The sequence below is a fragment of the Pseudaminobacter soli (ex Li et al. 2025) genome (assembly GCF_003012705.1).
Lineage (GTDB): Bacteria > Pseudomonadota > Alphaproteobacteria > Rhizobiales > Rhizobiaceae > Pseudaminobacter > Pseudaminobacter soli.
In genome coordinates, this window is the sequence record NZ_PXYL01000009.1 from 56518 (window position 1) to 223630 (window position 167113).

At 62.0% G+C, this 167113-nt stretch carries 146 protein-coding genes and 2 pseudogenes (1 of these 148 cut by a window edge); 88 read left to right on the forward strand and 60 right to left on the reverse strand.

Annotated elements, in window-relative coordinates:
- The 3 genes in view from C7I85_RS18110 to C7I85_RS18120 are tightly spaced (at most 12 nt apart) and all read right to left on the reverse strand, a layout consistent with a single transcriptional unit that may run on beyond the window.
- Positions 1-881 carry the 5' portion of a dipeptide ABC transporter ATP-binding protein gene (locus C7I85_RS18110; protein WP_106725413.1) on the reverse strand. It extends 805 nt beyond the left edge of the window, so the window shows 881 of its 1686 coding nt (coding positions 1-881); it begins with the start codon at positions 879-881; the stop codon falls past the left edge of the window.
- Positions 882-893: 12 nt separating this feature from the next.
- Entirely contained in the window at positions 894-1844 is a 951-nt protein-coding gene (locus C7I85_RS18115) for an ABC transporter permease (protein WP_106725414.1), read from the reverse strand.
- The gene (locus C7I85_RS18120; protein WP_106725415.1) at positions 1841-2803 is read right to left on the reverse strand and encodes an ABC transporter permease; all 963 of its coding nucleotides are present in this window, start codon (positions 2801-2803) and stop codon (positions 1841-1843) included. Before C7I85_RS18120 ends, C7I85_RS18115 begins: the two co-directional genes overlap by 4 nt.
- 104 nt (positions 2804-2907) lie before the next feature.
- Between C7I85_RS18120 and C7I85_RS18125 the strand changes: the two genes are divergently transcribed.
- The 7 genes from C7I85_RS18125 (at position 2908) to C7I85_RS18155 (ending at position 12454) form a co-directional block, all read left to right on the forward strand.
- Positions 2908-4566 carry an ABC transporter substrate-binding protein gene (locus tag C7I85_RS18125; protein ID WP_181257218.1) on the forward strand — a complete coding sequence of 553 codons (1659 nt, stop codon included), beginning with the start codon at positions 2908-2910 and terminating at the stop codon, positions 4564-4566.
- A 2-nt stretch (positions 4567-4568) separates the two neighbouring features.
- Entirely contained in the window at positions 4569-6029 is a 1461-nt protein-coding gene (locus C7I85_RS18130; protein WP_181257219.1) for a leucyl aminopeptidase family protein, read from the forward strand.
- A complete protein-coding gene (locus C7I85_RS18135; RefSeq protein ID WP_106725417.1) occupies positions 6026-7702 on the forward strand; it encodes a serine hydrolase domain-containing protein in 1677 nt (558 codons plus the stop codon). Before C7I85_RS18130 ends, C7I85_RS18135 begins: the two co-directional genes overlap by 4 nt.
- A gap of 155 nt (positions 7703-7857) precedes the next feature.
- Positions 7858-9201: an aspartate aminotransferase family protein gene (locus tag C7I85_RS18140; RefSeq protein ID WP_106725418.1), complete on the forward strand. Its 1344-nt coding sequence runs from the start codon at positions 7858-7860 to the stop codon at positions 9199-9201.
- Positions 9202-9279: 78 nt separating this feature from the next.
- Positions 9280-10713, forward strand: coding sequence for a xylulokinase (locus tag C7I85_RS18145; RefSeq protein ID WP_106725419.1), 1434 nt, complete (start codon positions 9280-9282; stop codon positions 10711-10713).
- A 2-nt stretch (positions 10714-10715) separates the two neighbouring features.
- Positions 10716-11447, forward strand: coding sequence for a glucosamine-6-phosphate deaminase (locus tag C7I85_RS18150; RefSeq protein WP_106725420.1), 732 nt, complete (start codon positions 10716-10718; stop codon positions 11445-11447).
- Between the two features lie 71 nt (positions 11448-11518).
- Positions 11519-12454, forward strand: a complete 936-nt coding sequence (locus C7I85_RS18155; RefSeq protein ID WP_106725421.1) for a dihydrodipicolinate synthase family protein — start codon at positions 11519-11521, stop codon at positions 12452-12454.
- Positions 12455-12575: 121 nt separating this feature from the next.
- Here C7I85_RS18155 and C7I85_RS18160 read toward each other — a convergent pair whose 3' ends face one another.
- The gene (locus tag C7I85_RS18160; RefSeq protein WP_106725422.1) at positions 12576-12854 is read right to left on the reverse strand and encodes an HU family DNA-binding protein; all 279 of its coding nucleotides are present in this window, start codon (positions 12852-12854) and stop codon (positions 12576-12578) included.
- A gap of 631 nt (positions 12855-13485) precedes the next feature.
- Positions 13486-15111: an ABC transporter substrate-binding protein gene (locus C7I85_RS18170; protein WP_106725423.1), complete on the reverse strand. Its 1626-nt coding sequence runs from the start codon at positions 15109-15111 to the stop codon at positions 13486-13488.
- Positions 15112-15173: 62 nt separating this feature from the next.
- Here C7I85_RS18170 and C7I85_RS18175 point away from each other — a divergent pair, with 62 nt between their 5' ends.
- Positions 15174-16070, forward strand: coding sequence for a LysR family transcriptional regulator (locus tag C7I85_RS18175; protein WP_106725424.1), 897 nt, complete (start codon positions 15174-15176; stop codon positions 16068-16070).
- A gap of 20 nt (positions 16071-16090) precedes the next feature.
- Here the strand turns inward: C7I85_RS18175 and C7I85_RS18180 are convergent, their stop codons facing one another.
- The 4 genes from C7I85_RS18180 to C7I85_RS18195 form a co-directional block, all read right to left on the reverse strand.
- Positions 16091-16966, reverse strand: coding sequence for a phytanoyl-CoA dioxygenase family protein (locus tag C7I85_RS18180; RefSeq protein WP_106725425.1), 876 nt, complete (start codon positions 16964-16966; stop codon positions 16091-16093).
- Positions 16967-17198: 232 nt separating this feature from the next.
- Complete coding sequence (locus C7I85_RS18185) at positions 17199-18341, reverse strand: glycoside hydrolase family 5 protein (protein WP_181257220.1); 1143 nt, start codon at positions 18339-18341, stop codon at positions 17199-17201.
- 231 nt (positions 18342-18572) lie between these two features.
- A complete protein-coding gene (locus tag C7I85_RS18190) occupies positions 18573-19994 on the reverse strand; it encodes a VpsF family polysaccharide biosynthesis protein (protein ID WP_106725427.1) in 1422 nt (473 codons plus the stop codon).
- Positions 19995-20160: 166 nt separating this feature from the next.
- Complete coding sequence (locus tag C7I85_RS18195) at positions 20161-21486, reverse strand: oligosaccharide flippase family protein (protein WP_106725428.1); 1326 nt, start codon at positions 21484-21486, stop codon at positions 20161-20163.
- 220 nt (positions 21487-21706) lie between these two features.
- Here C7I85_RS18195 and C7I85_RS18200 point away from each other — a divergent pair, with 220 nt between their 5' ends.
- The 15 genes from C7I85_RS18200 to C7I85_RS18270 all read left to right on the forward strand — a co-directional run bounded on the left by C7I85_RS18200 (position 21707) and on the right by C7I85_RS18270 (position 40565).
- Positions 21707-23200 carry a glucosamine inositolphosphorylceramide transferase family protein gene (locus C7I85_RS18200; RefSeq protein ID WP_106725429.1) on the forward strand — a complete coding sequence of 498 codons (1494 nt, stop codon included), beginning with the start codon at positions 21707-21709 and terminating at the stop codon, positions 23198-23200.
- A 159-nt stretch (positions 23201-23359) separates the two neighbouring features.
- Positions 23360-24571 (forward strand): GNAT family N-acetyltransferase, encoded by a 1212-nt coding sequence (locus C7I85_RS18205; RefSeq protein ID WP_106725430.1) that lies wholly within the window; start codon positions 23360-23362, stop codon positions 24569-24571.
- A gap of 7 nt (positions 24572-24578) precedes the next feature.
- The gene (locus C7I85_RS18210; RefSeq protein ID WP_106725431.1) at positions 24579-25913 is read left to right on the forward strand and encodes a glycosyltransferase; all 1335 of its coding nucleotides are present in this window, start codon (positions 24579-24581) and stop codon (positions 25911-25913) included.
- A gap of 160 nt (positions 25914-26073) precedes the next feature.
- Positions 26074-27705 carry an amidohydrolase gene (locus C7I85_RS18215; RefSeq protein ID WP_106725432.1) on the forward strand — a complete coding sequence of 544 codons (1632 nt, stop codon included), beginning with the start codon at positions 26074-26076 and terminating at the stop codon, positions 27703-27705.
- 118 nt (positions 27706-27823) lie between these two features.
- Positions 27824-29422, forward strand: a complete 1599-nt coding sequence (locus C7I85_RS18220; RefSeq protein ID WP_106725433.1) for an ABC transporter substrate-binding protein — start codon at positions 27824-27826, stop codon at positions 29420-29422.
- A 191-nt stretch (positions 29423-29613) separates the two neighbouring features.
- Entirely contained in the window at positions 29614-30549 is a 936-nt protein-coding gene (locus tag C7I85_RS18225) for an ABC transporter permease (RefSeq protein WP_106725434.1), read from the forward strand.
- Positions 30550-30554: 5 nt separating this feature from the next.
- A complete protein-coding gene (locus tag C7I85_RS18230; RefSeq protein ID WP_106725435.1) occupies positions 30555-31376 on the forward strand; it encodes an ABC transporter permease in 822 nt (273 codons plus the stop codon).
- Entirely contained in the window at positions 31373-32350 is a 978-nt protein-coding gene (locus C7I85_RS18235; RefSeq protein ID WP_106725436.1) for an ABC transporter ATP-binding protein, read from the forward strand. The genes C7I85_RS18230 and C7I85_RS18235 overlap by 4 nt, the downstream gene beginning before the upstream one ends.
- Positions 32343-33311, forward strand: a complete 969-nt coding sequence (locus C7I85_RS18240; protein WP_106725437.1) for an ATP-binding cassette domain-containing protein — start codon at positions 32343-32345, stop codon at positions 33309-33311. Before C7I85_RS18235 ends, C7I85_RS18240 begins: the two co-directional genes overlap by 8 nt.
- Before the next feature lie 228 nt (positions 33312-33539).
- Positions 33540-34586, forward strand: a complete 1047-nt coding sequence (locus C7I85_RS18245; RefSeq protein WP_106725438.1) for an isopenicillin N synthase family dioxygenase — start codon at positions 33540-33542, stop codon at positions 34584-34586.
- A gap of 29 nt (positions 34587-34615) precedes the next feature.
- Entirely contained in the window at positions 34616-35938 is a 1323-nt protein-coding gene (locus tag C7I85_RS18250; RefSeq protein WP_106725439.1) for an O-acetylhomoserine aminocarboxypropyltransferase/cysteine synthase family protein, read from the forward strand.
- 61 nt (positions 35939-35999) lie between these two features.
- The gene (locus C7I85_RS18255; protein WP_106725440.1) at positions 36000-37034 is read left to right on the forward strand and encodes an isopenicillin N synthase family dioxygenase; all 1035 of its coding nucleotides are present in this window, start codon (positions 36000-36002) and stop codon (positions 37032-37034) included.
- 219 nt (positions 37035-37253) lie between these two features.
- Positions 37254-38288, forward strand: a complete 1035-nt coding sequence (locus C7I85_RS18260; protein WP_106725441.1) for an amino acid ABC transporter substrate-binding protein — start codon at positions 37254-37256, stop codon at positions 38286-38288.
- A gap of 7 nt (positions 38289-38295) precedes the next feature.
- A complete protein-coding gene (locus C7I85_RS18265) occupies positions 38296-39489 on the forward strand; it encodes an amino acid ABC transporter permease (RefSeq protein ID WP_106725442.1) in 1194 nt (397 codons plus the stop codon).
- Entirely contained in the window at positions 39486-40565 is a 1080-nt protein-coding gene (locus C7I85_RS18270; RefSeq protein ID WP_106725443.1) for an amino acid ABC transporter permease, read from the forward strand. Before C7I85_RS18265 ends, C7I85_RS18270 begins: the two co-directional genes overlap by 4 nt.
- Before the next feature lie 93 nt (positions 40566-40658).
- Here C7I85_RS18270 and C7I85_RS18275 read toward each other — a convergent pair whose 3' ends face one another.
- Positions 40659-42074 (reverse strand): aldehyde dehydrogenase family protein, encoded by a 1416-nt coding sequence (locus tag C7I85_RS18275; protein ID WP_106725444.1) that lies wholly within the window; start codon positions 42072-42074, stop codon positions 40659-40661.
- A gap of 97 nt (positions 42075-42171) precedes the next feature.
- Between C7I85_RS18275 and C7I85_RS18280 the strand changes: the two genes are divergently transcribed.
- A complete protein-coding gene (locus C7I85_RS18280; RefSeq protein ID WP_106725445.1) occupies positions 42172-43089 on the forward strand; it encodes a LysR family transcriptional regulator in 918 nt (305 codons plus the stop codon).
- Positions 43090-43119: 30 nt separating this feature from the next.
- Here C7I85_RS18280 and C7I85_RS18285 read toward each other — a convergent pair whose 3' ends face one another.
- Positions 43120-43725 (reverse strand): helix-turn-helix domain-containing protein, encoded by a 606-nt coding sequence (locus C7I85_RS18285; RefSeq protein ID WP_106725446.1) that lies wholly within the window; start codon positions 43723-43725, stop codon positions 43120-43122.
- A 252-nt stretch (positions 43726-43977) separates the two neighbouring features.
- On the opposite strand from C7I85_RS18285, the gene C7I85_RS18290 reads away from it, so the two are divergent.
- Genes C7I85_RS18290 through C7I85_RS18300 form a run of 3 tightly spaced genes read left to right on the forward strand, consistent with a single transcriptional unit; the run spans position 43978 to position 46600 of the window.
- Entirely contained in the window at positions 43978-44331 is a 354-nt protein-coding gene (locus C7I85_RS18290) for a cupin domain-containing protein (RefSeq protein WP_106725447.1), read from the forward strand.
- 41 nt (positions 44332-44372) lie between these two features.
- Complete coding sequence (locus C7I85_RS18295; RefSeq protein ID WP_106725448.1) at positions 44373-46331, forward strand: FAD-dependent oxidoreductase; 1959 nt, start codon at positions 44373-44375, stop codon at positions 46329-46331.
- 32 nt (positions 46332-46363) lie between these two features.
- Positions 46364-46600 carry a hypothetical protein gene (locus tag C7I85_RS18300; protein ID WP_146148897.1) on the forward strand — a complete coding sequence of 79 codons (237 nt, stop codon included), beginning with the start codon at positions 46364-46366 and terminating at the stop codon, positions 46598-46600.
- A gap of 57 nt (positions 46601-46657) precedes the next feature.
- Here the strand turns inward: C7I85_RS18300 and C7I85_RS18305 are convergent, their stop codons facing one another.
- The 6 genes from C7I85_RS18305 to C7I85_RS18330 form a co-directional block, all read right to left on the reverse strand.
- Positions 46658-48460: an aminopeptidase P family protein gene (locus tag C7I85_RS18305; RefSeq protein WP_181257221.1), complete on the reverse strand. Its 1803-nt coding sequence runs from the start codon at positions 48458-48460 to the stop codon at positions 46658-46660.
- A gap of 16 nt (positions 48461-48476) precedes the next feature.
- The gene (locus tag C7I85_RS18310) at positions 48477-49784 is read right to left on the reverse strand and encodes an alpha/beta fold hydrolase (RefSeq protein ID WP_106725450.1); all 1308 of its coding nucleotides are present in this window, start codon (positions 49782-49784) and stop codon (positions 48477-48479) included.
- Positions 49785-49793: 9 nt separating this feature from the next.
- Positions 49794-50747, reverse strand: coding sequence for an ABC transporter permease (locus C7I85_RS18315; RefSeq protein ID WP_106725451.1), 954 nt, complete (start codon positions 50745-50747; stop codon positions 49794-49796).
- Complete coding sequence (locus C7I85_RS18320) at positions 50744-51712, reverse strand: ABC transporter permease (RefSeq protein WP_106725452.1); 969 nt, start codon at positions 51710-51712, stop codon at positions 50744-50746. The genes C7I85_RS18315 and C7I85_RS18320 overlap by 4 nt, the downstream gene beginning before the upstream one ends.
- Positions 51709-53556, reverse strand: a complete 1848-nt coding sequence (locus tag C7I85_RS18325) for an ABC transporter ATP-binding protein (RefSeq protein WP_106725453.1) — start codon at positions 53554-53556, stop codon at positions 51709-51711. Before C7I85_RS18325 ends, C7I85_RS18320 begins: the two co-directional genes overlap by 4 nt.
- Before the next feature lie 109 nt (positions 53557-53665).
- Positions 53666-55408: an ABC transporter substrate-binding protein gene (locus C7I85_RS18330; protein WP_245444991.1), complete on the reverse strand. Its 1743-nt coding sequence runs from the start codon at positions 55406-55408 to the stop codon at positions 53666-53668.
- Positions 55409-55666: 258 nt separating this feature from the next.
- Here C7I85_RS18330 and C7I85_RS18335 point away from each other — a divergent pair, with 258 nt between their 5' ends.
- A complete protein-coding gene (locus C7I85_RS18335; protein WP_106725454.1) occupies positions 55667-56227 on the forward strand; it encodes a helix-turn-helix domain-containing protein in 561 nt (186 codons plus the stop codon).
- A gap of 23 nt (positions 56228-56250) precedes the next feature.
- On the opposite strand, the gene C7I85_RS18340 is transcribed toward C7I85_RS18335, so the two are convergent.
- The 3 genes from C7I85_RS18340 to C7I85_RS18350 are packed head-to-tail and all read right to left on the reverse strand — an operon-like array spanning position 56251 to position 60032.
- Positions 56251-57999, reverse strand: a complete 1749-nt coding sequence (locus C7I85_RS18340; RefSeq protein ID WP_428832874.1) for an ABC transporter permease — start codon at positions 57997-57999, stop codon at positions 56251-56253.
- A gap of 9 nt (positions 58000-58008) precedes the next feature.
- Positions 58009-58962: an ABC transporter substrate-binding protein gene (locus C7I85_RS18345; protein WP_106725455.1), complete on the reverse strand. Its 954-nt coding sequence runs from the start codon at positions 58960-58962 to the stop codon at positions 58009-58011.
- Between the two features lie 20 nt (positions 58963-58982).
- Positions 58983-60032, reverse strand: coding sequence for an ABC transporter ATP-binding protein (locus C7I85_RS18350; RefSeq protein ID WP_342587310.1), 1050 nt, complete (start codon positions 60030-60032; stop codon positions 58983-58985).
- A 319-nt stretch (positions 60033-60351) separates the two neighbouring features.
- Between C7I85_RS18350 and C7I85_RS18355 the strand changes: the two genes are divergently transcribed.
- Positions 60352-61335, forward strand: a complete 984-nt coding sequence (locus C7I85_RS18355; RefSeq protein ID WP_245444992.1) for an ABC transporter ATP-binding protein — start codon at positions 60352-60354, stop codon at positions 61333-61335.
- Between the two features lie 41 nt (positions 61336-61376).
- On the opposite strand, the gene C7I85_RS18360 is transcribed toward C7I85_RS18355, so the two are convergent.
- The 3 genes from C7I85_RS18360 to C7I85_RS18370 form a co-directional block, all read right to left on the reverse strand.
- Positions 61377-63059, reverse strand: a complete 1683-nt coding sequence (locus C7I85_RS18360) for an ABC transporter permease (protein WP_106725553.1) — start codon at positions 63057-63059, stop codon at positions 61377-61379.
- Positions 63060-63122: 63 nt separating this feature from the next.
- Positions 63123-64097 carry an ABC transporter substrate-binding protein gene (locus C7I85_RS18365; RefSeq protein WP_181257228.1) on the reverse strand — a complete coding sequence of 325 codons (975 nt, stop codon included), beginning with the start codon at positions 64095-64097 and terminating at the stop codon, positions 63123-63125.
- Between the two features lie 190 nt (positions 64098-64287).
- Complete coding sequence (locus C7I85_RS18370; RefSeq protein WP_245444993.1) at positions 64288-64530, reverse strand: heavy-metal-associated domain-containing protein; 243 nt, start codon at positions 64528-64530, stop codon at positions 64288-64290.
- A 212-nt stretch (positions 64531-64742) separates the two neighbouring features.
- Between C7I85_RS18370 and C7I85_RS18375 the strand changes: the two genes are divergently transcribed.
- The gene (locus C7I85_RS18375; protein WP_106725459.1) at positions 64743-67292 is read left to right on the forward strand and encodes a heavy metal translocating P-type ATPase; all 2550 of its coding nucleotides are present in this window, start codon (positions 64743-64745) and stop codon (positions 67290-67292) included.
- Between the two features lie 571 nt (positions 67293-67863).
- Positions 67864-69309, forward strand: coding sequence for a multicopper oxidase family protein (locus C7I85_RS18385; protein ID WP_106725461.1), 1446 nt, complete (start codon positions 67864-67866; stop codon positions 69307-69309).
- A gap of 128 nt (positions 69310-69437) precedes the next feature.
- Here C7I85_RS18385 and C7I85_RS18390 read toward each other — a convergent pair whose 3' ends face one another.
- On the reverse strand, positions 69438-70133 hold the full coding sequence (locus tag C7I85_RS18390; RefSeq protein ID WP_106725462.1) for a DUF4386 family protein: 696 nt from the start codon (positions 70131-70133) through the stop codon (positions 69438-69440).
- Between the two features lie 13 nt (positions 70134-70146).
- Entirely contained in the window at positions 70147-70290 is a 144-nt protein-coding gene (locus C7I85_RS32290) for a DUF1127 domain-containing protein (RefSeq protein ID WP_106725463.1), read from the reverse strand.
- A 171-nt stretch (positions 70291-70461) separates the two neighbouring features.
- On the opposite strand from C7I85_RS32290, the gene C7I85_RS18400 reads away from it, so the two are divergent.
- The 4 genes from C7I85_RS18400 (at position 70462) to C7I85_RS18415 (ending at position 73664) form a co-directional block, all read left to right on the forward strand.
- Positions 70462-71247: a helix-turn-helix transcriptional regulator gene (locus tag C7I85_RS18400; protein ID WP_106725464.1), complete on the forward strand. Its 786-nt coding sequence runs from the start codon at positions 70462-70464 to the stop codon at positions 71245-71247.
- A gap of 72 nt (positions 71248-71319) precedes the next feature.
- Entirely contained in the window at positions 71320-71769 is a 450-nt protein-coding gene (locus C7I85_RS18405; RefSeq protein ID WP_106725465.1) for a FixH family protein, read from the forward strand.
- 2 nt (positions 71770-71771) lie between these two features.
- On the forward strand, positions 71772-73010 hold the full coding sequence (locus C7I85_RS18410; RefSeq protein WP_106725466.1) for a cytochrome-c peroxidase: 1239 nt from the start codon (positions 71772-71774) through the stop codon (positions 73008-73010).
- A 210-nt stretch (positions 73011-73220) separates the two neighbouring features.
- A complete protein-coding gene (locus C7I85_RS18415) occupies positions 73221-73664 on the forward strand; it encodes a pseudoazurin (protein WP_106725555.1) in 444 nt (147 codons plus the stop codon).
- A 123-nt stretch (positions 73665-73787) separates the two neighbouring features.
- Here the strand turns inward: C7I85_RS18415 and C7I85_RS18420 are convergent, their stop codons facing one another.
- A complete protein-coding gene (locus tag C7I85_RS18420; protein WP_106725467.1) occupies positions 73788-73985 on the reverse strand; it encodes a hypothetical protein in 198 nt (65 codons plus the stop codon).
- Positions 73986-74467: 482 nt separating this feature from the next.
- Between C7I85_RS18420 and C7I85_RS18425 the strand changes: the two genes are divergently transcribed.
- The 9 genes from C7I85_RS18425 (at position 74468) to C7I85_RS18465 (ending at position 85853) form a co-directional block, all read left to right on the forward strand.
- Positions 74468-75961: an NAD-dependent succinate-semialdehyde dehydrogenase gene (locus C7I85_RS18425; RefSeq protein ID WP_106725468.1), complete on the forward strand. Its 1494-nt coding sequence runs from the start codon at positions 74468-74470 to the stop codon at positions 75959-75961.
- 82 nt (positions 75962-76043) lie between these two features.
- Entirely contained in the window at positions 76044-77093 is a 1050-nt protein-coding gene (locus C7I85_RS18430) for a transporter substrate-binding domain-containing protein (RefSeq protein WP_106725469.1), read from the forward strand.
- 35 nt (positions 77094-77128) lie between these two features.
- Positions 77129-78214, forward strand: coding sequence for an amino acid ABC transporter permease (locus C7I85_RS18435; RefSeq protein ID WP_181257222.1), 1086 nt, complete (start codon positions 77129-77131; stop codon positions 78212-78214).
- Positions 78211-79290 (forward strand): amino acid ABC transporter permease, encoded by a 1080-nt coding sequence (locus tag C7I85_RS18440; RefSeq protein ID WP_106725471.1) that lies wholly within the window; start codon positions 78211-78213, stop codon positions 79288-79290. The genes C7I85_RS18435 and C7I85_RS18440 overlap by 4 nt, the downstream gene beginning before the upstream one ends.
- A 29-nt stretch (positions 79291-79319) precedes the next feature.
- Complete coding sequence (locus C7I85_RS18445; protein ID WP_106725472.1) at positions 79320-79994, forward strand: GntR family transcriptional regulator; 675 nt, start codon at positions 79320-79322, stop codon at positions 79992-79994.
- 140 nt (positions 79995-80134) lie between these two features.
- Entirely contained in the window at positions 80135-81517 is a 1383-nt protein-coding gene (locus tag C7I85_RS18450) for an aspartate aminotransferase family protein (RefSeq protein WP_106725473.1), read from the forward strand.
- 136 nt (positions 81518-81653) lie between these two features.
- Entirely contained in the window at positions 81654-82403 is a 750-nt protein-coding gene (locus tag C7I85_RS18455) for an amino acid ABC transporter ATP-binding protein (RefSeq protein WP_181257229.1), read from the forward strand.
- Between the two features lie 11 nt (positions 82404-82414).
- Positions 82415-83491, forward strand: coding sequence for a tartrate dehydrogenase (locus C7I85_RS18460; RefSeq protein WP_106725475.1), 1077 nt, complete (start codon positions 82415-82417; stop codon positions 83489-83491).
- A 193-nt stretch (positions 83492-83684) separates the two neighbouring features.
- Positions 83685-85853 carry a hypothetical protein gene (locus C7I85_RS18465; RefSeq protein WP_106725556.1) on the forward strand — a complete coding sequence of 723 codons (2169 nt, stop codon included), beginning with the start codon at positions 83685-83687 and terminating at the stop codon, positions 85851-85853.
- Positions 85854-85975: 122 nt separating this feature from the next.
- Here C7I85_RS18465 and C7I85_RS18470 read toward each other — a convergent pair whose 3' ends face one another.
- The gene (locus tag C7I85_RS18470) at positions 85976-86692 is read right to left on the reverse strand and encodes a L,D-transpeptidase (RefSeq protein ID WP_245444995.1); all 717 of its coding nucleotides are present in this window, start codon (positions 86690-86692) and stop codon (positions 85976-85978) included.
- A gap of 16 nt (positions 86693-86708) precedes the next feature.
- Positions 86709-87404: a DsbA family protein gene (locus C7I85_RS18475; protein ID WP_342587311.1), complete on the reverse strand. Its 696-nt coding sequence runs from the start codon at positions 87402-87404 to the stop codon at positions 86709-86711.
- A 244-nt stretch (positions 87405-87648) separates the two neighbouring features.
- On the opposite strand from C7I85_RS18475, the gene C7I85_RS18480 reads away from it, so the two are divergent.
- On the forward strand, positions 87649-89010 hold the full coding sequence (locus C7I85_RS18480; protein ID WP_342587312.1) for an ATP-binding protein: 1362 nt from the start codon (positions 87649-87651) through the stop codon (positions 89008-89010).
- A gap of 13 nt (positions 89011-89023) precedes the next feature.
- Here C7I85_RS18480 and C7I85_RS18485 read toward each other — a convergent pair whose 3' ends face one another.
- The 3 genes from C7I85_RS18485 to C7I85_RS18495 all read right to left on the reverse strand — a co-directional run bounded on the left by C7I85_RS18485 (position 89024) and on the right by C7I85_RS18495 (position 92446).
- The gene (locus C7I85_RS18485) at positions 89024-89824 is read right to left on the reverse strand and encodes a TlpA disulfide reductase family protein (protein ID WP_106725477.1); all 801 of its coding nucleotides are present in this window, start codon (positions 89822-89824) and stop codon (positions 89024-89026) included.
- A 67-nt stretch (positions 89825-89891) separates the two neighbouring features.
- Complete coding sequence (gene dsbD / locus C7I85_RS18490) at positions 89892-91694, reverse strand: protein-disulfide reductase DsbD (RefSeq protein WP_106725478.1); 1803 nt, start codon at positions 91692-91694, stop codon at positions 89892-89894.
- 89 nt (positions 91695-91783) lie between these two features.
- Complete coding sequence (locus C7I85_RS18495) at positions 91784-92446, reverse strand: response regulator (protein ID WP_106725479.1); 663 nt, start codon at positions 92444-92446, stop codon at positions 91784-91786.
- 175 nt (positions 92447-92621) lie between these two features.
- Between C7I85_RS18495 and parS the strand changes: the two genes are divergently transcribed.
- Both parS and C7I85_RS18505 read left to right on the forward strand, forming a co-directional pair.
- Positions 92622-93059 carry a type II RES/Xre toxin-antitoxin system antitoxin gene (parS, locus tag C7I85_RS18500; protein ID WP_106725559.1) on the forward strand — a complete coding sequence of 146 codons (438 nt, stop codon included), beginning with the start codon at positions 92622-92624 and terminating at the stop codon, positions 93057-93059.
- On the forward strand, positions 93059-93520 hold the full coding sequence (locus tag C7I85_RS18505) for an RES family NAD+ phosphorylase (protein ID WP_106725480.1): 462 nt from the start codon (positions 93059-93061) through the stop codon (positions 93518-93520). Before parS ends, C7I85_RS18505 begins: the two co-directional genes overlap by 1 nt.
- Positions 93521-93620: 100 nt before the next feature.
- Here C7I85_RS18505 and C7I85_RS18510 read toward each other — a convergent pair whose 3' ends face one another.
- The 9 genes from C7I85_RS18510 to C7I85_RS18550 all read right to left on the reverse strand — a co-directional run bounded on the left by C7I85_RS18510 (position 93621) and on the right by C7I85_RS18550 (position 103037).
- Entirely contained in the window at positions 93621-94523 is a 903-nt protein-coding gene (locus C7I85_RS18510; RefSeq protein WP_106725481.1) for a CehA/McbA family metallohydrolase, read from the reverse strand.
- 29 nt (positions 94524-94552) lie between these two features.
- Complete coding sequence (locus C7I85_RS18515) at positions 94553-95239, reverse strand: HAD family hydrolase (RefSeq protein WP_181257223.1); 687 nt, start codon at positions 95237-95239, stop codon at positions 94553-94555.
- Positions 95240-95304: 65 nt separating this feature from the next.
- Positions 95305-96582 (reverse strand): ABC transporter substrate-binding protein, encoded by a 1278-nt coding sequence (locus C7I85_RS18520; RefSeq protein WP_106725483.1) that lies wholly within the window; start codon positions 96580-96582, stop codon positions 95305-95307.
- 132 nt (positions 96583-96714) lie between these two features.
- A complete protein-coding gene (locus C7I85_RS18525; RefSeq protein ID WP_428832876.1) occupies positions 96715-97569 on the reverse strand; it encodes a carbohydrate ABC transporter permease in 855 nt (284 codons plus the stop codon).
- Entirely contained in the window at positions 97569-98495 is a 927-nt protein-coding gene (locus tag C7I85_RS18530; RefSeq protein ID WP_106725484.1) for a carbohydrate ABC transporter permease, read from the reverse strand. Before C7I85_RS18530 ends, C7I85_RS18525 begins: the two co-directional genes overlap by 1 nt.
- Before the next feature lie 2 nt (positions 98496-98497).
- Positions 98498-99700, reverse strand: coding sequence for an ABC transporter ATP-binding protein (locus C7I85_RS18535; RefSeq protein ID WP_106725485.1), 1203 nt, complete (start codon positions 99698-99700; stop codon positions 98498-98500).
- A 103-nt stretch (positions 99701-99803) separates the two neighbouring features.
- A complete protein-coding gene (locus C7I85_RS18540; RefSeq protein ID WP_106725486.1) occupies positions 99804-100613 on the reverse strand; it encodes a MurR/RpiR family transcriptional regulator in 810 nt (269 codons plus the stop codon).
- 161 nt (positions 100614-100774) lie between these two features.
- Positions 100775-102313, reverse strand: a complete 1539-nt coding sequence (locus C7I85_RS18545; RefSeq protein ID WP_106725487.1) for a GMC family oxidoreductase — start codon at positions 102311-102313, stop codon at positions 100775-100777.
- Between the two features lie 46 nt (positions 102314-102359).
- Positions 102360-103037: a FadR/GntR family transcriptional regulator gene (locus tag C7I85_RS18550; RefSeq protein WP_106725488.1), complete on the reverse strand. Its 678-nt coding sequence runs from the start codon at positions 103035-103037 to the stop codon at positions 102360-102362.
- 213 nt (positions 103038-103250) lie between these two features.
- On the opposite strand from C7I85_RS18550, the gene C7I85_RS18555 reads away from it, so the two are divergent.
- The 9 genes from C7I85_RS18555 (at position 103251) to C7I85_RS18595 (ending at position 112395) form a co-directional block, all read left to right on the forward strand.
- Positions 103251-104879: a GMC family oxidoreductase gene (locus C7I85_RS18555; protein WP_106725489.1), complete on the forward strand. Its 1629-nt coding sequence runs from the start codon at positions 103251-103253 to the stop codon at positions 104877-104879.
- A gap of 301 nt (positions 104880-105180) precedes the next feature.
- Positions 105181-106329 (forward strand): cupin domain-containing protein, encoded by a 1149-nt coding sequence (locus C7I85_RS18560; protein WP_106725490.1) that lies wholly within the window; start codon positions 105181-105183, stop codon positions 106327-106329.
- Positions 106330-106407: 78 nt separating this feature from the next.
- Positions 106408-107535: an LVIVD repeat-containing protein gene (locus tag C7I85_RS18565; protein ID WP_106725491.1), complete on the forward strand. Its 1128-nt coding sequence runs from the start codon at positions 106408-106410 to the stop codon at positions 107533-107535.
- 10 nt (positions 107536-107545) lie between these two features.
- Positions 107546-107953 carry a RidA family protein gene (locus tag C7I85_RS18570; RefSeq protein ID WP_106725492.1) on the forward strand — a complete coding sequence of 136 codons (408 nt, stop codon included), beginning with the start codon at positions 107546-107548 and terminating at the stop codon, positions 107951-107953.
- Between the two features lie 27 nt (positions 107954-107980).
- Positions 107981-108604 carry a glutathione S-transferase family protein gene (locus tag C7I85_RS18575; protein ID WP_106725493.1) on the forward strand — a complete coding sequence of 208 codons (624 nt, stop codon included), beginning with the start codon at positions 107981-107983 and terminating at the stop codon, positions 108602-108604.
- A complete protein-coding gene (fhmpcd1, locus tag C7I85_RS18580) occupies positions 108604-109533 on the forward strand; it encodes a 5-formyl-3-hydroxy-2-methylpyridine 4-carboxylate 5-dehydrogenase (RefSeq protein ID WP_106725494.1) in 930 nt (309 codons plus the stop codon). The genes C7I85_RS18575 and fhmpcd1 overlap by 1 nt, the downstream gene beginning before the upstream one ends.
- Positions 109534-109569: 36 nt before the next feature.
- Positions 109570-110091 (forward strand): TRAP transporter small permease, encoded by a 522-nt coding sequence (locus C7I85_RS18585; protein WP_245444997.1) that lies wholly within the window; start codon positions 109570-109572, stop codon positions 110089-110091.
- Positions 110088-111359 (forward strand): TRAP transporter large permease, encoded by a 1272-nt coding sequence (locus C7I85_RS18590; RefSeq protein ID WP_106725496.1) that lies wholly within the window; start codon positions 110088-110090, stop codon positions 111357-111359. Before C7I85_RS18585 ends, C7I85_RS18590 begins: the two co-directional genes overlap by 4 nt.
- A 16-nt stretch (positions 111360-111375) precedes the next feature.
- Complete coding sequence (locus C7I85_RS18595) at positions 111376-112395, forward strand: TRAP transporter substrate-binding protein (RefSeq protein WP_106725497.1); 1020 nt, start codon at positions 111376-111378, stop codon at positions 112393-112395.
- 16 nt (positions 112396-112411) lie between these two features.
- Here C7I85_RS18595 and C7I85_RS18600 read toward each other — a convergent pair whose 3' ends face one another.
- Positions 112412-112843 carry a hypothetical protein gene (locus C7I85_RS18600; protein ID WP_106725498.1) on the reverse strand — a complete coding sequence of 144 codons (432 nt, stop codon included), beginning with the start codon at positions 112841-112843 and terminating at the stop codon, positions 112412-112414.
- 99 nt (positions 112844-112942) lie between these two features.
- Here C7I85_RS18600 and C7I85_RS18605 point away from each other — a divergent pair, with 99 nt between their 5' ends.
- From C7I85_RS18605 to C7I85_RS18640, 8 genes are all read left to right on the forward strand, one after another.
- Positions 112943-113971, forward strand: a complete 1029-nt coding sequence (locus tag C7I85_RS18605; RefSeq protein ID WP_106725499.1) for a putative B6 ABC transporter substrate-binding protein — start codon at positions 112943-112945, stop codon at positions 113969-113971.
- 68 nt (positions 113972-114039) lie between these two features.
- The gene (locus C7I85_RS18610) at positions 114040-115611 is read left to right on the forward strand and encodes a putative B6 ABC transporter ATP-binding protein (protein WP_106725500.1); all 1572 of its coding nucleotides are present in this window, start codon (positions 114040-114042) and stop codon (positions 115609-115611) included.
- Entirely contained in the window at positions 115608-116702 is a 1095-nt protein-coding gene (locus C7I85_RS18615; protein WP_106725501.1) for a putative B6 ABC transporter permease subunit 2, read from the forward strand. The genes C7I85_RS18610 and C7I85_RS18615 overlap by 4 nt, the downstream gene beginning before the upstream one ends.
- 3 nt (positions 116703-116705) lie before the next feature.
- Positions 116706-117641, forward strand: a complete 936-nt coding sequence (locus tag C7I85_RS18620; RefSeq protein ID WP_106725502.1) for a putative B6 ABC transporter permease subunit 1 — start codon at positions 116706-116708, stop codon at positions 117639-117641.
- 59 nt (positions 117642-117700) lie between these two features.
- Positions 117701-118507, forward strand: coding sequence for a 4-pyridoxolactonase (gene pldA / locus C7I85_RS18625; protein WP_106725503.1), 807 nt, complete (start codon positions 117701-117703; stop codon positions 118505-118507).
- 24 nt (positions 118508-118531) lie between these two features.
- Positions 118532-119710, forward strand: coding sequence for a pyridoxamine--pyruvate transaminase (ppaT, locus tag C7I85_RS18630; RefSeq protein WP_106725504.1), 1179 nt, complete (start codon positions 118532-118534; stop codon positions 119708-119710).
- A 32-nt stretch (positions 119711-119742) separates the two neighbouring features.
- Complete coding sequence (gene pldH / locus C7I85_RS18635; protein ID WP_106725505.1) at positions 119743-120486, forward strand: pyridoxal 4-dehydrogenase, SDR-type; 744 nt, start codon at positions 119743-119745, stop codon at positions 120484-120486.
- A gap of 190 nt (positions 120487-120676) precedes the next feature.
- Positions 120677-121513 (forward strand): sulfite exporter TauE/SafE family protein, encoded by an 837-nt coding sequence (locus C7I85_RS18640; protein ID WP_106725506.1) that lies wholly within the window; start codon positions 120677-120679, stop codon positions 121511-121513.
- 137 nt (positions 121514-121650) lie between these two features.
- Here the strand turns inward: C7I85_RS18640 and C7I85_RS18645 are convergent, their stop codons facing one another.
- From C7I85_RS18645 to C7I85_RS18665, 5 genes are all read right to left on the reverse strand, one after another.
- Positions 121651-123279, reverse strand: a complete 1629-nt coding sequence (locus C7I85_RS18645; protein ID WP_106725561.1) for an FGGY-family carbohydrate kinase — start codon at positions 123277-123279, stop codon at positions 121651-121653.
- 70 nt (positions 123280-123349) lie between these two features.
- Positions 123350-124078, reverse strand: coding sequence for an SDR family oxidoreductase (locus tag C7I85_RS18650; RefSeq protein ID WP_106725507.1), 729 nt, complete (start codon positions 124076-124078; stop codon positions 123350-123352).
- A gap of 22 nt (positions 124079-124100) precedes the next feature.
- A complete protein-coding gene (locus C7I85_RS18655) occupies positions 124101-125363 on the reverse strand; it encodes a sugar ABC transporter permease (RefSeq protein WP_106725508.1) in 1263 nt (420 codons plus the stop codon).
- Positions 125360-126181, reverse strand: a complete 822-nt coding sequence (locus tag C7I85_RS18660; RefSeq protein WP_210203056.1) for an ATP-binding cassette domain-containing protein — start codon at positions 126179-126181, stop codon at positions 125360-125362. The genes C7I85_RS18655 and C7I85_RS18660 overlap by 4 nt, the downstream gene beginning before the upstream one ends.
- Positions 126182-126251: 70 nt before the next feature.
- Positions 126252-127298, reverse strand: a complete 1047-nt coding sequence (locus tag C7I85_RS18665) for an ABC transporter substrate-binding protein (RefSeq protein WP_106725510.1) — start codon at positions 127296-127298, stop codon at positions 126252-126254.
- Positions 127299-127579: 281 nt separating this feature from the next.
- On the opposite strand from C7I85_RS18665, the gene C7I85_RS18670 reads away from it, so the two are divergent.
- On the forward strand, positions 127580-128596 hold the full coding sequence (locus C7I85_RS18670) for a LacI family DNA-binding transcriptional regulator (RefSeq protein ID WP_106725511.1): 1017 nt from the start codon (positions 127580-127582) through the stop codon (positions 128594-128596).
- A gap of 204 nt (positions 128597-128800) precedes the next feature.
- On the opposite strand, the gene C7I85_RS18675 is transcribed toward C7I85_RS18670, so the two are convergent.
- The 3 genes from C7I85_RS18675 to proV are packed head-to-tail and all read right to left on the reverse strand — an operon-like array spanning position 128801 to position 131874.
- Positions 128801-129664, reverse strand: a complete 864-nt coding sequence (locus C7I85_RS18675) for a glycine betaine ABC transporter substrate-binding protein (RefSeq protein WP_106725512.1) — start codon at positions 129662-129664, stop codon at positions 128801-128803.
- A gap of 26 nt (positions 129665-129690) precedes the next feature.
- Complete coding sequence (locus C7I85_RS18680) at positions 129691-130620, reverse strand: ABC transporter permease (RefSeq protein WP_106725513.1); 930 nt, start codon at positions 130618-130620, stop codon at positions 129691-129693.
- Between the two features lie 21 nt (positions 130621-130641).
- Entirely contained in the window at positions 130642-131874 is a 1233-nt protein-coding gene (gene proV, locus C7I85_RS18685; RefSeq protein WP_210203057.1) for a glycine betaine/L-proline ABC transporter ATP-binding protein ProV, read from the reverse strand.
- 612 nt (positions 131875-132486) lie between these two features.
- On the opposite strand from proV, the gene C7I85_RS18690 reads away from it, so the two are divergent.
- From C7I85_RS18690 to C7I85_RS18710, 5 genes are read left to right on the forward strand one after another with little or no spacing between them, the layout of a single operon-like run.
- On the forward strand, positions 132487-133695 hold the full coding sequence (locus C7I85_RS18690; protein WP_106725515.1) for an ABC transporter substrate-binding protein: 1209 nt from the start codon (positions 132487-132489) through the stop codon (positions 133693-133695).
- 32 nt (positions 133696-133727) lie between these two features.
- Complete coding sequence (locus C7I85_RS18695; RefSeq protein ID WP_106725562.1) at positions 133728-134492, forward strand: ABC transporter ATP-binding protein; 765 nt, start codon at positions 133728-133730, stop codon at positions 134490-134492.
- Positions 134492-135202, forward strand: a complete 711-nt coding sequence (locus C7I85_RS18700; protein WP_106725516.1) for an ABC transporter ATP-binding protein — start codon at positions 134492-134494, stop codon at positions 135200-135202. The genes C7I85_RS18695 and C7I85_RS18700 overlap by 1 nt, the downstream gene beginning before the upstream one ends.
- A 6-nt stretch (positions 135203-135208) precedes the next feature.
- A complete protein-coding gene (locus C7I85_RS18705) occupies positions 135209-136096 on the forward strand; it encodes a branched-chain amino acid ABC transporter permease (protein WP_106725517.1) in 888 nt (295 codons plus the stop codon).
- 1 nt (position 136097) lies between these two features.
- On the forward strand, positions 136098-137090 hold the full coding sequence (locus C7I85_RS18710) for a branched-chain amino acid ABC transporter permease (protein WP_106725518.1): 993 nt from the start codon (positions 136098-136100) through the stop codon (positions 137088-137090).
- A gap of 47 nt (positions 137091-137137) precedes the next feature.
- Here C7I85_RS18710 and C7I85_RS18715 read toward each other — a convergent pair whose 3' ends face one another.
- From C7I85_RS18715 to C7I85_RS18725, 3 genes are read right to left on the reverse strand one after another with little or no spacing between them, the layout of a single operon-like run.
- The gene (locus C7I85_RS18715) at positions 137138-137998 is read right to left on the reverse strand and encodes a carbohydrate ABC transporter permease (RefSeq protein ID WP_106725519.1); all 861 of its coding nucleotides are present in this window, start codon (positions 137996-137998) and stop codon (positions 137138-137140) included.
- A complete protein-coding gene (locus C7I85_RS18720) occupies positions 137995-138885 on the reverse strand; it encodes a carbohydrate ABC transporter permease (protein ID WP_106725520.1) in 891 nt (296 codons plus the stop codon). The genes C7I85_RS18715 and C7I85_RS18720 overlap by 4 nt, the downstream gene beginning before the upstream one ends.
- A 42-nt stretch (positions 138886-138927) precedes the next feature.
- Positions 138928-140220, reverse strand: coding sequence for an ABC transporter substrate-binding protein (locus C7I85_RS18725; protein ID WP_106725521.1), 1293 nt, complete (start codon positions 140218-140220; stop codon positions 138928-138930).
- A gap of 283 nt (positions 140221-140503) precedes the next feature.
- Between C7I85_RS18725 and C7I85_RS18730 the strand changes: the two genes are divergently transcribed.
- The 10 genes from C7I85_RS18730 (at position 140504) to C7I85_RS18775 (ending at position 151473) form a co-directional block, all read left to right on the forward strand.
- Entirely contained in the window at positions 140504-141385 is an 882-nt protein-coding gene (locus tag C7I85_RS18730; RefSeq protein ID WP_245444998.1) for an ROK family protein, read from the forward strand.
- Positions 141382-142152, forward strand: coding sequence for a GntR family transcriptional regulator (locus tag C7I85_RS18735; RefSeq protein WP_106725522.1), 771 nt, complete (start codon positions 141382-141384; stop codon positions 142150-142152). Before C7I85_RS18730 ends, C7I85_RS18735 begins: the two co-directional genes overlap by 4 nt.
- A gap of 22 nt (positions 142153-142174) precedes the next feature.
- Positions 142175-142966, forward strand: coding sequence for a sugar isomerase domain-containing protein (locus C7I85_RS18740; protein WP_106725523.1), 792 nt, complete (start codon positions 142175-142177; stop codon positions 142964-142966).
- A 164-nt stretch (positions 142967-143130) separates the two neighbouring features.
- Positions 143131-144567, forward strand: coding sequence for an NAD-dependent succinate-semialdehyde dehydrogenase (locus C7I85_RS18745; RefSeq protein ID WP_106725524.1), 1437 nt, complete (start codon positions 143131-143133; stop codon positions 144565-144567).
- A 175-nt stretch (positions 144568-144742) separates the two neighbouring features.
- The gene (locus tag C7I85_RS18750; RefSeq protein ID WP_146148898.1) at positions 144743-145510 is read left to right on the forward strand and encodes a hypothetical protein; all 768 of its coding nucleotides are present in this window, start codon (positions 144743-144745) and stop codon (positions 145508-145510) included.
- A gap of 278 nt (positions 145511-145788) precedes the next feature.
- Positions 145789-146901 (forward strand): LacI family DNA-binding transcriptional regulator, encoded by a 1113-nt coding sequence (locus C7I85_RS18755; RefSeq protein ID WP_245444999.1) that lies wholly within the window; start codon positions 145789-145791, stop codon positions 146899-146901.
- A gap of 28 nt (positions 146902-146929) precedes the next feature.
- Positions 146930-147676 carry a transporter substrate-binding domain-containing protein gene (locus tag C7I85_RS18760; protein WP_106725526.1) on the forward strand — a complete coding sequence of 249 codons (747 nt, stop codon included), beginning with the start codon at positions 146930-146932 and terminating at the stop codon, positions 147674-147676.
- A gap of 67 nt (positions 147677-147743) precedes the next feature.
- Positions 147744-149393: an amino acid ABC transporter permease gene (locus C7I85_RS18765; RefSeq protein ID WP_106725527.1), complete on the forward strand. Its 1650-nt coding sequence runs from the start codon at positions 147744-147746 to the stop codon at positions 149391-149393.
- Positions 149374-150753, forward strand: coding sequence for a GH1 family beta-glucosidase (locus C7I85_RS18770; RefSeq protein WP_106725528.1), 1380 nt, complete (start codon positions 149374-149376; stop codon positions 150751-150753). Before C7I85_RS18765 ends, C7I85_RS18770 begins: the two co-directional genes overlap by 20 nt.
- A gap of 51 nt (positions 150754-150804) precedes the next feature.
- A complete protein-coding gene (locus C7I85_RS18775) occupies positions 150805-151473 on the forward strand; it encodes an SDR family oxidoreductase (RefSeq protein WP_106725529.1) in 669 nt (222 codons plus the stop codon).
- A 72-nt stretch (positions 151474-151545) separates the two neighbouring features.
- On the opposite strand, the gene C7I85_RS18780 is transcribed toward C7I85_RS18775, so the two are convergent.
- Entirely contained in the window at positions 151546-153615 is a 2070-nt protein-coding gene (locus C7I85_RS18780; protein WP_106725530.1) for an NAD(P)-binding protein, read from the reverse strand.
- 253 nt (positions 153616-153868) lie between these two features.
- On the opposite strand from C7I85_RS18780, the gene argE reads away from it, so the two are divergent.
- Positions 153869-155038 (forward strand): acetylornithine deacetylase, encoded by a 1170-nt coding sequence (argE, locus tag C7I85_RS18785; RefSeq protein WP_106725531.1) that lies wholly within the window; start codon positions 153869-153871, stop codon positions 155036-155038.
- A gap of 6 nt (positions 155039-155044) precedes the next feature.
- Here the strand turns inward: argE and C7I85_RS18790 are convergent, their stop codons facing one another.
- From C7I85_RS18790 to C7I85_RS18810, 5 genes are all read right to left on the reverse strand, one after another.
- Positions 155045-155980, reverse strand: a complete 936-nt coding sequence (locus tag C7I85_RS18790) for a LysR family transcriptional regulator (RefSeq protein ID WP_106725532.1) — start codon at positions 155978-155980, stop codon at positions 155045-155047.
- 53 nt (positions 155981-156033) lie between these two features.
- Positions 156034-157524, reverse strand: coding sequence for an aldehyde dehydrogenase (locus C7I85_RS18795; protein ID WP_106725533.1), 1491 nt, complete (start codon positions 157522-157524; stop codon positions 156034-156036).
- Positions 157525-157548: 24 nt separating this feature from the next.
- Complete coding sequence (locus tag C7I85_RS18800) at positions 157549-158223, reverse strand: DUF1028 domain-containing protein (protein WP_106725534.1); 675 nt, start codon at positions 158221-158223, stop codon at positions 157549-157551.
- 19 nt (positions 158224-158242) lie between these two features.
- On the reverse strand, positions 158243-158656 hold the full coding sequence (locus C7I85_RS18805) for a RidA family protein (protein ID WP_106725565.1): 414 nt from the start codon (positions 158654-158656) through the stop codon (positions 158243-158245).
- A 216-nt stretch (positions 158657-158872) separates the two neighbouring features.
- Entirely contained in the window at positions 158873-160147 is a 1275-nt protein-coding gene (locus tag C7I85_RS18810) for a flavin-containing monooxygenase (RefSeq protein ID WP_106725535.1), read from the reverse strand.
- 280 nt (positions 160148-160427) lie between these two features.
- Between C7I85_RS18810 and C7I85_RS18815 the strand changes: the two genes are divergently transcribed.
- From C7I85_RS18815 to C7I85_RS18830, 4 genes are all read left to right on the forward strand, one after another.
- On the forward strand, positions 160428-161519 hold the full coding sequence (locus C7I85_RS18815; protein WP_106725536.1) for an ABC transporter ATP-binding protein: 1092 nt from the start codon (positions 160428-160430) through the stop codon (positions 161517-161519).
- Entirely contained in the window at positions 161516-162415 is a 900-nt protein-coding gene (locus C7I85_RS18820) for an ABC transporter permease (RefSeq protein WP_106725537.1), read from the forward strand. The genes C7I85_RS18815 and C7I85_RS18820 overlap by 4 nt, the downstream gene beginning before the upstream one ends.
- Positions 162412-163197 (forward strand): ABC transporter permease, encoded by a 786-nt coding sequence (locus C7I85_RS18825; protein WP_106725538.1) that lies wholly within the window; start codon positions 162412-162414, stop codon positions 163195-163197. The genes C7I85_RS18820 and C7I85_RS18825 overlap by 4 nt, the downstream gene beginning before the upstream one ends.
- Before the next feature lie 103 nt (positions 163198-163300).
- Positions 163301-164338 carry an extracellular solute-binding protein gene (locus tag C7I85_RS18830; RefSeq protein ID WP_106725539.1) on the forward strand — a complete coding sequence of 346 codons (1038 nt, stop codon included), beginning with the start codon at positions 163301-163303 and terminating at the stop codon, positions 164336-164338.
- A gap of 390 nt (positions 164339-164728) precedes the next feature.
- Here C7I85_RS18830 and C7I85_RS18835 read toward each other — a convergent pair whose 3' ends face one another.
- Complete coding sequence (locus C7I85_RS18835; RefSeq protein ID WP_106725540.1) at positions 164729-165220, reverse strand: hypothetical protein; 492 nt, start codon at positions 165218-165220, stop codon at positions 164729-164731.
- Between the two features lie 449 nt (positions 165221-165669).
- Between C7I85_RS18835 and C7I85_RS31015 the strand changes: the two genes are divergently transcribed.
- The 3 genes and pseudogenes from C7I85_RS31015 to C7I85_RS32295 form a co-directional block, all read left to right on the forward strand.
- Positions 165670-165819 (forward strand): hypothetical protein, encoded by a 150-nt coding sequence (locus C7I85_RS31015; protein WP_181257226.1) that lies wholly within the window; start codon positions 165670-165672, stop codon positions 165817-165819.
- Between the two features lie 82 nt (positions 165820-165901).
- Positions 165902-166351, forward strand: coding sequence for a M15 family metallopeptidase (locus C7I85_RS18840; protein WP_106725541.1), 450 nt, complete (start codon positions 165902-165904; stop codon positions 166349-166351).
- A gap of 161 nt (positions 166352-166512) precedes the next feature.
- Positions 166513-166731, forward strand: a pseudogene (locus C7I85_RS32295) (hypothetical protein); the annotation flags it as partial.
- A 41-nt stretch (positions 166732-166772) separates the two neighbouring features.
- Here the strand turns inward: C7I85_RS32295 and C7I85_RS18845 are convergent.
- Positions 166773-166904 (reverse strand): annotated as a pseudogene (locus C7I85_RS18845) (helix-turn-helix domain-containing protein); the annotation flags it as partial.
- Positions 166905-167113: the final 209 nt, after the last annotated feature.

Below are 167113 nucleotides of genomic sequence, written 5' to 3' on the forward strand. Positions count from 1 at the left end.
GACACACTGAGGCCACGCACGTCGAGCAGCGGCGCGTTTTGGGGCACTTCGCTTGGAGGCGTGGAGACGCGCCGCGGGGCTTGTGCCGCGGCGAAGACATCTGGCGTCGCGTCGAAGAGCTTGCGCGTGTATTCGTGCTTCGGGCGATGATAGAGGTCTGCGACCCGCCCCTGTTCAATCACCTCGCCTTTCAGCATCACCGCCGCCCGATGGCAGGATTGGGCAACGACGGCCAGGTCGTGGGTGACAAGGATGAGCGCGAGGTTCAGTTCCTTGCTGAGCCGCACCAGGAGCTTCATCACCTGGTCCTGCACCATAACATCCAATGCCGTCGTCGGCTCGTCGGCCAGAAGCACCTTCGGTTCACACGCGAGCGCCATGGCGATCATGGCGCGCTGGCGCATGCCACCAGAGAACTGATGCGGGAAGCGCGAGGCGTGATCGGCAGGAATGCCAACCAATTCTAGCAGTTCCCCGATGCGGCGCGACATGGCGACACCGCGCGCAACGCCATGCACCTGCATGGCCTCGGCGATCTGCCAGCCAATAGTCTTTACTGGATTGAAGGCGCTCATCGCGCCCTGGAACACCATGGCGATGTCCTTCCAGCGGTGTGGGGCGACGCTCAGCTCACCATCGCGTAGGATGTCTTTTCGATCGAGAATGATCCGGCCCGACACCTCGGCGTTGCTCGTCAGCAGTCCCATGGCGGCGAGAATGGTGGTCGTCTTGCCGGAACCAGATTCACCCACCAGCCCCAAACGTTCTCCGGGGGCGAGTTCCAGATTGACGTTCTTCACGACATGAAATTCGGCGCGTCGCACACCCACATCGGTGCCGAACCATATGTTCAAATCCTGGATTGCCAAGGCGCTGTTCAAGCTGGGGCTCCTTCATACAGCATCCGGTCCCCTTCCGACGAGCGGGCGCAATTTCCAGCCGTGCAAAGAGAGATACGAGACTTTGAGCCGCGGGTTCAGCCCGTCCTCGATCGAGCGCCCCAACATGTAGCAACCCATGATCAGGACGGCGACGGCGACGCCGGCCGGCACGATGGCCCACCAGGCGCCGCTGCTGACGGCCGCACGGTCGAATGCGTGCTCCATGATTGTACCCCAGGTGATCGCCGTGGGATCCGAAAGGCCGAGGAACGCGAGCGCCGTCTCGTTGAAGATTGCGACTGTGATGGCAAGCACCGTGTTGGCGACCAGGAGCGGCCCGACCTGCGGGATGATGTGACGGACGATGATATGTAAATGGCTGGCACCCAATGCCTCGACGCGCTTCACATAGACCCGCTCGCGTAGGCTCTTGACCTGGGCGCGGATGAGCCGGGCGGTACTCGTCCACATCAGGACGCCGATAACGACGATGACATGCGACAGGCTGGGACCCCAAACCGCCGCGATCACGATCATCAGCACGATCTGAGGTATGACCAGGAAATAGTCGGTGACTCGCATGAGCACGACATCCAACCAGCCGCCGAAATAGCCTGACAAGACGCCGACCGTCGCGCCAATGCCGATGGCGATCAGGGTCGCGGTCGCGCCAACGATCATCGAAATGCGCCCGCCGCGCAGCACCAAGCTGAACACGTCGATGCCGCCATCATCACAGCCGAACCAATGCTGCCAGGACGGCGGCTCGAATACGGCGCAGGTGGCTTCATGGATAGTGTAGGGCTCGATGAGCGGTGCGATGAGAGCCAGCACGGTGAAGAAGCTGACGATGGCGAGGCCCGCAAGGGCGGCTGGCTGATGCACCACATCCCTCAACATCGGCCAGAAGCCGAAGCGCACCACGAGTTCTGGGGAGGGCGTCCCAGGCGTGGAGAGGGTCATGTCGCTATCCGGGGATCGAGCTTGTGGTAGATCAGGTCGGCGAAGAGGTTGAAGGTGATCACCACGACGGTGATGGCCAGAAAGCCCCCTTGCAGCATTGGGTAGTCGCGCTTGAGCACGGCGGTATAGAGCGCGCGACCGATGCCGGGCCATGAAAAAATCACCTCGATCAGGATTGAGCCGGTGACGATGGCGCCGAGCGACATCGCCACCATGGTGACGATGGGCAGCATGGCATTGCGAAGCGCGTGCGCGCGGATCAGCCTACCGCGCGGCACGCCCTTGGCTTTAGCCGTCAGAATGTAATCCTCCCCCAAGGTTTCCAGCATCGCCGAGCGTACGATGAGCGCGTTCTCCGCATAGAGTGTCAGCGCCAGCGTGGTTACCGGCAGGATCATGTGCTTGAGCATGTCAAGGAAGGCGTCCCAGCGTGAGCCGCCGATGGCGAAGGGGTCGTTCATGCCGGCAGCCGGCAGGATTCCCGCGAATGCTATCAGGAGCATCATCCCGAGGAACTGCGTGGGAAAGGCATAGAACAATACAGCGATGTTGGTGCTGAGATGATCGATTGCGCTGCCGCGTCTCACAGCGGAAACCACGCCCGCCGCGATGCCGATCACCAGTGCCAGAATAGTTCCGAGCGCCACCATGGGGATGGTGTTGGCGAACGCCTCGATCAGGTTGTCGAAGACGGGTTGGCGATTCATGTAAGATACGCCGAGGTTACCGTGCAGTGTCTGCCCGAGGTAGAGCAGGTATTGCTCCCACAGCGGCTTATCCAGCCCGAACTGTGCGATCAGGGCCTGTTTCAGGGCGGGCGAGGCGTTCGGCACGCGCGATATCTGGCTGACCGGGCCGCCCGGAAGGACGCGAAAGAGAACGAAATTCAGCGTCAGGGCGACAAAAACCGTGACGACGGCAAAACCAACACGCTTCCATACATAGCCTGAGCCTTGCAATGTCTGCGCTCCTCCCAGCGTCTTGACATGAACTCATCATACTCAGTAGCCTGAATATCAGGCAAGTACCCATTCCTGGAAATCTTGCATCTCGGGAGATGCCCATGAACAATCCTCACCAGAGTTGGAACATTCGCATCCTAACAATCGCCGCGACGATGATCACCGCGGCGACCTTTCAGGTCTCGTCCGCGCCCGTTGCCTCAGCGGCCGAGATCCTGCGCATCGGCACCACGCAGCCCATCGACTCCCTCAATCCGTTCGTTTCGGATTCTGACTACAGTTCCGTCATGTACCAGTATGTCTATCCCCATCTGACGGAATACGATGCCAAGCTTGAGATCGTGTCGTCCTTCGCAACAAAATGGGAAACCTCCGCCGACGGCAAGACTTGGACCTTTCATACTGTCCCAGGGGCAAGCTGGTCAGACGGCGAGCCGCTGGGGGCAAAGGATGCCGCCTTTACCTTCAATATGATCCGCAAGTTTGAGGGCGGTGCCACCGGTAAGCTGGCCGGCTGGATCGCCCACATGACGGACGCCAAGGCCACTGATGAGAATACGTTGGTACTCACCTATGAGCTGCCGGTCGCGAACGTGCTGACGCAACTGCAAGCCCTGCCCATCCTGCCACAACATGTCTGGGAGCCGCTGACGGAGGGCAATGGTGAGCAGATCTCGACCTTTCCCAACGCCGCCCCGGTGGTCTCGGGCGGCCCCTTCACGCTGACCCGGCACGACAACGAGCAGATCGCTCTGTTTGCGCGCAATCCGAACTGGTGGGGCGAGAAGAAGCCAATCATCGACGGTTTCGGTCTTCAGTTCTTTGCCAATGACGATGCCATGATCACGGCGCTGGTCACCGACAAGCTCGACATGATCGGGGAGCAGACGCCACCAACCGCCGTTGAGACCCTGAAAAAGGCCGGCATGACGGTATCCAGCGGACCGGGTGTCGGACTGAAGACGCTGATCATCAATACCAGCCCCGACAAGCCCAAGAACCGGGAACTACTCGACCCACAAGTGCGCGAGGCGCTGGAATACGCCATCGACCGTGAGACGATCGACAACATCGTCTGGCTTGGCTTCTCCACGCCGGGCTCGACCATCGTAGCGCCTGCAACCGGCTTCCACGACGAAGCTATCAAGCCGCTGCCTTACGACACTGACAAGGCCAACGAGATCCTGGACGGCAAAGGTTTCAAGAAGGACAGCAATGGCATCCGCCTGGTGGATGACAGGCGCATGTCCTACGAGGTGATCTTCCCCACCGAGGAGAATGGCACCGGCGACCGCGCCTTCCAGATCATCCAAGCTGGCTTCAAGAAGATCGGCGTAGAGGTCACCCAGCGCAAGATGGACCCAGGTGCTGCCACCGAGGCTATCCAGGCGCCCGACATCAAGTATCTCGACTTCGATTTCGCCATGTGGAATTGGGTGCCCCCGTTGGAACCGGATTTCGTGCTGAGCATCGTGACCTGTGCGGCGCGCGGCGGCAATAGCGACAGCGGCTATTGCAACGCCGATTATGACAAGATGTATGCCAGGCAGGGCACCCTGCTCGACAAGAACGAGCGGCGCGCCGAAATCTCGGCGATGCAGAAGCATATTTTCGAGGCACGCCCCTATATCGTGCTCAACTATCCCAATGTCATTGAGGCCCACAGCCCGAAATGGGACGGCTTCGTGCTTTCGCCGCTGGTCGGTTCGGTAAACAATCTCTCGACCGAAACACTCATGAACGTCCACAAGGTGCAGTAGGCATGATCGAGGTGCGGCTGAGCGGCGACCGCTCCATCCTGGCGAATGCGGATATCCTGGTGATGCCCGCATTCGCCGAGGCGAGCGGGCCACAACTCGCCGACGTCGGGTTACTTGAGAAAGCGGGGCAGGGAGAGCGGTTCGCGTCGGCCCTGCGGCGCGATGCAGTGTTTCAAGCCCGCCCCAGCCAGCTTTCGGCACTCCTGGTGCCCGCGGAAAATGGGCCGGCCGTGCTGGCGGCAGGTCTTGGGCCGCGTGAAACTTTCAGTGCAAACACTTTGCGTGACGCATTGATGGCTGCTGCGATTTTCTTGAAAGGCCGAGGCCGGTGTGTCGTCGTCTTGGATGGGCTCGGGCTCGATATTGCCTCGGCGATGCGGGCGGCCACCGAAGCATGCCTGCTCGGTGGCCACGGCGGTCAGGCGGACGAAAGCACGATCGTCGACCTGCTGACCATCGACGCGCCGGGGGCAGAACGTGGCTTCGCGATTGGCAAGGCAGTTGGTAAGGCCGCCAACTGGGTGCGCGAACTGGTCGAAACGCCGGGAAACAAACTCGTACCTGAGGACCTGGCGGAGGTGGTCGCCACGCGAGCGCGGCAGCTGGGCATCGGCGTGGATATATGGGGTGAGGCGGAGCTCGCCAAGCGTGGCTTTGGGGCGACGCGAGCGGTCGGCTACGGCAGCGTGAACAAGCCGCTCGTTCTGTGCCTCAATCCCAACCGACCAAAGGCGCGACTAGGGCTGGCAGGCAAAGGTATTACCTTCGATTCAGGTGGCATCAACCTGAAGCGCAATCCGCAGGAAATCGTCTGGATGAAGGCCGACATGGCCGCGGCCGCAGCCGTGGCAGGCGCCATTTTCGCCGCAGTGGAGCTTGGTTTCGATCCGGACGTGACGGCGATCTTGCCGCTTGCCGAGAATATGCCGGGCAGCCATGCCTTGCGCCCCGGCGACGTGGTAACCCATCCCGACGGGCGGCGGACCGAGATCACGGATACCGATAGCGAGGGCCGTCTGGTGCTGGCTGATGCGGTGGCCTATCTCGCCCGTAGCGGCGTCGGCGCGATCGTCGACGTGGGCACGCTTACGGACGGCGGAGGCGTCGGGCCACTACTGTGGGGATGCTGGACCACCTCCAACACGCTGGCGGAAGAATTGATCGCGGCGGGCGAGACTGCTGGCGAGCCGGGTTGGCGCCTGCCGCTGCGGCCGGAATACGAGCGGCTGATCGAATCGAAGGTCGCCGACATCGCCAACGCGGCGCTGGCGGTGCCCGACAGCGGTCAGCTGGCCGCAACCTACTTGCGAACCTTTGCCGGCAAAACGCCATGGGTTCATATCGACAACGGATCGACTGCCTACCTTGATCAGGGCTTTGCGCCCTGGCCAGTGGGTGCCACCGGCTCGCCGACAAGGGCATTGCTGCAATTCTTGCTCAGCCGTGCGCAGGTAGAAAAATGATTTCTCCCGAGGACGTGGCGCAGCGGCTGCGTGCACTGGCAAGGGAATTCACTCAGCATTGGCCGATCCCTGGGGGCATCATCGTCGCCGTCTCGCGCGGAGCAACCTTGTTCGAGGTGCCCTTCGGGCTCGCCAATATCGATGCTGCCCTTCCGGTCAACCGCGAGCACCTGTTCGCCATAGGCTCCATCAGCAAGGCTTTTGTCGGCCTGATGATCCTGCAATTGGCGGAAGAAGGGAGGCTCGATCTCGACAGCCCTGTGACCACCTACCTGCCGTGGTTCCGCATCGGCTCGCACTATCCGATGTTCACGCTGCGGCATCTGCTCAATCACTCTGCAGGGCTGCCGGCGGGCACCGACGCACTGCCGGATGAACTCGGCCAGGGCTGGTGGCTGCGGGAGCTTTCGACCGGCTTTCCGCCCGGCGCAACCTTCCACTACTCCAATATCGGCTACATCTTGCTCGGTCTGGTCGTGTCGGCGGTAACCGGCAGACCCGTGACGGAGGTGTGCAAGGCGCGCCTGCTTGAACCGCTCGGGATGACCTCAAGCGCTCCCTGCATTTCCAATCGCGACCGCCACCGCTTCGCCATAGGCTATGCGCCCGCCAGCGACGATCGACCTTGGGTCCCGGGCGATGAACTGGCTCCGGCGACATGGTTCGAAACCAACACATCCGACGGTAATATTGCTGCAAATGGACCCGACATAGGCCGGTTCCTGCGTATGTTGCTGGGTGCGGGCCGATTGGAAGGGAAGGCTGTCGTCAGCGAGGCGGCTTTCCGACAATTGATCAGCCTTCTGGGGCCTGGTGGAGAGCCGATCGTTGAATTCCTGGGCGATGCCGGTACTGAGGAGAGCATCTACGGCCTCGGTATCAATGTCGAAAACATACGTGGTAGCCGCTGCCTCACCCACGGTGGCGGCATGGTGGGTTATGCCACCTTCATTCTGGCGGATACGGCCCACGACATCGGCATCGCCGTGCTGACCAATGCGAACGGCGACTGTCCGGGAGCGCAGGTGATCGCCCGTATCGCGCATGCGTGGCTTGCCGGCAGCGAGATGAACGTCCCTTCGATTCAGCTAGATCTGAACGCAACCGATCGCACGGCCTTCGATCCGGCGATGCTCGGGACCTTTTCGAGTTACGGGCCGGACAAGGAACTGGTGGCCGTCACCCTCGCAACCGACAAAGACGGTAAGGTCCTGCTTTCAGGCAACGGCAGGTCGGGCCGCGTGTTCAAAAGCTGGTCCGCGCGCTATGCGACGGACCATCCCGACTTCAGGATATTCCATCTGACGTTCGATCCGACAGGGGGCAGCGGAGCGACCTGGAGCTACGGTCCCCTCGAACTGAGCCGCGGACCAGCCACGTTGCCAAAGGGCACCCAGGCATCGCTCGCTTGCGTCGGCCACTATCGCTCGCATTCGCCTTGGTTCACCAATTTCCGAATCGTGCAGCGTGGCGAGCGCCTGTTTCTGATTGCGCCGGGCGGCGTAGAGGCACCAGGCGAAGATCTGGAGCTGATTGAGCAGGAGCCAGGCACATTCCGGGTCGGCGCCGAGATTTACGCGCCCGAGCGTCTGATACCTGGGCCAATGGTCGACGGTAAGGTGGTGTCGGTGACGCGGGACGGCAATCGGTATTCGCGGACCTTTACCGACTAGACTTTGGCCCAAAGGGTTCGGGCCCCGCAAGGTCGGTGCAGGCGAGAGCAGCTGTTGAGGCAGGCTTCCGGCCTATTCTGATCCCGGACTTACATTGACACGGCATCATACTCAGTATAATAAGTATGCGAAGTTGTTCCTCAGGGAGAGAACGCATGCCTGCCTACAAGACGCCTTCGCGCACGCATCGCAGCCGGGATTGCTTCGCGCGTTCCAGTGACGTCATTCCGAGCGGCGTTAACAGCACCGCGCGGGCTGTTTGGTCGGGCTGGGATCCATATCCGCTGTTTGTTGATCGCGGTACCGGATCGCGTCTTTTCGATATCGATGGCAATGAATATATCGACTATCTGCTTGGGCTCGGGCCGATGATCCTCGGTCACAGGCCGCAGAAGGTCACGCAGGCCGTGGTGGATTTCATACAGAACCGCGGCACTGTTTTTGCCATGCCGGCTGCCGATGAGATCGCCCTTTCGGAAAAGATCGTCGCAGCCGTGCCAGCAATCGAGCAGGTGCGTCTTTGCAACACGGGCACGGAAGCGGTCTTATATGCCGTGCGTTTGGCGCGTGCGTTTACCGGTCGAAAGAAACTGATCCGTTTCGAAGGCATGTATCATGGCTTCTCCGATGGCGTTTACTGGAGCAAGCACCCGACACTCGAAACGGCTGGGCCTGACAAGACGCCGAAAGCGGTCCCGCAGGGACCTGGTATGCCTGCCGGCCTAGATGGTTCACTGATCATCCTGCCGTGGAACGACGTCGAAGCCCTGCGCGACGCGATCGCTAGGGAAGGGCACAACATAGCAGCCGTCATCACCGAGGCAGTTATGTGCAATACCGGCTGTATTTTGCCTGAGCCAGGCTATCTAGAAGCGATGCGCGAGCTCACGGCCAAAGCTGGCATCATCCTGATCTGCGATGAGGTCATCACCGGTTTCCGTCTTAGCCTAGCGGGTGCTCAAGGATACTACGGCTTGGAACCCGATCTTTCCACCTTTGCCAAAGGCCTTGGTGGCGGCTTCCCGGTCGCGGCGCTCGGTGGGCGCAAGAACATCATGGCACTCGTGGCCGACGGCACGGTCTCCATGGCTGGCACCTACAGCGCCAATGGAATCGCTGTGGCGGCAGCCAACGCTACGCTTGACCATCTTGTCACACCCGGCATCTACGATACGCTTTACGAGCGATGCCAAAAACTCGTCGACGGGTTGTCCAAGGTCATCGCAGATAATCAAATGCCTGCATATGTTACGGCGGTCGGGCCGGTCATGCAGCTATGGTTCGCCGACAAGCCGATCCGTCACTATCGCGACGCTGCCCGCCATGCCCGCCACGATGTGTTCCGGACGTGGTGGGAAGAGATGCTCGATCGCGGCGTCCTTTTCCACCCGGGGGCGTTTGAGAACCTTTTCGTCTCCTTCGCCCATACGGATGACGACATTGCCCAAACCGTCGCCATCGCTGGCGAGGCCATGCGTGCGGTGAAGGCGAAACATTAAGCTTCCTGTGAGCCGTCTTTTCGTGCAGACAAGAGGCCTGCGAAGCCTTCAGTGCTTGTTTCCTGTTCAGGCGCCTCGATGAAGAATGATAACGTCATCCTCGGCATCGATCTCGGCACCTCGGCCGTCAAATGCGTGGCTATGTCGACCTCAGGCGGTATCGTCGCCACGACCGAGGCTGCATTCCCCTTAACCAGGGATCTGCCGGGGCAAGCGGAGCAGAACCCTGCCGACTGGCTGACGGCCTTGGAATTGGCGGTGACCCGGCTCGGCAGGGACGTAACCATGAACGCCGTGGCCATCGGATTGACCGGTCAGTTGCCGACCCTCGTCTGCCTGGAAGGCGCCAAGCCTTTGCCTTCCGCGATTACTTGGATGGACAGCCGCGCCGATGCGTGGGCATCGAGCTTCCTCGACGACTCCAAACGGCAGATGATGTATGACCGCACGGGTATGCCCATCGACGGTCGATATCTCGCACCGATGTTCCGCTACCACCGGGAAACTTTCGACAACGGCGTCGGGACGATCCTGTCGGCGAAGGATTTCCTACATTTCGCGCTGACGGGCGAGTTGGCAACGGACCCCTCGACCGCGGCTGGCTATGGGCTCTATGACCTCGATGGGGCGAACTGGTCGCAGGAGCTGTGTGCCGTTTGGGGCATCTCCTCTTCCCTATTGCCTACTGTTCGGCCATCCGCTTCGGCTAGCGGCCTTAGGGAGGCGGTTGCCGCTCGACTCGGCCTGCCTTCGGGATTGCCGGTGACCGTCGGCTGCGCCGACTCTGTCGCTAGCGCCTACGCCATGGCCGGTCTGGACAGCGGGACGGTGTGCATCACCAGCGGCTCCAGTACCATCATCATGGACAGCTTGCCTAAGCCGCTCCGGGATTCGCAACGGCGCTATCTGCTGACCCCGCATATCGCGGACGGCGTCTTCGGCCGGGAAATGGATCTTCTTTCGACCGGCACCAGCTATCGCTGGCTAAATGACCTTCTCGGCTGGGAAAACGGACGGATTGATATCGCGGCCGCGCGCTCGCAAGCGGGTGCCAACGGCTTGCTGTTCTCACCTTATCTCGCCGGTGGCGAACAGGGCGCCTTGTGGAATCCGAATCTGCGCGGCGTGCTGCATGGCCTGACCGTTCAGCATTCCTCCGATGACATCGCCCGTGCCTATCTGGAAGGCGTGCAATTCGAAATCCGGCGCTGCGTAGACATTCTGGCAGAGGACTCGAAGATCGAGCGTGTTGTCCTTGCCGGGCACGCCGCCTCGCATTCGGCGACAATGCAGATGCTCGCCGACATCCTCGGCCGTCCCGTTGCGGCCTATCATCACCGGTCGCCGGCTGCGATCGGCGCCGCGCTGCTCGCCGCTCCATCGGCCGCGCACTCAAAACAAATGCCAACGGATAAGGCTGTTGCCGTGCCGTCCCAACTCCGTGCTGACTACGAGAAGATCTACCGCCGCTACTGTGCGATGTTCCCTGCGATTGCCGAGGCTGCTGACTGACCATGATGAAACTTGATGTGACTTGGGCGACCGATCGCGCCGCAATGGCGGAGCTTGCCGCTGCCTACGTCTGTGCGTCGCTCGGTGACGGCCTGACGACAAGCCTCGCCCTCCCGACCGGGGACACACCGATCGGCATGTACGAGTGTCTGGCAGAACGCCGTCGCCGTGGCGAGGTCAGTTTCCGCAATGCGAAGCTGTTCAACCTCGATGAGTACGCCGGCATGTCACCCGAGAATCCGCGCAGCTATCATGCCTTCATGCGACGGCACTTCATCGATCACATCGACGTGCCCTCGCAACAGGTCCGTCTCCTGCGCGGGGATGCCCCCGACGCCGCTGAGGAATGCCGCGCCTACGATCGCGCGATCGCTGCGGCCGGAGGGATCGACCTCGCGATATTGGGGCTCGGCGCCAATGGGCACATCGCCTTTAACGAGCCGGGCGTGCCGTGGGATCTCGACACCCATGTCGTGGAACTCGACCGGCGTACGCGGCAGGCGCATCGGCCGAATTTTCCAGACGAAGCTAGCGTGCCTCGCATCGGTGTGACCATGGGCATCAGGACATTGAAGGCGGCCAAGAAGGTGCTGCTGCTATGCGCTGGCGAGGGCAAGCGCGAGGCGATGGCTGCCTTGTTAGCGGGCCGCGAAGACCACGCTTGGCCGGTCACGAGCCTGCTTGGCCACAAGGGCTTGTCGATATTGGCAGAAGAGGCGTTGAAACCGTGCTGAGGCGGCGCATGTCGCTTGGGCAACGACATTGTGTCGAGTGACGCAGATTGGGCGAAGTGGGAGCCAAAACAATGACTTGGAGTGGTGTCTTTCCTGCCGTGACGACCAAGATGGACGCATCCGGTGCCATCGATCTCGATGCCACGCAGGCTAGCCTCGATCGGCTTATTGAAAATGGCGTGTCTGGTGTCATCGTGCTGCCAATGCTGGGCGAAAACGCGTCGCTGACACAGGCGGAACGGGACACTGTGGTGCGAGCTGCCAAGGAAGTGGTTGCCGGGCGCGTACCACTTCTGTCAGGGCTGGCGGAGCTATCGACTGACGATGCGATCGCCGCCGCACGCAACTACCAAAAGTTGGGGGCTGAAGGGTTGATGGCCTTCCCCAGTCTCGCCTATCGCACCGACCGGCGCGAGACGGCCGCCTGGTACAAGTCCATCGCTGAGGCGAGCGGCCTACCGGTTATGATCTACAACAACCCACTTGCTTATAAGGTCGATGTTGATGTCGAGACATTAAAGATGTTGGAGGATGTCCCCGGCATCGTGGCGATCAAGGAGGAGACCGGTGATGTCCGGCGAGTCACTGATCTCTTCAATGCGTTTGGCGGGCGCTTTGATATCTTCTGTGGAGTTGATGATCTCATATTGGAGAGCCTGGCCCTGGGAGCCTTCGGCTGGGTCTCAGGCATGACCAATGCATGGCCGGCCGAATGTGTGAAACTTTTTGAGATGGCCAGAAACGGCGATTTCACTTCGGCGCTACCACTCTACCGTCTTTTGACGCCCGCCTTCCATCTCGACACCGACGTCAAGCTAGTTCAGTACATAAAGCTCGCTGAGCATTTAGTGTACGGCGCCCCAGAACACGTCCGTGCCCCACGCCTGCCGGTTATCGGCGAAGAACTTGCACGGGCAGAAGCCATCATACGCAAGACAATCATGGACCTTGGCAAGTTCGCTGATCAATCCGCGGCTATGGTTGGTCAGGCCACAATCCAATCTTGAACGAGCCCCGCATCGGCGAGAGGCATGGACGAGGGCGTGATTGGCTGAGGCCGACGGGTGCCTCAGCATGGAGCCTTCCTTTTAAAAGGGCGGCACTCTCTGCCGGACGCGCCCGGCTTCGTCAGCCGTTCAGCACGTCTTTCACCGCTTTGGCCGGGACGAAGGTCAGCTTCTTCGCCGCCGGGATCTTGATCGTCGCGCCTGTTGCGGGATTGCGGCCTTCGCGCTCGGGCGTCTCCTTGACCTTGAACTTGCCGAATCCGGCGATGTTCGTCTCCGAGCCGCTCTTCGCAGCTTGTGCGATCTGCTTGAACACGCTGTCAACGATAGACTTCGCCTGCGCCTTGGTAAGGTTCTGTTCGCCTGCGATCTTGTCCGCAATCTCGGCTGCTGTAGTCATGGAAAGAAATTCTCCTGCTTCGAGGGTTACTACTTCCCGTATGACAATGAATATGTGGCAATGATAGGCTAGAAGCGACGGTCCCGTCGTGCATCCACCGAAAACCACAGCAATCATCGAGAAGTCGCTGCATTTGCCGCTTTGCCCGCGCCCGTTACACCAGCCGCAATCGCGACATCCTCAGCGGCGCTTCGCGCGTTCGAGCCGCACTGACGCCAAAACCGCGTCCTCGTCGCTATCAAACGTCTCCATCATCGACTTCCCGTGCGTGCCGATCTGTCTCCCAACTGCGGACGACTGACGCGCCGCCGAACAGTGCCGGCTGAATCGCAAGAGCATTGAACGGGGCATGTTCCGTGACAGATCGATAGGACGCAGATCAGTAGGGCCTGCCTTCTCGTTCTTCATGGGTGGATTCTCGCTTGCTGTAGAAGCGGTGTCCAACGACTTCCTCGAATCGGTCATCACCGACCGATTCTTGGTGATGGATCAGTCGAGCACCTGTGCCGATGCTCGACTTGTTTCCAGGTCTGTCTTCGGGCTTATTCTTCAACAGCTGTCCGTTCCGTTGCCGCGATCTCGTGGCCGCTGCCTCGACGACAGGCGGCCACCTGCTTCGCGCAATCCAACCCTATCCCAGCCAGGTATTCTCGAAGTGCTGTTCGTAAGCTTGGTGCATCTCGTATCCTCTGACGCGGGGCTGCATGTGACAGAACAGCTTTCGCCAGTAGGGCTGCACAATAACGCCGGACTTTTGCAATATGTCCTGCAGATCCGTCATCAGTTGCCGCCTCTTGTCGGAGTCCGCAATCGCGTTGGCCTTCTTCAGCTTCTCGTCAAACACCGGATCGGAGAAAGCGGTTTCGTTCCAGGCGCTTCCGGTCTGATAGGCGAGCGCCAGGGTCTGAATGCCAAGCGGACGGGCATTCCAATTGGTGACCGCGAACGGATAGTCGGTCCAGCTGTTCCAGAATGTGGCTTCCGGATAAACGGTGCGCTTCACCTTGAAGCCGGCCGCTCGCAATTGTTGTCCGATCGCATCAGCGCTTTCCTTGCGATAATCGGCTTCAACCGAAATCAACTCGAACTCGTGATCCGCGGCACCCGCTTCATGGAGAAGCGCGATCGCGGCCTTCGGATCGGGCGTGACCGGTTGCAAGACGGCATAGTCCGGATGCATAGGGCCGACATGGTGGTTCTCCGCAACCGTCCCGAAACCATCCGCGCCTAGCTTGAGAATGACTTCATTGTCGACGGCAAGCTGGACTGCGTTGCGAACGCGCTGGTCATCGTATGGGGGCTTCCTGACATTCATTCGGGCCACGATCGTGGTGGCGGTGACTTTCTCGGATCGTTTGAGGCCCATACCATCCATCGCCGCAACCACCGCTGTCTGTGTCTGGCCGTTCAAATCCACCTCATCGGCCTCGAATGCGGCCATCGTTGCCTGGGAATCGATGCCGTAGTCGACCCAGTCGATACCATCGAGCCACACTTCGCCGCCCCACCAGGAGCCATCAGGACGTCGTCTGACAGCAGCGCGGGACCCGACTTCAAGGTCCGTCAGTTCGAAAGGCCCCGTTCCGACCGGCTGATCTGAAAGCTGTTTTCCATTCTTATCGAAATCACGGTGAACGATCAGCGCTGGATAGTCGGTCATAGCTGGAATGATCGTAATGTCCGGCCTACCAAGGTTGAGGCGTACCGTGTGGTCGTCCACGATCTCAATCGCTCCCTTTCTGGAGCGGCCGCTATCTGCGTCGATGAGAGCACCCATTCGTCCGGCCATGGAGTTACCGGGAACATCCTTCTCACACCACCGGGCAATGTTGAAAGTAACATCCTCAGCGGTGAAATCATCGCCATTGGACCACTTCACACCCTTGCGGACGTTAAGGACATACTGGGTGGCATCGTCGCTGACCTGCCAGCCTTCCAGGAGCATCGGCCGGAAGGTAAAATCTTGGTTCCAGCGCACCAGCGGCTCGATGAACTGCATGGCGACGTTGCCCATCTGGGAAACGCTGAACTTCCTGGGGTCATCGAGCGCCATGACTTGCATGCTGACGCGCAAGATGCCGCCGCGCTTCGGAGTTTCCTCAGCGAGCGCGGGAACCGGCACTGAAAGCCCGAGAAACGAATATGCGCCTGCCGCACTGGCGCCGAATACGCTCGCCAGCGCAAGAAACTCCCTTCTGTTCACGCGGCCGTCACGGGCGTCCGTCTTCAATCGAGTTAATATCGGATGTTCAGCCATTCCATTCTCCTCCCATTTTTGGAAACTTCTCTGTCTGAAAAATCATAGGCGCGGGGGCGGAAATGAACCTCTTCACAGCCATGCGGGTCTTTGAACGCGTCGCCACTCTCGGGGGGCTTTCGGCGGCAGGAAGGGAGCTTGGTATGTCGTCCACTGCGGTCAGCCGCCACCTCAAGGAACTTGAGGACGAGCTGGGCGCGCGCCTTGTCAACCGCACGACCCGCAAGCTCAATCTCACCGAGGTCGGTCGGAATTATTTCGAGCGAGCCAAGGTGTTGCTGGACGAGATTGATGAATTGCAGGACACGGCACGGGGGCTGCATAGCCACACTCGCGGCTTGGTCAAGGTATCCTGCTCGAACGTACTGGGACACACGCGCATCACCACGTTGATCCCGAAATTCCTGCGCGAGAACCCTTTCGTCTCTGTCGAGTTCAATCTCACCTCGCGCTATGTGGTCGGTGTCGTCGAAGAAGGTTATGACGTTGCCATCCGCTTCGGCGATCAGAGCGATTCGGTACTTATCGCTCGCCGCCTCGGGCAAGTCAGGAATTACGTCTGCGCCACGCCGAGCTATTTCGAGCGGCACGGCCGGCCGGCGCACCCGGCCGAACTCGCGGGCCACGAATGCGTTCTCAGCAACTATGCCAAGAGTATCGGTACTTGGCCCTTCCAGGGACACGACGGTCCGTTCTCTGTGCCTGTCAGGAGCCGCGTGTCGACCAATAGCGTTGAGGCAGCATACCAGATGACGCTCGCCGGCTTCGGTATCGGCAATCTCCCCAGTCTGCTGGTGGATGATGCATTGCGCACGGGCAGGCTCGAGGCGGTATTGCAAGAATACCGCCCCGTCTCCAGTCCAATCTACGCGCTCTATCCGCATCGCACCTATGTGCCCGCCAAGGTGCGCGCCTTTGTGGACTTCCTCATTCGCGAACTGTCCTCCGACTTGATCTGAGACGGATAGCTGTCCCCAACTCAGTTCCACCAGACCGTGGTGTCGTATTCCGGACCCGGATTGGTCAGCAGGCGATCATCCTTGCAAAGCATCGGCGTGTCGCCGAGTGGCGTCGAAACTCCATTGCGAAACGCCCACTCACCACGCTCGGTGGCGTCCGCTTTGACGTAGCTGGAAAGCAGGAATGCCCGGTCGTAGTCTGACTTGTTGGGAGAGGAGCCGTGCACGGTAAGCAGACCCCAGACGGCGAGATCCCCCGGCTCCAATTCGAGATCGACGATCGTTGATGGATCGACACCGACCTTGCGCAGTTCATCTTCTGCTGTCAGTCCCTTCATCAGCATGCCATCATGCGTATCGTCGGACAGCCCCAGATATCCCAGCTTGTGACTTCCGGGCACCACCTGAAGGCAGCCGTTCTGTTTGGTGGCGCGATCGACTGCGAGCCCGGTTGTCACCGTCGACATGGCCACCTTCTCCAGATCGTCGCCCTGACGGAACCGTATGTCTTGATGGAAGCGATAGCCGGTAACGTTGACGCCGGGCGGTTTCCAATGGAGTTGCTGAGCGATCTGTCGGATGTCGGGTCCGATCAGTCCCTGCAGCAGACGGTAGTAGTCGTCATTGCGGCGGAGCTTCTCAAAGTAGTCATTGACCCAGGAGAACCAGTAGGCCTGCAGCACGTAGCGCTTGTCGAAATGACTTTCGGGAAGCACCTGGAAACTGAGGTTTCCATTGCGATAGGTCGCGTGATGCTTGAGGCCTTCGTCGTAGACGGCCTGAGTTTCGCGCTGAAGCCGCTCCAGCTTGGTGCGGTCGATGAATTCGCGAATAACGGTATAGCCTTCCTCGCGATACTGCTCGTTCGCCTCTTTGGCCTGACGCTCTGTAATCACTTGCTTCCTCCGGTTCTACCGTTGGAAGAAAGCTACAGCGGATCACCCAGCGCAATGAATGTGCTGATGACGGGAACGACCTTCCCGTTTTCCGGGAAAATCACAGCCTACACGCTTTGGATGATCTGGGAGGGCGATGCCACCCCCGCTGGCTCGCCAACGACTTTAATGCGAAACGCCGAGATGGGTAGATTGTCGCCCAAACCATCAAGCTCAGTAACTCACCGATAGTCTAATCAGACATCGCCAAAGCGGCGACAATGTCGGGGTCAACCCGGTCTCTATCATCGACCCTGTTGATGCCCATTTCGCGGCTGTTGATCTCCCACAAAGCCCAGCCGAAGCCAGCCGCCTGCGCCAGATGCGTCACGTCGGATAACCAGCGTTTGCGATAGAGGTCGTCGGCTCCGGTGAATCCGGCGGCGCGCCGCGTCACACCGCATTCGCCCACGATAATTCGGTGTCGCGCAACGCCACTGCGGTCTGCCCATGCCTCGACTTCAGCAAAGTCGCTCACGATACGTTCGCGGTTCCAAGCGTCGGACAGGAAGCCTTCTAGGATATTCTGAGTATGATTCCGCGTGGCTACCCTGCCGATTGGGTCGAGCGCGGTATCCGCTGCGATGCGCGCTTCTATTGCCGCTTCGATTTCTTTCGCCGGAACAGCATCATACGGATAAGGGAGGTCGACGACATAGGGCGAGGCGGGAGCGTCGACGGTTCCAAAGTCGATCCCCTGATGGGTGAAGCTGATCGGCATGTAATAGTGAAACGAGAACAGCGTGTTGCTGTCGGTGAAGGGTGACGGGTCGAGGTCCCTGAGTCCGCTTATGCCGCCATAACTCGCGCCCGTCAGCAAGAGCGGCAAATCGGCCGCTGCGCGCCGCGCCGCGTCATGCAGGACGAGTTGAGCCGCGCCCCAGACCTTGACCTGCGTGCGGTGGCTTGCCTCGCGAATGACCGGCTCATTCATGAGTTCCAGCGCCACATATCCTGACTGGACACCAGCTAGCAAAGTGGCCAGCCGGCCGATCATCGCGGTGTAGTCAGCGAACAGGGGCCCTTCTAGATCGTCAAGGATCGACGGTGCCGAATAAGCCGGTACCTGCTCCACCGGGTGACAATCCACGATGACGGCGAGCCCGAGATCGTGAAACAGGCGGATATTGCCGATGAGCTTCTGTTCCAGTGCTTCCCTATCTGCGCCCTGCAACTGCATGAACGGACCGACATCCAGAGTGAGGCGGATGAAATCGAACCCGGAGCGGGCGAAATCCCGCATCAACGCAGCAGGGTAGGCATTCCGCGGCGTCTCGAATGGGCGCGGCAAGTAACGTCCTGGATCGCCGTCCTGGAGTGCGCCCCAGTTCATCATCGAGTGTATGGCGCCGCCAAGGCGGAAGGCGGGGGCGGGTCTAGCAGCGGCGCCTGCGCGGGCGGGCAGCGCGGCAAGCGCTGCAGCAGAGGAACAAAGGAATTGACGGCGTGTCAGCGGCATTGGCGAAAGGGGTCCGTGTCGGATGCAATCAAATCCATAGCCGGATGGCCAACCTGTCGAAAGCTCAGAGTTAGACCAGGTGCTGCGGCGCGACGGTAATACAGGCGTTCAATTGCTAAGCTCGACTTTTTGGTGCCGCCGAACGCGACCGCTGCCCGCGCTTATAGGCGGCGTTCCGCGGCCGATGCGGGACAGGACGTCGTCAGTCCGATCCGGCCGCGTGACGGGCAAGCCTGCGGTTCTCTCTCTAACCACCAGAGCCAGGATCAGAACCGTCGGAATGGTGAGCATGGTGGTCTTGCCGCTGATGCCGACCGTTGTCGAGATAATCAGGAAGACGAAGGCCAAAGGCAGGATGGCGCCTCGCCCGCCGATACGCAGCATGTCGACGAACCAGCCTGCGATGCCGAACCACAGCACCGCCGACATCACGATGCCGTAGCGCACGAGATGGCCGACCCAGGAATTTTCGATACCTTCGGTCAAGCCGTTCCATCGCACATTTGTATCGAGGCCGAGTTTGGTCTGTCCGACCAGCAACTCGCGAAAGCTGAAGTCGCGGAGCAGGTTGAACAACTGAATGCGGGTCTGAGCGCTGCCCTTGTCATGCATGAAGCGATCGAGGAAGTTATCGAACAGCCCCATCTGGAACATCGCCGTCACCGCAACAATGCCGAGCGGGGCAAGCACCAGAAGCGTCAGCAGCATCCGGATAGGGACAGTCCCGCCACGTAGGAAGCCCAACACCTTCAAGCCTATGACCGCCGCCGCCATTGCAAAGACAACCGCGAAAGAGGTCCGCGAGCCGATGAACGGCATGGTCACCATGCAAAGCAGTACGATCGGTAGCCGCCAACGTTCGCTCAGCCCCCGCACATCGTGAACAGTCATCAGGATCACGGCATAGACACCGGTGATGAGGGCTCCGATCAGCGGATGACCGAAGAGCGCCGTAGCCCGATATTCCCACGTCTGTTCGCGGCCGCCAAGAACGAAGGGGAACAGGCGCCAGCCGGACAATCCTTCGGCGATTGCCAAAAAACAGTTGAGCACCATGATGATGTGCACCGCACGGGCGATCGTCAGCCGCGTGCGCTCGCCGGCATCCGCAAACAGCAGAAAGATCAGGGCTGCACCCATCAGAGTATCGATGAGGAAGGAAGCGGGCTGATCGCCCTTGTAGCGGGAGATGAACACCCAAAGCAGGATGCAGGCGGCAAGCAGAAAGACCGAACCCATCGACCGAAATAGCAGATCAATCAGATAGCCGATTGGATTGCGGTTGGCGACCACGGCAAATCCAAGCGCCAATGAGAACAGGTAAGTGGCCGGATGAATCTTGGAAAGGATCGAGCCTCCGAGGGAATTGTAGGGGAGACCGAAGAATTCCAGAGCAAAGTCGGACAAAGACAGCAGCGCCACCACGCCAATCAGAAACAACAGATCGACAATGCCGCGACCTGTCCCGTGCGGCAGGCTCGAGATGCTGGCTGTCGCCGGCCCGTCGTCAATGTTCCATCTCGCCGCCATCGTCACTCCACACATGCAAGCCAGCGCCTTGGCCCAGGCTAGCCCGTCAAGCTTTCCAATGGATGAAGCGCCCGGTAATTGCCGACTCACACATGACTGCAGATCACCAGCGCAGCTCCACTGGCAGAAACGATAGAGCCGTGTGTCGTTGATGACGTCTGCCCGGTCAGGCAGGCCGCGGCAGTGACGCGGAGGGAGTCCGGCCGATCGCAAAGCGGGTGAAGCCGATATAGATCAGCGTCTGCAGGCCCCAGGCGATAGCGCGCGCAATGACCATGCCGTAGGCGCCGTGATCCTGCAGAAACCAGGTACCCACAATGAAGGTCGCCGCCCAACCGGCGGTGATCGAAAGCCCGGTCCACATATAGCCCGAGGAGACCGGCACCTGCCCGAGCGGCAGGGCACCCGCGATCATCGCCGAGGCGAACACAACGACCATGAAGATCGGCCAATGCTGCGCGGGATCGAGCTTGAACAGCACGAGGAACCAGTTGCCGAACAGCATCATCACCGTCACGAAGCCCAAGGCTATGACGAGATTGGTGCCGATGCCCATGCCAAGCACGTTGAGTACGCGCCGGCGGTTGTGCTCACCAAATCCGGTCGACAGCATCGGAATTGTCACCTGCACCACGATCTGCGGTGCGAACAGAAGCAGGGTCTCGAGCTGCATGGCGATGAAGTACAGGCCTACCTGCTGAAGGCCGTCGGGCTTGCCGACCACGATTGTCGTGCAAATCCAGTTCACTGGCTCAAACAGTATGCTCGCCAGCAGCGCGGGTATGGCGTAGCGTGTGATCATCGGCCACTGTGACAGCGCCCCGCGAAACGCGATCGGGATACCGCGAGTCTTCAACGCGCGGAGCATGGCCGGGGCGGTGATCAGGCTGCCCGCGAGGTAGGCGCAGCCCAGCGCGGTGAAGCTGCCGGTGAGGCCATGAAAATAGAGCCCGATCGGCACCGACGCGATCATCAGGCCTCCCATGACCATGTTGAGCCGCGCGATGGTCTTGAATTGCTGCAGGCCATTGAGAATGGCGACCTGGACGTTGTTCAGCGCGCTGACGACAACGATCGGCGAGATAACCCTGAGATAGAAGGCAAGTTCCGGCTGTCTCAGAAGCCGTTCGGCGATCGCGTCGGAGAAATGGAAGATTGCTAGGCCGATAAGGACGCTGGCGCCTGCCACCAAAAGCAGAGCCATGCCGGCCAGGCGCCCCGCCGTGCCCGGATCGGTCGTGGCGTATGCGGCAATGTTGCGCGTGGCCATGAGGTTGACGCCGGTGGAAGCGAGAAAGGTGGCCGACACCAGAGTGCTGTAGGTGACGCCGAACCTGCCGACGGATTCGATGCCGAACCAGTGCGAAATCAGGATGGTCGTGATCATCGGCGTTAGCCGGACAGCCACGGTGCCGAGGATCGACCAGATCAGCCCGAGACTGAAGACTCGTAGGTCTGCCGATTGGGAGATCAATGTCCTGAGGGACCGCATCAATTCTCGCTCCTGCCGGGGTCGTTCCTAGCTGAGTTGTTAGCAGGAATGTGTGAGTGGTCGATTACCGGTATTTTGTCCATTGCACAGGCTAACAGGATTGGCCGAAGCGAGATGGTTGTGTGGTAGGCGGCATCTGTCTCCTCCACCACCATTAAACGGGCCTTAGCAATTGCCCGTTACTCTGCGAGAGAGGCAGAAGGCGGTGACGGTTTTCCCCATGAGTGCGATCGATGTTCTGGTGCCCGCCAATGCGGTGTGCCACCTGCATGCCGTCGTGGCTGATCGTCTACGGGAAAACGGTCACGATGTTGCGCTGGTAGGTGTCGATACGCCCGCAATTTCACCAGCACTGAAGAATATCCTCTGTTTCGAGCGCACGGTGCTTCGTGTTCGGTTGAACAGTCTGCTCGAGACTCTGCCGGCGCCGGTCTTGTCGCCGGCCCGGCCGGATGCTGCATTGCGCGTGGATCTGACCGGTGGCGGTCAGCAATTTGTGTCGCCCGTCTTGGCTCCTAGCTTCAATGGCTGTCCATCGCTTTCCAAGGCGGCCAGGCTGCTGATGCTCGGCCAATTGCCTGATGTCGATATCGTGCTCGATGGCGCTAAGCCTGTTGCCCATGCCGCGCCCATGGTCGATAGCCGCATATCGATCGTTCGCGGGATCGAAGACGTTTTGGCGCGGATGGTCACCTTGCTGGTGGATACGGCCCATCGTTACCTGAACGGCGAACCCGGTGGTCGAGTGTCTGTCGGACCGCCCTCGGAGGGCGACTGTCCGACGAGTTGCCAAATGATTGGTGCCTATGTGTTCTCGGTGGTGCCGCGTCAGGTTGCCGGCGCGGCCAAGAGGCTTGCTTACAACCTGCATCGCTGGAATGTCAGCTATCGATTCCATAGGGGCAAGAGGGTGGCCGATACCGGACTTCTAGCAGGCGAGCCCTGGATTACCCTGCCTGACGACGGCAATCGCTTCTACGCTGATCCCTTCCCGTTCGAGTGGCAGGGACGGCGCTTTATCTTCGTAGAGGATTTTCTCCACGGCGGTGATAAGGCGGTGATCTCGGTGGCCGAAGTGTTCGGCGACGGCTCAGCTACGGTACCGCGTTGCGTTCTGGAAGAGCCCTATCACCTGTCCTATCCGCAGGTGTTCAGCCACGACGGCGAGATCTGGATGCTGCCGGAGGGCGGAGCGGGCGGCAATCTGGTTCTCTACCGTGCGGAAGCCTTCCCGGACCGGTGGGAAAGGCATGAAGTTCTGATTTCTGAATGGGAGTTGTATGACGCCACCGTGCTGGAGCATAGCGACCGGCTGTGGTTGTTCGCTACCCAGCGCGACGGCTATGGCAGCGCCTCCGATACACTTGTCGTGTTCCATGCCAAGTCGCTGCAAGGTCCGTGGTTGCCGCATCCAGCTAATCCGGTAAGGATCAACCGGGCTGCGGCCAGGCCCGGGGGACGCTTCGTGCGCGTGGGCGATCGCATCGTGCTACCCTTGCAGGATGGCACGGGCGAATATGGTGGTGCGCTCGGTCTTGCCGATCTCGTCGAACTAGATGAGACGAAGGTGCGGCTGACCATTCCGGTACCGATCCTGTCGCCGGACAAGTCGACCTATTCTAAGGTTCATACCCTCAACAGTTCAGAGCACCTCGAGGTGATCGACTGCATCTCCCCTGTGTTACGCGGCGGTCTGCGTAGAGCCCGACGATGATGTTCCGTGCGCCTTGTCGAGGCAAACTCTCGTGTGGAAGCAACCCGTTTGCCGCCTTGACAAAATTCGGGCGATGAGTGCCTCGATCGCTCCTCATCTGAGAGAGCAGAAACCAACTGAGCCGTTGCACTCGGCACCGGTTTCAGGAAGCTTGAAATAATGACCTCGCCGCTGAATTCAATTTCCAGCCCAGCAGCACAGCCTTTGTCGCGCGCTCAAACTGCCGCTCCTTTCGAAGTAGAGACGGTCGCCACGCCGTCAGATATAGAGACTGAATGGCGCCACCTCGAAGCAATCGGGTACGGCACCATCTTCCAGCGTTATGACTGGGTGGACGCCTACGTTCGACACGTTTTGGAGCACGAGAAGGCCTGGCCTGCGATCGTGCTGGGCAAGCTACATAGTCGCCCAGCCTTCATACTGCCGCTCGCGATTTCGAAGGTCGGACCCGCGCGCATGGCAAGATGGATCGGCGGCAATCATTCCGGCTACAATTTCGGCCTCTGGAGTCCTGAGGCGGTGGCGGTTATGTCTTCCATGAAGCGCGTCGAGATCGAAAAGATGCTTGCACGCGCGCTGGGCGATGCCGATTGCGCAGTGCTCGTGAGGATGCCGAAAATCCACGACGGCGTGGTCCAGCCACTTGCCAGCTTGACCAGTAGCCCGTCGCCCACGGAAGGCTACGCGTTCGACCTCGCTGGCGGGTTCGAGGCGGTGCTGGAAAGAACCGACGGCGCTGGGCGAAGGCGTGGGGTTCGCACCAAGGAACGCCGTTTGGCCAAGGTGGGTACCCTGCAATATGGGAAGTCGCAGGACCTTGCGCAGGCCAAGGCTGCGCTCGATTTCTTCTTCGAGCAAAAAGCGCTGAGGCTTGCCGAGCAAGGCAAACCCAACAGCTTTGCCGAGCCGGGAGTGCTGGATTTCTTCCGTGACCTGCTTGAACGCTCCCAGACCATGGACGAACCGCTGCTGGAAATGACGGAGCTTTCCGTCGACGGCAAGATACGGGCTGCACGCGCCGCGGGGATCCATCGCGGCCGCCTAAACGGATATTTCATGACCTTTGCCAAAGATGAGCTCGTCTCGCACAGTCCGGGCCACGTGCTTCTGTTCAGGCATATCGAGGAGTGTTGCGAGCGTGGCATAACCACCTATGATCTCGGAGTCGGTTACGAGGAGTACAAGACGCATTGGTGCGACATCATCCAAGAACTGGATGACGCGTACGCGGCTTTCACGCCGCTCGGCTCGGCCATGATCGCAACGATCCGGCTTGGCCAGGCGGTGAAGGCGCGCATGCGACAAAACAAGTTCTTGTGGCAACATTTGAAAGCAGCGCGAGCATATCTATTGCGCCGTTCTACCGAGTGAGGTTTCGATGAAGGGCTTGGCCACAAAGGCATCCGAAACGAATTCGGACCAGATGCCGTCCCAAAAAATGCTGGCCGGCGTCCGCATGCTGTTCGTCGCTCCCGACGATTACCCGGCCTTCCGCGTCGACCTCGTTGAGCTGTTCTCCAATCATCTCGTCGGCCGTGGGCTGGAGATCGACTGGAGCCTGCGCCCATTCGAAGACGGCCCGGCGCGGGTCGATGAACGTGGTGCCGAGCGGTTCTACGTCGCGCGCCGCCAAACGAGCGGGAAATTCGGCTCGCTGCGCTACAGAATGGCGGAGAATTGGCTGCGGCTGAAGCTGGCATGGCGGGCGGCTCGAGGCGACTACGATCTGATCCAGGTGCGTGACCAGCCGCTGTGGGCGATAACATATGGGCTTGCAGGAAAGGTCTCCGGAACGCCGTGCGTATTCTGGATGAGCTATCCCGTGCTTGAGGGGCGGCTGCGCGACGCCTTGGAAAATCTGATTCCGATGAGCTGGCCTGCCCGGCTGGTGCGCATCGCCTATGCGATTACGGGCAACTTCCTGTTCCACAGAGTGGCGCTGCCGCTCAGCAGTCATGTCATCGTGCAGTCGAAGCGGATGCGCGAGCGCGTCGGCTTTCGCGGCATACCGATGGAGAAGATGACCCCGATCCCGATGGGGGTCTCGACCGAGCGCTACAACGCGGCCTCGATCCGACCCGTGGACGACCCCCGGGTGGCCGGGAAGAAGTGCATGGCCTATTTGTGCGCCAATGTTCTGAGCATCTTGACCAACCTGACTTTCGATGCGCTGGCCGAGCTTGTCGCCGACGGTTACGATGCGGTCCTTGTGCTCATCGGCTCGGTGCCCGACTTCGAGCGGGACAAGCTTAACGCACGGTTGGAGGAGCTTGGTCTTTCCGATCGCGTGATCTTCACCGGGCGCCTGCCATTGGCAGAGGCGCTAGGCTGGGTGAAGCGGGCGGATGTGTGTCTTTCGCCCTTCATGATGGACCCAGCTCAGCAGGTCGCGACGCCGACCAAGCTGGTCGAATATCTTGCCATGGGTCGTCCCGTGGTTGGCACTGTGCATTACGACCAGAACGAGGTGATCCACGACAGCGGCACCGGCTTCGTCACCGCATATTCGGGCAAGGCCATGGCGGAGGGCGTGGCGCGCTTGTTCGACGATCCGGCAAAGGCCGAAGCCATGGGCGCCAAGGGACCCGCATGGGTCAAAGCCAACCGTGACTATGCCCGCCTCGCCGACGAGGTGGAGCGGGTCTATACGGACCTACTGGGTAAGCAGCGGGCCTCTAAACTCGACAGCGAACTTGCCCGGGCGACCAGCTGACGGGCGCCGAAAGCATCGTCGGGAAAGCGAGCGGCCACCGACGCGTACGGATAGGCAAAAATTTTTCGTGTGGTTTGAGCAATTCAATGACTTGATTGCACATTGTTATGATGGAAGGCTGCTCCCTGACGCAGCGTGAGTTCAGGGAGGGGACTGCTGAATGTCAGCAGGACAGTTTTTGCAGGCCGATACGATTCTGCATAATGGCGTAATCTGGTGCGGCTACGAGGAGGGCGTCGTCGAGGCGCTGGCGATCTGGCAAGGCAAGGTGCTTGCCGCCGGACCGAAGGATGAAATCCTTAGACTTCAGGGCAGGGACACCCGCCTGATCGATCTTAACGGCAGGTTCGCCACGCCTGGCCTAAATGATGCGCATTTGCATCTTATCTCTGTCGGCCTCACGCTTGGCTGGCTCGACGCCACGCCGCAGAGGGCGCCGACGCTGGACAGCCTGCTGCAGCAGATCAAGGAGCAGGCGGCCTCGGTTCCGCCCGGCACCTGGATCCTCGCGCGCGGCTATGACCAGACCAAACTCGACGTCGGCCGCCACCCACACAAGTCGGAACTGGACGCGGCCGCGCCCGACCATCCGGTCATGCTGGTGCGCACCTGCGGCCATGTCTCGATCTTCAACGCGCGGGCTTTCGAGCTCGCCGGCGTGGACGAAAGCACGCCGGTGCCGGAAGGCGGGCTGATCGAGCAGAAGAACGGCGTGTTGACCGGCATGGTCGCCGAAAACGCGCAAGGATTGGTCCGCAAGGCGATCCCGCAGCCCACCACCGAGCAGATGATCGACGCCATCGAGGCGGCCGGCAGCATGCTCCTATCCTATGGCATCACGAGCGTCATGGATGCGGCGGTGGGGCATGTCGGCGGCTTCGACGAGATCAGGGCCTACAATCTCGCAAAGCTGAACGACCGGCTGCCGGTGCGCACATGGCTGGTGCTGCTGGGCGATCCCGGTACGTCGATCGTGCCGCAATGCTACGAGGCGGGGCTGGTGTCCGGCGTCGGCGACGACATGCTCAACGTTGGCGCGGTTAAGATCTTCCTCGACGGTTCGGCTGGCGGCCGCACTGCCTGGATGAGCAAGCCCTATCTCGGTGACGATGGCACTACCGGCGTGCAGATCCTTACCGACGAGCATCTGGACGAGCTTGTCATGGATGCACATGCCAAGGGTTACCAGCTTGCCTGCCATGCCATCGGCGACGCGGCGATCGGCCAGCTCATCACGGCCTATGAGAAGGCGCTGGCCGCGATGCCCGATCCCGACCGCCGCCATCGCATCGAGCATTGCGGCTTCTCCACAGACGAGCAGCACAGGCGCATGCAGAAGGCGGGCATCTACCCCTGTCCGCAACAGGTTTTCATCTACGATTTCGGTGATGCCTATGTCTCGGTGCTGGGCGAGGAACGCGCACTGTCGAGCTATCCACTCAAGACCTGGAAGGACCTCGGCTTCAAGCCGGCCACGGGCAGCGATTCGCCCGTCTGCCACCCCAACCCGTTCCCCAACATCTACAGCATGGTGACGCGCGAAACCTGGAGAGGCACATTGATGGACGCGCGCGAGCGCGTTTCCATCGAGGAGGCTTTGCAAGCCTATACCGAATACGGCGCCTTCTCGCAGAAGCTGGAGCATGTGAAGGGCAGGCTGGTGCCCGGGCAGATGGCCGACATTGCCGTGTTCTCGCGCAACATGCTGATGGCCAAGCCGGAAGAGATATTGAACGATACGCAGTGCGTGATGACGCTGCGCGGCGGCGAGGTGGTTTTCGAAAGACAATAGCGACAGGGCCGAAAGGGCCGCACGGATTGCTGCGCATCGAAGGGAGCACGATGCGCCGCATGGGAAGAGAGGATCGCGTCGGCATCAGCCGGGGCGTGGAGAAAACGAAGGAGGGAACATGCTAAAGAAACTGGCAATCATCTCGACGCTCGCGGCATCGCTGCTTGCAGGTGCCGCATCCTTTGCGTCGGCGGAGGAACCGCATCCGGGCGGCGTCATCAATTTCGTCGCGCCCTATGGCTCGAGCTTCTCGTCGCTGGACATTCATGCCTCCGCGCAGGTTCAGGACGAGTTCTGGACCAAGGCCATTCATCGCTCGCTCTATGATTGGGACGCCAACGACAACAAGCCGGTGCTGGGACTGGCGACCGACGTTTCGGTGTCGGACGACAAGCTGACCTACACCTACAAGCTGCGTCAGGATGCCTATTTCCATGACGGCAAGCAGATGACCGCTGACGACATCATCTACAGCTACACCCGCATTATGGATCCGGGTAAGGCCTATCCGGCGGCGCAGTATATCAGCAACATCAAGGGAGCGACCGAATACAACCAAGGCAAGGCCAAGGAGATTTCTGGCCTCAAGAAGATCGACGATTTCACGCTGGCGATCACCCTGACCGATCCGATCGATCCGGGCTACCAGCTGATGACCAACTACACCGCCATCTATCCGGCCGGCGCGGCGGACAAGCCGGATTTCTTCACCCATCCGGTTGGCCTCGGGCCCTACAAATTCTCCGAATATGTACCGGGTTCGCGTCTCACGGTGGTGAAAAACGACAAGTATTACGACAAGGGCAAGCCCTACGCCGACAAGATCAACATCATGATCATGGGCGACGCCTCGGCGCGAGACGTGGCCTTCCGCAACAAGGAAGTCGACGTTTCGGTGCTCGGGCCAGCGCAATATGTCGCCTACAAGTCCGATCCGGAACTGGCGAAGAACATCATTGAGGTGGCGGAAGTCTATACGCGCCATGTCGGCTTCAACCCCGACTTCAAGCCATTCCAGGACAAGCGGGTGCGCCAGGCGATCAACTATGCGATCGATTCCGACCTGATCATTAAGCGGCTCGCCAAGGACAAGGCCTATCGCGCCTCCGGCTGGCTGCCGGTCTCGTCGCCGGCCTATGACAAGGATTCAAAACCCTATCCCTACGACCCGGAAAAGGCCAAGGCGCAGCTGGCCGAGGCCGGCTATCCGAACGGCTTCGAGTTCGAGCTGACGGCCACCCAGAATGAGAGCTGGGGCCTGACCATCGTGGAGGCCATCATCCCGATGCTCGACAAAGTCGGCATCAAGGTGAAGGCCAAGCCGGTGGAAAGTTCGGTTCTGTCCGAAGCCGTGCCGGGTGGTGATTTCCAGGCCTATATGTGGTCGTCTGAAAGCGGCCCGGATTCGCTCACGGCGCTGCGCTGCTTCTATTCCAAGACGCCGCAGTCTTCCTGCAACTACACGAAGTTCAACAATCCGGACTACGACAAGCTGATCGAGGCGGCCCGGCAGGCTAAGACCGACGACGAGAAGAACGAACTGCTGCGCAAGGCCAACAACCTGCTGCAGGAAGAAGCGCCGGTCTGGTTCTTCAACTACAACAAGGCGGTCATGGCCTATCAGCCCTGGCTGCATGGCGTGCAGCCCAACTCCATGGAGATGGCGATCCAGTCCTATGAGAAGCTCTGGGTCGATGAAACTGCACCGGCCCGGTAAGCGCGGCTGAACTGGCGGCCGGCAACATCGTTTGCCGGCTTTCGCCACCTCGCGCGACCGTGCTGTTGCAAGCGCGGCCGATAAGGGCGCCGCGCCTTCGGCGTCCATGAAACCCCGATCTGGCGGGCATTGGATTTTTCGGGTCGCCGGAGGATCCGCCGCCGCATCGCAGGTGGAGGAGAATAGTACCGGTGCTACGCTTTGTTCTGCGTCGCCTTCTGCAGATGATCCCGACCATCGTCGCGGTGTCGCTGTTGATATTCGTTATTTTCAGCGTCGTGCCCGGCAGCATCGCCTCCAGCATGTTCGCTGACGGCCGTGGCGCCAACGATCCCAAGCTGGTCGAAAGGATAAAACAGGAGTTCGGCCTCGACCGGCCCGTCTATGTGCGCTTCGGCGACTATATGTGGCAGCTCGCTCATTTCGACCTCGGCACCTCCTTCCGCACCCGGCAGCCGGTAGCGGATATGATCGGCGAACGGTTGTGGCCAACGCTCAAGCTCGCCTTTGCCGCCATGTGCGTGGCCATTGTTATCGGTTTGCCGCTCGGCTTCATCGCCGCGCTCAAGCCCGGAAGCATCCTCGATAGCCTCACCATGGTGGGGGCGATCTCGGGCCTGTCGCTACCGCAATTCTGGCTTGGCCTGCTTGTTATGTATCTGTTCGCTCTCACGCTCGGTTGGCTTCCAAGCTTCGGCTATGGCGACGGCGGCTTGCGCAACATCATCCTGCCGGCGCTGACATTGGGAGTGGCGCCGCTGGCGCTGCTGGCGCGTACCACGCGGGCGGCCGTTCTGGAGGTGATGAACGCCGACTTCATCCGTACCGCCCGCTCCAAAGGCATGAACAGCTTCCTGCTGGTGAAATGGCATGTGATGCGCAATGCCCTTGTGCTGGTCATCACTACGCTCGGCCTACAGTTCGGCTCCATGATGGGGCAGGCGGTGGTGGTGGAGAAGATGTTCTCCTGGCCCGGCCTTGGCTCGCTGCTGATCGACAGCGTGAGCCTGCGCGACATACCGGTGGTGCAGGGCAGTATCCTCGTTCTGGTGCTCTGCTTCCTTCTCGTCAACACGCTGGTCGATGTCCTCTACGCGGTCATCGATCCGCGCATCAGTCACGGGTGAGCGCGATGGGGCTGAGACTCAACCTCGTCATCGGCGGCGTTCTGTGCGTCCTCATCATCGCCGCTGCGGTGCTGGCGCCTTGGCTGGCGCATTACAACCCGATCATGGACGCAGACCTGATGAATGCGGAGCTGCCGCCTGACGGGCAATTCTGGTTCGGCACCGACTCGCAAGGCCGCGACGTCTTCAGCCGCATTCTCTATGGCGCGCAGGTTTCGCTCACGGTCGGCATCGGATCGCAGCTCATCAACACCATCATAGGCCTGATCTTCGGCATTTCGGCCGGCTATTTCGGCGGCTGGTGGGATGATCTCGTCAGCGGCCTGACCAACCTGATGCTATCCATCCCCTCGCTGATTTTCGCGCTGGCTATCATGGCGGTTCTCGGTCCGGGCCTGCCCAGCCTGCTCATTGCACTCGGCCTTACCAACTGGTCATGGACCTGCCGGATCGCCCGCAGCTCCACGCTGTCACTGAAGAGCCAGGGCTATGTTCAGGCGGCCAAGACGCTGGGCTATGGCGACGCCCGCATCATGGCGACCCAGATCCTGCCCAATATGATCGGCCCGGTGCTGGTCATCGCCACGCTCGGCATGGGCGATGCCATCCTCTCTGAGGCCGCACTTTCCTATCTCGGCCTCGGCATCCGCCCGCCGCAGCCGAGCTGGGGCAACATGCTGACCGATGCGCGCGAGCTCATCGTGATCGCGCCGTGGGCGGCGATCTTCCCCGGCGTTGCCATCTTCCTTACCGTGCTCGGGCTCAATCTCTTCGGCGACGGCCTGCGCGATTGGCTGGACCCCCATATGAGGACGCGCCGGGCATGAGCGAAGCACTTCTCGACGTCAAGGACCTCCGCATCGACATCGTCGCCGGCGGTACGTCGCACAATGCGGTGGAGAATGTTTCCTTCGCGATCGGCAGGGGTGAGACCTTCGGGCTGGTCGGCGAATCCGGCTGCGGCAAGAGCATCACCGCGCTTGCCATGATCGGCCTGCTCAAACCGCCGCTGATCACTTCGGGCGGTTCGATCCGCTTCAAGGGTCAGAACCTGCTCGAGCTTTCTGCGCGCGAGATGCGTAAGCTGCGCGGCAACCGCATCGCCATGATCTTCCAGGAACCGATGACCGCGCTCAATCCGCTCTCGCCGGTCGGGCGGCAAATCGCGGAAATGTTCGTGCTGCATCAGGGCGCGACCTGGCATGAGGCCGAGAAGAAGGCCGTCGAGGCGCTGGCGAGTGTGCAGGTGCCGGCGCCCGACCAGCGGGTGAAGAACTATCCGCACCAGATGTCAGGTGGCATGCGCCAGCGCGTGATGATCGCCATCGCGCTCGCCTGCAACCCCGACCTGCTGATCGCCGACGAGCCGACCACCGCGCTCGACGTGACAGTGCAGGCCGAGATCCTGAAGCTCATGCAGGAGCTTTGCGACGCGCGCGGCACGGCCGTGCTGATGATCAGCCACGATCTTGGGGTGATCGCCAAGATGTGCCGGCGCGTCGGTATCATGTATGCCGGGCATATGGCCGAGGAGCGGCCGGTGTCGGATGTGTTCCGAACGCCTGCGCATCCCTACACAAAGGGGTTGCTGAGTTCGCTGCCCAGGCTCGGCTCACGCGGCAGCCATGGCCGCAAGCGCCTGCAGGAAATCGAGGGCGTGGTGCCGTCCATCGCCGATTTTCCCGCGGGCTGCCGTTTTGAGCCGCGCTGCGACCGGGCGTCCGCCATATGCGTAAAGCAGAAGCCGGTGGAGGTCGATCTCGGCAATGATGGTTTCGTGAGGTGCTTCCACCATGAATGATTGCCCGGAGCCGCTGCTGCGGGTCGAAGACCTGAGCGTCCATTTTCCCGTGCAGGGCGGCGTCTTCAGCCGCTCGCGCAGGCTGCTTCGCGCCGTAAACAATGTCAGCCTCAGCCTAAACAAGGGCGAGTGCCTGTCTGTGGTGGGCGAGTCCGGCTGCGGCAAGTCCACATTGGCGCTCTCCATAGTCGGGCTGCAGGCGCCGACATCCGGCGCGATCTATTTCGAGGGCAAGCCAATCACGGGTACGGTGCAGCCGTCACGCATGGGGCGCGCCCAGATGGCGCAGATCGTCTTCCAAGACCCCTATGCCTCGCTCAATCCGCGCCAGACGGTGTTCACATCGCTGGCCGCGCCGCTGCGGCTGCACGGCATCGAGGCGGGCGAGGTGGAAGGGCGCGTGGAAGAGATGATGCGGCTGGTGGGCCTGAAGCCCGACCAGGCCAAGCGCTTTCCGCACGAGTTCTCCGGTGGCCAGCGCCAGCGCATCGGCATTGCGCGTGCGCTGGTGCTCAATCCGAGGGTTGTGGTGCTCGACGAGCCGGTCTCGGCGCTCGATGTGTCTATCCGCGCGCAGATTATCAACCTGCTGTTGGAGCTGAAGGAGCGGCTGGAGCTCTCCTATATCATGATCAGCCACGACCTTAGCGTCGTCGAGCATATGAGTGACCGTGTTGCGGTGATGTATTTCGGACAGATCGTCGAGACGGGCCCATGGAACAGCATCTTCGACAATCCGACGCATCCCTATACGCGGCGGCTGATCGGCGCGATCCCCGACCCGTTCGCCGAGCTCGCCGGTACGAGCCTGGTGGACGAGGCGAGCGCACCACCACCACCGGCCGGCTTCGACTTTTATCCGAAGGAATTCGGCAAGCACGATGTCTATAGCCTGCCGCCGCCCTCGCAACTTGTCGCGATAGATGTCGACCACCACGTGCGACTGGTGCCCGCCCATTGAGGAGACGGACGGTCTCTCTGCGGCTGCGCCGAGGTGGCCAGTGAGATGTTCCTACCTGCCTTGACCCGCCAATGGCTCCTTCCGGTCTTCTTGCGAATTAGACTATTTTGACGAGCTTACTGGGTATTAGCGGATCGGCTTTCACGATGGTCTGCAAAATATAAGTTACAATTTCTGTCAAAACGCCGGCACAGGTGACACGCTCTTTGTGGAAATCGGAGACCGCAAATGAGCATCCACCAGACCATCGAAGCGTTGCCCGTTCTGGACTTTTCCAATTACGGACGCGACCCGGAGTCGGATCGTGAATTGCTTCAAAACCTCGCCCATGCGGCGCGGGAAGTGGGCTTTTTCTATCTGACGGGCCATGGCGTACACCAGTTGCTCATAGACGAGGCGCTGTCTCTTTCGCGCCGCTTCTTCGCTTTGCCGGAAGCCGACAAGCTCGAGATCGAAATGGTCAACTCGCCGCATTTTCGCGGCTACAACCGCGTCGGACAGGAGCTAACCAAAGGCGCGCGCGACTGGCGCGAACAAGTCGATATCGGCTCCGAGGCGCCTGCGCTGCCGCGCGATCCGTCTTTGCCCGCCTGGACGCGCCTGCAAGGGCCCAATCAATGGCCGAGCGCGCTGCCGGAGCTGAAGCCGGTGCTGCTGCGTTGGCAGGCCGAGCTCACCAATCTTGCCACGCGTCTCTTGCAGGCTTTTGCGCGTATTCTGGAGCAGGACGAGAACGTCTTCGAGCCGATCTATGCCGGCACGCCGAACCATCTCATCAAGATCATTCGTTATCCGGGCCGAGACGCCACAGAGAGCGAGCAGGGCGTTGGTGCGCACAAGGACAGCGGCTTCCTGACCCTGCTTTTGCAAGAAAAGCAGAAGGGGCTGGAGGTCGAGACCGAGGACGGCCACTGGATCGAGGCCGAGCCCAAGGCCGGCACCTTCGTCGTCAATATCGGCGAATTGCTGGAAATGGCGACGGATGGCTACCTCAAGGCCACCGTGCACCGCGTTGTCACGCCACCCGCCAGCGCGGACCGTCTCTCACTGGCGTTTTTCCTCGGCGCGCCGTTCGATGCTGAAATCCCGCTGCTGGAGTTGGCGCCGCATCTCAAGGCGCAGGCCGGGGGCGTCACCCGTGACCCACAGAACCCGCTTTTCCGCACTTCCGGCCAGAATGCGCTGAAGAGCCGGCTGCGCTCGCATCCCGATGTGGCCCAGCGCCATCACGCCGATCTGCTGGCTGCCCAACCGCAAGCCTCCTCCGCCGCCTGAACCCAAGCCTGATCGAAGGGATAATTGCCATGACGTTCGAAAATCTCTCGGCCGAAACACTCGCTTTGCATGGCGGCCACTGGCGCGCCGACCCGACCACGGGTGCGGTGGCCGTACCGATCTATCAGACCACTTCGTACCAGTTCCAGGATACGGGCCATGCCGACCGCCTGTTCGCGCTCGACGAGGTCGGCCACATCTACACCCGCGTCTCGAACCCGACGCAGGAGGCGCTTGAAACGCGGATTACGGCCATCGAAGGCGGGGCCGCGACGCTGGCGTTGTCCTCGGGGCAGGCTGCATCGGCTTATTCAATACTGAACCTTGCCGGGGCGGGGGACAATATTGTCTCCTCTACCGATCTCTACGGTGGCACCTGGGCGCTGTTCGCAGCCTCGCTGAAGCACTTTGGCGTGGAGGTGCGCTTCGTCGATCCGTCGGATCCCGAGAACTTCCGCCGCGCCACCGACGCGCGCACCCGCGCTTATTACGGAGAGTCGCTGCCGAACCCGAAGCTGCAGGTGTTTCCGATCAAGGAGGTTGCCGATATCGGCCGTTCGCTTGGCGTGCCGCTGATCGTCGACAACACCGCCGCGCCGCTGCTGATCAAGCCCCTGGAACACGGGGCGGCTGTGGTGGTCTATTCGGCCACGAAATATATCGGCGGCCACGGCACCTCGATCGGCGGGCTCATCATCGACGGCGGCAACTTCCCCTGGGAGAAACATCCCGAGAGGTTTCCAACGCTCAACCAGCCCGATCCGAGCTATCATGGAAAGGTCTGGGTGGAGGCGGCAAAGCCTCTCGGGCCGGTAGCCTATGTGCTGCGGGTGCGCACCGTGCTGCTGCGCGACGTGGGCGCCGCGATCAGCCCCTTCAACTCCTTCCAACTCCTGCAGGGGCTTGAAACGCTGCCGCTTCGTATTCGGCAGCATAGCGAAAACGCCATCAAGGTCGCCGAGTTTTTGCGCGACCACCCGAAGGTGAAGAACGTCATCTTCCCTCGCTACCAGACCGGCGAGGACAAGCGCCGCGCCCACGCCTATTTCCGCGAAGGCAGCTATGGCGCGCTGGTCGGCTTTGAGTTGAAGAATGGGCGAGAGGCGGGACGCTCCTTCATCGATGCGCTGAAGCTCTTCTACCACGTTGCCAATATCGGCGACGCGCGTTCGCTGGCGATCCACCCGTCTACTACAACCCATTCGCAGCTTTCGCGGGAAGACCAGCTCGCGACTGGCGTGACGCCCGGCTATGTGCGGCTGTCGATCGGCATCGAGCATCCCGACGACATCATCCGCGACCTCAAACAGGCGCTCGATGCGGCCGGCGGACAGGTGCTTAAGGCCGCCTGACTGCGAAACCAGGTGCACAGCCGCGGTCTCCCCAGCCGCTGCCAGCAATGGAGGATATGTGATGAGCAGACTGGTGCCGGTGCTTGATCTCAGCCTTATCGAAAAGGGCGGAGCGGAGCGAAAAGCATTCCTGACGGATCTGCGGTCAGCCGCACGCGATGTCGGTTTCTTATATCTTGCTGGGCACGGCATTTCCGCCGAGCGGATCGGCGGCGTGCTGGCCAGCGCGCGCGAGTTTTTCGCCCTGCCGGAGCCCGACAAGCTGGCGATCGAGATGATCAACTCATCCCAATTTCGCGGCTATACGCGTACCGGTGGCGAGTTGACGCGCGGCAAGGCCGACAGGCGCGAGCAACTCGACATCGGCGTCGAGCGCGAGCCAGTGGACCAGCGGCCCGGCCTTCCGGCCTGGACACGGTTGCACGGCCCCAACCAGTGGCCGGCTGCGCTGCCCAGCCTCAAGCCGGCGCTGCTTTCCTGGCAGGCGGCGGTGACCAATGTTGCGATCCGGCTGCTCAAGGCTTTTGCCCTGTCGCTGGAACAGCCCGAAGACGCCTTCGATCCCATCTATGCCGGCCAGCCCAACCACCGCATGAAGATCGCGCGCTATCCGGGCCGCGATCGGACCGGCGGCGAACAGGGTGTTGGCGCTCACAAGGACGGCGGTTTCCTGACCCTGTTGCTGCAGGACGAGCACAGGGGTTTGCAGGTGGAATATGACGGCGAATGGGTGGACGTGGACCCGATTCCCGGCACGCTGGTGGTCAATATCGGCGAGCTCCTGGAACTCGCGTCGAACGGGTATTTGCGCGCCACAGTGCACCGTGTCGTGACGCCGCCCGCCGGCGTGCAACGCCTGTCGGTGCCGTTCTTCTTCGGTGCACGGCTGGATGCGACCGTCCCGCTGCTTGAGCTTCCACCGCATCTGGCCGAGGAGGCGAGGGGTCCCGCGAGCGATCCCGAAAACCCGCTGTTTCGTGATGTCGGCTTCAACGTGCTGAAGAGCCGCCTGCGCTCGCATCCCGATGTCGCGCGCCGGCACTATGCGGATCTTCTTGAAACCGGATTTTCTTCGGCCGCGTATTACGTGATCTAAGTTGTATGCAGAGTCTTCCGCACTTAAGCGTGCGGAAGATTTTATGCATTTCGAATAAGCAAAATTATAAATAGTAATATACTTTAGGACCCCAAACAAATTTGAACTTTATTTCCTTATTATTCTTCTGGCCTGGCGCTACCGTCCAGTTGGGTCGGCGAAAGGGGGCGCTGAGCGATCGTTTCGAAACGGCCCGCAACGGAACCAGGAGAAACATCGATGACATTCATTCCGCAGCTCGGCGCTGGCTGGAGCACGGCGCTCGCCGCTTCGCTGGTCGTGGCAGGCAGCATATTCTCGACCACCAGCTTTGCCGGCCCCACGCTCGACAAGATCAAGGAGCGCGGCGCCATCAAGGTAGGCGTCGGCACCACGCCGGGCTTCTTCGCGCCCGATGACAACGGCCGCTGGCAGGGTTTTTTCATCGACTATGGTCGCGCGCTGGCGATCACCGTCTTTGGCGATCCGGAAAAGGTGGAGTTCACCAATTCATCGCCGCAGCAGCGCCTGCCCGCGCTTCAGGCCGGTGAGTTCGACGTCCTGCTCTCTGGCGTCACCGTCACCATCAGCCGCGCCTTCCAGCTCGGCTTCCATTTCGGCCCGACCGTCTTCTATGACGGGCAGGGCATTCTGGTGCGCAAGGATCTGGGCGTGAATAGTGCGGCCGAACTCGACGGCGCCACCATCGGCGTGCAGAGCGGCACCACGGGTGAGCTGAACATCGCCGACTTCTTCCGCAAGGCCGGCAAGAAGTTCACGCCGGTCACGATCGAGGAGACCGGCGAGTTCATCAATGCGCTGGAAACCAACCGCGTCGACGCGATCACCCAGGACAGCTCCGACCTCGTCGGCAAGCGCACGCAGCTCAAGAAGCCGGACGACTATGTCATTCTGCCCGAGCGCCTGTCCAAGGAGCCACTGGCGCCGGCGATCGCGGGCGGCGATGACCGATGGCTGGAAATCGTCAATTGGACCGTCAACGCCACGATCCAGGCCGAGGAATGGGGCATCACCAGCAAGAATGTCGACGAGTTCCTCAAGTCGGAGGACCCGGCGATCCAGCGCTTCCTCGGTGTCGATCCCTCGCTGGCGCAGTCCATCGGGCTCGATCCGAAATGGGCCTACACCATCATCAAGGCTGTCGGTAATTACGGCGAGATTTTCGACCGGCACCTGAAGCCGCTCGGATGGGATCGTGGCTATAACAGGCTGTGGACCGACGGCGGCCTGCTTTATTCGCCGCCGTTCCGCTGAGCCGCACATGAGCGTCGAGGCAAAGCACCAGCCGGGCCTGACAAGGCCCGGCATCGTCCGAAGGACCGCGGCTTGGTGGGGCGCCTGGCCGGTTGCGCAAATGCTTGTCGTTGCTGCCGTGATCGCGCTCGTCTACCTGCTCGGCGCCAATGCATCGGCCACCATGCAGCGGTTGGGCATTACGCCCGGCTTTGGCTTCCTGAGCCACAGCGCCAATTTCGAAATCGGCGAGTCGGTCATCGCGTTCAAGGCGGGCGATCCTTACGTGCGCGCGATCCTGGCCGGCCTCCTCAACACCGTGAAGGTGGCTGCGTTCGGCTGCGTGCTTGCCACCATTCTCGGAGTGGCGCTCGGGATTGCCGGCCTCTCAGGAAATGTCCTGCTGGCGACGCTTGTGCGCTGGTATGTAGAGATCGTTCGCAACACGCCGCTGCTACTGCAGCTGTTCTTCTGGATCGCGCTGGCTAAAGCTCTGCCGCCGCCACGACAGGCGCTGTCGGCCCTCGATGCGCTGTTTCTCAGCAATCGCGGCGTCTATGTCCCGGCCATCATGGCCGAGAATTTTACGCCGCAGACATTCTGGCTGCTCGGCTTGATCGCGGTCTCCTACGGCTTATTCCTCTTCGCCGCGTGCCGCCGCAGCAGGCTCGGCATGCGGCGGGGATTACTTGCGACGCTGGTGCTACTGATCGCTACCGGGTTTGCACTGCCGGCCACCGGCGCCTCGATCGGCTTGGAGCTGCCGGTCCTTTCCGGCTTCAACATTCGAGGCGGTCACAATCTCACACCCGAGTTTGCGGCACTGCTGGCTGGCCTGACGGTGAAATTCTCTGCAGCGATCGCCGAGATCGTGCGCGCCGGCATCCAGTCGGTCGATCGCGGCCAGTGGGAAGCCGCGCGAGTACTGGGGCTGCACAACGGCCAGATCATGCGCCTGGTCGTGCTTCCGCAGGCGTTGCGCGTCATCACGCCGCTGACGACGTCCAGCTATCTCGATCTCACCAAGGATTCGAGTCTCGCGGTCGCGATCGGCTATCCGGACCTCGTCAGCATCATCAACACCACCGCCAATACGACCGGCCAGTCATTTGAGGCGCTGGCCATCCTGATCGGCGTTTATCTCGCGCTCAACCTGTCGGTCTCGTTCCTGATGAATGTTTACAACCGGCGCGTGGCGCTGAAGGGAGTGCATGTCCGATGAGCGTGGCCGAGTCTGCTTCCCTCCCTTCGTGGCGCATTTCCCTCCGGTTGAAGCCGTTGTGGAACGGGCTGTTCGGCACGCCGCTCAACACGGTTCTGACAATCCTCACGCTTGCGTTTCTCGCTTGGCTGTTGCCGCCGCTGGCACGCTGGCTGGTCATCGACGCAACCTGGAGCGGCACGGCGCAGGATTGCACAGCCAACTCTGGCGCATGCTGGACATTCGTCGGCGCGAAGCTTCGCTTCATCGTCTTTGCTTTTTATCCGCCGGAGCTGCAATGGCGGCCACTACTGGTGATGGTGCTGCTCGTCTCGCTGCTCACGGGAACCGCGTTGCCGCGCTTCTGGCGGCGCGCAACGCTGGTCGCCTGGCCTATCGTGATCGGTCTTTGCTGGCTGCTGATGTCGGGCGCCGGCTTGTTGCCGGCCGTCTCGTCCAATCAGTGGGGTGGTCTGCCGATCACGCTGCTGGTCTGGACATTCTGCTTCGGCCTTGCCGTCCCGCTCGCGGTCCTGATCGCGCTTGCGCGGCGCTCCCGCATGGGCGGCTTGCGTACGCTCGCCGTCCTCTTCATCGAACTGATGCGCGGCATCCCGATGGTCGCGATCCTCTATGTCGCGATGCTGCTTCTCCCCATGGCCGTGCCCGGCGGCCAGCATATCGACAAGACGATGCGGGCAATCATCATGATCACCCTCTTCTGGTCCGCCTATGTCGCGGAGGTCGTGCGCGCCGGCCTGCAGGCCATTCCCCCCGGGCAGGAGGAAGCGGCTGCCGCGCTGGGCCTTGGCTATTGGCGCACCATGCAACTCGTCATCCTGCCGCAGGCGCTAAGACAGGTCATTCCCGGCATGGTCAATCTTGCCATCGGTTTTCTGCTTGCCACGTCTCTGCTGGCGGTCATCGGGATCTTCGACCTGCTCAACGCCGCACGTGCTTCCGCGACAGATCCGAAGTGGCTTGGCTTTTACGACGAGACCTATCTGGTGGCGGCCGTGATCTATTTTGTCCTTTGCTTCGGCGGCTCGCGCTACAGCCGCTGGCTGGAGAGATATTTGCGCCCGGCTAGGCGGTAGCGATCTGCCCCCCGCGATGCCTTCATCGCCCGCAATCGAAGTGCGGTGCCGGCGTCTCAGGCGCCCGGCTACCCGAGGCGCCCGAGAATTCCGTCAGCTGACGATTGCCTTCGGTTCGAGGAAGGCTTCGAGGCCGAAGGGGCCGAATTCGCGGCCGATGCCGGAATGCTTGAAGCCTCCGAAGGGAGACTGTGGGTCCGCAGGGGCTTCGTTGATGATCACGCGTCCGGTCTCAAGCTGCCGGGCAACACGGCGCATGTGGTCGGCGTCGGTGCCGAGGACGTAGGACTGCAAGCCATAGTCGGTGTCGTTGGCAATGGCGATGGCTTCGTCTTCGTCGCGATAGGAGAGGATGCTGAGGACCGGGCCAAAGATTTCTTCGCGCGCGATCCGCATGTCGTTGGTGACGCCCGTGAATACGGTGGGGCGAACAAACCAGCCGCGGTTCAGGCCTTCGGGGCGGCCTTCGCCGCCTACCAGAAGAGTCGCGCCTTCTTCCTGTCCCAGGCTGATATAGGACTGCACGCGCTCCCATTGTCTGGCGCTGACCATCGGGCCAATGTCCGAGGTTGGGTCGCTGGATGGGCCTGTCTTGAGATTGGCGACCGCTTCGACGAGACGCGAAGTGACTTCCGCGTGCCTGCGTTCGGACACCAGAAGCCGTGTCCCGGCGATGCATGCCTGCCCGCTGTTGCGGAAGGCTGAGGCGAGGACATGTGAGATGGCTCGGTCGAGGTCGGCATCGTCGAGAAGAATCTGTGGCCCCTTGCCGCCCAGCTCCAGCGTTACGCGCTTGAAGGTTTCGGCAGCGGTACGCATGATCGTCCGTCCGGTCGCGGTGGAACCGGTGAAGGTGATCTTGGCGATATCCGGGTTCCGGCTCAGCTCCGCGCCGACGACGTGGCCATAGCCGTTGACAACGTTGAGAACACCGCGCGGCAAGCCTGCCTCGTGCAAGGCCTCGAGCAGCGTCTGGGTCTGGATGGCGCTCATTTCGGACGGCTTGATCACAATGGTCGTGCCGGCCGCTATGGCGGTGGCAAGCTTGGTGCAGATGAAGCCGATATTGCTGTTCCAGGGCGTGATGGCGGCGGCGACACCGACCGGCTCCATGACCACTTCGGCATTGCCGATGCGGCGGGTGAAGGCATAATTCGCCACCGTTTTGGCCGCCAGATCGAACACCAGCGAAGCATGGGGCACTGAAAAGGCGAGGAATGATTGCGGCGCGCCGTACTCGGTGGCCATGGCGGAATTTAGGGCATCGGCTTTGGCGACGACGGCGTCGCGCAAGGCATGCAGCATGGCGATGCGCTCGGCGGGCGTGGTGCGGCGCATCGCGGGGAAAGCGCGCTTTGCGGCCGCGATTGCCGCGCGTGCATCCTCGGCATCGCCGAGGCGGACCTCGCCGATCTTTTCCTCGGTGGCGGGATTGAAAAGGTCGAAACGCTCGGCGCCGTGAGGGGTGACGAAGGCACCATCGACGTAGATCTGCTCAATGATTTTCATCGTTCGATCTCCTGTTGTGACGGTGGGGGATATGCACCCCGACGATCGCTAGGATAAGATCATCAATTTCCAACAGGTTGATAAGGAAAATTGCGCAATGAAGGCCAGCCTGTCCGAACTTGAGGCGGTGACGACCATAGCGCGGCTCGGTGGCTTTCGTGCCGCGGCTCGCGAACTGGGCGTTTCGTCCTCAGCGCTCAGCCATGCAGTGTCGGCGCTGGAGGCGCGGCTGGACGTGCGTCTGTTTAATCGGACGACGCGATCGGTGGCCCTGACGGCGGCGGGCGAGGCCTTCGTGGCCGAGATCATGCCCGCGCTGGCTGCCATCGACAGCGCGGTCGAGCGGGCGACGGATTCGCAGGCGCGGCCGACGGGTACGCTACGGCTCAACACGTCACCGGGTGCAGCGCGGATGGTGCTACGGCCGCTGCTTCTGGAATATCTGCGACGGTATCCGCAGATGGCGATGGAGGTGGTGACCGACAACGCGCTGGTGGACATCGTCGCGCAGGGTTTCGACGCCGGCTTTCGGCTGGCCGAGGCGGTGCCGCCGGACATGATCGCGGTTCCGATCGTGCGCCAGGCACGCATGATCGTTGTAGGCTCGCCGGACTATTTGCGGGGCAGGGCGGTGCCGTTGCGTCCCGCTGATCTTATGGAGCATCAGTGTATCCGCGCGCGCATGGCGAGCGGCCGGATTTACCGCTGGGAGTTCTTGCGTCACGGAGAAAGCATGGAGATCGACGTGCCCGGGCCGCTCACCTTGGACGAGAGCGGCCTGATACTGGAGGCCGCACTTTGCGGGGTCGGACTGGCATACCTGTCGGACTATGCGGTCCGCGAGGATGTGGTGGCCGGGCGCTTGGTGCAGGTATTGGACGATTGGACGCCGCCATATGACGGTTTGTGCCTCTACTTTTCCGGCAGGCGCCATGTGCCGGCGAAACTGCGGGCGCTGATCGACCTGGTTAGGGAACTGCGCTCGGCGAACGACGGTCAGGAAATGATGCTGTGAAGTCTGAGTGACGGCGAGCCTTGCGGATGTTCAGAAGCTTGGCGGGCTGATGGCCCACATTATGATCGCCTCCCGCGAGCCGGGATTGCGATAACGATGCGGCTCGCCTGAGGAATAGGAGCAACTGTCGCCTTCGTAGAGATGGAAATGGCGGTCGCCGACCCACATTTCGAGCTCGCCCGATACGACGAATCCGACGCCGTCGCCGTCATGCGTATAGCTTTCGGCGCTCTCCGTACCTGGCGGCAGACGGGTGTAGATCATCTCCAACTGCAGGCTCATCTTCGGGGTCACAAGTTCGTCGATGATGCCATGGTCATACTGGATTTTCAGGCGGTTGCCGCGTCGCACGACATAGCCGTGCTCATCCTGCGGCACGGGCGATGCCCCGGCGAAGAACCATTGCACAGTCACGCCAAGGCTCTTCGCGATGTTTACCAAGGCCGGAATGGAGGGATAGGCGAGGTTGCGCTCGATCTGGCTTATATAGCCGATGGAGAGGTTGCAGGCCTCCGCCAGTTGGGCAAGCGTCAGCTTCCGTCGTTTGCGCAGGCCGCGAATCCGCCCGCCGAGAACCAGATCCTCGCCAGCGGCGTCGGTTTCCAGTTCCGATCCCAGTTGGTCCTCAGCGGACATGGTCACTTTCAATATCGCTCCGGGCTTGAGGGCCGGTCTTCGCGGTGCCGCCCGTTCTTGTTGCTGATCGAGGATCGCTTCGCAAGATACGAGGCGGGAAAAACCACCCTGTCACGGCGCCTGGCCAAGACTCTCCCAGAAATTCAAAATTAGCAACGAATTTTGTGGTGGGTAAAAAAAATAGCTCGCATTTTTACCAGAGAGAAAATATTGAGGACTCGCTTTGCTGATTTTGGGTAGGGAGGAAGCCAGATGACCAGCGTTGTGCATTTCAAAAAATCCGATCGCGCTTTCGAGACCTATGGTGACGACCCGAAGCGGGCAACCATCTCGCGCCTGGTCGGCCCCGAGCTCAGCAAGACCATGGGTGCCGGCATTGCGCGCTTCGACGACTGCTCCATCGCCTGGACCGTGCTCTATGACGAGCTGATCGTCACGCTCGAAGGCAAGTTCCAGCTGCGTGTCGGCGAGCAGGTTTTCGATACCGTGCCAGGTGATGTGCTGTGGGTGCCGAAAGGAACCGCACTAGCCTATGAGGGCGAAGGCGCGACTGTCTTCTACGCGCTCGATCCCGTCGACTGGCGGACGCGTGAGATCAAGGCCTGAAGGCTTTTGAACCGCAGACCAACAGGCGCTTGCTGACATCCATGACGACCACCGCGTTCCCAAACCTGTTCCAGCCACTGCAGATCCGTGGCGTACGGCTGAAGAACCGTATCATGTCCACCGGACATGATACGACGCTGCCGACCGATGGCTTGGTCAACGAGACGCTGATCGCCTATCACGAGGCGCGGGCGCGCGGTGGCGTCGGCCTCATCGTCAGCCAGGTGGCGGGTGTCCACGAGACGGCGCGCTACACCTCGCACATGCTGATGGCCACGGATGACGATTGCATAGAAGGCTATCGCAAACTGGCCGACACCTGCCATGCACATGGCTGCGTGGTGTTCTCGCAGCTCTTCCACCCGGGCCGGGAGATCATGGAAGGCGGCGACGGTTTGCTGACGGTAGCCTATGCGCCTTCCGTGTCCCCGAACGAGCGCTTTCGCGTCATGCCGCGCCAGCTCGACAAGCGGATGATCGACGAGATCGTCGCCGGCTATGGCGAGGCGGCGCGGCGTATGCACCAGGCTGGACTGGATGGCGTGGAGTTCGTGGCAAGCCACGGCTATCTGCCGGCCCAGTTCTTCAATCCGCGCGTCAATCGCCGGACCGACGACTATGGCGGCTCGCTGGAAAACCGGCTGCGTTTTGCGGTCGAAGCGCTGGCGGCGATGCGGGCGGCGACGTCGGAAGATTTCGTGATCGGCATGCGCATCAGCGGCAGTGAGCGCGACGAACATGGCTTGACCCTGGATGAGGCGCTGGAGAGCTGCCGTCAGCTCGAGCCGCTCCTCGACTATGTGAACATCACGGCCGGAACGTCGGCATCGAACGGCGGCGCGGTGCACATCGTGCCGCCCATGGCCTATCGCAACGCCTATCTGTCGAGCGATGCAGCCCTGTTCCGCAGCGCGCTAAATGTTCCGGTCTTCGTCGCCGGACGCATCAATCAGCCGCATGAAGCCGAGACTGTGTTGGCGGAGGGGGCAGCCGATGTCTGCGGCATGACGCGGGCTCTGATATGCGATCCTGAGATGCCTGCCAAGGCAGAGGAGGGGCGGACTGACGACATCCGCGCTTGCATCGCCTGTAATCAGGCCTGCATCGGGCATTTCCATCGTGGCGTCCCGATCTCCTGCATCCAGCATCCGGAGACGGGCCGCGAGCTGAAGTTCGGCACGCTGACACTTGCCGCGCGGCCCAAGAATGTGATGGTGGTCGGCGGCGGGCCGGCCGGCATGAAGGCTGCCGCTATCGCCGCAGCCAGAGGCCATCAGGTCACGCTCTACGAAGCGTCCACTCAGCTCGGCGGCCAGGCGCAGCTGGCGCAGCAACTGCCGCGCCGCGCCGAATTTGGCGGGATCATCACGAATCTGTCGCGCGAACTCGAACTGGCGCAGGTCCGCGTGGTGAAGGGCGTGCGCGTCGACCAGGCGCTCGTCGAGGCCGAGAAACCGGATGCCGTGGTTCTCGCGACCGGCGCCAAGCCGTATCTTCCGGAAATAACCGACGACCGCAGCGTCCAGATCGTCGATGCCTGGCAGCTACTGAGAAAGCAGGTGAAGACCGGCAGTCGCGTGGTCGTTGCCGACTGGCGTTGCGACTGGATCGGACCCGGCATTGCCGAGATGCTCGTCAACGACGGCTGCAGCGTCGAACTCGCGGTGAACGGAACGCACCCCGGCGAACTGCTCCCGCTTTACGTCCGCGACAACATCGCCGCGGAACTGCACAAGAGTGGGATCGGCATCACGCCTTATGCGCGCCTTTATGGCTGCGACGGCGGCACGGTCTACATGCAGCACTCGGTCAGCGAACAGCCGATCCTCTTCGAGAACGTCGATACGCTGGTGCTCTGCCTCGGTCACGAGCCGGTGGACGAACTGAGCGCCATTCTGATGGACCAGGTGCCGGAGGTTCACATCATCGGGGACAGCTTGGCCCCGCGGACCGCAGAGGAGGCGGTTTACGAAGGATTGAAAGTCGGGGCGGCGCTGTAGCCGGGTCAGAGGGCCTTTGCCATCGATGGCCGATGCCTGCCACTGCCGCACCGGTGGCGCGGACGCGTATGGACGCAACCGTGCGCATCTTGGCTTTCGCCTTCACAGTCTTGATTCTCGCCTATATCGCGATCCCGGTTCTGGTTACGCCTGCAATGTCGTTCAGCGACGCCGCTGCGGTGCGTTTTCCGATCAAGGCCTGCTCAGCCGTGTTCGTCAGCCTCTCGCTGATCATGGCGTGGTACATCAGGCAATTGCGCAAGACGTGAAATCACCCGGCCCGGCTAGCCCCGCATCAGGGGCTTCGCCGATTTTGCCCGCATCGATCACACAACGCGCTCGGCAACCGGACGCGTATGGGCTAGCAGGTATGGGCGCGTCTCTGGCTGGACGTGGTCCATGAGAACCGCGCAAACCTCGGCATGGTAGGCGTCGAGGAACGTGATCTCGTCCGGGCTCAGTTCTTCGAGCCTCGCCATTTCGAGATCGATCGGCGCCAGCGTCAGGCTGGAAAAGCGGCAGAAGCCGGGCCCGTGTGCCACCACTTCCACCTGGTTCTCGATGCGGATGCCGTATCCTCCGGCCTCATAGTAGCCAGGCTCGATGGTCATGACGTTGCCCGGCTCAAGTCCGTGGAGGTTCGGCTTCTTGCCGAAGCGATGCGGGTATTCGTGGATCAGCAGATTGTGGCCAACGCTGTGCCCCGTACCGTGGTCGTAGTCGAGCCCGATGTCCCACAGGGCGCGTCGTGCGAAGGCATCAAGCTGGTGCCCTTGCGTGCCGGTAGGGAAGCGAGCCATCGACAAGGACAAAAAGCCCTTGAGCACGGCGGTATAGGCGTCGCGCATTTCGGCATTGGCGGTCCCAAACATCACTGTGCGCGTCGCGTCCGTCGTACCGTTCGCGTATTGCCCGCCGGAATCGATGAGATAGGGGCTTTCCGCGCCGATCGCCGTATTGGTCTCGGGTCGCGCATTGTAATGGCACATGGCGGCATTGGCGCCGGTCGCCGAAATCGCGCGGAAACTAGGCTCCAGAAAGCCCGGCCGCTCGGTGCGGAAAGCAATGAGCATCTCCTCTGCCTCCAGTTCCGTCAGGGGCAGGTTTCGCGCACGCCGCACACGCCACTCGCTGTCAAGCCACGCGAGGAAATTGGTCAGCGCGATTCCGTCCTCGACATGGCAGGCACGATATCCGGCCAGCTCGGCGGCATTCTTAGCCGCTTTGGCAAGCGTGATTGGGCTGGTTCGTGCTGCGAGCCTGCCGCCCGACACGTCGATACCGTTGCGCACTGCAAAGGGGGTGAAGTCGGGATCGATCTGGACAGTGCGGCTCGTCGAAGCCTGAGCCACACGGTCCAGAAAATGCTCCGGCTCAGCCAGCTCGACATCGGCAAGCTCGAAGTCGGCGAGATCGTTGCCCAGCTTGCGCCGGTCCACGAACCATTCAACCCGCCCATCGGGGTCGAGCATCAGGAAGGAGTGCGGGACCGGGTTCATTGCCACATCCGAGCCGCGCACATTGAGCAGCCAGGCAATATTGTCCGGCAGCGTTTCCACCAGCATATCCGCGCCTGCGGTGCGCAATTTCTCGGAGATACGAGCCCGCTTGCTCGCCGAGGTTTCGCCGGCTACGGAAACCGGCATGGCACGGATCCTGCCGACTGGCTTTTCGGGGCGATCGGTCCAGACGGCATCGAACGGGTCGTCGGTGATGGCAATGAGTTCACCGCCGCCAGCCGCACAACCTAGCGCAAGCGCGTCGTAGATACCGCCCGCCACCCGCATGGCATCGATGCCGATGCGCCAGCCCGACCCTGCATTGCCCCTCAGCCAGAGATCCAGCGGGTCGTCGTGAAGATGATGCACGGCGAACTGTGCGAGATCGACCTCCTGCCGGACCTGCACCTGATATCGACCGTCCACGAAGATCAGCGCCCTCTCGCGCAGGACCAGAGCCATGCCGGCCGAGCCGGTAAAGCCGCTGATATATTCCAGGCAATTGTCATGCGGGGCTGTAACTTCGCTCTGATGCGCATCCGTGCGCGGAACGATTAGCCCGTCCAGCCCTTGTTCATCCAGCCAACTGCGCAGCCGCGCGAGATTGCCGGCGCAATCATTTCTCGTCAATTCATGCCCCCGGTGTCTAGCGGTCGGCGGCCAGCGTGCCGCCCTTCTCCATCACCATGGCGGCAAGACGCTCGAAGACGGCGCCCGACTGGCGGATGCCGTCATGCTCGAATTCGTTGGTGATCCAGAAATCGAGATTGCCGATAGCGCGCGCCGTCTGAAGCGACAGTTCGGCATCCACATACATGTCGTCATGATAGATCGCCGCCGCGACCGGGATTTCGTTCGCAGCGAGACGATCGGCCTGGTAGAGGCGGCTATAGCTCGGGCGTTGGGCGAGGGCTTCGGCAGCGGCCTTGAAGGGTCGCAGCGACGAGATTTCGTCGAACATCCACGGATAGATCATCTCGCCCGTGAACAGCAGCGGTCGCGCATCGGATGCGAATTCGGGGAACTGCCCACGCAGCCGCTCGGCAGACCATGCGGTCGCCCCCTCGCCTTCGCCATAGATGGCTTCGTGAATGGCCGCGAATAGCGGATTGCTGTGGTACGAGGTGAGGGCCATGACGCTCGACAGGAAATGATCCGACAGGCGGTCTTGGCCCGATCCGGCGAACGCCTCGTCGATCAGCCAGTGGATATTCTCGAAGCCGGGCGCCATGCCGAGATCGAGGCCGACGGACTGCAGGCGTCGGACCGTCAGGCGGTCGCCGTCAGGTAGGCGCACGTCGTTCGAGGCGATGAAATCGGCCAGGGCGCCGACCCGTGCGACATCGTCCGGATAGCGCTTGTAGTAGCCGGCATTCTTTGCCCGCACGCGCGGATAGGTGCGGCGATAGACTTCGTCCGCCAAAGGAGCCAGACTTGGAATGCCGCCCGCGACGTAGCAAGCCGACAGACCCTCCGGCGAGCGGCTCAGATAGGTCAGCGTCAGGAAGCCGCCATAGCTCTGGCCCAGCGTCTGCCAGCGCACACCCGCGAAGGCTGTTTTGCGCAGATGCTCCAGGTCGGCGACGATCGAATCCGCCCGGAAGCAGGCCAGATAGTCCGCCCCCGCCTCGGCGTTCGCAAAGCCGGCCATGGTTGCTGCATCGACCGGCGTCGAGCGGCCGGTGCCGCGCTGGTCCGGCAATATCACGCGGTGGGTCTTCAGCGCGGCCTGCAGCCAAGCTGGTCCGCCACGTGTTGGCCGGGGAGACTTGCCGCCCGGCCCGCCCTGCAGGAAGCACAACAACGGCAGGTCTTCGTCCTTGCGCGCGGGATCGACTACCTCGCGGGCGAATATCTCTATGGTGGGGCCAGACGGGTTTGCCCAATCGAGCGGGACGGCCAGCACGTGGTCGCGCATGTGCATTCCGGGGATCGTATATTGCGAGATGATCATGGGTTTCCTTCAGCGAACGCGCGGATCGAGCAGCACATAGAAAAGATCGACGATGATATTGGCGGCGACAATGAACAGGCCACCCAGCAACACGACGCCGATGATGATCGGGCGGTCCTGATTGGTCACCGCCTGAACGGCCAGCGCACCGACACCCTGCAGGCCGTAGACCTGCTCGATGACGATCACACCGCCGAGCATGAGCGCTATATCGGCGCCAAGTTGCGTGACAAGTGGTGTCAACGCCGCGCGCATCCCATGCTTCCATACGACGCGCTGTTCGCTCAAGCCCTTGGCGCGTGCCGTGCGGATGTAGTCTTCGCCCATCACGTCGAGCATCTGGCCGCGCGTCAGCCGCGCATAGACTGCCGCCATGGTGAGCGCCAGCGTGCTCCAGGGCAAGAGGAGATGCCAAGCCCACAGCGCCGGGTTGCTGGTCAGAGCCTTGTATCCACCCGGTGGAAACAAGGTCAGGCCGGCCTGTTTGGGCAGGAAATAGAGGAGATATAGCGACATCATGCCAAGCACGAAGGTCGGGAAACTCAGGCCGGTCAGGATAAATGCCTGTCCTATGCGGTCGCGGAAACTGCCTGGATGCCGCGCCGACATGATGCCGATCGGCACGCCGATCGCCAGCCACAGAAGCGCCGCTCCCGCAACCAGCGAGAGCGTCGCGGGAATGCGGCGGGCGATGATCTGCGCCACCGGCTGCTGATTGCGATAGGAAAAGCCGAGATCGCCCGTGAGGGCACGGCTGAGGAACGTGCCGTATTGAGCAATGACGGGACGGTCCACGCCCAGATTCTTGCGGACCATCGCAAGTTGGGCCTCCGTCGCCTTGTCACCCGCAATCATGCGTGCGGGATCGCCCGGCGCGACGAAGAACAGGAAGAACACGAAAGCCGACAGCACCAACAGAACGCCAGCGCCGAATGCGATGCGGCGGGCAAGGAAGCGGATCATGATTTTGACGCTCCCTTGGGCTTGCGCTTGAGGTGGCGCGCGGTGCGTGCGCTCTTCGGATCGAGGGCGTCACGCAGCCCGTCACCCAGGATATTGAAGGCGAGCGTGGTCAGGAGCAGGGCGGTGCCCGGTACGAACACCATCCACCAGGCGACGAGATAGAGGGAGTTGGAGGAGGCATCGGCCAGCATGCCGCCCCAACTAGGCGTCGGCGGCACGATGCCCATGCCGAGAAAGGACAGGGTCGCCTCGAAGACAATGGAGTTCGGGATCTGCATGGTCGTGTAGACGATAATCGGCACCGTCAGGTTGGGCAGGATGTCGACCACCATGATCGACAGCGGCCCAGCGCCCAGCGAGCGGCTGGCATGGACGAAGTCCTGCCGGCTGAGCGAGATCACCTGGCCGCGAATGACGCGCGCCATCGGTGCCCAACTGAAGAAGACGATCACCGCCACGCTCAGCATGAGGCTCGGACCGAACGCCGACACCAGCGCCAGAGCACACAAGAGGAAGGGTACGCTCATGACAAGGTCCGTCAGGCGGCTGAGGGCCATGTCGACCATGCCGCCAAAATAGCCGGCCGTGACGCCTACAACGACGGCGATCATCGAGGCCAGGATGGAGGCAAATACACCCACGAGCAGCGATACCCGCGCGCCATAGGCGAGGCGTACCAGGACGTCACGGCCGAGTTGGTCTGTCCCTAGCCAGAAATCAGCGCCCGGGCCGACCGGGATGCCACTGGGCGACAGGCCGGTGTCCCGGAATTGCTCTATAGGCGAATGGCCGGTGATGGCCGCGATCCAGGGGGCGATGATCGCAAGCAGGATGATGCAGAGGATTACACCAAGCGCGATCATGCTCGCATGATCGCGCCGGAGCCGGCGGAGTGTCAGTTCCAGCGAGCCGCGCTGGACAACCTCGGTACCTTGGGAAAAGTCGTTTTCCGCAATGTCGCTCATGACGCCACCTGCCGTGTTTCTGCCAGAACCCGGTCCTTTCCGCCGGTCGGCGCAGGCGGGGCTTTGGAAGCAGCCAGCAGCGTGCGCGTATAAGGGTGCTGCGGGTCGGCGAACAGGCGCTCGGCGGTCGCAAGCTCGACGATCTTGCCGCCCTGCATCACGGCGATGCGGTCGCAGATATGACGGACCACGGAAAGATCATGCGAGATGAAGAGGTAGGTCAGCCCAAGTTCGCGCTGCAGGCGTCGCAGCAGGTTGAGCACCTGCGCCTGGATCGACACGTCGAGCGCCGAGACCGGCTCGTCGCAGATGATGAGCGCCGGATTGAGAGCCAGCGCGCGGGCAATGCCGATGCGCTGCCGCTGTCCGCCGGAGAACTCGGACGGAAAGCGATTGTAGTGTTCGGGGTTGAGGCCGACGATCTCCATCAGATGCCGCACCTTCGCCTTGCGTTCCTCCCCAGAGGCTATCCCGTGTAAGCGGAACGGATCGCCGATGATCGAGCCGACACGGCGACGCGGATTGAGCGATCCGAACGGATCCTGGAACACGACCTGGATCTGCCGCCGCATCTCCCGCCATTGCGAGGCGTCGAGTGCGCCCATGTCGCGGCCCAGCACTTTGACCGTGCCAGCTGTTGCCGGCGTCAGCCCGGCGATTACGCGCGCAAGCGTAGACTTGCCGCAGCCGCTCTCTCCCACCAACCCAACGGTCTCGCCCTTACCAATGGTAAGGTCGACACCCTTGAGCACATCGAGCGTGCGCTTCTGCCCAAAGAAGCTGCCGACCTGATAGGTCAGGTGCACGTTCTCGACCGTTGCTACCGGCTCGATTTGGCCCGCGTGATGAGTAGCTTTCGCTCGGGGTGGGACTGGCGCCGTTGTGCCGGCGCCTTTCTCCAGCCAGCACAGGGATTCGACGCCATCGCTATAGACGCGCAGCGGCGGGGGCTGGGTGGCGCAATGTGGAAGTGCCTCGGTGCAACGCGGCGCAAACACGCATCCCACCGGCGTCGCTAGCAGGCTGGGTGGACGTCCCTTGATCGGCGCAAGCTCCGAGCCGGGCTTGTAGCTTGCCGGTGTCGAGCGCAGCAGGCCGGCCGTGTAGGGATGGGCCGGAGCGCGAAACACATTCGCCGCTTTTCCGCATTCCAGCCTATGCCCCGCATACAGGACCATCACGTCGTCGGCGACGCTCGACAACAGGCCCAGATCGTGAGTGATGAGGATAACGGTGGTTCCGAAGTCGCGGCGCATGTCGTCGAGCAAGGCCACGATCTGAGCCTGCACTGTCACGTCCAGCGCCGTGGTCGGCTCGTCCGCGATGATGAGCGCAGGCTTCAAGATGAGCGCCATGGCAATCATCACGCGCTGGCGCATGCCACCGGAGAACTGATGCGGATAGTCGTCGTATCGGTCGGCCGGGGAGGGAATGCCGACCCTGCCCAGCATGTCGATCACTCTGGCCCGAGCTTCTTCGGGGGAGATCCTTTCATGCGCGTGAAGCACCTCGGCTATCTGGGAGCCTATCGTGTAATACGGATGCAGGCTGGACAGCGGGTCCTGAAAAATCATGCCGATGCGGCCGCCGCGCAGCTTGCGCATTTCGGACGCAGGCAGGCCGATCAGGTTGCGACCTTCGAACCGGACCTCGCCGCGGATGTCGGCATTGGGCAACAGGCCCATCATCGCCTGGGTCATGACGCTCTTGCCCGATCCGGATTCGCCGGCAATGCCGAACAGCGAACCCGGCCGGATCGAGAACGACACGTTGCGGACGGCGTGGACGACGCCGTCCTCGGTCGGGATATCGACCGTGAGATTCCTGGCTTCCAGGACTACCAAGACAAACCTCGCTGTCCGCAACTCGTTGTGATTCAGGCGTCGCGAAATACCGCGATGCGCAAATGGCTAGGGCGCCGCGAAATCGCGGCGCCCTGGTCGCTCAACCGTCTCAGCGCTCGAGCCAGATGTTGGTCCAGTCTCCCTCGACGCCAAGCGCGTAAGGCAGGTAGTTCTTCACTGCCTCGCCACGATAGCGCGGGTTCTTGTTGGCAATCAGCGGAACCACCGGAGCATCCGCCATCACCATTTCGTCGACTTGCGCCCATAACTTTCCGGTTTCCTCGGGCGTGGTGGCATTGATCGCCTGGGCGGCAATCTCGTTCGCCTTCGGATTGTTGTAATCGGTGTAGTTGTAGGTCTGATGGGCGCCGTCGAAGGTGAACTGCGGCTGGAACACCGAGCGTGCGGCGCCGCCAACCCAGTCCGGCGTCCAGCCCACCGGCGCGATATCCCAGGTGCCTTCCTTGGTAGTGACCGGGTTCGTCATGAACTTGGAATAGTAGTCGGCTGCCGTCACAGGGGTGAGTTCCAGCTTGATGCCGGCGCGCGCCATGCTTGCCTGGATGGTGGCGGCAGTTGCGACTTCCAGGTCCTTGTTGCGGTAGGGCATCTTCAGTGTGATGCCGTCCGGGAACCCTGCTTCGGCGAGTAGAGCTTTGGCCTTTTCAGGATCGCCCTTCGAATCCGGTGACGGGTAGAGGTCGAACTTGTGGTGGCCCAGGACGCCGATGCCGAAGATGCCGGTGGCGGGTTCCGCAACCGTCGAGCCGCCCCACTGCTGCACGATAGCGGCCTTGTCGACGGCGTATTCGAGCGCTTGCCGAACCCGCGGATCCTTCAGCGCGCCGTTATTATTGCCGGACACGGTGTTGATGAACAGGAAATTGGTGTTGCCCGCCGACATCGCGGTCAGCTTCTCGTCGCCGGCGGCGGCAAGCGTCGCAAGGATCGCTGTAGGGACATTGATGTCATATGCGAGATCGGCGTCGCTCGACTGGAGCTGCTGCATGATGGCATCCGCCTGGAGGCCCATGGTGATCTCGATTTCGTCCACATAGGCCTTGCGCAGCGGATCGCTCTCCGCCTTCCAGGCAGGATTGCGCACCAGCTTGAGGCTGGTATCCGGCGTATAGTCGCCGATCGTATAGGGACCGCTGCCGATGTAGTGGTTGCGGTATTCCGGGCTATCCGGAACATAGTCGAGCACCTCTATCGGCGCCGGCGCAGGCATGGGCAGCGACAGCATATAGATGAAATCGCCGGCCCGCTCCTTGAGCTTGATGACCACGGTCTGGTCGTCCGGGGTCTCTATACCGGTCACGTCGTTTTCTTCGACGTATTTCTTCATCGCCTCAGCGGTCGGCTCGACCTTCGCAAAACCGTCGCAGAATTCGGCAAGGCCAGAGATGAGGGCGGTGAAGTAGGTGAGGGTCGAAGCCTGCATGTGCGGGTTGCACAGCCGCTTGAAGCCACGCTCGACGTCTGCAGAGGTAATCTGGCGTGCGCCGGACGGCGCATCCCACATCGCGCCCTGGCGCAGCTTGAACGTATAGGTCAGGCCGTCGTCGGTGGGCTGGGGTACTTCAGTCGCCAGATCGCCGACAGGCTTGATCGCGACGTCCGGATCGTTCGAAGCCTCATAGCTGATCAGTTGCCGGGAAATGGCACGCATCAGATTGTTCGTCGGAACCATGCCTGCGAGCGCCGGATCCATATGATCCGGTTCGCCCGTGGCTAGAATGCGCAGTGTGCCACCCGTCTGCGGCTCCTGCGCTTGGACCTCTCCGATTTGAAGGGCGCCGATCATGGCAGCCGTCGTCAGAAGAGACATTAGACCTTTGTGAATGCGCATAAGCTCCCTCCCATTGAGCACCAGCATCTAGCGCGAGATACATTGCGCAAAAATTGAACCATTGCAAAAGAAATTGAAGTGAAATAGTGAAATTTTTGCAGGCGCTGAAATGTGGCAACCCGGAGCCGCTTGCGATACACGGTTCGTGCATTGCGGCTCATCGAAGCCTTGGGCTACCGAGCCCAAGCTTGGGTTGAAAGGCGGCATAGCGCAATTGGTTTCGAAGTGTCTTCAAGGTCGAAGGCGGTGAACAAAGACATGACCGACAGCGTATCAGGCGAGTCTCTCGGCAAGAAGATCCGGAAACGGCGGCGTGCCATGGACATGACATTGCAGCAGTTGTCGGAGCGTGTAGGTCTGTCGATCAGCTTCCTGTCCCAGATCGAACGCGGGATATCGACTCCGTCCTTGGGGTCTCTCTGCAACATCGCAGAGACGCTGGGCACAAGCGTCGACGCCTTTGTGAAGGCGCCGCAACAATCCGGCGCGGTTTCGCGCCAGGGCGAGAGGCAGTCATTCAGCCTGGGCGACGCCAGGCGAACATACGAACTGCTAGGAAGAAGCTTCCCCGGAGCAAAGCTGCACCCGACCTTGGTGCGGCGTCCTCCCGGCCACGTGTCTGAGCTGATGCACAACGAGGGTGAGGATTTCGTCTATATTCTCGAAGGAAGTGTGCTGCTTGAGGTGGATGGCGAGCGTCACATCCTGAACAAGGGCGACTCGATGCATTTCCAATCGCATCTTCCCCATCGCTCCACGACGTTAGGCAACGAGACCACGCTGGAGCTCTGGGTACGAACCCAGCCGCTCTTCCCGTGACGAGCCCATAAGGGCCACGACTATCAAAGCATTGCGTCGTGGCCGCTGGCTCGGCGGAGCAGTATGAGAATGGCAAACGGAACGAGCGTGGTCAGAACGATGGTGACGAACGCCATACCCATGCCGAGCCCGACCGAACCCTGCTCGAACTGCCTCCAGATGAAGCTCGCCACCGTATGCGTTCCTACCGGCGCCACCAGAAGCGAGGCGACCAGCTCGCGCGATGCGACCGCAAAGACAAGCAGCATGGAGGCGACAAGGCTTGGTGCGATGAGCGGTAGCAGGATGCGCCTGAAGACTACCATTCTCGACGCGCCGAAGACGCGGGCCGCCGCTTCCAGGTTGTCGCCGATCTGATGGAGCGCTGCGGTGGTGTAACGCACCGGCTGCGGCAGCAGGATACAGCAATAGGCGAGCAGCAGAATAAGCGAGGTGTTGTAGGGCGAAACCGGCAGCCAGGGCTGGTTCCAGGCTAGCACCAGCCCGATGGCAACGACGATGCCCGGCAATGCATTGGGAATGATGGTTAGCGTGTCGAGCAGGAAACGACCGCGCGACTTTGTCTTGACGACGACATAGGAGGCAATCGCACCGAGCAGTCCTGCGACGATTGCCGTGGCAACGCCGAGAGAAAGCGAAAGCGTCAGTGCCTTGAGCGCGCCTGCACCGTCTTCGTAGATGCGGCTGAAATTCGCGAGCGTCAGGTTGTCGAGCACAAGCCCGCCGGAAATGGTCCGCGACAGCGCGGTCGCGAGAATGGCAAACAGCGGCGCGCCGGCGGCAAGGAAAGCAATCAGCGCGAAGAACATGAGCACCGGGACTGCAAGTGGCCCGAGTGGGCGCTTGTTGAAGGCCTGCGGCTTGCCGCCGGTCGTCTGGAAGTTGCGTGCTGATAGAACACGCCGCTGTACAAGGAAGGCACTAAAAGAGAGCAGCACCAATGTGAGCGCCATGATTGACGCGCCAGGCAGATCGATGGGCCAGTCGGAGACGCGCAACTCGATCTGGGTCACCAGCACTTCGAAGCCAGCGTGACGGCCGAGTGCTGCGGGCGTGCCGTATTCCTCGATAGCCATTGCAAAGATCAACAGCAGACTTGCGGCAAGGCCCGGGATGGATAGCGGCAGGGTTATACGCCAGAAGGCTCGCCAGGGCGAAGCGCCAAAGACGCGGCCGACATCGGAGTAGCGCCCACCGACCGCCTCCAGCGTGCGCGAGACGCCGAAATAGATCACCGGAAAGCAATTGAGCGCCATGACAAAAGCCATACCACCCAGCGAGAACAGGAAGGGCGCGAGATTGAATCCGGCGAGTTGCTGAAGGTAGCCGTTCGGCTGCAGCGTCATTATCCAGCCCAGCGTGGCGATGTAGGGCGGGATCATGAAGGGAACGAGCATCAGGGCATCCCAGACCTTTGCACCGGGCACTTTGAACAGCCCGCGAAACGCAGCCAGCGGCACGCCGATCAGCGCGGAGATGGCGGCGACTGCAACGCCCAGTCCCACCGTGTTCAGCGCCATGCGTGGCAGGAGGGGATCGGACAACGTCTTGCCGAGATTGGAGAAAGGCGCGGCGAGCGAGCCGCGCCCCAGTTCCGGAAAGATGGCCTGCAGGACGATGAAGGTGAAAGGTACTCCGACGACGAGCAGAAGCCCAATGGCCGCGATCCAGAGCGCTGCGGAATGGCCGTCGTCGCCAGAGAGCCCCTTCTTCGCAGCGGAATGCGCCTCCAATGGGCTGGCGGAAACCGAGGCCCCGTTCATCGTCTGCATGGCCAGTGCCTACTTGGCGAAGATCGCGTTGAACTTGCCCAGCGTTTCCTCGCGCTTGGAGTAAACAGCGTCGGTGTCAATCTTGAGTATGTTGAGGTCGCCGATAAGCGGGCGGTCAGCCTTGACGTCAGTGCGGGCCGGCATCAGTGCGGTTGCCGCAACCTTGGCCTGGCCTTCGTCGGAGAGAACGTAGTCGACGAACTGCTTGGCGTCGTCCTGCTGCTTCGACCAGTTGAGGATCATGACCGGGCGCGGTGCGATCACGGTGCCGGATGCCGGGAAGATCACGTCGATTGACTCGCCCTTCTTCATGCCGGCGAGCGAGATATAGTCCACCGCTCCGAACACGGCGGCCTTGGCGCCTTGTAGCACCGGATTGAGCGCCTCGGCATTCGCGCCGGCTACGACTGCGCCATTGTCCTTCAGATCCTCGAACAGCTTCCAGCCGCTCTGAGCTTCCAGCGCAGCAGTGAGCTCGAATGCCGAGCCTGATTGCGCCGGATCGGGAATATTCACCAGATCCTTGTATTCTGGCTTGGCCAGGTCGGACCATTCGGCCGGCTTCGGCGTGCCGCTCTTCGGGTTCCAGGCAATGGCAAGCGCCGAGACACCCTGCGCAACTGCGGTGTCGGTCTTGAGGAAGTCAGGCACGTTGACGGCGTTGGGGCTGGTGTAGGGCACGAGCCAGCCCCGCTTCGCGAAGTCGGTGGCTGTGTCCCACGAAGCGGAGATCAGCACGTCCACGACCGGATTGGCGGCCTCGGCCTCGATGCGGGCCATCACCTTGCCTGTGGTCGCTTGAAAGACGTTGACCTTCACGCCCGTCTTGGCGGTGAAGCCAGCCGCGAGGTCGTCGATGAGGCTGGCTGGACCGGCGGTGTAGACGGTGATGTCGGCCATGGCGGTCGAGGAAGACACAGCAAGGCCGAAAGCGGCCGCTGCGGCGAATAGGGAAATGCGCATCAAATTTGTTCCTTTCCAAATTAATTCGCCGGGAACCAGCGAAGTCCTGCGGGCTCGATCGAGAGCCCAACCCTGTCGCCGACTGTTCGGCGAAGTTCACTGACAGTCTCGACCTCCACGCGCTCTGCGCCGTCGCCAAGCGCAACGGAGAGAGCGTAGAAGTCGCCACGAAAGAGCGCGCGCACCACCTGTCCGCTCGCTTGTGCCCTATCATCCGGGCACACGCGCAGCGCTTTGCGGCCGAGCATCACGCGTGCGCGGTTTGCATCGGCTGGACCTTCCGAGCCCATGGCCAGGCGGATGCCGGTGCCGGCCAGCGCCCAGTCGCCACCCTGTCGCTCGGCCTCCACCACCGTTCCAAGCTTCAGGAATTCCGCGACCGCTGCGTTGGCGGGGGCCTCAACGAGTGATTGCGGATCGCTGAGTTGGATGATCCGACCACGCTGCATGACCGCAACCTCGTCGGCGATGGTGAAGGCCTCGCCCTGATCGTGGGTGACGTAGACGGCGCTCATGGACAGATCGGAGAGAAGCTGGGCGAGATCGACTGCCAGCGACTCGCGCAACTCGCGGTCGAGATTGGAAAGCGGCTCATCGAAAAGAACCAGCTTGGGCTCGCCGACGATGGCGCGCGCAATGGCCACACGCTGCTGTTGGCCGCCGGAAAGATCGCCGGGGATGCGCGCGGCAAGGTCGGTCAAGCCAACGCGGTCAAGCGCCATCTTAACCCTGCGGTCGATCTCGGTGCGACCAATACCAGCCATCTCGAGCGGGAAGGCAACATTACCCGCGACGCTCATATGCGGCCAAAGCGCGTAGTCCTGGAAGACCATACCGAGCCTGCGACGCTCCGGCGGCACAAAGCTCCCGGTCGCGGCGTCGGCCATCTGCCGGCCGTCGATGGACACCGATCCCCTGGTCGGGAAGAGCAGGCCCGCCAACAAGCGCAGCAGCGTGGTCTTGCCGCAACCCGAGGGCCCCAGAAGCGCAAGTGTACGTCCTCGCGCCAGATCGAGAGTCACGCCACGCAGGATGGGCGTCTCGCCGTAGGAAAGTGCGAGATCGCGCAACTGTATAGCGGGCTTCTCTGTAGAGCTCTCAGCAGTGCTCAATGATTCCTTGCCTCATCAATTCGGGCAAGGCCTATCGGTTCTGAATGACAGTTTTGCGAAGCTTTCTGGAAAGCCTTGCGGCGGAATCGAGCCAACCGACGCGGCTTCGCCAAACTGCCACAAAAGCATGCGAAATGGCGCGCTGCATCTTGCGCTGGATTTCCGCATGCGACCTTTTCTTCCATCCAAGACGGAGCCTCTCATCACCTGCCGGCAGCTACGGGCGTGAGAGATAAGCATTCGAGAAATTTCGCGTCGCTTCGGTGCGATCCAGGCGTTGGACGGCATTTCGCTCGACTTTCCGGCTGGCTCCTTCACCGCATTGCTCGGCCCTTCCGGTTGCGGCAAGTCTACGCTGCTCCGGCTTATCGCCGGCTTCGAGGCGCCCGATGCCGGCAGCATCCGCTTCGGCAGCAAGACCGTCGCCGATCCCCTGCGGCAAGTGCCGCCGGAAAAGCGCGGGGTCGGCATGGTCTTCCAGTCCTATGCGTTGTGGCCCCACATGGATGTCGCCGGCAACGTCTCCTATCCCTTGAAAACGCGCGGCCTGGATCGGGCGAGCATCGAGGCAAGGGTAGGTGAGGTGCTCGCCATGGTCGGGCTGGAGGGATTCGGCTCACGTCGGGTGGATGAGCTGTCGGGCGGACAGCGGCAGCGTGTGGCACTTGCCCGCTGCATTGTTGCCGATTCAGGCATCATCCTGTTCGACGAGCCTCTCGCCAATCTCGATATTCATCTGCGCGCAACGATGCTGGATGCGTTCCGCCACATCCACCGTGCCACCGGCGCTACCATTGTCTATGTGACCCACGACCAAGGCGAGGCGCTGGCGCTGGCCGACCGCATTGCCGTGCTCGACCGCGGACGACTTTTGCAGGTGGGATCGCCCACCGAGATCTATCGCGCACCGGTCCATGTCAACGTGGCCGGCTTTGTCGGGCGCGGCGCGATCGTCAGCGCACAGGTTTTGGGCCACCGTGACGGCATGGCAGAGGTTGAGGTAACGGGGCTTAGGATCGCGGCGCGTACGGCCGACACCAAGTCAGGGCCGGCTCGCATCCTGCTGAGGCCTGAAGCGCTGGCGCTTTCCCATGCCGGGCTTCGGGCCGTGGTCAAGTCATCGACCTATCGCGGACCGGTGCACGAGCTGCGGCTTTCTTTGGAGACAGGCGAGGAAATCCTACTCGACGATCCGCAGGCGCGTGGGATTGGCGAGCACGTCCATGTCGCCATCTCGGACGCCTGGGTCGTCCCCGGCTGATTCATTTTTCGGAAAAAGCGTGGCGCGTCGCCGACGCGCCTTCAGCGCCACGGGAGTACGCCGGTAGGTAGTCGCGACGAGAGTCGGTCCAGCACCACCAGGATGAGAACCACCGCCAGGATAGTGATGACGGCGATTGCGGCGGCATGTGTGGCGAGCCCGGCTTCCTCCAGGCTGAAGAGCACTACCCCCAGCGTCTCGTTTCCGCCCGACCACAGCAGCGCGGAGACGGTGAGTTCGTTGAAGGCGCCCATGAAAACAAGCAGCGCGCCGGCCACCGCGGCAGGAATGGCAAGTGGGGCCGAGATGGTCCACATGCGCCTTCGTGTGCCAGCACCGCAGGCTGCCGCTGCCTCATCCAGTTCGCGTGGGATCTGCCGCACCGCCGTCGCCACAGGCTTGGCGGCGAATACGGCAAAGCGCATGAGATAGGCGATGAGGATGATCCAGGCCGTCGCGTAGAGGCTGCCGATGAGCGGCAGCGGCCGCAGGAAGAGCAGGATGCAGGCGATGGCCAGCACGATGCCGGGAACGGCATAAGGGAGTTCGAGGGCGCTCTGCAGCCAGCGCCCGCTGCGTTCGCCTACTCGCTCCATCGCAAGCGCGAACGGTATCGCACCCAGCGCCAGGAAGATCGCGGCGGCGGCCGAGAGCAGGGTGGAGTTGCGGAAGGCGCGTATCGTGGCGGCCTGCCGGGTCAGCACCTCGCCGAAGTTGGAGAAGGTTAGCGTATCAAGCGTCAGCCGCACCCCGAAGGACGGCACCAGAGCGGTCGTAAGCAAAGCGAGAGCCGGCACGACAAGCAGCAGCACGATGGCACTCCAGGCGAGCGTGGCGAGGGGCCAACGCCAGCGACCAAGCGGAAAGCGGGCCAGGATGCCGCCCGAATAGCGAGCAGAATGGCCGCTCGCGAAAGCCTGCACTGCGATGCCGAACAGCGCCAGTATCCCGATAAGAACGGAAAGGCCTGCCATCTGGGGGAGGACGTTTGGCCCAAAACTCGCCATCTGGCGGTAGATCAGCGTCGGCAGCGTCAGGTAGTTGACCTGAAGGCCGAGCAGGGCCGGAATGCCGAAATTGCCAATGCCGGAAACGAATGCGAGCGCGGCCGCGCCGATCAGATAAGGGCGCATCAGCGGCAGGACGATGGTCGCGAGAACTCGCAACGGGCCCGAGCCCGCTGCCCGGGCGGCCTCAACGAAGTCACGCGGAATACGCGCCAGTCCGACCCTCAAGGTGACAAAAAGGATAGGCGCGTGCTGGACGCCATAAAGAAGAATAATGCCCTCGCGGCCGATGATCGGATTGGGCGTTCCGGGCGGTGGGGCGATGCCCAACGCGTTCAGCAGCGCGCTCGACGGGCCAAACAGATGCAGCCATGAGAGTGCCGTCACCTGTGGGGCAATCATCATGGGGAGAAGCAGCAGGAAGCCGATGGCCCGGCGGCCGGGCAGGTCGGTCATGGTAACCGCAACGGAGATGGGCGCGCCGATGGCGATCGCCAGCACCGCGCCGAAAAAAGCGGTGTCGAGCGTGTGCCAGGTCGCCTTCAGCGCCGCCGGTGTCGTCAGCCTTTGCAAGAAGGCGGTGACGTCGAGCTCGCCGCCCGGCGCCAGCGCCGCCAGTAGCAGCCGGCCCATAGGTAGAAGGCTGAGCAGGCAAACCGCTGCAAGCACGGTCGCCCAGGCGCCAAAGGCGCCGAGCCTGAACCGGACCGGTATCATGCTGCCGAGCGCAGGACGCCCGGCGGCAGAGATTGTTGTCGAAGCTTCCAAAGGAGGCCGGCCTTACTGGCCCATCACTTCGGTGAACTTCTCCTTGTTCGCCGTGTCGTTGGCAAGCGCTGCGGCTGCATCGTAGCCGAGCATCTTGATCTGCGAGCGGTCGGGATAGCCGGCCGGCAGGTCGATGCCATTTCGAGCCGGGATGTAGCCCTGCGAGGCAGCGAGCTTCTGGCCTTCTTCGGAAAGGACGAAATCGACGAAGGCTTTGGCGGCATCGACGTTCTTGGCCGTAGAAAGGATGGCAACCGGCTCGGTGACAGCCGACACGCCCTCCGTTGGGAACACGAACTCTACGGGCGCGCCCTTGGCCTTCTCGCGGATCGGCATGTAGTCGACGATCATGCCGAAGAGCTTGTCGCCGCCGGCCACCGCCTTGAGCACGTCGCCATTGCCGCCGGCAGCCTGTGCGCCGTTCTTGGCCAGATCGCCGTAGAAGTCCCAGCCATTGGCGAGGTTGCCGGTGAGCGTGACGGTGTGGATCATGGCCGCGCCCGAGGTCAGCGGGCTCGGCATTGTGACGAGGTTCTTGGCTTCAGGCTTCGTCAGGTCCTGCCAGCTCGCCGGCACAAAGGGCGCCTTGGTGTTGTAGACGATGCCGGTGGTGATCAGCTTGGTGGAGAAGTAGGTCTTGTCCTTGTCCATCAGCCCCGCGTCGAAGGCGGAAAGGTCGGCTTCGGCATAGGGCAGCAGGCGGCCCTCGGCCTTCAGGCCCTCCATCGTCACGACGTCGGCGATCAGCAGCAGGTCAGGCTGCGGTTGGCCGGCCTCGATCTCGGCGCGTAGCTTGGAGAGAATCTTGGGCGTGCCGTCGCGCACCCATTCCACAGTAACGCCCGGATTCTTGGCCATGAAGGCGTCCACGGTCTGCTGGGCGTCCGTGTTGGGCTGGCTGGTGTAGAGCACGAGCTTGCCCTCGGCAGCGGAAGCCTGGGCGATACTCGCGGCAACGAGAAGAGCGGAAAGCAAGATGCGCATGATCGGTCTCTTTGATGCGGAGGCAGACGATGGCAACCATGGCAACCCCCGGCAGGTTGGTCGAACCCCCTCCTAGCCGTTCCGCTTGACGGTGGCGTGACAGGCCGGCGTGAGCCGGAAGCTCATGACCCGGGCAATTCAACGTGCGCGACGAGATGATCATGTTGCACTCGCCTCGCATCAGTCGTGCGACCTAGCGCGTCGTGTAAGTTTCCGCTGGATAGCCGGCTGTCTCGAGCGCGCGACTGACAGCTCCGCCATCCGCCTTCGTTTCAATGGTGACCGTCTGCGCCTTGAGGTCGATGTCGACGTGCGCCTCGGCATCGACGCTCTGCACAGCCTTGGTGACAACCCCGGCGCAGTGGCCACAGGTCATGTCCGGAACTTTCAACGTAATCATTTCAAACTCCTGTTCGGCAATTGCCGTTGCCGTCATGTGCGGCTTCCCGTGGCTGGAAGGTCAAGCGACTTTCTCTGCACATGAGAGATTTTCCGCTTGTTCTGGTCCGGTGCACAACTTGGAGTCCATTTAATCACGTTATTTCAATATCTTACCGCGCGACCTCAGAAAAGTGCCGACACTCTCTTGACCTTCCTGGCACTGGAACCTTTAGACCTCTATCCAATCGAATACGAAGGTCGGGTCTCATGAACACTCATTCGAATCCTGGTGCAGCCATCATTGGGCAACGATTCCCGATCGCGGGGATGAGCTGCGCATCGTGTGTGCGCCGGGTCGAGAAGTCGATCGCCAATGTGACGGGTGTCTCGTCCGCAACGGTCAATCTTGCGACGGAAAGCGCGGAGGTCGTCTTCAGCGGCCAGGCGAATCCGGTGGCGGTCGTCACGGCCATCAAGGACACCGGCTACGACGTTCCCGTCGAGAGCACGGAAATTGAGATCGAGGGCATGACCTGTGCTTCCTGCGTTCGTCGTGTCGAACTGGCGATCGCCGCTGTCCCGGGCGTGCTGAAGGCCTCTGTCAATCTCGCCACGGAGCGCGCAACGATCGAGAGCCTGTCCGGCACGACGCCGCGCGCAGCCATCGACGCCGCGATTCGTAAGGCCGGCTACGAACCGCGCCACGCAGAGGTGGCGGGCGTCGCCGCCGGCGCCGACAGCCGTGAGGAGGTCCGTAGCCGCGAATTGTCCCAGCTCAAGCGCGACCTCGGCATCGCAGCGACGCTGACCTTGCCGATTTTCGTGCTCGAGATGGGCTCGCATCTCTTTCCGGCATTGCATCACTGGCTGTTGATGAATGTCAGTCAGCAAGCGCTCTACATAGCCTTCTTCGTGCTGGCGACGATCGTCCAGTTCGGCCCCGGTCTGCGCTTCTACAGGAAGGGCGTGCCTGCGCTTCTGCGGCTGGCGCCCGACATGAACTCGCTGGTCGTCCTCGGCTCGACTGCAGCCTGGGCTTATTCAGTGATCGCCACTTTCGCGCCATGGGTCCTACCTGCCGGGACGGTAAACGTCTACTTCGAGGCATCCGCCGTGATTGTCACGCTGATCCTGCTCGGCCGCTCCCTCGAAGCCAAGGCCAAGGGCCGTACCAGCGAGGCAATCAAGCGGCTGATGGGCCTGCAAGCCAAGTCGGCCCGGGTCGAGCGCAACGGCGAGTTCGTTGACGTTGCCCTTGAGGAGGTTGCTGTCGGCGACGTAATCCAGGTGCGCCCCGGCGACAAGATGCCGGTCGACGGCATCGTGCTTTCCGGCTCGTCTTTCGTCGACGAGTCCATGATCTCCGGCGAGCCGATTCCTGTCAGCAAGGGCGAAGGCGCCGAAGTCATCGGTGGCACGATCAACAAGACGGGTAGCTTCACCTATCGCGCCATCAAGGTCGGAGCTGACACGCTGCTGGCGCAGATCATCCGCATGGTCGAGACAGCCCAGGGCTCGAAGCTGCCGATCCAGGCGCTGGTTGACAAGGTCACCGCCTGGTTCGTGCCTGCCGTCATGGCCGCTGCCTTGATGACCTTCCTGGCGTGGCTGTCCTTTGGCCCCGAACCCGCTGTCACCTTTGCGCTCGTCAATGCTGTCGCCGTGCTGATCATTGCCTGCCCCTGTGCCATGGGGCTCGCAACGCCGACCTCGATCATGGTCGGCACGGGGCGGGCCGCCGAACTCGGCGTGCTCTTCCGCAATGGCGAGGCGCTGCAGTCGCTCAAATCCACCGAAGTCGTCGCGCTCGACAAGACCGGCACGCTCACCGCGGGCAAGCCGGTGATGACCGACCTTGAGGTCGCCAAGGGCTTTCAGCGCGCCGAGGTGCTGGCGTTGGTCGCCGCAGTCGAGGCCCAGTCCGAACACCCGGTGGCCACTGCAATCGTCACGGCGGCCAAGGAGGAAGGCCTCGTTTTGGGTGCGGTTGACGCCTTCGATGCGGTTCCGGGCTTCGGCGTCTACGCCGCAGTCGGCGGCCGTTGCGTGGCAATCGGGGCTGACCGCTACATGTCAAGGCTCGGCATCGACGTCGAGCCGTCTGTCGAAATTGCAGCCCGCATGGGCCAGAAGGGCAAGACGCCGCTCTATGCCGCCATCGACGGCATGCTGGCAGCGGTGATTGCTGTCTCCGACCCGGTCAAGCCAACGACGCCTCAGGCTATCCGCGCACTGCACGAGATGGGGCTGAAGGTTGCGATGATCACGGGCGACAACCGTCGTACGGCGGAAGCCATCGCTACCCAACTGGGCATTGACGAGGTTGTGGCCGAGGTCCTGCCTGATGGAAAGGTGGAGGCGATCAAGCGCCTGAGAGCCGGCGGCCGTGCCGTGACCTTCGTCGGCGACGGGATCAACGACGCGCCCGCTCTTGCCGAAGCCGATGTCGGCGTGGCTATCGGCACCGGTACCGACGTTGCCATCGAAAGCGCCGACGTGGTGCTGATGTCGGGTGACCTGCTTGGCGTGACAAATGCGATCGCGCTCTCCAAGGCGACCATCGGCAACATCCGCCAGAACCTGTTCTGGGCCTTCGCCTATAATGCGAGCCTCATTCCGGTGGCGGCCGGCGCGCTCTACCCGGTCAGCGGCACGCTCCTCTCTCCGATGCTGGCGGCTGGCGCGATGGCGATGTCGAGCGTATTCGTGCTCGGCAACGCCATGCGGCTCAAGCGCTTCCAGCCACCAACCCGGGTTACCGTCGGCGGGGCTTCCTCGCTTAATCCCGCCGAATATCCGGCTCCAACGGTCGGTTGAATAGGAACACCAGAGCAAAGCGACAGTGCGGCTGTTTGACCTCCGCGAGCGCGGACACCCAATATTGGTTGAGGCAGCACCTTTCGGTTACAAGACGCCGACGCAACGCCACTCCGGGCGCGCGCGGAGCGGTACTGTCCGATATGCGGTCCGCCGCAGCCATAGGCTTCCGGTTTGTGCTGCCCCTGCTTCTGCTGCTGTTCGTCTTGCTGGGGCCAGTGGCTTTCGCCCAACCGGCAAGCCATGACCATCATGCGCAAGCGACCAAAGTGATGTCGCACCACGCCAAGGCCGGTACCACCTGCTGCGGCGGGCATTCCCAGGATCAAACGGCTAAAGGCTGTCTTATCCAATGCCTGAGTTCCTGCAGTCACTGCGCGCCGCTGCCCCTGGCAGCAGCCTTCCCGGACATGACGGTGACGTCGCCTCTGCCTTCCAAAGATGACCCCTTGCGCGGCGCGATAGCCGCGCCCCATCCCAGGCCGCCATCCATCTCCTGAACTGACGCAGAGCCCCGCTCAAACCGGCTTGCTCTCTGTGTGCCGGACATCATTCAGATTGGAGATAGACTATGAAAACCCTTTCGCGCCGCGACTTCCTCGCGGCTTCCGCCGCTGCGTTTTCGGCCGCCGCGGTTCCATCGCTGCTGCTTCCGGCGCGCCCGGCCCGGGCCGATGGCCAGAAGGTCATCACCGCAGGCAGGCGCGTCATTGAGGTCAAGGGCCGCGCCGCCACCGTCTTCGGCCTCACCCAGGCCGATGGCAGCCACGGCCTCGTCATGAGTGCGGGCGAGAATTTTCGCGTCCGGCTGGAAAACCGCATCGGCGAGCCGACGGTCATCCACTGGCACGGGCTCACTCCGCCCTGGCAGCAGGACGGCGTTGCAGGCATTTCGCAGGAGCTTGTCCCGGATGGGGGCAGTCACGACTATGACTTCCCGGTCGAGCGTCCGGGCACCTTCTGGATGCACTCGCATATGGGTCTGCAGGAGCAGCGCATGCTCGCAGCGCCGCTGATCGTGCGTGAACCGGCCGAAGCCAGTGCCGACATTCAGGAAATCGTGGTGCTGTTCCACGACTTCACCTTCCGCAACCCGGCCGAGATTCTGGCCGAACTGATGGGCGGTGGACATGACATGCAGGCGATGGAGATGTCGGCCTCCGGACATGCAGGCCACGACATGTCCGGTATGTCGATGGGCGGCATGGCTCATCTGCAGGACGTGCAGTATGACGCTCTGCTTGCCAACGACCGGACGCTCGACGACCCGGAAGTTTTTGCGGTCGAGCCCGGCGGCCGCGTGCGCCTGCGTCTAATCAATGGGGCAGCCAGCACGAACATGTGGATCGACCTCGGGGAGTTGTCAGGCAAATTGATCGCCGTTGACGGCATGCCGGTCGAACCGGTCCGTAGTTCGCGTTTCGAGTTCGGCGTCGCCCAGCGTCTCGACATTCTGCTTGAACTGCCGAAGGACGCATCGGCGTGGCCTATTTTCGCCGTGCAGGAGAGGGGGCGCATGAGGACTGGCATCGTGCTCGCGCCCAAGGGCGCGGTTGTTGGCAAGATCGCTGAGATGGCAGAGGAGGACTTTCCTGCCGTCGGGGTCGGGCTCGAGGAGAAGCTGCTTGCGGCAAAGCCGCTGGCCGAGAGGCCGGCGACGCGTCGGCACACCATGATGCTCGGCGAAGCGGCAGGGTACGTCTGGACGCTCGACGGAGCGGTGCACGGTGCAGACAAGCCCCTTGCGGTGAAGCGCGGCGACCGTTTTGAGCTAACCTTCATGAACCACACCACCATGTCGCACCCCATGCACTTGCACGGGCATCACTTCCAGGTGGTGGCAATCAACGGCCGCCGTATCGCCGGAGCAATGCGCGACACGGTGCTCGTTCCTGCTAGCATGAGCATGGTGACGATCGCCTTCGACGCCGACAATTTCGGCAAGTGGCCGCTTCACTGCCACCACCTCTACCACATGGTCGGCGGCATGATGACGTCGATGGCCTACGAGGCCTGATCAGAGCGCCCCGGCTACGGCCGCCGATCGTCGGGGCGCGGCTTTCCCGCTGTAGAGCGAGGTCGATCTAATTCAACTCGGAGGATGGTCGGCTAAATGGTGAAGCCTTCTTCGGCGGCCAACGGAATCTAGAAATCCTGCGTCCGCCAAGGGACGACGACCAGCCAGATCATCCATGCCAGGCTCAGCGTCCAGGCCAGTACGATTGCGACCGACTGGATTGGCGAGAAGCCCTCGGAGCCGGCCACCCAGCCCTGCAACAGATAGGCAAGGCCGGAGAGCCCCATCAGGTAGGCTATCGTTCGCGGAACACAAACTGTCCTCGCCATCGAGGTCGCGAACAGCAGCAAAGTGAGGCCCAGCATGAAGTCCTGGTAGCTCCTCATCCCCCACTCGACCCATCGTATTGCTTCGGCGCTGGCGAAGCGCGTCGCCTTTTCAGCGTCAGGGGCGCTTGCCCACGCGTTTACGGCCTGCTTGAGAGCCACTCCGTCGACCGCCTGGAGCACGCCGTATAGCGCCAGCGTCGCCACCGCTGCAGCGGCGCTGCATCGGCCCAGCAGCCTCGACGCTTCAGTCTGAACATCCAGGGCCAAAGACAGGACGAGCAGCCCTGCGAGCAGGATCGCCATGCTCGCGAACTGGCCGACATGTACGGCCGCCCAGATCCCGTTGCCAGCATACTCGGCGAATATGGCGTGATGATCGTTTGCATTACCACTGGCGTGAAACTGGGTGACCACGATGTAGAGAATCTGTCCTACAAGCAGCATGCAGGCCGAAAGGCGCATCGACTTGCGCGGGCTGAATGCTTCGTTGCTCACGATGATGCTCCTTTCAACGAGTCCGCTTGATGCGAAGGTCGCGGCGGCAGAGACCGAAATCCTCGAGCTGGATCTCGCTGAGACTGGCAAGTTCAAGGGTGGTCTGACGGCGGCGACGATACAGGACTAATCTATCGATCAGACGGGTAATGAACATTTGGGGGCTCCGTTTTTGATGGAGCGGACCTATGCGCTAACTCAGTCGTTGACTTGAACGTAGGGGCTGCAGGAGGAGGCAGATGACCTTCGCTAGTCGTGGCGGCGCTGCGGGTCATCGGCTGAATCTCAACGACTCCAATCGTCGCGAGATTCATGCCATATCAGTCACATGGAGATTGTGGGGATTGGCAGGTTCATCTTCTGGGCGGGGGGCAGCCTTTGGATCGGGCAGGCCTTTCGGCCGAGCGAGCTCCATTCCCACCATGCCATCCAGGTCAGTATTGGCCTGTCCGACCGCGTGCAGTTTAGAACGAGCGATACGGCGCCTTGGGAAGCCTACAGAGCTGCTGTCATTCCGCCGGACGTGACTCACACATTTCAAGCGCCGGGAGGGATGGTGGCGCAACTATTCTGCGACCCGGAGTCCACCTTGGGCCGCAGCCTTATGGCCCGCTTCGGACGCGATAACATCGTGGGTGTCCCGCTGGAAGAGATTGCATCGCACGCCAAAACTCTCCGCACGGCGTTTGACAGCGGGAATGCCGACGAAGAACTCGAGGACGCTGCACTCAATGCCCTTTACGCTCTTTCCGGAGGCGTTCCGGCAAGGCTGGTCGATCAGCGGATCATTCGCGCCACCGACTTCATTGCCGCAAGGCTGGCAGAACCGCTAACCCTCCAAACAGTGGCGCACCACGTTAAGCTCTCTCCAGGACGGTTCAGGCACCTGTTCGTCGAGGAAACAGGTATCTCGTTTCGAGCCTATCTTCTGTGGACACGGCTCAATCGGGCACTCGAGCTCGGGTTCGGCGGAACGTCGTGGACTGATGCGGCTCATGCAACCAGCTTTGCAGATTCCGCACATCTGAGCCGTACGACACGACGGACCTACGGCCTGGCGCCAAGTTCGTTGCGGCAGGACGCGCCGTCGGCATCGCGCCAGATGACGGCATAGCCCCTTCATTCAAGTCTGCCTCAGACAGCAGGTCTATCGAGCCCGCGCCAACGCAACTCGAGGAATATCGCCATGTCTGCCAAGTTCTCTCGGCGCCGCCTGCTGTGGGCCGCGCCGCTCGCCATTCTTGCCGTCGCCACTGCCGGCTTCGCCGCCCGGATGATGGAGCCGCCGCCCTCCGACCTCGATCTGTCGCTGAGAAAGACGACCGACCACGGTTTATATGTCGCGTCACTTGCGGCCGATCAGTCCCCAATTCCTGTTGGGGCGATCCATAGCTGGACGGTCAAGGTGACGAGCACCGACGGGAAGCCGGCCGCCAACGTCGCCATCACCATCGACGGCGGCATGCCGCAGCACGGCCATGGCCTGCCGACAAAACCCGAGGTCACGCGCGACCTCGGCGCAGGCCGCCACCGGATCGAAGGCATGAAGTTCAACATGGCCGGATGGTGGACGCTGACCGTCTCGATCAACGGTCCCAAGGGTGCCGACAAGGCCACCTTCAACCTGGTGCTCTGACCATGCGCCGGCACCTGCTCCTGGTTCTCGCCGGACTTGCCTGCGCCGCCGTGGTGCTGGGCGCCGGTTCGGTCATGCGCAAACCCGACTGGTCGGCGGACGAGCTCAAGCGCATCCAGTCGTTGTCGCTTGCAAATCTGCCTGCGCTGCGCCCCGACCCGTCCAACCGTGTTGCGGACGATCCCGCCGCCGCAGCCTTGGGCAAGGCGCTGTTCTTCGATACGCGGCTCAGCGCCAATGGCGCCATCGCCTGCGCCTCGTGCCATCAGCCCGACCGGCAGTTCCAGGATGACCTGCCGGTCGGGCACGGCATGGCGGATGGCACGCGGCGCACGATGCCGATCGCCGGCACCGCCTATTTCCCGTTCCTGTTCTGGGACGGGCGCAAGGACAGCCAATGGTCGCAGGCGCTGGGACCGCTCGAAAATCCGGTCGAGCATGGTGCCGACCGGACGATGGTCGTTCGGCTGATCGCCCGCGCCTACAAGGCCGAGTACGAAGGCATCTTTGGCCCGCTGCCGCGCCTCGACGGCCTGCCGGAACATGCGCTGCCCGACGGCCCCGCCGCGTCCGCAGCAGCCTGGGGCAGGCTGAGTTCGCGGCAGCAGCAAGGGCTCAACCTCGCCTATGCCAACATCGGCAAGGCGATCGCCGCCTTCGAGCGCACGATTGCGCCGCAGCCGACGCGCTTCGACGCCTATGCTTCCGCGCTGGCGGCCGGCCACCAGAAGCAGGCCGACGGCCTGTTCGGCGACAAGGAGCGCGCGGGCCTCAAGCTGTTCATCGGCCAGGGCAACTGCGTGAGCTGTCACAACGGCCCGCTGTTCACCGACAACGCCTTCCACAATGTCGGCCTGCCGGGCGGCGATGCCGCCCATGACAGCGGCCGCAGCACCTCGGTTGCCGCACTGCAAGCGGATCCGTTCAACTGCCTTGGCGCGTACAGCGATGCCGAGCCATCGGCCTGCACGGAGCTCAAGTTCATGGCGACGGCGAGTCCCGACCTGGTCGGCGCCTTCCGCTCGCCTTCATTGCGAGGGGTTGCGCTGCGCGCCCCGTTCACCCATGCCGGCCAGTTCGCAACGCTCCATGATTTGCTGGCTCACTACAACAAGGCGCCAAAGGCCGGTTTTGGCAGCAGCGAGCTCAAACCGCTGGAGCTGTCGGAGCAGCAGTTGGACGACCTCGAGGCGTTTGTTCGGACCCTTAACCCCGAAGCCTCTCAGCCGGGAGGAGAGTGAGCGATGATCGAGATTCTCGCCTTGCGCGACCATCTCTCGCTCGGACGACGAAGCCTGACCGAGATTGCAACTGCGCTGTGGCAACATCGAAGCGGCACTGAATTCGTGAAGTGCCAGTCAAGTTTGCGCTGCATCAAAGTTCTCGATGCGCGGGCGTCCTACAGAAAGGCCGACGGCTGGAGCCGTCATGCAAGGACAAAGGAAAAGACGATGAAACGTTCAATTGCAATTGCGACCGCCTTCGTAGCCATCCTCCTGACCGGCGCCGCCCAGGCCGCCGATCATCAGGTCCAGATGCTGAACAAAGGCGAGAAGGGAACCATGGTGTTCCAGCCCGATTTCATCGTCGCGGCACCCGGCGACACCGTTACCTTCGTGCCAACGGACAAGTCCCATGATGCCGAGACCATCAAGGACATGATCCCCGATGGGGCAGCGCCTTTCAAGGGCAAGATGAGTGAACAGATCACAGTCACGCTCGACAAGGAAGGCGTCTACGGCGTCAAATGCACGCCACACTACGGCATGGGGATGGTGGCCCTGATTGTGGTGGGCAAAGCTACCAATCTCGAGCAGGCAAAGGCGGTCAAGCAGACCGGCAAGGCCAAGAAGGTGCTCGAGGACCTTCTAGCGCAGGTGCCCGCGGGAAACTGAGCCTTGGCGGCTCCGCCGAACAGATCGCCAGAATTGGCCGGGTAGACAGGCTCTGCCCGGCCTTCGCTTTTTGAAAGGGGGCATCATCGCCATTGCTCCGCGCGCTTCACCCGCCCGCTGGGCTCACGCTTCTTGCCTAAGCGTTCTGGCCAGCGCGGCCTCTCTGATATAGCCGGCCTTGAAAAGGTCGAGCGCCTTGAGGGCGAGGCGTTCTGCCTGAGCTCCCCGCCGCGGCAGCCTTCGCTGGCAGCGGACACGTTCGAAGGCGCGCCTTACGATGTTCAGATGTTCGGGGGTGAGAACCTTGTGATGGCGAGCCATTTCGCTTCCTCCACAATCGGGGTGAAAGCGTTCTGGTCTGCTCCAGCCCCTGAATAGACCACGGCACGCTCTTTTCGCCCGCTGGCAATGCACTTTCGCCCGTATCGCAAGACGCAGGATGGCTGCTGCAAAAAAAAGTGCCCGTCGGCTTGAAAGGCGGCGGGCTAGCAATTGCCATTGATGAGCGATGGAAACGGTTGATCTCCGCAGAGGTTCCAGGGGCACTTAAAAAAGTGCAAGTCCGCGAAGTTCTGAACGCACCGTGTCGATAGGGGGCATCTCGCCTAGGAGAGCATCGTAGCCCCATGGCGCTCCTTTCCCGGGAACACGGGCTAAGTCACATTGGAATTCAGCGGTAGTGCTGCCAGCAGCGTCCATTCCATTGGCCCAGTGCAAAGCCATCTTGACTCTGCGTCATTTGGAATTTGATATATCAAACGTCAGATTTCAAATTTCGAAGACATTTCGGGAATACCGCGCGCATGACTATCCACCAGAACTCGAACCATCCCCTGATCGGACGGCTGGCCGACCCGACCCTGCTTCGCCAGCAGGCTTTCATCGATGGCAGGTGGGTCGACGCGAACAGCGGGGCGACCATGGCGGTGACCGATCCGGCTACCGGCGCGCTTCTGGGCACCATCCCTGACATGGGTGGGGAGGAAACGCAGGGGGCGATCCGCGTGGCAGATAAGGCCCGCAAGCCATGGGCCGCATTGGCTGCTCGCGAACGCGCTGCAATCATGCGTCGCTGGTTCGAGCTCATCACCGACAATGTCGAGGACCTCGCTCGCATCATGACCGCCGAGCAGGGCAAGCCGCTCGCCGAAAGCCGAGGCGAAATCCGCTATTCGGCCTCGTTCGTCGAGTGGTATTCCGAGGAAGCCAAGCGGGTCTATGGCGACCTGATCCCGGCGCCCAAGGCGCAGTCGCGTATCATGGTGATGAAGCAGGCGGTCGGCGTGGTGGCGGCTGTCACGCCCTGGAACTTCCCGAGCGCCATGGTCACCCGCAAATGCGCACCGGCGCTGGCCGCCGGTTGCTCGGTGGTAGTCAAGCCGTCCGAATTCACGCCCTTCTCGGCGCTGGCTCTGGCCGAACTGGCAAGCCGCGCAGGCATTCCGGCCGGCATTCTCAATATCGTCACAGGCGATGCCCGGGCGATCGGCAGCGAGATGACTGCCAACCCGACCGTACGCAAGCTGAGCTTCACCGGATCGACCCGCGTGGGCAAGCTGCTCATGGAGCAGTCGGGAGCCACCGTGAAGAAGGTTTCGATGGAGCTCGGCGGCAACGCGCCCTTCATCGTCTTCGCCGACGCTGATCTAGACGTTGCCGTGCAGGGCGTGATGGCCTCCAAGTTCCGCAATACCGGCCAGACCTGCATCTGCGCCAACCGCATCTATGTCGAGGATTCTGTCCACGACGCCTTCGTCGAGCGTTTCAAGAAGGCAGTCGAAGCGCTGAAGGTCGGCAACGGCTTCGAAGACGGTGTCGAGCAGGGGCCGCTGATCAACCAGGCCGCGCTCGCCAAGGTCGAAGGTCATGTGGCCGACGCGCTTGCCAAGGGCGCCAAGCTGGCCACCGGCGGCAGGCCGCACAAACTGGGCAGCACGTTCTACGTGCCGACGATCCTCACCGACGTCAACGACACGATGCTGTTTACCCAGGAAGAGACCTTCGGCCCCGTGGCTCCAGTCTTCCGCTTCCATGACGAGGATGCGGTGGTCGCGGCGGCTAACGACACGTCGGCCGGTCTCGCCGCCTATGTCTACACCCGAGATCTCGACCGCATGTGGCGCGTTTCCGAGGCGCTGGAGACCGGCATGGTTGGCGTCAACGAAGGCCTCATCTCCAACGAAGTCGCGCCCTTCGGCGGCATCAAGGAATCCGGTGTCGGCCGCGAAGGCTCGCGCTACGGCATCGAGGAGTTCCTGAACCTGAAATATGTCTGCCTGACGCAGAACCCGCGCTAGGCGAGCGGGAGCTTCTGGCGGCACCAAGGCACGTGTGCCGCCAAGGGGAAGTTTTGTTCAAACACACAAGAGAGGGAATGCAATGAAACTCACCGGGAGGATACAGGGCCGCGCCCTGGGCTGCCTGACCGCACTGGCAATGGTTGGCGCGCTGTTTGCGCCACTCGAGGCCCAGGCTGGCAAAGTCCTCGACACCATCAAGCAGAAAGGCAACCTGACCTGCGGCGTTGGCCAGGCCGTACCTGGCTTTTCCGCCCCCGCAACGAATGGCGAACTCGCCGGCATCGACGTCGATTTCTGCAAGGCAATGGCCTCCGCGATCCTCGGTGACTCGAACAAGGTGACCTATCGGCAGACCTCCTATTCGGAGCGTTTCGTGCTGCTTGCCTCGGGCGAGATCGACGTTCTTGCGCACGACACTACGACCACGCTCAACCGCGAAGGCGCCCAGAAGGCTCGCTTCACCTCGCCGAACTATTTTGACGGCTACACCTTCATGGTGCCCAAGTCGCTCGGCGTCGAAAGCCCGGACCAGCTCGCGGATGCAACCGTCTGCATCCTGCAGGGCTCGACCTTTGAGGTGAACACCGAGAACTTCTTCAAGTCGCGTGGGATGAAATATACCCCGCTCGTGCTTGGCACCTGGGAACAGCTCGACGCGGCCTTCTTCGGCGGTCGCTGCGATGCCTTCGGCGGCAACTACGGCAATCTCGCCGGTTCGCGTGTGGCCCATGGCAATGTAGACGATTACATCATCTTCCCGAACTTCCTGACCCTCGAGCCCTATGCGCCTTCGGTCTATGGCGACGATCAGGACCTGTTCCTCGTCGCACGTTGGGTGATGTTCGCGATGGTCGAGGCCGAGCGCCTGAACATCACGCAGGCCAATGTGAAGGACCTGGCCGCGTCCTCGACGGATCCGGAAGTCCAGCAGCTGCTCGGCGCCAAGCCCGGCAATGGCAAGGACCTTGGCCTGTCGGAAGACTGGGTGGTCAACATGGTCTCGGCTGTCGGTAATTATGGCGAGAGCTTCGAACGCAACCTCGGCAAGGGCTCCCCGCTAAAGCTTGACCGCGGTCTGAACGACCTGTGGACCAAGGGCGGCCTCATGTATGCGGCTCCGCTGAGATGATCAGCCGGGAACGTCTCCAAGGTGTGACGTTTGTGGTGGCAGCCATCGCCGTCTTGGCGTGGCTGTCACACAACTTCTCCGCCAATCTGGTTGCCAAGGGAATTACCATCGACTTCGGCTTCCTCAAGGAGGCGACGTCGTTCCCCATTGGTGAGTCACTGATCTCATACAGCTCCGGCGACACCTATCTGCGCGCATTGACCGCCGGGTTGCTCAACACGATCCGGCTGGCAATCGCCGGCATCGCGCTGGCGACCGTCTTCGGCGTAGTCGTCGGCCTGACCGCGCGCATCGGCCACCCGCTGCTGACGCGTGTGGCGAAAGTCTATGTCGAGTTCACGCGCAACGTGCCGCTGCTGCTCATCCTGGTGGTTTGTGCGACCGTCGTCCGCGCGCTGCCGGGACCGCGCCAGGCCTGGACGCCATTGGATGGCGTGATGCTCTCCAGCCGTGGGCTCTACTTGCCGCTGCCGCTGATCGAGAACGGCATGGCGCTGCTCATTGCGGTGGTTCTTCTGATCGCCGCCGCATGGGCGACCATGCGGCTGTCGCTGCGCGGCAAGAACGAAACCGGCGTGTTCCCACGTACTGGAAAGCTCGCTTTGTCCGGCTGCGGTGTAATTCTCGTTGGCCTCTGCGCCTGGAGCGTCAGCACGATGACGCTCGATCGGCCTGCACTTGTCGGATTCAACTTTCGCGGTGGCTGGAGCGTGACGCCCGAATATCTGGCGATGCTGTTCGGTCTTGCCTTCTACACCTCCGGCTTCATCGCCGAGATCGTGCGCGGCAGCCTTGCGGCTTTGCCGAAGGGGCAGTCGGAAGCTGCCTCATCGCTCGGCCTTGGCTCATTCCTGACCCTGTGGCTGGTACTGGCCCCGCAGGCGCTGCGGCTAATGCTGCCGCCACTCGCCAACCAGTATTTGAACCTGATCAAGAACACGACGCTGGCCGTGCTGATCGGCTATCCCGATCTCGTCTCGGTCGGCAACACGGCGCTCAACCAGACGGGCCGGGCCATCGAAACGGTCACGATCTACCTGCTGATCTATCTGTCGCTGAGCCTTGTGACCTCGGTCCTCATTCGGCAGCTGGAAAAGCGTGCGCAACTGGTGAAGCTATGAGCGAAATTGCCATCACCCCGGTCCAGCGAACCTATCCGTCGCTGAAGACCCGCATGAGCCCTTATTTCAAGCCGTGGCCGCATGCGATCATCACCGTTCTGGGTGTGCTGCTGATAGGCTACGCGCTGGTGAGCCTGTTCGGCTGGGCGGTGCTCAATGCCACCTTCGGCCATGCGACGCCCGACGCATGCCGCGCGGCCGGCGGAGCATGCTGGGCGATGCTGACCGAGCGCTACAACATCGTCCTGTTCGGCAGCTATCCTGCAGGAGAATACTGGCGGCCTGCGCTCGCTATCGTCCTGGTGCTTGGGGTGCTGATCGCCAGCGGCTTCCGCCAGCTGTGGAAGCCGGCACTGGCTATCGCCTGGGTGGTGGTGATGGTCCTCAGCCTTGTCCTGATGGGCGGCGGTGTCCTCGGCCTCGAGCCGGTCTCCACCAGCCGCTGGGGCGGCCTGCCGCTCACCGTCGGCCTTTCCGCCTTCGGCATCGTGCTCGCATTGCCGCTGTCGGTGGGACTCGCGCTCGGTCGGCGTTCGAAGATCATGGTGGTGAAGCGTTCCTGCGACGCTTATGTCGAGATCGTGCGTGGCCTGCCACTGCTCGCGGTGCTGTTCGTCGCTTCGACCATGTTGCCGCTGCTGTTGCCCGGCGGCAATATGATCGACACCATTCTGCGCGCCCAGATCGCCCTCATCCTGTTCCAGGCGGCCTATCTGGCCGAAGCGATACGTTCGGGCCTCGATGCGGTGCCCAAGGGCCAGGCCGAGGCCGCTCACGCCCTTGGCTTGCCCGATCGGCTGGTTTCGCGTCTCGTTGTGCTTCCGCAGGCCTTCCGCATTGCATTGCCGGCTATCATCAATACCTTCATCGAATCGATCAAGGACACGACGCTCATCAGCATCATTGGCCTGATCGACGTGCTGGGTGGGGCACGCGGGGCAATAGCGGACGGTACCTGGATGGGCTTCTATCGCGAAGCTTATCTTGCAGTCGGTATCGCGTTCTTCGCGTTCTGCTATATCCTGTCACTGCACTCTCGCCGGCTCGAGCAGGAATTCGCTAATGAGCGCAGGTAACCGGTCTATGTCTTCTGCAGGAATGCCCGATGCTTGATGAACGCAAGCAAGTCTATAAGTCTCTCGTTCAGGACACGCTGAACGAGCAGATTTACAGACAACTCAAGGAAAAACTCATCACCGGCGAGTTCAGGCCGGGCGACCGGCTCGTGCTACGTCAGCTGTCAGCCACGCTGGGAACCAGCCCGGTGCCGGTGCGCGACGCGCTGCAGAAGCTCGAAAGCATCGGCGCCCTAAGGTTGGAGCGCACCTTCTATGTGCCCAACCTTACGCCTGAGGAGCTTGCGGAAATCCGCGACATTCGCGTCGCCCTGGAAGGGCTTTCGGCGGAACGTGCCGCTCAGCATTCGACGCCGGAGAGCATGGGACCGTTGACCGCGCACTTCAACGCGCTTGCCAAGGCAGCCAACAACAACGACGCCAGCATGTTCTTGCGTGCTAACGCTCGGTTTCACCTTGAAATCGCAAGGATGGCCAATTCGCCCATTCTTTACGACATGATCGAGCCGCTATGGCTGCGCATGGGGCCATCAGTCCGAATGGCCAAGGCACAACCGGGTCGGCTCAAGGAGGCAATCCCGCCGCACGAAGATGCCCTGCACGCCATCGCGGCACATGACGGCGCGGGCGCGCGGGCCGCGGTTTTGCAAGACATCGTCGGTTGCTTCGGAATATTGGCCCACACCGATGATGATCCGGGATGATTTCCTGACCACCTGAGACGCCAAAGAGCGATCCATAAACCCCTACCCATCGCCCGATGCAAGTCGGGCGACAGTCCGAACGCGCGACCGGCGCAAGCGCCGGCATGCATCCGAACATCCACCGACAACGAGGTAGCTTCATGTCCAGACCAAATTCCACCGCTGCGCGCGACATCGCCCACCAGCTCCACCCCTATACCAACGCGGTTCGTCACGCCGAGATCGGCCCGATCGTCATGGATCGCGGCGAGGGCATTTATGTGTTTGACGATCAGGGCAATCGCTACATCGAGGGTCTGGCCGGCCTGTGGAGCGTCGCAGTCGGCTTCGGCGAGAAGCGCCTTGTCGAGGCAGCGCGCAAGCAGCTCGACAAGCTTCCCTACTACCACACCTTCGCGCACAAGTCGCACCTGCCGTCGATCGAACTGGCCGAGAAGCTGGCCGAAATGACGCCGGAAGGCCTGTCGCACGTCTTCTTCACCAATTCGGGTTCGGAAGCCAACGACACCGTCATCAAGCTGGTCTGGTACTACAACAACGCGCTCGGCCGTCCGAAAAAGAAGAAATTCCTCGCCCGCACGCAGGGCTATCACGGCGTCACCGTGGCGGCCGCGAGCCTCACCGGCCTGCCTAACAATCATCGCGATTTCGACCTGCCGGCGATCCCGGTTCGTCACCTCACATGCCCGCATTTCTATCGCTTCGGCAATCCGGGTGAGACCGAGGCCCAGTTCGTCGAGCGGCTCGCCGCCGAACTCGAAGCAGTCATCCAGGAAGAGGGTGCCGACACGATTGCGGCCTTCATCGGCGAGCCGCTGATGTCGGCGGGCGGCGTCATCCCGGCACCTGAAGGCTATTGGCAGAAGGTGCAGGAAATCTGCCGCCGCTATGACATTTTGGTGGTGGCCGATGAAGTCATCACCGGCTTCGGCCGCCTGGGCACGACCTTCGGTTCGGAGCACTACGGCATCAAGCCGGACCTGATGGTACTGTCCAAGCAGATCACTTCATCCTACCAGCCGCTCGCGGCCATCATGATCTCCGATGACATCTTCAAGGCCGTCGCCGACAACAGCGGCAAGATAGGCACCTTCGGTCACGGCTACACCGCAACCGGTCATCCGGTGGCGACCGCCGTTGCGTTGGAAAACCTCGCGATCATCGAAGAGCGCAAGCTGGTCGAGAACGCGACAGCCATGGGCAAGGTGTTGCAGGCGCGGTTGGCCAAGCTCGCCTCGCATCCGCTAGTCGGCGAGGTGCGCGGCGTCGGCCTCATCGCCGGTGTCGAGCTCGTCGCGGACAAGGCCACCAAGGCGCGCTTCGCCGAACACGGCAAGGTCGGCGCCTATGTCTTCGCCAGGGCCCATCACCATGGTCTGATCGTCCGCAACATCATGGACACGCTGGCGTTCTGCCCGCCGCTCATCATCACTGAGAGCCAGATCGAGGAGATGGCGCAGGCCTTCGAGCGCACGTTGGACGATGCCGCCGAGTGGATCGCCGCCGGCCAGCCGGCCTACTGACGACAAAAGAACCGGTGCGGCGCCCGCCGCCGCACCGGGTTTTAAGGGCCGCAAGGCCGGGAGAGTTTCCAAGGAGGTTGGAATGGCGGCGGAAAACACGGTTCGCGCGGACGACCTGGCGGTCGACGCCGGCAAGATGCACATCTCGGACACCGACGTGGCGGTCGATATCGTCGGCATGCACAAATGGTATGGCGAGTTCCATGTGCTGAAGGACATCAACCTCCGGGTGATGCGCGGCGAGCGCATCGTCGTCTGCGGCCCGTCCGGCTCGGGCAAGTCGACCATGATCCGCTGCATCAACCGGCTGGAGGAGCACCAGAAGGGCAAGATCATCGTCGACGGCAAGGAGCTGAGCAACGATCTGAAGAAGATCGACGAGGTGCGCCGCGAGGTCGGCATGGTGTTCCAGCACTTCAACCTGTTCCCGCATCTGACGATTTTGGAGAACTGCACGCTGGCGCCGATCTGGGTGCGCAAGATGCCCAAGAAGCAGGCCGAGGAGATCGCCATGCATTTCCTCAAGCGGGTGAAGATCCCCGAGCAGGCCAACAAGTACCCCGGCCAGCTGTCGGGCGGCCAGCAGCAGCGCGTGGCGATCGCACGCTCGCTGTGCATGAACCCGCGCATCATGCTGTTCGACGAGCCGACCTCGGCGCTCGACCCGGAGATGATCAAGGAGGTGCTGGAGACCATGGTGGGGCTGGCCGAAGAGGGCATGACCATGCTGTGCGTGACGCACGAGATGGGCTTTGCGCGCAAGGTCGCCAACCGGGTGATCTTCATGGACCAGGGCCAGATCGTCGAGCAGAACACGCCGGCCGAGTTCTTCGACCATCCGCAGCACGAGCGGACCAAGCTGTTCCTCAGCCAGATCCTGCACTAGGCGAGACGAAAATGAGCGAGAAATCCATGAAAGTAGCGGTTATCCCCGGCGACGGTATCGGCAAGGAAGTCGTGCCTGAGGGCCTGCGCGTGCTCGAGGCGGCGGCTTCGAAGTTCAAGATCGACATTCGCTTCGACAGCTTCGATTTCGCCTCCTGCGACTATTATCTGAAGCACGGGGCGATGTTGCCGGAGGACTGGAAGGCGCAGATCGGCGGGCACGACGCCATCTTCTTCGGCGCCGTTGGCTGGCCGGATACGGTGCCGGACCACATCTCGCTTTGGGGCTCGCTTTTGCAGTTCCGCCGCGAGTTCGACCAATATGTGAACTTGCGGCCCGTGCGGCTCATGCCGGGCGTTCCCGCGCCGTTGGCAGGGCGCAAGCCCGGCGACATTGATTTCTACATCGTGCGCGAGAACACGGAAGGCGAATACTCCTCCATTGGCGGCCGCATGTTCCCCGGCACGGAGCGCGAAGTGGTTATCCAGGAAACGGTGATGAGCCGCATCGGCGTCGACCGTATCCTGCGCTATGCCTTCGAACTGGCCAAGCGGCGAGACGCCAAACACCTGACCTCGGCGACCAAGTCGAATGGCATTTCCATCACCATGCCTTATTGGGACGAGCGCGTGGAGGAGATGGCCAAAAGCTATCCCGAAGTGCGCTGGGACAAGTACCACATCGACATTCTCGCTGCGCAGTTCGTGCTCAACCCGAACCGCTTCGACGTGGTGGTGGCCTCCAATTTGTTCGGAGACATCCTTTCCGACCTCGGCCCGGCCTGCACGGGTACGATCGGCATCGCCCCGTCCGCCAACATCAATCCTGAGGGAAAATTCCCGTCGCTGTTCGAGCCGGTGCATGGCTCTGCCCCCGACATTGCCGGCAAGGGCATCGCCAATCCGGTCGGGCAGATCTGGACCGGCGCCATGATGCTCGAGCATCTCGGCCATCGCGAGGCCGCCGCCGCCATCGTCAAAGCAATCGAGGACGTTCTCGCAAACGAGGCTCTGCGCACGCGTGACCTGGGCGGCAAGGCCGACACTGCTACCTGCGGTCAGGCCATTGCCGACGCTGTGGCCGCCTGACGATCAGAGGGGGATTTGCTCAGACACCGTCACGCCGAGCGCCAGCGCTTCGACATCGATGAGAGGATTCGACGGTGGTCCAGTAACAACCAGTGATTTAATCAGCCATAGCGATTGCACAGACGGAGCCGTCCGATTAGTCGCTCGCAATGACCGCATCCGGTCAATGCTTCGCAGCGAAAGGACGGAAATCTTGGATCAGGCAACGAAAACGACCGGTAAAGGTCGACGAGTAGCTCTTTGGGCTACGGCTGCAGTCATTGCGATCGCTGCGGCTGGCGTCACAATCAATAAGTTCAGTCTCGAACGGAGCATCAGCCAACACATTGCCAAACACGGCGGAAACGCCGGATCCGTTCAAGTCGATTTTCTGGGACGCGTCCATCTGCGCGACGTGACGCTTCCATTCAGAAGCGGATCGAGCGTGCAGATCACAGCGATCGACGGGCGTCCAAAGATCCTGTTTCTGAACGGAAATCTGGACATCACCGGCCTCACCGCCGAGATCGCAGGGGGCAAGATCTCGATCCCGCATGCGGCAATTGAAGAAGCCAATTTCGATCGGCAGAGCTTGGCCGAAATGTTTGGCCCTAGCGAACTTACTCTAGCCAAGCGCATCGAACGCTTCTCAGCAAAGCGCATCTCGGCGCCTGAGATCACCGTTTCCCATGCGATGGCCGGAAATAAGCAGAAGATCGCCTACACGAACGTGGCATTCGACGATATCGCTCGCGGGCATGTCGCGCAGTATTCCTCCGGCGGAGCGGTTCTGGAATTTGACCTGAACAGTCCCGCACCGGACGGGCAGACCAAGAAGCAAAATGTCAGCGGTACGATCGGCGCGATTTCCGGCAAGGACTTTGAAGCCGCCTACGTCGCTCGGCTCTACACGGAGAAAGCGGGCGAGGCGGACAATCAGACAAGAAACGTCTACGGTCCGTTCTCGATCACGGATCTTGCCTGGACCGTTGATGAAGGCACCTTCAAATACGCTGAAATCCGCAGTGGCGGTTTCAGCGTGCGCATGCCCGCCGAGCCGCTACTGGAAACCCTCGAAAAGCTGCAGGCCTCTCCCGATCCGGACACCTTGACGCCGGCCGAGCGTGGTGCCCTGTTCGCCAAGTTTATCTCGCTAGTCGACGTGATCGACAAAGGCGACATCGAGATGAACGGTCTCAAAGTCAGTGGCCCGTCGAAGGACAAGTCCCAGACGATCCATTTCGACGTCGATCGCATGACGCTTCAGTTCGACAACAGCAAGCTCGACGCCAGCATCAATGGCGTTTCGATGGGAGAGGGCGACGATTACGTCAAGCTCGGCGAGGCAAGCGTTTCCGGTTTTTCCTGGGGCCCGACCCTGGAGGGGCTGAAGAAATTCGTGGCCTTGAACGAAGACCAGATGGCCGCATTCCCTTATGCGACGTTGCTGCCTGAATTCGGTACGATACGCATCGCCAATCTCGATGTCGATCTTCCGCACTCCGACGCGGAAGCTGTCGATTCTCTCAACCCGCTAGGTTCGGAGGAGACCAGCGAAGCAAACGATTCCTCTGAAATCGAGGCAGAGGACGAAGCAAACGACGAAGCCTACGCGGCTTCGCCGGACACACCCGGCATTGAGGAAAATGCCGAAAGCGAGGCAAGTTCATCGGCTGAGGAGCAGGCGGAAGCGCCTGGCCAGGAGCGTATCAGGCTTTCTCTCAAGAACTACGAGATGGCGCTCAACAAGCTCTACAATGGCATTCCGACAGACATTCGCATCGTTTACGACGATCTCAGCCTGCCGGTGCCCGAGAACACCAATGACGAAGCTTATAAGCAACTGCGCAAGCTTGGGTACGACAAACTGACCCTGTCTTCGAGAATCGAGGGGGCTTGGGACGAAGCAAGCCAGAATTTCGTCGTGAAGGACGTGTCGATTGGTGGCCCGGACATGGGCACGATCTCGATTTCGGGCGTCATTGGAGGCGTCACCAAAGACTTCTTCTCCGGTGATGTCACGAGAGCGCAGGTGGCGACGCTGGGTCTCAAGGCGCGCGAGGTCAACCTCAAGGTCGAGGAGAAGGGTCTAATCGGGAAGAGCCTCGCGCTCTATGCCGCAGAAAGTGGCATGACAGTCGACGAGGTTCGCACCTCCCTGGCGCTGATCGCTGGTGCCGTGCTGCAGGAAGCGGCTGCCAACCAGCCCAAGCTGCAGCAAGCGGTGACAGCGCTATCGAGCTTCCTGGCAAAGCCGAACATTCTGACGATGTCAGTGAAGGCGAAATCTGAGGCGGGCATCGGAGTGGTCGAAATTGCCACCGCATCGCAAGACCCGCTAAGCCTGCTGGAAAAGGTCGATATCGAAGCGAAGACCGAATAGGCGGTCCTGCGATCGTTCCAGGCGTGGCGCCAGCTTTAAATCGCTGGCGCCAGCTCAAATCTCCGCCATTGAGCAGTGTCTCGTTCGGCGGATGCTCGCCGGCCTAGTGGCCGGCGATGCCGCTACAGGACGACGACCTTCGCCCCTTTGCGCACCCGTTCGTAGAGATCGATGACGTCGTTGTTCAGCATGCGGATGCAGCCGGCGGAGACGGCCTTGCCGATGCTGTCCGGCTGGTTGGTGCCGTGGATGCGGTAGTAAGTGTCCTGGCCGTCCTTGAAGAGATAGATGGCTCGGGCGCCGAGCGGGTTGCCGGGACCGCCCTCGACTCCGTTCTCATGCTTTTTGTAACGCTCCGGCGCGCGGGCGATCATGCTGTCGGTCGGCCGCCAGCGCGGCCACTCCTGCTTATAGGCGACGTCGGCCGTGCCGCTGAAGCCGCGCCCCGCGGCGCCCACGCCTACGCCGTAGCGCAGCGCCTTGCCGTTGGCCTGGACCAGGTAGAGGAAGCGGTTCTTCGGATCGACCACAATGGTGCCCGGGACGTTTTCGGTGGGATAGTCGACGAGTTGGCGCTGGTACTTCTGCGGGATAGCCGCCAGGTCTTCAACTGGCACCGTGAAGCGCTCGTTCTTTCGCTGGCCATAGCGTGGCGGCGTGGCCGAAGCGGATGCCTCCTCGGCGGCTACCGCAGGCTGCGCCTCCGGTGTTGCCGCCGCTTGAGGGGCCAGAAGCGCCACATTGGAAGCGTTGGTGGTACAGGCGCCAAGCCCCATGCACGCCAGCAGCGCCAACGCCTTGAGCACGCCTCGTGCCTGGCCGTCCGTTTCGTCGATCATTCGTATGTCCTTCGAGTTACTTATTGCCGCGCGCCCGCGCGTCGGAAATCACTTGTTTGAAGCCGGCTTCGTCCAGCGCCGAAGCGACGAGGAAGGGGCCGATGAGGAAAACAGGGGTGCCGGCAAGGCCGAGCGCGTCGGCCTGTGCGCCGTGGCGACGCATGAGCTCGGTGATGTCGCCCTCTTTGGCCTTCATGTCGCGCTCGAGCCGCGCCATGTCCACGCCAGCGGCTGCGACCGCCTTGCGCATCCTGTCCTCGGAGACCTTGCCGCCCGGAATGGACATCAGCGCATGGTGGGCTTCGTGGTATTTGCTCTGGTAATGGGCGGCCAGCGCCAGCCGCGCGCCGTAGATTGAGGCTGTACTGAGGATCGGCCAATCCTTGTAGACGAGGCGGACCTTGCCGTCGGCGCGCACGACCTTGTCGAGCGGCGCGACCGTCCGTTTGCAGTAGGGGCAGTTGTAGTCGAAGAAATAGACGATGGTGACGTCGCCCTTGGCATTGCCCGCCTTGGGGTCCGCGGGATCGTTAAGTATCATCTCAGTCGAGAGGCCATCGTCCTTGGCGTATGCTTGTGGAACGAATCCCACTGCTGCGAGCGAGGCCAACATGGCCAGCGCGGAACGGCGGGGAATCCGCACGGCGCCATTGGTTTCGACAGGGCCGGTTTTTGCAATCACGGGCAGGATCCGGGGAGGGGTGGTGGACATGGGAGCGGCCTCGATTTCTGGAATCTGGGCCGAGATGGTTTGGCCCACCTTAAGGCAGGCTTAAGAGCAAAAGGAAAGCCGCGTGCGCGGAAAGAAACGATGTGTTGCAGCGGCCGCACAGATGCCGTTGCGGCGCCTTGTGCGCGCTTTCTTAAGTTTGCCTTAAGGCACCGGCATCAGGAGAGCAGCGGTGCCATCGCGCCGACCTGAGGGCGCTGCGAGCGAAGGTGAACCGATGCATTCCATGCGAACCAGACTGTTTGTGATTTTGATCCTGACCACGGGGCTGGTGTGGCTCTCTGCTGTGGTGTGGATATTCTTCAGCACCGGCTCGCAACTGGAACGCGTGCTGGATGCCAGGCTGATGGAAGCTACGCGTATGGTCAATTCGATGGTGACGCGGCGCGCCCTCGGCACCGGCGAAGGCGCGGCGGTGCCGCCAATCCCGACCGAATCGCATTCAGCCTACAACCGCCAGCTTTCATGCCAGATCTGGTCGCTCGAAGGGTCGCTGCTCAGCCAGTCCGAGGACGCGCCGAAAGCGAGGCTGTCGGAACGGCAGCCAGGTTTTTCCAACACGGTCATCAATGGCGAGACGTGGCGTGTCTATACGGTCGATAACCCGGAAGCGGGTGTGGTGGTGATGGTCGGCGACCGGGTCTATTTCCGTGACCATCTGGTGAACAATGTCATTGCCGGCGTTCTGCTTCCAGCGCTTCTCATCCTGCCGGTGCTGGCTGGGCTGATCTGGCTGAGCGTCGGGCGCGGGCTGATGCCGCTCCGGGGTATCGCGAAAGAACTGTCGATGCGGCAAGCTTCCGATCTCAGCCCTATCGAAGACGTAGGCACGGCAAGCGAACTGCGGCCGGTGCTCAAGGCGATCAACGTGCTATTCCAGCGTGTCTCGCAGGCACGCGACCGCGAGCGCGACTTCACCGCTTTTGCTGCGCACGAGCTCCGGACGCCCATGTCCGGCCTGAAGACGCAGGCGCAGATTGCGCTGGCCAGCGACGATCCCGCGATCCGGGAAAATGCGCTTGCCCAGATCGTCGTCGGCGTTGATCGGACCGGCCGTCTGGTGCGGCAATTGCTGGACATTGCCTCGCTCGATTCCGGCGCAGAGCTCCCAACCGAGGAGCGCTTCAATGCTGGCGGACTGCTAAAGACTATCGCTGGCGAGCTCATTTCTCTTACGGGCGGGGTGGCCGAAGTTGCTGTCGATGCCGACCTCTCGGCGCTCGAACTTAGCATGTCACCGGAGCTATTCAGGCTCGCCGCGCGCAACCTGATGGAGAATGCGTTGCATCATTCGCCCCAGGGCGGGCGTGTATCCTGCCGGCTCGCCGATAACGAGGCCGGTGTCACGATCTGGATCGAGGACGAAGGCCCGGGCATCCCGGAAGAGGAACTGGCGCGGGTGACGGAACGCTTCTTCAGGGGGCGCTTCAGGTCAGCGGTCGGCAGCGGCCTCGGGCTCAGTATCGTCGAGATGGCGCTAGACCATGGCGGTGCACGCCTTGAGATGCGCAACCGGCCAGAAGGCGGGCTCGCTGCCGGCGTGGTCATTGCCGACGACAGGGTTGCATGGCAAGCCTCGGCCGCCTGAAGGGCAGCGGCGGTTACTCGTGCAGCTCTGCGATGCCGTCCAACACAGCCTCGCGGGAGATCTCGCCCATATGGATGGAGCGAAGCCTTCCATCCGCTCCCACAAACAGCGTGGCCGGTAGGCCGGGCGTCGTGTAGTGGCGCGAGAAGCGACCCAACCCGTCGAGCAGAACCGGGCCGAGGGCGAGGCCTTCGGCTTCGATGTAGGATCTGACCGTCGCCTCTTCCTCGCCCTGATTCACGAACAGGAAGAAGGCTTTGTCATTGGCGGCAGCGATATCGGCCATCATCGGCATTTCACGCCGGCAGGGCGGACACCATGATGCCCAGAGATTGACCACCATCGGCTTGCCGGTCAGCGACGCCGGCGCGACTGCGCTCCCATCAAGGGCGTGGTAAGTTCCGGAAGGCAGCGGTGTGGGCGGCACGCCCGCCGTGAGCTGGATGACGAGCATGGCGGTGAAGGCGGCGGCTGCCACGGGTACCGACGTCCAGATCAGCAAGCGTGGTTGCCGGCGCAGGTAGATGAGCGTGATCGCCAGAGCGGCAGCGATGCCGGCGGGGATCAGGAAGCCGCCTTGCCAAACAGCCAGCGCCCGCATCGGTTCGGCACCAAAGCTGTCGAAATGCCTGACGACATGGCCGAGCCTGGCACCGATGAGGAAGGCCAGCCCGGCCCTCCAAGACCAACCGGAAAAGCGGGGATCGACGTTGCGGGCCAGAAGCTCGGCGCTGGCAAGGAAGGTGCCGATGGCAAGCACGGCCGCAAAACGGTCCGGAGAGAACATCAGAGGGCCGATGGAAAAAGCATTCATGATCTTCGTCTATCTCGTTAGCCGCATTTGTGCGACGCCAAGCGAACCCGCTTGGCTGCAAAATGCTCTAGCGGCTCGCCTGCGCCGCGGAGGCGACGAGCGAATCGACGCTTACCTCGCCGACAAGACGCGTATGGTCGGCCTCGGTGGCATCGGAGGCAAAGAAGATCATCGTCGGCGGCCCGACAACGGCAAGTTCCCTCATCAGGCTCCGGTTCGCATCATCGAACCGCGACAGGTCGACCTTGACGCGCCGGAAGCCGGAAAGGCTGTCCGCCACTTCCGGCGCCGGCAACACGTCGCGCTCGATGGCGGCGCAGGTCACGCACCAGTCGGCGGTGAAGTAGACCAGCGCCGGTTTGCTATCGCCAGAGGCGGCGGCAATAGCACCGTGCAGTTCGGCAGAGGACGAGACGCTCGCAAAGTCGAGCGCAGGGCTGCCGGCGGCGGGCGCCTGAGACAAGGTGAGGCGCGCCAGCGGATGCAACGGATCGTTGCCGCCGGAGGCCGCGCCGATACCGAGGATCAGCGCATAGAGAGCCAGCGCCATGCCGGCGCCTTTGCGCAGCTTGCGCCCGGCCGTGGCATCGCTGCCCAGCGCATCGAAGGCGCCGACGAATACGGAGGCTGTCATCGCCAATGCCGCCCACAGCGCGAGCGTCGCCGGTGGCGGCAGCAGTCGCGCAGCCATCCACACCGCCATGCCGAGCAGCACGAAGCCGAAGACATATTTGACATACTCCATCCAGCCGCCGGTTTTCGGCAGAGCGCGGCTGCCGATCGTGCCAAAGGCGATGAGTGGAATGCCCTGGCCGAAGCCGAGACCGAACAGGGCTGCTGCGCCGAGCCAGGCGTCGCCGGTCTGGGCGATGTAGAGCAATGCGGCTGCCAGTGGAGCGGTGACGCAGGGGCCGATGATAAGCGCCGAGGTGAATCCAACGGCGGCTGCGCCGGCTATTGATCCGCGCCTTCCGCCCTGACCGCCGGCTATGCGGTTGACCCAGGCCGACGGAAGCTGGATTTCGAACAGGCCAAACATGGAGAGGGCGAGGATGAAGAAGATTACCGCCACCGTGCCCACTGCGTAGGGCGACTGTAGGGCGATCTGCAGGTTTTGGCCGGACCATGCGGCGGCGATGCCCAGCAGCCCGAAGGCGGTAGCCATGGCCAGGACATAGGCGAGCGACAGGACAAAGCCCCGGCGCGGGGTCAGCATCTCGCCGGAGCGTGCCAGTGTCGCGCCGAGGATCGGGAACATGGGCAGCACGCAAGGCGTGAAGGCAAGCAGCAGCCCGAAGACCAGGAAGCTCGCCACCACCCAGAGCGACCCGCCGTCGGCTAGTAGCGAGGCCACCATTCCACCGGAAGCCGCGTCTTGCGACAGGCGAAGATCGGACGCGCCCACACCCTCATCTGCGGGCGTTTCCGGCGCGGCGCCGAGTCCGGCGGCAACCGGCTTAATTTCCAGGGTAGCTATCTTTACCGAGCGCGTCTCGGGCGGATAGCAGATCGAATCCTTCTTGCAACCCTGATAGGTCAGCAGGATTTCGGCGGGGGCTCCCTTCGGCAGATGCGCCGATGCCGAGTCGTAGTAGACTTCCGATGCGCCGAAGCTCGGATCGTCTTCCTTGGTTCCTTCGCCAGTCTCCAGCTTCAGCGTCGCCCCACCGGCGGCATCTTTCGCCTCGATGTGATCGCGATAGAGGTAATACCCATCCGCAATCGCCCATTCGAAGGTCACGTCGCCATCGGCCGCACGGACGGCTGTCAGCCTGAATGCTTCGTCCGGTTGCAACGGCTTGGGCTGCTGGGCAGCGGCCGAAACGATGCCTCCGAGGAGGATGAAGAACGCGGCAAGGAATCTGGTCATCTCTCGAACCTGTTGGAAGAGCGGCGCCGATCGTGGCCGGGCGCGACCCCGCCGACCTCGTCTCCCAAGCTTAAGCCAGGCTTAAGGCCTCAAGATTCGGTGCCGAGCCGATAGCCGAGACCCCGCACGGTCTCGATCAGGCCCGGCCCCAGCTTGGCGCGCAGATGGTGGACGTGAACCTCGACGGCGTTGCTCTCCACCTCCTCCTGCCAGCCATAGAGCTTGTCTTCCAGCTGTGCCTTGGAGAAGATCGAGCCTGGATGGCTCATCAGCACCTGCAGCGTGGCAAATTCGCGCCGGGACAGGCGTATTGGCCTACCGGCCCGCTCCACCAACTGGCTGGCAGGAACCAGCCTGATGTCGTTCCATTGCAGTTCGGCGTTTGAGCGGCCGTTGGAGCGACGGGTAAGGGCACGCATCCGCGCCGCGACCTCGTCGAGATCGAAAGGCTTGCCCAGATAGTCGTCGGCACCACTGTCAAGGCCGGCGATGCGGTCGGCGACGCGATCTCGGGCGGTGAGCAGCAGCACCGGCGTCTCGTCGCGTGCCGCCCGCAGGGATTTCAGCACGTCGAGCCCGGAGCCATCGGGCAGCATCAGATCGAGCACGACGGCATCGAAGCTGTTTGCCGCCAGTGCTGCCAACGCACTTTCGCAAGTGGCGACCGCATCGGTAGTGAAGCCGGCAAGCGAGAGACCAACCTTCAGCCCGTCCCGCAGGATATCGTCATCCTCGACGATCAGTATTCGCATGACCCATTTTCCGTTTCGACCGTGCGCGCTTTGTAGTTCCTCCTTAAGGCGGGCTTAAGAGGCAATTGCATGTTCGTCGTTGCAAGGGAGGGCAGACTTGCTTGAGATTGCCGGCCTTGTTAAACGGCAATATGCCGCATATATCTACGGCAAGTTGCCATTCAAGGAGGCTGTCATGTCGATCGCCATTGTGGAAGAGGTCGCGCGAAAGCTCGGCGGTCAGAGCGTGCTCGGCAGGATCGTGCGTTCGCAAGCCGATCTCGCTCTAGCCGTTCGCAACAGGCTTCCGCTGTCCGCCCTGCGTGGTCTCAGTCAGGCCGGAATGACCGAGCAGGAAATCGAGAGGTTCGTGATTCCGCAGCGGACACGCCGCCATCGCGCCGACAAGCAGCAACCGCTGACGGTCGATGAATCGGATCGTGCCGTTCGCCTCTTGCGCGTCCAGTCCTTGGCGGAGCAGACCTTTGGTGATCAGGAAAAGGCCAATCGCTGGCTACGTCGTTCTCTTACTGAACTCGGCGGCGAGACCCCGCTCGTCGTTGCCCAAACAGAGGCTGGGGCGCGCGTGATTGAGACAATCCTAGGCAAGATCGCCTGGGGCGCTGCCGCCTGATGTTGCTGTGGCGCCTGTCGGGTAAGCAGCATGCGCAGGCGCTCGACGGTGGCTATGGGCTGCATTTCGATGGCCGCTGGAACACTGTCGGCCATGCCGTAACCTATTGCGCCACTTCTCCTGCCCTTTGCGTCCTCGAAAAGCTCGTCCATATCGAGGACCCAGCGCTGCTGCCGGAGCTTGTCATGGTCTGCTATGAGGTGCCCGACGGCGTGCCTGTGCAGGATGTCCGTTTGACCGATCTGCCGGCCGACTGGCGCCGAAACGAGGCCTGGAGCCAGGAGAGGGGCGACGCCTGGCATGAGGGACGCTCGACATTGTTGTTGCGCGTCCCGTCAGCCATCGTGCCTATTGGCGGTTCTCCAGATCTGAACGTGCTGATCAACCAAGGCCATGCCGCCGCAGCGAATGTTCGCATCATTGATCAGGAACCCTTCTCGCTCGACCCGCGATTGTTTTGAGGGGACAGGATCCTGCGTTTCGCCCGAAGCAGACCAGCAATGGGACGCCAGGTCATCGAATAGCTGGCCAGCGTCCCGTGCGGTTCACGAAAAAGCCAAATTACTTCCAGATCGGGTTCGACCAGGCGCTGCGGCCGGTATCATCGATTGCGATGACGCGCAGCCAGGGGCTCTTTTCCAGCGGAGCCAGCGAGACGGCGGTGCGGGTCATCGATATGCCGCTGCTGTGGCTCATCAGATAGCCCTGCCCCGCGACCAGCACGCGCGATGCCGGCGAGCAGCGAACCTCGACGCGATCCTCGGTCACATCGATATCGTCGATGCGCGGACCCTGGGTCGAGTAGAAGTGACCGTTCTTCAGCGCTTCCAGAATGTGCTCGGGGCTGTTGGTCTCGGCCTTCAATTCGATCCAGCCGCCGCCGAAATCGGCTGCCTTGAAGTGCGCGTCGTCGCAGGCATAGGTGGTCAGGCGGTAACCCTTGTCGAGCAGGCCGTCGAGCAGATAGGCGCCATGGCCCTTGTCATGCATGACCTGGCAGCCATGGTTGTAGATCTCCACCGAATGGGCGGCGTCAACGAGCGTCTCGGCGTCCGCCAGCGACAGGCTGTACCAGCCTGGGTGGGCGATGCCGACGAATGCGCCGGCGGCCTTGGCGCGACGAGCAAGTGCGGGGCCGTCCTCGTCCGGGGAAGTCGGCGCGAAATCGAGCGGCAAGCCGACTGCGACGAGGTGCCAGATATCGCTCACCTCTGTGCGCGGCGCGTGAACCTCGGCGCCGAGGAGCATGGTGAAATTCTCGTCGCTGAATGCGCGCGTGTCGGTGATCGGAAAGTCAAACTGCTTCAGGAAGTGATCGGTGATCGACAGGAAGTCGTAGCCCGAGTTGCGATAGGCCTTGATCACGTCCTCGACTGAAAGCGCTCCGTCTGAGCGGGTCGTGTGGGTGTGGATGTTGCCGCGCAGGAAGCGACCGGGCAGGGAGAAAGGAGCGACGCTGCTCATGGTGATGTCCTTTATGTGCAGGGTGGAATCTAGGCGCTGACGACCGCCGAAACACCGGTAACCAGCCAGGGAAGGGCGGCGAGCTGGTAATGATCCGTCATGATGCGATCGGCGCCGAGTGACAGCAGACGTTGGTCGTGGCCCGGCAATATGTGGCCGCCGCCGCAGAAACCGATGACGCGCATGCCCGCGGCCCGGGCCGCGGTGACGCCGGTCACGCTGTCCTCGATGACGAGGCACCTTTCGGGGGGAACGCCGCCCATGGTCTTGGCGGCGTAGAGGAAGAGGTCGGGTGCGGGTTTGCCGCGCGCAACATCGTCGGCGCTGAACACGCGTCCCTCGACCAGTGGCGCAAGCCCGGTCGCGGCAAAGGTACAACGAAGACGCTCACGGCCGCTGTTGGACGCGACGCAGTAAGGCTGATCGAGGCCACGCAGCAGTTCTGCGATGCCTGCGATGGGCTTCAGTTGTGTGTTGAACGCGTGATCTAGCCGCTCGGCAAGGCGGGCCTCGAAATCGACCGGCAAAGGAACGCCGTGGATCGTCTCAAGCTTGCGCCGTGCCGCCATTGCATCGAGACCGACCAGCGAGGAGATAGTATCCTCGACCGACATCGTTAGCCCGATGGCATCGAGCGTCTGGCAGGTAACCTGCGCGGCGAGGATTTCGCTGTCGACGAGAACGCCGTCGCAATCAAAAATTACAAGATCTATCAAAGCTTTAACCTGATGAAGAGCCGCGCGTGGTTTCACGCGCGGCGGATTTCTAGTGGTGAGGGAAATTACTTCGGGAGAAGCGCGTTGGTTTCCTCGGTGATCTTGGCGAGACCGTCCTCAGGCGTAACGTCGCCGCTCATCACCTGGCCGATGATGTCGCGCTGCATGCGCCAGATTTTTACGCCATTGGTGCCCGGATAGCCGCCCCAGGGAGCCGCGCGGGAGATCTGCTTGATGCTGGTGTACCAGTTCGGGTTCTCTTCATAGAACTTGCCGAGATATTGGGGCGCGAGAGCCGCCTTGTTGGTCGGCATATAGCCCGAGCCGAGAACGGCGATCGTCTGGCCTTCGGCGCTGGTCGCGAATTTGATGTATTCCCAGGCCGCGTCCTGCTTTGCCTTGTCCTTGGCCAGGATCATCATGCCGTTGCCGCCGGTTGGCACGACGCCCTTTTCAAGGTTCGCAACCGGATAGGTCGACGACATGAGCTGGAAGCGGTTGCCGATCAGGTCAGAGAAGCCGCGCGCGCTGTTCGGCGAGGCAAAGATGATGCCGAGCTTGCCGGCGGCGAACTGCTGGCGCGACTGCTCATAGTCGCGCAGAACCATCTTGCCGTCGGTGACGAAGCTGCGAGCCAGCTTCAGGGCATTGAGGCCGGAGCCACCGTCGAAGGCAACCGTCTTGTTGTCTTCCTTCATGATCTGCTCGCCCTGCTGGAGGATGAGCGAGCGCCACAGCCAGTCGTCCGGCCAGGCATGGATGTCATAGGCAAAGCCATCGACATCGCCGCCGAGCTCCTTGATCTTGGCGCCCAGCGCGATCATGTCCGCCCAGTTGGTCGGGAAGTGTTCGGGATCGCCGCCGGCCTGCTTGACGAGATCGGCGTTGTAGAAAACGATCGGCGTGGAGGCATTGAAGCCGATGCCGTACTGCTTGCCGTCAACCTTGCCGAGATTGAGGATCGACGGCTCGTAGTTGGTGTTGACCCAGGCTTCGCCTTCCTTGGCCATGTAGTCGTCCAGCGCGATGACCTGGCCGCGCTTTTCGAGCTGATGCACGACTTCCGGCAGCAGGTGATAGCCGGAGTGATAAACATCGGGGAGATTGTTGGTGATGGCCTCGCGCAGCAGCGCCTGATGCTGCTCGTCATAGCTCGGCAGCGCGTTGCGGAACTTGATGACGATGTCGGGATGCTTCTCCATGAAGGCAGCGGCGACCTTCTCATGGAAGACGTTGTGAGCCGGCATGAAGTGCTCGACTTCGATGGTGATCGGGTCCGCGTAAGCAGCGGACGCGCCGAGCATGGTGGCGCCGACCAGAGCGGCCTGCATGAGGGATTTCATCATTTTCTCCTTGAGAGTTGGATGAGCTATGGGGTGGTTACCGGGATCCGATGGAGGATGTTCGGATCCCATTCTTTCGGCCGCAGCCGCTGCCATGGGCCGAACCATTCGGCTCACGGCGAAAGCGAAGTTTCACTTCACGCCGGTCATGGTGACGCCTTGGACGAAGTGACGCTGGGCAAACAGGAAAAGGATCGTCAGCGGCGCGGTCAGCAAGGTCGCAGCGGCCATCAGTGCGCCGAAGCTGGAGCCGAGATCCGTATCGCTGAAATACATCATGCCGAGCGGCGGCGGTGCGAGCTCGGGGCTGGTGACGACTATCAGCGGCCAGTAAAGGTCGTTCCAGTGCGCGGTGATGGAGAACACCGCAAAGGCTGCAATGGCCGGGCTGGCGCTCGGGACGACGACCCGCCAGAGGATTTCCATCTCGCCCATGCCGTCCAATCGCGCAGCATGGATGATGTCGTCAGGGAACGAACGAAACACCTGGCGGAACAGGAAGATTGCGAAGACCGACAGGAAGAACGGCAGCATCAGCGAAAAGTAGCTGTCGAGCGTCCCGGTAAACGCAAGACCCATGTAGAGTGGCAGAGCCGGCACCTGGACGGGAACGCAAAGGGCAAAGAGCACGAGTGCGAAGAGCAGGTTGCGCCCGCGAAACTCGTATTTCGCCAGGGCATAGGCGCAAGGGATCGCCGTCAGCAGCTGCACCGCGAGAATGCCGGAGCAGATGATCGCGCCATTGGCCATGAAGCGCAGCAGCGGCGCTTTGGCGAAGGCCTCGCGAAAATTGTCGAAACCGACAAAGGTCTGCGGCAGCCAGTGGAACGTTGCCGAAAACACCTCCTGCGATGGACGAAACGCGGTCAGTACCATCCAGTAGAACGGAAACAGCATTGCGAAGGCGCAGGCCAGCAGGAAGGCATGCATTGCGATCTGGCCGGGCGTCAGGCCCATTCGCATGAAGAAGGAACCGGGGCGCGACATCAGTAGTGAACCTTCCGTTCCAGCACCTTGGCCTGAACCAGGGACAAAAGCAGGATGATGCCCAGGAAAACGACGGTGATGGCCGAGGCGAGGCCGATACGCATGTATTGGAAGCCCTCAAGATAGTTGACGTAGAGCAGCACGTCGCTGGCGCCCTGGGGGCCGCCGCGGGTCAGCACCGCAACGGTGTCGAACACCTTGAAAGCCGTGATCGAGGTGGTGATGATCACGAACATCGTGGTCGGCCCGAGCATGGGCAGCGTCACGGTGAAGAAGCGCTCGATCGGATTGTCGATGCCGTCGACGGCAGAAGCTTCGTAGAGCTCCTGCGGGATTGCGGTAAGGCCGGCAGTGAACAGCACCATGTTGAAACCAGCGAGCGACCAGACACCGATGATGGCAAGTGCTGGCATTACCAGCGACGGATCACCGAAGAACTCCATGCCGGGCAGGCCGATGGCAGTGAGTAGGTGATTGACCGGACCGATCTTGCCGTGAAGCAGGTATTTCCACACGGTCGCCATGGCGATCAGGGTCGAGGTCACCGGCAGGAAGAAGGCAATTTGGTAGAACCTGCGGCCTCGTTTCAGCCCGTTGACCATGACCGCGAGAACAAGCCCGATGATGACCGATGCCGGAACGACCAAAGCGACGTAGTAGGCCGTGTTGAGCAGCGATCGCCAGAAGGTCTTGTCTCCCCAGAGCGAGACATAATTGTCGAAACCGACGAAGGAAAAGTCGAGCGCTCCGAGCTCGTAGTCGGTGAAGCTCATGGCGATCATCACGACGATCGGCAGCAGCATGGTGCCGACAAGCAGGATGATCGATGGTGTGGCGAACCAATATGCGATCGATGGCGCAATCTCGGCGCCGAGCCGGCGCCGGGGAGTGCGGCCGATCGGGTGAGACGACAGAACCATGGTCATGATCAGACGCCCACCAGCTTGCGGCCTGAGGAGTAGGTGAGCGGCTCCGATGCAGTTGCGCCATGAATGGCCGGCAGCCGCTTGCCATCCGCATCGAACAGGAGGGCCGCTGTTGCGCGTGCGCCAATGGTGAAGTTTTCCTCCAGCCGGCCGCTCATCTGCAGCGCTTCGAGTTCCGCCGCCGAAACGCGAAGTGTCATATTCTTCCTGTCGCTACCGTCGTTGCGCACATGGAGCAGCACGTCATGGCCGAGCCGCTCGACACGCTGCAGCCGACCGTCGATGACAATGTCCGACGAGCCGTCGTCAATGGTCAGAATTTCCGGGCGCAAACCGACCGTCAACTGGCCGACTGCCTCCGTGCGAAGGGCCGTTGCGCGCCCTGCGATAGAGATACGTCCTTGCGGGTCGGCTCGGCCCTGGAGGAGATTGATTTCCGGGCTACCGATGAAGCGAGCAACGCGAACATCTGCCGGGTTGGTGTAGATTTCATCCGGCGTTGCGACCTGCACGATTTCGCCATCCATCATCAAGGCCACACGGGTCGACATGGTCATGGCTTCGACCTGATCGTGCGTGACGTAGATGAAGGTTGCGCCCAGACGCTGGTGTAGTTCGGAGAGTTCGCCGCGCATGTGGACGCGCAAGCGGGCATCGAGATTGGAAAGCGGCTCGTCCATCAGGAAGACGCGCGGCTGGCGCACCATGGCGCGGGCAAGCGCCACGCGCTGGCGCTGACCTCCCGACAGCTGGGCCGGGCGTCGGTCGAGCAGCGCCTCGATCTCCACTTGCGCCGCCACCTGCTTCACCGCCTCGGCAATCTCTGCGCGGGCGGCAGCCTGGCCCGGGGCAAATTTGCCGACAAGTGGCCAGCGCGCGAAGCTGCTCAAACGCCGGACTTTGAGCGGCGTGGCGATATTCTCGCGAACGCTCATATGCGGATAGAGCGCATAGCTCTGGAAAACCATCGAGACGTCGCGCGCCTTGGGCAGCAGATGGTCGACAGGCGCTCCATCGATGCTGATCGTGCCGCCATCCTGCGGGATGAGGCCGGCGATAATGCGCAGAAGAGTGGATTTTCCGCAGCCGGAAGGGCCGACAAGGGTCAGGAATTCACCGGCCGCGACATCCACGGAAACGCCCTTCAGCGTCTTCGTCGCGCCGAAATTCTTTTCGATCGAGGAAATGGATACGGTCGCCGTCATGCTCTGTCCCACTGATTTCGGGAGGACCATGGCGGAGTTTTATTTCATCTGGATGACAGTCGTGGATTAAAACTCCATATCGATATGCGCTACTTAGCCGGCATCATTCGGCAGCGATCGCACCGGCCAGCGCTTCCACAAGCAAAATCTTGGCTGGGACCGCAGTCATTTCCCCGGCTATGGGCGGTGGATCGACGGCAACAGCAAGCAGCACGGCATCCGCATTTTGGGTAAGCGGACTATTCGCTCGGCCGGTGATTGCCAGGGTAAAGGCCCCAGCTGCCCGAGCGCCGCTCAGGAAGCGCACCGTGTCCGGGGTCAGTCCCATCTCCGAAATGCCGATAGCCACGCAAGACGAGTCGAACCTCGTGATCACCTCGTGGGCGAGCGTGGCGTCCTGGAATGCCTGGGCGATTAGGCCGACGCGCATGAGTCGGTATGCGACCATCTCAGCCACGATGCCCGAGATTCCGGCGCCGAAGATATCGATGCGCCGGCTGTTTTTGAGTTGGATCGCCAGTCGAAGCAGCAATTCTGGATCGAGGTTTTGGGCGGTGCCGTTGATCGCGTTGCCAAGTCGGTCCGCCAGAGGCGTCAGGCCACCGACATTGGAAACCCGCTTGAGGCGGGAGGTTCGCTGACTTGCGAGTTCGGCGGTCAGGGCGATCTTGAGGTCGCGATAGCCGGCATAGCCGAGATGCTTGCAGAAGCGCACTACGCTGGCTTCGCCGCTTTGCGCCAGCACCGCAAGTTCTGCAAGAGAGGAGCGGACAACCCTTTCCGGATTGTCGAGAATGTACTTTCCGATGCGCGAAAGCGCTTCCGGCATTCCATCGATCTCTTTCCGCATCCGCGGAAGGCTGGGAGCGCCGAATGTTTCACGACTGCTTTCTGAAAGCACTTTGAGTGGCATTGAAGCTTTCTTGGTGGCGGTTCTGCAATGAGAGCTACGCCAAGCGTGGAGCCTTCGAGGCTAAATGTCCAGAATATGCAGCGGGATTTCTGGCCCTTTCCGATGTGGCCGCAGATTGCCGTTCGCAGCTGTTCTCCACGCCCAATCCTCGATTGGCAGAGTCATGCGAGAGACGGAGCGCTGGCGGCCCAACTTTCCGCGATAGCGACAACAGCCGCGTTGATCGGACCGCTGGGAATTTGGGGGATGATCGAGGCGTCGACGACGAAGACATTCTCCAGCCCCTTTACTCGCAGGGAGGGGTCGACCACGGCATTATCGTCGCCGCCCATGCGGCAGGTGCCGCAAGGGTGATGGTGCGTCGAGGCGGCGCGGGCGATGAAATCGTCCAGCGCCGCGTCGGTGTGAGCGGCGGGCCCTGGCTGTATCTCGACGTCTCGCCACTCCGCCAGTGCGGAATGATGACCGACTTCGCGTGCGATCTTCAGCGCCGTGCGGAAGGTGAGGCGGTCATATTCGGTTTCGAGATAATGCGGATCGATGATCGGCGTGTCGCTGCGGGTTGGCCCGCCCGGCAGGATACGGCCCCGGCTCGTCGGGTGCGTGACACCGCAGAGGATGGTGTAGGCCGAGCCATAGGCTGGGGCTTCAAGCCCTTCGGCGGCTGAAGGGGCGACGACGCAACCCAGCACTATATCCGGGCTGCCGTAAGCACGAGTAACGTCCTTGCTGTGCAGGTACATCAGCGATTCCGAGTGTTGCAGGCGCGAGGGCGGCACCGGTTTCTTCGAGCGGTAGACATTGCCGAGGGCGAGCAGATGGTCCTGCAGATTGGCGCCTACTTCGCGGCTTTCGATGTGACAGTGAATGCCGGCCGAACGCAGCGCTTCAGGATCGCCGATGCCGGAGCGCATAAGGATCAGCGGAGAGGAGATGGCGCCGGCGCAGAGCACCACGCGATCGGCCGAGACCCGCTCTGCTATTCTATCAACAACGGCAAGCACTCCCGCTGCACGTGTGCCGTTGAACTCGATGCGCTCGATCTCGTACCCGTTGAGCAAGGTGAGGTTCCGGCGTGCCAGCACCTCAGGCGTAAGATAGGCGTCGGCAACACTCAGGCGGCGTCCATCGCGGATGTTGAGCGAATTGGGCGTGGTGCCGTTAAGCGGGCTGGTATTGTGGTCACTGATCTTGGGTGCGCCGAGCGCATTGCCGGCGGCCATATAGGCGCGGGCTATCGGGCTGACTGCTTCCTCGGGCAAGATGACGTCGAGCGGGCCGGTGTTGCCACGCGAGGCTGCGGGGAAAGCAGCAAAAGCCTCGCTGCGCTTGAAATAGGGGAGAAGCCCTTCGTAGGACCAGCGCGCGCCGCCCGCCTTTTCCCATGGCACAAAATCGTCCGGATGGCCGCGAACATAGGCCATGGCGTGCAGACAGCTGGAGCCGCCCACTACTTTGCCGCGTGGCCATTCATGGACGCGGTTGGCGGTAAACGGCTGCGGCGTTGTCCTATAGGCCCAGTCGTAGTCGCGCCCCTGTATCTGAGTCCACTTCAGCGGGTCGGCGATATCGGGGTCAGCGGGCATATGGCCCGCCTCGATCAGGCCGACCCGGCAGGTCGCGTCCTCGCTTAGTCTGCTTGCGATCGCCGAGCCGGCCGAACCGGCGCCAACGACCAGCACATCGAAGTGCCGGGTCATGTTCCCCTCCCAGTAGAACTATGAACGATGTTTGGTGAGACCTGTGTCAGGCGGCGGCGATGCCCGCGTTGCCGCGCTCCATGATCCGCTTCTGCACGGCCAGCAGATGGTTTCGCATGGCGGCCTCTGCCGCGTCCGGATCGCGCCTGGCGATGGCGTCGGCGATCAGCCGATGCTCGCTGTCGCGCTGGCCGATGCGCTTGGGGCAGGTGGCTGGTTCGGTGTGCGCGACCTGCACACGGGCGTCGACGCCGACCTGGCGCAGCATCTTGTAGAATTCACCCGCCAGATGGTTTCGCGCCGCGCTGGCGATCGCCATGTGGAAGGTAAGGTCCACCTCTCCTGAGCGGGTGTGATCCTGCGTGGACGCGGCATCGGCGATGCGTGCGATCTCGAAGGGCGAGGCGCGCAGCGAGGCCAGCCGTGCCAGGCTGGGCTCCAGGATGAGGCGCAGCTCGATCACCTCGAGCGGATTGGTCAGCCGGATAAGCTCCTCGCCATATCGGGGCAGAGCAGCGACAGCGCGCTTGGAGCGCGCCGGCTCCAGGTCGCCCACCCGGCGCAGCGCTTCGAGCGCCTTGCGCAGCTGGTGGCGCTTCACGTTCAACTGCTCGGCCAGGTCCCGTTCCGAGGGGAGCTTGCCTTCTTCCTGCTGTATCCGACGAACTGCCGCGACGATCTCGTCCAGCTCGGACGGCGCGACCTCAGGCTCATATTCCGTCAATATCCAGTCTCCTCAAACTACTGCGCGCCGGGAGCCGGCGATGGGGCTCTGGTAATAAGGTAACGCGCTCTATGCAGGAACTATAGCGGAGCGTCAACCAATCTAACCATATCGACTTTGGTTGACAACCATAACTCGACAATGGTTGAGTGTCGGTTGATATGAAACGCGTCGCGATACGCGGCGAAGAAAATCCAATCCGGGGAATTGAGCATGCAAGTGGGGGAAACCTATGACTATGTCGTGGTGGGCGCGGGATCGGCTGGCTGTGTGCTGGCCAACCGCCTGACAGAAGATCCGTCGGTTTCCGTTCTGCTTTTGGAGGCGGGCGACTGGGACCGTGACCCGATGATCCACATCCCTCTCGGTTGGGGCAAGATTCTCACCGAGCGCCGGCACGACTGGATGTATTTCTGCGAGCCGGAGGACAATGTCGGCGGCCGCAAGGTGGAGTGCGCACGCGGCAAGGTCATCGGCGGATCGTCTTCCACGAACGCGATGGCCTATGTGCGCGGAAACAAGGGCGACTACGACCGCTGGGCCGCGAACGGGTTGACGGACTGGTCCTTCGAAAAGGTGCTGCCCTACTTCAAGAAGCAGGAGAACTGGGAGGGTGGCGCAAGCGCCCAGCGCGGCGCCGGAGGACCGGTCAATACGCAGCGCTGCCGCTATAAGGACGACCTGATCGAGGCCTTCGCCACGGCCAGTCGGAATGCGGGATATCCGCAGACCGACGACTACAACGGTGCCGAGCAGGAGGGCTTCAGCCGACTGCAGATGACGATCCGCAACGGCCGCCGCTGCTCCACGGCATCGGCCTATCTGCGCCCGGCCATGGGCCGGCGCAACCTCACGGTTCTTACGAGGGCCATGGCCACCCGGATATTGCTCGAAAATGGCCGCGCGACTGGCATCGCTTATACGCGCGACGGGCAGGCGCGAACGGCGTTGGCAAAGCGCGAAGTGCTGCTGGCGGGCGGGGTGATCAACAGCCCGCAACTGCTTATGTTGTCTGGCATCGGCGGCCGCGAGGAGCTTGCCGGGCTGGGCATCGAGGCCAAGGTCGACAGGCCGCAAGTCGGCAAGAACCTGCAGGACCACGTCTCGGTGATAGTGATGTACCGGCGGCGCAAGCCTGGGCCATTCCATCGTATGATGCGGGCAGACAGGATCGGTCTCGATTTCCTCAAAACCTATCTCACCGGCAGCGGCTTTTCCGGCGATGTGCCGGGTGGTGTGGTTGCCTTCCTGAAGAGTGACGAGACGCGTCCGCTGCCCGACGTGCAGCTTCTGTTCACCGCCGCGCCGCTTGCCGCCTGGCCCTATATGCCGCCCTTCAAGGCGCCGTTCCCAGATGGCTTTGCCACGCGCATCGTGGCGGTGCAGCCCGAGAGCCGGGGCAGCGTGAAACTGGCTTCTAACGATCCTTCGGCAGCGCCTCTGATCTACCAGAACTTCCTGTCCTCGCCGCGCGATTGGGAATCGCTTCGCGCCGGCTTCCGTGTGGCGCGCGACCTTGCCGCGCAGCCGTCGATGAAGCCGTTCATAGCGGCAGAATTCTTCCCGGGTCCGTCGTGTCAGCGCGACGACGAGATCGACGAGCACATCCGCAAGACCTCGATCACGGTTCACCATCCGGCGGGAACATGCCGGATGGGCGTTGACAGCGATTCGGTTGTCGATCCGGAGCTGAGGGTGCGCGGCGTCCAGGGCCTGCGCGTGGTCGACGCCGCCGTAATGCCGGATCTCGTATGCGGCAACATCAACGCCGCGGTCATCATGATCGCCGAAAAGGCATCGGACCTGATCCGGCAGCGCGTGACGCAGGAAATCGCAGCCTGAGAAATGCTGGTTTCAACCAAAATTCTATTTGGTTGAAAGACCTAAATGGTATGGTTGAATAAATGGCGCGGCGGCACAAGCTGTCGCTGGCGCATCTTGATTTGCCAGAAAATCTCGTGATGTCAACATATTACGCCGATTTATGAAACATGGACCTCATGCTTTCGTCCGCTTTCATTGGGGCTTGACAGCCTCAACCAAAAACTGCCAGTTTCACAAGAACAAAGATTGTCGAGCAAAACCATCCTCATTATGGTTGAGATGGTTAAACGATGAGACTACCGAAGGAGGGGTGCCCGACATGACCGCCGACGCCAAGAGCGACACCAGAACCAATAAGCAGGAGGCTCTGAAGGGCCTCTATGACGACCTCTACGCCAAGAACATGTTCCCGTTCTGGGCGACCAGCGAGGGTGTCGACCACGACGAGATCAAGCAGCTCATGGCCACGTCGAAGGCTATTCCCTTCGTCTGGTCCTACAAGGATATCGAGCCGCTGCTGCAGCGGGCGGCCGAGCTGGTGACGATGGACGACAGCGAGCGCCGCTCGCTGATCCTGGTCAACCCGGGTCTCGCGCCCAAGCGCGCCTCGGTCAGCACCATGTACACGGCCTATCGCCTCAACGACCCTGACGAGATCATGCCGCCGCACAAGCACTCGCCGAGCGCCATCCGTTTTGGCCTGACCGGCAAGGGAAATTTCACGGGCGTTGAGGGCGAAGACATCGTATTCGGCCCCGGCGACATGGTGCTGACGCCGAACGACGCCTGGCACAACCACGGCACCGTGGGCGGCGAGCAGGCGGTCAATCTTTCGGTGCTCGACCTGCCGCTGGTCGAGACGCTCCACGCCGTTCACTTCGATCACAAATACACCGAGATGGAGAACGGCAAGGAAGTCGAGAAGAAAGTCCAGACGGCGCGCTATCCGTCCGACTATTCGCAGCGCATCTATGGCGAGGGTGGCCTGATGCCGCGTTTCGTCGACCACAAGCGCGGCGGTGGTCTGTCTTCGCCCATGTATGTCTATCGCTGGGAGAAGATGGAAGCTGTTCTCGACGCCCATAAGGATTGGGACGGCGACCCGCATGAGGGCATCGTGGTCGACTATGTCGATCCGACCACCGGCGGACCGGTGTTCAGGACCATCAACTTTTACGTTCAGATGCTGCGTCCGGGCGAGAAGACGCTGCCGCAGCGCGAGACCGCCAGCCTTCTGCTCGCTCCGTTCCGCGGTTCCGGCTACTCGATCATCGACGGCAAGCGCTACGACTGGAACCAGTTCGATACGCTGGCCGTGCCCGGCGGCTGCTGGGTCGAACATGTGAACGGCTCCGCGACCGAGCCGGTGATCTTCTTCGGCGCGACCGACGCGCCGACCCAGAAGGCACTGCTTCTCTATAAGCGCTGGGGCCGCAACCAGGCTGGCGACCTGCTCCGCCTCGCCTGAGACCTCCTTCATCGTGACGCGCCGCGGGTTGCGGCGCATCCGCATCCAAGCAACGCACTAGCAAGAAGGCGTACGCATTTGGTTTCCGCGTTCAATACCAAGCATATCGGCCACATCGACTGCCCGGGCGGAGGCCAGGTCTGGGTCGACGGCAACATTCTTTACATCGGCCATATGCGCCCGCCGAGCGGCACCACGCTCGTCGACATTTCAGACCCGCGGAACCCGAGGAAGATCACCACCATCGATGTGCCGGTGGGCTGGCACTCGCACAAGGTGCGCGCCAAGGACGGGTTGATGATCATCAATCACGAGCGCTTCGGTAGCGAAGGCCCGGCCGATTTCGGCGGTGGCCTGGCGATCTACGACACCAGCAAGCCGGACCAGCCGAAGCTCATCTCCAAGTGGCTCACTGGCGGCAAAGGCGTCCATCGCTACGACTATGACGGCCGCTATGCCTATATCTCGCCGACCGCTGAAGGCTATGTCGGCAATATCGTCATGATCCTCGACCTGATCGATCCGGTGAACCCGGTCGAGGTCGGGCGCTGGTGGATTCCGGGTCAGTGGACAGCCGGTGGTGAGGAATATCCGTGGCACGATTATGTCACGCCGCGCTGCCACCATCCGCTGCGCATGGGCAACCGGCTTTACGTCAGCTACTGGCATCATGGTCTGTTCATTCTGGACATTTCGGACATGAGCAAGCCGACGCTTATCAGTCACGTGAACTCCAGTCCCGCCTTCCCGCATCCGACGCACACCTGCCTGCCCATCCCGCAGCCGCTCAAGGGGCGCAACATCATGGTGGTGGCCGACGAAGACGTGGCCAAGCTGCATCCGCATGCGCCCGCCTTCACCTGGATCTACGACATCACCGACGAAACCAATCCGCTGCCGATCTCGACCTTCCAGGTGCCGGGCATCGATCCCGACGGCGCGCCGCAGCCGCCGATGACCGGCTGCCACCAACCGTCGGAACGCTTCAAGGGCAGCATCATTCCTTTTGCCTGGTTCGCGCAAGGCCTGCGCCTTGTCGACATCGCCGACCCGTTCGCGCCAAAGGAAGTGGGGCACTTCCTTCCCGACGCGCCGGCCGGCGCGGACCGGGCCTCTTCAAACGACGTCACCATCGACGATCGCGGCATCCTTTATCTGATCGACCGCATCCGTGGCGTGGACATCATCGAAACGAGCGTTTTCTAGGAGTTCGGGCATGGGCGACAGCACGAGGAAATCCGACACCCACTATGCCATCGGCAAGAAGAACCCGAACCTGCCGTTCCATCCGGCGGTTCGCGCCGGCGACTACATCTTCGTCTCCGGCCAGGTGCCGAAGGACGAGAACAACAACATGATCAGCGGCACCATCGAGGAAGAGACGCTGGCGACGCTGAAGACCATCGAGCGCGTGATCGCGCATGAGGGGGCCACGCTGTCCGACGTCGTGCGCATCACCACCTATCTCGAAGATGTGCGCGACTTCGGCCGCTACAACAAGGCATTCCTGGAAGGCATCGGCGATGCCGTGCTCGCGCGCACCACGGTCGAGGCACGCGCCGTCATCAACACCAAGATCGAGATGGACGCCATTGTCTACAAACCGCTGGCTCCCAAGGCCTGAGCGGAAGAGAAATCGAGGAGACCCCACATGTACCAGCTGCTAGGCCGCCAGACTTCCGGCAATGTCCAGAAAGTCATCTTCATGCTCGAGGAACTGGGCGCGCGCTACAAGCGCGAGGATTACGGCCGCCAGTTCGAGAACACCCAGACCGCCGAATACAAGGCACTGAACCCGACCTCGAAGGTTCCGACCTTGGTCGACGGCAAGACGGTGGTGTGGGAATCCAACACGATCCTGCGCTATCTAGCGGCCTTCGGCGGGGAGCACCTGACAGGTGCGACCCCGGCCGAAAAGACCGAGGTGGAACGCTGGATGGATTTCCTGCTGGCCGCGGTCAATCCCGGCTATCTCGCCGCCTTCAAGGGCTCGAAGCTGACGCTGGAGGAGCAGACGGCCGAGTACAAGGAACAGGTCCGCGATCTGGTTGCCCAGCTCAAGATCATCAATGCCCATCTCGAAGGCAGGGAGTTCCTTGCGCTCGGCAAGCTGACGATTGCCGACATCGCTTGCGCACCGATCCTCAAGCGCTGCGTCGACTTCAAGATCGAACGTCCCGCGCTGCCGAACCTGGAACGCTGGGCAGCGGCAATGGCCGAGCGCCCGGCCTTCAAGGTGGCCACCGGCGTGGCACAGTCGACCAGGGCAGCCTGATGATCAAGCGTGTCGCCCTCATCGGTCTCGGCACCATGGGACCCGGCATCGCCGCGCGGCTTTCGCGTGGCGGGCTGGACGTCGCCGCCTATGATGTGTCGCAGGCGGCGATCGACCGTGCGCGCAGCATGCTCGAAATCGCCGGCGGCGCCCTCGATCGTCTGGGCATCGAGGCTCCGACTGGCGGCGCCGGCACAGTGAGCTTCGTCGCCAGCATTGCGGAAGCCGTGGAGGGCGCTGATCTGGTGATCGAGAACGTGCCCGAAAACATCGACATCAAGGCCGAGACCTATCGCGCCGTCGACGCGCTGATCGGGCCGTCTGTGATCGTGGCATCCGACACGTCGGGCATACCGATCACCAAGCTTCAGGCGCATATCTCGCATCCCGAACGCTTCGTCGGCATGCACTGGTCGAACCCGCCGCACATCATCCCGATGATCGAGGTGATTGGCGGCGAAAAGACCGCGCCGGAAACCGTCGCGACCATTCGCGACCTCATCCGCTCGCTTGGCCTGCTGCCGGTGGTGGTGAAGAAGGACGTGCCCGGTTTCGTCGAAAACCGCGTGCTCTACGCGCTACTGCGCGAGGCAGTGGATCTTGTCGAACGCGGCGTGATCGAGCCCGAGGATCTCGACACCTGCGTCTCCTGGGGCATCGGCTACAAGATTGCGGTGGTCGGTCCCATGGCTCTGCTCGATATGGCGGGCCTCGACATCTACAAGTCCGTGTCCTCCTTCCTCAATGCCGACCTGGCGGACCGCAAGGACATCTCGCCACTGGTGCTGGATAGGACCGGGGATGGCAAGCTCGGCCTCAAATCGGGCGAGGGCATGTTTGCCTACACACTAGAACAAATCACGGCATTGCAAGGCGAAAGGGCCAGGAAACTGGTGGCCATCCGCCGGATTCTCGAAAATCGGGAGTAGGCGATGCAGTCGGCTGTGGGGGAGAGACAGGGCCGCATGACACACAAATGGGAGGCTTTGCAGCTGGCGCGATCGAGCGGCAGGCTGCTGCACACCGTGCTGGGCATCGTGCTCCTGTTCGTGGTGGGCGTGAACGTCGTGAACGCCTCGGGCCGCTACCTGTTCGGCTTTTCCATGACCGGCACCGACGAACTGATGGTCTACACCCTGATCTGGGTGGTGATGGCCGGCGCGATCCTGTCGCTGGCCGAGCGGGACCACATCAGCATCAACCTCGTACCCTCTTATGCGAAGGGGCGTTTCAAGCATTTGCTGCATGTCGTGCATGATGCTGCTGCAGTGCTTGCCTGCGCCTATGCGACCTACGCCTCCGACCTCTTCGTCGGCAAGATCAGCCGGCTCGGCACCAAGAGCATGGGCCTTGGCGTGCCGATGTCGGTGCCGCATGCTGCGCTGCTTGTCGGCTTTGCCGGCCTGACGTTGGTCGGCGCGATCATGCTCGTTCGCGACGTGAGCGCGCTGCTGCGTAACGACCCGCATGAGGGCCCGGCAGCATGACCGCTTCGCTCGCTGTTCTCCCCGTCGTTCTTCTTGCGCTCGGCACACCGGTTTTCCTGGTCTTCCTGGCGGCGGTTGCGGTCACCTTCTTCTTCGTCCTGCCCACGCCGCCGGTGGCGCTGCATCAGGTTTTGTTCGGAGGCATGGACAATTATGCGCTGCTTGCCATTCCGTTCTTCGTCTTTGCCGGCGAGCTGATGGGCACGAGCGGCATCGCCTCAAGGCTGATCGCCTGGGTTTTGGCACTGGTCGGGCGGTTGCCCGGCAGCCTGGCCGTTTCGACAGTCGGCGCCTCGACCGTGCTCGGCGCCATTTCCGGATCCAGCGTTGCGGCGGTGGCTGCGCTCGGCAAGACGCTTTACCCGAAGCTCGAGAGCGCAGGCTACGGCAAGGAACGGTCAGCGGGCCTGCTGGCCTCCAGTGGCGCGATCGATATCGTCATACCGCCCAGCATCGCCATGATCCTCTACGGTTTGTCGGCGGAGCAATCCATTCCTCGGCTGTTCATGGCGGGCATCCTTCCGGGCCTGCTGATGGCGCTGATGATGTGCGCCTTCGTCATCGTCATGGCCATCGTGCTGAAGATTCCGGTGGTCGGCCGCTTCGACCCGGCGCTCGCCTGGGCGGCCACCAAGAACGCCGTCGCCGCGCTGCTAATGCCGGTCTTCGTGCTCGGCGGTATCTATAACGGCCTTTTCTCGCCGACTGAGGCCGGCGGCTTTGCCTGCCTATATGCGATCGTCATTGCGCGCTTCGTCTACCGCACCATGAGCTGGGGCGACATCGTGCGGGCGGCCGGCAATTCGGCGATGCTGTCAGCGCAGATACTCGTGATCGTGGCCACGGCTGGCGTCGTCACCTGGGTGCTGACCACGCAGGGCGTGCCACAGGCGATCGTCGCCTCGATCCAGTCGCTGGACATGAATTCGGTGACGTTCCTGCTCGCAGTCAATGTCGTGCTGTTGGTCATCGGCTGCTTCCTCGACCCGACTTCGGCGATCCTGGTGTTTGCGCCGCTGCTCGTGCCGATCGCGATTTCGCTCGGGATCGACCCAATCCATTTCGGCATCGTCATGACGGTCAATCTGGCGATCGGCATGTTCACTCCGCCCTTCGGCCTCAACATCTTCGTTGCCCAGTCCGTCACGGGCCTGCCGGCGCATTCGCTCTATCGCGGCGTGCTGCCTTACGTGGCCGTGCAGATCACCGCGCTGCTCATCATCACCTATGTGCCGGCGCTGTCCCTGGCGCTCGGTCAAACGCTTTAGAAAGAAGGGGAACGTGATGCTGTCTTCAATCCTCAAAGCCGCGGCATTCGGCACTGCGCTTGCCCTGTTACCGCTGGCCATCGCCGCCAAGCCGGCTGCCGCACAGGCGACCATGAAGCTTGCGTCCGCGACCATCAACGATGTCCAGCACGAATGGCAGAAGGTGTTTGCCGATGAGCTCAACAAACGTGTCGGCGATGCGGTGAAGACCGAGATCTATCCGGCAAGCCAGCTCGGCGCCATTCCGCGCATGTCCGAAGGCGTGCTGCTCGGCACCATAGAGGCGTTCACCACTCCGACCTCCTTCATGACCAATGTCGATCCGCGCTTCCAAGCCTTTGATGTGCCTGGCTTGTTCAAGACGCCACAGGATGTCGACAACGCTATCCACGATCCGGAATACCGGGCGCATCTGGAGGAGATGTTCCTCGACAAGGGGCTGCGCGTGATCGGCGCGATCTACAACAGCCCGACGGTCGTCTTCACCATGAAGCCGGTGACGACTCTCGATGGGCTCAAGGGGTTGAAGATCCGCACTTTCGCCTCGCCGATGCAGATCAAACCGATGGAGTTGATAGGCGCCACCCCGCTGCCGCTGGCACTGACCGAAGTGATCCCACAGCTCGAATCCGGCGGGCTCGATGGCATGCTGGTCGGCATGCCGATCCTGACCGCGTTCAAATACTACGACATCGGCAAGAACATCACCGACCTGCGCTTTGCCGAGATCGTTTCGGTTACGGTGGTCAATGAGGATTGGTTCCAGTCGCAGAGCGAGGATGTGCGCAAGGCCATCATCGAAGCGGGTCGGGCGGCCGAAACCTCGGTGTTCAAATGGGGCGTCGATAACGTCCAGAAGACCTACCAGGTCTGGGCCGACAATGGCGGCGTGGTCAACAAGCTGTCCCCGGAAGAGCAAGCGAAGATGGAAGACGAATTCCACAAGCTCGCCGACACGCTTGTCGCCTCGGACCCGGCCGTGAAGGCCGAGTACGAAAGGCTGAAGGCGCTCGTGGCATCGAAGGCGGCGCAGTGATGAGCGCCGATCTCGCTCACCGGCAGACCAGGCGGTTCCCGCTCTCCACGCAGCTCAGCGAGCGCTTGGCGGCGGGCAGCACTTCGGCGTGCCGGTCGAGCGAAACCAGCGCGCGCGTCGCATATTCTCGCCCCTTGATGCCGCACCACAGGCGCTCGACGGGCAGGTTCTCGCGCTTGTCGTTGAGCGCGGCATATGTGCCGGTCTTGGGATCGAACCAAAGTTCGATGCCGATCGCAGCGCCGGGGGCTGCCTTGGCCAGTTCCAGCGAATACCAGTGGGCGATGTCGGCATGGCAGGCAATCGCCTCGCTGCCGGCGTTGGTCACCGTCAGTGTCAACGGCGAAAGGCCGTCAGTACCTCTGCGAACAGTGACGTGGTGCAGTTCGACCGCCGCGGCGCTTGCCGTGAAGCCCAGGAGTGCCGCGATAACAACTCGTGTGAACAAAGCGATTGGTCCCTATCTGAAAGTCTGAAATTATACTAACAGGCTTTCAAGTAATAACAACAATATCTTGGAAGTTAGATAATAGAAACGGAGGGTAACATGTTGAATAAACTGAAATACAGCGTGAGCGCGTTACTTCTGAGCAGCTTCATGCTCAGCGGTGCCTATGCCGCCGATGTCAAATCCATCGCCATCCTGACGCCGGAAGAAGGCACCGACTATGGCTGGAACCAGCAAGGCGTGGAAGCGGCCAAGGCTGCGGCCAAGGCAACGGGCGTGGAAGTAATCCTGGCACAAGGCCTCGGCTATGGCGACGTTCGCCCGACGCTGCGCGAACTGGCCGAGGAGGGCGCAAGCCTGCTCATCGCCCATGCCAGCGGCTACAACACCTCGGCGCCTGAAATCGCCAAGGAACTCAACGTTCCGGTCGCGATCGTCGACACGCCTGACGCACTCACCAAGGGCCTGATCGCTGACTATACGCTGAGCGGTCACGAAGGCGCCTACCTGGCCGGCCGCCTCGCGGCCAAGATGACCCGCACCAAGGCTGTCGGCATTGTCGTGTCGGGTGAGCCGCCGTCCTGGAACTCGCAGTCGGCTGCATTCGCCGAAGGCGTGAAGGCCGAGAACCCGGAAGTGAAGATCACTTATGCAGTGATTGGACCCGCCGCCTACAGCGACGCCGCTGGCGGCAAGCGCGTGACCGAGAGTGTCATCGCCTCGGGCGCCGACATCATCTTCGGCCAGGGCAATGGCTCCAGCTTCGGCATGCTTCAGGCGGTCGAGACGACCAAGGCAACCGACGGCGGCAAGGTCTATTTCATCGACGTGATCGGCAACAAGTCGCCCATCGACAAGGGCTTCCTGCTGTCGTCGGTGGTCTGGGACATCACGCCGGTCTACACCGCGATGATCAACGACCTGAAGGCTGACACCTTCGGCACCAAGAGCTATGCCATCGGCGTCAAGGACGACTCCGTCAAGCTGCTGAAGACCCCTGCGATCCCGGACAATGTCTGGTCCGAGGTGCAAGCTGTTCGCGATGACATCGTCTCAGGCAAGATCAAGGTCGAACCTATCTTCGAGGCGACCGCCGTGCGCAAGCTAATGACGAATGTGGCTGAATAGCCGGTCAGGTTCGTGGAGGGGCGAGCATTTCGCCCCTCCGATCTATCATTGCGGTCGGTAGGCGGCTCATGACCAGTTCTTCTTTATCTGCGGCAAACGGAAAGCCGGACATCGTCACGCTTGAGCGCGTGACCAAGCGCTTTCCGGGCATCGTCGCGAACAACAGCGTAGACCTGTCGATCCGCGCGGGCGAGGTGCATGTGCTGCTGGGCGAGAATGGCGCCGGCAAATCCACGCTCATCGGCATGCTGTCGGGGCTGCAGCAGCCGAGCGAAGGTCGCATCCTCGTGGACGGCGTGCCCACGGCTATTGCCTCGCCGCGCCATGCGCTGGCGCTTGGCATCGGCACGGTGTTCCAGCATATGATGCTTGTACCGACGTTGACCGTGGCCGAAAACTTGCTGGTCGGCGGTCCGTGGTGGCAGCGGCCCAAGGCCGAGGAGCTTGAGGCACGCGTCGCCGAAATCAGCCGCACGCTGGGCATCGGCGTCAATCTCCATGCAAAAGTTTCAGAACTGTCGCTCGGCGAGCAGCAGCAGGTCGAGATCCTGCGCGCGCTGCTACGCAACAGCCGCTTGCTGATCCTCGACGAATCCACCTCCATGCTGACGCCGAAAGGCATCGACGACCTTGGCGCGCTGATGCGCCGGCTGGTCGAACAGGGGCTGGCAATCGTCTTCATCACCCACAAGCTCAAGGAAGCCGCCGGCTTCGGCGATCGCATCTCGGTGCTGAAACTCGGCCGCAAGGTGGGTGAGATCACGCCCGAGCGGCTTCGTGCCTTGAGCGAGGACGAAATCATTGCCCAGATCGTGGAGCTGATGTTCGGCAAGAAGGAAAGCGATCCGGAAGAACAGGCGCGGGTCGCGCGTGCCTTCTCCGCCGAGACGACGCCGCTCTTGCAGGTACGCGACCTTGCCGTGCCCGCCACTGCGACCGCGCCGGGCCTCGCATCCATTTCATTCGACATCCGACCGGGCGAATTGCTCGGCATTGCCGGCATCGACGGCAACGGCCAGAAGCAGCTTGCCGAGGCGCTGGCAGGGCAATTGGAGACCAGTGGCGGTTCGGTGCGGCTGGCGGGCGAAAACCTCGACGGGCTGGGCGTCGGCTCGCGGCGCGAGAAAGGTCTGCGCTACCTCACCGACGATCGGCTGGGCGAGGGGACGGTCGGCACGTTTCCGGTGTCGATCAATTTCTTCCTGAAGCAGATTGGCACGTCGCCCTTCTGGCGTAAGGGTGTCGAACAACGGCAGGAGATCGACCGCCGTGCGGGCGAGCTGGTGCGCGAATACGACGTCCGCACGCCTAGCATCAAGACGCCGATCGGCCGGCTTTCCGGCGGAAACATCCAGAAGATCCTGATCGCGCGCGAGCTCGCCGAGGGCGTAAAGGCGGTGATCTTCAACAAACCGACCTATGGGCTCGACCTTGCCAACACGCTGGCCACGCGCCAGCGCGTGCGCGACGTTGCGGCGAGCGGCATGGCGGTGCTGTTGATTTCCACCGACCTCGAGGAATTGCTGAGCATGTGCGACCGCATCGCCGTCATGTCGGGCGGCGCGCTGGTCGGCACGGTCGAGAACTCCGGCGACGCCCGCACCAAGGTCGGCCGCCTAATGATTGGACTTGCCGCATGAGCGTCGAAACTACACAAACCAGCTCGACCGCGCTTGAACCAGCAATTCCCGAAACCGGCAAGGGCGATCTGCTGCGTCGTCTGGTGATGACGCTGGGCCCGATCCTGGCAGCCCTGGTGATTGCCGGCTGCATCCTGCTGGCGGTCGGCGTCGATCCGCTCGCCTATTATGGCTTCGTCATCGAGCGCGGCCTGCTGTCGCCGCTTGGTGTGCAGCAGACGCTGACGCGCATGGCGCCGCTCCTGTTTCTTGCCGCAGGGCTCATCGTCGCCTTCCGGGCCGGCATGTGGAATCTGGGCGGCGACGGCCAGTTCCTGCTCGGTGCGGTCAGCGCCGCCGCAGCTGGCCCTTTCCTTGTGCAGTTCCTGCCGACCTGGCTGGCGCTGGTTTGCGCCTTCCTGCTGGCAACGGCAGTGGCGATGTTATGGTCACTCCTGCCGGCGCTGCTGCGCGCCTATCAAGGCGTCAACGAGATCATCACCACGCTGATGATGACCTTCCTTGGCACATCGCTCGCCAATGTGCTGGTCAAGCTCGCGTTCCTCGATCCGTCGACGACGGTTCCGCAGACGCGCACTCTGCCGGTGGAGGACCGCCTGCCTCGTTTGTTCGACACCACGATCTCCAGCGGCCTGTTGCTTGGTCTCGTTGCGATCATTGCCGTGCATCTGGTGATGACGCGCACGGCTTTCGGCCTCAAGTTGCAGGTGGTGGGCGCCAATCCGCGTGCGGCGGTGCATTCGGGCCTTGGCGTGCCCACGCTCACCATCGCCGTTTTTGCGATTTCGGCCGGACTGGCGGGCCTTGCCGGCGCCGTCGACATTCTAGGGGTGCAGGGCAATGTCCGCGCCGACTGGAATCCGGCTTACGGCATGGCGGTCATTCCAATGGTTTTTCTGGCGCGCATGAACGGCTTTGCGGCAATCGGCTTCGTGTTCTTGCTCTCGATCCTGTCGATCGGCGGCGAAAGCGCCGCCCGTCGCCTCGGCGTGCCCCACCACTTCACACTCGTGCTCGTCTCCATCGTGCTGATCACGCTGGCGATCGCCGAATATATCGACCATCACTTCATCAAGACGCGGAGGGTCTGACCCATGACCGGGCTTTTCGACGAAGTCTTTCTCGCCGCCCTCCTGTTCGGAGCCGTCACGGCCGCTGTGCCGTTGCTGCTGGCCGGGTTGGGCGAACAGATGTCGGAGAAGGCCGGCGTGCTTAATATCGGCATCGAAGGCATGATGATCCTCGGCGCCTATCTTGGCTTTCTCGGCGCCTATTATTCGGGTTCGCTGTGGCTCGGCTTTCTCGCCGGCGCGCTTGGCGGAATGGCGGTGGCCGCGGTGATGGCGCTGCTTTGCGTGCGCCTCGGCCTCAACCAGATTGTCATCGGCATCGCTTTGACGCTCGGGCTCGAGGGGCTGACCGCGCTGTTGCACCACTTCCAGTTCTCGCGCAGCTATCCGCGTCTCCCGGCTGCCGACAAGACGGCGATTCCGCTGCTGGCCGACATCCCGGTGCTGGGGCCGGCATTGTTCCAGCATCATTTGGTCGTCTACTTCGCCGTCGCCCTGGTATTCGTGATGATCTACATCTACCGCCGCACACAGCTGGGCCTGAATCTTCAGGCCGCCGGCGACAAGCCGGCCGCGCTGGACGTTGCCGGCATCGACGTCATCCGCACCCGCACCATCGCGGTGCTGACCACCGGCGCTCTCGCAGGCCTCGGCGGCGCCTATCTCGCCAATGTCGGCGCGGGCATCTTTATTCCGTTCATCACCAATGGCGCCGGCTTCCTTGGCATCGTGCTGGCGATGCTGGCGCGGGGCCGGCCCCTCTGGGTGTTGTTCGGCGCGCTGCTATTCGGTGTCTGTCTTTCGCTCACCACGGCCATGCAGGTGGCCGGCATCAACATGCCGACCGACATCATCCAGATGCTGCCGTTCCTGGCAGTGATGATCATGCTGGTCCTGTTCGGCCGCAAGGCAAGCCTGCCGGCGGCGCTCGGCATGCCTTACGAACGTGGCGCGCGATGATGCCAGGACAACAAACAACCGGGACGCGGCTGAGCCGCAGGGGAAAATAGGAGGTAACTATGTCCGACACGAAGGTTTATCTGCTCGACGGCGGCTCGCTGGTGCTCGACGGCTATCATGTTTACTGGAATCGCGGGCCGGGCGGCGAGGTGCGCTTTCCCGTCTACTCGATCCTGGTCGAGCATGCCGAAGGCCGGTTCCTGATCGACACCGGCTTCGACTATGACCACGTAATGAAGGTCCTGCCCTTCGAAAAGCCGATCCAGAGCAAGGACCAGACCATTCCGGGGGCGCTGGCGCTGCTCGGGCTGGAACCCAAGGACATCGACGTGGTGGTGAACTCGCACTTCCACTTCGATCATTGCGGCGGCAACAAATATTTTCCGCATGCCAAGAAGATCTGCCACAAGAGCGAGGTGCCGCAGGCCTGCAATCCGCAGCCTTTCGAGCATCTGGGCTATTCGGATCTCAGCTTTTCGCTTGAGGCCGCCGAGGCGCGCGGTGCGACCGAACAGATTATGGAAGGCACCACGCGGGCGAACTCCACCTTCGAGGGCATCGATGGCGATGTCGAACTCGCCAAGGGCGTAAAGCTCATCTCGACCCCGGGCCACTCCATAGGCCACTACAGCCTCATGGTGAATTTCGGCAAGCGCAAGCCGATCCTGTTCACCATCGATGCAGCCTATACGCAAAAGAGCCTCGAAACGCTTTGCCAGGCCGCCTTCCATATCGATCCCGTTGCGGGCGTGGAGTCCATGCACCGCGTCAGGAAGCTCGCCGAAGATAACGATGCCGAGCTGATGTACTCGCACGACATGGAAAACTTCAAAACCTACCAGACCGGCACGCGGTTCTACGGCTGACGTGCGGGCATTTGGAGACCAGCTATGAGATATAAAGACAATGCCGATCCGGTGATCACGCTTACCTCGGGACCGGTCAACGCCTACGCGGACGTGCTGCGGGGGCTTGGGCGCACCGTGCTCTACGATTACGATCCGGCGTTCCAGCTGTTTTACGAAAACGTCGTCACCAAGGCGCAGAAGGCGATGCGCCTTTCCACGCGCCCGGTGCTGCTGCAGGGCGAGCCGGTGATGGGACTGGAGGCCGCGGCCGCCTCGCTGATTTCCAGCGAGGATGTTGTCCTCAACCTCGCCTCCGGCGTCTATGGCAAGGGCTTCGGCTACTGGGCCAAGCGCTATTCGCCGAACCTGCTTGAGATCGAGACGCCCTACAACGAGGCTATCGATCCGCAGGCGGTTGCCGAGATGCTGAGGAAGCATCCCGAGATCACAGTCGTTGCCGTTTGCCATCACGATACGCCGTCGGGCACGATCAACCCGATCGACGAGATCGGCGCGATCGTAGCCGCGCACGACGCCTACCTCATTGTCGATGCGGTGTCGTCCTTCGGCGGCATGAAGACCCACCCGGAAGACTGCAAGGCCGATCTTTACATCACCGGCCCGAACAAGTGCCTCGGTGCGCCTCCCGGACTGACCATGATGGGCGTGAGCGATCGCGCCTGGGCCAAGATGAAGGCAAACCCGGCTGCACCGCGCGCCTCGGTGCTGAGCATTCTCGATTGGGAAAATGCCTGGTCGCACAAGCAGCCGTTCCCGTTCACGCCTTCGGTTGCGGAAATCAACGGCCTGGACGTGGCGCTGGACCTCTATCTCAACGAAGGCCCCGAAGCGGTATGGGCCCGTCATGCACTGACGGCGAAGGCGACGCGTGCGGGAGCACAGGCCATGGGGCTGTCGATCTGGGCTGCGAGCGAGAAGATCGCTTCGCCGACCACCACCGCCATCCGAACGCCCGATGGCGTAGACGAGCCGGCGCTGCGCCAGGCAGTACGCGAACGCTATGGCGTCGTTTTCTCGTCGGGACGCGGCGAGACGCTCGGCAGGCTGACCCGCATCGGTCATATGGGCCCGACAGCACAGCCGATCTATGCGGTTGCGGCGCTGACCGCGCTGGGCGGCACATTGAACGCGATGGGCCAGAAGCTGGCCGTCGGCAGAGGCATCGATGCCGTGCTTGCGGTCATCGATGCTGACGATTGACTTCAACAACAGAAATTGAGGGGAGATTGGTCATGAGCGACCGGCTCGCAGGAAAGACGGCTCTGGTTACCGGAGCGGCACAGGGTATCGGCAAGGCAATCGCCAAGCGGCTGGCAGCCGACGGCGCCACCGTCATCATCGGCGACATCAATGCGGAAGGCGCCAAGGCGGCTGCCGCTTCCATCGGCGGCAAGGCGCAGGCCTTCGCGCTAGATGTTTCGGATCCGGCTTCGGTGAAGGCGCTGTTCTCGGAACTTGAAAAGACCGGCGGCGTCGACATCCTGGTCAACAATGCCAGCATCGTGCCCTTCGTGGCATGGGACGACGTCGATCTTGACCATTGGCGCAAGATCATAGACGTCAACCTGACGGGCACCTTCCTCGTCACCCGTTCGGCGACCGACCAGATGCGCGCGGCAAACAAGCCGGGTCGCGTCATCAGCATCTCGTCCAACACCTTCTTTGCCGGCACGCCGAACATGGCGGCCTATGTGGCGGCCAAGGGCGGCGTGATCGGCTTCACCCGCGCGCTGGCAACCGAGCTCGGCAAGCACAACATCACGGCCAATGCGGTGACGCCCGGCCTGATCGAAAGCGACGGCGTCAAGGCCAGCCCGCACAATGAGGCGTTCGGCTTCGTCGAGATGCTCCAGGCCATGCCCGGCAAAGGCCAGCCCGAGCACATTGCCGACGTGGTGGCGTTCCTGGCTTCCGACGATGCGCGCTGGATAACCGGCCAAACGCTCAACGTCGATGCCGGCATGATCCGGCACTGAAGATCCAATCCGGCGCGCCAATGGTCGCAGCGCTCCGGCGCCCAGGCGGTCGGCGCGTCGGGTTACCCCCCAGTAGCCCGCGTGACCGGCCTGGGTGTTGCCTGGCCGGGAATTGTTGCAATGACGGCAGCACCCGCCTACGCCTTTGTCGTCCCTGGCTGTCGCGCACAATTTCTGAAGGACTGTAGTTTTGGAACAAGCACTTGATCCGTCGATGCTCGACGGCCAGACAATCGTTGCTCTGATCGCGGGCTTTGCCGCCACCGGCGTCATTTCCGGCATCCTTGCCGGCCTGCTCGGCGTCGGCGGCGGCATCGTCATCGTGCCGGTGCTGTTCTGGGTGCTGACCCTGTTCCATTTCCCGGCCGCGATCACCAGCCATCTGGCCGTCGCCACCTCGCTGGCGATCATCATCCCCACCTCGATTTCGTCGATGCGCGCCCACGCCAGGCGCGACAATGTCGATCGGGCACTACTGAGCCTCTGGGGGCCGGCGGTGTTTGTCGGCGCGCTGATCGGCGGCATCATGTCGAAATTTATCCCCGGCGGGGGATTGCGGCTTGTGTTCGGCGTGGTCGGCCTTCTGGTGGCCGTCAACCTGTCGATCCCCAAGCATCTGGTGATTTCCAATCACCTGCCGAAGAGCGCCTGGGTCAATCGCGCCATCGCGACCGTTATCGGCTTCATCTCCGCACTGATGGGCATCGGCGGCGGCACGCTTTCGGTGCCGACGCTGGCGAGCTTCTCCTTCCCGGTCCATCGAGCGGTCGGCACCTCGTCGGCGCTCGGTCTGCTCATCGCCATTCCGGGGGTGGCCGGCTTCATCTGGGCGGGTCTTGGCGTTGCGGACCGGCCGCCGCTCAGCCTCGGCTTCGTCAGCCTGCCGGCGGTACTGATCATCGCGCCGATCAGCTATCTGGTCGCGCCATGGGGCGCGCACCTCGCGCATGTGTTGAATGCACGCTATCTCAAACTCGCTTTCGCTTTCTTTCTCGCAATCACCGCCGCCAGGATGCTGGTCTCTTAGAACGAGATGACTTTTCCTTGAATCGTCATCTCGCTCTAAGCTTTTGTTCTAGAAGCATGATCTTGTCCGAAAAGTCTGCAACTTTTCGGGATCATGCTCTAGGCGTCTCGATTGAGCACCGGCACATCAAGCGCCGGTCAACAGTTTCGCAACTGACGGGAGATATTCTGCAGCTGCTTGAATGCTTCGTATCGCTCGGAGTGGACTCCCGCTAGGGGACCTTCCACCGGCCTGTAGATACGAGCGGTGCCGGACAGGCTCGTCATCGCCTGGCGAACATCGGCGAACGCACTGGCGGCCACGGCACCCAGGATGGCGGACCCGAGCAAGACCGGCTCGTCTGAAACAGGAGCGATGACCGGCTTGCCGCTGGCGTCGGCAAGGATCTGGCGGACGAAATCATGCTGACCGGCACCGCCGCTGATGACGATCTGCTCCACATGCGCACCGGCCGTAGCCTGGGTGTCGATGATCTGCTTCAGGCCATAGCCAATGCCGCAGATGCCCGCGACATAGAGGGCCACGAGGCTGTCGAGATCGCGCTCCATCCCAAGGCCCGCGATCACGGCTCGGGCGTGAGGGTCGGCGAAGGGGGCGCGATTGCCGAGAAATTCCGGCACGACATGCATACCAGTTGCCAGACGCACCGCCTCGGATGCCGTACCCTTCTTTTCCGCCGCAAGGTTGGCGAGCATTACCGGCAAGGCCACGCCCTTCGACTCCGCTTGAGTTGCCGCTTCCAGAGCCGCCGGGTGGAAACGGAGAAGCTGGTCTATGGCCGCACCGGCAGCACTCTGACCGCCTTCGTTGAGCCACATGCCCGGCACCATGGCCGAGTAATAGGGCCCCCAGACACCGGGGACGAAAACCGGTTCTGCCGTGGAGGTCATCGTGCAGGAAGAGGTGCCGAAGACGTAGGCGAGATTTCGTTCGGGCCGCCCGCCGATGCCGACGGTTCCGATGCCACCCGCATGGGCGTCGATCATGCCAGCGGCGACCGCCGTGCCGGGATTGAGGCCCATTGCCTGTGCGGCCTCTTCCGTCAGCCCTCGGCCCAGCGGCGTGCCGGGCTCGACGATGAGGGTGCCGATCCGTGAAAAGCCCTCGTCAGCGAGTTGATCGAGGCCGATCTTGCGGAAGTAGGTCGGATCCCAGCGCTGCTCATGAGCAAGATAGGTCCATTTGCAGGTAACCGTGCAGGTCGAGCGGGCGAGGTCGCCTGTCGCTCGCCAGGTGAGGAAGTCGGCAAGGTCGAAGAACTGCCAGGCGGCATCGAAGATCTGCGAGCGATTTTCCTTCAGCCACAGGATCTTCGGCGTCTCCATCTCGGGCGAGATGCGTCCGCCGACGTAGCGCAGCACGTCATGTCCGAGCTCATTGATGCGCTCGGCCTGCTGAACGGCGCGGTGGTCCATCCAGACTATGATGTCGCGGTTTGGGTCCTCGGAGGGGCCGACCGGGAGCGGCCTGCCGCCATCACCCAGCACCACAAGCGAGCAGGTGGCATCGAAGCCGAGACCAACCACGGAGGCGGGCTCAATGCCGGCGGATGCCACGACCTCGCGCACGATGGCGCATACGGCCTGCCAGATCTCGGTGCTGGACTGCTCGACCATGGCGCCCGGCTCGCGGAACAGCGAGATGTCCCGCTTGGCAGTCGAGAGCATACGGCCGCCAAGGTCGAACAGGCCAGCGCGCGCACTTCCTGTCCCGACGTCGACGCCGATGACGTAAGCTGCGCTCTCCGGCGCTGACGTGCCAGACATATTGCTCATGGGCCCAACTCTCAAAAAGGTCTTCAGCTATCTAAGGGGGAACGCGCCCCTTTAATCGGCCTCAGAGATCGACGCTGTTCGGCAGGATCACGAGGTCGCGGATCGTCACGTTGCGGGGCCGCGAGAGCATGAACAGCACCGCCTCGGCCACCTCCTTCGGCTGCATCAGGCTGCCATTGGCGAGCGCCTCTTCCATCTTGGCCTTGGGCCAATCGTCCAGCAGGGCCGTGACCACCGGCCCCGGCAGAACCGCGCCAACGCGCACGCCATATTGTGCGACCTGCCGGCGTGTCGAATGCACAAAGGCCTGAACGGCAAACTTGGAGGCCGTGTAGATCGGTTCCCAGACGACCGGTACGACACCGGCGATCGAGCTGGTGAAGAGGATGTCACCCGACTTCTGCGCGATCATATGCGGCAGGACCGCATGGACGGAGCGGAACGCGGCGTTGATGTTGAGATTCAGCATCCGGTCCCAGGCATCCGGATCGCCTTCCGCCACCGGTCCCCCGATATAGGCGCCGGCGTTGGCATGGAAGATATCGAGCCGACCAGCCACTTCCAGGATGCGCGGCAGCATGCCGGAGACCTCTTCGGGCGCGAGAAGGTCGACGACCAGCGGCTTGGCGCGATCGCCAAGCTCTGCGCATAGGACTTCAAGCCTGTCCTTGGCGCGGTCGATCAACACCACGGTCGCGCCTTCAGCGAGAAGCGTACGCGCGCATTCCAGCCCGATGCCCGAAGCCGCACCGGTGATCGCTGCGACCTTGCCTTTCATGAGTTCTGCCATGGCGAATTCCTATCGAGTATTGTCAGGCGCGGCCGTGGCTGACGCGAGACCGGCGGGCGAGCGAGTCGACGATGACGGCGATCGCAAGAACCGCGCCCGTGATCATGTAGCGCAAGGACGAGCTGAGATTGAGAAGTGTAAGACCGTTGGAAATCGCCTGGATGACGATGATGCCCAACAGCGCGGAATAGGCGCTGCCCCGGCCACCGAAGAGGCTGGTTCCGCCGATGACGGCTGCCGCGATCGCGTTCAGGTTGACGTCACCGGTGCCCGCCTGCTGGCTCGACGAAGCCAGACGGGATGCGGCAAGAATGCCGCCAAGGGCCCCGAGCGTGGAACAGAGCATGAAGCCGCTCAGATAGATTCGCCGGACATTAATGCCGGAGCGGCGCGCGGCCTCGCGATTCCCGCCGACGGCGAACATGGAGCGCCCCCACTTGGTCTGGGTGAGCGCATAGTTGAGGATGACGACCAGCGCGACGAACAGGCCGAACATCCACGGCACGCCACGGCCGAGATTGAGGTAATAGACCGCGAATTCGAGCGCGGCCGTCAGCACGACGGCCTTCACCACCAAAGCACCCAGCGGCTGGGACGATAGGTTGACGGACCGGCGGCGCCGGCGATTGTTGAGGCCGACCGCAATCATGACCAGTCCAGGCAAGAAGGCCAGGGTGTGCGAGACCCAGTGCGGCATGACCATGACCTGGCCAAAGCGGACCAACGGCGAGGCGTAAGGCAGGTTGATGCTGCCGGTCGGCCCCAGGATGTAAAGCTGCAAGCCCAGCAGCGCGAGCAGGCCGGCAAGAGTGGCCACGAAGCTCGGCATTCCGAGCCGGTTGTAGAGAACCGCATAAAGCGCACCGACGGCCGCGCCGACCAGCAACGCCACAAAGATGGCACCGGCAACCGGCCAGCCTGAATTGACCCACAGCACGCCAATGATCGCGGAAGCGAGACCGCTCATCGAGCCGACGGAGAGATCGATTTCTCCAAGCAGCAGCACACAGACGATGCCGAGCGAGATGACCCCGACGGTCGCGCAGTCGAACAGCAGGTTCACCAGGTTGTTCGGCGCGAGGAAGACCGGATTGAGGATGCTGAAGACCGTCGAAATCACGACCAGACCGACAGCGACGGGCAACATGCCCAGATCACCGGACCGGATGCGGTCGATGAAGCCGCGCACCATGTCGAGAATGCCCTCGTCATGCTTGACGCGTTCGTCACTGCGGTCGAGGGCCTTGGCCTGGTTCGCCGCGTCCTTGGAAATTTGCTGGGTCATGCGGTTGTTCCGCCTACACTGGTGCTCTGGACCACCTTGCGCTCGTGACGGCGCGATACGGCGTTTTCCGTGGCGCCGGTGATGGCCGTGACAAGCTCGTGGTTGGAGGCGTCGGGGGTGAAGACCCCGTTGTTGCGACCGAGCCGCAAGACCACGATGCGGTCGGCAACGGCGCGGACATCCTCCATGTTGTGACTGATGATAATGACGCCGAGCCCGCGGTCGCGGACGCGCTCGATCAGGTTCAATACTTCCGCCGTCTGCGCAACGCCGAGTGCGGCAGTCGGCTCGTCGAGCATGATGATCTTGGGATCGAGCAGCAACGACCGGGCGATCGCGACCGTCTGACGCTGGCCGCCGGACAGCGAAGCGATCGGCTGACGTACCGAGGGGATGCGCGCGGCAAGCTCCTTCAGCAAGGTCCAGGCCCGTACTTCCATCGCCACCTCATCGAGGTTCCAGGGCGACAGCTCATGGCCCAGAAAGAGATTGGCGACGACGTCGAGATTTTCGCAAAGCGCGAGATCTTGGAAGACTGTGGCGATGCCGAGTTCGAGCGCCCGGCTCGGACCGTCGAGCGTAACCTGCTGGCCGCAGAATTCGATGCTCCCAGACGAGGCCTGGTGCACGCCCGCCAGGATCTTGATCAGCGTCGACTTGCCGGCGCCATTGTCACCCACCAGGGCTACGACCTCACCTGCGTGAACCTCGAGGTCGATGTCGGTCAACGCCGACACAGCTCCGAAATTCTTGGAAACCTGGCTCAGCCGCAAAATGGGGCTGCCCCTTTCCGGCATTGCGCTGACTTCTCGCACCATGGCTGAACTCTTTTGGACTCTGGGGTGTGTCCGGCCGGACCAAGCCCGGCCGGACACTCTTGGGAGGATATTACTGGGTAATGCCGAGTTTCTTGCAACCCTCGGCATATTCGCCGGTGCAGACTTCCTCGGCCTTCTGGATGCCCTTGTCGAAGATCTCCGCCTTGATGTTCTCAGCAGTCACGACTGCCGGGACGAAGAGTTCGGACGGCGTGTTGTAGAGGGTCGTCTTCGGCTCAGGCGTCTCACCCTTGGCCAGCTGTACGGCAACCTTGGCCGCGGCCGCGGCGACGATCTCGGACGGCTTGGAGATCGTGTTGTACTGGTCGCCCGAGATGATCAGCTGCAGCGCGGCGATCGTGGCGTCATTGCCCGTGACCGGCGGAACCGGCTTCACGCCTGCTGCCTTGAAGGCTGCGATGGCGCCACCTGCCGTGCCGTCGTTTGCTGCGACCACGCCTTTGATCTCTGCGCCGAAGCGAGTGACCTGGCCGGCGGCCCATTCCTGTGCCTTTGGCGGCGCCCATTCCGGCGTGTCGAATTCTGCGAGCGTCTTGTAGCCCGAGTCCTTCAGGCCGCGATGGATGCCGTCACGGATGAGGCCGGCTGCAGCATCGGTCGGAGAACCGTTGATCTCCAGCACGCCAGAACCTTCCGCGACGCCGCTTGCCTTCAGATGGTCGACCAGCGACTTGGCGATTGCATAGCCGATGCCCTGGTTGTCGAAGGAGACGTAGAAGTCGGCGGCCTTGTCCGGGATCGGGCGGTCATAGGCGATGACCTTCACGTCCTGGGAATGGGCGATCTCGACGAGTCCTGCGGCAGCCGAGGAATCGACCGGATCAAGCACGATGACCTTGGCGCCCTGAGCGATCACCGAATTGAACTGCTGCTGCTGCAAGGCAGCGTCGGCATTCGCGTTCTGGTAGATCACGGTGCAGCCCGAGCAGAGCTTCTCCATCTCTGCCTTGAAGCCCGGATAGTCGTGCTCCTCGTAGCGCGTCGACGCCTGGTCAGGCATCAGGAACGCGATCGTCGCCGACTCCTGAGCATAGGCCGAGCCCGCGAACATGGCGGCGGCGGCCGTGGTTGCCATCAACATAGTGCGAAAAATCATTTGTCTCCTCCTTGAGTGACCAATAACCCGTGTCGAGAGATCCGGTTTCATGCCCAAGGCCTCGTTGCCCCTTTTTCTTGAGCAAAGCGCGCAAATCACCATCCGACATCGACACGTGCCGACCCGGCCATGATCGTGGATTCTACCCGGACGCCTCCCCGGTCGACCCTACACAGCCAACCAACTTCATCGATTAAGCAAGGCAGCTCAATCGATGTAGCAAAAATTGCCACCTCCAGTTATTAATGTCAAGCTAGTGTCCGAAGGGGAGACAAGCGTTCGTGAATCGAGACAGGCAGACCAAGAAGACGACCATTTACGACCTGGCCGCGCTCGCCGGCACGTCAGCGAGTGCGGTTAGCGCGGTTTTGAGCGGCAACTGGAAGAAGCGCAGGATAAGTAGCCAGTTAGCCGACAAAATCACGCGACTTGCGGAAGAGCAGGGCTATGCCGTCAACATGCAAGCGAGCCTTCTCAGGCGGGAGAAGTCGAAGATCATCGGCATGATCGTTCCCAAATACGACAACCGCTATTTCGGCTCGATCGTCGAGACTTTCGAAAACATGGCGCGAGAGCGCGGGCTGTTTCCTATCATCACCTGCACGCGCCGAGATCCCGCGCTGGAGATCGAGGCGGCCCGAACCATGCTTTCCTATCAGGTCGAATGGCTGATCGCGACCGGCGCCACGGATCCCGACCGGATCACCGATATTTGCGCCGCCTCCGGCGTCAAAAGCCTCAACCTTGATCTGCCGGGATCGCGGGCACCTTCGGTGATCTCCGACAATTTCGCCGGCGCAAAGGAGTTGACCCGGCGTATTCTGGCTAATTCAGAGCGCAGGCTGGGCCAAGCCTCACCGCTCCTGTTCATCGGCGGGCGCGGCAGCGACCACAACACCGCCGAACGTGTTCGCGGCTTCCGCACCGCGCATGCGGAAGTGGGCGTGGCGGTCGATGAAAGCCATATTCTGGCCTGCGGCTATGCGCCGGAGAAGGCCGAGAATGCGCTGGATGCGTTGGCAAGCCGGGAGAAGCACCTACCCCAGGGCATGTTTGTCAACTCGACGATATCGCTCGAAGGGGTGATGCGCTGGATCAGGCGATCGGGCCATTATGATGGGCGGCCACCGGTCATGGGGTGTTTCGATTGGGACCCCTTCGCCGCGCTCCTCGGCGACAACATCGAAATGGTCCGCCAAGATGTCCCGGGCATGCTCAATGCCATCTTCGATATAATCGACCAAGGTTTGAGCCAGACGTCGCTCATCGAGATTCCGCCTGTCTTCATGGGTTCATGACAGACGCTCGATGACGTCAGCGACCCGGCTTCTGTGAGACCAAGGCCAAAAACCGGGCCGTTTCTTTGATACGGATGCCTATCGAGACTCGACCGGTTGAATCGTTCTCACTGGTCGATCGCCACCAACAACCCTCTACGAAGACAAAACAGACCGGCGGAAGATTGCCGCCGGTCCATTCGGCCGTCCAACAAGTTGGCTCGATTATTCGCCGAGCCATTCCTTCACCCGGTCCGGGTGGTCGGCGATGTATTTGTCCACCGCCTTGTCATAGGAGGTCTCCTGCGCATCGAACATAGCCACCTCAAGTTCGGGGATCGGTAGCTTCATGCGCGATAGAAGCTCCGCGGCCTTGGGGTTGTCCTGCTTGAACCCCTTGCGCGCGAGGATGTCTACATGCTCGGCCTTGCCGAGCGCACCCTTCGGGTCATCGATGTAACGGAGCTTGTATTTACCAAACATCCAATGCGGGCTCCAGGCCGTGGCGACGAACCATTTTTCGGAGCGCATGTCCCGGTCCACGGTGGTCAGCATGCCGGCCTCGCTGGAGATCTGCAGCTTGTAGTCGACGCCATAGTCCTTGATGGCCTGCTGGGAAAGCCGCGTCAGGCCGGCGCCCGGATCGATGCCCTGAATGGTGCCGCCGAGCTTCTCCTTCACATTGTCCTTGTTAAGGTCTTCGATGGAACTGATCTCGCTTTCGGGAACGTATTGCGGTACGACCCAGCCGAGTTTTGCGCCGTCATAGATGGTGCCGAGCGTATCAACCTTGGACTCCACACGCTTATGGTAGTCGGCGTGGGTTTCCGGCAGCCAAGCCATCATCATGGCGTCGAGGTCGCCGCGACTGACGCCCTGATAGAGCGGAGCGACATCGGTTTGCACCAGTTCCACCTTCTGCCCCAGCTTGTCTTCAATGAGTTTCGCAGCGAGCTTGGTGACGAATTCGGCGTCGGACCACGCAGCCCAGCCAAGCTTCACAGGCTTGTTGTCCTGCGCCAACGCGGTGGTGGCCATGCCACCTACCAGGAGCGCGGCCAAGCCAATGCGTCTCAGTGTTGTGAACATATCTTCTCCTTCTTGTTTTCGGGAGTTCAAGCGGCGGCTGACCGCCGCTCGTCATCAGCCGGAACGCGGACAGACGAACCCGTCTGATTGCGTCCGCTGGCTTTTCGGAAGGCAAGGAAACTCAGGAAGCCCGAACTACCCTTGCCGAAGCTCTGGGTGATGCGGTCGAGAATTACGGCCAGGATGACGACCGCTAGGCCGCCTTCGAAACCGGCGCCTACGTCTAGACGCTGGATTCCGGTCAGCACGGAGTTGCCGAGGCCGCCCGCGCCGATCATCGAGGAGATCACGACCATCGACAGAGAAAGCATGATAGTCTGGTTCACGCCGGCCATGATGGAGGGCATCGCGTTCGGCAGTTGCACCTTGAGCAGGAGTTGTGAGGGCGTACAGCCGAAAGCCAAACCCGCCTCGATGAACTCGGAATGCACCTGCCGGATACCGAGATTGGTCAGGCGCACCACGGGCGGCATGGCGAAGATGACCGTGGCGATTGTGCCTGGCACTGCTCCAAGGCCGAAGAACATCGCAGCCGGGATTAAATAGACGAAGGCCGGCATCGTCTGCATCAGGTCGAGCAATGGCCTCAGGAGGCTCGCCACCCGGTCCGAACGCGCCATTGCGATGCCAGCTGGAATGCCAATTACGACCGCGATGATCGTGGCCGAAAGCACCAGCGACAGCGTCTCCATCGTGCCCTGCCAAAGGCCCATATGGTCGATGAGGGCAAGCGACAGCAGCGCGAAGATGGCGAACTTCCAGCCCACGCGCCAGAGCGACAGGGCTGCCAGTATGGCAATGCCGGCAACGGGCGGGGTGCTGACCAGCAGGCTCTGGATGCCGCCGGTGACGAAGCCGATCGCCGCCGCGATCGCGTCCAGCGCGGGCGTGAAGTTGTCGAGAATGTAATTGACGGCGACGTCGGCGCCGTGGCCGACACTGAATTTGAAATCCATGTTTCTTCCCTTCGGTTCGGCTCAACCGGCGCGGTAGAGCGTTTCCAGAAGCGACGACTTGCTGATCGAGCCGACATAGCGGCCCTGGTCATCGACAACGGGAACGGGCCAGCGGCTCTCGGCCACCCGACCCAACACGTTCGACACGGATTCGCCCGCAGCTATGGGCTCGACGTCCTCCACGAAGGCGTTGCGATAGGGCTCCGCCACTTTGGCTTTGACCTTCTCGATCAGAGCATCTTGGCTGATCATGCCGTGATACTTCCGGTCTCGGCCGACGACGATTGCCACGTCGCGGCCCGAATGCTCCATCTGCTCCAACGTAGCCGCCACAGAGACGCCCTGCCGGTCGATGATGGTGAGCTGCGAATTGCGCGCGATGTCGCCGGCCTTGAAGACCTGGGAGACATCGACATTGCGGAAGAAGGAACGCACATAGTCGTTGGCGGGCTTCGACACGATCTCGTCCGGGGTGCCGACCTGCACGACCTTGCCGTGTTGCATGATGCAGATGCGGTCGCCAATGCGCATCGCCTCGTCGAGGTCGTGGCTGACGAAGATGATCGTGCGGCTGTTTTCGCCCTGCAGGCGCATCAGTTCGTCCTGCATCTCTGCGCGGATGAGCGGATCGAGTGCAGAGAAGGCCTCATCCATAAGCAAAATGGTCGGCTCGCTGGCCAGTGCCCGTGCCAGACCCACGCGCTGCTTCATGCCGCCCGAAAGCTCGTCCGGCCTGCTCTGCGCATAGGCCTTGAGGCCCACCGCATCGAGCGCCGCAAGCGCCTTTCCGGTGCGCTCGGCCTCACCCACGCCCGCGACCTCAAGCCCGAAGGCTGCATTGTTGAGGACATTGCGATTGGGAAGGAGCGCGAACGACTGGAACACCATGCTCATGTCGCGCCGGCGCAACTCGATCAACTCGCGCTTCGACATGTTGGTGATGTCGCGACCGTCGATTTCGATGGAGCCCGAGGTCGGCTCGATCAGGCGATTGAGAAGGCGGAGCAAGGTCGACTTGCCAGAACCGGACAGGCCCATGATGACGAAAGTCTCGCCGTCCATGATGTCGAAGCTTGCGTCGTCGACACCAATTGTACAACCGGTGGACGCGTGTATCTCCGATTTGCTCCTGCCTGCATGCGCCATTTCCAGCGCATGTCCTGAATTGTGTCCGAAAACCTTGTAAACGTTACTCAGGCTTACCTTGGAAATTTTCGAGGCATTCGACTTCAAGTTCTCAATATGATTTGGCATAATAAAAGAATAACACCTGCCATTATCGGCAGATAAAATCTCCTTTTCTGTGATTTACACAATGACATCCGTTTATGGAGTCATGACCAGTTGCCGAAAGCGCTGATAATAGGAATCGATATTCGGCTTCGCAAAGCTTTATATAGATGGCAATACGACGTCTGTCCACCCACAGGTTGCCTGCAATGCAACTGTGGGTGGCATACCCCCGGTACCGGGTAATCCATGACCGCCCAAGACGGAGCCGAACTCGTGACGTCAAAATGCGGTGTTCATGGGTTTTTCGAGGGCATTTTTGCCCGTCCGCTGCGTTGCAAGAGGAGTTGTAACGAAGCGAGAAATTGTGCGTTTTCGGAACGATTAGGTGAGCCTTGCTGGAACTCTTGACGCTGCCAAACCCACATTTCTGCTCGACTTCGACTTCCAGCGGGCAGGGGGCGACAATCTCCGCTCTAAACCAAAGTAGCCGTTCCCGGGATGCCGGCTCGTGTTACGTTGGGCCAGCGGATAGCTCAAGCACGATCAGGGGCGTGCTTTGCGTCCCGGAAGCGCCAACGTGAAAACACGGGTGCCTTCCATCGTAGCCAGCGTTTGCCATAAGGGAGGTTACGAATGATCAAGTCCTGTCTTGCCTCAGCAGTTCTCCTTGCGGCGATGGCCGCTCCAGCTTCCGCCGCCGGAATATCGGACGGCAAGATCAAGATCGGCATCTTGAATGACCAGTCCGGGGTCTACGCCGATTTCGGCGGCAAGTGGTCCGTCGAGGCCGCCAAGATGGCGGTCGAGGATTTCGGTGGAAAGGTGCAGGGCGCGCCGATCGAGGTGATTAACGCCGACCACCAGAACAAGCCCGACATCGCATCCAATATCGCACGCCAGTGGTATGACACCGAGCAGGTAGACGCGATCATGGAGTTGACGACCTCCTCCGTGGCGCTGGCGGTGCAGGATATCTCCAAGGAAAAGAAGAAGATCGACATCGTCGTCGGCGCGGCGACCACCGATCTTACAGGCAAGCAATGCTCGCCCTACGGGTTCCACTGGGCCTATGACACGCATTCGCAAGCTGTCGGGACCGGCGGTGCTCTGGTCGAGCAAGGTGGCGACAGCTGGTACTTCATCACTGTCGACTACGCCTTCGGCTATTCGCTGGAAGAACAGACCGCCAAATATGTGAAAGCTCATGGCGGCAAGGTGCTTGGCGAAGTGCGCTATCCGCTTGGCGCGACCGACTACTCGTCCTTCCTGCTGCAAGCCCAATCGTCGGGCGCCAAGATCATCGGCCTTGCCAATGCCGGCCTCGACACGTCCAACTCGATCAAGCAGGCTGCCGAATTCGGCATCGTCCAGGGCGGCCAGCGACTGGCGGCGCTGCTGTTCACATTGTCCGAAGTGCATGGGCTCGGCCTGAAGGCTGCACAAGGCGTGGTGCTCACCGAGGGTTACTACTGGGACCGTGATGACAAGAGCCGCGAGTTCGCCGACCGGTTCTTCAAGCGCACAGGCCGCATGCCCAACATGATCCAGGCCGGCACCTATTCCGCCGTGTTGCAATATCTCAAGGCGGTCGACAAGGCTGGCACGGATGATGCCGAGGCGGTGGCCAAGGAACTCCACGACATGCCGGTCAACGACGTCTTCACCAGCAATGGCAAGGTGCAGGCCGACGGTTCGATGGTGCACGACATGTATCTCTACCAGGTCAAAAAGCCGGAGGAGAGCAAAAGGGACTGGGACTACTACACTTATCTGGCGACCATCCCTGGCGACCAGGCGTTCCTGAAAGCCGAGGAAAGTGGCTGCCCGCTCGTCTCCAAGTGAGCGACGGAGCCACCGTGGCTGACGTGCCAGACATGGACTCGATCGACCTTCGGGTGGTGCTTTCTGCCCGCGGGCTGCGGCGTGACTTTGGCGGCTTCGTCGCCGTCAATGATGTCGACCTCGATGTTCATCACGCACGCATTCATGCCTTGATCGGCCCCAACGGGGCCGGCAAGACCACCGTCTTCAATCTGCTGACCAAGTTCCTGGAGCCGACCAGCGGCCGGATCGAACTGCTTGGTCACGACATCACCCGTATGCCGCCGGCGGCGGTGGCGCGGATGGGGCTGGCGCGTTCCTTCCAGATCTCGGCGATCTTCCCGCATCTCACGGTGCTGGACAATGTGCGCGTCGCGCTGCAGCGCCCGGGCGGGCTCAGCACTCAGTTTTGGCGGCCACTCTCGGCACTCGACCGGCTGACGCCGCGCGCCGACGAACTGCTGGATGCAGTCGGGCTCACCGACGTTCGTAACAAGCTTGCCGTTGATCTCTCCTACGGCCGCAAGCGTGTGCTTGAGATCGCCACCACGCTGGCGCTCGACCCAAAGGTGCTGCTGCTGGACGAGCCGATGGCCGGCATGGGGCACGAAGACGTCGGCACGATCTCTGACCTCATTCGTTCGGTTGCCAGGGGCCGCGCGGTGCTGATGGTGGAGCACAACCTCTCGGTGGTGGCCGACCTGTCGGACTGGATCACTGTGATGCAGCGCGGCAAGGTGCTCGCAACCGGCGACTATCCGACCGTCGCCGCCGACGAGCGGGTCAAGGTCGCCTATATGGGCATGGAGGAAGGCTGATGGCGGGCGCGGCGCCGTTGCTCAGCGTGCGTGGCCTGAACGCCTGGTACGGCGAAAGCCACGCGCTGCACGGGGTCGATATCGACGTCCATCGCGGCGAGACGGTTACGCTGCTCGGCCGCAACGGCGTCGGTAAGACCACAACGCTGCGCGCCATCATGGGGCTGATCCGCAAACGTACAGGCGAGATCGCTTTCGACGGGCAGGACCTGATGCGGTTGCCGCTGCACCGCACGGCATATGCCGGCATAGGCTTCGTCCCGGAGGAGCGCGGCATCTTCGCCTCGCTCACAGTCGACGAGAATCTTAACCTGCCGCCGGTCGTGGCCAAGGGAGGCATGAGCACCGAGGAGATCTTCGGGCTGTTCCCGAACCTTAAGGAACGACGCAACAGCCAGGGAATAAAACTCTCCGGCGGTGAGCAGCAGATGCTGGCGATTGCGCGCATGCTGCGCACCGGCGTCACCATGCTTCTGCTTGATGAGCCCACGGAAGGACTGGCGCCTGTAATCGTGCAACACATCGGCGAGCTTCTGATGACACTGAAGGCGCGTGGCATGACCGTCCTGCTAGTCGAGCAGAATTTCCGTTTTGCCAGCCGGGTCGCTGACCGTTTTTATCTGATGGAGCACGGCAAGGTGGTGAGCGGCTTCCCGGTCGGGGAGTTGTCGGCACATATGGACGAACTACACGACGTTCTGGGGGTTTGAGGCCGGATGACAACGATCTTCGGCATTCCCATCCAAGCTTTCCTCGGGCAATTGCTGCTCGGTCTCATCAACGGCTCGTTCTACGCCATGCTGAGCCTTGGCCTTGCCGTCATCTTCGGCATGCTGCGCATCATTAACTTCGCCCACGGTGCGCAATATATGCTGGGCGCCTTCGTCGGTTATCTTTTGCTCGTAAATCTTGGCATCGGCTACTGGCCGGCGCTGATCCTCGTGCCGCTGGCCGTTGGACTGTTCGGCATGATGGTCGAGCGGCTGGGGCTGTCCCGGCTCTACGGTATCGATCCGCTCTATGGCTTGCTGTTCACCTTCGGGCTAGCCCAGGCCGTAGAAGGAATATTCCGCTATTATTACGGCGTGTCGGGAAACCCCTATTCGGTGCCGCCGCTGCTGGCGGGCGGCACCAATCTCGGCTTCATGTTTCTGCCCAACTATCGCGGCTGGGTGGTGGTGGCCTCCCTGATCGTCTGCCTCGGCACATGGCTGCTGATCGAAAAGACGCGGCTGGGCTCCTACCTGCGCGCGGCAACCGAGAACCCGCGCCTGGTGCAGGCCTTCGGCGTAAACGTGCCACTACTGCTCACCTTGACCTATGGGTTAGGGTCGGCTCTGGCCGGCCTGGCTGGCATACTGGCCGCCCCGATCTATCAGGTAAGCCCGCTAATGGGGTCGGACATCATCATCGTCGTCTTCGCAGTGGTCGTGGTGGGCGGCCTGGGCTCGATCCTCGGCGCCATCGTCACCGGCTATATGTTGGGCCTTGCCGAGGGGCTGACCAAGGTTTTCTATCCTGAAGCCTCCAACATAGTGATCTTTGTCATCATGGCCATCGTGCTCCTGCTGCGGCCGGCCGGTCTGTTCGGAAGGGATGCCTGACATGGCCGAGACCACCTTGCGCAACGGCCGAGCTAGAAGCTCTTCGCGGCTGGAGCAGGGGCTGGTCGTGCTCGGCATCCTTGCGCTGCTTGCTGCACCCTTTTTCGTCTATCCGATCCTGCTGATGAAGATGCTGTGCTTTGCGCTGTTCGCCTGCGCCTTCAATCTTCTGCTCGGTTATACCGGCCTGCTCTCATTCGGCCACGCCACCTTTTTCGGCGGCGCCGCCTATTTTTGCGCCCATGCGGTGAAGGTGTGGGGCTGGCCGCCTGAAGCCGGCATCCTGCTCGGCGTCGTTGGCGCGGCAGGGCTCGGTCTCGTGATGGGCTTCTTCGCCATCCGCCGGCAGGGCATCTATTTCGCCATGATCACGCTGGCGCTGGCGCAGATGTTCTACTTCTTTTGCGTGCAAGCGCCATTCACCCATGGCGAGGACGGCATCCAAGGCGTGCCGCGCGGCTTCCTGTTCAGCCTGCTCGACCTCAACCAGCCGCTCAACATCTACTATTTCGTGCTGGCTGTGTTCCTTGCTGGCGTGTTCGCCATATGGCGCATCGTCAATTCGCCCTTCGGCATGATCCTGCGCTCCATCCGTGAGAATGAGAACCGCGCCGTGTCGCTCGGCTATTCGGTGGCTAACTACAAGCTCGCCGCGTTCGTGATGTCGGCGGCGCTGTCTGGCCTTGCGGGGGCGGTCAAGGCGATCGTGTTCCAGTTTGCGACGCTGACCGATGTGACGTGGCAGATGTCGGGCGAGGTCATCCTGATGACGCTCCTCGGCGGCATCGGCACCATGGTTGGTCCGATCGTCGGCGCTGGACTGGTGGTGGGGCTGGAGAATGCGCTGGCCACTTCCGGCTTCCCGGTCATGATCGCCACCGGCGTCATCTTCATGGCCTGTGTGCTGCTGTTCCGGCGGGGCATTGTCGGCGAAATCCAGGCCCGCTGGAATGCCCGACGCGAAAGCAGGTCAGGAAACAAGGCGCATGGCTGACCTTCGGCGTTGGATACACCGGCCACTGGGCTGGGGTGTCCAAAACGCTATCCCTTGACTGCCGAACTGACGATCGAATCCACGAAGAAGCGCTGCAGGAAAACGAACAAGACGAGCGGCGGCAGCACCGCGAGCGTCGCGCCGGCCATGACCAGTCCGGTATTAATGGCGCCGCGATTGTAGCTGAGCAGCCGGCTGAGGCTTATGACGATCGGATAGGCATTCGCATTGCCCTGCAGCACGGTGAGTGGCCAAAGATAGCTGTTCCAGTGGTAGACGAAGGCAAAAAGCGCCAGTGCCGCGATCGCCGGCGCGACGCTTGGCGCCACGATCTTGAACAGGATCAGCAGTTCCGATGCCCCGTCGACCCGTGCCGCATCGATAAGATCGTCCGGAACGCCGGAGATGAACTGCCGCATGAGGAATATGCCGAAGGCATTGGCAAGGTTGGGCAGGATGACACCCGCCAGGCTGGCGTTGAGCCCAATGGAGCCGATGACCCGATAGAGCGGAATGAGGGTCACGATGGGCGGCAGGAACATGGTCCCGATCAGCACCGAGAACACCAGGGTGCGCCCGCGAAAGCGGTATTTGGCGAACGCGTAGCCAGCCATCATGCTGGTCACGAGAATGCCGGCTGTGGTGATCGAAGCGATCAGCAGCGAGTTCCACATGGAGCGGCTGACATTGATGACGCCGGAGACCTTTTCGTAGGCTTCGAGACTGGGCGTGCGGGGGATCCACACCGGCGGTATCTGCATGCTTTCGGCTGGCGTCTTGAGGCTGGAAAGGACCATCCAGATAAGGGGAAAGGCGGACGCCACAGCGACCAGCAGCATCAGCGTGCCGACCAGCGCCTTGTGTCCCATTAGGCCTCGGCGCGAAAGGCGACCGCCCAGATTGCTCATTCGCTGTCCCTTCGGTTCATGAAGGCGAACAGCGCGCACACGACCATGATGAGTGCGAGCATCAGCATCACCGCCATTGCCGAGCCAAGCCCGCCCTGCGCCCGTTCGATGCCGACGCGGCGGATATGGAAGGTGAGCACATTGGTGGAACCCACCGGCCCGCCTTGGGTGATCAGCGCGACCGGCTCGAACACCTGCACGGCATTGATGATGGCGATGACCGCGCTGAACAGCAGAGTTCGCCGCAATAAGGGTAGCGTGATGAAACGAAACTGCTCGGTGCGACTGGCGCCGTCGAGCGTTGCCGCCTCGTAGAGGCTGCCGGGAATTTGGGTCAGCCCGGCGATCGCAAGCACGGTGAAATAGCCGACCTGCTGCCACACGTTGAGAAACACGATCGAAATCAGCGCCGAACGCGGGGAGGATAGCCAGGGCTGGGGGCCAACGCCGGCTAGGCTGAACATCTGGTTGATCGGCCCTTCCGTCGGCGCATAGAGTTTCGACCACACCAGGGCGACGGCAATCATCGGCACCATATAGGTGGAAAACAGCACGGTTCTCAGCGCCGTGCCGCCGCCAACATCCCGCTGGTAGACCAGCAGTCCGAACAGCACGGAAAGCGGCAGGATCAGGACTACCGACAGCCCTGTGTAGATCGCGGTGTTGACGAGCGCACCCTTGAAATCGCGACCAATGGAAGTCGGGCCGAATATCTCGCGGAAATTATCGATGCCGATGAAGCGCACGCTGGAAAACGGAGTCTGCGTTGACCAGTCCTGGAACGAGAGCCAGACAGTCAGCAGCATCGGGATCACAACGAAGACGCCGATCAGCGTTACGGCGGGCGCAAGCATGATGCCCGCCGAAGCGCGATAGCTGCTTGTCATCGATTAGGTTCCAAGGTGCCTCTCAGGAACCAGCGGCCCGCCCTATTTGGCGGCCCGTTCCAGAATGGAGGTTGCGTCGGTCTGCGCGTTCGCTTGCGCATCCTGGGCCGACGCCTGCCCGTATTGCAGGGCTTCCAGCGTCTGCTGCAGCGACTCGCTGAATTCCTGACCACCCAGCACCACGGGGAACGGCTTAGCGTCTGCCAGCACGCTGACATAGCCTGAGAGGAATTCGGATCCGAGCTTGTCCTTGTGCGCCTCAATGTCCGAGCTGCGCGAGGGCAGGATGCCCATCGACATCAGAATGTCCGACATCGCCGAGGCGCCGTTCTTGCCCGACTGCGGACTGTTCAGCCAGGCGAGGAAATCCCAAGCCGCCTTCTGCTCGGCCTCGCCGGCTTTGGCATTGACCACCGTCATCCAGGAATAGGAGATCGAGTGAGGCTTGTCGCCGCTCGGCCCGACCGGGATCGGCGCAGTTGCGATATTGGAGAACTTGTATCCCATGCCGCTCTTCAGCGCGCTTTCCCACCAGTTGGCCATGATGATCATGCCGGTCTTGCCGGAGACGAAGTTGTCTAGGAAGGGGCCCGTGGTGTTGGCGTCGGCGGTTGCCATGGATGGATCGCTGACGCCGTCCTTGATCAGTTCCTCATAGAGCTGGAAGGTCTCGCCGGCCTGCTTGCTGTTCAGCGTCGGCTTGCCGTCCTTGACCAAATCGCCGCCATTGGAAACCAGCAGCGAGGAGAAGGGGTGCACCACACCGGCAGCCCATGAATTGATCATGCCGAAGCCCTGCTGGCCGGCATCCTTCTTGGTGAGCTTCTTCGCCGCTTCCCTGAGCTCGTCCCAAGTCTTGGGCGGAGCCTCGATGCCGGCTTCCTTGAACAGATCCTTGTTGTAGTTCAGCGCATAGACGTCGATCTCGTTGGGGATGCCATAGAGCGTGCCACCAACCGAGGCGGCGCTGACTACACCGGCCGGCCAGGCCTGCTTGACGTCCGAAGCCACCGCCTCCGGTGCGGGAGCGACAAGCTTGTCGCGCGCCAATTCAGGCAGCCAGAGGTCATAGATGCCGCCGATCGTGGGCCCGTCGGAGCTGCCGCCCTGCGAGCGCAGTGTGGTGAGCAGATCGCCGAAGGGAACGGCGCGCACGGTCACCGCCACATCGGGATGGTCTTTCGAATAATCCTTCGCCGCCGCCTCCAGAAGAGCGACCGTCTCCGGCGACCAGTGCGTCAGGTATGAAATATTGATTGTCTCGGCCCAGGCCGAGACGGGCAAGATCGCGAGCCCTGCAGCAAGCGCGATTTTCGAAGTCCACGCCAAAGTCATCCCGTCCTCCCTCGGATATACTGTGGTTAGGCATAACGTTATGACGACTTTAGATCTGGTTGCAAGCGATAACTTTGCGGAGCCGGAGCGACGGCCGGCGGCAAGTACCTGAAGCAATGTCGCCTTTCCGATTTCAGTAGTGAAAACAGCGCTATGAAGAAAGAGGACTTTCTATCGGCGGACACAGCCTCTGCAAATCTGCTTGCAGATGCACCAGAGTCATTATAATGACTTTGTCATGCAAACGGTTTCGACCATCCGCCGCCTAGGGTTTTGACCAGCCATGTCGCTGATCCGCACACTCGCCATCGACCTCGGCGGCACAAACATGCGCGCAGCCCTTCACGATGGCGACGCTTCAAGGCTTGAGCCCATCGCGCGCGACGGCGCGCCTGCAAGCCTCGAAGAGTTTGTGACCCGTCTCCGCGGGCTCCGCGCCGAAATTGGCGGTGTCGAGGCGCTGGGCATCGCGGTTCCCGGACTTGTCGAAGGCACACGCTGCCGCTGGATACCCAACTTGCCTTATCTGGATGGGTGGGATCTGCAGGCGCTGTTTCCCGGCTTGCGTGTTGCCGTCGGCAATGATGCGCAGATCGCGATGATGGCCGAGGCATGCGAAGGCGCCGCGAGTGGGCTTTCCGATGCCCTTCTGCTGGCGATCGGTACCGGAATAGGCTCGGCGGTTCTCGCCGGCGGCCGTATCATCTCCGGCAGCCAGGGCGGCGCCTGCTCGTTCGGCTGGGCCTGTGCCGATCCGGAAGATGCCGGCGAAGATCGCAGTGGCTGGCTGGAGCGCAACGCATCCGGCCGCGCGCTGGATGGGATCGCCCGTGACCTCGGTTTGGTCGACGGCCGCGCCCTGATCGACGCGGCCCGGACGGGCAAAGCGAAAGCGATCGCGGCGCTCGACAAGCCGATGCGACGGCTTGGTGCCGCACTGGCCGGCGCGGTGGGCCTGCTCGATCCGCAGGTCATCCTTATTTCCGGTGGCATTGCAGAGGCGCTGGATGTGGTCGGTCCCGCATTGCTCGATGCGCTGAGAAGGCAATTGCCGCCGCATCTGCGCGGCATCGAAATCAGGCCTGGCGCCTTCGGCTCCCGGGCTGGCCTGGTTGGGGCTGCGCTGGCCGGCGCTGCCGGACCTGACTGGAGGCACATAAGATGACGGCCGCGAGCTTTCAGCAGCCGGATCGGCGACGCCCGGAACCGCTCTGGTTCCAGGTCGAGGAAGCGATCCGCGCCATCATCAAGAGCGGCGAATGGAGCACCGGAGACCAGATACCGGCGGAGGACCGGCTGTGCGCGCTGTTCGGCGTCAGTCGCATCACGCTTCGTCACGCGCTGCGCAATCTGGAGGATCACGGCCTGCTGCGGCGTGAACACGGGCGCGGCACCTTCGTGCGCTCGACCACGCTTGTCGCAGGTACGCGCGAGTTGACGAGCTTTACGCAGGAGATGCGCAACATCGGTGTTTCGGTGGGGTCGCGCATTCTCGACTGCAGCCTGACGAAAGCCGATGCTGCCACCGCGGCGGCGCTGCAAATCGAGGAAGGCGATCCGGTCGTGCGCATCCGACGCCTGCGGCTCGGCAATGACGAACCCATCGGCATTCAGACGGCGCAGCTTTCAGGCGCGCGGGTGCCGGGCTTTCTCGACTCAGGCCTTCTACAGGGCTCGCTCTACGAAGCGCTGGAGCGGCTTTACGGCATCGTTCCGCTTGAGGCCCAGGAAAGCTATCGCGTCGGCACCGTGCCGGAAGCAGACGCGGAATTGCTTGACCTTGCCGCAGGCACCCCGGCCTTCATCGTCGAGCGCATCACGACCGACGAGCGCGGGCCGTTTGAATATACGGTCTCGACCATGCGCGGCGATCGCTACGAGATCCGCTCGACGCTGCGCGCAGGCCGCGTTCCATCCAACCCCCGAAGCTGACAGCAAGCCAGGAGCATCTCGCGTGTCCGATTTCTACATACCTCGCCTCGTCACCCTCATCGAGAAGGCATCGAAAGCCAATGCCGAAGCCTTCGAGCAGGTCGCCAGCCGCTTTGCGGATACACTTCAGAACGGCGGTCTGATCCATTTGTTCGGCTCCGGCCATTCGGTTCTGCCCTGCCAGGAAGTGTTTCCTCGCTACGGCTCCTATGTCGGCTTCAATCCGCTCACCGATCCTCGGGTCATGTGGCACAACGTGCTGGGTGCCGGTGGCGTACGCGAGTTGCTGTGGCTCGAGCGGACCGAGAAATATGCGGACAAGTTCCTCGACCACCAGCCGCTCAACGAGGGCGACTCGATCATCATCTTCGGTCATAGCGGCCGCAATGCCTCAGGCATCGACACGGCCCTTTACGCGAAGAAACGCGGGCTTTTCGTGGTCGCCGTGACCAGCACCAACAATCTCGACAAGCCGGCCACCCACTCCTCGGGCAAGCGCCTGGCCGATGCAGCCGACCTCGTCATCGACACCTGTTCACCGATCGAGGACGCGATCGTGCCGATCGAAGGCTGGAGCCGGCCGGTTTCGGGTTCTTCGACGGTCCTGGCCATGATCATGGCGCATGAACTGATCGCCCGCACCGCCGACGCCCTGTCGAAGCGCGGCATTGAGCTGCCTGTCTTCGCCTCGCCGACCATCGCCGGTGTGACGCTGCACGACACGGACATGATCTACGGCGCCTACCGCGAGCGCATGCTAGAGGCGCAGAAGAAGCACCTGCCCGCCTTTCAAGCGACCATGCGCGGCGAGTGACGATCAGGGCTGGCGCCGCGTCCGCTGCGCCAGCTCGCAATTCATAGGAAAATCCGTTTAATTTATATAATTATGCGAAATTGCCATATAGATAAGGCTAGTGTTGTCTGTCGCTCAGCACGGGGGTGATGTCGCCGCCTCCAGATCACGCTAGCGAGGGACAGATGACGCAATACCCGGTTATTCAGCTCTACATCGACGGGACATGGAGGCAGACGGCTGAAAGCCTGCCGGTCATCAATCCAGCCGATGAAACGACTATCGGGAAAACACCCATTGCGACCCGTGCCGACCTGGACGACGCACTTGCGGCGGCTGAGCGGGGCTTCAAACTGTGGAGCGCGACCTCGCCGGCCGATCGTGCGGCAGTCATCATGCGGGCTGCGGCAATCATGCGCGAGCGGCAGGACGAGATCGCTCGCGCGATCACGCTCGAGCACGGCAAGCCGTTCGAGCAGGCGCGGCTGGAGGTCATACGAGGCTGCGAATTTTTCGAATGGGACGCAGGGGAGGGCCTGCGCACCTATGGCCGCGTGATCCCAAGCAAGCCGGGCATTCGCTACGTCGTCGTCCATCAGCCGATCGGCACGGTCGCGGCCTTCTCTCCCTGGAACTTCCCGCTGAGCCAGCCATGCCGCAAGGTCGCAGGCGCCCTGGCTGCCGGCTGCTCGATCATCTTGAAGGCGGCCGAGGAGACTCCGGCGGGAGCCGTCCACATTGCCCGCGCACTTCATGACGCGGGTTTGCCTGCCGGCGTTATGAACCTCGTCTTCGGCATCCCTTCCGAGATTTCGGAATATCTCATCCCGCACCAGCAGACGCGCCTGGTCGCCTTTACCGGCTCGACCGCCGTGGGCAAGCATCTCACGGAAATCGCCGCGCGACACATGAAGCCGGTGCTGATGGAACTCGGTGGACACGCGCCGGTGATCGTCTGCGAAGATGCCAACCCGGTCGCGTCCGGCAGGCTTTCGGCCGTGCGCAAGGCACGCAATGCCGGGCAGGTCTGCACTTCGCCAACGCGCTTCTTTGTCCACGAGTCCATCTACAAGCCCTTTACCGATGCCTTCGTCGAAAGGGCCAAGGCCGTCATCGTCGGCAATGGATTCGATCCGGCCACCGAGATGGGGCCGTTGGCCAACCATCGCCGCATCGAGGCGCTGGAAACGCTTGTCGCCGATGCACGGCAGAAGGGCGCGCGCGTGCTGACCGGCGGCGAGCGCATCCAAAATCGCGGCTACTTCTTCCCGGTGACGGTTCTGGCCGACGTGCCCGACGACGCGCGCGCCATGCGCGAGGAGCCGTTCGGACCGCTCGCGCTCATCAATCCGGTCTCATCGCTGGACGAGGCGATCGAAAAGGCAAATTCGCTGCCTTTCGGCCTGGCCGCATATGCGTTCACCGATTCAGCCTTCAACGTCGACCAGCTCGTTCAACGCGTTGAAGCCGGCAATCTCTCGATCAACACGCTGGAAGCGTCCGTCCCGGAAACGCCATTCGGCGGCGTTAAGGAAAGCGGCTATGGACGTGAAGGCGGTGCGGAAGGGCTGTCGCACTACACGGTGGTCAAGAACGTGTCGCACCAGATGCGCTATAGCTAAGCATTAGAAGCTATCGCGCTGACGAAGGAACGCTCAGGCCACAAGTGAATTCCCGTTGAGCTCAGCGGCCCGCCTTGGTCTCCAGGGCGGGCTTTATGCGTCTTGAGATCGGCGGCTGGAAGTTTTCTATGCGGTGATGCACAACTGGCCAAGTATTGTCTTGGGGGAAGTCGCCTTGGGGAAGTTTGGCCTGCGTTATCATCTGGCTGCGTTTCTGACGTTATTTCCGCTGGTTGGCCAGTCTGCGCCGTTGACGCCCAACGAAGGCGCAATTTCTTTTATCGGCACACTAACCGATGGCGACGGCAAGCCGGGCAGCTTCGCGATCGAAGCGGAGCTCAAGGACGGAGATTTCATCGGTCGAGGCCGCATCGTCACGAGCGACCATACGGTAAGGGGCGACATCACCCAGGGCTTCCTCGAGAACGGTCGCTGTTCGATCCGCATCGAGTCCGGACGAGCCCACGGCGACATCAGCGGCAAGTGCGACAGCGATAAAATCGACGGGCAGTTTGAAACCTTCTACCCTGGGAGTGGCTCGAAGCTGGGTGCTGTCAGCGGGATGGTGCGAACGACAGCCGAACCGGCGGCTGACGAAGACGTCCCGTTGCCGACAGTAAAGCTTACGTGCGTCTTTCAAGACCGCAAGGTCAGCTTCAAATGGGGCGAGCCGATCCAGTACAGCTTGGCCTTCAGCAACTTGGGCAGCCTGACGCTCACCCCTGAGGGTCTTTACAAGGCTGGCACCAGCACCGAGGGCCAGTTCGTCCGCATCGGGGACAAGATCAGGCTCGTCAGTGGTACCTGGTCGGGGGCGATCGGTAGCATCGAGCGCGATCGCTCGGGCGAGCCGGCGGTGATTTTCTACATCGAGAAGAATCGCGGGCCCGATGGTACCCATCTCGTCGACCCCTACACTACACACTGCACTCAGGCGCGATGAGCCTCGACAGGTTCGGCGGAACGAGCTTCTTCGTTCAAAGTTGAGATTGCAATGCGCGTTCATCGGCAGCGGAAAGCTGGCCGCGCTCGTGGCTGAACTCCGGTCTGGTTCATGAAGCGCCATGCCTACGAAATACTCGCCCAGGGTTAGCCTGACAGCCCCCACGTAAGCTACGCAACAATGTCCTTGTTTATGGGCAGCCTTATGACGAGTGGCCAGTTTGCCTGCTGCAACGCACAATAAAAACGTTTTTATTTTTCTTGAAATCGTTTTTAATCATGGGCAACTTGCTAACCGTGGAGGATGAAGAAGCAGGTATGGCCGAAGAGAAACCCGCAGGTAGCCGGCTTACGCCAACGATTAAGACGCTAGCGGCGCGTACCGGCTATTCGATCGGCACGATCTCGAAGGCACTACGCGGTTCACCGGTCGTTACCCCGTCGACCCGAGAGGCAATTTTCGCTGCCGCGCGGGAGCTGGGCTACCAAGCGAACGCGCGCGGCATGGCGTTACGGACCGGCAGGACCTACCAGGCGGCAGTGCTGATGCCTATTACTTCGGCCGCCGGATATGAATGGGATGGGGTCGAATACACTCAGATCCTCAGTGGCATCAGCCAGGCACTGGAAGGCAGTGACTACCAGCTTGCGGTACATGGCTACCGCAAATTCGATGATGCCTGTGCCATCGCCCGCCGCATTGTCGACCAGAGGCTTGCCGATGGGCTGATTTTCTCGGGCGTTCTCTCCGACGATGCCCGCATCACGATGCTGGTGGAGGCGGATTTTCCTTTCGTCTCACTCGGTCGCTGCCGTAAACCTTTCGTCTACGCTCATGTTGATATCGACAACGAGTGGGCGGCTTATGCTGCCACGGCGCGGCTGATAGCTGGCGGTCACCGGCGTGTTGCGCTCATTAATGCTGGGCCACGCTATTCCTATGCGTTGGATAGGATCGACGGCTTCTCCCGTGCTTTTCGCGAAGCGGGGCTCACCCCGTCACTCGATCTGGTTCGGGGCGGTGACTTGTCAACGCGTTTCGGTCGCGAAAGCACGCTGGCCCTTGTCAATCAGCCCGCTCCGCCGACAGCACTTGTATGCGTGAACGAATCCACGACGCTGGGAGCAATGTCCGCACTGGTCAGTCTCGGCCTCGCCGTCGGCGTGGACATTGACGTTGTCGCCTATGACGACATCAATGTCAGTGCCTATTTCAGCCCGCCCGTCACCACCTTCTACCAGCCCATCGAGGTGCTCGGCCGCAGGTTGGGCGAGTTCCTGCTCCGGCGCATGGCGGGAGAAAAACCCGCGCAGCTTGTCGAAATTTTCCGTCCGGAGTTGATCGGACGACAGCCGGACAATCTCGGCGGTCGCCTAATCGGCCCTGATTAGCAACTGATCTAGAAAGGGAGGAAAGTGCATGAAGAAGATCATATTCGGCCTCGCGCTGGCGCTGCTTGCGGCTAGTCAGGCACACGCTGCCGACCTCGACGGGAAAATGTTAAGGGTGGGGTCCGACACCACATCGCCGCCGATGGAGAGTGTGGATACGGCGACAGGCCAAATCGTCGGCTTCGACGTCGATGTGGTCAACGCCATCTGCGCCAAGATCAATTGCAACGCTGAGTTCGTCACTACTGGGTGGGACGGCATCTTCGCCGCGCTGAACCAGGGCAATTTCGATCTCGTCGCCTCCGGTGTCTCGATCACAGTCGAGCGCAAGAAGGCAATGGATTTCTCCGAACCTTACATCATCAATAGCCAAGCCATCCTGACACGTGTCGAGGATGAGGGCCTCACCCCCGACGATTTCAAGTCCAAGGGGAAAAAGTTATCCGCGCAAGCCAACACCACTGACGCGCAGGTCGCAGAAAGCATCGTCGGCAAGGACAACGTCATCGCCTATGATAGCTTCAGCGCCTCCGTCATCGCGCTCAAGAACAAGGACGTCGACGGCGTCGTTATCAATGGTGCCAACGCTGCCGCATACGAGAAGGAGTTTGCCGGCGAGCTGGTAGTGCCGATCCGCGACCTGCAGTCCGATCCGCTCGGCCTGGTCTTTCGCACGGGCGACGAGAATGTCGTCGCGTTCAACGAGGGCCTTAAGGCGATCAAGGCGGACGGCACCCTCGACGCCCTGATCAACAAGTACTGGAGTGTCAAGTAAGCCAGGGTTGGTCGATAGTCCCGGCGCGCCGCTGCGCCGGGACTGCTCATGGGAGACGCGGATACAAATGCAGTTCCTTATGCGCCTGCGGCCCAGCAATCTCATTATTGCCGCCGCCTTGCCGTTCATTGTTTATCTCTTCGGCTCTTCAGCTGACTATAGTCGCTCGCTACGTGCAATCCTCGGTGTCGAGCACGGATCCTCGGCAGCTTTCCTAGGTTTCCTGGCGCTGGCAGTTGCTTTCGCCACAGGTCTTGGAACAGTGCTGTTCACGCGCGTTTCAATGCCTCGGTGGCGTCTAGCGACGGCCTGCGTTGTGCTGAACCTGGTCGCCGCGGTGCTTGTTGCGATGACCGATCTGGTCCGCCCTTATGCATCTTCGATCGTCGCAAACGCAGTCGATCCCTTCACTTCAAAACTAATCGTCCAGGGCGTGACGCCGCGGCAATTGATGAGCGATGCTGAGGCCATGGTGCATGGCTACACGGCAGCGCTTGCATGGACCTATCTGGCTCTGACGATCATTGCCTCTGCGTTGCTCTTCCTAGGCGGTCTTCATGGCAAGGCCGGTCCGGCCCGTGGCATCAGCCGCATGATGCTGATCGTATTCAACGGCCTAGGCCTCGCCATCATTCTCTTCATCGCCCCGATGGCCTTTGCCGCAGGCGTGGCCACGACCGTTCGCGCAGCGGTCGCAGCCTATATCCTAGCGGCGCTGTTGGGCCTCGTCTGGGTCGGGCTGCTCAAGCTTCAGTACAGTGCCCGAGCTGAGCTCACTTTTGTTGCACTGCCCGCGCTACTGGCCTGCGCAGCGGCATGGTTCCTGTTTCAGCCGCGCGAAGGCTATGCGCTAGTAGGTGCCTTCGGCGGCAAGGTTGCGGTGGTCTCCGGCACGCCATCAGGGATGATCGGCGCGGTACGCTTCGGCCAATTCCCCGGCGCTCCGGAAGACGAGTTGCCCCTGCGCACATTCAAGGGATCGGCCGAGGCGATCCAAGCGCTAGCAACGAAGGCCGACGTAAGTGCAGCACTTCTGCCTGCGACGTCAGTGCCTGCTGACTTGCCGGTGCAATGGCACACCGAGGCGCTCAACGATCGAGACAAGGCGGCCGGCATCACGCTGGCTGTAATGGCTATCGTGCTCGGTCTGCTGACCTTCGGCGGACATATCCATCGCAGGCACCCGCTCTCCATAGGCTCGGAGTTCATCATCGACACGATCCGTGGCATTCCGATGCTGGTGATTGTGCTATATGTCGGCCTGCCCCTTGCCGGCGCGATGAAGGACGCCACCCAAGGCATTTTCGATCCGCCAAACCTGGCGCGCGGCATCGCCGCTATGGCACTCGCCTATTCCGCATATCTGGCCGAAATCTTCCGCTCCGGCATCAACGCCATTCCGCGCGGACAGATCGAAGCGGCGCGCAGCCTTGGCCTTAACGGTTGGAAGACCGCCCGCCTCGTCGTGCTGCCGCAGGCCTTCCGTATCATCATTCCGCCGCTCGGCAACGAGCTGATCGCCATCCTCAAGGACACCTCCCTTTTATCGATTCTGTCGATCCGCGACGTCACGCAGCGAATGCGGGAGTTTCAATCGGCGAGCTTTCTGCCTTTTGCGCCCTACAACTCCGCTGCCATCTTTTACATCCTGCTCACGTTGGCCGCAGCCAGCCTCGTCAATAGCTTCGAGAGAAAATATGACATCAAGCACAGATAGCAGACAGATCCTCGAAGCCCGCGCGGCCTCGCTCGTATTTCCGCGCCATTTCGTGTTCGGCGCCGCCACCGCGGCCTACCAGACGGAAGGCGCGCCGGACGCCGACGGCAAGGGCGAGAGCATTTGGGACCGCTTCTGCAGGCGGCCGGATGCAATCGTCGATGGCTCCAGTGGCGACATTGCCTGTGACAGCTATTATCGCTGGAAAGATGATATCGCCGTGCTCGGCGCGCTAGGGCTCGGCGCTTACCGCTTCTCGTTCGCCTGGACGCGACTTTTGCCAACAGGCCGCGGCGCGCCCAACACCAAGGGCATTGCATTCTACGACCGGCTGATCGATGATTTGCTGGAAGCCGGGATCGAGCCCTATGCCACGCTTTATCACTGGGATCTTCCGCAGACGCTGCAGGATGCCGGCGGCTGGTATAATCGTGACACGGCAGATGCGCTCGCCGAATATGCTGCTCTGGCTGCCCGCAGCTTCGGCGATCGCGTCAAGAAGTGGACGACGCTCAACGAGCCCTGGACCTTTTGCTGGTCGGGCCATGCCACGGGCGAGGATGCGCCGGGCCTCAGCGATGGCGCGAAGGGGGGTATCGTAGCCAGTCACCATGCACTGCTTGGACACGGCAAGGCGGTGCCAGCCATCCGTGCTGAGGTGGCGAACGCTTCCGTCGGTATCGTCCTCGACCTCAACGTGGCTGAGCCGGCCAGTGATGACCAGCGAGACGCTGCCGCTGCGCAGCGTTTCGACGGTGCGCAGAACCGATGGTACCTGGATGCTGTTTTCAAGGGGGCCTATCCGCAGGACATGCTGGAACTCTATGGCGGCTTGTTGCCGTCAATCCACGCTGAAGACAACGCGTTGATCGCCGCCCCGATCGATTATCTCGGAGTCAATATCTACCGCCGTTCCGTCATCGCGGCAGGAGATGAACTTGCACCAATCAGCTACCGTCGGGTGCAGCCGGAGGGGAGCTATTCCGCAGTCGGGTACGAAATCTGGCCGCGCAGCATGTACGACGTATTGGGCTATGTGAATGACCACTACGCTCCGAAGGAGATCTATATCTCTGAGAACGGCGTCGCCACCCGACCCGAGCAAATCGGTGCCGACGGCCATGTCTGGGACGAACTGAGGGCAGCTTATTACGTCGACCATCTTGAGCAGGTGACGAAAGCAGCAGCCGACGGTGTGCCGGTGCGTGGCTACTTCGCCTGGACGCTGATGGACAATTTCGAATGGGCCTACGGTTACACCACGCCATTCGGAATCACCCATGTTGATTTTCAAACCCAGCGGCGCACCGTCAAATATTCGGGCAAGGTCTACGCCATGATTGCCGCCAGGAGAGCGTAGCGACTTCCGGGAGCTCCACGCTTGGTCAATGACGGGAGGGTCGCGGGAACAGTGCTGATCACTGGCGCGGGTCGCGGCCTAGGCCGCGAGTTGGCGAGACAATATCTGCAACTCGGCTGGCATGTGATTGCCTGCAGCCGAACGCAACCGTCGGATGGCAACGAGGAGGGCATGGAAATTCAGCCGCTTGACGTCGCCGATCCTGCCTCGATTTCTGACCTGGGGGCGCGGCTGGCCGGCCGGCCTCTGGACGTTCTCATCAACAATGCCGGCGTTCGCAGCCGTGTCGCTGGTCTGGATCGTTTCGAACCTGACGAATTCCTGGATGTGCTGGCAACCAACACCCTTGGCCCTGTGCTCATGGCCCGGGCAGTGCGCGCTAATCTTCGCCTGGGCCGTAACCGCGTTGTCGCCAATATTGGAAGCCGTGCCGGCTCGATGGCGGAGGGACTGCTGGACGACGATGACGATGACTACGCCTACCGTTGCTCCAAGGCGGCGCTCAACATGGCTACGGTCCAGCTTGCGCACGACCTGGAGACGGACAGCATCACGGTGCTGTCACTCCACCCAGGTTGGGTAAGGACCGACATGGGTGGCGAGGAGGCCATATTGCCGATCGAGGACAGCGCACGGGCCTTACGGGCAATCATTGCTGCCGCAAAGCCGGAATGCAGCGGTTCGTTCCGTGCATTCGATGGTCGGCAGGTTGCGTGGTAAGGACTGGGCCAGGTGTGGATCTGGACGAGGCCGGCGCCACAAGCATCCCGCCGGCCGGCCCCGAGGGAAACGCTATTCGGCCGCCAGCGCCGTCACTTCGCGCCGGAACGGCAAGGCATCGCCGATATCCGGCTCGTCGAGTTCGCGGGCGAAGCGGTGGCCGGCATAGGTTGCCCAGGCGATCGGGCCGGGGGCTTCGGCATCGCCGATTACCTTGATCGAACGGATGCCATTGTCCGCCCATTCGTCGCTGCGCGCCTTGAGGTCCTGCCAGATGCCGTCGTTCTGCTGCCGCGAGGCCGCCAGCACCACCGCATCGGCGGCGATGTCGTGCTCCGCGCCGGTATAGACGCAAGCCGTGGCGACGCCACCCGCCGCGATGCGCGTGACGGCGCGGTTAAGCACGATCTCTACGCCGAGTTCGGCTAGCCTACGGTGGATGGCGCCTTGTTCCAGCGTGTTGCGCGTCCAGTCCGACACATAGGCCGAGGGCGTTACCAGCGTGACCTTGGCGCCCTGCCTCGCCATCAGTTCGGCCAGCACACCGCCCATATAGTAGTGGTCATCGTCGAATAGCACGACGTTGCCACCTGGTACGGTTCCGTCCATCAGGTCGTCGGGCGTATAGACGGGCATCGCGGCGTCCATCGGCATCGGCACGACATGGGCGCGCGCCACGCCGTCGCGACGCCAGGTCGAGCCTGTGGCGATCGCCACGTTCTGGAAGCCGAAGGCCAGGATGTCGTCAGCCGAAAGCCGGCTATCGAAATAGATCTCGACGTTCTGCATCTGACCAAGCTGGTATTGGCGGTAGTCGCGCACGCGGCCCCAGGCGTAAAGGCCCGGAAGACGGCATTCGCGCGCCACGCGCCCGCCAAGTTCGGTGCCGGCTTCGGCAAGCGCCACCTGATAGCCGCGCAGCCCCAACGCACGCGCCGCCTCCAGCCCGGCGGGGCCAGCGCCGACGACCAGTACGCTCTCGCTCGCGCCCTTCGCCTGCATCCGCTCGGGGTGCCAACCCTTGCGCCATTCCTCCATGAAGGTCGGGTTCTGCGTGCAGCGCGAGATCGACATGGTCATGTCGCCGGTGATGCAGATGTTGCAGCCGATGCACTCGCGGATGTCCTCGATGCGGCCTTCTTCGACCTTCTTCGGCAGGAAGGGATCGGCAATGGAAGGGCGGGCGCAGCCGATGAAATCGAGCGTGCCCGACTTGATCATCCTGACCATCACGTCGGGGGAGGTGAAGCGGCCGACTCCCACCACCGGCTTGGAAGTGAGCTTCCTGATGCCGGCGACGAGGCTTTCCTGCGCAGCTTCCTCCTTGAAGCGCGACGGACCGGAGCAGTCCTCCCAGGCGCCGTGGGCGAGGTCCCACAGGTCCGGCAGATCGGCATGCATCTCGATCATGTCGCGCACTTCGGAATTGGCGAAGCCCAGTGCGCCGATCATTTCGTCCAGCGAGATGCGCAGCGTCAGTCCGCAGGTGTCGCCGATGGCGTCGCGCCCTTCCTCGATCAGTTCGCGCATCAGGCGCGAGCGGTTCTCCAGCGAGCCGCCATACTCGTCGGTGCGCTGATTGGTGGCGGTGGACAGGAAATGCTGGATGATGCCGAAGCCGTGCGCACCGTAGAGGCAAACGAGGTCGAAGCCTGCCTGCTTGGCGCGCTTGAAGGCGTTGCGGTGCCAGCGGCGCAGATCGCGTATGTCCTGCTTGTCCATGGCGCGCGCCTGCACAGGATCGTTGGTGAAGGTGCGGATCGGCAGGGCCGTCGGCCCGCGCGGCACCTCGCGCGTGTAGAGGTTGGGGCCGTTGATGCCCGAATAGGCGAGCTGGATGCCGGCCAGCGCGCCGTGTGAGCGCATGGCATCGGCCATCTTTGCCAGCGCTGGGATATCGGCGTCTTCCCAAAGCCTGAGTTCGATGAAGGGGGTGATCTCCGAGGTGTGGTGCATCTCGGTCTGTTCGGTGAAGATGACACCCCAGCCGCCTTCCGACTTCATGCGGCGCATCTCGGCAGCCGCCGACGGATCGCGATAGCCGCCGCCGTTGCAATGTGGCACCTGGTAGAAGCGGTTCTTGGCCGTGACCGGACCGATCTTCATCGGCTCGAACAGAACATCGTAGCGTGGATCGCGCATCGAACTCCCCTTGCTGCGGGCCGACGGCGGACGCGCCGGCGGGCCGCATCGCCTGTAGGCAATACTCCTTTCGGTACTCATAAGAGGACGGCGGCGTCGGAAAACTAGAGTTTTCTTCTGCACCGCTTAGGCACCGCCTAATCAGCCGAGGGCAAGGGGCTTCGGTCCAGCCGAAGCGGGGCTGAAGCAAATGCGTCTTCAAGGCGGCCTTCCGTTAGTGCTAGGTCGAGGAAAACCAACAGGCAGCACCGTCATGGACAGCATCCGCATCCTCGAAAAGCTGATCGCCTTTCCGACCGTCAGCCGGGATTCCAATCTCGACCTCATCGGCCACGTGGCCGAATTGCTGGAGGCGAAAGGCGTTTCCAGCCAGTTCATCCATAGCCCGGACGGTCACAAGGCCAATCTCTTCGCCACCATAGGACCTGCCGGCAAGCCTGGCGTCATGCTGTCCGGCCATACCGATGTCGTGCCTGTGGACGGCCAGGACTGGACCGTGCCGCCTTTCGAAATGACCGAGCGCGACGGCAAGCTTTTCGGGCGCGGCGCTGCCGACATGAAGGGTTTTGTGGCTTCCGCCGTCGTGACCTGTCTGAAAGCCTCCGACATGCGCCTCAAAACGCCGCTGCATCTGGCGCTCTCTTACGACGAGGAAGTCGGTTGCCTGGGCGTGCGCAGCCTGGTGGAGATGTTGTCCGCCGGCCCGAGCAGGCCGCTGCTGTGCATCGTTGGCGAGCCGACCTCCATGCAGGTCGCCACCGGCCACAAAGGCAAGGTCGCGGCACGGGCGACTTGCCACGGCCGCGAAGGCCATTCGGCGCTTGCGCCGCTGGCGCTGAACGCGCTCCATCTCGGCTGCGATTTCGTCGGCGCACTGCGGCACGAGCAGGCTCGCCTCGCCCGCGAGGGCGCGCGTGATGGCGACTACGACATCCCCTACACCACCGTTCATGCGGGAAAGATGAATGGCGGCGTTGCGCTCAACATCGTTCCCAACCTCTGCCACGTGGATTTCGAAATCCGCAATGTCGCGGCCGACGATCCCCAGATCATCCTTGGACGCCTGCGTGGCGAGGCGGCTCGCATCGTCGCGGAAGCCGCGGCAATCGCGCCCGAAGCCGCCATCGACATCCAAGTGACCAATACCTATCCCGGTCTCGACACGCCCGTTAGCTCCGAGGCTGTAGCATTCGTGAAGTCGTTGACCGGCGCGAACGGCACCATGAAAGTGGCATACGGCACGGAGGGCGGATTGTTCAGCCGCGACCTCGGCACGCCGACTATTGTGTGCGGCCCCGGCTCCATGGCGCAGGGGCACAAGCCGGATGAGTTCGTCAGCATCGAGCAGATGCGCCGCTGCGACGCGATGCTGGGCAAGCTGCTGGAGCGGCTGGCGACGGAACGCCTGCAGCCAACCGGTTGATTTGACTCAACCTACCACGCGCTCCGTGCCGAACACGCCCTGTTCACCGACGAAGCGGCGGCAATGGCTGATGAAGGCCTGCACGGTCTGGGTGCGATGCTCGGCATTGGGCATTGCCACGCCCATGGTGAGCGGTCTCAGTTCGCCATCCATCGGCACGAACACTAGGGGCTTGCCGTCCGGGGCGAGCGTGTTGAGGGGCCGCATGTTGGCGATACCATAGCCGAAGCCGTTCGCCACCATCGAGCGCATGACCGCAATGTCGCCCGTGCGCTCGGCTATGTTGGGGCGCAGCCCCTTCTGCTGGAAAGCCGACAGGAAATATTCGCGGCTGAATGGCAGGTCGAGCAGTACCATCGGCTGGTCTACGAGTTCCTCGGGGGAAATGGACATTCTCGCGGCAAGCGCGTGCCCCGCCGGCAGCATGACATAGGCCGGAAGCTGCATCAGCGGCTCGAAGGCCATGTCCTGCGAGAGCTCGAGATCGTAGGTCAGTGCCACGTCGATTTCGCCGCGCTGCAGAAGCTCCAGCAACTGGCCCTGGTTGCGCTCGAACTGGCGCACGCGAACCTCAGGATAGGTATCCTCGAACTTGCGGCGCAGCGCCGGTAACAAGATCTGGGCGAAGGTCAGCAGGCAGCCGACAGCCAGCGGGCCTCGAACCTTCTCGGCAATGTCGCCGGCAATGTCGTGCAGAGCGTCAGCATCCGCGAGCAGCCGCGCGGCCTCCTTCAGGAACACGCGGCCGCCGGCGGTCAGCGATAGGCCATGCGAATGCTTGCGCACAAAAAGCTGCACGCCGAATTCCGCTTCGAGCTGGGCGATTGAGGCCGAGATCGACGGCGGCGAGACGTTCACCTGTTCCGCCGCCTTGGCAATCGAGCCAGCTTCGCCGACGGCGACGAAATACTCTAGTTGTCTGAGCGTAAAGCGAAGTGGCATGGCTGGCTATGTTGCCGGTTTCTCTGCCACGATCAAGTTGCTGTGGCCGCCCTTCAATACTTGATCCACGTGGTCTTGAGCGCGGTATATTTGTCTAACGAATGCAGCGAGAGATCGCGGCCAAAGCCGGACTGCTTGAAGCCGCCGAACGGCGTCATCGGGCTCAGCGCGTCCACCGTGTTGACCGAGACCGTGCCGGCGTGGAGCCGCTCGGCGATACGGTGCGCGCGCGACAGGCTGTCTGTCCACAGCGACGCAGCCAGGCCGTAGACGCTGTCGTTGGCGATGCTGATGGCCTCTTCCTCGTCGTCGAAAGCGATGACCGAGAGCACCGGTCCGAAGATCTCGTCGCGGGCAATAATGTCGCTCGGCGACACTTCATCGAAGATCGTCGGCTGGATGAAACTGCCGCGGCCATTGACGGTGACCTGCTCGCCGCCGGTAACCAGGCGCGCCGTCTTCTTGCCGGCCTCTACGAAGCGCATGACGTTTGCCGCGTGGCGGGCGTCCACCATGGCGCCCATCTTCGAGGCCGGATCGAGCGGATCCCCCGGCTGCGTGGCAGCGGCGCGCTGGACAAGCTTCTCCACCATCGCATCCTTGACGCTGCGCTGCACGAGCAGGCGCGAATTGGCGGAGCAAACCTCGCCTTGGTTGAAGAAGATGCCGAAGGCCGCCATGTCGGCTGCCGCATCGAGATTGCCGCAATCGGCGAAGACGAGGTTCGGGCTCTTGCCGCCGGTTTCCAGCCACACCTGCTTCATGTTGGACTGGCCGGAATATTGCAGGAACAGCTTGCCGACCGCCGTCGAACCGGTGAAGGCGAGGCAGTCCACTTCCATGTGTCGGCCGAGCGCCTGGCCGGCGGTTTCACCCAGGCCGGGCACGACATTGAGTACGCCCGCAGGCAGGCCCGCCTCCATTGCCAGTTCGGCAAGCCTGAGCGCCGAGAATGGCGACTGCTCGGCTGGCTTCAGCACGACGGAATTGCCTGCCGCCAGGGCAGGCGCACACTTCCACGTCGCCATGTCGAGCGGGAAGTTCCACGGCACTACAGCGCCGATGACGCCGAGCGGCTCGCGCCGCACCAGCACCAGATCGCCACTGCCCGTTGGCGCCACCTCGTCATAGACCTTGTCGATGGCCTCCGCGTACCACTGGAAGATGGCGGCCGAGCCCGGCACATCTATGGTGGCCGCGTCTTTGACCAGCTTGCCCATGTCGAGCGATTCCAGCAGCGCCAGCTCGTGCAGGTTCTCGCGCAGCAATTGCGCGAGGCGCAGCAGCACCTCCTTGCGGTGCGCCGGCTTGGCGCGCGACCAGGCGCCTGACTGGAAAGCGCGCCGCGCCGAGGATACTGCGAGGTCGATATCCTCCTCGCCGCAGGACGCCACTTCCGCCAGCGTTTCGCCAGTGGCGGGATTGACGCTTGCGAAGGTGCGGCCGGAGCGTGCGGCAACGAACTTGCCGTCGATGAAGGCCTTGTCGCGGAAGCGGATGGCGGACGCCTTGCCGATCCAGTCCTTGTGGCTGAGTTCGCTCATGGGGGCCTCCTGCTTGTCGGCTGTCTATTCGTCGCCCGGCACGCCGTAACTCGGCGCGTCGGAGGGGTTGATGGCGCGGGTCACATAGGCGTCGAGCTGGGGTTTGTAGATGTCCCACAGCTTCGCCAGCTCTTCGATCGGGCAGGCGTCCGACCAGTCGCAGCGCAAGTCCGCCACCGGCCAGGACACCTCACGCACCAGCTTCATGCCGGCCGAGTGTACCGGCCCGGCCTCGCCACCTGCTTTCAGCGCGGCGCGCATAGCGGCGATGATGCGGTCACCAAGATGACCTTCCGAAACCAGAAAAGCATCCACCATCGTTTGCGGCACGCCGTCATTGGCAAGCAGGTTGCCGCCGCAGGCGACATCTGGCGCTCGCGCCTCTGCCCAGATGCCGAGCGCCCGCGGCCCCGAATGAACGGCGCTGATGCCTGCGGAATCCACCGCCAGAACCTGCCGGTACTCGCTGTAAGCGCTGGTGCGTTTCAGGATGGCTACTGCCTCGGCAGCGGAGGCGCCGCGCGCCATCAGTTCCAGTCCGCGCGGCCCAAGGGTCGGATCGGTGATGTTCTGGCTGGCCACTGCGCCGACGCCTGCCTGCGCGTAGGCGCAGCGGGCGGCCACCGCCGGCGAGGAAGAGGAAACCGCCACACCGAACATGCCGGTGCGGCTGCAGCGCGCGACGATGGAGAAGGTCATGGCGTGCTCGTCCCTCGGCTCAGTCCGGGATGACGGCAGTGCCGTCGATCTCGACCAGCCAGTCAGGGCGGGCCAGCGCCGTCACGACCAGCCCGGTTGAAACCGGATGCACGCCTTTGATGTATTCGCCCATGGTCCGGTAGACCGCTTCGCGGTGGCGCACGTCGGTGATGTAGACCACCACCTTCACCAGGTGCTCCATCTTGCCGCCGCACTCCTCGATGAGCTGCTTGATGTTCTGCATGACCTTGTGGGTCTGCTCGACCGGATCACGGCTGTCGATGTTCTTGGCGGTGTCGAGGTCCTGCGGGCACTGGCCGCGCAGGAAGACCATGGTGCCGCGCGCTACCACTGCCTGACAAAGGTCGTTGTCGAGCTTCTGCTCGGGATAGGTGTCTTTCGTGTTGAACTTGCGAATTCGGTTATGCGCCACCTTGGTCTCCATCAAATCGGGCTCGAGGTCAGGACATCCGTCGCGCGTCGTTCGGTTCGCGCGAAAATCCTGGGCCTCAGCCCGCATTTCTCGGTCAAATATTCACAGCGCGGACAGGCTCTAAAGAACAGTCTTTCTCATCCCTGCTAAGGATGCTCCTAATAAGGGGAGGGGAGCCCGAAGGGACCGGCTTTGGCTGCCGTGCGACCGCCAAACCTATGCCACTTCGGTCTCGCTTTTTGCGGCCGCGTGATACACGAGGTACTTGCGTTGCGTGGAAATGCGATCAGCCAGATGCTTGGCGTCGTGCCAGACGCCCCAAATGAAGCTGGACCCCCTGCGCGATTGCCATGGCAGCCCGAGGAAATAGATCCCCGGCTCGACCGACACGCCACGTTGATGCTTCGGCCTGCCTTTCTCGTCGAACGCATCAACCTTTAACCAGCTGTAGTCGACCGTATAACCCGTGGCCCAGATGATCGAGGTGATCCCGGCTTCCGCCAGGTTCAGTGCGAGTATCGGATTGGCCACGCACTCCGGATCCGGATCGAGCTTGCGGGCTTCGGGCTCTTCGGGAAGGTCGATGCCGTTGCGCGCGACATAGGCGTCGGCCTCGTCCAGCAGCGACATCAGGTTTGCATCGCCGCGTGCGATGTTCTGACCGAGATCGGCGGCGAAGGTCATGACGCCGTCTGTGTAGGCTTCCGTTCGGCCGACAAGTGTCATCCCTTGCGCGGCTAGACGCCGGAAGTCGATCGTCTCCCCCCCACGGGCGCCGCTCACCGCAATCGTGACATGCTCCGTGCCGGGCCCGGGCGTTTCGGCATCCCATTTGCCGAGAACCCCGAGCCACCAGCAGAAGTCCCGCCCGCGATAGGCGCGGGGAGGGCGGTCGTGCGGACCGACCGAAAGGTAGACGCGTTTTCCCGCACGCACGAGTTCGTCCGCGATCTGCACTCCCGAGGACCCCGCACCGACCACTAGCACCGCTCCCCCAGGCAACTGGTCTGGATTGCGGTAGGCGCTGGAATGGATCTGTAAAAGTCCTGCGTCTTCCGGCACGAGCTTCGGGAAGATGGAGTGTTGGAAGGGGCCGGTGGCGGCGACCACGTTGCTGGCTTCGATCACCCCATGCGAGGTTTCGACATGGAAGCCGGGCCGGCCGACGTTCTTCCGTACCTCTTTCACCTCCACGCCGCAGCGGATTGGGGCAGCAATCATTTCCGCATAGGCGACGAAATAGTCCGCGACCTTTTCCTTGCCGACGAAGGCGTCGGGATAAGCGCCGGGAAACTCCATCCCCGGGAACCGGTCATGCCAGGCGGGGCCATTGGCAACCAGGGAGTCCCACCTTTCGGAACGCCAGCGTTCGGCAATGCGATGCCGCTCAAGAACAAGATGAGGCACGCCGCACTTGCTCAGGTGCTCGCTCATGGCCACCCCCGCCTGGCCAGCACCGACAATAAGCGTATCTACTTTTTCAACTGACATCCCAGCGTCCCTTCTTGGCCCTCCGAGAATTCCTACGGATGCGGCGGAGGTCTGGTCGTCGGTTTACTGGAGGGGCTGGAATGCGAAAATTACGATTTCATGTTGCAGTGGTTAGCCTGTCCCTAAATGCCGGGAGGGGTCGGCTCGGGTAATGAATCTCCGATGTAACGGATAGCAATTTCCGAATTTCGCGGGTGCGCGGCCGGCAAATATAGTCTCGGCTGGCATCACGCGGCAGCGCGGGACGCCAGCCAGCCGCTTCCCATTCGAGATCATCTTCATGGATATGAACTGCTCGCTCCAACAGAAGAAGGCGGTGGAGATCAAAGGCGTCTCCAAGGCTTTCGGCACTTACCAGGCGCTGAAGCCCGTCACCTTCGACATTTACGAGAACGAGTTCTTCACGCTGCTGGGACCTTCCGGCTGCGGCAAGACCACGCTGCTTAGGATGATAGCCGGCTTCGAGCAGCCCAGTACGGGGGAGATCTCTCTGCGCGGCTCGAATATACAAGGCCAGCCGCCTCACAGGCGGCGCGTCAACACCGTATTCCAGAGCTATGCACTGTTCCCGCACATGACGCTGGAGCAGAACGTCGCCTTCGGACTGGAGAACCTTGGCTGGGCGAAGGACAAGCGCGAGGCGCGCGTGGCCGACATGCTGCGCCTGGTTCACATGGACAAGTTGGCCGCCCGCAAGCCGCAGCAACTTTCGGGCGGCCAGCGGCAGCGCATCGCGCTCGCCCGGGCGCTGGCACCGGAGCCGGAAGTTCTGCTGCTGGACGAGCCGCTGTCGGCGCTCGACCTGAAGCTGAGGCAGGCCATGCGCGACGAACTGCGCACCTTGCAGCGTCAGACCGGCATCACCTTCGTTTTCGTCACCCACGACCAGGAGGAAGCGCTCGATATGTCGGATCGCATCTGCGTGCTGGGCGATGGCGAGATCCAGCAACTGGGGACGCCGGCCGACGTCTACGAGGAGCCCTCGAACCGTTTCGTCGCCGACTTCATCGGCGAGACCAATTTCCTCGATGCCGAGGTGATCTCGGTGGATAGCGAGCGCGCCACCGTGTCGATCCCGTTCGGCATGACGCTGAGCGTGCCGCACAAGGGGGCCGTTGCCGGCGGCAAGGCCGTGATGTCGATCCGCCCCGAAAAGATCAATCTGCCTTCGCAGGACGGACAGATCTCCGTCGACGGCACCATAGTCAGCGCGAATTATCTCGGCGGATATACCCACTACGTGGTGGAGACGGGCGGCACACAGCTGCGCGTGTCGAAGCGCAACAGCGTCAGCCGCGACCGCATGCTAGAGATTGGACGCCCGATCACGGTGAGCTTCGCGGCGGAGTCCCCAAGGGTACTGGGCGCATGAAGCCGCGCCCGAAATCGCCGGGCTGGAACGTGCTGGGCCTGCTGCCGGCTCAGCTCATCATGCTTCTGACCCTCATCATCCCGGTCGGGATTATCGTCTTGGTGTCGTTTTCCACACGCGGACCCTATGGCGGCTTCGACTTCGTGTTCACGACTGCCCCCTACAAGCAAATCCTGTTCAACGAAGGATGGACCGGCGAACTCGAATTCAATCCGCAATATCTGATCGTAGTAGGCCGCACGCTCGTCCTGTCGCTGGTGACGACCGCCATCTGCACGGTGCTGAGCTTCCCGGTCGCCTATTTCATCTCATTGCAAAGAGCGTCGGTTAAGATGATGCTGATCTATCTCGTCACCCTGCCCTTTTGGGTGTCGATGATCGTACGGGTATATTCCTGGATCATCATCCTCGGCAATGACGGCGTTATCGCCAAGGCGTTGCGCGCGCTGGGGCTCGTCGACAACATGGGGAGCCTGCTGTTCACCGATACGGCGATGCTGGTCGGCCTGGTCTACAGCTATATCCCGTTGATGATCCTGCCGGTCTTCGCCTCCATTGAGAAGCTCGACTCGGCGCTCGTCGAGGCCTCGCACGACCTCTATGGCAGCCGGCTCACCACGCTGCGCCGCGTGATCCTGCCGCTCTGCAAACCAGGCATGATGGCCGGCGCGATCCTCGTCTTCGTGCCTTGTCTTGGCGCAGTCCTCGAGCCGACGCTGCTCGGCGGCGGCAAGACGATGATGATGGGCAATCTGATCCAGCTGCAATTCGGTGCCGCGCGTAACTGGCCGCTTGGTGCAGCCATTTCGATCGTGCTGATGTCGGCCGTACTGATCTTCCTGATGTGGAGGGGGCTTCAGGCAGTGCGCAGGGAAGGCCGGGAGGGCGACGTATGAGTGACGCCAATGTCAGACGTTATCCGGGCTTTAACCTGTTCAGCCTGCTCTTCTTCGTCTACCTCTACCTGCCGATTGCGGTGGTGATCTTCTATTCCTTCAATGCCAACCGCATCGTGGCAAACTGGGGCGGTTTCTCGCTTCACTGGTACACAACGGCGCTGTCGAACACCGCGCTGATGGATGCAGTCAAGACATCGCTTCTGGTCGCCTCCATTGCGACGATGGTTTCTACGGTCGTCGCGCTGATGGCAGCCCTGGTTCTGGTCCGGGGCAGGGAAGTGCGCTTCCGCCGCGTGTCCGAAACGGTCGTCAACTTGCCGCTGCTGCTGCCGGAGATCGTGGTGGCGGTGGCAGTGCTGATCCTGTTCTCACAGCTTGGGCTTACCAACGGGCTCCTGAAACTGACGATTGCGCACACCACATTCTGCATTCCCTTCGCCTTCCTGCCGATCCGCGCTCGCCTGCAGGGTATGGATGCGGACCTTGAGGAGGCGGCGCGCGACCTCTACGCGTCGAGTTGGGTCGCCTTCCGGCGTGTCACGCTGCCGCTCATCCTGCCCGGCGTGTTTGCTGGTGCGATGCTCGCCTTCGTCATTTCCATGGACGACTTCATCACCAGCAGCCTGCTCAATTCGGGAGGCGCCACCACCCTGCCGGTCTACATTTTTTCGCTCATCAAGCAGGGCGTGTCGCCGCAGCTCAACGCCATCTCGACATTGATCATGATCGTATCGGTGGCGCTGGCAACCGTGGCTTTCTTGCTTCAGCGCAGGCAGTAGAAGAGAACGAAGTCTTTCCTAAGCAACGCGTCGGGCAAATCAAATTTATCGTCCCCGCCCGTTTGCTATCGTTCTTCTACAAAAGAACCTCAGAGGGAAAAACATGTCTATACGCACCCGCATCGCGGCGCTTGCCGCGGCTAGCGCCATGGGCCTTCTCGCTACCGTCTCCGCGCACGCCGAAGGCACGCTATCGATCTATGCCTGGGCCGACTCCATCTCGCCCGACATGGTGGCCAAGTTCGAGAAGGAAACCGGCATCAAAGTCACGGTGGACGCCTTCTCTTCCAACGAGGACTTGCTGACCAAGCTTCAGGCGGGATCGTCGGGCTACGACATCGTCACGCCCTCACAGCATTTCGTGAAGATCATGGTCGATAGCGGCCTGCTGGAGGATATCGGCGCTTCCTCGATGCCCGCCTTCCAGCAGATCCTGCCCGAATGGCAGAAGCAGTGGTGGGACCCCACCGGCAACTATTCGGTGCCGCTCGCCTTCGGAAACGCCGGCTTCACCGTAAACCGCGACCTCTACAACGGGCCGGTGGATAGCTGGAAAGTCTATTTCGAGCCGTCCGCAGAGCTGAAGGGCAAGATCGCCAGCCTGGCACAGCCCGACGAAGTCATCCCCGCCGCCGAGAACTACCTAGGCATTCCCTATTGCAGCGAGGACCCGAAGGAGATGAAGCGGGTGCTCGACCTGCTGCAAGCACAGAAGCCGTTCGTGGCCGCCTATTCCAGTGACAACATCGAAAACCGCGTCGGCAGCGGCGAAGTCGCAATGCACTTCTGGTGGGACGGCAACACCATGCGGCTGCGCCGCAACGACAAGGCGAATGTCGAATATGCCATGCCCAAGGAAGGGCTGGTGGGTTGGCTGGACTCCTATGTCGTACCGAAGGGTGCGGCAAATCTCGAGAACGCCCAAAAATTCATCAACTTCATGACCCAGTTGGACAACGCCACCGAGCAGTACAACTATTACGGTCACTCTTCGCCGGTGAAGGTCGACCACGACAAGGCGCTTTACAACAAGGAAAACGCACCAGAGCTGTTCCCGACCGTTCCCGTCAAGATGGGGCAGGCCTGCTCTCCGGCGGCGCAGGAACTCGTCACCAAAGTCTGGACGCAACTTCTTCAGTAGACCGGGCGGCTGGCGGGCCGGAGCGGTGTTCCCGCTTCCCGGTCCGCTCGAGGGGAACGGCGGCATCGATCATGACCGAAACCTATGACTACTTCGTCGTCGGCTCTGGCTCGGCGGGCTGTTTGCTCACGTATCGGCATGTGTTGCTGATGGCTCGGCGGCGGAGCTAGGTCACCGATCCTATGCCGGACACGGGCAGGGCGCATTTCAAGCAGCATGGTCATCCAACTGAACGTCTGTTCCGCATGGCGGATCATCGCTTCGCGCCGCCGTTCGGCGATCTTCTCAGCCGAGCAACCGCGCCGGATCCGCTCGATCACTGCTGCCTCCAACTGCGGAAGCCGAACAAGCTTGCGACAGCGCCGGCGCTGAGCCGCTACCGGCGGTGTCTTATTCGCCCGGCCGGAATGCCTTGCAGCCATCCTCGAAAACGTCGAAGAACCGATGGCAGACGTCCAAGCGGGTCGATTCCTCTCCGTCGTCCATCATCTGGTCTATCCGCCAATAGATGGGCTCTGCCTCGCCCGTGTCGAATTCGGCGCGGGCCTCGCAGTAGCGCGAAGCGGAAATGTAGGTCGTTGCGGTCGCATATTGGTTCGCAGAGGCCGGCGGCGCTACCAGCACGTCCGCCACGGGGGCGAGTCCGACGAGGCGACGCCCCGAGGCCATCTGTTCGACGTTCCCGAGGTGCCCGAGGATCTGCTCGCGCATCACCTCGTCCATGCAGGCCGGTGGTTCGGCGGCGAACGCATTCGTGGCGAAGGCAGTGGTTGCTAAGAGCATCAGCACCCGGACGCTTCGGAATGTGGAGGGGAAGAGATTTCCCGCGCTTTGCGGCTTGGGACGGCTTTCCGCAACCTGTTTGAGCTTTGTCCTATCCATGTCTGTTCCCTCCAAAGCTACTGACCTTCGTGGCACCGCCTCGCGCCATCCTATCCCTTCCAGCGAAATCTGGCTCAACCGCTCGGTTGAGGCACGCAGGCGGCCGTCGGTGCACAATCCCGTCGATGGTCGTTCGCAGCCCTTTTACCAGTTGAGGACGGGTTTTGGAATCAGGTCAGCAGCGGCAGCCTTGTTGTGGCCTTCGCCGCTCTCGTCGCCATTCTGCTAGCAATATGGAAAGGATAGGGCGGAAAGCCTCGAACCCGGGAATGTCCGGTGGGCTGGACGGCACCCTCGACGGCTCCGCGATCAAGGTTACGGTTAGTGAGTTTGTGAGTTCTCGGCGAAGCGCGACTTTGCAGCGATGAAAGTTAGCGGTCGAGACGGTCAATCCGAAGCTGTCGGCGGACTTCTACCTCTGCACGAACATTCACACCAAACCGTTTGTGGTGACGAATAAATACCAGTTCGAATGCGTCACCCAGGGCGATTTCCTCATTGAAGGAAACACCGTCTTCGGCGGCGCGCTGGTCGAGGCACAGAACGACTACAAGAAGGTGATGGAGAAGGCTCCGACTGAGCGCATCCAGAAGCCTTAGGACTTCTGTTCTTGCGCCTTCTTTTGGTTTTTCATCATCAGGACGTAGATGATTGACCAAGGGAAGGCGACAAGGAAGAGGATTGCTTTCAAATCTCCTGTCAGAAAATTACCAGGAGCAACAGTGGCGCGCGGATGGGCGCGACGGGCATCCCGATATGCTCGAATTCGAGCGCGTCTTTTTGAAGCGACTTCAAAAACTTAGGGTGCCGATGTTCACGCACTGCTTCTGGCGCGGCCAAGCCGACCAGACCGCAAGGTTTGTGGACGGGAAGTCCAAGGCCAAGTGGGGGCAAAACCCTCACAACTTTGGCTGCGCAATCGATGTGATCCACGCCCGTAAGGCGTGGGCGCTCACGCGTGAGCAGTGGGCGCTACTAGGTCACATCGGCAAAGAGGTCTCGGTGCAAATCAGCGTCCCGGTTGTCTGGGGCGGGGACTGGTCATTTTACGATCCAGCCCATTGGGAACTCAAGAACTGGCGCGAGCTCAACTGGACGCGCGCCGAAACACTTGAAGAAACCTTCAATTGAAAGGGCCGGGGCGCTGACGAAAGGAAGCGCTCCCACGGCCCGCTCTGCACTCCCTTGTCCCAATGTGCATTTAGTGACAGCAACCAAAGGACGCCGAAGATGTTCCGTTCACCCAACAAGCTCGATGATGGAACTTTGGTTGGCTGTCGCGAATGCTGGCAATGCGCGAACGTAAGGTCGACGACTGGGTCGGTCGTTGCATTGCCGAAAGTAAAACAGCATCCGCCACGCACTCGATAACGCTGACCTATAGGCGCGACGAGGCGGGCAACGAAGATCACCTTCGGGCGGCGCTGTTGACGTATTCAGATGTTCAAAAGTACTTCAAGCGGCTTCGCTTTGATGGCTATCGCTGCCGCTATTTCGCCGTTGGCGAATATGGTTCAACCAAGGGCAGGGCGCATTGGCATCTGATTATGTTTAGCTCTCGGAAGATCGACGAGCGATGCCGACCGAGCTTCTCGGCGATCACCTCGACACTGACACCGGCCTGGCGCCAGCGGGCGATCTTGCGCCGCTCATCCAGATCGATCTGCGAGTAGGTGCGTTTCATCTGTGGTTCCTTGCGTGCGATAAGCCATTGGTATCGCTGCAAAGTCGCACTTCAAGATAGAACCCACCCGGCTACATTTTAATGTGGCGGCCATGTTGAAATGTCCGCCAGTGAGCAAAATAGAAATGTCACTTTGACCCGCCACACGGCACAACGACCAGCCCCGATCTGACCGGCTGGTCCGGGTTGCAAGGCAGATCGGGGCGGGT

Bases quoted from the DNA above. Each gene is read 5' to 3' on its own strand.
- C7I85_RS18125 (WP_181257218.1), top strand. From the start codon at position 2,908: ATGAACAATCCTCACCAGAGTTGGAACATTCGCATCCTAACAATCGCC.
- C7I85_RS18595 (WP_106725497.1), top strand. From the start codon at position 111,376: ATGCTGTCTTCAATCCTCAAAGCCGCGGCATTCGGCACTGCGCTTGCC.
- C7I85_RS18130 (WP_181257219.1), top strand. From the start codon at position 4,569: ATGATCGAGGTGCGGCTGAGCGGCGACCGCTCCATCCTGGCGAATGCG.
- C7I85_RS18270 (WP_106725443.1), top strand. From the start codon at position 39,486: ATGAGCGTGGCCGAGTCTGCTTCCCTCCCTTCGTGGCGCATTTCCCTC.
- C7I85_RS18780 (WP_106725530.1), bottom strand. From the start codon at position 153,615: ATGCGCGATCCACGCTACGATGTTCTGTTCGAGCCGATGAAGATCGGT.
- C7I85_RS18215 (WP_106725432.1), top strand. From the start codon at position 26,074: ATGTCAGCAGGACAGTTTTTGCAGGCCGATACGATTCTGCATAATGGC.
- C7I85_RS18470 (WP_245444995.1), bottom strand. From the start codon at position 86,692: ATGATCGACGAAACGGACGGCCAGGCACGAGGCGTGCTCAAGGCGTTG.
- C7I85_RS18345 (WP_106725455.1), bottom strand. From the start codon at position 58,962: ATGCGCATTTCCCTATTCGCCGCAGCGGCCGCTTTCGGCCTTGCTGTG.
- C7I85_RS18220 (WP_106725433.1), top strand. From the start codon at position 27,824: ATGCTAAAGAAACTGGCAATCATCTCGACGCTCGCGGCATCGCTGCTT.
- C7I85_RS18170 (WP_106725423.1), bottom strand. From the start codon at position 15,111: ATGGCTGAACATCCGATATTAACTCGATTGAAGACGGACGCCCGTGAC.
- C7I85_RS18815 (WP_106725536.1), top strand. From the start codon at position 160,428: ATGGATATGAACTGCTCGCTCCAACAGAAGAAGGCGGTGGAGATCAAA.
- C7I85_RS18420 (WP_106725467.1), bottom strand. From the start codon at position 73,985: ATGGCTCGCCATCACAAGGTTCTCACCCCCGAACATCTGAACATCGTA.
- C7I85_RS18535 (WP_106725485.1), bottom strand. From the start codon at position 99,700: ATGACGGCGACCGTATCCATTTCCTCGATCGAAAAGAATTTCGGCGCG.
- C7I85_RS18335 (WP_106725454.1), top strand. From the start codon at position 55,667: ATGACCGACAGCGTATCAGGCGAGTCTCTCGGCAAGAAGATCCGGAAA.
- C7I85_RS18135 (WP_106725417.1), top strand. From the start codon at position 6,026: ATGATTTCTCCCGAGGACGTGGCGCAGCGGCTGCGTGCACTGGCAAGG.
- C7I85_RS18205 (WP_106725430.1), top strand. From the start codon at position 23,360: ATGACCTCGCCGCTGAATTCAATTTCCAGCCCAGCAGCACAGCCTTTG.
- C7I85_RS18160 (WP_106725422.1), bottom strand. From the start codon at position 12,854: ATGACTACAGCAGCCGAGATTGCGGACAAGATCGCAGGCGAACAGAAC.
- C7I85_RS18295 (WP_106725448.1), top strand. From the start codon at position 44,373: ATGACGACCACCGCGTTCCCAAACCTGTTCCAGCCACTGCAGATCCGT.
- C7I85_RS18825 (WP_106725538.1), top strand. From the start codon at position 162,412: ATGAGTGACGCCAATGTCAGACGTTATCCGGGCTTTAACCTGTTCAGC.
- C7I85_RS18280 (WP_106725445.1), top strand. From the start codon at position 42,172: ATGAAGGCCAGCCTGTCCGAACTTGAGGCGGTGACGACCATAGCGCGG.
- C7I85_RS18450 (WP_106725473.1), top strand. From the start codon at position 80,135: ATGTCCAGACCAAATTCCACCGCTGCGCGCGACATCGCCCACCAGCTC.
- C7I85_RS18250 (WP_106725439.1), top strand. From the start codon at position 34,616: ATGACGTTCGAAAATCTCTCGGCCGAAACACTCGCTTTGCATGGCGGC.
- C7I85_RS18705 (WP_106725517.1), top strand. From the start codon at position 135,209: ATGACAACGATCTTCGGCATTCCCATCCAAGCTTTCCTCGGGCAATTG.
- C7I85_RS18430 (WP_106725469.1), top strand. From the start codon at position 76,044: ATGAAACTCACCGGGAGGATACAGGGCCGCGCCCTGGGCTGCCTGACC.
- C7I85_RS18410 (WP_106725466.1), top strand. From the start codon at position 71,772: ATGCGCCGGCACCTGCTCCTGGTTCTCGCCGGACTTGCCTGCGCCGCC.
- C7I85_RS18200 (WP_106725429.1), top strand. From the start codon at position 21,707: ATGAGTGCGATCGATGTTCTGGTGCCCGCCAATGCGGTGTGCCACCTG.
- C7I85_RS18620 (WP_106725502.1), top strand. From the start codon at position 116,706: ATGACCGGGCTTTTCGACGAAGTCTTTCTCGCCGCCCTCCTGTTCGGA.
- C7I85_RS18240 (WP_106725437.1), top strand. From the start codon at position 32,343: ATGAATGATTGCCCGGAGCCGCTGCTGCGGGTCGAAGACCTGAGCGTC.
- C7I85_RS18260 (WP_106725441.1), top strand. From the start codon at position 37,254: ATGACATTCATTCCGCAGCTCGGCGCTGGCTGGAGCACGGCGCTCGCC.
- C7I85_RS18645 (WP_106725561.1), bottom strand. From the start codon at position 123,279: ATGTCTGGCACGTCAGCGCCGGAGAGCGCAGCTTACGTCATCGGCGTC.
- C7I85_RS18425 (WP_106725468.1), top strand. From the start codon at position 74,468: ATGACTATCCACCAGAACTCGAACCATCCCCTGATCGGACGGCTGGCC.
- C7I85_RS18385 (WP_106725461.1), top strand. From the start codon at position 67,864: ATGAAAACCCTTTCGCGCCGCGACTTCCTCGCGGCTTCCGCCGCTGCG.
- C7I85_RS18415 (WP_106725555.1), top strand. From the start codon at position 73,221: ATGAAACGTTCAATTGCAATTGCGACCGCCTTCGTAGCCATCCTCCTG.
- C7I85_RS18190 (WP_106725427.1), bottom strand. From the start codon at position 19,994: ATGGCGGCGAGATGGAACATTGACGACGGGCCGGCGACAGCCAGCATC.
- C7I85_RS18720 (WP_106725520.1), bottom strand. From the start codon at position 138,885: ATGACAAGCAGCTATCGCGCTTCGGCGGGCATCATGCTTGCGCCCGCC.
- proV (WP_210203057.1), bottom strand. From the start codon at position 131,874: ATGCCAAATCATATTGAGAACTTGAAGTCGAATGCCTCGAAAATTTCC.
- C7I85_RS18140 (WP_106725418.1), top strand. From the start codon at position 7,858: ATGCCTGCCTACAAGACGCCTTCGCGCACGCATCGCAGCCGGGATTGC.
- C7I85_RS18370 (WP_245444993.1), bottom strand. From the start codon at position 64,530: ATGACGGCAACGGCAATTGCCGAACAGGAGTTTGAAATGATTACGTTG.
- C7I85_RS18145 (WP_106725419.1), top strand. From the start codon at position 9,280: ATGAAGAATGATAACGTCATCCTCGGCATCGATCTCGGCACCTCGGCC.
- C7I85_RS18230 (WP_106725435.1), top strand. From the start codon at position 30,555: ATGGGGCTGAGACTCAACCTCGTCATCGGCGGCGTTCTGTGCGTCCTC.
- C7I85_RS18290 (WP_106725447.1), top strand. From the start codon at position 43,978: ATGACCAGCGTTGTGCATTTCAAAAAATCCGATCGCGCTTTCGAGACC.
- C7I85_RS18275 (WP_106725444.1), bottom strand. From the start codon at position 42,074: ATGAAAATCATTGAGCAGATCTACGTCGATGGTGCCTTCGTCACCCCT.
- C7I85_RS18315 (WP_106725451.1), bottom strand. From the start codon at position 50,747: ATGATCCGCTTCCTTGCCCGCCGCATCGCATTCGGCGCTGGCGTTCTG.
- pldA (WP_106725503.1), top strand. From the start codon at position 117,701: ATGTCCGACACGAAGGTTTATCTGCTCGACGGCGGCTCGCTGGTGCTC.
- C7I85_RS18175 (WP_106725424.1), top strand. From the start codon at position 15,174: ATGAACCTCTTCACAGCCATGCGGGTCTTTGAACGCGTCGCCACTCTC.
- C7I85_RS18445 (WP_106725472.1), top strand. From the start codon at position 79,320: ATGCTTGATGAACGCAAGCAAGTCTATAAGTCTCTCGTTCAGGACACG.
- C7I85_RS18510 (WP_106725481.1), bottom strand. From the start codon at position 94,523: ATGAGCAGCGTCGCTCCTTTCTCCCTGCCCGGTCGCTTCCTGCGCGGC.
- C7I85_RS18150 (WP_106725420.1), top strand. From the start codon at position 10,716: ATGATGAAACTTGATGTGACTTGGGCGACCGATCGCGCCGCAATGGCG.
- C7I85_RS18680 (WP_106725513.1), bottom strand. From the start codon at position 130,620: ATGGATTTCAAATTCAGTGTCGGCCACGGCGCCGACGTCGCCGTCAAT.
- C7I85_RS18810 (WP_106725535.1), bottom strand. From the start codon at position 160,147: ATGTCAGTTGAAAAAGTAGATACGCTTATTGTCGGTGCTGGCCAGGCG.
- argE (WP_106725531.1), top strand. From the start codon at position 153,869: ATGGACAGCATCCGCATCCTCGAAAAGCTGATCGCCTTTCCGACCGTC.
- C7I85_RS18570 (WP_106725492.1), top strand. From the start codon at position 107,546: ATGGGCGACAGCACGAGGAAATCCGACACCCACTATGCCATCGGCAAG.
- C7I85_RS18655 (WP_106725508.1), bottom strand. From the start codon at position 125,363: ATGACCCAGCAAATTTCCAAGGACGCGGCGAACCAGGCCAAGGCCCTC.
- C7I85_RS18375 (WP_106725459.1), top strand. From the start codon at position 64,743: ATGAACACTCATTCGAATCCTGGTGCAGCCATCATTGGGCAACGATTC.
- C7I85_RS18300 (WP_146148897.1), top strand. From the start codon at position 46,364: ATGCCTGCCACTGCCGCACCGGTGGCGCGGACGCGTATGGACGCAACC.
- pldH (WP_106725505.1), top strand. From the start codon at position 119,743: ATGAGCGACCGGCTCGCAGGAAAGACGGCTCTGGTTACCGGAGCGGCA.
- C7I85_RS18155 (WP_106725421.1), top strand. From the start codon at position 11,519: ATGACTTGGAGTGGTGTCTTTCCTGCCGTGACGACCAAGATGGACGCA.
- C7I85_RS18495 (WP_106725479.1), bottom strand. From the start codon at position 92,446: ATGCGAATACTGATCGTCGAGGATGACGATATCCTGCGGGACGGGCTG.
- C7I85_RS18660 (WP_210203056.1), bottom strand. From the start codon at position 126,181: ATGGTGCGAGAAGTCAGCGCAATGCCGGAAAGGGGCAGCCCCATTTTG.
- C7I85_RS18800 (WP_106725534.1), bottom strand. From the start codon at position 158,223: ATGACCTTCTCCATCGTCGCGCGCTGCAGCCGCACCGGCATGTTCGGT.
- C7I85_RS18360 (WP_106725553.1), bottom strand. From the start codon at position 63,059: ATGATACCGGTCCGGTTCAGGCTCGGCGCCTTTGGCGCCTGGGCGACC.
- C7I85_RS18675 (WP_106725512.1), bottom strand. From the start codon at position 129,664: ATGTTCACAACACTGAGACGCATTGGCTTGGCCGCGCTCCTGGTAGGT.
- parS (WP_106725559.1), top strand. From the start codon at position 92,622: ATGTCGATCGCCATTGTGGAAGAGGTCGCGCGAAAGCTCGGCGGTCAG.
- ppaT (WP_106725504.1), top strand. From the start codon at position 118,532: ATGAGATATAAAGACAATGCCGATCCGGTGATCACGCTTACCTCGGGA.
- C7I85_RS18770 (WP_106725528.1), top strand. From the start codon at position 149,374: ATGACATCAAGCACAGATAGCAGACAGATCCTCGAAGCCCGCGCGGCC.
- C7I85_RS18480 (WP_342587312.1), top strand. From the start codon at position 87,649: ATGCGAACCAGACTGTTTGTGATTTTGATCCTGACCACGGGGCTGGTG.
- C7I85_RS18195 (WP_106725428.1), bottom strand. From the start codon at position 21,486: ATGCGGTCCCTCAGGACATTGATCTCCCAATCGGCAGACCTACGAGTC.
- C7I85_RS18560 (WP_106725490.1), top strand. From the start codon at position 105,181: ATGACCGCCGACGCCAAGAGCGACACCAGAACCAATAAGCAGGAGGCT.
- C7I85_RS18715 (WP_106725519.1), bottom strand. From the start codon at position 137,998: ATGAGCAATCTGGGCGGTCGCCTTTCGCGCCGAGGCCTAATGGGACAC.
- C7I85_RS18820 (WP_106725537.1), top strand. From the start codon at position 161,516: ATGAAGCCGCGCCCGAAATCGCCGGGCTGGAACGTGCTGGGCCTGCTG.
- C7I85_RS18610 (WP_106725500.1), top strand. From the start codon at position 114,040: ATGACCAGTTCTTCTTTATCTGCGGCAAACGGAAAGCCGGACATCGTC.
- C7I85_RS18575 (WP_106725493.1), top strand. From the start codon at position 107,981: ATGTACCAGCTGCTAGGCCGCCAGACTTCCGGCAATGTCCAGAAAGTC.
- C7I85_RS18245 (WP_106725438.1), top strand. From the start codon at position 33,540: ATGAGCATCCACCAGACCATCGAAGCGTTGCCCGTTCTGGACTTTTCC.
- C7I85_RS18835 (WP_106725540.1), bottom strand. From the start codon at position 165,220: ATGGATAGGACAAAGCTCAAACAGGTTGCGGAAAGCCGTCCCAAGCCG.
- C7I85_RS18115 (WP_106725414.1), bottom strand. From the start codon at position 1,844: ATGACCCTCTCCACGCCTGGGACGCCCTCCCCAGAACTCGTGGTGCGC.
- C7I85_RS18475 (WP_342587311.1), bottom strand. From the start codon at position 87,404: ATGTCCACCACCCCTCCCCGGATCCTGCCCGTGATTGCAAAAACCGGC.
- C7I85_RS18540 (WP_106725486.1), bottom strand. From the start codon at position 100,613: ATGCCACTCAAAGTGCTTTCAGAAAGCAGTCGTGAAACATTCGGCGCT.
- C7I85_RS18755 (WP_245444999.1), top strand. From the start codon at position 145,789: ATGGGCAACTTGCTAACCGTGGAGGATGAAGAAGCAGGTATGGCCGAA.
- C7I85_RS18265 (WP_106725442.1), top strand. From the start codon at position 38,296: ATGAGCGTCGAGGCAAAGCACCAGCCGGGCCTGACAAGGCCCGGCATC.
- C7I85_RS18765 (WP_106725527.1), top strand. From the start codon at position 147,744: ATGCAGTTCCTTATGCGCCTGCGGCCCAGCAATCTCATTATTGCCGCC.
- fhmpcd1 (WP_106725494.1), top strand. From the start codon at position 108,604: ATGATCAAGCGTGTCGCCCTCATCGGTCTCGGCACCATGGGACCCGGC.
- C7I85_RS18830 (WP_106725539.1), top strand. From the start codon at position 163,301: ATGTCTATACGCACCCGCATCGCGGCGCTTGCCGCGGCTAGCGCCATG.
- C7I85_RS18320 (WP_106725452.1), bottom strand. From the start codon at position 51,712: ATGAGCGACATTGCGGAAAACGACTTTTCCCAAGGTACCGAGGTTGTC.
- C7I85_RS18615 (WP_106725501.1), top strand. From the start codon at position 115,608: ATGAGCGTCGAAACTACACAAACCAGCTCGACCGCGCTTGAACCAGCA.
- C7I85_RS18545 (WP_106725487.1), bottom strand. From the start codon at position 102,313: ATGACCCGGCACTTCGATGTGCTGGTCGTTGGCGCCGGTTCGGCCGGC.
- C7I85_RS18725 (WP_106725521.1), bottom strand. From the start codon at position 140,220: ATGACTTTGGCGTGGACTTCGAAAATCGCGCTTGCTGCAGGGCTCGCG.
- C7I85_RS18735 (WP_106725522.1), top strand. From the start codon at position 141,382: ATGACGGCCGCGAGCTTTCAGCAGCCGGATCGGCGACGCCCGGAACCG.
- C7I85_RS18460 (WP_106725475.1), top strand. From the start codon at position 82,415: ATGAGCGAGAAATCCATGAAAGTAGCGGTTATCCCCGGCGACGGTATC.
- C7I85_RS18790 (WP_106725532.1), bottom strand. From the start codon at position 155,980: ATGCCACTTCGCTTTACGCTCAGACAACTAGAGTATTTCGTCGCCGTC.
- C7I85_RS18590 (WP_106725496.1), top strand. From the start codon at position 110,088: ATGACCGCTTCGCTCGCTGTTCTCCCCGTCGTTCTTCTTGCGCTCGGC.
- C7I85_RS18310 (WP_106725450.1), bottom strand. From the start codon at position 49,784: ATGATCATCTCGCAATATACGATCCCCGGAATGCACATGCGCGACCAC.
- dsbD (WP_106725478.1), bottom strand. From the start codon at position 91,694: ATGACCAGATTCCTTGCCGCGTTCTTCATCCTCCTCGGAGGCATCGTT.
- C7I85_RS18400 (WP_106725464.1), top strand. From the start codon at position 70,462: ATGGAGATTGTGGGGATTGGCAGGTTCATCTTCTGGGCGGGGGGCAGC.
- C7I85_RS18695 (WP_106725562.1), top strand. From the start codon at position 133,728: ATGGACTCGATCGACCTTCGGGTGGTGCTTTCTGCCCGCGGGCTGCGG.
- C7I85_RS18210 (WP_106725431.1), top strand. From the start codon at position 24,579: ATGAAGGGCTTGGCCACAAAGGCATCCGAAACGAATTCGGACCAGATG.
- C7I85_RS18585 (WP_245444997.1), top strand. From the start codon at position 109,570: ATGACACACAAATGGGAGGCTTTGCAGCTGGCGCGATCGAGCGGCAGG.
- C7I85_RS18255 (WP_106725440.1), top strand. From the start codon at position 36,000: ATGAGCAGACTGGTGCCGGTGCTTGATCTCAGCCTTATCGAAAAGGGC.
- C7I85_RS18710 (WP_106725518.1), top strand. From the start codon at position 136,098: ATGGCCGAGACCACCTTGCGCAACGGCCGAGCTAGAAGCTCTTCGCGG.
- C7I85_RS18340 (WP_428832874.1), bottom strand. From the start codon at position 57,999: ATGCAGACGATGAACGGGGCCTCGGTTTCCGCCAGCCCATTGGAGGCG.
- C7I85_RS18555 (WP_106725489.1), top strand. From the start codon at position 103,251: ATGCAAGTGGGGGAAACCTATGACTATGTCGTGGTGGGCGCGGGATCG.
- C7I85_RS18665 (WP_106725510.1), bottom strand. From the start codon at position 127,298: ATGATTTTTCGCACTATGTTGATGGCAACCACGGCCGCCGCCGCCATG.
- C7I85_RS18795 (WP_106725533.1), bottom strand. From the start codon at position 157,524: ATGAGCGAACTCAGCCACAAGGACTGGATCGGCAAGGCGTCCGCCATC.
- C7I85_RS18690 (WP_106725515.1), top strand. From the start codon at position 132,487: ATGATCAAGTCCTGTCTTGCCTCAGCAGTTCTCCTTGCGGCGATGGCC.
- C7I85_RS18745 (WP_106725524.1), top strand. From the start codon at position 143,131: ATGACGCAATACCCGGTTATTCAGCTCTACATCGACGGGACATGGAGG.
- C7I85_RS18440 (WP_106725471.1), top strand. From the start codon at position 78,211: ATGAGCGAAATTGCCATCACCCCGGTCCAGCGAACCTATCCGTCGCTG.
- C7I85_RS18605 (WP_106725499.1), top strand. From the start codon at position 112,943: ATGTTGAATAAACTGAAATACAGCGTGAGCGCGTTACTTCTGAGCAGC.
- C7I85_RS18235 (WP_106725436.1), top strand. From the start codon at position 31,373: ATGAGCGAAGCACTTCTCGACGTCAAGGACCTCCGCATCGACATCGTC.
- C7I85_RS18730 (WP_245444998.1), top strand. From the start codon at position 140,504: ATGTCGCTGATCCGCACACTCGCCATCGACCTCGGCGGCACAAACATG.
- C7I85_RS18520 (WP_106725483.1), bottom strand. From the start codon at position 96,582: ATGAAATCCCTCATGCAGGCCGCTCTGGTCGGCGCCACCATGCTCGGC.
- C7I85_RS18405 (WP_106725465.1), top strand. From the start codon at position 71,320: ATGTCTGCCAAGTTCTCTCGGCGCCGCCTGCTGTGGGCCGCGCCGCTC.
- C7I85_RS18485 (WP_106725477.1), bottom strand. From the start codon at position 89,824: ATGAATGCTTTTTCCATCGGCCCTCTGATGTTCTCTCCGGACCGTTTT.
- C7I85_RS18505 (WP_106725480.1), top strand. From the start codon at position 93,059: ATGTTGCTGTGGCGCCTGTCGGGTAAGCAGCATGCGCAGGCGCTCGAC.
- C7I85_RS18525 (WP_428832876.1), bottom strand. From the start codon at position 97,569: ATGTCGCGCCCCGGTTCCTTCTTCATGCGAATGGGCCTGACGCCCGGC.
- C7I85_RS18760 (WP_106725526.1), top strand. From the start codon at position 146,930: ATGAAGAAGATCATATTCGGCCTCGCGCTGGCGCTGCTTGCGGCTAGT.
- C7I85_RS18700 (WP_106725516.1), top strand. From the start codon at position 134,492: ATGGCGGGCGCGGCGCCGTTGCTCAGCGTGCGTGGCCTGAACGCCTGG.
- C7I85_RS32290 (WP_106725463.1), bottom strand. From the start codon at position 70,290: ATGTTCATTACCCGTCTGATCGATAGATTAGTCCTGTATCGTCGCCGC.
- C7I85_RS18530 (WP_106725484.1), bottom strand. From the start codon at position 98,495: ATGACCATGGTTCTGTCGTCTCACCCGATCGGCCGCACTCCCCGGCGC.
- C7I85_RS18330 (WP_245444991.1), bottom strand. From the start codon at position 55,408: ATGCGCATTCACAAAGGTCTAATGTCTCTTCTGACGACGGCTGCCATG.
- C7I85_RS18285 (WP_106725446.1), bottom strand. From the start codon at position 43,725: ATGTCCGCTGAGGACCAACTGGGATCGGAACTGGAAACCGACGCCGCT.
- C7I85_RS18455 (WP_181257229.1), top strand. From the start codon at position 81,654: ATGCACATCTCGGACACCGACGTGGCGGTCGATATCGTCGGCATGCAC.
- C7I85_RS18650 (WP_106725507.1), bottom strand. From the start codon at position 124,078: ATGGCAGAACTCATGAAAGGCAAGGTCGCAGCGATCACCGGTGCGGCT.
- C7I85_RS18185 (WP_181257220.1), bottom strand. From the start codon at position 18,341: ATGATGAACTGGGGCGCACTCCAGGACGGCGATCCAGGACGTTACTTG.